The sequence below is a fragment of the Mesorhizobium sp. AA22 genome (genome assembly GCF_001672375.2).
Lineage (GTDB): Bacteria > Pseudomonadota > Alphaproteobacteria > Rhizobiales > Rhizobiaceae > Mesorhizobium > Mesorhizobium wenxiniae.
On record NZ_CP048406.1, the window covers coordinates 6282431 to 6513116 of the forward strand.

At 60.8% G+C, this 230686-nt stretch carries 186 protein-coding genes and 38 pseudogenes (2 of these 224 cut by a window edge); 110 read left to right on the forward strand and 114 right to left on the reverse strand.

Going from position 1 to position 230686, the window contains the following annotated elements:
- Positions 1-42: the start of a Wadjet anti-phage system protein JetA family protein gene (locus tag A9K68_RS29675; RefSeq protein WP_065010999.1), read on the reverse strand. It extends 1518 nt beyond the left edge of the window; only the first 42 of its 1560 coding nucleotides appear in the window; the start codon lies at positions 40-42; its stop codon lies beyond the left edge, outside the window.
- Between the two features lie 936 nt (positions 43-978).
- On the opposite strand from A9K68_RS29675, the gene aepX (A9K68_RS29680) reads away from it, so the two are divergent.
- Genes aepX (A9K68_RS29680) through A9K68_RS29695 form a run of 4 tightly spaced genes read left to right on the forward strand, consistent with a single transcriptional unit; the run spans position 979 to position 4512 of the window.
- The gene (gene aepX, locus A9K68_RS29680) at positions 979-1878 is read left to right on the forward strand and encodes a phosphoenolpyruvate mutase (RefSeq protein ID WP_245430190.1); all 900 of its coding nucleotides are present in this window, start codon (positions 979-981) and stop codon (positions 1876-1878) included.
- The gene (locus A9K68_RS29685; protein WP_065010998.1) at positions 1850-3076 is read left to right on the forward strand and encodes an aminotransferase class I/II-fold pyridoxal phosphate-dependent enzyme; all 1227 of its coding nucleotides are present in this window, start codon (positions 1850-1852) and stop codon (positions 3074-3076) included. Before aepX (A9K68_RS29680) ends, A9K68_RS29685 begins: the two co-directional genes overlap by 29 nt.
- Positions 3077-3079: 3 nt before the next feature.
- Positions 3080-3901 (forward strand): phosphocholine cytidylyltransferase family protein, encoded by an 822-nt coding sequence (locus A9K68_RS29690; RefSeq protein WP_082982649.1) that lies wholly within the window; start codon positions 3080-3082, stop codon positions 3899-3901.
- Positions 3898-4512, forward strand: a complete 615-nt coding sequence (locus tag A9K68_RS29695) for a CDP-alcohol phosphatidyltransferase family protein (RefSeq protein ID WP_065010982.1) — start codon at positions 3898-3900, stop codon at positions 4510-4512. Before A9K68_RS29690 ends, A9K68_RS29695 begins: the two co-directional genes overlap by 4 nt.
- 640 nt (positions 4513-5152) lie before the next feature.
- Here A9K68_RS29695 and A9K68_RS29700 read toward each other — a convergent pair.
- Positions 5153-6095, reverse strand: a pseudogene (locus tag A9K68_RS29700) (IS630 family transposase).
- Between the two features lie 92 nt (positions 6096-6187).
- Here A9K68_RS29700 and A9K68_RS29705 point away from each other — a divergent pair.
- On the forward strand, positions 6188-7288 hold the full coding sequence (locus tag A9K68_RS29705) for a histidinol-phosphate transaminase (RefSeq protein ID WP_082982782.1): 1101 nt from the start codon (positions 6188-6190) through the stop codon (positions 7286-7288).
- 251 nt (positions 7289-7539) lie between these two features.
- On the opposite strand, the gene A9K68_RS29710 is transcribed toward A9K68_RS29705, so the two are convergent.
- From A9K68_RS29710 to A9K68_RS29735, 6 genes are all read right to left on the reverse strand, one after another.
- Positions 7540-9012, reverse strand: coding sequence for an alkaline phosphatase family protein (locus A9K68_RS29710; protein ID WP_065012168.1), 1473 nt, complete (start codon positions 9010-9012; stop codon positions 7540-7542).
- Between the two features lie 493 nt (positions 9013-9505).
- Positions 9506-10366 carry an ABC transporter permease gene (locus A9K68_RS29715; RefSeq protein WP_065012176.1) on the reverse strand — a complete coding sequence of 287 codons (861 nt, stop codon included), beginning with the start codon at positions 10364-10366 and terminating at the stop codon, positions 9506-9508.
- Positions 10367-10378: 12 nt separating this feature from the next.
- Complete coding sequence (locus A9K68_RS29720) at positions 10379-11314, reverse strand: ABC transporter permease (RefSeq protein ID WP_065012169.1); 936 nt, start codon at positions 11312-11314, stop codon at positions 10379-10381.
- A complete protein-coding gene (locus tag A9K68_RS29725; protein ID WP_065012170.1) occupies positions 11314-12306 on the reverse strand; it encodes an ABC transporter ATP-binding protein in 993 nt (330 codons plus the stop codon). The genes A9K68_RS29720 and A9K68_RS29725 overlap by 1 nt, the downstream gene beginning before the upstream one ends.
- Entirely contained in the window at positions 12303-13352 is a 1050-nt protein-coding gene (locus A9K68_RS29730) for an ABC transporter ATP-binding protein (RefSeq protein ID WP_065012177.1), read from the reverse strand. Before A9K68_RS29730 ends, A9K68_RS29725 begins: the two co-directional genes overlap by 4 nt.
- Before the next feature lie 23 nt (positions 13353-13375).
- Positions 13376-14941 (reverse strand): ABC transporter substrate-binding protein, encoded by a 1566-nt coding sequence (locus tag A9K68_RS29735; RefSeq protein WP_065012171.1) that lies wholly within the window; start codon positions 14939-14941, stop codon positions 13376-13378.
- 210 nt (positions 14942-15151) lie between these two features.
- On the opposite strand from A9K68_RS29735, the gene A9K68_RS29740 reads away from it, so the two are divergent.
- The 3 genes from A9K68_RS29740 to A9K68_RS29750 all read left to right on the forward strand — a co-directional run bounded on the left by A9K68_RS29740 (position 15152) and on the right by A9K68_RS29750 (position 18278).
- On the forward strand, positions 15152-16066 hold the full coding sequence (locus A9K68_RS29740) for a LysR family transcriptional regulator (protein ID WP_065012172.1): 915 nt from the start codon (positions 15152-15154) through the stop codon (positions 16064-16066).
- A gap of 179 nt (positions 16067-16245) precedes the next feature.
- Positions 16246-17409, forward strand: coding sequence for a pyridoxal phosphate-dependent aminotransferase (locus tag A9K68_RS29745; RefSeq protein ID WP_065012173.1), 1164 nt, complete (start codon positions 16246-16248; stop codon positions 17407-17409).
- Positions 17406-18278, forward strand: coding sequence for a phosphonopyruvate hydrolase (locus A9K68_RS29750; protein WP_065012174.1), 873 nt, complete (start codon positions 17406-17408; stop codon positions 18276-18278). The genes A9K68_RS29745 and A9K68_RS29750 overlap by 4 nt, the downstream gene beginning before the upstream one ends.
- A gap of 686 nt (positions 18279-18964) precedes the next feature.
- On the opposite strand, the gene A9K68_RS29755 is transcribed toward A9K68_RS29750, so the two are convergent.
- The gene (locus A9K68_RS29755) at positions 18965-19993 is read right to left on the reverse strand and encodes an IS110 family transposase (protein WP_065007842.1); all 1029 of its coding nucleotides are present in this window, start codon (positions 19991-19993) and stop codon (positions 18965-18967) included.
- Positions 19994-20172: 179 nt separating this feature from the next.
- Positions 20173-20823: pseudogene (locus A9K68_RS29760) on the reverse strand (IS256 family transposase); the annotation flags it as partial.
- A 248-nt stretch (positions 20824-21071) separates the two neighbouring features.
- On the opposite strand from A9K68_RS29760, the pseudogene A9K68_RS32130 reads away from it, so the two are divergent.
- Positions 21072-21161 (forward strand): annotated as a pseudogene (locus A9K68_RS32130) (SOS response-associated peptidase); the annotation flags it as partial.
- Between the two features lie 420 nt (positions 21162-21581).
- Here the strand turns inward: A9K68_RS32130 and glmM are convergent.
- From glmM to A9K68_RS32565, 4 genes and pseudogenes are all read right to left on the reverse strand, one after another.
- Positions 21582-22934 carry a phosphoglucosamine mutase gene (gene glmM, locus A9K68_RS29770; protein ID WP_065007189.1) on the reverse strand — a complete coding sequence of 451 codons (1353 nt, stop codon included), beginning with the start codon at positions 22932-22934 and terminating at the stop codon, positions 21582-21584.
- A gap of 1339 nt (positions 22935-24273) precedes the next feature.
- Entirely contained in the window at positions 24274-26133 is a 1860-nt protein-coding gene (locus A9K68_RS29775; protein WP_095780342.1) for an ABC transporter ATP-binding protein, read from the reverse strand.
- Between the two features lie 898 nt (positions 26134-27031).
- Positions 27032-27142, reverse strand: a pseudogene (locus A9K68_RS29780) (phenazine biosynthesis protein PhzF); the annotation flags it as partial.
- A 143-nt stretch (positions 27143-27285) separates the two neighbouring features.
- Positions 27286-27480, reverse strand: coding sequence for a Tn3 family transposase (locus A9K68_RS32565; protein WP_141246626.1), 195 nt, complete (start codon positions 27478-27480; stop codon positions 27286-27288).
- Between the two features lie 1008 nt (positions 27481-28488).
- On the opposite strand from A9K68_RS32565, the pseudogene A9K68_RS29790 reads away from it, so the two are divergent.
- Positions 28489-29629 (forward strand): annotated as a pseudogene (locus A9K68_RS29790) (SbmA/BacA-like family transporter).
- A gap of 26 nt (positions 29630-29655) precedes the next feature.
- Here the strand turns inward: A9K68_RS29790 and A9K68_RS32140 are convergent.
- Positions 29656-30080: pseudogene (locus A9K68_RS32140) on the reverse strand (polysaccharide deacetylase); the annotation flags it as partial.
- A gap of 662 nt (positions 30081-30742) precedes the next feature.
- Between A9K68_RS32140 and A9K68_RS31490 the strand changes: the two are divergent.
- Positions 30743-30886 (forward strand): hypothetical protein, encoded by a 144-nt coding sequence (locus A9K68_RS31490; protein ID WP_176478097.1) that lies wholly within the window; start codon positions 30743-30745, stop codon positions 30884-30886.
- Between the two features lie 479 nt (positions 30887-31365).
- Here the strand turns inward: A9K68_RS31490 and A9K68_RS29800 are convergent, their stop codons facing one another.
- The gene (locus tag A9K68_RS29800; RefSeq protein WP_246811263.1) at positions 31366-32454 is read right to left on the reverse strand and encodes a LysR family transcriptional regulator; all 1089 of its coding nucleotides are present in this window, start codon (positions 32452-32454) and stop codon (positions 31366-31368) included.
- Between A9K68_RS29800 and A9K68_RS29805 the strand changes: the two genes are divergently transcribed.
- The 5 genes from A9K68_RS29805 (at position 32410) to A9K68_RS29820 (ending at position 36267) form a co-directional block, all read left to right on the forward strand.
- Positions 32410-33396: a nitronate monooxygenase gene (locus tag A9K68_RS29805; RefSeq protein WP_065011451.1), complete on the forward strand. Its 987-nt coding sequence runs from the start codon at positions 32410-32412 to the stop codon at positions 33394-33396. The genes A9K68_RS29800 and A9K68_RS29805 overlap by 45 nt on opposite strands.
- A 60-nt stretch (positions 33397-33456) precedes the next feature.
- Complete coding sequence (locus tag A9K68_RS29810; RefSeq protein ID WP_065011452.1) at positions 33457-34812, forward strand: MFS transporter; 1356 nt, start codon at positions 33457-33459, stop codon at positions 34810-34812.
- Between the two features lie 60 nt (positions 34813-34872).
- The gene (locus A9K68_RS32570) at positions 34873-35055 is read left to right on the forward strand and encodes a tautomerase family protein (RefSeq protein ID WP_348626642.1); all 183 of its coding nucleotides are present in this window, start codon (positions 34873-34875) and stop codon (positions 35053-35055) included.
- On the forward strand, positions 35045-35281 hold the full coding sequence (locus A9K68_RS32575) for a tautomerase family protein (protein WP_348626643.1): 237 nt from the start codon (positions 35045-35047) through the stop codon (positions 35279-35281). Before A9K68_RS32570 ends, A9K68_RS32575 begins: the two co-directional genes overlap by 11 nt.
- A gap of 89 nt (positions 35282-35370) precedes the next feature.
- Positions 35371-36267, forward strand: coding sequence for an alpha/beta fold hydrolase (locus A9K68_RS29820; protein WP_082982694.1), 897 nt, complete (start codon positions 35371-35373; stop codon positions 36265-36267).
- Between the two features lie 535 nt (positions 36268-36802).
- Here A9K68_RS29820 and A9K68_RS29825 read toward each other — a convergent pair.
- Entirely contained in the window at positions 36803-37021 is a 219-nt protein-coding gene (locus A9K68_RS29825) for a hypothetical protein (RefSeq protein ID WP_141246627.1), read from the reverse strand.
- Between A9K68_RS29825 and A9K68_RS29830 the strand changes: the two are divergent.
- The 3 genes and pseudogenes from A9K68_RS29830 (at position 37004) to A9K68_RS29845 (ending at position 39638) form a co-directional block, all read left to right on the forward strand.
- A pseudogene (locus A9K68_RS29830) lies at positions 37004-37690 on the forward strand (IS6 family transposase). The gene A9K68_RS29825 and the pseudogene A9K68_RS29830 sit on opposite strands and share 18 nt — an antisense overlap.
- A gap of 54 nt (positions 37691-37744) precedes the next feature.
- A complete protein-coding gene (locus tag A9K68_RS29840; protein ID WP_245430164.1) occupies positions 37745-38377 on the forward strand; it encodes an IS1595 family transposase in 633 nt (210 codons plus the stop codon).
- A gap of 448 nt (positions 38378-38825) precedes the next feature.
- Positions 38826-39638, forward strand: coding sequence for a TIM barrel protein (locus tag A9K68_RS29845; RefSeq protein WP_095780343.1), 813 nt, complete (start codon positions 38826-38828; stop codon positions 39636-39638).
- A 14-nt stretch (positions 39639-39652) separates the two neighbouring features.
- On the opposite strand, the pseudogene A9K68_RS32580 reads toward A9K68_RS29845, so the two are convergent.
- From A9K68_RS32580 to A9K68_RS29855, 4 genes and pseudogenes are all read right to left on the reverse strand, one after another.
- Positions 39653-39873, reverse strand: a pseudogene (locus tag A9K68_RS32580) (LysR family transcriptional regulator); the annotation flags it as partial.
- 473 nt (positions 39874-40346) lie between these two features.
- Entirely contained in the window at positions 40347-42488 is a 2142-nt protein-coding gene (locus tag A9K68_RS29850) for a S46 family peptidase (protein ID WP_246811264.1), read from the reverse strand.
- 815 nt (positions 42489-43303) lie between these two features.
- Positions 43304-43456 (reverse strand): annotated as a pseudogene (locus A9K68_RS32155) (dihydrodipicolinate synthase family protein); the annotation flags it as partial.
- Between the two features lie 3 nt (positions 43457-43459).
- Positions 43460-44260 carry a YggS family pyridoxal phosphate-dependent enzyme gene (locus tag A9K68_RS29855; protein WP_065008819.1) on the reverse strand — a complete coding sequence of 267 codons (801 nt, stop codon included), beginning with the start codon at positions 44258-44260 and terminating at the stop codon, positions 43460-43462.
- Between the two features lie 1228 nt (positions 44261-45488).
- On the opposite strand from A9K68_RS29855, the gene A9K68_RS29860 reads away from it, so the two are divergent.
- The 3 genes and pseudogenes from A9K68_RS29860 to A9K68_RS32160 all read left to right on the forward strand — a co-directional run.
- On the forward strand, positions 45489-45983 hold the full coding sequence (locus tag A9K68_RS29860) for a hypothetical protein (RefSeq protein WP_065008820.1): 495 nt from the start codon (positions 45489-45491) through the stop codon (positions 45981-45983).
- A complete protein-coding gene (locus A9K68_RS29865) occupies positions 45944-47506 on the forward strand; it encodes an LTA synthase family protein (RefSeq protein WP_065008821.1) in 1563 nt (520 codons plus the stop codon). Before A9K68_RS29860 ends, A9K68_RS29865 begins: the two co-directional genes overlap by 40 nt.
- Positions 47507-47762: 256 nt before the next feature.
- Positions 47763-47963, forward strand: a pseudogene (locus A9K68_RS32160) (EamA family transporter); the annotation flags it as partial.
- 22 nt (positions 47964-47985) lie between these two features.
- On the opposite strand, the gene A9K68_RS29875 reads toward A9K68_RS32160, so the two are convergent.
- Both A9K68_RS29875 and A9K68_RS29885 read right to left on the reverse strand, forming a co-directional pair.
- Positions 47986-48651 carry an isoprenylcysteine carboxylmethyltransferase family protein gene (locus A9K68_RS29875; protein WP_348626644.1) on the reverse strand — a complete coding sequence of 222 codons (666 nt, stop codon included), beginning with the start codon at positions 48649-48651 and terminating at the stop codon, positions 47986-47988.
- Positions 48652-50650: 1999 nt separating this feature from the next.
- Positions 50651-50875: a hypothetical protein gene (locus A9K68_RS29885; RefSeq protein WP_141246629.1), complete on the reverse strand. Its 225-nt coding sequence runs from the start codon at positions 50873-50875 to the stop codon at positions 50651-50653.
- 35 nt (positions 50876-50910) lie between these two features.
- On the opposite strand from A9K68_RS29885, the gene A9K68_RS29890 reads away from it, so the two are divergent.
- Positions 50911-51222: a hypothetical protein gene (locus A9K68_RS29890; protein ID WP_065008825.1), complete on the forward strand. Its 312-nt coding sequence runs from the start codon at positions 50911-50913 to the stop codon at positions 51220-51222.
- 747 nt (positions 51223-51969) lie between these two features.
- A complete protein-coding gene (locus tag A9K68_RS29895; RefSeq protein ID WP_065008892.1) occupies positions 51970-53028 on the forward strand; it encodes a class I SAM-dependent methyltransferase in 1059 nt (352 codons plus the stop codon).
- A 444-nt stretch (positions 53029-53472) separates the two neighbouring features.
- Here the strand turns inward: A9K68_RS29895 and A9K68_RS29900 are convergent, their stop codons facing one another.
- From A9K68_RS29900 to A9K68_RS29970, 16 genes and pseudogenes are all read right to left on the reverse strand, one after another.
- Positions 53473-54978 carry an FAD/NAD(P)-binding protein gene (locus A9K68_RS29900; RefSeq protein ID WP_065008827.1) on the reverse strand — a complete coding sequence of 502 codons (1506 nt, stop codon included), beginning with the start codon at positions 54976-54978 and terminating at the stop codon, positions 53473-53475.
- On the reverse strand, positions 54975-56150 hold the full coding sequence (gene ssuD / locus A9K68_RS29905; RefSeq protein WP_065008828.1) for an FMNH2-dependent alkanesulfonate monooxygenase: 1176 nt from the start codon (positions 56148-56150) through the stop codon (positions 54975-54977). The genes A9K68_RS29900 and ssuD overlap by 4 nt, the downstream gene beginning before the upstream one ends.
- Before the next feature lie 31 nt (positions 56151-56181).
- The gene (locus A9K68_RS29910) at positions 56182-57429 is read right to left on the reverse strand and encodes an SfnB family sulfur acquisition oxidoreductase (protein WP_065008829.1); all 1248 of its coding nucleotides are present in this window, start codon (positions 57427-57429) and stop codon (positions 56182-56184) included.
- Positions 57426-58217 (reverse strand): ABC transporter ATP-binding protein, encoded by a 792-nt coding sequence (locus A9K68_RS29915; RefSeq protein WP_065008830.1) that lies wholly within the window; start codon positions 58215-58217, stop codon positions 57426-57428. The genes A9K68_RS29910 and A9K68_RS29915 overlap by 4 nt, the downstream gene beginning before the upstream one ends.
- Positions 58218-58281: 64 nt before the next feature.
- Entirely contained in the window at positions 58282-59613 is a 1332-nt protein-coding gene (locus tag A9K68_RS29920; RefSeq protein WP_065008831.1) for an ABC transporter substrate-binding protein, read from the reverse strand.
- On the reverse strand, positions 59610-60704 hold the full coding sequence (locus tag A9K68_RS29925) for a branched-chain amino acid ABC transporter permease (RefSeq protein WP_065008832.1): 1095 nt from the start codon (positions 60702-60704) through the stop codon (positions 59610-59612). The genes A9K68_RS29920 and A9K68_RS29925 overlap by 4 nt, the downstream gene beginning before the upstream one ends.
- Positions 60705-60707: 3 nt before the next feature.
- Positions 60708-61604 carry a branched-chain amino acid ABC transporter permease gene (locus A9K68_RS29930; protein WP_065008833.1) on the reverse strand — a complete coding sequence of 299 codons (897 nt, stop codon included), beginning with the start codon at positions 61602-61604 and terminating at the stop codon, positions 60708-60710.
- The gene (locus A9K68_RS29935) at positions 61604-62506 is read right to left on the reverse strand and encodes an ABC transporter ATP-binding protein (protein WP_065008834.1); all 903 of its coding nucleotides are present in this window, start codon (positions 62504-62506) and stop codon (positions 61604-61606) included. Before A9K68_RS29935 ends, A9K68_RS29930 begins: the two co-directional genes overlap by 1 nt.
- A 54-nt stretch (positions 62507-62560) precedes the next feature.
- The gene (sfnG, locus tag A9K68_RS29940; RefSeq protein ID WP_065008835.1) at positions 62561-63661 is read right to left on the reverse strand and encodes a dimethylsulfone monooxygenase SfnG; all 1101 of its coding nucleotides are present in this window, start codon (positions 63659-63661) and stop codon (positions 62561-62563) included.
- A 24-nt stretch (positions 63662-63685) separates the two neighbouring features.
- The gene (gene msuE, locus A9K68_RS29945; protein ID WP_065008893.1) at positions 63686-64255 is read right to left on the reverse strand and encodes an FMN reductase; all 570 of its coding nucleotides are present in this window, start codon (positions 64253-64255) and stop codon (positions 63686-63688) included.
- 222 nt (positions 64256-64477) lie between these two features.
- The gene (locus A9K68_RS29950) at positions 64478-64828 is read right to left on the reverse strand and encodes a hypothetical protein (RefSeq protein ID WP_163602976.1); all 351 of its coding nucleotides are present in this window, start codon (positions 64826-64828) and stop codon (positions 64478-64480) included.
- A 2-nt stretch (positions 64829-64830) separates the two neighbouring features.
- A pseudogene (locus A9K68_RS29955) lies at positions 64831-65430 on the reverse strand (recombinase family protein); the annotation flags it as partial.
- Between the two features lie 100 nt (positions 65431-65530).
- A pseudogene (locus A9K68_RS29960) lies at positions 65531-67170 on the reverse strand (acetoacetate--CoA ligase); the annotation flags it as partial.
- A gap of 78 nt (positions 67171-67248) precedes the next feature.
- Positions 67249-67620 (reverse strand): annotated as a pseudogene (locus A9K68_RS32585) (hypothetical protein); the annotation flags it as partial.
- The gene (locus A9K68_RS29965) at positions 67562-69958 is read right to left on the reverse strand and encodes a transketolase (RefSeq protein WP_065008836.1); all 2397 of its coding nucleotides are present in this window, start codon (positions 69956-69958) and stop codon (positions 67562-67564) included. The gene A9K68_RS29965 and the pseudogene A9K68_RS32585, both read right to left, overlap by 59 nt.
- 53 nt (positions 69959-70011) lie before the next feature.
- Positions 70012-71031: a 1-aminocyclopropane-1-carboxylate deaminase gene (locus tag A9K68_RS29970; RefSeq protein WP_065008837.1), complete on the reverse strand. Its 1020-nt coding sequence runs from the start codon at positions 71029-71031 to the stop codon at positions 70012-70014.
- Positions 71032-71170: 139 nt separating this feature from the next.
- On the opposite strand from A9K68_RS29970, the gene A9K68_RS29975 reads away from it, so the two are divergent.
- Positions 71171-71647, forward strand: coding sequence for an Lrp/AsnC ligand binding domain-containing protein (locus A9K68_RS29975; protein WP_065008894.1), 477 nt, complete (start codon positions 71171-71173; stop codon positions 71645-71647).
- 27 nt (positions 71648-71674) lie between these two features.
- On the opposite strand, the gene A9K68_RS29980 is transcribed toward A9K68_RS29975, so the two are convergent.
- Positions 71675-72619 (reverse strand): alpha/beta hydrolase, encoded by a 945-nt coding sequence (locus A9K68_RS29980; RefSeq protein ID WP_082982425.1) that lies wholly within the window; start codon positions 72617-72619, stop codon positions 71675-71677.
- 709 nt (positions 72620-73328) lie between these two features.
- On the opposite strand from A9K68_RS29980, the pseudogene A9K68_RS32590 reads away from it, so the two are divergent.
- Positions 73329-73508: pseudogene (locus A9K68_RS32590) on the forward strand (acetyl-coenzyme A synthetase N-terminal domain-containing protein); the annotation flags it as partial.
- A 58-nt stretch (positions 73509-73566) separates the two neighbouring features.
- Here the strand turns inward: A9K68_RS32590 and A9K68_RS29990 are convergent.
- Complete coding sequence (locus A9K68_RS29990; protein WP_245430159.1) at positions 73567-74469, reverse strand: alpha/beta hydrolase; 903 nt, start codon at positions 74467-74469, stop codon at positions 73567-73569.
- Between the two features lie 1924 nt (positions 74470-76393).
- On the opposite strand from A9K68_RS29990, the gene A9K68_RS29995 reads away from it, so the two are divergent.
- From A9K68_RS29995 to A9K68_RS30005, 3 genes are all read left to right on the forward strand, one after another.
- Entirely contained in the window at positions 76394-77068 is a 675-nt protein-coding gene (locus tag A9K68_RS29995; protein WP_065008839.1) for a Crp/Fnr family transcriptional regulator, read from the forward strand.
- A 219-nt stretch (positions 77069-77287) separates the two neighbouring features.
- The gene (locus A9K68_RS30000) at positions 77288-77506 is read left to right on the forward strand and encodes a hypothetical protein (protein ID WP_065008840.1); all 219 of its coding nucleotides are present in this window, start codon (positions 77288-77290) and stop codon (positions 77504-77506) included.
- A complete protein-coding gene (locus A9K68_RS30005) occupies positions 77475-77714 on the forward strand; it encodes a hypothetical protein (RefSeq protein WP_141246631.1) in 240 nt (79 codons plus the stop codon). Before A9K68_RS30000 ends, A9K68_RS30005 begins: the two co-directional genes overlap by 32 nt.
- Before the next feature lie 77 nt (positions 77715-77791).
- On the opposite strand, the gene A9K68_RS30010 is transcribed toward A9K68_RS30005, so the two are convergent.
- The 3 genes and pseudogenes from A9K68_RS30010 to A9K68_RS30020 form a co-directional block, all read right to left on the reverse strand.
- Positions 77792-78076: a hypothetical protein gene (locus A9K68_RS30010; RefSeq protein WP_245430160.1), complete on the reverse strand. Its 285-nt coding sequence runs from the start codon at positions 78074-78076 to the stop codon at positions 77792-77794.
- Positions 78076-78858 carry a Crp/Fnr family transcriptional regulator gene (locus tag A9K68_RS30015; RefSeq protein ID WP_082982427.1) on the reverse strand — a complete coding sequence of 261 codons (783 nt, stop codon included), beginning with the start codon at positions 78856-78858 and terminating at the stop codon, positions 78076-78078. Before A9K68_RS30015 ends, A9K68_RS30010 begins: the two co-directional genes overlap by 1 nt.
- Positions 78859-78975: 117 nt before the next feature.
- Positions 78976-79457: pseudogene (locus A9K68_RS30020) on the reverse strand (DUF2243 domain-containing protein).
- 444 nt (positions 79458-79901) lie between these two features.
- Here A9K68_RS30020 and A9K68_RS30025 point away from each other — a divergent pair.
- From A9K68_RS30025 to A9K68_RS30045, 6 genes are all read left to right on the forward strand, one after another.
- Entirely contained in the window at positions 79902-80081 is a 180-nt protein-coding gene (locus A9K68_RS30025; RefSeq protein ID WP_029351022.1) for a DUF3606 domain-containing protein, read from the forward strand.
- Between the two features lie 371 nt (positions 80082-80452).
- Entirely contained in the window at positions 80453-80860 is a 408-nt protein-coding gene (locus A9K68_RS30030) for a response regulator (protein ID WP_082982428.1), read from the forward strand.
- A 79-nt stretch (positions 80861-80939) separates the two neighbouring features.
- On the forward strand, positions 80940-81116 hold the full coding sequence (locus A9K68_RS31495; protein ID WP_176478098.1) for a hypothetical protein: 177 nt from the start codon (positions 80940-80942) through the stop codon (positions 81114-81116).
- A 1106-nt stretch (positions 81117-82222) separates the two neighbouring features.
- Positions 82223-82648, forward strand: coding sequence for a DUF983 domain-containing protein (locus A9K68_RS30035; RefSeq protein ID WP_065008843.1), 426 nt, complete (start codon positions 82223-82225; stop codon positions 82646-82648).
- A gap of 465 nt (positions 82649-83113) precedes the next feature.
- Positions 83114-83605: an inorganic diphosphatase gene (locus A9K68_RS30040; protein WP_245430161.1), complete on the forward strand. Its 492-nt coding sequence runs from the start codon at positions 83114-83116 to the stop codon at positions 83603-83605.
- Positions 83606-84092: 487 nt separating this feature from the next.
- The gene (locus A9K68_RS30045) at positions 84093-84491 is read left to right on the forward strand and encodes a hypothetical protein (protein ID WP_065008845.1); all 399 of its coding nucleotides are present in this window, start codon (positions 84093-84095) and stop codon (positions 84489-84491) included.
- Between the two features lie 89 nt (positions 84492-84580).
- Here the strand turns inward: A9K68_RS30045 and A9K68_RS30050 are convergent, their stop codons facing one another.
- The 9 genes and pseudogenes from A9K68_RS30050 to A9K68_RS30085 all read right to left on the reverse strand — a co-directional run bounded on the left by A9K68_RS30050 (position 84581) and on the right by A9K68_RS30085 (position 92341).
- Entirely contained in the window at positions 84581-85090 is a 510-nt protein-coding gene (locus tag A9K68_RS30050) for a DUF892 family protein (protein WP_065008846.1), read from the reverse strand.
- Positions 85091-85273: 183 nt separating this feature from the next.
- Positions 85274-85861, reverse strand: a complete 588-nt coding sequence (locus tag A9K68_RS30055) for an ATP-dependent Clp protease proteolytic subunit (RefSeq protein ID WP_065008900.1) — start codon at positions 85859-85861, stop codon at positions 85274-85276.
- 80 nt (positions 85862-85941) lie between these two features.
- Positions 85942-86466, reverse strand: coding sequence for a ferritin-like domain-containing protein (locus A9K68_RS30060; protein WP_082982430.1), 525 nt, complete (start codon positions 86464-86466; stop codon positions 85942-85944).
- Between the two features lie 155 nt (positions 86467-86621).
- Positions 86622-87125, reverse strand: coding sequence for a hypothetical protein (locus A9K68_RS32170; protein WP_246811441.1), 504 nt, complete (start codon positions 87123-87125; stop codon positions 86622-86624).
- Positions 87126-87158: 33 nt separating this feature from the next.
- Positions 87159-87575, reverse strand: a pseudogene (locus A9K68_RS32175) (chemotaxis protein CheB); the annotation flags it as partial.
- Positions 87576-88171: 596 nt separating this feature from the next.
- Positions 88172-88939 (reverse strand): SDR family NAD(P)-dependent oxidoreductase, encoded by a 768-nt coding sequence (locus A9K68_RS30070; protein ID WP_082982431.1) that lies wholly within the window; start codon positions 88937-88939, stop codon positions 88172-88174.
- Between the two features lie 12 nt (positions 88940-88951).
- Entirely contained in the window at positions 88952-89461 is a 510-nt protein-coding gene (locus A9K68_RS30075) for a DUF2231 domain-containing protein (protein WP_065008851.1), read from the reverse strand.
- 1181 nt (positions 89462-90642) lie between these two features.
- Positions 90643-91155, reverse strand: coding sequence for a hypothetical protein (locus tag A9K68_RS30080; protein ID WP_348626645.1), 513 nt, complete (start codon positions 91153-91155; stop codon positions 90643-90645).
- Positions 91156-91165: 10 nt separating this feature from the next.
- Positions 91166-92341 (reverse strand): zinc-dependent alcohol dehydrogenase, encoded by a 1176-nt coding sequence (locus A9K68_RS30085; RefSeq protein WP_065008901.1) that lies wholly within the window; start codon positions 92339-92341, stop codon positions 91166-91168.
- 1235 nt (positions 92342-93576) lie between these two features.
- Between A9K68_RS30085 and A9K68_RS30090 the strand changes: the two genes are divergently transcribed.
- Positions 93577-96945, forward strand: coding sequence for a DEAD/DEAH box helicase (locus A9K68_RS30090; protein ID WP_245430162.1), 3369 nt, complete (start codon positions 93577-93579; stop codon positions 96943-96945).
- Positions 96946-97305: 360 nt separating this feature from the next.
- Here the strand turns inward: A9K68_RS30090 and A9K68_RS30095 are convergent, their stop codons facing one another.
- Positions 97306-97518, reverse strand: coding sequence for a DUF3606 domain-containing protein (locus A9K68_RS30095; RefSeq protein ID WP_065008854.1), 213 nt, complete (start codon positions 97516-97518; stop codon positions 97306-97308).
- Between the two features lie 337 nt (positions 97519-97855).
- Here A9K68_RS30095 and A9K68_RS30100 point away from each other — a divergent pair, with 337 nt between their 5' ends.
- Entirely contained in the window at positions 97856-98359 is a 504-nt protein-coding gene (locus A9K68_RS30100) for a DUF4142 domain-containing protein (RefSeq protein ID WP_095780348.1), read from the forward strand.
- 207 nt (positions 98360-98566) lie between these two features.
- Here the strand turns inward: A9K68_RS30100 and A9K68_RS30105 are convergent, their stop codons facing one another.
- The 3 genes and pseudogenes from A9K68_RS30105 to A9K68_RS30115 all read right to left on the reverse strand — a co-directional run.
- The gene (locus tag A9K68_RS30105; RefSeq protein ID WP_065008855.1) at positions 98567-99271 is read right to left on the reverse strand and encodes a zinc metalloprotease HtpX; all 705 of its coding nucleotides are present in this window, start codon (positions 99269-99271) and stop codon (positions 98567-98569) included.
- Between the two features lie 13 nt (positions 99272-99284).
- The gene (locus A9K68_RS30110) at positions 99285-99524 is read right to left on the reverse strand and encodes a hypothetical protein (protein ID WP_065008856.1); all 240 of its coding nucleotides are present in this window, start codon (positions 99522-99524) and stop codon (positions 99285-99287) included.
- A 768-nt stretch (positions 99525-100292) separates the two neighbouring features.
- A pseudogene (locus tag A9K68_RS30115) lies at positions 100293-100694 on the reverse strand (zincin-like metallopeptidase domain-containing protein); the annotation flags it as partial.
- A gap of 269 nt (positions 100695-100963) precedes the next feature.
- Here A9K68_RS30115 and A9K68_RS30120 point away from each other — a divergent pair.
- Both A9K68_RS30120 and A9K68_RS30125 read left to right on the forward strand, forming a co-directional pair.
- Positions 100964-101167: pseudogene (locus A9K68_RS30120) on the forward strand (HU family DNA-binding protein); the annotation flags it as partial.
- A 215-nt stretch (positions 101168-101382) separates the two neighbouring features.
- Positions 101383-101661, forward strand: coding sequence for a WGR domain-containing protein (locus tag A9K68_RS30125; RefSeq protein ID WP_065008858.1), 279 nt, complete (start codon positions 101383-101385; stop codon positions 101659-101661).
- Between the two features lie 14 nt (positions 101662-101675).
- Here the strand turns inward: A9K68_RS30125 and A9K68_RS30130 are convergent, their stop codons facing one another.
- The 4 genes from A9K68_RS30130 to A9K68_RS30145 all read right to left on the reverse strand — a co-directional run bounded on the left by A9K68_RS30130 (position 101676) and on the right by A9K68_RS30145 (position 104734).
- Entirely contained in the window at positions 101676-101945 is a 270-nt protein-coding gene (locus tag A9K68_RS30130) for a DUF4326 domain-containing protein (protein WP_065008859.1), read from the reverse strand.
- A 63-nt stretch (positions 101946-102008) separates the two neighbouring features.
- Positions 102009-102407: a single-stranded DNA-binding protein gene (locus tag A9K68_RS30135; RefSeq protein ID WP_065008860.1), complete on the reverse strand. Its 399-nt coding sequence runs from the start codon at positions 102405-102407 to the stop codon at positions 102009-102011.
- 929 nt (positions 102408-103336) lie between these two features.
- On the reverse strand, positions 103337-104269 hold the full coding sequence (locus A9K68_RS30140) for a zincin-like metallopeptidase domain-containing protein (RefSeq protein ID WP_065008861.1): 933 nt from the start codon (positions 104267-104269) through the stop codon (positions 103337-103339).
- A gap of 279 nt (positions 104270-104548) precedes the next feature.
- On the reverse strand, positions 104549-104734 hold the full coding sequence (locus A9K68_RS30145) for a hypothetical protein (RefSeq protein WP_065008862.1): 186 nt from the start codon (positions 104732-104734) through the stop codon (positions 104549-104551).
- 192 nt (positions 104735-104926) lie between these two features.
- Here A9K68_RS30145 and A9K68_RS30150 point away from each other — a divergent pair, with 192 nt between their 5' ends.
- From A9K68_RS30150 to A9K68_RS30160, 3 genes are all read left to right on the forward strand, one after another.
- On the forward strand, positions 104927-106084 hold the full coding sequence (locus A9K68_RS30150) for an IS110 family transposase (protein WP_065008863.1): 1158 nt from the start codon (positions 104927-104929) through the stop codon (positions 106082-106084).
- A 458-nt stretch (positions 106085-106542) separates the two neighbouring features.
- A complete protein-coding gene (locus A9K68_RS30155; protein ID WP_023801727.1) occupies positions 106543-106845 on the forward strand; it encodes a type II toxin-antitoxin system Phd/YefM family antitoxin in 303 nt (100 codons plus the stop codon).
- Positions 106842-107303, forward strand: coding sequence for a type II toxin-antitoxin system VapC family toxin (locus A9K68_RS30160; RefSeq protein ID WP_065008864.1), 462 nt, complete (start codon positions 106842-106844; stop codon positions 107301-107303). The genes A9K68_RS30155 and A9K68_RS30160 overlap by 4 nt, the downstream gene beginning before the upstream one ends.
- A 97-nt stretch (positions 107304-107400) precedes the next feature.
- Here A9K68_RS30160 and A9K68_RS30165 read toward each other — a convergent pair.
- The 10 genes and pseudogenes from A9K68_RS30165 to A9K68_RS30210 form a co-directional block, all read right to left on the reverse strand.
- Positions 107401-107988, reverse strand: a pseudogene (locus tag A9K68_RS30165) (hypothetical protein).
- A 456-nt stretch (positions 107989-108444) separates the two neighbouring features.
- Entirely contained in the window at positions 108445-108780 is a 336-nt protein-coding gene (locus A9K68_RS30170) for a hypothetical protein (protein ID WP_065008865.1), read from the reverse strand.
- Positions 108777-109667 (reverse strand): hypothetical protein, encoded by an 891-nt coding sequence (locus tag A9K68_RS30175; protein ID WP_065008866.1) that lies wholly within the window; start codon positions 109665-109667, stop codon positions 108777-108779. Before A9K68_RS30175 ends, A9K68_RS30170 begins: the two co-directional genes overlap by 4 nt.
- Positions 109664-110139 (reverse strand): annotated as a pseudogene (locus A9K68_RS32180) (hypothetical protein). The gene A9K68_RS30175 and the pseudogene A9K68_RS32180 overlap by 4 nt, the downstream one beginning before the upstream one ends.
- Before the next feature lie 85 nt (positions 110140-110224).
- On the reverse strand, positions 110225-111907 hold the full coding sequence (locus tag A9K68_RS30185) for a ParB N-terminal domain-containing protein (RefSeq protein WP_065008868.1): 1683 nt from the start codon (positions 111905-111907) through the stop codon (positions 110225-110227).
- 252 nt (positions 111908-112159) lie between these two features.
- Positions 112160-117262: pseudogene (locus A9K68_RS30190) on the reverse strand (DEAD/DEAH box helicase family protein).
- An 85-nt stretch (positions 117263-117347) separates the two neighbouring features.
- Complete coding sequence (locus A9K68_RS30195; protein WP_065008869.1) at positions 117348-117746, reverse strand: DUF3085 domain-containing protein; 399 nt, start codon at positions 117744-117746, stop codon at positions 117348-117350.
- A gap of 10 nt (positions 117747-117756) precedes the next feature.
- Positions 117757-118359, reverse strand: coding sequence for a DUF1419 domain-containing protein (locus A9K68_RS30200; RefSeq protein ID WP_065008870.1), 603 nt, complete (start codon positions 118357-118359; stop codon positions 117757-117759).
- 140 nt (positions 118360-118499) lie between these two features.
- Entirely contained in the window at positions 118500-119453 is a 954-nt protein-coding gene (locus A9K68_RS30205; RefSeq protein ID WP_065008903.1) for a DUF3991 and toprim domain-containing protein, read from the reverse strand.
- Positions 119454-119854: 401 nt separating this feature from the next.
- A pseudogene (locus A9K68_RS30210) lies at positions 119855-120365 on the reverse strand (SOS response-associated peptidase).
- 55 nt (positions 120366-120420) lie between these two features.
- Between A9K68_RS30210 and A9K68_RS30215 the strand changes: the two are divergent.
- Positions 120421-121011 carry an SOS response-associated peptidase gene (locus tag A9K68_RS30215; protein ID WP_065008871.1) on the forward strand — a complete coding sequence of 197 codons (591 nt, stop codon included), beginning with the start codon at positions 120421-120423 and terminating at the stop codon, positions 121009-121011.
- A gap of 28 nt (positions 121012-121039) precedes the next feature.
- On the opposite strand, the gene ligD is transcribed toward A9K68_RS30215, so the two are convergent.
- Positions 121040-122032, reverse strand: a complete 993-nt coding sequence (ligD, locus tag A9K68_RS30220) for a non-homologous end-joining DNA ligase (protein WP_065008872.1) — start codon at positions 122030-122032, stop codon at positions 121040-121042.
- A 126-nt stretch (positions 122033-122158) separates the two neighbouring features.
- Between ligD and A9K68_RS30225 the strand changes: the two are divergent.
- A pseudogene (locus A9K68_RS30225) lies at positions 122159-122675 on the forward strand (nucleotidyl transferase AbiEii/AbiGii toxin family protein); the annotation flags it as partial.
- Positions 122676-122719: 44 nt separating this feature from the next.
- Here A9K68_RS30225 and A9K68_RS30230 read toward each other — a convergent pair.
- Together A9K68_RS30230 and A9K68_RS30235 are read right to left on the reverse strand one after the other, a co-directional pair.
- A complete protein-coding gene (locus tag A9K68_RS30230; RefSeq protein ID WP_280952214.1) occupies positions 122720-123433 on the reverse strand; it encodes a trimeric intracellular cation channel family protein in 714 nt (237 codons plus the stop codon).
- Positions 123434-123575: 142 nt separating this feature from the next.
- Positions 123576-124109 (reverse strand): MucR family transcriptional regulator, encoded by a 534-nt coding sequence (locus A9K68_RS30235; RefSeq protein ID WP_065008873.1) that lies wholly within the window; start codon positions 124107-124109, stop codon positions 123576-123578.
- 315 nt (positions 124110-124424) lie between these two features.
- Here A9K68_RS30235 and A9K68_RS30240 point away from each other — a divergent pair.
- A pseudogene (locus A9K68_RS30240) lies at positions 124425-124601 on the forward strand (KTSC domain-containing protein); the annotation flags it as partial.
- A 444-nt stretch (positions 124602-125045) separates the two neighbouring features.
- On the opposite strand, the gene A9K68_RS30245 reads toward A9K68_RS30240, so the two are convergent.
- The 4 genes from A9K68_RS30245 to A9K68_RS32185 all read right to left on the reverse strand — a co-directional run bounded on the left by A9K68_RS30245 (position 125046) and on the right by A9K68_RS32185 (position 127336).
- A complete protein-coding gene (locus A9K68_RS30245; protein ID WP_095780346.1) occupies positions 125046-125483 on the reverse strand; it encodes a response regulator in 438 nt (145 codons plus the stop codon).
- A gap of 132 nt (positions 125484-125615) precedes the next feature.
- Positions 125616-126041 carry an ATP-dependent DNA ligase gene (locus A9K68_RS30250; RefSeq protein ID WP_141246633.1) on the reverse strand — a complete coding sequence of 142 codons (426 nt, stop codon included), beginning with the start codon at positions 126039-126041 and terminating at the stop codon, positions 125616-125618.
- A gap of 594 nt (positions 126042-126635) precedes the next feature.
- Positions 126636-126884, reverse strand: coding sequence for a hypothetical protein (locus A9K68_RS30255; RefSeq protein ID WP_348626646.1), 249 nt, complete (start codon positions 126882-126884; stop codon positions 126636-126638).
- 80 nt (positions 126885-126964) lie between these two features.
- Positions 126965-127336, reverse strand: a complete 372-nt coding sequence (locus A9K68_RS32185) for a KTSC domain-containing protein (RefSeq protein ID WP_245430163.1) — start codon at positions 127334-127336, stop codon at positions 126965-126967.
- Between the two features lie 157 nt (positions 127337-127493).
- Between A9K68_RS32185 and A9K68_RS30265 the strand changes: the two genes are divergently transcribed.
- The 11 genes from A9K68_RS30265 to A9K68_RS30315 all read left to right on the forward strand — a co-directional run bounded on the left by A9K68_RS30265 (position 127494) and on the right by A9K68_RS30315 (position 137314).
- Positions 127494-127682, forward strand: coding sequence for a hypothetical protein (locus tag A9K68_RS30265; protein ID WP_065008877.1), 189 nt, complete (start codon positions 127494-127496; stop codon positions 127680-127682).
- 127 nt (positions 127683-127809) lie between these two features.
- Positions 127810-128883, forward strand: a complete 1074-nt coding sequence (locus A9K68_RS30270; RefSeq protein WP_348626647.1) for a heme-binding protein — start codon at positions 127810-127812, stop codon at positions 128881-128883.
- A 52-nt stretch (positions 128884-128935) separates the two neighbouring features.
- Entirely contained in the window at positions 128936-130759 is a 1824-nt protein-coding gene (locus A9K68_RS30275; protein ID WP_065008879.1) for a methanol/ethanol family PQQ-dependent dehydrogenase, read from the forward strand.
- On the forward strand, positions 130740-131603 hold the full coding sequence (locus tag A9K68_RS30280) for a substrate-binding domain-containing protein (protein WP_082982437.1): 864 nt from the start codon (positions 130740-130742) through the stop codon (positions 131601-131603). The genes A9K68_RS30275 and A9K68_RS30280 overlap by 20 nt, the downstream gene beginning before the upstream one ends.
- Position 131604: 1 nt before the next feature.
- Positions 131605-132138 carry a c-type cytochrome gene (locus A9K68_RS30285; protein ID WP_065008880.1) on the forward strand — a complete coding sequence of 178 codons (534 nt, stop codon included), beginning with the start codon at positions 131605-131607 and terminating at the stop codon, positions 132136-132138.
- Positions 132139-132155: 17 nt separating this feature from the next.
- Positions 132156-133148 carry a cytochrome c oxidase subunit II gene (gene coxB, locus A9K68_RS30290; RefSeq protein ID WP_065008881.1) on the forward strand — a complete coding sequence of 331 codons (993 nt, stop codon included), beginning with the start codon at positions 132156-132158 and terminating at the stop codon, positions 133146-133148.
- A complete protein-coding gene (ctaD, locus tag A9K68_RS30295) occupies positions 133145-135103 on the forward strand; it encodes a cytochrome c oxidase subunit I (RefSeq protein ID WP_082982438.1) in 1959 nt (652 codons plus the stop codon). The genes coxB and ctaD overlap by 4 nt, the downstream gene beginning before the upstream one ends.
- Positions 135100-135705, forward strand: coding sequence for a cytochrome c oxidase subunit 3 (locus tag A9K68_RS30300; protein ID WP_065008882.1), 606 nt, complete (start codon positions 135100-135102; stop codon positions 135703-135705). The genes ctaD and A9K68_RS30300 overlap by 4 nt, the downstream gene beginning before the upstream one ends.
- 154 nt (positions 135706-135859) lie before the next feature.
- Positions 135860-136048: a hypothetical protein gene (locus tag A9K68_RS32190; protein ID WP_246811265.1), complete on the forward strand. Its 189-nt coding sequence runs from the start codon at positions 135860-135862 to the stop codon at positions 136046-136048.
- Positions 136045-136923: a cytochrome c oxidase assembly protein gene (locus A9K68_RS30310; RefSeq protein ID WP_065008884.1), complete on the forward strand. Its 879-nt coding sequence runs from the start codon at positions 136045-136047 to the stop codon at positions 136921-136923. Before A9K68_RS32190 ends, A9K68_RS30310 begins: the two co-directional genes overlap by 4 nt.
- Positions 136904-137314: a c-type cytochrome gene (locus A9K68_RS30315; protein WP_065008885.1), complete on the forward strand. Its 411-nt coding sequence runs from the start codon at positions 136904-136906 to the stop codon at positions 137312-137314. Before A9K68_RS30310 ends, A9K68_RS30315 begins: the two co-directional genes overlap by 20 nt.
- Positions 137315-137777: 463 nt before the next feature.
- On the opposite strand, the gene A9K68_RS30320 is transcribed toward A9K68_RS30315, so the two are convergent.
- The 3 genes from A9K68_RS30320 to A9K68_RS30330 all read right to left on the reverse strand — a co-directional run bounded on the left by A9K68_RS30320 (position 137778) and on the right by A9K68_RS30330 (position 138590).
- A complete protein-coding gene (locus A9K68_RS30320) occupies positions 137778-138023 on the reverse strand; it encodes a DUF982 domain-containing protein (RefSeq protein WP_065008886.1) in 246 nt (81 codons plus the stop codon).
- Between the two features lie 8 nt (positions 138024-138031).
- Positions 138032-138277 carry a DUF982 domain-containing protein gene (locus tag A9K68_RS30325; RefSeq protein WP_065008887.1) on the reverse strand — a complete coding sequence of 82 codons (246 nt, stop codon included), beginning with the start codon at positions 138275-138277 and terminating at the stop codon, positions 138032-138034.
- A gap of 103 nt (positions 138278-138380) precedes the next feature.
- Positions 138381-138590, reverse strand: coding sequence for a hypothetical protein (locus tag A9K68_RS30330; protein ID WP_082982439.1), 210 nt, complete (start codon positions 138588-138590; stop codon positions 138381-138383).
- Between the two features lie 522 nt (positions 138591-139112).
- Between A9K68_RS30330 and A9K68_RS30335 the strand changes: the two genes are divergently transcribed.
- From A9K68_RS30335 to A9K68_RS30345, 3 genes are all read left to right on the forward strand, one after another.
- Complete coding sequence (locus tag A9K68_RS30335; protein ID WP_065008888.1) at positions 139113-139298, forward strand: hypothetical protein; 186 nt, start codon at positions 139113-139115, stop codon at positions 139296-139298.
- Positions 139295-139522 (forward strand): hypothetical protein, encoded by a 228-nt coding sequence (locus tag A9K68_RS30340; RefSeq protein ID WP_065008889.1) that lies wholly within the window; start codon positions 139295-139297, stop codon positions 139520-139522. The genes A9K68_RS30335 and A9K68_RS30340 overlap by 4 nt, the downstream gene beginning before the upstream one ends.
- Before the next feature lie 117 nt (positions 139523-139639).
- Entirely contained in the window at positions 139640-140101 is a 462-nt protein-coding gene (locus A9K68_RS30345) for a hypothetical protein (protein ID WP_163603098.1), read from the forward strand.
- Positions 140102-140163: 62 nt separating this feature from the next.
- Here the strand turns inward: A9K68_RS30345 and A9K68_RS30350 are convergent.
- A pseudogene (locus A9K68_RS30350) lies at positions 140164-141777 on the reverse strand (ISL3 family transposase).
- A gap of 338 nt (positions 141778-142115) precedes the next feature.
- Complete coding sequence (locus A9K68_RS30355) at positions 142116-143144, reverse strand: IS110 family transposase (protein ID WP_065006357.1); 1029 nt, start codon at positions 143142-143144, stop codon at positions 142116-142118.
- Between the two features lie 99 nt (positions 143145-143243).
- Between A9K68_RS30355 and A9K68_RS32595 the strand changes: the two are divergent.
- The 7 genes and pseudogenes from A9K68_RS32595 to A9K68_RS30390 form a co-directional block, all read left to right on the forward strand.
- A pseudogene (locus A9K68_RS32595) lies at positions 143244-143731 on the forward strand (Tn3 family transposase); the annotation flags it as partial.
- A 431-nt stretch (positions 143732-144162) separates the two neighbouring features.
- Positions 144163-144540 (forward strand): hypothetical protein, encoded by a 378-nt coding sequence (locus tag A9K68_RS30365; RefSeq protein ID WP_141246656.1) that lies wholly within the window; start codon positions 144163-144165, stop codon positions 144538-144540.
- 41 nt (positions 144541-144581) lie between these two features.
- Positions 144582-146102, forward strand: coding sequence for a radical SAM family RiPP maturation amino acid epimerase (locus A9K68_RS30370; protein ID WP_141246655.1), 1521 nt, complete (start codon positions 144582-144584; stop codon positions 146100-146102).
- On the forward strand, positions 146099-146257 hold the full coding sequence (locus tag A9K68_RS30375; RefSeq protein WP_156768225.1) for a hypothetical protein: 159 nt from the start codon (positions 146099-146101) through the stop codon (positions 146255-146257). Before A9K68_RS30370 ends, A9K68_RS30375 begins: the two co-directional genes overlap by 4 nt.
- A 749-nt stretch (positions 146258-147006) precedes the next feature.
- Complete coding sequence (locus A9K68_RS30380) at positions 147007-148146, forward strand: nucleotide disphospho-sugar-binding domain-containing protein (RefSeq protein ID WP_245430212.1); 1140 nt, start codon at positions 147007-147009, stop codon at positions 148144-148146.
- A gap of 404 nt (positions 148147-148550) precedes the next feature.
- Positions 148551-149414 (forward strand): alpha/beta hydrolase, encoded by an 864-nt coding sequence (locus A9K68_RS30385; RefSeq protein ID WP_245430211.1) that lies wholly within the window; start codon positions 148551-148553, stop codon positions 149412-149414.
- A gap of 112 nt (positions 149415-149526) precedes the next feature.
- Positions 149527-150237 (forward strand): plasmid pRiA4b ORF-3 family protein, encoded by a 711-nt coding sequence (locus A9K68_RS30390; RefSeq protein ID WP_246811267.1) that lies wholly within the window; start codon positions 149527-149529, stop codon positions 150235-150237.
- On the opposite strand, the gene A9K68_RS30395 is transcribed toward A9K68_RS30390, so the two are convergent.
- A complete protein-coding gene (locus tag A9K68_RS30395) occupies positions 150218-150466 on the reverse strand; it encodes a tyrosine-type recombinase/integrase (protein ID WP_065008802.1) in 249 nt (82 codons plus the stop codon). The two genes, A9K68_RS30390 and A9K68_RS30395, sit on opposite strands and share 20 nt — an antisense overlap.
- 212 nt (positions 150467-150678) lie before the next feature.
- On the opposite strand from A9K68_RS30395, the gene A9K68_RS30400 reads away from it, so the two are divergent.
- On the forward strand, positions 150679-152079 hold the full coding sequence (locus A9K68_RS30400) for an ISKra4 family transposase (RefSeq protein ID WP_095780379.1): 1401 nt from the start codon (positions 150679-150681) through the stop codon (positions 152077-152079).
- A 96-nt stretch (positions 152080-152175) separates the two neighbouring features.
- On the opposite strand, the gene A9K68_RS31500 is transcribed toward A9K68_RS30400, so the two are convergent.
- Positions 152176-152313: a hypothetical protein gene (locus A9K68_RS31500; protein WP_203546873.1), complete on the reverse strand. Its 138-nt coding sequence runs from the start codon at positions 152311-152313 to the stop codon at positions 152176-152178.
- Positions 152314-153197: 884 nt separating this feature from the next.
- Here A9K68_RS31500 and aepX (A9K68_RS30410) point away from each other — a divergent pair.
- From aepX (A9K68_RS30410) to A9K68_RS30440, 7 genes are all read left to right on the forward strand, one after another.
- Positions 153198-154217: a phosphoenolpyruvate mutase gene (gene aepX / locus A9K68_RS30410; RefSeq protein WP_245430200.1), complete on the forward strand. Its 1020-nt coding sequence runs from the start codon at positions 153198-153200 to the stop codon at positions 154215-154217.
- 124 nt (positions 154218-154341) lie between these two features.
- Positions 154342-155529 carry an aminotransferase class I/II-fold pyridoxal phosphate-dependent enzyme gene (locus tag A9K68_RS30415; protein WP_065011708.1) on the forward strand — a complete coding sequence of 396 codons (1188 nt, stop codon included), beginning with the start codon at positions 154342-154344 and terminating at the stop codon, positions 155527-155529.
- 14 nt (positions 155530-155543) lie between these two features.
- The gene (locus tag A9K68_RS30420; protein WP_065011722.1) at positions 155544-156368 is read left to right on the forward strand and encodes a phosphocholine cytidylyltransferase family protein; all 825 of its coding nucleotides are present in this window, start codon (positions 155544-155546) and stop codon (positions 156366-156368) included.
- The gene (locus A9K68_RS30425; protein ID WP_065011709.1) at positions 156365-156973 is read left to right on the forward strand and encodes a CDP-alcohol phosphatidyltransferase family protein; all 609 of its coding nucleotides are present in this window, start codon (positions 156365-156367) and stop codon (positions 156971-156973) included. The genes A9K68_RS30420 and A9K68_RS30425 overlap by 4 nt, the downstream gene beginning before the upstream one ends.
- Positions 156973-158106 carry a PLP-dependent aminotransferase family protein gene (locus tag A9K68_RS30430; protein WP_023802961.1) on the forward strand — a complete coding sequence of 378 codons (1134 nt, stop codon included), beginning with the start codon at positions 156973-156975 and terminating at the stop codon, positions 158104-158106. Before A9K68_RS30425 ends, A9K68_RS30430 begins: the two co-directional genes overlap by 1 nt.
- Positions 158107-158173: 67 nt before the next feature.
- Positions 158174-158956, forward strand: a complete 783-nt coding sequence (locus A9K68_RS30435; protein ID WP_163603099.1) for a class I SAM-dependent methyltransferase — start codon at positions 158174-158176, stop codon at positions 158954-158956.
- Between the two features lie 131 nt (positions 158957-159087).
- A complete protein-coding gene (locus tag A9K68_RS30440; RefSeq protein WP_246811437.1) occupies positions 159088-159813 on the forward strand; it encodes a class I SAM-dependent methyltransferase in 726 nt (241 codons plus the stop codon).
- Here A9K68_RS30440 and A9K68_RS30445 read toward each other — a convergent pair.
- The 7 genes from A9K68_RS30445 to A9K68_RS30475 form a co-directional block, all read right to left on the reverse strand.
- A complete protein-coding gene (locus A9K68_RS30445; RefSeq protein WP_065011712.1) occupies positions 159793-160917 on the reverse strand; it encodes a hypothetical protein in 1125 nt (374 codons plus the stop codon). The genes A9K68_RS30440 and A9K68_RS30445 overlap by 21 nt on opposite strands.
- 108 nt (positions 160918-161025) lie before the next feature.
- Positions 161026-162276, reverse strand: coding sequence for an extracellular solute-binding protein (locus tag A9K68_RS30450; protein ID WP_082982724.1), 1251 nt, complete (start codon positions 162274-162276; stop codon positions 161026-161028).
- A gap of 107 nt (positions 162277-162383) precedes the next feature.
- On the reverse strand, positions 162384-163136 hold the full coding sequence (locus A9K68_RS30455) for an aldolase/citrate lyase family protein (protein ID WP_065011714.1): 753 nt from the start codon (positions 163134-163136) through the stop codon (positions 162384-162386).
- A 158-nt stretch (positions 163137-163294) separates the two neighbouring features.
- Complete coding sequence (locus A9K68_RS30460) at positions 163295-164131, reverse strand: carbohydrate ABC transporter permease (RefSeq protein WP_065011715.1); 837 nt, start codon at positions 164129-164131, stop codon at positions 163295-163297.
- A complete protein-coding gene (locus tag A9K68_RS30465) occupies positions 164128-165099 on the reverse strand; it encodes a sugar ABC transporter permease (protein ID WP_065011716.1) in 972 nt (323 codons plus the stop codon). Before A9K68_RS30465 ends, A9K68_RS30460 begins: the two co-directional genes overlap by 4 nt.
- A complete protein-coding gene (locus A9K68_RS30470; protein WP_065011717.1) occupies positions 165096-166271 on the reverse strand; it encodes an ABC transporter ATP-binding protein in 1176 nt (391 codons plus the stop codon). The genes A9K68_RS30465 and A9K68_RS30470 overlap by 4 nt, the downstream gene beginning before the upstream one ends.
- A complete protein-coding gene (locus A9K68_RS30475; protein WP_246811268.1) occupies positions 166271-167878 on the reverse strand; it encodes an alkaline phosphatase family protein in 1608 nt (535 codons plus the stop codon). Before A9K68_RS30475 ends, A9K68_RS30470 begins: the two co-directional genes overlap by 1 nt.
- Positions 167879-167917: 39 nt before the next feature.
- Between A9K68_RS30475 and A9K68_RS30480 the strand changes: the two genes are divergently transcribed.
- The 3 genes from A9K68_RS30480 to A9K68_RS30490 all read left to right on the forward strand — a co-directional run bounded on the left by A9K68_RS30480 (position 167918) and on the right by A9K68_RS30490 (position 171066).
- Complete coding sequence (locus A9K68_RS30480; protein ID WP_065011719.1) at positions 167918-168838, forward strand: LysR family transcriptional regulator; 921 nt, start codon at positions 167918-167920, stop codon at positions 168836-168838.
- A gap of 153 nt (positions 168839-168991) precedes the next feature.
- Positions 168992-170197 carry a pyridoxal phosphate-dependent aminotransferase gene (locus A9K68_RS30485; protein ID WP_065011720.1) on the forward strand — a complete coding sequence of 402 codons (1206 nt, stop codon included), beginning with the start codon at positions 168992-168994 and terminating at the stop codon, positions 170195-170197.
- Positions 170194-171066 carry a phosphonopyruvate hydrolase gene (locus A9K68_RS30490; RefSeq protein WP_065011721.1) on the forward strand — a complete coding sequence of 291 codons (873 nt, stop codon included), beginning with the start codon at positions 170194-170196 and terminating at the stop codon, positions 171064-171066. The genes A9K68_RS30485 and A9K68_RS30490 overlap by 4 nt, the downstream gene beginning before the upstream one ends.
- Before the next feature lie 313 nt (positions 171067-171379).
- On the opposite strand, the gene A9K68_RS30495 is transcribed toward A9K68_RS30490, so the two are convergent.
- Positions 171380-172780, reverse strand: a complete 1401-nt coding sequence (locus tag A9K68_RS30495) for an ISKra4 family transposase (RefSeq protein WP_095780379.1) — start codon at positions 172778-172780, stop codon at positions 171380-171382.
- 212 nt (positions 172781-172992) lie between these two features.
- Between A9K68_RS30495 and A9K68_RS30500 the strand changes: the two genes are divergently transcribed.
- A complete protein-coding gene (locus A9K68_RS30500; protein ID WP_065008802.1) occupies positions 172993-173241 on the forward strand; it encodes a tyrosine-type recombinase/integrase in 249 nt (82 codons plus the stop codon).
- Here A9K68_RS30500 and A9K68_RS32200 read toward each other — a convergent pair.
- Together A9K68_RS32200 and A9K68_RS32600 are read right to left on the reverse strand one after the other, a co-directional pair.
- On the reverse strand, positions 173222-173419 hold the full coding sequence (locus A9K68_RS32200) for a hypothetical protein (protein ID WP_246811269.1): 198 nt from the start codon (positions 173417-173419) through the stop codon (positions 173222-173224). The genes A9K68_RS30500 and A9K68_RS32200 overlap by 20 nt on opposite strands.
- A 115-nt stretch (positions 173420-173534) precedes the next feature.
- Positions 173535-173644, reverse strand: a pseudogene (locus A9K68_RS32600) (hypothetical protein); the annotation flags it as partial.
- A 47-nt stretch (positions 173645-173691) separates the two neighbouring features.
- On the opposite strand from A9K68_RS32600, the gene A9K68_RS30510 reads away from it, so the two are divergent.
- Positions 173692-175320: an ISL3 family transposase gene (locus A9K68_RS30510; RefSeq protein ID WP_245430195.1), complete on the forward strand. Its 1629-nt coding sequence runs from the start codon at positions 173692-173694 to the stop codon at positions 175318-175320.
- 86 nt (positions 175321-175406) lie between these two features.
- Here the strand turns inward: A9K68_RS30510 and A9K68_RS30515 are convergent, their stop codons facing one another.
- Complete coding sequence (locus A9K68_RS30515) at positions 175407-176111, reverse strand: nitroreductase (RefSeq protein WP_065007357.1); 705 nt, start codon at positions 176109-176111, stop codon at positions 175407-175409.
- Positions 176112-177223: 1112 nt separating this feature from the next.
- Here A9K68_RS30515 and A9K68_RS30520 point away from each other — a divergent pair.
- Positions 177224-177735, forward strand: a pseudogene (locus A9K68_RS30520) (transposase); the annotation flags it as partial.
- Between the two features lie 76 nt (positions 177736-177811).
- Here the strand turns inward: A9K68_RS30520 and A9K68_RS30525 are convergent.
- Together A9K68_RS30525 and A9K68_RS30530 are read right to left on the reverse strand one after the other, a co-directional pair.
- A pseudogene (locus A9K68_RS30525) lies at positions 177812-178237 on the reverse strand (DDE-type integrase/transposase/recombinase); the annotation flags it as partial.
- An 82-nt stretch (positions 178238-178319) separates the two neighbouring features.
- Positions 178320-179012: pseudogene (locus tag A9K68_RS30530) on the reverse strand (IS6 family transposase); the annotation flags it as partial.
- 40 nt (positions 179013-179052) lie between these two features.
- On the opposite strand from A9K68_RS30530, the gene A9K68_RS30535 reads away from it, so the two are divergent.
- Complete coding sequence (locus A9K68_RS30535) at positions 179053-179271, forward strand: endonuclease (RefSeq protein WP_065011813.1); 219 nt, start codon at positions 179053-179055, stop codon at positions 179269-179271.
- Between the two features lie 80 nt (positions 179272-179351).
- On the opposite strand, the pseudogene A9K68_RS32205 reads toward A9K68_RS30535, so the two are convergent.
- The 3 genes and pseudogenes from A9K68_RS32205 to A9K68_RS30550 all read right to left on the reverse strand — a co-directional run.
- A pseudogene (locus tag A9K68_RS32205) lies at positions 179352-179555 on the reverse strand (ABC transporter ATP-binding protein); the annotation flags it as partial.
- 153 nt (positions 179556-179708) lie between these two features.
- A complete protein-coding gene (locus tag A9K68_RS30545; protein WP_065011815.1) occupies positions 179709-180554 on the reverse strand; it encodes a DMT family transporter in 846 nt (281 codons plus the stop codon).
- Positions 180555-180864: 310 nt separating this feature from the next.
- Positions 180865-181619: pseudogene (locus A9K68_RS30550) on the reverse strand (methylase); the annotation flags it as partial.
- A gap of 129 nt (positions 181620-181748) precedes the next feature.
- Between A9K68_RS30550 and A9K68_RS30555 the strand changes: the two are divergent.
- The gene (locus A9K68_RS30555) at positions 181749-182375 is read left to right on the forward strand and encodes a DUF6088 family protein (protein WP_176478107.1); all 627 of its coding nucleotides are present in this window, start codon (positions 181749-181751) and stop codon (positions 182373-182375) included.
- A gap of 213 nt (positions 182376-182588) precedes the next feature.
- On the opposite strand, the gene A9K68_RS30560 is transcribed toward A9K68_RS30555, so the two are convergent.
- Complete coding sequence (locus A9K68_RS30560) at positions 182589-184046, reverse strand: ISKra4 family transposase (RefSeq protein WP_065011820.1); 1458 nt, start codon at positions 184044-184046, stop codon at positions 182589-182591.
- 423 nt (positions 184047-184469) lie between these two features.
- On the opposite strand from A9K68_RS30560, the pseudogene A9K68_RS32395 reads away from it, so the two are divergent.
- The 8 genes and pseudogenes from A9K68_RS32395 to A9K68_RS30595 all read left to right on the forward strand — a co-directional run bounded on the left by A9K68_RS32395 (position 184470) and on the right by A9K68_RS30595 (position 193797).
- Positions 184470-185171: pseudogene (locus A9K68_RS32395) on the forward strand (tyrosine-type recombinase/integrase).
- 45 nt (positions 185172-185216) lie between these two features.
- Positions 185217-185565 (forward strand): annotated as a pseudogene (locus A9K68_RS30570) (OB-fold nucleic acid binding domain-containing protein); the annotation flags it as partial.
- Positions 185566-185868: 303 nt separating this feature from the next.
- Entirely contained in the window at positions 185869-188883 is a 3015-nt protein-coding gene (locus A9K68_RS30575; RefSeq protein ID WP_082982734.1) for a trypsin-like peptidase domain-containing protein, read from the forward strand.
- Complete coding sequence (locus A9K68_RS30580) at positions 188880-189962, forward strand: zinc ribbon domain-containing protein (protein WP_065011822.1); 1083 nt, start codon at positions 188880-188882, stop codon at positions 189960-189962. Before A9K68_RS30575 ends, A9K68_RS30580 begins: the two co-directional genes overlap by 4 nt.
- 66 nt (positions 189963-190028) lie before the next feature.
- Positions 190029-190592, forward strand: a complete 564-nt coding sequence (locus A9K68_RS30585) for a hypothetical protein (RefSeq protein WP_065011823.1) — start codon at positions 190029-190031, stop codon at positions 190590-190592.
- Positions 190593-191333: 741 nt separating this feature from the next.
- Complete coding sequence (locus A9K68_RS30590; protein WP_065011824.1) at positions 191334-192107, forward strand: hypothetical protein; 774 nt, start codon at positions 191334-191336, stop codon at positions 192105-192107.
- Positions 192108-192188: 81 nt separating this feature from the next.
- Complete coding sequence (locus A9K68_RS32400; RefSeq protein ID WP_280952229.1) at positions 192189-192311, forward strand: hypothetical protein; 123 nt, start codon at positions 192189-192191, stop codon at positions 192309-192311.
- A gap of 26 nt (positions 192312-192337) precedes the next feature.
- Positions 192338-193797, forward strand: a pseudogene (locus A9K68_RS30595) (ISKra4 family transposase).
- A 57-nt stretch (positions 193798-193854) separates the two neighbouring features.
- Here A9K68_RS30595 and A9K68_RS30600 read toward each other — a convergent pair.
- Positions 193855-194563, reverse strand: a pseudogene (locus A9K68_RS30600) (DUF4158 domain-containing protein); the annotation flags it as partial.
- Between the two features lie 257 nt (positions 194564-194820).
- On the opposite strand from A9K68_RS30600, the gene A9K68_RS30605 reads away from it, so the two are divergent.
- The 3 genes from A9K68_RS30605 (at position 194821) to A9K68_RS30615 (ending at position 197360) form a co-directional block, all read left to right on the forward strand.
- Positions 194821-195915 (forward strand): IS1595 family transposase, encoded by a 1095-nt coding sequence (locus tag A9K68_RS30605; protein ID WP_095780369.1) that lies wholly within the window; start codon positions 194821-194823, stop codon positions 195913-195915.
- Positions 195916-195987: 72 nt separating this feature from the next.
- Positions 195988-196293: a hypothetical protein gene (locus tag A9K68_RS30610; protein WP_141246649.1), complete on the forward strand. Its 306-nt coding sequence runs from the start codon at positions 195988-195990 to the stop codon at positions 196291-196293.
- Between the two features lie 416 nt (positions 196294-196709).
- A complete protein-coding gene (locus tag A9K68_RS30615; protein WP_065009289.1) occupies positions 196710-197360 on the forward strand; it encodes a response regulator transcription factor in 651 nt (216 codons plus the stop codon).
- A gap of 409 nt (positions 197361-197769) precedes the next feature.
- Here A9K68_RS30615 and A9K68_RS30620 read toward each other — a convergent pair whose 3' ends face one another.
- On the reverse strand, positions 197770-198798 hold the full coding sequence (locus tag A9K68_RS30620; protein ID WP_065006357.1) for an IS110 family transposase: 1029 nt from the start codon (positions 198796-198798) through the stop codon (positions 197770-197772).
- Between the two features lie 224 nt (positions 198799-199022).
- Here A9K68_RS30620 and A9K68_RS30625 point away from each other — a divergent pair, with 224 nt between their 5' ends.
- From A9K68_RS30625 to A9K68_RS30650, 6 genes and pseudogenes are all read left to right on the forward strand, one after another.
- Positions 199023-200072, forward strand: coding sequence for a HAMP domain-containing sensor histidine kinase (locus A9K68_RS30625; protein WP_082982149.1), 1050 nt, complete (start codon positions 199023-199025; stop codon positions 200070-200072).
- A 1265-nt stretch (positions 200073-201337) separates the two neighbouring features.
- The gene (locus tag A9K68_RS30630) at positions 201338-202729 is read left to right on the forward strand and encodes a pitrilysin family protein (protein WP_065006362.1); all 1392 of its coding nucleotides are present in this window, start codon (positions 201338-201340) and stop codon (positions 202727-202729) included.
- A gap of 4 nt (positions 202730-202733) precedes the next feature.
- Positions 202734-204122, forward strand: a complete 1389-nt coding sequence (locus A9K68_RS30635) for a pitrilysin family protein (protein ID WP_065006359.1) — start codon at positions 202734-202736, stop codon at positions 204120-204122.
- Positions 204123-204296: 174 nt separating this feature from the next.
- Positions 204297-204733 (forward strand): annotated as a pseudogene (locus tag A9K68_RS30640) (DDE-type integrase/transposase/recombinase); the annotation flags it as partial.
- A 615-nt stretch (positions 204734-205348) separates the two neighbouring features.
- Entirely contained in the window at positions 205349-206635 is a 1287-nt protein-coding gene (locus tag A9K68_RS30645; protein ID WP_065006361.1) for a LysR substrate-binding domain-containing protein, read from the forward strand.
- Positions 206574-207284, forward strand: coding sequence for a plasmid pRiA4b ORF-3 family protein (locus tag A9K68_RS30650; protein ID WP_245430210.1), 711 nt, complete (start codon positions 206574-206576; stop codon positions 207282-207284). Before A9K68_RS30645 ends, A9K68_RS30650 begins: the two co-directional genes overlap by 62 nt.
- Here A9K68_RS30650 and A9K68_RS32405 read toward each other — a convergent pair.
- Positions 207265-207396, reverse strand: coding sequence for a hypothetical protein (locus tag A9K68_RS32405; RefSeq protein ID WP_280952233.1), 132 nt, complete (start codon positions 207394-207396; stop codon positions 207265-207267). The two genes, A9K68_RS30650 and A9K68_RS32405, sit on opposite strands and share 20 nt — an antisense overlap.
- A gap of 143 nt (positions 207397-207539) precedes the next feature.
- Here A9K68_RS32405 and A9K68_RS30655 point away from each other — a divergent pair, with 143 nt between their 5' ends.
- Positions 207540-208940 (forward strand): ISKra4 family transposase, encoded by a 1401-nt coding sequence (locus tag A9K68_RS30655; RefSeq protein ID WP_065007981.1) that lies wholly within the window; start codon positions 207540-207542, stop codon positions 208938-208940.
- A gap of 23 nt (positions 208941-208963) precedes the next feature.
- Here A9K68_RS30655 and A9K68_RS30660 read toward each other — a convergent pair.
- The 3 genes and pseudogenes from A9K68_RS30660 to A9K68_RS30670 all read right to left on the reverse strand — a co-directional run.
- A pseudogene (locus A9K68_RS30660) lies at positions 208964-209266 on the reverse strand (transposase); the annotation flags it as partial.
- A gap of 588 nt (positions 209267-209854) precedes the next feature.
- Positions 209855-212194, reverse strand: a complete 2340-nt coding sequence (locus A9K68_RS30665) for a S9 family peptidase (RefSeq protein ID WP_163603100.1) — start codon at positions 212192-212194, stop codon at positions 209855-209857.
- Positions 212195-212287: 93 nt separating this feature from the next.
- Positions 212288-212641, reverse strand: a complete 354-nt coding sequence (locus A9K68_RS30670) for a hypothetical protein (protein ID WP_065005808.1) — start codon at positions 212639-212641, stop codon at positions 212288-212290.
- A 72-nt stretch (positions 212642-212713) separates the two neighbouring features.
- Between A9K68_RS30670 and A9K68_RS30675 the strand changes: the two genes are divergently transcribed.
- Positions 212714-213424: a hypothetical protein gene (locus tag A9K68_RS30675; RefSeq protein WP_065005809.1), complete on the forward strand. Its 711-nt coding sequence runs from the start codon at positions 212714-212716 to the stop codon at positions 213422-213424.
- A 352-nt stretch (positions 213425-213776) separates the two neighbouring features.
- Here the strand turns inward: A9K68_RS30675 and A9K68_RS30680 are convergent, their stop codons facing one another.
- Both A9K68_RS30680 and A9K68_RS30685 read right to left on the reverse strand, forming a co-directional pair.
- Complete coding sequence (locus tag A9K68_RS30680) at positions 213777-214517, reverse strand: SMC-Scp complex subunit ScpB (RefSeq protein WP_065005810.1); 741 nt, start codon at positions 214515-214517, stop codon at positions 213777-213779.
- Between the two features lie 3 nt (positions 214518-214520).
- On the reverse strand, positions 214521-215465 hold the full coding sequence (locus tag A9K68_RS30685; RefSeq protein WP_246811270.1) for a DUF1403 family protein: 945 nt from the start codon (positions 215463-215465) through the stop codon (positions 214521-214523).
- Here A9K68_RS30685 and A9K68_RS30690 point away from each other — a divergent pair.
- From A9K68_RS30690 to A9K68_RS30710, 5 genes are all read left to right on the forward strand, one after another.
- The gene (locus A9K68_RS30690; RefSeq protein WP_163602977.1) at positions 215464-215622 is read left to right on the forward strand and encodes a hypothetical protein; all 159 of its coding nucleotides are present in this window, start codon (positions 215464-215466) and stop codon (positions 215620-215622) included. The genes A9K68_RS30685 and A9K68_RS30690 overlap by 2 nt on opposite strands.
- A gap of 143 nt (positions 215623-215765) precedes the next feature.
- Positions 215766-216785: a tyrosine-type recombinase/integrase gene (locus A9K68_RS30695; protein WP_245430187.1), complete on the forward strand. Its 1020-nt coding sequence runs from the start codon at positions 215766-215768 to the stop codon at positions 216783-216785.
- A 1645-nt stretch (positions 216786-218430) separates the two neighbouring features.
- Entirely contained in the window at positions 218431-218961 is a 531-nt protein-coding gene (locus A9K68_RS30700; RefSeq protein ID WP_166488082.1) for a class I SAM-dependent methyltransferase, read from the forward strand.
- A gap of 201 nt (positions 218962-219162) precedes the next feature.
- Positions 219163-219603 carry a hypothetical protein gene (locus A9K68_RS30705; protein ID WP_065005813.1) on the forward strand — a complete coding sequence of 147 codons (441 nt, stop codon included), beginning with the start codon at positions 219163-219165 and terminating at the stop codon, positions 219601-219603.
- 665 nt (positions 219604-220268) lie between these two features.
- Positions 220269-220613, forward strand: a complete 345-nt coding sequence (locus A9K68_RS30710; RefSeq protein ID WP_065005814.1) for a hypothetical protein — start codon at positions 220269-220271, stop codon at positions 220611-220613.
- A gap of 183 nt (positions 220614-220796) precedes the next feature.
- Here the strand turns inward: A9K68_RS30710 and ggt are convergent, their stop codons facing one another.
- From ggt to A9K68_RS30730, 4 genes are all read right to left on the reverse strand, one after another.
- The gene (ggt, locus tag A9K68_RS30715) at positions 220797-222536 is read right to left on the reverse strand and encodes a gamma-glutamyltransferase (protein ID WP_065005815.1); all 1740 of its coding nucleotides are present in this window, start codon (positions 222534-222536) and stop codon (positions 220797-220799) included.
- 87 nt (positions 222537-222623) lie between these two features.
- Positions 222624-222794, reverse strand: coding sequence for a hypothetical protein (locus A9K68_RS30720; protein WP_156768166.1), 171 nt, complete (start codon positions 222792-222794; stop codon positions 222624-222626).
- The gene (rhaI, locus tag A9K68_RS30725) at positions 222787-224076 is read right to left on the reverse strand and encodes an L-rhamnose catabolism isomerase (protein ID WP_065005816.1); all 1290 of its coding nucleotides are present in this window, start codon (positions 224074-224076) and stop codon (positions 222787-222789) included. Before rhaI ends, A9K68_RS30720 begins: the two co-directional genes overlap by 8 nt.
- A 13-nt stretch (positions 224077-224089) precedes the next feature.
- Positions 224090-226192, reverse strand: coding sequence for a bifunctional rhamnulose-1-phosphate aldolase/short-chain dehydrogenase (locus A9K68_RS30730; RefSeq protein ID WP_065005817.1), 2103 nt, complete (start codon positions 226190-226192; stop codon positions 224090-224092).
- A gap of 212 nt (positions 226193-226404) precedes the next feature.
- Between A9K68_RS30730 and A9K68_RS30735 the strand changes: the two genes are divergently transcribed.
- From A9K68_RS30735 to A9K68_RS30750, 4 genes are all read left to right on the forward strand, one after another.
- Positions 226405-227214 carry a DeoR/GlpR family DNA-binding transcription regulator gene (locus A9K68_RS30735; protein ID WP_065005818.1) on the forward strand — a complete coding sequence of 270 codons (810 nt, stop codon included), beginning with the start codon at positions 226405-226407 and terminating at the stop codon, positions 227212-227214.
- A gap of 45 nt (positions 227215-227259) precedes the next feature.
- Entirely contained in the window at positions 227260-228255 is a 996-nt protein-coding gene (gene rhaS, locus A9K68_RS30740) for a rhamnose ABC transporter substrate-binding protein (protein ID WP_065005819.1), read from the forward strand.
- 83 nt (positions 228256-228338) lie between these two features.
- The gene (locus A9K68_RS30745; RefSeq protein WP_065005820.1) at positions 228339-229880 is read left to right on the forward strand and encodes a sugar ABC transporter ATP-binding protein; all 1542 of its coding nucleotides are present in this window, start codon (positions 228339-228341) and stop codon (positions 229878-229880) included.
- Positions 229877-230686: the 5' portion of an ABC transporter permease gene (locus A9K68_RS30750; protein ID WP_065005821.1), read on the forward strand. The gene runs 168 nt beyond the window's last position; 810 of the gene's 978 nt are visible here — the first part of the coding sequence; its start codon is at positions 229877-229879; its stop codon lies beyond the right edge, outside the window. Before A9K68_RS30745 ends, A9K68_RS30750 begins: the two co-directional genes overlap by 4 nt.

Sequence of the window (230686 nt, forward strand, 5' to 3'; positions counted from 1 at the left end):
ACGCGATGCATCCGATACTGAAGATACTGCGGACTTTGCCAAGATTCCCACCCCTGACGAGGAAGTTGACGGGAGCCCGTCTGAAGGTCAAGTGCTTAAAGATGATGCCTGCCGGTAAGGCAGGGAAAATTAATCAACCGGCTTCGGGCAATGATGAACAAACGGTCGAATGCTGCGCAAAGCGGCCAGCCGTTCCCAGGACTCTTTTTTTGTCAGAGGCAGTCCTGGGCGGATGTTTCCCATCCGAGCAATCCCTCGCCTGCCCCTCGCTCCTGCATTGGTCACTTTCTGACCCAGACCCCCAAGATACACACGCGGGAGTGTCTACAACAACTCAATACCGAGAATTTGGAGCGATTGTGAATCGTTGTAGCCGTGTAAAAACTGCGCTAAAGGGTCAACGTTTTCAGTGTCATAGGCGCGAAACGACAGACGCTCCGTCATTCGCTCTGTCGGAAATGCGCGAGGTCGCCGAGATGCGCGCAGTTCCCGAAGTGCTGGCCCTTGGCCAAGCGGTGCCGCGCCGGACCCGGGCCCATTCTGGATGCCGCCGAGGAAACGATCCGACAGCGAGAAGGCAGGCATCCGGGCCTGGGAGCTGGGAAAAACAGTGGGCAACCGACACTACTGCCGGGTTTGTCGAGTGAGCGACACGAGTTGTTCGGCTTGGCTCCTGATCTCTCCATCATTCAAGTCATTGAATAGCATCGAGAACATTTTTTCTGAGGCTTTCCTGCTCAATTGGCACGACTTTTGAAGCTTCCTTCTAGAATGGCGGTAGGAGCTGCCGACCGATTTCACGTCATGGATAATATCCGATCGGTGGAACGACGGGAGGAAAGCAGCATGTCACATCTGCATCGGCTGCCTATACTATCGGAAAGCGGGCGTGACCTGCGGAACCCGGGCGGCAAAACAAGCGAAGGTGTATCTACGCTTCATGACCTCATTTGCACCGGTGACGGACCGTCATTCCTAATGGAAGCCCATGACGCGCTCTCCGCGGCGATCGCGCAGCGGTCCGGTTTCAAGGCGCTTTGGGCGTCCGGCCTCTCGATCTCCTCCAGCCTCGGCTACCGCGATGCGAACGAGGCTTCTTGGACCCAGGTGGTCGACGTCGTGGAACGGATGGCGGACGCAGCGGAAATTCCAATCCTTGTCGACGGAGATAGCGGATTCGGCAATTTCAACAATGCCCGTCTGGTCGCTCGCAAGCTGCGGCAGCACGGCGCGAGCGGCGTTTGCCTCGAAGACAAGGCGTTCCCGAAGATGAACTCCTTCGTCAGCGACCGTCATCCGCTGGCGGAGATCGGCGAGTTCTGCGGTCGCCTGAAGGCGGTCAAGGATCAGGTTCCGGATCCGGAGTTCGTTCTCGTCGCTCGAATCGAGGCGCTGATCGCCGGATACGGTCAGCAGGAGGCGCTTGCACGAGCGCACGCCTATGCGGACGCTGGCGCCGATGCGATCCTGGTTCACTCCTGCAAGTCCGATGCGGAGGAGATCTTCACCTTCACGCGAGCCTGGCAGAACCGACTGCCCGTCGTGATCGTACCGACAAAATACCACCGTACGCCCGTTGCTGATTATCGCGCGGCCGGTATTTCCACGGTCATCTGGGCCAACCACAACCTGCGCGCCGCGATTTCGGCGATGCGTCAGGTGTGCGACCGCATCATCCAGGAGGAGAGCATTGCCGGTGTCGAAGGTGAAGTCGCGACGCTCGACGAGCTGTTCGAACTGATGAACTACGGCGAGCTCTCAGCGGCAAAAGAGAAATACCTTCCGCGGGCAGTGGACGGCCAAGGACCGCAGCGAGAGGTTCCTTCGAAAAGGATGGATGGAGACGCGCATGTTGGCGCAACGGACAAACTTGTTTAAATCGTCCGGGACCGCGGCCGCCCGCGCCGCGGCGAAGGCTGCCGCCGATGCCGGGATGGAGATTGTTGATCTCACGGCCGGCGAGATCTGGAGCGATCTGGCACCGACGATCCGGGACGGAGCGATCGAGGCGATCCGACAAGGCCTGAACCGCTACACTGACACCATCGGCTCGATGGAGTTGCGCGAGGCGCTGGCACGGAAGGTATCGGTCGAGACGGGGCAGCTTTGGCGGGCCGACGAGCTCGCCGTGACCAACGGCGCCAAGCAGGCTCTTTTCAACGTGGCGATGACGCTGATCAATCCCGGCGACCAGGTCATCATTCCCGCGCCCTACTGGACAACATTCCCAGCGCAGATCCAGATCGCCGGCGGCACCCCAGTCCATATCGACACGCGAGGAAACGGCTACGTTCCACGGATCGACGACATCCAACGCGTCATCACGCCGCTGACCCGGGCCATCGTCGTCAACACGCCCGCCAACCCCAGCGGCGCCGTCTACGACGCGGAGACTCTTTCGGGCATCGCCCAGCTGGCGATGGATCGGGACCTCTGGATCATCTTCGATGAATGTTACGGCCCCTTCACCCATGATGGCCATCGGCATCATCCGGTTGTGTCACTGACCCCCGAGGTCCGGGCCCGGACGGTGATCGTCAATGCCTTCTCCAAAGGCCTGGCCCTCACCGGCTGGCGCGTTGGCTATCTCGCTGCGCCGAAAGAACTGATCTCGGCTGCCAAGGCGTTTCAGTCGCACACGACATCGAACCCGAATGTCGTTGCCCAGTATGCAGTGCTGCACCACCTCCGTGAGGGAGATGGCGCCTTTGAGGCCCGGCTCAAGTGTCGATTGACGGCGGCGCGGCAGGCTGGGCTTACTGCCCTCTCCGAGCTGCAGCGCGTGCCGATACCTGAAGCACAGGGCGGGTTCTATTTCTATCTCGATCTGTCCGGCCTGTTGCGGCCGACGCTCGCCAATGATGACGCCAGGACAGCCGACGACATCGTGGCCGCGCTGCTCGCCCAAGCCGGCGTGGCCGGCGTGTCAGGCACTGCCTTCGGCGATCCCATGGGGCTCAGGCTCTCCTATGGCGTTCCGCCGAAGCAACTCAAGGTGGGCCTCGAGCGTGTGGTCGGCGTCCTTAACGGCTGGAACCGAAAGAATCGTCGCAGCAAGCAAAATAGAAGGGCTTAACCCATGACTGCAATTGGTCCGAGAGAGGCGGTGATTCTTGCCGCCGGGTTTGGCTCGCGCCTGCGTCCGCTCACCGATCTGCGGCCGAAGCCGCTGGTCGAAGTCAACGGCACGCCGATCCTTCACAACGCCTTGCAGAACCTCGAGGCAGTCGGCGTAAGGGAGGTGACGATCGTTGTCGGCTATCGCAAAGACGCGATCCAATATTACTGCGGCCAACGCTTCGGTGGGCTCGATATCAATTATGTCGAGTCGACGGTCTTCGACCGCACGGGCAGCGCCTATTCACTCTGGCTGGCACGCGACGCGTTACTCTCGGGAGACTGCTATCTTCTTGAGGGCGACGTCTTCTTTGAGGAAGACGCGCTTCGGCGCTTGACGATAGATGACGCGGCGAATTCAGCCGCAGTAGCGCCTTTCCATCCGTCGATGGAGGGCTCTGCAGTAATTTTGTCCGAAGGCGGATTTATTTCCGAGTTTCGGCTTAAACAAACAGCTGCGGACCTGGTTTCCGGCGGCCCGGCTCTCTTCAAGACGGTGAATCTCATGCGCTTCTCCGACGCGACACTGCGCACGATAATCGTGCCTGCCCTTGATGATCTCATCGGTTCCGGTGCGATCAAGGCTTACATGGAGGAGTTTCTTGCTCATCTTATCGAAAGCCGCGGCCTCCTGCTTGCGGCTGCCCGCTGCGATGAGCTGCGATGGTACGAGATAGACAGCGAGGCCGATCTAAGGACTGCGGAGAACATATTCTCACCCTTATGCGGATCGCCTTCTCCGGCATCAAATCGCGTCGAGATAGGATCGGACGGCTTCCAATGATCATCTATCTTTCAGACCGCGCAAACCAGATCACGATGCTTGGCCTCCTGGCATCAGGAACCGCGCTCTATTTTGCGCAATCGGGCAAACCGGAGCTTGCAATCGCAGCAGCGCTCTGGGCGGTCTTAGCAGACCATTTCGACGGAGTGGTCGCGAAGCGAACGAAAAACCGGTCGGCAGAGACGGCCAGTATGGGTAAGAGTCTGGATGGATTTGCTGATCTCCTGTACGGCGCCGTCATTCCGGCTGCGGTACTCATGCAAATCGGAACAGGCGGTGTCTTACCGTTGGTAACGGGACTCGCTCTAATACTCGCTGGTGCTTTGCGATTAAGTTATTTCAGCAATTTCGGGATGTCCACAAAAGGGTATTTCACCGGCGTTCCGCTTTCCTACGATGTTCCGCTCATGGCAGTTCTTCTGCTTATCGCAGCGTGGATTCCTGTTCCACTGTGGAACAATGCTACATGCGGACTCTTCTTGTTGCTCGCGGTTCTGCACGTGCTGCCCATCGCCGTGCCAAGTATGAATCGCGCAATGTATGCAGTGGTCACCGTCTTCGCGGTCGTGGCGTCAATATTCCTAGCTTATCGCGGCTTTTCGGCGGGGTAGCCAGCCGAATCCAGTCCGTCTCTCATCTTCGAAAAGGAACCCGCAAATGAATGGTCCGATCAAATGGGCGATCGTGGCGCTGTCGCCGAACACCATGTTAACCGCTCTCTTTATGCAGCGGTAGCGCTCGATGCTCTCCTCCTTCATCCTGGCAAGACGACCGGGCGCATTAATTGCAGATGTCGGGGCGGAAACCGGCGAGCTCACCGGCATGTTGGCCTACGCAATCGAACCGAGCGAGGGAAAGTCGGATCGGCGACCCTTCGGACCGCCTGTCGAACGGTTCGAATGGACGGTCGGGTTCAGCGGAGGATCATGGCGATCTGGAACCTCAACGACCCCGATGACTTCTTGGTGAAAGAAATCGAAGCGGAGATTGAGGCGCGACCCGGGTCTTCAACGGGTTCAAAAAAAAGCATCTACAAATTGTTTGGCAGGCAGCCACCTACTCGGACATCTTGAGATCCTACCACAATGTCCCGAGCCAAATCGGCTCCGAATGCTGGGCGAGACCTTAAACCTGATTGCCAATCGCGTAACTGGGAAAACCGAGGGCATCACACTCATCACACTCTTGCATGGACGGTTCGGTCAATCTGACCGAACCAAAAGTGGATTGGGGGCCTAGAGCACGTCCGGTTTAATCCGGTTCATAGCCTGCGGCCTTGAAGTAGTTTTCGCATTCTGTTGGCGTAAAAAGGTCGACGAGCGCGCCGACGGTGTCCCATAGGGCTGCGATTGTTCGCTCGGCCCTCGCCCGCAGGAGCGCCTTGAGCTTTGCGAAGGCGTTTTCGATGGGGTTGAAGTCGGGGCTGTAGGGCGGGAGGAACATCAGCTTTGCACCGGCGGCTTCGATCGCCTCGCGCACGCCCCCGGACTTGTGCGCCGGCAAATTGTCCATGACGACGACGTCGCCTGGCGTCAGCGTTGGCGCCAGCACCTGCTCGACATAGGCGAGGAACACGACCCCGTTCATGGCGCCGTCGTAGACGAAGGGCGCGGTCATTCCGGTCAGCCTGAGCGCGCCGGTGAAGGTCGTGGTCTTCCAGTGACCGTGCGGCACGCCGGCCCGGCAGCGTTCGCCGCGCAGCGCTCTTCCGCGCAGGCGAGCCATCTTGGTCGACAGCCCGGTCTCATCGATGAAGACGAGCCTTGCCGGATCGAGGTCGAGCTGGCCGTCGAACCAGGCACGCCGGCGCTTCAGGATGTCGGGGCGATCTTGCTCCAGTGCGTGTGCGGACTTTTTTTGAACGTCCAGCCGTGCCCCCGCAGCCAGTCGCTCAACGTGCTGCGGCCGATGCGCATGGACCGCTCGGCCAAGAGCCGCTCCACCATCTCGTTCAGCGTGATGTCCTTGCGCTCCTCGATCATCCCGATGATGAAGTCGGCATGGGCGTCGAGACGCGAGCCGCGCCGTCGTCCCTGCGGTCGTGGTGTCGTCTCGCCCATCCGGGCTCTGCCGATCCAGCGGATCGCACTCGATATCCCGACACCGAACCGAGCCGCTGCTTGCGGGCCGATGCTCCTTCACCCGCAGCCTTCACGACACGTGACCGCAGATCCTCACCAAGTGCTCTCGCCATCGTCCACCTCCATAAAAGTGGACGTTGAATCAGCCAAACCGATTCGCGTCACATCACAATCGATTCATCGATCGCCGGACGTGCTCTAGATCATGCAACCTAAACCAATGCCTAGCGAGCCGCTCAGTCGTTCACTCGTTCACGATTTTCCCGGCGGATATTGGCGTTATGGTGTCACCGATCATGTTCTGCTGGTAAATCTATACTTTCCGCCCCATGGTTTCTATACCGCGCTTGGCGAGCGGCTTCCCGAGCTCATCAGTTGCTATCCGTCACCGCAGCCACATCTTGCTGAGCAGTTGGGCAGCTTGATTTCCCAAAATCCGCAGAACCTCGCTGTTGGCAATGGCGTTGCGGAACTGATTCATGCGAGCATCCAAGCGCTAAACTGGCGCTTAGCCGTTCCGACACCGTCCTTCAATCCATACGAGCAGGTAGTGTCGCCCAAACGACTGGCGCGGTTTCCTTTACCTGCTCCAGACTTCGAGCTCGATATCGAGAAGTTCGCTTGGCATGCGATAGCGCACAACGCCGACGCGGTGGTTGTCATTTCGCCCAACAATCCAACCTCTAGGGGAGTGCTACCGCAGGAGCTTCTCCATCTCACAAAAATACTTTTAGAAAGAAACATTCGACTAATCGTCGATGAATCGTTCGTCGAATTCACCTCAGAGGGTGCTTCCGGAAGTATCGATGGCAGAATACAAGAATATCCAAACCTAGTGATATTCAAAAGCCTCGGGAAGATATTCGGCGTTTGCGGGCTACGTCTCGGCTACATGCTCGCAAGCGATCACAAGCTGATATCGTCCGTGCGAAGAAATTTGCCGGCTTGGAATGTAAATACTTTAGGAGAGTTTTTCCTCCACGCTCTGCCGAGCTACCAGCGCGAAGCAGAGGAAAGCTGGACTCAGGTGCGCCGGGATCGCGATCAGCTCTATTCAGAACTCGCGAAGATCCCTGATATGCATGTACTTCGGCCCGATGCAAACTTCGTCTTCTGCCGCCTTCCAGATGATTGGCCAGATGGAGCCACGCTCGCGGAAAAGCTCCTTGCGCACCATAGAGTCCTGATTCGCCACAGTGGGGCTAAAACGCTCAGCAAGGGAGCTCGGTACTTGCGTATTGCTGCGCGGACATTCGACGAAAACAGACTTCTTGTAGAGCGCCTTCAGGAGGTCGCCGAAACATAGTGTCGGTACGAAACGGAGAAAGATGGCAAATCAACGGGACCAACGGTCGGGTTAGGCGGCCGTTACGCATTGCTCCAGCCGTTCCGGTGTTAGCGGAATGAACATTTGGGCCGCGATCGTCTTTGCGCCTATCCTGCCTGCGTCGGAATTAAATTATGCGGGCCGCAGGCCCCGCATATTTTCCCCCGGGGGACGCAGCTTTCATGGGCAATCCTGTCGGCGTAGCCGCTGCTCGAGTTTTTGATGCTCGCTCAGCCTTCCGCCGTGCCGCTTTCGATATGGATCGCCTCTCCAACGTGAATGCGCCGCAGAACCTGCCGGAAGCTGCCGAGCCTTGCTTCGAAGGCCTCGCTCCGAATGTCCGGGATCGCCTGCGATGCATGTCCAAAGACCTCATGCAGGACGCGGCCTGTAACCGTGTTCGGCACGGCGATCCCGAGAAGGTGCAGAAAGGTCGGAGCAAAATCGCAGATGCCGGAGGGGGCCTTGGAGACTGAACCTTGCGCGGGGAATGCCGAGCCAGCGACAATGCCGAGGGCAGCGAGTTCTTTCGGATGCAATCCGCCATGGACGCCAAGCCCCGTGCGGCGGTCATTGTCATAGGACGTCCCCCCGATGAGGCCAAATGAATCGACGCCATCATCTGCTCGGAAGGAAAAGGACACGTCTGGTGCACGAGGATGATCAGCAAAGACCAGACGACTGCCAAGGCTTCCGGGGGCGATGCCCTCAGTTTCATTCTTTGCGCGTGTGAATACCGGACCACACCACGGCTGGCTGGTAATCGTCGCCACCAGCCGGGCGATCTTCTGGTCACTTGGGTCGGCGAGATAGAGAGCTCCGACCTGCCCAGGCACGACAACGACATCGACATCCGGCGCGGGTGCCGTACCGGCACGAAAACCGGCTTCGCGCAGATTGTCAACCACCGAAACCCGCGTATGACCCGAGATGTGTCCGTGATCCGACATCGCGATAATCTGCACGCCTTTGGCGCGCTCTTCCGCCTCCCACCAGTCGAGCACACGTCCAAACTGGCGGTCGCAATGAGTGATGATGCCGCGCGTCGCCTCGGCGCCGGTGCCATGGAAATGCGAGGTGATGTCGGGCTCGCCATAGGAAAGGATCGTGACGTCCGGCCGGTATTTCGGCCAGACCACGTCGAGAAACGCTGAGGTTATCCAGTCCTGCCCGGCCGTGTTGGGCTCGACTTCTAGCGATGCCGGCTCCAGCGGGCCAATCCGACGTTGGGCCTCTGCTAGCACATCATCGGGAGTGCAGGCCTCCCGGAAATGGCCCGAGAGGCGAATGTGGCCGAAGTCCTCGGCTTTGTGATGGAAGAAGCGTGTCGTGCCGGGTGTATTCGTGGCCAACACGGCCATGCTGCGCCCGGCCCCAGCGAGGATTTCGCCAAGCGTGGGCACCGACATCAGTCCTCCACCGCTTTCGAGGTCGAGCTTGCGCAGGAGCACGGCATCTGACGTGTCGATATAGCGCGGCGGCGTAACGGATCGGTCGACATATCGGTTTCCCACCATGCCGTGTCGACCAGGAGTGGCGCCTGTCACGAGGCTCGGGAAGGCCGCACGGGTTTCGCTGGGATAGATCGTCCGATGCTTCGCCAGCGTGACACCCAGGTACTGCAAGCGGCAGAGGTTCGGCGTCAGATCTGGCAAGACGAGGTCGGGACGAAGGCCGTCAAAGCTGATGATGAGAAACCGCATGATATCTTAATTCTAGTTGCCCACATGGGTGAACGTGCAGTTCGTCAGTCGCGGATCGCCAGTTCACTTGACAACGTCCAACAAGCGTCCACGAGACCGCGGATGTATCAGGGCAACGCATGGAAAGGCCCGCCGGGGCGGAGACGTGCCAAAAACGGATTCGAAGGCGTTCCGCAGAGCGCCATAGATTGCTTGCTGATCCGCGCATGGCCGACCGACGACAGCCGTGCGCGCGCAATCGGCGCTGCCTGAACCTTGTCCGGTGCCGCAGATAATCGACTCCGGTTGGATCAGCATCATTCCGTCCAGCCCTGCCTTTTCAAGGACGGTTAAGTAGGCGGGAAAAAGCAATGAGATGTTCCTGTACGAGAGATGATTTACTGGCGACGCCTAGCTGCACCACTCGGTCCAACATGGCGGTATTGAAAACGTCAGACCATCGGCGCTCCGATTTGAAGGGGCTGAGGGCGGAACGCGTCAGGCTGCTTGAGCGTCAACGCGGGCCTTTATCCAACCGGTCGCGCAGCCAGTCGCCCAACAAGCTTATGGAGAGCGTCGTCGCGACGATCAGCACAGCAGGTGCAAACATGATCCAGGGCGCACGTGTCATATACTCTCGGCCATAGCCGAGCATGTTTCCGAGGCTCGTCATCGGGGGCTGAACGCCAAGGCCCAGAAAGGAAAGGCTGCTTTCCATGAGGATGATCTCCGGGAAGGTCAGCGTCATGGAAACAATGAGCGTCGACGAGATATTCGGTAGGATGTGCCGCAGATATACCTGCATTGGGCTCGCACCCAACTGACGAACAGCTCCGGCGTAGCCTTGCGCGCTGGCGGCGACCGCAAGCCCGCGTGCGATACGCGCGTAGCGTTCCCAGCCATAAAGTCCCATCAGTCCAATGAACAGCGGCAAAGCGTTTCCGAAAAACGCAAGCACCGACAGGGAAAGGATGAGGAAAGGCATGGCTGCCTGAAAGTCAGCGAGCATCAGGATGAACTGCTCGACGCGCCCACGAAAGTGGGCCGCAGCAAAGCCCATCGTGGTGCCAACGCACGCCGAAATCAGCGTTGCCCCAAGGGCGACCAGAATTGAGATACGAACAGATACGATCAGTCGCGATAGAATATCGCGTCCGAGTTCGTCTGTTCCAAGCACATGGTGCGGATGGTAGGGCGAGGCAAGCCGGTTAGGCAGATCAAGCGCGGTGTATTGGTACGGGGCGATTCCATCAGCAAGCAGCGCCATTATGACGATAAAAACGATCCAGAGCACGCTGGCGATGACGGAGAAAGGAATTCGGCGGTGTTTCGTGGTCTCTCGCGTGCCAGTCGCCGTTTCGGTTACTTTTCCCATCATGTTCATTGCTCAGCGCCCCCCGGTCGAGTTCGCGTTGGCCAGGCGCGGATCGAGGATGCCGTAGAGGAAGTCCACGATGAGGTTGGAGACCACCATTGTGGCGGCCACCAGCAGGAGAATACACTGCACAACCGCCAGATCGCGGGCTGTCACCGACACCACCAGCAGATTGCCGACACCCGGCCAGGAGAAGACGCTCTCGACCACAACCGAACCAGCGATCAGATTGCCGACCATGAAGCCGACAATGGTAACGGCAGGAATTGCGGCGTTCGGCAGGGCGTGACCACGCACAACTGCGGCCCATGGGATACCCTTGGCACTGGCAGTGCGAATGTACGGCTGCCCCAGTACCTCCAGCATTGCGCTTCGAATGAACCGTGCGAGCACGGCAGCGCCACCAACGCCGAGAGTGATGATCGGCAGGATTAGATGCTGCAGATCGCCCGTGCCGCCGGTCGGCAGCCACGCAAACCAGATTGCAAGGACTTGAACCAATACGAGACCGAGGACAAAGCTCGGCACCGTATATCCTGCGACCGCCGTGACCATGACGGCACGGTCAATGGCGCTGTCCCGATGCAAAGCGGCATAGAGACCGGCTGGAATACCGATGGCCAGTTTCATCAAAAGCGCAGGAAGGGTCAGCATAAGCGTTGCCGGGATACGTCCCAGAACAAGGTCAAGCGCAGGCCCGCCTCCACGCATCGACCGGCCGAGCTCGCCCTGAAAGATCGCTGCGAAGTAATGGAGATATTGCATCCAGAGTGGCAGATCCAGACCCCACTCCCGGCGAAAGGCGGCCATGGCCTCGGGCGAGGCGTCGTCCCCCATGATGCTGCGGGCCGGATCTCCCGAGAGCCTCAGGACGATGAAGGCGAACGTGACCACCAGCGCGATTGTCAGAACGGCACGCAAGACACGGATAGCAAAGTACCGAAACATCAGGTTCCAACCTTCTTGGTCGGCGGGTTGGTATGGACGGCATGACAAGCAACGGATCGTCCGTCCGGCAGAGTCGAGAATGTGGGGGAGACGCTCACGCACTGCGGCCGCGCGATGGAACAGCGAGGGTGAAACGCGCAGCCGGTCGGACGGGCTGCAGGGTTGGGTGGTTCGCCCTTGAGTATGATGCGCTCGCGCGTGCGCCGGCCTACAACAGGTACCGCTGAGACAAGCGCCTTGGTATAGGGGTGGGTGGGGCTCGAGAGCAAAAGATTTGTCTCGCCATATTCAACGATACGACCGAGATACATCACAGCCGTATGCTGACTGACTTGGCGAACCACTTTCAAATCATGACTGATGAAGAGGAGAGTAAGACGTAGGTCCTTTTGAAGGTCCATCAGTAGGTTGACGACCTGGGCCTGGATCGATACGTCGAGAGCCGAGACCGGCTCGTCGCAGACCAACAACGCCGGTTGCATGATCAGCGCCCGAGCAAGAACAGCACGCTGACGCTGCCCACCCGACAGTTGATAGGGCAGGCTCGAGGCATGACTCGCATTCAGGCCAACCGCATCGAGCATAGTCAGCGCTTCGTTGTTCCGCTTCGATGCAGCGCCGATGTCATGGATGTCCAGTGGCTCCCGGACCTGATCGAGGATCGACAGTCGGCGGTCCAGCGCGGCGAGTGGATCCTGATAGATCATTTGCATATGGGTGCGCATGCGGCGCCACGCTGGTGTATCGGCGGGCGGCAGTTCATTCCCTCGGAAGAGCACATATCCGCTGTTCGGCCGTTCAAGGCCGAGCGCGATTCGTCCTGTGGTTGATTTTCCCGATCCGGATTCGCCAACGAGAGCCAGCGTCTGCCCCTCTTTTAGAGACAGTGACACTTCTTCAACAGCGTGGACAGGCACCTTTGTTCCGAAGAGCCCCTGCCGCGTCGAATAGCTGCGCGAAATGCCGTGCAGGTCAAGAATGGTTGCAGTCATGCCAGCACGCTTGCCTTTAGTTTTAAGGGCTGTTGGGCCTCCGTGGCGGGCCCTGCTATGCAGGCGGAGAAGCGGCCGACTTCGGTTTGCTTGAGTGGCGGAATGGTCGCTTCACAAACCGGCATGCGTTGCGGACAGCGGGGCGCAAACGGGCACCCTGGAGGCATGTTTGCCTGCTCCGGCACCTGCCCCTCGATGGAAATGAGCCGTCGCAACGCGCCTCCGAAAGGCGGCAAGGCCGCAAGGAGTCCCTGCGTATAGGGATGCCGCGGACTAGCAAAGATCGAGTCTGACGGCGCTGTCTCGACGACGCGGCCGCCATACATCACTATGATGCGCTCGCAGGTTTCGGAAACGACGCCGAGATCGTGGCTGATGAGAACAAGAGCCATGCCCGTCTCGCGCCGAATGGTGGTCAAGAGGTCCAGTATCTGGGCTTGGATTGTCGCGTCGAGCGCGGTGGTCGGCTCGTCGGCAACCAGGACGTCCGGCTTTCCGGCGAGCGCCGTGGCGATCATGACCCGCTGGTTCTGACCGCCGGACAGTTCATGGGGAAAAGCGTCGAAGCGACGTCCCGCGTCCGGCAGGCCAACGAGCTCGAAAAGACGTTTTGTCTCGCCCCGGATGTTCGAGCCCGACACCCCCTGATGTCGCGCGAGAACTTCGCCAACCTGCCGACCAATTCGGATGACAGGATTGAGCGCGCTGGACGGGTCCTGGAAGATCATCGCCACGCGTCCGCCCCTGATCCGGTCGAGCCGCATCGCTGATGCGCCACGCAGTTCTTCCCCTTCCAGCCGAATGCTTCCCGACACGGTAGCCGTGCGAGGCAGCAACCCGAGCGCAGCAAGCCAGGTAACCGACTTGCCGCTACCTGACTCGCCTACAATACCGATTGACTCGCCCCGTGCGACCGTGAGATCGACTCCCCTAATTACCTGGACGCCGCTGAAGTCGACGGAGAGGCCTTCGATCGTGAGCAACGGTTGCGACGACGAAGCCGCCGGCAAAGCGGATGCTGGTGCAGTGCCGGCGAGATTTGCCATCGCCGTCCCTCCTCGCGTGGTCATCAGTTTTGCGTATAGGCGGCGTTGAACGGACCGAAGTTCAGGTCAAGTGTCTGCCCCGGGACCCAGGCGATATCCTTACGCTTGCCATAGAACTGACCGGAACCGTGGAGGATCACGCAAGGAGGATCTTCCCGGTCGACGATGTCGAGCATCCGGCGGATGATCGACCGGCGTGCCTGCGGATCGGCGGTTTCCTTCAGCTTTTCGCCAAGTCCGAAATATTCTTCGTTGCTCCAGATACCCTCTTTGACGTTCGCCCCAGATGGTCCGAAGACGCGCCAAGCGTGGCCGAGCGGGTCGGGGAAGGTGGCGGTGTTCGAACTCTCGTAGATCGCGTTGATCGGCTTGCTTTCGATCTGGGCGAAGTTCTCCATCATCTGAAGCTCGACATTGATGCCGACCGCTCGCCACATCTCGACCATTATCTGCGCGCCAGAGACCTGGTTGGGATAATAGTTGTTGAGCAATCGGTAGGTGATTGTTTCACCATTGTAGCCGCTCTCGCGTAGGAGTTGACGCGCCAAATCGGGGTCGTATGCGAGACCGGGGAAGTCCTCGATATACGCATCGCCGAAGCTGGGGAGTTGGTAGCCGTTGGGAATGAGTAGCATATCATGCCAGAGCGCCCGGACGATGGCCTCTCGGTCGATCGCGAGGCTGAGGGCGCGGCGCACGCCTTCCTTGCCGAGGATCGGACCGGTCGTATCGATATTCAGCGCCCGGATATTCTGAACGGGGCCGCCGGAAACTTCGAGCTCGGGGTGCTTCTCGATTTCCGAGAACATGTCGGGAGAGAGATCCGTGATTAAGTCCACTTCGCCAGCCATGAGCGCGTTCGCCCGTGAAGCCAGTTCCGGGATGATCCTGAAGTGAATCCCTTCTAAGGGCGGCAGCCCACCCCAGTAGGCATCGTGCGCGGCCAGAACGACTTCGACATCGAGAGATTGGCTGACGATCCGATACGGTCCTGTTCCGACCGGCGCAGCCGTCCAGGCATCCCAGGAACCTGCCGCTCCGAAAGCACGCTTGCTGACGATTTCCGAGCCCCACGAGGCCAGCCGTTTCTCGAGCAATGCATCATCGCCTTTGGCATGAACGATGACGGTGTGGCTGTCGACGATGTCGACCTTGTCGATGGTGTCCAGAGTCTCCATGGCAGTGACCTTTCCTGCCATGTCTGGGCCAAGCAGGTGCTCAGGACTCAAAGTGAAGGCGACATCCTCTGCGGTGAACTCACCGTCATCATGGAACTTCACACCCTTTCGCAGGAAAAGACGAACTGACTTGGCGTTCACACGTTCCCAACGCTCCGCAAGGGCCGGACGTAACCTCATAGCGGACGTATGATCGAAGGCGAACAGTGTGTCGAACATCTGCGGCGCTATGCGCCGTGTCGCGGTGTGAGCATACAAAACAGGCTCGACGGCGGGCGGGAAGCCGGACATGCCGATCCTAAGGGTGCGGCGAGCGGCGCCCTGGGCCTTCGCTGAAGGTACCCCGGTCATTCCCAGAAGACTGCTGGCCGCCCCGGCTACCAATAGATTACGTCGCGTTATCGAAAACATGTGCGTACTTGGCTCCTGTGTAGCTTCGCGAAGCAACGACATCGCTTCGGGCTGGGGGATTTCTTTTCTACGTCCATGAGCACTTCTCGGTGCCAGGCGAGAACAAGCGGGATTACTCACCTCATGTGCTACAACAGCATGACAATCATCGAATAATGCGATAACAAACCCGCGCTTTTGGATGAATTCAGGAGGCGGCTACAATCGGTCATGGCAGACGATAAAGATCTTTCGCTCAACGCTGTTCGGGCTTTCGTGCAGGTCGCACGCGACAAGACCGTCACCCGGGCCTCGAAGACGCTTGGCATCACCCAGAGCTCGGTGAGCCGCCACATCGCGGTGCTGGAGGAGTATTTCGGCGCCAAGCTGCTCGAACGGCGCGGGCGTCAAAGCCAGCTCACGGATTTCGGGCGGCTGTTCGCCGATGCCGTCGCCGAACCTCTCGAGACGATCCTCTTCACGGCAAGGCGGATGCGCCGCCGCGGTGACAGGAAGGATGCCAACCGGCTCGTCATCAGAACCTCGCTCTCGACCTTCGCCTATACGCTGCTCATTCCGAACTTGAGCGACTTCTCGAAGGAAATGGGCGGCGTCACGGTCGACGTCATCAGCACCCTGTCGGCCCCTGCCTCGGACGACAGTTTCGACGTGCTCCTGACCCGGGACCTGACAGTAAGCGAACCGGCGGATCGCTGGGATTTCTATGACGAGCACCTCGTCTGCGTCGGATCGCCAAACTGTGTCGCCGGCCGCGGGCTCGAAGCGCTGCGCACCACACCGGTGATTGCAGTCACCTCGCGGCCGGACATCCTACCGATCTGGCTTCGCGGCATGGACCTGAAGACGTCGGATATTCTTTCGGGGGCGCGCTACGACCACCACTATCTGGCCCTCCCGGCGGTAACGACCGGCCAGACCCTGCTGGTAACACCCTATATCATCGTAGCGGACCTGATCAGGCAGTGCCTTCTGGACGTGCTTCCCGGCTCGCGGGCACCGAGCGGCATGCAATATCGGGCCTATGCGGTCGATCGCAGCGGCAATCCGGATCTCGCCCGAGCCTTCTGCCGCTGGCTCACTAGGCTCTGCCGGACAAAGACCGAAGAGGAGAGCACCGGGAAATAAATGCTGGCCGCGATGATGCATCGCAGAACGCGATCCTTTTGGCCGCGTTTCGCGATGCCACAACTAGCGAGCTAAGGGCGCCCCATCTAGCTCTGGGCATAACTCCCTGCTTTGAGGAAAGTCCATTGCCCTTACTCGCCAAAAGACTGCAGACCGTCCGCCCATCCCAGACAAAGGCCATGACTGCCAAGGCGAGTGCCTTGCGCGAACAAGGTGTCGATATCGTCACGCTGAGCCAGGGCGAACCGGACTTCGACACGCCAGAGGCCGTCCAGCAAGCCGGCATTGCCGCCATTCGCAATGGCAAGACGCGATATACCCCGGTTGCCGGAGTCAAGCCTCTGCGCGAGGCGATCCGAGAGAAGCTCTTACGCGACAACGGGTCCGATTACGAGATCGATCAGATCACCGTCGGGTGTGGCGCCAAGCAGATCGTTTTCAACGGTCTCTTCGCCAGCCTCGACGCGGGGGATGAGGTCGTCATCCCCACACCCTGCTGGGTCTCCTATCCGGACATGGTGCTGCTTGCCGGCGGCAAACCGGTGCTCGTCCCCTGCCCTGAGGAGTCGGGTTTCAAGCTGAAGCCGGAGGATCTGGAGGCGACGGTCACGCCGCGCACCAAATGGTTGATGCTGAACTCGCCGAACAATCCGACCGGCGCGGTCTACTCCAGGGCCGATCTGGCCGCCCTGGCCGAGGTCTTACGCCGACACAGCCATGTCCACGTCCTTTCGGACGATATCTATGAAAAGCTCGTCTATGACGTGCCCTTCGTGACGATGGCCGAGGCCGCGCCGGACCTCATTGAAAGGGTGCTGACGGTCAACGGCGTATCGAAGTCCAGCGCCATGACCGGCTGGCGCCTTGGCTACGGGGCTGGTCCGAAAGACCTCATCAAGGCGATGAACATGATCGAGGGCCAGACCTCGTCGCATACAAGTTCCATCTCGCAATATGCCGCGATTGAGGCAATTGCCGGCAACCAGGATCACATCGCCGAGTTCGTGTCCGCCTTCCGAAAGCGTCGCGATCTCGTCCTCGAGCAGATCAATCTGGCCGAGGGCCTGAGCTGCCGCGTGCCCGACGGCGCCTTCTATGTTTTCGTCTCCTGCGCCGGCGTCATTGGCAAGGTGACCGCCACGGGCAAGGTGATCGAGAGCGACATGGACTTCGCCATGTATCTGCTGGGGCAGTTCGGTGTCGCCGTGGTGCCCGGCAGCGGCTTCATGGCCTCACCCTATATTCGCATTTCCTATGCCGCATCAGAGGACGAGTTGAAGCGCGCCTGCGGCCGCATTCTCGCCGCCTGCACCGCCCTGTCCACTAAGCGAGAAGACGTATGAGCAAAGCGAAGCAACTGCGTGACCGCATGGCCGAACGCGGCCTCGTCCGGATCATGGCCGCCCATAGCCCGCTTTCGGCCGTCCTGGCCGAGGAAGCCGGTTTCGACGGGATCTGGGCCTCAGGCTTCGAGCTCTCCGCCCTTTACGGTCTGCCGGACATGAGCCTCATCTCGATGACGCAGCACCTTGACATGCTGCGGGCGATCGCTGGCCGGTCGTCGCTGCCGATTGTCGCCGATATCGACACCGGCTACGGCAATGCGATCAATGTCATCCATGCAATCTCCGAATATGAACGCGCCGGCGCCTCGGCGGTTGTCATCGAGGACAAGACCTTCCCGAAGGTCACCAGCCTCGCCGCCGGCGGCCGCCAGCAACTACTTCGGGTCGAGGAGTTTCAGGGCAAGATCGAGGCGGCCATCAGCACCCGCACCGACCCTAACTTCCTCGTCATCGCCCGGACAGAAGCGCTGATCGCCGGTCTCGGCGAAGAGGAGGCCCTGAAGCGCGCAGCAGCCTATGAAGCGGCCGGCGCCGACATGATCCTCATCCACTCGAAACAGAAGGCGCCGGACGAAGTTGAAAGCTTCGTGCGTGCCTGGAGCGGCAAGGCGCCAATCGTGATCGTGCCGACGGCGTATCCGGAGATGAACGAGGAACGTATCAACGCGCTCGGCAGGATCGCGATCGTGATCTATGGCAACCACGCGATCCGCGCTTCGGTCACGGCGATGAAGGATGTTTTCGCGCGCATCCTCAAGGATCGCGGCATCCACAACGTCAACCGAGACATCGTTTCCGTCGAGGAGGTGTTCCGTTTGCAAAGGATGGATCAGGTCAAAGTCGACGAGGAGTGCTTTCTGGAGTAACGGCCGACCGAACATTGTATCTGACTTTGACCAGTGGATGAGCTATCGCGATGACGAAGCGAGAAATTTGCCGGCTGCCGGAAGTCGTCCAAGCCGACATTGGCGCGATGAGGCCGCACGGCTGATCGCTGTCGAGGTGGAACGCATCCGGCGAGGTGGGAACATGCCGATGACACGAGAGACATTGGATGTGGCGGAAAGGCTGGCTGGCCACGTACTTGTGGCAGTTTCGTCGCTTCCTTAGGAACACCAGTGCGCAGGCGCGTCGCTGCTTGGTCAAGATAGACGGTGTTCCAATGAACGATGGCGCTGACGACGGGATTAAGACCGGAAGCGCGGAATGCCTTGGCTCTAGAATGTCCCGTTGCACTTAGTCGGTGGATGCCGTTTCAACGAGTTGTGTGTGTCAAGTTCTTGTGTGGATGCCAGCCGTTTTGCAAGGAAGAACCTGAAGTATGGACATGTGATCGAGTGCGGTCATGTGTCAGGCCTTAATTTGCGGCCGTTCCATATGCCGCGGGCCGGTATGGTGATGCGCGGATCAGGTCCAAATCAGCAAAGCGAGCTTGCGTGGGCTCTCAACTTGACTCTGGTTTTCCTGACCCCGATCTGATCGATCATTTGCCCATGCAGTTCATGCCTTCCTCACATCCCCGACGTCCCGGTCTCAGGTGCGTTGTTGCAAATCACGCAAGCACCGTCGCCGGATCTCGGTAGTCCTCCTGTTTCGTCAGCATGGCCCAGATGCCACGCGCCATCTTGTTGGCCAGCGCGATTGCCACCAGCATGCGCGGTTTCTTCAACATCAAGCGGGCAAGCCAGGAACCGTCGGGTGCGCGCCTCCGAGATGCCCATCGAACCACGGCCATGGCGCCGATGATGAGCAACCGCCGAATATCGCGCTGGCCCATCTTCGATACCTTCCCTAGTCGTTGCTTGCCGCCGCTCGACTTCTGCCGAGGGACCAGCCCGAGCCAGGCGGCGAAATCGCGACCGCACTTAAAGGCTTCCATCGGTGGCGCAAAGGTTTCAATGGCAAGGGCAGCGATAGGGCCGACACCGGGCATGGTTTGCAAGCGCCGAGATGTTGCAGCTTGCTTGGACAGCGTGTCGATCGTCTTCTTCAATGCCGCGAGCCGGCTGCTCAACTGGTCGATCTGGTCAAGGAGAGCGCTGCAGATGTCACGGACTAGATCCGGCAGGTCTGCGCTCTCGTCCTCGACGATCTCTGCCAGACGTGGCAGGTGGCCGATGCCTTGCGGAGCAACATAACCGAACTCATAGAGGTGCGCGCGCAGCGCATTCACCAATTCGGTTCTCTGATTCACGAACTGCTCTCTGGTGCGAAACACGATGGCCCGGGACTGCTGCTCCTTGGTCTTCGGTTCGACAAAGCGCATTGTCGGTCGTTGCGCTGCTTCGACGATCGCCTCCGCATCTGCGACGTCGTTCTTCTGCCGCTTGACGAACGGTTTGACATAGGCCGGGGCAATCAGTCTTGGCTCATGGCCAAGCCGAGCCATCTGACGGGCCCAGTAGTGGGAGCTGCCGCACGCTTCCATCGCCACGACACATGCCGGTTGACTCGCCATGAACTTGCAAAACTGCAGGCGCGACAGCTTCTTGCGGAACACAACCGATCCATCAGCTGCCGCCCCGTGCAGCTGAAAGACGTTCTTTGCCAGATCGACCCCAATGATGGTAACCTTTTCCATGGATGCCTGCCTCTCCTTTGCGTGGCGCTAACACCACAAACTTGGCACATTGCGATGCCGTCGGAGAAGGCTGGCATCCACCCCATCAGCAAAAATGGCGTGGCATTTAGCGGTGACGTTGGCGTGTCCGCCGCGCAGCCCCCGTGTTTAGCGGAGCGGCGGACATGGCGGGCCGCGTCTCAGGCGGCCAGTGCCCTCAAGTTCTCCTTCTTGTGCTCGCGCAGATGATCCATGTTGAGGTAGCGGGTCGCCTCGAGCCAGTTCTCGTGGATCTCCACCGCCAATGCCCGAACCAGCCGCAGACAGCTCTGCGGGTTGGGGAAGATGCGGACGACCAGGGTGCGCCGCTTGATCTCCTGGTTTAGCCGCTCCAGCATGTTCGTCGACTTCATGTGCTTGTGATGCGGCAGCGGCAGCCGGTAGAAGCTCAGCGTCTCCTCGATGTTGTTCTCCACCCAATCCACCAGCTTCGGGTATTTGGCCTGCCATTTGGCGATCCACTGCGCCAGGTCGCGCTTGACCTCGGCTAGGTCGCGCCGGTCATAGAACCATCTGAGCTCCATCAGGCAGTCGTCGTCGACCTTGCGCGGCACATAGTCGAGCGCGTTTCTGAGGAAGTGCACGTAACAGCGCTGCCAGACTGCCTCGGGCAGGACTTCGCGGATCGCTGCCCTGAGCCCCGGATGGTCGTCGGAGACGACGAACTCGACGCCGGCGAGCCCGCGCTGCTTGAGCCCTGTCACGAATGCGCGCCAGCTCGAATGGCTTTCACGGTTGGCCAGCTCCACGCCCAGCACCTGGCGCCGGCCCTCCCAGTCGACGCCGATCGCCTCCGTCATCTCGGCTTCCAAAGCCTCCTGCACCACAGTCTGCAAACGCTGCGGAAGCCGTCCTCATCCGACAACAGCAACGCTTTCAGCTCGCCTCTGCTCAGTCTAACTTCTCGCTTGGTCATGGCACTCCCCTACTACGGGAATCGGTGATCGAACGTCACCAGCGTGCCATGGCCGCCCCTCGCCTCAGAGCAAGGGCTGTTCTCTCTCCAAAGCTTTTGCAGAACCTTAGGACACTATCCGCGTGGGCGGACTGGCTCGACCATTCGGTGTCGGCGAAGTCGCTGATCAAGGCCCTTCCCCCCGGCACACCGCAGGTAGAGCAAGTCGGGTGACTTGAAACGAACGGCGCCCGATGTCGATCAGGGATGGGGCGGGGAGCGCACCACCTGCCGGGCCGGCTTGTCCTGGCGCTCGCCTTAGTACGAGACCTGACGCAGGAGATTGTCTTCCGTCCAGGTGAGATAGGTGACCTCGACCACCACTTCAGGCCTGACCAATGCACGCGCGACAGCTCAAGCGGCGAGCCGAACCGGCTCTCGCGCGGCGGCGGAACGTCGAGGGGCATTCGAGCTGTCTGAAGTGGCGCAAGCCGGCGAGCCAATCGCTTGAGCTCTGCAACCGTGATGCCCGTGCCGGCGCGGCCCGCATACAACAGACGACCATCATCGGTGTAGTAGCCGAGAAGCAGGGAGCCGATATGCGGCCGGCTTCCAGTCGGATCGGTCACCATCGGCGCATCAATCGCCGCTCGTCTAGGCAGCGGTCTTGATCTCGGCCATGACGCCGACAATGTCGTTCACCACCGTCTCGACCAGCTTCTGGTCGTCGCCCTCGGCCATAACCCGAATCAGGGGCTCGGTGCCGGAAGGCCGGATCACGAGGCGGCCGGACTTGCCGAGCCGGTTGCGGGCATCCTCGATCGCGGCCTTGACGGGTGCCGTCTCCAGGGGCTCGCCGCTGGAAAAGCGCACATTCTTCAGGAGCTGCGGCACCGGCTCGAACTTTTTGCAGATCTCGCTGACCGGCTTGTTCTGGCGCTTGATGCAGGCCAGCACCTGCAGCGCCGAGACCAGCCCATCGCCGGTGGTGGAGAAATCAGACAGCACGATATGGCCGGACTGCTCGCCGCCGACATTCAGCCCATGCGCGCGCATGTGCTCGACCACGTAACGGTCGCCGACCTGGGTTCGGTGAAGTTGCAGGCCGGCTTCACCGAGGAAGCGTTCGAGGCCAAGATTGGACATGACGGTGGCGACGATGCCGCCGCCTGCCAGGCGGCCGCTCTGATGCCAGGATTCGGCGATCAGCGCCATGATCTGGTCGCCGTCGACGACAGCGCCGTTCTCGTCGACGATGACGACGCGGTCGGCGTCGCCATCGAGCGCTATGCCGATGTCGGCGCGCACTTCATGAACCTTCTTGGAGAGGCCCACCGGGTGCGTCGAACCGCATTCCTCGTTGATGTTGAAGCCGTTCGGCTCGTTGTTGATGGTGATGACCTCGGCGCCGAGTTCCCAAAGCGCTGCCGGCGCCACCTTGTAGGCGGCGCCGTTGGCGCAATCGACCACGATGCGCAGGCCCGCCAGCGACATGGACCGCGGCAGAGTGCGCTTGGCGAATTCGATATAGCGGTCGTGCACGCCGTCCACGCGTTTGGCGCGCCCGAGCCCATCCGCGTCGGCCAGCGAAATGTCGACATCCTGGTCGAGCAGCGCCTCGATGCGCATCTCGATCTCGTCCGACAGCTTGTAGCCGTCGGGGCCGAACAGCTTGATGCCGTTATCGTAATAGGGGTTGTGCGAGGCCGAGATCATCACGCCGATATCGGCGCGCAGCGACCGCGCCAGCATGGCGACCGCCGGCGTCGGAATCGGCCCCAGCAGGAACACATCCATGCCGGCGGCACAGAAGCCCGCGACCAGCGCGTTCTCGATCATATAGCCCGACAGCCGCGTATCCTTGCCGAGCACGACGCGATGGCGATGGTGGCCGCGCTGGAACGACAGGCCGGCAGCCATGCCGACCTTCATCGCAACCTCGGCGGTCATCGGAAATTTGTTGGCCCCTCCCCGGATCCCGTCCGTTCCGAAATATCGTCTCGTCATCTTACTCGACGTGCCCCTATATTATTCACCCAAGTGTCGCCTCGTGGACATTCCCACAGGCAACCAGTGTCCGAGTGACTGGCCGCTTGCCACTCCGCATCTCTTTGCAGGATACCATGATTGTCAGGACGAAAGGTGTCCTTAGCTCACAATCTGGGGTGAGGACAAGAGCTGTACAAAATCTTGCGCTAAGCCCGAACGGATCGTGAAACTCATGCGGCTCGCCGGGTTGGGGTCGGTAGCCTAAGGGTTCGAAAGCCTTCGGGCATCTGATGCTCGGTGTCCCAGGTGTAGATGCCTGTCAGGTTGATATGTTCCCAACTCAGCGGCGAGCTATGCTTCAACAGCGTATCTGGAATGTTTCGCCCTGGCCTGCCGGCCATCTCCCCCGCAAGGAGGGAGATTGGCAGCTTCGCCGCTGCGCCCATCTCTGCAACATTGATGATTGGCGAAAGTTTGTGATTTTCCGTTAAACGTCGGCGGCTCTCAGCGCCTGTACGCGGGGAGTTGTTTGTCGCGTCGACGATTCCTGGGCATTGGTGCAAAGACGTTGAACTCCGATGCGATGTCGAGGACGGCTTTGGTCATTGCCCTTTGTCTAGTGCGCACGGTGCTCGTTGCCCGTTCTACATGGGTAGCGGTGGGCTGCCTTGAGCTGGATCAGTTTTAGGGCGAACGGCCTGGTTGAATTCCGGCTCGCGACCCCGTTGCGGGGCCAATTGCAGTGGCGTTGGCAAACGAGCCACCCCCCGGCCCTGCCGGTCATGCGTTCGCTGACCCAATTCCCGAAGCTCGTCGAGCATGGCGACGTCGAGCCGGTTGGGGCAATCTGCCATGCGCCTGCGCCGTTGCGGACCAGAGGCCGCGATAGCACCGGCGCAATTAACCAGCGGTGTTGCGTCACCCAACTCTTGTACCACGCCTTGTGACCCGGTCCGGATTGCACCAGACGGAGTTTCCAATGCGTTTTTCGACTCGGCTCACCCCTCGTATCGTAAGCTTCTGTGTCCTTGCACGTTCGGGCACCGCCTCAGCAGCTCGCTTTGTGTCCCGCGTCCAATCGTCGACGACAGTGAGGATGTGGAAGGGTCGGAGACGAAGTCGAGCGATCACCACTGCTTAAGACTCGGCGGTACCAGCATCGGCACGGCCGCGGGCGGTCAGCTTCTCGCGATAGAACCGAAGAGCTCTTGTGGCAATCTCGTCGCCCATTCCCCCACATTTGCGACGGAGGCGGCGAATAGCCGAGATTTGTCTAACGCGAACATGCCCGCTCTCCACGACAACAGCCAAGCATTGCGAGCAGCGCGGAGCCGTGACGAACGACCTTCCAGTCGGCTTATCTCTCCTCGGAACTGTCGGCAATGTGGCCGCCGGTCTGCCGCCGCCACAGGCGGGCATACAGGCCGTCGCGTTTGAGTAGCTCCGAGGGGGAGCCCTCCTCAACGATGCGCCCTTTGTCCAGCACGACGATCCTGTCCATGCTGGCAATCGTCGACAGGCGGTGGGCAATGGCGATCACCGTCTTGCCCTCCATTATAAGCTCGAGTTTTTCTTGGACCGCCGCCTCGGCTTCACTGTCCAGGGCAGAAGTCGCCTCGTCTAGAAGGAGGATTGGCGCGTCCTTAAGCAGCACCCGAGCGATGGCGACCCGCTGACGCTGGCCGCCAGAAAGCTTCACCCCGCGGTCACCGACGAAAGCATCGTAGCCGGTGCGGTTTTCGCTGTCCTTGAGATCGGCCACGAAACCGTCCGCATCGGCCAGCATTGCGGCGCGTTCGACCTCCTCCGGCGAGGCATCCGGCCGGCCGTAACGGATATTGTCCCCGACAGAGCGATGGAGCAACGAGACATCCTGGGTCACGACCCCGATATTCTGACGCAGGCTTGCCTGCGTCACCGAACGGATATCCTGGCCGTCGACGAAGATTGCGCCATCGTTTACGTCAAAGAACCGCAGGAGCAGGCTGACAAGCGTTGACTTGCCGGACCCCGACATGCCGACGAGCCCGACCTTCTCGCCGGCGCGGACCCTGAGCGATAGATTCTCGATTACCCTTTTTCCTTGCCGGTATTCGAACCGGATATTCCTGAACTCGACCGTGCCGGCGATAACGGCCAGCGGCCTGGCTCCGGAGACATCGGTTACCGTTGAAGGCGTGGTGATGACCGGCATCGCGTCGCGTATCGTGCCCACAGCCTGGAATATCTGCTGTCCTAGCTGGAGAAAGGCCAGGGAGTTGGCGTTGAGCCGCTGAACGAGTGCGATTGAAGCAACAAATTGGCCGGTGGTGACAAAACCGGCCACGAGTCCCCAGAGCCCGACGGCGATGTTGGTCAGCGAAAGAAGGACGTTCAGCAGGACGACGCTGGTGTCGGTTGTTAAGTGGATGCGCCGTTCAAGCTGTTGCGTCTCGATGGCATCTCCCATGATGGTGCGCATTGCGTCCGCCTCGCTGCCTTCGGCCGCAAACAGCTTGACCACGTGGATGTTGCTGTAGAGGTCGGTCATGGCGCCGACGACGAGGCTGCGCGCGCGGGCAGAGTGGCGGGACCGCACGGCAAAATATGGCACTGCCACAACCGCGACTGCGACGTTCGCCACGATCCAAAAAAAGACCGGAAGCGCCAGCGGCCAGGACAGCGTGGCAAGCAGCGAAAGCGAACCGAGAAACTGCACGAGAAAATACGGTATGCTGGAAGACGCTACGACGATCTGCTGCTGCACAGCGGCGGCGAGTTGCGAAATGCGCGACGCCACCTGGCCGGCGAAGAGATCGTGGAAAAATGCAAGGTCCTGACGTTCGACCGCCTTGTAGCCATGCCATTGCATAGCCGCGGGCATGCACACGGACACTGCCTGGGAACCCAATGTCTTGGCGATGAACATCAGCAGCGGTTGCACGGGGAACATCAGCAGGCCGAGGAACGTGAGAATAGGCCAAGCTTCCTCAAGGAAAACCGCCGCACCGTTCGTGCTCACCCCGTCCACAATGATATACATGCCCCAGATCACCGCGAGGTTGATTCCCTCGACCGCCATCATGAAGACGGCGATGGCCGCCAAGGTGCCACGGAACATGCGTGCGAAATGCAGAATCAGCGCAAACGGACCTGTTGCCGGCAAAGGCGCGTAGGGGATATCCAGCGGGCGGACAAGCGTCTCAAAGGGACGATAGATGAAATGCAAAGGCGACATGGCGGGTCAAACCGGCTGATCAGAAGAATGGGTGCGGCGCATCGGAGGAGTGCGAGAGCGCTCGCCCCCTGAACTGCCAAGCGCACGTTCCTCGTCCACACACAATGCGTTCCTGGCGCGCTTCGAGCGGACCACGCAAGGCTGAGGGGCCACTTGAATGTACATGCGCGCTGTGGCCACGTTCGAGAGCTGCATAGGGTGGCCCTCGTAGTGCTGGTGGACGGCTTGGCTGAAGGAGGCGCGATCTACGAGGAGGCGCCGCGGCTGGCTATAGCGGTCCAGCTCCCCAGGTGTGGCTGGGTTCATCGTCCTGTTCTGGCCGTCTCATTGCGGGCATCGAGCACGCTCCTGGTTGATTTCTCGGTCCTCCACGACGCCCTGCCGACGTCTCACTTACGAGATCAACGCAATTTCCGTGCCGGATTCGCGCTCCGTTTCGTTCCACCGCTTGCTCGCCAGCCGGTGCCTAGCTGTAACGGCCAGCGGGTGGGGCTCCGACACTCTTGTTCAGTTTCGGACACAAAAAGGTCGCTATAGACATGCTCGGGAAGACCGGATGGAACCTCGAGCATGTAATCGTCGCACCCGAGCCGAATTTCATCCTCACCGGCTCCCGACCAGGGCGCTTGCTGAAAAGAAGCGCTTGCTGCCCAGCCATGAGTTCGCGGTAACCGCCGCAACCTTTTTCTGATATCGACCTGCGGGTTCACGGAAGAAGCCGATCCCGCGCGTCGCGCGATCGAGCGACTGCCGATCATCTGCGGGGAAGGACATTCCCTCACGACCTGATCTTTGAATCGGACATTTCGGTCGAACGAGTGCAGGAGCTACTTCATGACGGCGTTTAGAAGCCGGGGTCGCTAGACTGTCGCTGAAGATCGACCACGTTGCGAAAGAGCGGCAGTTTCGCCAGATCGAACTCGTCGAAGGTCGGGCCGTCGTGCTTGCTCACCGCGCAACGCACCGGTCCGATATTCTCCTCCAGCACGAAGGTGCCGGTCGCCTCGCCAGGGAGTTCAGCACCACTGCAGCGGAATTCCGGTTTATAAAACATTACCTTCACACTGATGCGATGGCAGTTAAAATGAAGAAATCCGAGCTACGCCATTATCGCAATAAACTGCCAAACCTGACTGAACGACTGCGTTCTCACTATAACTGCCAAGCGACACTTCGTGGATTTCGCGCCGGAAGGCTTCCGAGCCGAGATAGCGGTGAGAAAAATGGTCTTGATTGCCTGCCGAGTTGGGCCAGCGCCTTGTAGCTCTGGCGCTGCACGCTCGCCCGCGCAAAGCGGCGCAGGATCGATTCCGCATCGGCCGTGCGGTGCTGCAGGGCCGCCCGCATATTTGATCAACTCGTCATACTGCTGCTCAATGAGGTTCCAGTCGATCGCCCGTGTCAGGATTGGCAGAGGTTCGGGAGCTCGCGCGCCATTTCGGTGTCGGGCACCCCGCACTTCATCGGCAAGAGAACGGGCGACGGTTCCGGCCACGGTCGCCAACCATCTGGTGGCGCACCGCGACGGTCCGGCTCTTATGCCAGGGCGAACTGGGGAGCACATGCGCCCCTGCCATGACGCACGCATCCAGAAGGAAGAGGTGAGAGGTTACCCGAACGGATGTGATGAAGTGGGAGGCGCATCGCGTCCGACCATCCGTGGAATCGGCAGCCTTGATCAAGGTCTGCGACGTCTGACCAAGGCCATCCATGGCGGAGTGCTCTCGCTGAGGTTAAAGGCAGCCTCTTCGGCCTCGTACCGGGTCAGCCCGGTGAGCGGCCGACCGTATCTCTCGGCGGGAAGCCCTGTCAGGCTATCGATCACAGACCACAGCCCTGATTCCGACGGCAGAATCTTGTAGCGCCTCATCGAGCCCTCGCTTGCTAGAAGCACAGAGAACTCCCGCTTTACCGCAAAGTTCCGCAGTGCAGCATCAAAATGTTGCGACGCACTATGAGGGATGCAGTTCATATGACGGGCGGGGTCCTTTTGGCGCGTTGACCGGCTGCCGGGTGCTGGTCGCCGGCCCGGCCGGCTTGATAGGGCAGCTCTGGGGCGCCTTCGATGCGGTGGGCCTCGGCGACGACGGTTTTGGCGCGAACTTCGTCAACAACGCCGCCGCAAAGTCTGGCAGCGGTGAGCAGCTTCTACAGCGGTCCGTCTGCAGGTGCGAAGGGCGAGCATGTGGTGGTGATCACTGACGATTCTTTTGAGACTGCCTCCGACGCAGCGCGTAAGATCTCCGGCGAGGCCGTCGCGACATCATCGTCTACTACTGACACGACGATTTTAGCAAAATGGCGAAGCTGGCGTATGTCACCGCCCGCTGAACAGCAACGGCGAAGCTTTTTTTCATCTCGGCCGTCGCCTGGAGCCTTCTGCTCGTCCTCCTGTGGTTTTTCGGCGGCGAGCACCTTGGCACGATGCTCGGCATGCCGCCGGTCGACCCGCAGGCAGCACCAGTCATCAGCCCGATAAGATTCCTGACGCCGGCATTCCTCTGGTTTTACGGATATTTCTTCGCCGGTATGGGCGTATTCTACCTTTTCTGGGCGCTGTATTCCCCGCATCGCTGGCAAAACTGGTCGATCCTTGGCTCTGGTTTGATTATTTTCGTCACCAATTTCATCGTGCAGATCAGCGTGGCGCTCAATGACTGGCGCGGCATGTTTTACGATATGGTGCAGAAGGCGCTGACCACGCCGGGCTCCGTTTCCCCTGCCGAGCTTTACTACGGAGTATGGCAGTTTCTGTCCTTGGCCTTGGTCTATATGAGCATCGCCGTTCTGAACGTCTTTTTCGTCAGGCACTATGTGTTTCGCTGGCGCACCGCGATGAACGATTATTTTACCGCTTACTGGCCGAGGCTGCGCCATATCGAAGGGGCGTCGCAGCGCGTTCAGGACGACACGATGCGCTTCTCCGGCACAATGCAGGGGCTCGGCGTGAACTTCATCGACTCCATCATGACCCTGATTGCATTCCTGCCCTTGCTGGCCTCCCTTTCTCTCCATGTCTCAACGCTCCCAATCGTCGGAGCAATCCCTTATCCGCTGGTCATTGCGGCGATCGCCTGGTCGCTGTTTGGCACCGGCTTGTTGGCAGTCGTCGGCGTCAGGCTGCCCGGGTTGGAATTTCGCAATCAGCGGGTTGAAGCCGCGCTGCGCAAGGAACTTGTCCTCGGCGAGGACGATACGGCACGAGCGCAGCCACCAACTCTGGCCGAGCTTTTCAGAAATGTTCGCAAGAATACCTTAGCTCTTGGCATTAACATTTGGCGTTTTCCAGCAAATTGTCACCGCCTTTCCACAAGTCGCCACTTCGTTCCAATATCTCGTGAATTCCTGGCCGACCATCGTCGAGCTGATATCCATCTACAAGCGCCTGCGCGCCTTCGAGGCGACGCTTGAAGGGGCGCCGCTGCCGGAAATCGACCAGGACTATTTGGTGCGAGAGCGGGCCGGCTTGCGCCTTGAGGATCAGCCGGTAAGCTGAGCGTGGCGGGCGGCGAGCGCTTCGGCTCAGCCGCCCACCGACGCCTGCTTTTCCCCGGCGCGTTGGCGCGAAACATAGTCGCGATAGCTGATGCGGGCTTGGTGCAGACCTCGCCGGCGAAGCGCTCCAGCGCATGCCAGTAGGCGCCGTGATTCATCAGCGTGAAATGGAACCGAGTTCCAGCGGAATGCGTTTGCCCTGGTACTGCATATCGAAGGCGGTGCGGAAGGCGTCATAGGTCGGCGAATTCGTCCGCCTTGCCCGGCCGCCTGAAGCCGCCGGAATGCCTGATACAAAGATTTTAATCCATCGCGATCACCCGCTTTGTGTCGGGACCTTCCGGAATCTGCGGCAGCGAGAAGCGTGTGATGCCGTCGTGGGTCGGTGGGCGGGCAGGGCCGCGCGACACACCGCTCCCGTCGAACAGATAGCCCGCTGACAGCGGTTTCCATGTTCTTGAGGCGGCTCCGAACCGGCGGGACCGACGATGACATCGGCACCGTCGACATGATGCGGCAGACCGGCAAGTCCAAGAGCTGTATATGGCGTTGGCAGAGCGCTTCGCCGCCGAAGGCTTCAAGGGCTGTTGCACGACGCGGCCCTCGCGTATTGCGGCTCTCGCCAGAATTATGAAATACATTGCGGTACTATGCAATTTCAGTAACAAATAAAGTTAACATTCTTTTCACTTGAAATTTGGGGCTTGTTATTCAACATTAGGCGGTCGACCCGCGGCAGCCTGGCTGTGCCCTGCATGACGATGATTCGATCCGAAAGCAGGAAGGCTTCGTCGATGTCGTGACGAAGACGACCGTCGTTTTGAACTGCTCCCAAACCTCGAGCAGCAGTTCCTGCATCCTGAGCCGTGTAGCCGAACGGAGACAGTCGAGAATGCTGCCAACGGAATTGTGCGCGGGATCAAGGAGCCTGCGAGGGCTGGAGCGCGATCGGTGAGTGGAGGGGTATTCCTCTGAGCGTCTTCCTCCAGCATGTTGGCGCGGACATGACAGCCAAATATGTCGGCTTAAAATGCGGACCGCTATTATTCCAGTATCGTTATGTCGACAGCACTGCACCCGCACACCCATCCCGGCTCGATTTCGGGAAGGATTCTTGCCGCTCAAATATTGTTCACCGATGAAGGTTAGGGTGTCGATCAAGCTCGGCTTCAAGAACCCCAAGCATATCCTAGAGGTGTTCGTCGCCAATGATTATCCGGGCGGCTACTGGGAAGACCAGGCTCAACTGGTTCAGTGAGCTGTGAACAGCACCGCCGCCAGCCTTGGGTGCCCTAAACTTCCACGATCGACTGATAGGCTATTGACCCGCGGCGGGTGTACCCTCAGCGATCATGCGAAGATCGTGTGACTGTCCAAGTTTTCCCAATAAACAGGCATCCCACAGATGGGGCACTCGGCTGCTGCGGGTCACCGTCGACGACAGTCACACTTACTGAACTCGATTTGATTGTTAAACCTCGGTCTTAAGAGCAGCAGTGCTGACTCAAGCTTCTTAACCGATGTCGAAATGAGTTTGGCCGCGGGCATGGCACGCGCAAGCGGAGCACCCTGGCCAGCCCATTATGCTCCGAATCCGCGCTCATTTCTTGCTTTTGCAGCAGAATGCAGCGCCTTTCCAGCATCGTAGGCGATCTCTGGGCAAACGGACCCCTACGATCTGCCATCAAGATTCGCCGACGATTGGGCCTGACTGGCCCCTTTTTTGCTCCACCTTTCCTAAGCCCGCTGCAGTTGTCGGACCGGCTCTGGTCCTGCCGGCTGAGGCCGTGAATGCGCCTCAGACGCCACCGCCATGAAAGCCTGAAGTGCCGCGGAGAGATACTCGTCGCTCCGCGTCACAAAAACAGTCGGCGCCGACCGCAGATTGTCAGGTAGCGGGTGTATGATGACCTGTCCGTCGGCTGCCGCATCCTGAACGACCCCCCGAGGTAGCATGGCCATCCCTAACCCGGCGGCGACGCAGCCGATGATCCCGTCCATTGTTCCGAGTTCCATCCAGCGGACATGCGTTACCCCACACGCCGCCAGGAACATGTCCATGCGCCGGCGATAGGAACAGCCCGATCGAAAAGCGAGGACCTTCAGAGCCGGCGATGCGGCCAAGGCCTTCAGATCCGAAAGCTCGCGAAACCGCGGCGAGGAGATCACAACGAGCTCCTCTTCGACGATCGATAGGCTCTTCAGTTCGGGATGAGCGATGGGGCCGGAGACGAACGCGCCATCCAGTTTGCGTCCGACGACCTCGCTGACGAGCTGTTCCGTCGGGGCAGCCTCCACCAGTACGTCGACCTCTGGATATTCTGCAGCATAGCGGATCAGGATCGGTGGAAGGCGAAGCGCTGCAGTGGTCTCCATGGAGCCGATCCTGAGTAAACCGCACGGCGTACCGCGGTCTGTGACGACGCGCTTGGCTTCGTCCAGAAGCTCTCCGACGCGCTCGGCATAGGGAACGAGCTGAATGCCGGTGGCTGTCAGTGTAACCCCTCGCCTGGACCGATGAAAAAGCGGAGCACCGATTTCCTCCTCAAGCGATTTTATTCTCGCGGTGACGTTGGATTGCACCGTGTTGAGCACACCGGCAGCCCCTCCGATACTGTTTGCTCTCACCACCGCCTGGAAAAACCTGAGGTCGGCGCTGTTCATCGGCCATCTCCTTTTCAGATGAAAAACATCTGATCTAATCGTTTGTCTTAAGTCAAGTGTCGCAATAGCGTCAAAGAAAAATTTCCGGGAACATTCCTCAAACTGGGAGAAGTATTGATGACGATACGAACGCGTCTGACAGAATTTTTCGAAATCAAGCATCCCATCATCCTTGCCCCGATGACACCGGCCGCGGGTGGCGCGCTTGCGTCCGCCGTCGCCGACGCCGGCGGTCTGGGCCTGTTGGGTGGGGGATATGCTGATCGTCAATGGTACGAAACAGAGTCGTCGCTGATCACCAATGAACGCGTTGGCTGCGGGTTCATCGCCTGGGCAGTCGAAGCCGACCTTGATCTGTTTGACTGCGCACTTGCGGAGCGTCCGTCCGCGATGATGCTTTCGTTTTCGGATCCGGCGAAGCTCGCGGCACGGGTCAAGCAGGCGGGTGTTCCGCTGATTTGCATGATCCACACACTCGAACATGCCCGGCGCGCAATCGACGTTGGCGCCGACGTTCTTATTGTTCAGGGGACCGAGGCCGGCGGCCATGGCCTGGTCGCGCGGTCAACGATGCCCTTCGTTCCCGCAGTCGTGGATCTGGTGGCAAAGATTTCGCCTTCTGTCATTGTCGTGGCGGCAGGCGGCATTGCCGACGGTAGGGGCCTGGCCGCTTCGCTGATGCTCGGAGCAGACGGGGTCCTGATGGGAACCAGGTTCTGGGCTACGCGCGAGTCGCTCATCCATCCGGCAGCCAAGGACAAGGTAGTCGCTGCCTCTGGCGACGAGACAATCCGGACTTCCGTCTACGATATCGTCCGTCAGAAGGCCTGGCCCGCTGGCTATACCGGCCGACTGCTCAAAAACGGCTTCATCGACAAGTGGCACGGGCGGGAAGAAGAGCTGCGCACGCTGCATTCCGAAGAATTGTCGAAGGTCGAGGCGGCATGGGCTTCTGGCGACTATGACACGGCCAACGTGACTGTGGGTGAGGCGGTGGGCCTCATCAACGATCTGCCGTCGGCGAAGGACATCGTCCGCCGAACGGTGCGCGAGGCAAGCGAAAGACTTGGCGTCTACGCATTCGATCAGCGCATCGCGAACTGACTTACCACGGCCCTGAAGAGAGGGCCGACTACTTTCAAAAACATAAAGGGGAACTGCAGCATGCAACAGCTACAGGAAAGGGGCGACTCGGTCCGCAAACCAGGTATCTGGACCGTCGTCCTTGCATCAAGCGCCGGCACGGTCATCGAATGGTACGACTTCTATCTTTACGGAAGTCTGGCGATTTTCTTCTCAACGCTCTTCTACCCTGCCAATGAACCGACGGCAGCTGTTCTGATCAGCGTCGCAACCTTTGCCACAGGCTTCCTCGTGCGCCCATTGGGAGCCCTGCTGTTCGGCAGCATCGGCGACCGTGTCGGACGCAAGAGCACGTTCTTGATGACGCTCATTCTGATGGGCATTGCGACCGCGCTCGTCGGCGTCTTGCCAACCTTTGAGACCGCGGGATATTTCGCGCCGATCGCTCTTGTGGTCCTTCGGCTCATCCAGGGATTGGCGATCGGCGGCGAATACGGCGGCGCCGCCGTTTACGTTGCAGAACACGCACCGGCGAACCGGCGCGGGTTCTTCACGAGCTTTATCCAGACAACGGCAACCGTTGGCTTTTTTCTGGCGATTGTCGTCGTGCTTACGTGCCGGCTGTCGCTCGGCGAAGAACTCTTCAAGCAATGGGGTTGGAGAATTCCGTTCCTGCTATCATCGGTTTTGATCGTGCTGTCCCTTTATCTGCGCCTCAAGCTGAGCGAATCCCCGGTATTCGAGGAGCTTCGCAAAGGCGGGAAGACCGCAAAGAGCCCAATCCGCGAGAGTTTCGCCACCGGTCATGGCGTGCGTTATGCAGCCTTTGCACTGTTCGGGGCGACCGCCGGCCTGGGGTGCGTTTGGTATACAGGCCAGTTCTACGCACTGTATTTCTTGCAAAGCGTGCTGAAGCTTGACTTCCTGACAGCGAACATTTGCCTTGCTGCTGCTTTGGTGATCGGAACGCCCCTCATCGTTTTCTTCGGCGCCTTGTCCGACCGGATCGGCCGCCGCAAGTTGATTGTCACCGGTTTCATTCTGGCAGCCGCGTTTTATGTTCCAATCTATCAGGGCATCGCCGCCGCCGTCGCTGCCCAGAACTTCGTTTTGGTAACAGCGCTGATCGTCGCCCAACTCGTTTTCGTAGGATTGGTCTATGGCCCTATGGCAGCTTTCCTCGTCGAGCTCTTCCCGGCGAAATTGCGCTACACCTCGCTCTCGCTGCCCTATCACATCGGCACAGGCGTGTTTGGCGGCTTTGTTCCCCTCATTAACCTGTCGCTGGTTGCCTACACGGGCAACATCTATGCGGGCCTGGCCTATCCCATTGCGATCGCGATCATGAGCGCAGTCGTAAATGTTCTCTGGTTCCCCTGCGCGCTGGCTGGGGAACCCGAGGCTGCCCCAACCGGCCTACCAGCGAGGGCAATCTGAATATTCACCGGGACGCCGAGTGCGCGTCCCCGCCCTCTTTCCTATTTCCGAGCACGACCCATGCCGCTGATAAAAATTAACCTTCTGAAGGGCCGATCGCCTGGGGAGCAGGACAAGATCCTCGACTGCATCCATGAGGCGGTGGTCAGGGCTTTCCATGTACCGCCAGCCGATCGCTATCAGATCCTGATCGAATACGAGAGATCGCATGTGCGCGCGGAGGATACCGGTCTTGGTTTTTAGTGACAGGCTGATCATTATCGAGGTGATCTCGCGAGCGCGGTCAACTGACGACAAACAGGCCTTCTATCGTTTCGTTGCGGCAGGGCTTTTGGATGTGTGTGCGATCGACCCTGCAGATGTTGTGGTGAGTATCGTAGAAAATGGTGACGCGAATTGGTCCTTCGGCCTTGGTCGAGCTCAATTCATAACCGGCGAGCTTCGCGGAAATCAGGCATCGCGGCGGTGAAAGACGTCAATGTCTAATGCCAGTCCGATACGGCCGCGCCATCAGCTTTGACCGGCCGCGCAAATTCAAACAACAAGCAGAGAGCAGCTATGAAACAGCTACACCGAACCGTTGCAGCGTCACTGGGAATGCTGATGACAACTTTTTTAGTTTCGGCGCAAGCCCAGGAGGCCATCATCAAGTTCCAAGTCGAAGGCCAGACAATCGTAGGCACGATGGTCAGGCCGGATGATGTCGCGAATCCTCCCGTCATCCTGATGCTTCACGGTTTCACCGGCAGCCGCAACGAATGGAGTTCGGAGGCGGTGAAGGAAGGCCTGTTCGGGCGTGCCGCGCCGGTGCTCGCAAAGAATGGCATCGCTTCGCTTCGGATCGATTTTCGCGGCAGCGGCGCGAGTGACGGCAAGTTCGAAGACATGACCGTCGAAACCGAGATAACGGACACACAAGCAGCGCTCGACTTCCTATCGGCGCATGACAGCATCGACGGCAAACGTATTTCGTTGATGGGAATGAGCCTGGGCGGTGCGGTCACGACAGCAGTTGCCGGCCGGACGAAAACGCCTTTAAAGTCTGTCGTGCTCTGGAACCCCGGCATCAATCTTCCGGCAGCGTTCATCTCCATATTTGGCGAAAAGCAGATGGCGGAAGCTGTGACAGCGGGCGATAAAGTCTATCCGGCCAAGCGCGTCGGAGATGGGAAGGAAATTCCCTTGAAAGGCCGCTTCTTCGAGAGCCTCTACGCGGTGCAGCCTGCCGGCGAAATCTCGCGCTACAAGGGGCCGCTGTTCCTCGCGGTCGGCACGCGCGATAGCATCGTCTTTCCCCAACCCGTTCTCGCCAAGTCGTTGCTGGCTTATCACGACGGTCCGGAAGAACTGTGGGCTGAACCCATTGATCATGGTTTCGGCGTTGAACAGAGTGCCAAGACCGTGGACAAGCTGATCTTAGCGACGGTCGCCTTCCTAAAGTCCAACGGCGAATAGCCTGCGCGTCGAACGGCGCTCGCTTGGCCGCCAATGCCGCCGGAATTGGCGGCGTCTTAGCGAAAGCGGTAACGCTCGCCTGTCGGTTATCCTTCATGCAGGATGCTTGCCCGCGTGAACCTGCCCGGTTCCCGAGTACATCCGCCCCGTGACGACCGAAAGAAAAATTCGAGCTGATCGTAGGCCGCTCGCTGGCTGAAGACGGCGCGGCTATGATCGCGAGCTGCAACGGCGTACTCTCGACCCTCTCAAGAAGCAGGCGTCCAGACCCAATCAGGATATTACCTTTCGTACCGGCCAGTTGGGAAGAAGTCCGGTCGCACGCGGAAATGATCGCAGGCGAGCGAGCATGTCCTCGACTGGTTCCATATCCCCATGCGCAATGGAAGCCGCTTCCTTCCGCGGCTAACCCGATCCTGCCCCGCAACTGCGCGCAGGATTGCTGGCCGGCGTCGCCATCGTCGACCGCGCCGGGCCTGCGATGCTCGAGATGCTTCACGCCCGTACGAGGGGAGCATGAGGATTTGTGGGGCGGTCAAGCCGCGCGGACCATTTCGCCGTTCTCGTGATTGTCGTTCGCCATGCCGGGATACCATTGCCGGAAGGTCGACCGCAGGGAGCCATCGAGGGTCTGCGTGCGGGTTTTCAGCAGAAGATGTGCACCGAGGCTGTGTTGCAAAGTCTTCGGTAACCAGGCGCATGGCACGGCCTCTGGTAGTTTCGCCGGAGAGTTCAGATGTTCAAGGGCCGCCATTTCGACCAGTCCGTCATTCTGCTTTGCGTTCGCTGGTATCTGGCCTACGGCTTGAGCCTTCGCGATTTGAAGGAAATGATGGCCGAGCGCGGCATCAGTATCGATCATTCGACGATCCACCGCTGGGTCGTTCACTTCTCGCCCTTGCTGCTGAAACGCTTCAATCGGCGCAAGCGTGCCGTCGGCGGAAGGTGGCATATCGACGAAACCTGTATCAAGGTTCGCGGCCGCTGGATGTATCTCTATCGCGATCGACAGCGTCGGCGACACCGTCGAGTTCTGATTCAGCGAGCATCGTGATCTGCCGGCGGCCAAAGGCTTCCTGCGCAAGGTGTTGCAGCGTCACGGCCGCCCCGAGCGCATCGTCATCGACGGTAGCAGACGAATCGCGAGGCGATCCTTTCCTGTGACGCGGAAAGCCGACTGCGGGATCGGTCGCGGCGGCAGCTCAAGCCGATCCGCATCCGAAAGAGCCAGTACCTCGACAACCGCATCGAGCAGGATCACCGGCGCATCAAGTGTCGTGTGCGGCCTATCTCGGTTTCGAATCATTCGCAAGCGCTATCGCCACGCTGGGCGGGATCCACATGATGGAAAACGACAGGCGAGGTACGCCTTCAATCCAAATCCGCCATCGCCGAGCAATTCGAAATCATCGCCGCCGCGTGAGGCTGGGGTTTGGCTGGCGTGCTGGCCGATGCGACCAACCTCGGTCCGAAGCGAATGGCGAGCGCGTCCAAGGGCATCAGCGCGCACCAGATCGGCTGGATGCGCACCTTCCACGCGCGGTCCGAGACCTATCGCGCGGCGCAAGCATGTATCACCGATGCACACACCCGACATCCGCATTCTCGACTGTGGGGCAACGGAGCCGCGGTCGTGACCGGTCTCTCAGCGCGAGCAAGCGAACGCGTCATTGAAGCGCAGATCGAGTCGAGAGCTCATTTGATGAGCGACGAGTGGAAAGCATTCATGGCCATTGGTGAGAGCTTTGCCAAGCACGAGACCGTGAAGCGTTCCAGTGATGAGTATGTTCGCGATGCCGTCCACGTCAATTCGGTAGAGGGCTTCAACTCCCGCGTCCGCCGTACCATCGCCGGCGTCTTTCATCATATTAGCCCGCAGCATGCCGACCTGTATTTCCACGAGGTTGGCTTCCGATGGTCACAGCGCGTGGTGTCCGGGAGCGCCGTTCGGAAAACCCGGTATGGTCTAGAAGTCTTGAGGACCATCTGGTCGCGCGTGCCGCCGGCGCTGCAGCTACTGAGAGTTTTTCGCGTCGCCACGGGGCGTCAGATGCGCCGTAGCCTGGGTGGAGGAATCATCATCAAATCAACCGTAGCTGCCTTTGGTTGATAAATGCCTCGTACGATTTTGAGCAGTTCTTGTTCCGACCCCATCATGCGAAGATCGTGTGACTGTCCAAGTTTTGGCAAACGAGAGGCATCCCACAGATGGGGCACTCGGCTGCTGCGGGTCACCTTCGACGACAGTCACACTTACTGATCTCGATTTGATTGTTGAACCTCGGTCTTAACAGCAGCAGTGCTGACCTCAAGCTCCTTAACCGATGTCGAAATGAGTTTGGCCGCATGGCACGCGCAAGCGGAGCACCCTGGCCAGCCATTGTGCTTTAATCCGTGCTGTTTGCTCTCACAACCGCCTGGAAAAACCTGAGGTCGGCGCTGTTCATCAGCCATCTCCTTTTCAGATGAAAAACATCTGATCTAATCGTTTGCCTTAAGTCAAGTGTCGCAATAGCGTCAAAGAGAAATTTCCGGGAACATAGAAGGAAAGCCAAGCCATGCGCCAAGCAGCGCCCCGCTTTGCACTCGACCACATGGCGGCGCCCGGACTCGACGTCAGGGCACTTTTCGCTTTTGCCCGTGACCAGGGCCTGACCGATGTCCAGATCCGCAGCCAACAGCGCAGCAATGCTATTGCACGCGGCATGCCGGCGGCGGACGTCCGCTCTGCCGCCGCCGAAGCAGGCGTTGGGATTATTTCCATCAATGCCTTGCAGCGCTTCAATGAGTGGACACCCGCCCGCAAGACCGAAGCGAGCAAGCTCGCCGATTATGCGGCGGCCTGCGGAGCCAAGACGCTCATGCTAATGCCTGTCAACGACGGCTCCTGGCCCGCCAATGGCGAGCGCCGGGGCGATCTCCGCTTTGCCTTGAAGGCGCTCAAGCCGATCCTCCAGTCGCGCGGCCTGATCGGTCTCATCGAGCCGCTGGGCTTCCAGACCTGCTCGCTTCGATCGAAGAACGAAGCGGCTAAGGCCATTGCCGCCATTGATGGCCAGTCCGTCTTCCGCCTCGTGCACGACACGTTTCATCACACGCTCGCCGGGGAGACGTTCTTCTCCTGCGACCTGACCGGTCTCGTGCACATTTCAAGAGTGAACGATCCAATCCACTGGATCTACCCGGATCGCGTCCTATTCGGTTCCGACAATGGCAGCCAGATCCGGGCGCTGCTTGATGGCGGTTATGCGGGCCCCTTCTCATTCGCACCGTTTGTCGACGCAGCCCACCCGCTGGACGATCTCGCCGGCGCACTTGCCGCGAGCATCGATCTCGTCCGACAAGGGCTATTGACGCGAATGGCGGCGTGAGACGCGGGAGTAAATCAGGGGTGCCTGAGACGGCTTTTGGCGTCCCGCGGAGAAGTCATTCGAGACGCCTCCTGTAACAATATCTTTCGCATCCAGATGCTTGCCGCATCACTGTTGTGAAGGGCGATCTGTGCCTGAGACCATCCGCGGATCGTGCTAAAGGCCTGCACGATAACCTCAACACGTCTCTTGAGGCCATGCTCAAGAAAAACCGCTCCTCGATGGAGGGCTTCAGCTCGGACCCTGAGTAGTGCGATTAACGAACGTCACTTCGCTGGTCGAACGGGTGAACCGCTTCTATCGAGTCGTCGCCCGTGGCGCTTCCATTCCCTATGCTGCCTTCATTTCGCGGTCCTCGCCAAACTGTTCAGACAAATCAAGCCAGCTCTCCCGGGGACAGACGCCGGCAAGCTGTGCGTGGACTTAGCGAAACAGCCGTCCGCAATTTAGCCCTGTCCAGAGTTTGCGAAACACGCAAAAAAGATGAAAGTGCGAGGTTCAGGCGCATCGGTGCCGACTGCACAGAGTTACGTCATTTGAAGTTATGCCAAGGGGAAACGGTATTGGGCAACGGCTCAGGCGCTGGCGAACCTTTGAATGTTGCGCATGCATTGGAGCGCCGGCCGATTCGGGCACGATCAACGATCGCTGTGGCAAGCTCACGTCAATGTCCCCGAATTGCCTTTCCCTACCGCCAGACTACCCCGCTCAGGAGCGCGACGCCGGCAGCACTCCCATCTCCTTGAGCAACCGGCTAGCGCCGTCAATCTTGTCCATGGTCCAGAGCATGAAGCGACTGTCGACATGGATGCTGCGATTGCGGTCTGCGGCATATGCCCAATCGGAGATCACTCCATCAAGCGTGCCATCGAAGGCGAGGCCGACGAACTCGCCGCGTCCGTTCAGCGTGGCCGAGCCGCTATTGCCGTTGGTGATGTCGGCGGTGGACAGGAAGTCGACCGGTAACGTGCCCAGCGCCGGCGCGGCATAGGGGCCATAATCCTTGGCTCGGATCGCTGCGATAGCCGCATCTGGAGCGTCGAACTCACCCTTGCCCGTTTCTTTGGCCAGAAGTCCATCGGCCGTGGTAAAGGGCATCCATATCTGCCCGTCGCGTGTTCGCCCCGCCACCTTGCCCCAGGTGATGCGCAGCGAGCCATTCGCGTCGGGATACATCGGCCGGCCGATTGCCTGGCGGTAGGCACGCTGGCCGTGCATATAGATGGCGCGAGCCGCCTGGCTGCGTCCAGCGCGGTCCTTCGCAGCGTGCTTCGCAGCTATGTCGCCGGGATAGAGAGCGACCGCCAACTTGATGAAAGGGTCCTCCGACGCCTCGAAGGCAGCAGCGGGCTTGTCAAGCCAGCCGAGCCGCATTACCGTGTCTGCGAGTTTGGTGTCTGCATAAAGTCGGTCAAGGCCAATTTGGCCCAAAGTGCTTTCGAAAGCAGTATCGCGGTCCTTTGCATCCAGCCGGCGATATTCGTCGAGTGCGGCTTCGAAAAGCTTTCGATCGATGTCTGGCAAATAGCGGCGTTCGATCTGCGTCAGCTGATCCGAGATTTCTTTACGGTCACGATCCTGAAAGCCGCTTTCACGGTCTTCATCGGGCTTCTCGTGCTCCTTTGTCCAGCGATAGAGAGTGCGTGCCGATGACAGTAGTTGCGCGCGATTGAGCAACGCCTGGCGCAGCCTCGCCAGCGAAGCCCGGCTATTCTCGCCCACCATCGCGTCCAGTTCGCGGATTGCTGCGTCAAAGCGCGTGTGCCGCACGGGATACTCAGCGACCCAGGCGCGAAAAGCTTCCTCCTCGGTAGCCTTGCGCGCGTCGAGGCCGATCGCGTCGGCGCCGGCAAGATCGCCCGCCAGCTTCTTCTTGTAGTTTTCCACGCCCCGCAGGATGGAGGCGTAGCGGATCTGCGCTTCGCGATTGCCTTCCGTGGCTTGCTTGATCTGGGCCGCATAATCCGAGAGCAAACGCTGGGACAGTGGTTCGTAGTGCGCGAAGTTGAACCGGACTTCATCGGCGGTGAGGAACCGATTGGTTGCTCCGGGAAAGCCGGCGACCATCACGAAATCGCCTTCTTGCACGCCTTTAGAGGCGATGCGCAGCCAGTTCTTCGGCCGGTAGGGCACGTTGTCGCGCGCATAAGGCCGGGATGAACCATCAGGGGCGACATAGGCGCGATAAAAGCCAAAGTCGCCTGTGTGGCGCGGCCACATCCAATTGTCCGTTTCGCCGCCGAAGTTACCTATGCCGAGCCCGGGCGCATAGACGAGGCGCACGTCCTGAATTTCGAGCTTCTGCTGGAGATGGTAGGAGGCGCCGCCATAATAGGACCCTACGTCGCAGCGGCGATTGGGCTGTTCTTCACACGCGGCGATCAGCGCCTTGCGGTTCGCTTCGAGCCGCTCATAGCGGGCAAAGCCGTTCAGCTTGTCTGAGACGCCCTTGAGCATGTCAGCGGTCACATCCCGCATATCCTCGATCACATAGATGCGGCTGCCGGGCGCCGCAGGCAATTCTTCACCCAGGCTCTTCGCCAGAAACCCGTTGGTGAGATAGTTTTGGCTCTCCTTGCTGTTGTACTGGATGGATTCCAGCACGCAGTGATGGTTGGTGGCGACCAGCCCTTGCGGACTGACGAATGAGGCGGAGCATCCGCCCAGTGAAACGATCGCGTTAAGCGGGGCAGCGCCCAGACGGCTCAGCTGCGCGGGATCGATCTGGAGCCCATCCGCGCGCATGGCCGCGCCGACTTCCGCACTCTGGGCCGGCATCCAGATGCCTTCGTTCGCCGATGCAGCGGTGGCCGTCCAGAGCAAGGCGATGGCACTTACCCAAGCAACCATATCACATTCGCAGTTCATACTGGTGTCTCTCCCATTCTATCTACTGTCTCCGCCGACTGGATCCATGAGCTATCAGACTGGCCGGCGACCCCAGCGCCTGCGCGGCTGCCACTGGGGCTGAGGGGACGGTCAACGCAAACATCTGGATGACGCTCCCCTCACATCGTGTCGGTTGTGTGCAACGTTGCGGATCATCCGTTGCACTAATCGTGCCAAAGGAACAAAGCTTTCAACGACCTAAATGGTAAGCTGCCTTCCATGTCCGACCTCCGACATTTCGTCGTAGACCCGACACCCTCGTCCTCGCCAGCGACGAAGCCCGCTGCCGAACGGCCGTAGCCTGTCCATAATTGTGAGAGTGCGTTTCTTCACCTAGCCGTATACGCCGAAGACCATGCGGTATCCTGGGCATATCCTTGCTGGTGTTCGCCGATCGGGAAGTGGAGCGACCCATCTGCGAATATCTGAATTATTATCGCCGCTGGAGGCGCCGGGCGGTTCAGGAACTGCTCAGCTCCCGTTCCGCTGTGCCTCTGATGCGACTTTGGGCGAACAAACATCGAACAACGTCAGAACGACTTCGCTCACATGCTGGGATCCGCTATTCGTCATGGGCTCAGTTGCGCCAAGACCCTTCCGAGCCGAGAACCAAATGTGTCGCATTAGGGCCCGAAAGCTGCCTGTCGGCTCACGGGAACGAAGTAGTTTCTAGAAGCGCTTTCAAATTAGATCTAGGGAGCACCGATGCGAGCGCTAGCGCACGCCTTCACACCCTAGCTATATGTAGAGCTGTGCGCAGCGTCGTTCGTCGCGATCAGATACATATAAATGCCGGTGCCGCCGAGCCGGCCGACGGAATCGACCTCAGCCGCGATCAGCCGGCAGACCAGTTTCCGTAGCGCGTCAACGTCGACCCGGCCGGAACGATCGGCGGGGGTGATCGGAAAAGCAGACAGGCCGTTTGCGATAAATCATGGTTCAATTCCTCGGTCGGTGGGGGCGAAACCCGGCCAGTAGTGGCCGTCAGGCGTCGGCCGTTTGCCGAAGATGGCCTGACCGACGCGCACGACAGTGGCGCCTTCCTCGATGGCTTCCTCGAAGTCTCCGGTCATACCCATGGAGAGCCCGGTGAGCGCGGCGTTGTGCTTCACGGCTTTGTCCCGCAGCCGGCGCAGCAGAATGAAGCAAGGCCGCACCTTGGCCATGTCGGAGGAAAACAGCGCAAGTGTCATCAACCCGCATGGCCGGAGACGGGGAAGCTGATCGAGGGTCTCCACGAAGGGCAGCAGTGCGTTCGGATGGAGGCCGAACTTGCTGTCCTCGCCAGACGTGTTGACCTGCACATAGACGTCGAGGAAGCGATCTTCGCGCTCCAGCCTCGTGTTCAGAAGGTCGGCGAGCCGCAGGCTGTCGAGCGCATGAAACTCACGCGCGAAGCGGGTCAGATATTTGGCCTTGTTGGTCTGCAGATGTCCGACGATGCTCCAGTCGATGGCGAGATCGTGAAGCGCCTCGCGCTTTGTCATTGCCTCCTGAATCTTGTTCTCGCCGAAGGTGCTGATGCCGACGTCGAAGGCATATCGCAGGATATGGGCCGGCACCGTCTTGGTGATCGGCAGCAACCGCACGGAGGCACGGTCGCGCCCGGCCCGTGCGCAAGCAAGCGTGATGCGCTCTTCAACCGACGCCAGATTGGTGCGGAAGCTGGTAAGGGGATCAGGCCCGAAGCGTTCGACGTCCTCGGGCGAAAGCGGCGGATTGTTCGTGCCCATTGTGATCCTTCGCAGCGGTTTTCGTTACCATGGGAGACTTTTCCTTCGTCCGCACTCGTTTTGCGGGTAGCCTCGCATGTACCGTGCCAAAGCAGAAAGCATTTAGAAACGTGATTGGTCAGATTCTATTACGTTACGTACCCGACATTGTCGGCTATCGGACAAAGCCGAACGTGCCTAAATGGACCATGATGCAGCCGCGGGGGGGGTACTTCTTGGTACAGCGGTAAACCGGCACAGTAATAATCGTTATGGAGAAGAACGGAGAACTTAGATGCGTATCGGTAAACAGAAAGACCGCCATTTTGGTGGCAGAATTGGCAGTCTCGGATGCGTCTCCGCTGAGTGTTTGGCCGTCTTTGTGTATCTGTTCGGTTCCGTGCGGTTTCCCCCCGGCCACGCTCGCTGTAACCAACGTCCGAGCCTTCCGGGCAGGTCGGCGTACTCTTGGCGGCCCGGCTCTGCGGCGTTCGCTTCGTGGCATACCGGGCCAAGAGAAACCGGGCTTCGCCATGGCAGAGATCAGCTTCTTCATGGGCGGAACGCGGTACGGACCGCCGTGCCAGGATGGATTGGACGAAGCCGCGCACAACAGAACTTGGCACCCCCAAGAGGCATCCTGAGCATTGCGGTGCTCGGCAGAAGGTGACAGCGGCAAGCCCGCTTGCGGCGTAAAGCAGTTGTTTCATGTCAGATGATCCTCTCGATTGTTGCTGCTGGTCGCTCCCGACCGACAAATAGCTGGTCGATGAGTGAGGCGTTCGACACTCGAGCGCGTAGGTGACGGCAGCAACGAGCGTGAAGGCAGAGAACCAGAAGATCCCCAGGCGATAGAGCAGCGGTTTGTTGGGGATATTTCGGCAAAGAGGGGAAAGGCGAAGAGGCGACAAGAAAGCTGTCGAACGCCAGGTGACGTTGATCGTGATGCTGCTCGGGTGATGCTCGAGTGAGGCCCGGCAACATCAGGACGGTGCTCGGCGTTTCGTGCCCATCCACCTTCTCAGACAGGGGAGATTTGGATGCAGCGCCTTCAAAGTGGAGAACAAATCACCTTCGCCGCGAACCTTTCACATCGTCCCGCTACCACCACCGTCGATGAAGTTTCGGACTCGCGCGGGCCAAATCGGGGATCGGCATCGCAGCCATGCGATCGATCTCGTCCCGACGGTTGCCAAGGTTGAAAACAAGGCATAATTGCCCAGACATCCAGCTGCTTCGGAGGCTTGCTATGACTTTTGCTCAATCGGTCGGTGCGTTCTTTCGTAGGCTGAAGCCGTTCATCCTGCTTTTCCTGTTGACTCAGTTCCTCGTCAGGCTGGCGCTGTCGCTGGTTTCGGCCAAAGACCTGTCTTTACATCCGGCCGACTGGCTGGTTCCTTTCTTCACTGGCTTCTGGTTCGATATCGTCACGCTGCTTCCAATCCTCGTGGTCTTTCTCCTCTTCCCGCTGCTCCTGCCAGTTTCGTGGGCCGGAAAGCGGTTTGACCGCGCAGTTGGGCTCTCGGGCTTCGCAATCTTCCTGTTTATGATGGTCGTGCAGGGGGTCAGCGAGTATTTCTTCTGGGACGAATTCACGACGCGCTTCAATTTCATCGCGGTCGACTACCTCGTGTACACGCAGGAAGTGATCCAGAACATCATGGAGAGCTATCCGGTGGTGCCGCTGCTTGCCGGCATCGGCCTTTGGCGGTCGGCGGGGCCTATCTGCTCCGCCGCCAGGTGAAGGCAGGCTTCGCGCCGCATCCGCCGTTCATGAAGCGGCTGGCGGTCTTTGCGACGATAACGGGAATGGCCGCCGCCGGCGTGTTGGTGACGCCCGATTCGATCACACGGCCGATGCCGAGCGCGATCGCCCGCGAACTCGGGGGCAACGGACTCTACGGTTTGGTTAGCGCCCTCTTCTCGAATGAGATCGATTTCGCGAATTTCTATCGGACCATGCCCGAGAAACAGGCGGCCGAACGGACACGCGACCTTTTAGCGGAAGATCACGAGCCGTTCGAAAGCACCGATTTAAACGACATCACGCGTGACATTCGAGCCGAGGGGCCGATGCTGCGCAAGAACGTCATCTTGGTCGGCATGGAAAGCATGAGTGCGGAGTTCATGGGCACATTCGGTAATCCGAAAAGTCTGACACCGAACCTTGACCGGCTGGCGTCTGAAGGCCTGCTTTTCACGGAAATGCGGGCGACCGGCACACGCACCGTGCGCGGGCTTGAAGCGATCGCGCTCTCAGTCCCGCCGACCCCAGGGCAATCGATCCTGCGTCGCCCCGGCAACGACAATCTCTTCACCATTGGCTCGGTGTTCCAGGATTCGGGCTACGATACGCGCTTCCTCTATGGCGGCTACGGCTATTTCGACAACATGAACGCGTTCTTTTCCACTAACGGCTTCGGTATCGTCGACCGCGCTACGATGGCGGCAGGCGATGTGCATTTCGCCAATGCGTGGGGCGTTAGCGATGAGGATCTCTATGACGAGGTGATCCGCCAAGCCGACGCCTCGGCGAAAGCCGGCAAGAACTTCTTCAGCTTCGTCATGAACACGTCAAACCACCGGCCCTTTACCTATCCAGCTGGCGCCATAGACATCCCATCGCCGGGCGGGCGCGACGGGGCGGTCAAATATTCCGACTACGCGATCGGGGAACTGGTCAAGAAGGCATCGGCGAAACCGTGGTTCAGGGATACCGTTTTTGTCTTTGTCGCCGATCATACGGCGAGCGTCGCAGGCAAGGTCGAGATCGACATGAACAAATACCACATACCGTGCATCATCTGGTCGCAGGGCTTTGTCAAGCCCCGCCGGATCAACCGGCTGGCGAGCCAGGTGGATATTGCGCCGTCGCTGCTTGCCCTGCTGCAGGCTAGCTATCGCAGCCGCTTTTTCGGCGACGACCTGATCGAAGCGGACGAACCGGAGCGGCCGGTCTACATCTCCAACTACCAGAAGGTGGCCATGATCCTGCATGGCCGCACGACGATCCTTGAGCCCAAGAAGCAAATCGTCCAGATGAAGGGTGAGGAGGTGCAACCTGAAAGCGCCGTGGACCACAACGCGGTCGAAGATACCGTAGCCGTCTATCAATATGCCTCGCACTGGCGCGATATTTCACGCCGCATTCCAAGTATTCTTGACAACGGCACGCTGGCACTCGGCCGGTTCGGTGTGCATCGCCTGCCAAACCCGAAGCGACGCGCGCCTCCGTCCAGGACCACACCCACCATACCTGTGCGCTAACAAAGCCACCGTGCCACAACGTCTGCTCCGGTGATCACCCAGAGGTGTGAGGACCTTAACAATCCCTTGCAAGACCCTTCGTGGTGGCAACGGCAATGGCCGGAACGGGTCCAGCCTGTCGTGGAAATACGTTGATTTGATAACGTGATTCCCGATCAGCGAGGTGAGTCGGGCTAAAGCGGTTTGTCGAGGGCGAGGATCGCCGGCAAGCGGCACTGCTTCCCGAGTGCCTGGAGGATTACGTGACGCAGGACAATCCGGGGTGGCGACAGGTGCATCGTGGATCTGCTACTTTCGCGCGCTCCACTTTGGGAGGCGCAGCACGCGTTGCCCCTGTCGACAAACTGAGCCTCGTGCTGGTGGCGGTGTTCGGAGTGACATTCCTCAAGGAACATCGTCGTCGAACTGGGCAGGGGTTGCCTCGATCGCAACAGGCGCGGTTCTGGTACGCTACAAAGCTTATTGCTCCGTCTTTAGGATCAGAACAGCCAAAAAAAGGTGGGCAGGTAGCCAGCTACCTGGAGGTATTCGATGCCTTCGATGGCTGGAAAGATCGCCAGAAAATAGAGGGCATCGAAGAATGTGCTTCTTAATGCGTGTGTGGAGAACGTGTGCTGATGCTTGTCCTGATGCAGCCACGGCTTGGGCCAGAACCGCGGCGTCCTTGCCACATATGCTTCGAACTCCGGACCAAATTTGTCACGAAGAAACGTCTCTTCCTTTCGGGCAGTCATTCCGAAAACCGCATAGGTGCACCCCCCCAGAGCGGATGCAACGATGAGCGATCCGAAAATGAGGCCGATGCCGAATGCTCCGATCGTCGAAAACAGATATAGGGGATTGCGGGTGATCGAGTACGGCCCGCTGACTGCCAACTCGCTGTTCTTCCGCCCCCCGACATAGAGGATGCTCCACAACCTCCCGAATATGCAGACGAGGATCAGAACAAAACCGATCATCTCGACGACCTCGTGAAGGCTAGATGCTTCATCCCAACCGGGGCGAGAGAATAGCAGCGACCCAATCGCCGCTATGCTCAGGGCCTGGACGACCAAAAGTCTCTTCCGCTGATTAAATGGTTGCGGGGCAATGGAAGCGGACATCATGGTTCCTTCGACAAAGGCTTTTTCGGGGACTCGCGCCAAGCAGTCCTCTCCGCAGGTTTGAAGCTCTCAAAATCGCGTGCTGTATCGCGCGGGTTAGCGGTTACTAACCGTTCTGCAACATTGGTCAATGGCCCGTCTGGAAGGTCAAGGTGGTTACGGGGTTCCTCGGCCAGCGCTCCTCCAGTCGCGGGATGAACTTCCAGCTGCACGTGTCCGTTTGCTATCGCGATCCGTTGCTCAGCTTCCAAAGTCGTTTCTCTACCCCACGTAGGTTACCACCGAAGCTTGATCTGCTAAACCAATATGGTGTTACACTTGTAGTCTCGCAGAGGCTTCTTCCAGCTCTCTGGGTCACGTCGAGAGCCGTAACCGGATCAGATTTGGCGGAGGGGGTTTGCGGCGAGCGCGTTCGTGATTCACCATTTGCGGACGCCACCACCGACTAATCCGCTTGAAGGCCTGTCGCTTGCTCAGCTCCGCGGGCCGTTCGCTGCGCTGATCGGCTTAGTGCGCGGTCTTCAGGCCGAGTCGAGAGCCTTGAGATCGAGAACCAGGCGCTGCGCGCCGAGATCCAGACCCTCAAGGATCGCCCTCCGGACAAGCCGACCAAGCCGTCGGAATGGGCAACGCAGCCGGAGGGGAAGCGACGCCGTCGCGGCGCCAAGCGCGACGGCCGGTCGCGTGAGCCGCGAGGTGACGGTTGCGGAGAGCGCTCCTGCGGACTCACGCTTCAAGGGATACAAGACGATCCTTGTGCGCGATCTGGTTTTGTCGGCCGGGGTGATGCGCTATCGCTGGGAGTGCTGGGTGACACCGAGCGGCGAGAGGCTCGTCAGCGGCAGGTGACACTCGACAACGGCATCCTGTTCCCGCGACGACTGCGCAGGAACCGCAGCGAACGCATGTGGGCGCCGCCACAGCACGGCCGCATCCGAGTCCTGCATAACCGAGATATGCCGGCGCCTTCTTCTACGGTCGAACGCGTGGTCGTCCCCGGCCGGGCGGCGGCCTCTCGCAGATCAAGGTGAATAATATGGCCGAGTGGCGGATGCCGACCTGCATCCGGGTTATATCGACTGGGAGCGCTTCAAGGCCAACCCGGAGCGTGTCGCCACCAACGAACAAGCTTATGGAATGCAGCGCCGCGCCGGGACAGTCCGCGAAGGATCCGCCTGCTCCAGGGCAGAGTTCTCTGCAGCCTTTGCAGCGGGCAAACATGGGCGTCCATTACAACGGCCCTCCGCCGAGGCCCGTCGGCGAGTCGGAAGCCGAAAGAGTCGCGGCTCCCCTCACCCGTTCGGCCGTTCCGTCGTACCAGGCGAGCGTCTCGCAGCGCGAAAGCTGCTCAGGCGACCGTTCGCGATTTTGGCCGGATCGACGTCGTCCTGGGGCAGGAAGCAGGCGAATGACTGGCAAAAAGCGTCCGCCGCAGCCCGGCGTCGATCACTGGAACCTGGCGCCGGCGCGGCGGAACTGCAGGGCGGCGGCCATTCCGGAATAGCTGCCGCCTACATCGATGATGGAACCTACACCGCGCCCCCTCTGGCTCATCGGGTCATCGCCTCGCAGGTAATGATACGCTCGATCTAGATGCACTCGCGCGGCGGAAAAATCGCTTGTCATATGACCTCTCAGTTGCCGCCCGCGCTGGCCATCTACGAGGTGAGGGTCGCGCAATCGTCAATATCCAAAGGCGAATTTGATTTAAATCGTGGATGATCTGGGAGAAATCCGGACCCCGGCTTGTCTTATACGAGAGCCCCTTGCTGACGTCGCCGGCCGGGCTCGGTTGGCTCTGCAGTAGCGTTTCGTGGTGCGCCACCATGAAAGTTCGCACGTTTTCATGCGCGGTCGATCAGACACGGTTCACGAACAAAAGCCTGCGGACGGTGCAGATGGCGGTAAAAGCCTGGCGGCAGGTCGGCCCTGGCGACTGGACGACGCCGGCTCTTCCACCAGCCAAATCGTTTGGTAACATTCGTCGATGAGGCAATAGGGGTGCAGTTTCTCAATTCGCCCGACATCGGGAGCCCGCAAGTCAATCTGATTTCAGGATGGTCCGCATATTGAGGTAAGGCACAGGCGCCAGGTGCGCCACGCTCATCGACAATCGCGGCAGATGGTGTTCGAAATGTTCATGCCCTCCGGAAGGATGAGCTTGTCCCGTGCCGACGCCGGTCATACCGGCTATGGTTGGCGCAGCATCGCTAAATGGCTGACTCTTCGACACGCCACCCGACTGACGCAGGACGGCGTTGAACACGATGTCACCTTACATTTCGAGGCGTTTCTCAGCCAGTGCTGGAGCAGCTGTTCCACGGTATCAAACAGCGCGGCTACACGGGTAGTTTCTCGAATCTCGAGCGACTGCTCGCAAAGCTGGAGCCGCGTCGAAAGGTCAGGGACATCGGTCGCCCTCCGATCATACGCCACCAACCAGCCGGCGATGCTGTCCCGATACGGGCTCCGGCGACCGGCCATATTATCTCGCCGGTAGTCGCCGCTGCCCTGTTCATGAAGCCGCGAGGCATGCTGACGATCTCTTCCGAGCGCGCGGCAGTCGGTGAGGGACCGGCCTATCATGGCCGCATCACGAAGCAGGTCTCCTGAATCGAAGCCTCTATCCGATCGACGAACGCCTCAAGTTTCGCGGGCAAGCAAGGCCGGCCGGACCAGGTTGGTATCCTAATCATCGCAGAGCGTGTTTAGCTGGGGTCGCGCAGAAGGTGGATGGCGAGAGCGCGGTGAGGTGGACCGCGACGCTAAGCTAAAAACGTGTTGGACTAAGCGACGGGACGGCTCACTGGTATGGGCGCTCAACTTGATCTGGCGCCCTAAAGGGCAGGAAGGCCTCGCGGCCGGTTCGAGGCGCATCATATCCTCCTCCGAAGGAGCACGCGCAAGTATCGTCACAAGCCCCGAGCGCTTCGCGTTCGGCGGTGTCCAATTTCCGACAATGTCGGATACAAAGTCAGATCTACTGGATTGCGTTTAAATCGTTTCCTCGTTTGGCACAGTACATGCACGTCGTCCGCAAGCACGACCGACCGACAAGAAGACGCATGATCACCTCACCGAAACATATAGCCGCCGCGGAACAATCACTTCGCCGCGAACTTGCTTATCGCCCGTCACCACAACCGGAGCCATCGATGTCTGACGGGCTGCCCAGGATACCTGCTGCGATCTCGTTTGCCCTTCGACCGCTCCGGCTCCGCCCGTTACCGACGAGGAAAAGTGACGGATTTCCTGCTCGACGACGGCATGGAGGTGGTCGTCATCCGCGATCACCTGCGCCGATCGTTGCCCATATGGGGTGCAAGGTCGGCAACATCGCGCCCACAACGAGAGATTCCGATGCCTGAAGCGAGTCAGGAAAAGTTGGACGCCTTCTTGGGGAAATTGGTCGGCGATCTCGGCGCGATTGCTACGGGCGCGGGAGTCGTGCTGGGGGACAGGCTCGGCCTGTTCAAGGCATTGCGCGAAGGCGGCAAGATGACGGCCGCCGAACTTTCGGCACGGACCGGCACCCAGGAACGCCTTGTAAGGGAATGGCTTTCCGGGCAGGCAGCGGCGGGCTACGTCGACTACGATGAAGCCAACGACGAGTTCTATCTCAACGCCGAGCAGGAGTCGGTGTTCGCCGATGAAGATAGCTCGGCCTTCATGGCTGGCGCATTCGAGTTCCTGTCCGCGCTGTGGCTCGATGAAGAAAAGGTGAGGCAGGCATTTCAGTCCGGCAAGGGCGTTGCATGGCACGATCATAGCGCGTGTCTGTTTCGCGGTACGGAGCGGTTCTTCCGTCCAGGCTATAATGCCAACCTGATCGACTCCTGGCTGCCGGCGCTGGAGGGCGTAGTCGAGAAGCTCGAACGCGGCGCGGAGGTCGGGGATGTCGGATGCGGTCACGGCGCATCGACCGTGCTCATGGCGCGTGCTTTCCCCAATTCGCGCTTCGTCGGCTTCGATTATCACTCCGCTTCGATCAAGCGTGCCCGAAAGGCGGCCGAGGAAGCCGGCGTCGGCGCCAACACGCGCTTCGAGGTCGCGGCCGCCAAGACCTATCCCGGCACTTATGACCTCGTCGCTTTCTTTGATTGCCTTCACGACATGGGCGATCCAGAGGGCGCCGCCGCCCATGTCCGCGGGTCGCTCAAGCCGAATGGCACCTGGATGATCGTCGAGCCGTTGGCGCATGACCATCTAGCGGCGAACCTCAATTCCGTCGGACGCGTCTATTATGCCGCTTCCACATTCGTGTGCACGCCCGCTTCGCTGTCGCAGGAGGTCGGACTTGGGCTTGGCGCCCAGGCCGGCGAGGCGAGGTTGCGCAAGGTGGTGACCGCCGGCGGCTTCAAGCGATTCCGTCGCGCCGCGGAGACGCCGTTCAACATGGTGCTGGAGGCTCGCCCCTAGCGCGGCCGTCGCTAGAAATTGTAGCTCATCGTGAAGATCACCGCCAAAATCCGGACGCACGTGTATCGGCAAATTTTCAAGGCGTCTGGGTTTACGCAGAGCTCGCTGCCGAGCCGCCTTCTCTAAACCACTGACGTCGATGTCCGGCGGCAGATTCTTTCCCTTGCTGCGGTCACAAGGCGGGCGGCCTCGATGTAGGCGTCTTCCCGCCCAGTGCTTTCTCGACCCGCCGCGATGGGCTGATCGTCTCTGGTCGTCGTCATCATTGCGGTTGCCGCCAAGCAGGCGGCCGATACGAAGTCTGGGAAGGAGATCGGCACCTCGGAGGTCGAGCGGATCTGGACGGGAGTGTCAAACGGACCCGCCCCAGACCTCGCAACGTCAAGTCCTATCCGCGAGAAACCCAACAGCGCCATGAGCGCCACGCGACCAGTGGCCTATTTATCAACTCGAAAGCGCTTTCCATCTTCGCAATGCGTTCCGACACTGCCATCTGAACAGGCTCATCGTGTCTGCAGCTTCACGACGCCTTGCGAGGCAACGCAGTCTGTATCCTAGCCATTGGTGAATTTCATCGGCGATGCGCTCGGCGTGCGCGGTGACCTCGGGAATTCCCATCAATTCACCGACGCTGCCGCGCGCCAGAGGCCCGCTGACGAAAATGCTGTCGGACGGTCGGCCGGATGTCCCGACCGCACGGCCTTGGCTGTCGGTCGCCAAGCCAAGACCAATCGGGTCTAGCCGGACCAGTCCCATTCGCCCGAGAGCGGCTATTGCCGTGTTGGTCCGGAAAATATCGGCATGCGCCGGCCCGGTTGTGACGATCACTCTGTCGAACGTCTCGATCGTCTGGGTGTGTTGGCGTCTTGGCCGCAGCGTGACACCAACGCGCCCGTGGACCCGCTCGGCGCCAGTCATCGATGCAGCGCGATAGGCGAGCGTGCCTTCAGCAAGCCGGCGATCGAGCACGACTGCGACCTGCGGCGCTATGCGGAAGCGATGCACATCCCACAGCGCGCGCAAATGGCGCACGACGCGGCGTTGCTCAGCGAGCGGCAGGGCCTGCCAGATGATTTGCCCTTGTCGCCGGACTGCGTCGAGCACCGGGTGCCAGCCTTCGCCCTGCTGCGCGGCGGTTGCGATGGTCGACCTGATACGCCTGAGCAGCACGGTGGCGCTGCGTGAAGGCAGGCCGGTGAAGTCGCCGATCGGATCGGCATGCGTAGCCGCATGGCCTCGCGACCGATAGCCATGGCGCGAAAGTGCTGTGATGCGACCGCGATGGCCATTGCGGTCGAGCGTTGCGATGACATCCGCCGACGTTAGTCCAGTGCCGACGACAAGCACATGGTCGTAGCGTCCTATCGCTTCCAGCTTTTCGAGATCATAGGGATTGGCTACCAGCCCGGCTGCACCAGCTACGGACTGCAGGGGCAATGGCAAGGTCGGTGGCGGATGCGTCGTCGCAATCACCAGGGCGTCCGCTGCGAGCGTTCCTCCATCAGCGAGGATCAGGTGGTAGCCCTCGCCCCTGAGTTCGGCTGACGCGACCGCGGATCTGACATGGCGGATCGTTTTGCCGAATAGAAAGGGCTGAAGATGGGATTGCACGTAGCGCCCGAAAACGCGACGCTGCGGGTAGAGCGCTCCATTGGCGGCAATGGCCTCGGGGTCGTCCGCAGTGGCGCCAGTTTGCTCCAGCCAGTCGGCAAAGTGGCTGTCCTGGCCGGAGATCAGCGTCATCCTCGACGCCGGCACATTGATGCGGTGTGAAGGATCGGGCGTCGAATAGGCCAGACCATAGCCGAGCCCCTCGCGGGGCTCGACGACCACGATATCGGCAGCTCCGGCGGGCAGAAGCCGCGCAAGATGAAACGCAGTCGCCGCACCGGAAAAGCCGCCGCCGATGATGACTACGACGGGTCCCCTGCCCGATTCTCTGGCGCTCAAGATTGACTCGCTTGCAGTGCCGACGGTCGATGGTCGCCGGCCACCGTTTCGCCGAAGGGCCCCATGTTTACGGCCGTGGGGCGCGTCGAGATTTCATGATCGAGCGGCAACAGCGGCAGCACCAGTTCGCCAAAGCGATAGGCTTCCTCCAGATGCGGATAACCGGAGAGGATGAAGGTATCGATGCCGATACGCCGGTATTCGTCGATCCGTTCCGCCACCATGGCCGCATCGCCGACCACGGCGGTGCCGGCGCCGCCGCGAACCAGGCCGACGCCGGCCCACAGGTTCGGACTGATTTCGAGCTTGTCGCGACGGCCGCCATGCAGGCGACTCATTCGCGACTGGCCGACGGAATCCATGCGCGCGAAAACCTTCTGCGCCTCGGCTATGGTCTTGTCGTCCAGGCGGCTGATCAGCCGGTCGGCATCGGCCCAGGCCTCGTCATTGGTTTCGCGGACGATAACATGCAGTCGGATTCCAAAACTCACCGCTCGTCCCGCCTTCTCGGCAAGGCCGCGCACATGATCAACCTTGGCGGCGACGTCGGCCGGCGGTTCGCCCCAAGTCAAATATTTGTCGATCTGCTCGGCGGCGACCGCATTGGCCGCCTCTGATGAGCCGCCGAAATAGAGCGGCGGGTGTGGCGACTGAATAGGTGGAAACAGCAGGCGGCCGTCCTCGATGCGGAAATGCTTGCCTTCGAAAGCGACGGTTTCGCCGCGCAGCACGGCCTTGTAGATGTCGAGGAATTCCCGCGTCACCTCATAGCGCTCGTCATGGCTGAGGAAGATGCCGTCGCCCTTGTTCTCGACCGGGTCGCCGCCCGTGACAACATTGATCAGCAGGCGTCCGCCGGAAATGCGGTCGAGCGTCGAGGTCATGCGCGCGGCGAGCGTCGGCGATTGCAGGCCCGGCCTGACGGCGACAAGGAAGCGAAGCCGCTGGGTCAGCGGCGCCAGCGCCGAAGCCACGACCCAGCTGTCCTCGCAACTGCGTCCGGTCGGCAGCAGCGCGCCATAGTAACCGATCGCATCGGCCGCCTTGGCGACCTGGGTGAGGTAGGGCAAGTCGACCGCCCTGCCCCCCTCGGAGGTGCCGAGATAGCGGCTGTCGCCATGGGTCGGAAGAAACCACAGGACCTTGATCCTGTCGGGGGTGGCAGTGCTCATAAATGGTCCTCTGTGACTTGACGCGCCTCGCTCAGCTCCAGGCATGGAGCGGCGGATTGACATCGTTGAGGTAGTAGTTGCCGAGGATCGCGTATTTCCAGCGCACCGGATCGTGCAGCGTGTGGGTGCGGGCGTTGCGCCAATGCCGGTCGAGATTGTGCTCGGCCAGCGTCGAGCGCGTGCCGGCGAGCTCAAACAGCTTGTTGGTGGCATTGATGGCGATCTCGGTGGTGAGGATCTTGGATTCCGCCACAGCGATCTGCGCTTCAGCAACGGTCTTCTCGTTCGGGTCGGCGACGGCGCGATCGACGGCAAGCCCGGCCTTTTCCAGAACCGCCTCTGCCGCATTGGCGCGCAGACGAAGGTCGCCGATCGACTGGATCGTATAAGGATCCTGCCAGGCATGATCGACGCCGCTGTCGATCCAGGCGCGCGATTTGGTGCGCACGAAATCGACCGTCTCGTCGATCGCCGCCTTGGCGATGCCAAGATCGACCGCGGCCTGGACAATCTGGAAGATGGCTCCATCGGCCGTCGGTCGGTCGTAGCCCTTATAGCCGGGAACCAGATGCGTCTTCGGCACCTTCACATTGTCGAGCAGGACCGTGCCGGACAACGTCGTCTTCTGGCCGAAGCTCGACCAGTCGTCGATGACCGTCAGTCCGGGCGCGCCGCGATCGGCGATGGCATACCAGGCGCGGCCCTCGTCATCGAGCGCCACAATCGGGACCAGATGCGCGAGTAGCGCGCCGCTCGAATAGAATTTCTGGCCGTTGACGACGACATGGTCACCGGCGTCGACGAACTTGGTTTCGAAGTCGGCCGCCCGCTTGGAGCCGAATTCGGAGAACGCGTTGCCGAAGCGCGTGCCGGACAACACCTCGCCGAACAGCAGCTTCTTCTGCGCCTCGTCGGAGACGGTGCGGATGGCGGCAACAACGCCAAGATGGTTCTGCGGAATCTGGCCCAGCGACGGATCGGCCGCCGAGATGATGGTGATCACTTTCGACAGCGTCACATAGGAGAGCTCCGGCCCGCCATAGGCTTTCGGCACGTTGATCGACCACAGGCCGCTCTGCGAAAACGCATCGAGCTCTTCCGTCGGCCAGATGCGTTCACGGTCCCGCTTGGAGGCATCCTTGGCGAATTCGGCGGCCAGTTTTTCGGCGACAGCGATCGCCTCGGCGTCGGTCCTGATAACATGCGCTTTGGCTGACGGACGCTCGACCGGTGGCACGGCGCTGCGGATTTCGGACGGCTGCTTCGATTGGATGGTCATGCTGCGGTCTCCTTGGGGAAATGGTCGGATGGAAGCGGCGAGCCGCCGAGATAGTAGGTTTTGATGTCAGCGCGCTGGCGCAGGTCGGCAGCCGATCCTTCGAGGACGCTGACGCCGTTCTCGAGTACGGTGGCGCGGTCGGCGTATTTCAGCGCGACCGCCGAATTCTGTTCGGCAACCAGGATCGAAAGGCTTTCGTCGCGGTTTAGCCGTTTCAGGGCGTTGAAGATCTCGTCGACGATCAGCGGCGCGAGCCCCATCGACGGCTCGTCCAGAACAAAGAGTTTCGGCCGCGACATCAGACCGCGGCCGATTGCCGTCATCTGCTGCTCGCCCCCGGAAGTGAGGCCGGACCGGGTTCGCCGCTTCTCGGCGAGCTTTGGGAAAAGTGAATAGACACGATCGAGGTCGGCCTTGACGCCGGTGCGAGAGGACGAGCGTCCGAGCGCGCCGGTGAAGAGGTTCTCTTCGACCGTCAGCGAACGGAAGCAATGCCGGCCCTCGAGGACCTGAACGAGGCCGCTGCGGACGAGCTGCGAGGGGCTTGCTCTTGAAACATCCTCACCATCGAAGGTGATCCGACCGGCGGTAACAGCGCCGCGCTCGGCCGGGAGGAGATTGGATACGGCGCGCAGCAGGGTGCTCTTGCCGGCGCCATTGGAGCCGAGCAGCGCGACGATCTCGCCCCTCCCAACCGACAGGTCGACGCCGTGCAGGGCGGCAATGGAGCCGTTGTAGACAGCTTCCACGCTGCTGACTGACAGTATCGGATAGTGCGGGCTGGACATCGATGACTCCGCTGGGAAGCTGGATAGCGCGACTGGCCAGTTTGTCGGCCGCCCCATTGCAAACTCAGTTGCTGACCGCTGCGTCGGCGTCCTCGGCCGTGCGAATCTTGATGCCCTTCTCCTTGGCATAAGCCTCGGACGACTTCTCGATGATTGGGCGCAGCAGCTTCCAGTCGGGCGCGATCCAGTCGGACACGACGTTCCACTTCGTGCCGTCCCACTGCTGGAAGGTCACGTAGCCGTCACCCTCGTGATTGTCCCAGGAGACATTGATCGAGTGGAACAGATCCTCGGCGCCGAGCGCCTCGACGCGCGCCGGATCGAGCTTGAGATGCTCGAAGCCCCAGCGCACTTCGTCGCCGGTCAGTGTGCGGTTGCCGAACTTGGCCTGCGCGAGGCGGACCGCCTCGACATTAAGGATGCCATTGACGATGCCGAGATTGTGGTAGACCGAGCCGATGCGGCTCTTGTCCTCGAGATTGCCTTTGCCGTCGCCGTAGACCGTTTTCACGATCTCCTGGACCACCGGATACTGCTCGCCCGAGGCCTGGGTGGTGATGGCCGTATAGCCCTTGGCGGCATCGCCCGCGGGGATGACGTCCTCTTCGGAATTCGACCAGACATTGCCGACAATGTGATCGGCTGGGAACCCGGTCTTCTGCGCAGTCTTCAACGCTACGGGGTTCATCACGCCCCAGCCGCGCAGCACCACATAGTCGGGACGCTCGCGACGGATCGTCAGCCATTGTGCCTGCTGCTCGTTGCCCGGATGCGGAACCTCGATCTGCGACAGTTCGAAGCCGTATTTCTGCGCCAGCAGCTCGTAGATCGGGATCGTCTCCTTGCCGTAGGGCGAGCCGTGATAGAGCACCACGATCTTCTTGCCCTTGAGCTTGTCCAGACTGCCTTCCTTGGAAGCGATGTAGTTCACGATGCCGGAAGTCTCGCTGTAGGGATTGAGCAGCAGCGGGAAGACGTAAGGGAACACGCGCCCGTCCGTGGTGTCGGTGCGGCCGTGGTTGATGGTGATCAGCGGCACCTTGTCGTCAGTGATGCGGTCGATCATGGCGTAGGCGATGCCGACCGAAAGCGGGTTCCAGGCGGCGATACCCGGATTGCTCTTCAATCGTTCATAGACCTCGACGCCCTTCTCGACCTCATACTGGGTCTCGCCTTCGCTCCAGGTCAGCTTGACGCCGTTGACGCCACCGTCACGGATGTTGATCAGGTTGAGGTAGTCGATGAAGCCGCCGAAGAAGCCGGTGCCGCCGGCGGCATAGGGGCCGACGCGATAGCTCTGCAGGGGGAAATACTGTTCGTCGGCGTGGACAGCCGTCGCGCCGAGCACGAAGGCCGTGGCGATCGCCGCCTTCCGTAGGTGACTGAAGAAGGTCATGGGTTGCGTCTCCTGAGGTTGTGGTCCGTGAGGGGAGAATGTCGAGCGGCACTCCAGCTGGACCTTGAGCCGATCCGTCGTTTGAGGCGGTCCAGGAGGGCCGACAGGCCGTTCGGTTCCGCGATGAGGAAGATGATGATGAGGGCGCCGAGCACGATGCGCTGGCTCATGTCGAGCACGCCCGAATCGAACAGGCCGCCAAACGCGAAGGCGCCGATGCGGGACAGAACGAGCGGGAAGACGACGATGAAGGCCGCGCCCAGAAACGCGCCGCGCATCGAGGCCAGCCCGCCGATGATGATGATGAACAGGATCTGGAACGAGCGGTCGAGATTGAAGCCGGCCGGCTCGACGGTGCGCAGATAGGTGAAGGCCCACAGCACACCGGCGACACCGATGATGAAGGACGAGATGGCGAAGGCCAGCAGCTTGGTTCGCAGCACCGGCACGCCGATGACGCGCGCCCCGGTTTCGTTGTCGCGCACGGCAATAAAGTTGCGGCCGGTCGCGCTGTTGACGAGACGCCAGACGACGGCGGTCAGCACGATGACCGTAGTGACCGAAAGCAGGTAGCGGCCGGCGGCGCCGTCGAGCGGGAACCCAGCGACGATGAGATGCGGCGCCGAAATCACGCCCGATGGGTTATCGTTGGAGAACCAGCCGAACTTGGTCAGCGCCCATTGCACGAAGAATTGGGCGGCGAGCGTCGAGACGGCGAGATAGAAGCCGCGCAGCCGCAGGCTCGGCAGGCCGAACACGACCCCGATCCCGGCGGCCGAAATCCCGGCCAGGATCATGGTCGCTGGCAGCGGCAGTCCTTCGATCCGCAGGTTGAAATTGTAGGCGGCGAAAGCGCCGACCGCCATGAAGGCGGAAGAGCCGAGCGAAAGCTGGCCGCAGTAGCCGGTCAAAAGGTTGAGGCCGACCGCCGCCAGGCTGAGCGCCAGAAAAGGCAGCAGGATTGCCTCGACGAGATAGCTCGACGCATAGGCGGGGATCAGGCCGTAGGCGACGACGACCAGCACGGCCGGCAGAGCTAATCTCTGCCAGTCGATTGGAAGCCTTGCGGCTTCGAGCGCTTGCACGGCCATCGGTCAGACCCTTTCGACGGTTTTCTGGCCGAACAGGCCGGAGGGGCGCACCAGCAGGACCACCAGCGCCAGCGCATAGGCGAACCGGCCTTCGATGCCGCCGCCGACGAAGGCACCGAGATAGACCTCTGCGAGCTTTTCGCTGGCGCCGATGATGAGGCCGCCGACAATGGCGCCGAGAATGGAATCGAAGCCGCCAAGCACCAGCACCGGCAGCGCCTTCAAAACGATCAGCGACAGAGAGAACTGGACACCGAGACGAGCGCCCCACAGCAGCCCCGCGACCAGCGCCACGAACCCCGCGGCCGTCCACACCGTTCCCCATATCCGGGGCAGCCGCAGCCCGACCGCGAGCGCCGCAAACTGGTCGTCGGCGACGGCGCGAAACGCCAGCCCGATCCGGGTCCAATAGAAAAATGCGCTCAAGCCCGCCACCATCGCCGCGGCAATGCCCGCGGCGAGAACGTCAAACGACGAGATCAGGATGCCGCCGACCTCAAAGGGCGTGTCGTCTATGCCGAGATCGAGCCCGTGCACCTGCGTGCCCCACATCAGCTGAGCAGCGCCCTCAATGATGTAGGACAGCCCAAGCGTAGCCATGAACAGCGTCATCGGCGAGCGATTGACCAGCGGCCTGAGCACAGTCCGCTCGATGGTGAAGCCCAGCGCGACCATGACCGCGAAGGTGATGAGCAGCGAAAGCGCGAAGGGGATGCCGCGTTCGACGAGGCTGACAAAGGTGAGCGCTGCGAACAGCACCATCGACCCCTGCGCGAAGTTCAGCACGCCCGACGTCTTGTAGATCAGCACGAAACCGATGGCGACAAGCGAATACATGACGCCAGAGAGCAGGCCGCCGACCAGCACTTCGATGACGAAAAGGAAATCATGGTAGCTCATTAGATGTCCTCGCCATTCCCGCCCTCGGCGGTGCCGATATAGGCCCGGATCACTGCCGGATCGGCCCTGACCTCGGCTGGCGCCCCGTCTGCGATCTTGCGGCCGTAGTCGAGCACGGCGACCCGGTCGGAGAGCCCCATGACCACGCCGATATCGTGCTCGATCAGGATCGTGGTGACGCCGTGTCGGTCGCGCGCGGCGCGCACAAACCCGGCCATCTCGGCCTTCTCTGTCGCCGTCATGCCGGCCATCGGCTCGTCAAGCAGCAGGATCTTGGGCTCGGCGACCAGCGCTCGTGCCAGCTCGACCCGCTTCTGCAGGCCGTAGGGCAGCGTCGCGACGAGACGATCGGCAACGGCCTCAAGATGCAGGAACGCGATTGTCTGATCGACCTTTTCGGCGATTCCCGCATCTTCAAGCCGGGCGCGTGGCAGACCGGCAATATGCTCGACGAAGTTGGCGCGTCTGGTGTGGACGCGGCCCGAAGCGATGTTGTCGCGAACCGAAAGACCGGAAAACAGCGCCAGGTTCTGGAAGGTGCGGGCGACACCGAGGCGTGCCAGGCGGCTCGCCGGCACCCGGGAGATGGACTGGCCGTCAATCGCGATCGTGCCGTGGTCGGCGTGATAGAGGCCGCTGATGATGTTGATCAGCGACGACTTGCCGGCGCCGTTGGGGCCGATCATGGCACGGATCTCACCGCCTTTGACCTGGAGATCAATGTCGCTCAGCGCCTTGACGCCGCCAAAGGATATGCCGATCCCGCTCAGTGCGAGAACCGCATCCGGCCGTGACGAGAGGCATGCCGGACGCCTGTCGCCGACGGGGTTAGTCACCGCGAGGATGGCGGAAATTTCGGGCGCGCGCTCGTATGCGGCGGCTCCCAGCGAAGCACCAATCATGAAACGTCCCTGATTTGAAGGAGAGCTGGCAGCGGCCCAAGGGCCGCGCCTGACCTATTCCGCGGCGACAAGCTCCCTGTCGCGAGCCGCTTCCAGTTCGCGCACCAGCGGAATGACGCGCTTGCCGAAGAACTCGACCTCTTCCTGGAAATGCAGGAAGCCGAGCAGGATCAGGTCGGCGCCGGCGTCTTTGAGCTTGAGGATGCGTTCAGCGATCTGTTCCGGCGTGCCGATGAGATCGCTGCGGAAACCGTCATTGTATTGCACCAGATCCTCGAAGGAGGATTTCGCCCAATTGCCTTCGCCTTCCGGCGAGGCCTTGCCGGCATTCTTGACCTGATCGGCAAAACCCTGGACTGCCTCAGGATTGGCCTTGGCGATGATCTCGTCGAGCACTGCGCGCGCTCCCTGCTCGCTGTCTCGCGCGATGGCGAAGGCATTGACGCCGATCTTGACCTTGTGGCCATTTGCTTTCGCCTTGGCGCGGATGTCGTCGACCTGCTTCCGGATCTCCTCCGGCGTGTTGCCGTTGGTGAAATACCAGTCGGAGACCCGGGAAGCCATGTCGCGCGCGGCGCGCGACGAGCCGCCCTGGAATATCTCGGGTAAGGGCTCGATCGGCTTGGGCTTCATCGAATAGTTGGTGAAGCGGTAGAAATCCCCCTTCAGAGTGAAACTGTCCTCCGTCCAGATGCCACGCAGCGCTCGGATAAATTCTTCTGACCGGCGATAGCGCTCGTCATGGTCGAGCCAGAGTTCGCCAATCGCGGCGAACTCGCCACGGAACCAGCCGCTCACCACATTGACGGAGACGCGGCCATTGGTCAGGTGGTTGATGGTAGCGATCTGCTTGGCCGCCAGCGCAGGGTTCCACGGGCCGGGCAGGATCGCTGCGATGACCTTCAGCGTTGTGGTGGCGGCGAGCAAGGCGTGGCTGAACGACACCGATTCGTGCTGGTTGTCGGCCCCATAGCCGGCCGTGAAGCGGATCTGGCTCAGCGCGTAATCGAAGCCGTTGGCCTCGGCGATTTGGGCAAGCTTGCGGTTGTAATCGATATCCCAGCCTGTCCGCTGCTCGATATTGGAGATGACCAGTCCGCCGGAGACATTCGGCACCCAGTAGGCGAATTTGAGGCTGTCGGAATGCGAGGTCATGTCGTCGTTTCCCCTTTGATTGGCTCAGCCGACGCGCGTGGCGACGGCAGCGTCTGCATGACTGGAATTGAGCAAGGAAACCGCTTCAGTAGCGGCGCGTGAAATGCGCTCGGTGATCGCGGCGCCGACGATTTCGGCATGGATGAAATCGTCGGGCGCGCCGTAGACGCCGGTCGGGACGGTGACGGCACCGAAAAAGCCGAACAATGGCCGGAGCTGATGTTCGAGCACCAGGCCATGATATGGGCTGCCGCCGGTCGCCGCGAGAAGCACGGTCTTGCCGGTCAGCGCACGATAGTCGACGAGGTCGAACAGATGCTTTAGGGCGCCGGTGTAGGAAGCCCTATAAACAGGAGTGCCGACCACGAGCAAATCGGCCTTCTCGACGCGCTGGATGATCGCTTCGCCGGATGCGCCAAGTGCGCCGCGCGATAGCCCGGCGAATAGCGAGGGTGCTGCCTCCGTGATCTCGATCAGACCGGTGTCTGCAGGCACACGCAACGCGACCGCCTTGACCAGCGCATTCACCACCGCCGTAGTGCGGGAAGGCGTGCTTACGCCGCCCGATATTCCGAGAACCGATAATCGTGCCAAGTCATCAATCTCCCACACTTTGCTTGCGCGCTAGGCCAGCACCAAAATCAGGGCAAACGATATTCCATAAAATCTGTAGAGATAAGGTACTTTATTCTGATGTTTTCACGTCAGTGGGAAAAACGGCGCGTTAGCCGCATGGCAAAGGGGTTGACGGTTTAGGAGCGGGATGCGGCGCCAAACGCACGCCGGATCAGCGGCGGCGCGCTCGCAGTTGGAAATTTAGCCGAGAAGGGGAATCCGCGAAGCACAGCTCCAATCACCAAGCGGCGACAGCCTGGCCAGGGTATCCCCCCGCCTGTCGCTACGAAGCAGCTGTAGGAAACGTTGCTTCAAACGCAAGAACTCGCGGAACGCGATGATGTCCGTGGTCCTCGGCCTCTCGAAGGCCACAGTGATTTCTTCGTGGATGCGACCTGGCTGTGCCTGCATGACGATGATTCGATCCGAAAGCAGCAAGGCTTCGTCGATATCATGCGTAACGAAGACGATCGTCGTTCTGAACTGCTCCCAAACTTCGAGCAGCAGTTCCGGATCCTGGGGTCGTTTGCGGGAGGGCGAAACGACAAGCATAGATCCCTGACCCGCATGATCGTTTGCCTGCTAGTTTGGATTCCCTGGCAAAGGGCTGACACGCCTTTTCCGTTGGCAAGTCCGTCGAACACTGCGGCGCGTTGTTTTGCGTTGAGGCGGACGGGGCGGCCCGAGTGTTTTTTCTTCAGCCTTGGCGCGATCGAGGCCGGTCTGGGTGCGTTCGACGAGAAGATCCCGCTCGAACTGGGAGACAGCGTTGAGGACGTTCATCGTCATCTTACCGGCTGAGCTTGTCAGATCGACGCGGCCAAGTGCGAGGCAGAGAACCTTCACGCCCATCTCCTCGAGCTGAGCGACGGTGGTGCTGACTTCAATCGCGTTGCGACCGAGACGATCAAGCTTGGTGACGACCAGGACATCGCCATGCTCCAAACGATCAATCAGGCGGCGGAAGCCTGACCGCTGGGCAATGGCAGTGCTGCCGGAGATGGTTTCGGAGACGATGCGACGGGATTCGACATGGAAGCCCCGCCGACTGGATTTCCAAGATCTGGTTGTCAAACCGTCTGGCCGATGGTCGAGACGCGGGCATAGGCTTTGCAATCTGCAAAGTGAGATTGCTTCTGATAAGGAAACGGAATTCGTAGGCGGGCGCCACTCCGCTGCTACAACCCCGTCGTTACTTGCTTCGTGATGCCGAAATACATTCGAGTGGCCATGATGTTTGCGCCAGACCCCTTATTAATCACTGCAGAGTGCTTCCAGCCCGGAATAGAGCTCCAGCGCTTCCGGGTTGGCCAGCGCCTCCTTGGTCTTCACCGACCGGCCGTGGACGACTTCGCGCACGGCGAGCTCGACGATCTTGCCGGACTTGGTGCGCGGAATGTCGGCGACCTGGATCACTTTGGCCGGTACATGACGCGGTGACGCACCGATACGGATCTTGGTCTTGATCTTGTTTGCGAGATCGCCGTCGAGCGTCAGGCCCGGTTCCAAACGGACGAAGAGGATAACCCGGACGTCGTCGTCCCAGTCCTGGCCGATGCAGATGGCCTCGGCGACTTCATCGAGCTGTTCGACCTGGTTGTAGATCTCGGCGGTACCGATGCGCACGCCGCCGGGATTGAGGGTCGCATCCGAGCGGCCGTGGATGATCAAGCCGCCGTGTTCGGTCCATTGGGCGAAATCGCCCTGGCACCAGATATTGTCGAAGCGCTCGAAATAAGCCGCGGTATTTGGCGCCATCAGGGTCGTTCCAGAAACCCACTGGCATGGAGGGGAAGGCTTTGGTGCAGACCAGTTCGCCCTTCTCGCCACGGACCGGTTTGCTTCATCGTCCCAGATGTCGACTGCGAGGCCGAGGCCCGGCCCCTGGATCTCGCCCTTCCAGACCGGCTTGATCGGATTGCCGAGCACGAAGCAGGAGACGATGTCGGTGCCGCCGGAGATGGAGGCGAGCTGGACGTCCGGCTTGATGCCTTCATAGACGAATGAAAAACCTCCGGCGAAAGCGGCGAGCCAGTGGAGGTGATCAGGCGCAAGTCGGAGAGATCGTGTGTCTTGAGCGGCTCGATGCCGCCCTTGCGCACCGCATCGATATACTTGGCCGAGGTGCCGAAGATGGCGAAGCGTTCCTCGGCTGCATAGTCCCACAGGATATTGCCCGAGGGCGCGAAGGGCGAGCCGAGCGTGGCGCCGCTCGCCAGACCCGAGGCCAGCCAATTCCTCATCACCCAGCCGCAGGTCGTGAACTAGAAGAGGCGATCACCATCGCCGACGCCGGAATGGAAGCGGTGTTCCTTGAGGTGTTGCAGCAGCGTGCCGCCAGCAGAATGAACGATGCATTTCGGCACTCCGGTCGTGCCCGAGGAGAACAGGATATAAAGCGGGTGGGCGAATGGCAGCGGCTCGTATTCCACGGGCCTCGCGGTGAAGGGGACGGTCGCGGCATCCATCATGCGGCCATCGGCGAGCGATGCGGCCAGCGATTCGGCGTCGCCGGCGTAACCCACGACCATGACGGGGCAGCCGAGCTTGGGCGCGACGTTCCGGACCTTGTCGGAGACGTCCTGCAGCTTGCCGTTGTACCAGTAGGCATCGCAGGTGATGAATAGCCCCGGCTCGATCTGGCCGAAGCGGTCGAGCACGCCCTGCTCGCCGAAATCGGGCGAGCAGGACGACCAGATGGCACCAATCGAGGCGGCGGCCAGCATGCAGGCGATTGTCTCCGGCATGTTCGGCATCATGGCCGAGATACGGTCGCCCTTGCCTATGCCCATCGCGCGGAAGGTTTGCTGTAGCTTGGATATGGTGGAATGGAGCTGATCCCAGCTCCAGCGATAGCTCATCTTGTCCTCACCACCACGGAAGATCAGCGCGTCTTGGGGACCGTGCTTGATGAGCCGATGCGATGATTGCGCGACATTTGTGGAGGTCATTCGACGCACCACGGCCGGCTCGGTGGCGAACATGTTGGCGAGGCGGATTTCCTGATCACCGTTCAGATGGAGATCGGTTGCTTGCAATGAGGAGACCTCCGGCAAGCAATGTCGAAGCATCACGAGTGGTGGAACCGCGTGAAAGGCAGCGTGCCGGCCGATCCAGGACGACAGAAGCTCGTTGGCAACGGCCGGCAAACATACCGGCAATCGCTGTGGTTCCGCTTCTCGCATCACCGATCCTGCCTTATTATCTGGCTGGATACGCCGATGATGCTGGACAGCAGATAGCCCCGCACCGGCAGCTCTAGGCCGTTTTCGACATTGTAAAGTTTTATGGAAAAGACAGCACCAACGGATCAAATTTCGCTGGTCGCCCCTCAGTGAGTGCATTGACCGATGCGATGATCGCGTTGCGATCGATGCGAAAGTGGCTATAGAGGTCGCCGATCGTGCCTGTCTGGCCAAAATGCTCCACGCCATGTGGGATCGTCTTGCGGCCGACGACAGCGCCAAGCCATGACAGTGTCGCCGGGTGGCCGTCAATGACGGTGACGATTGCGCAATTGCCTGGGAGCGGGTCGAGCAGCGTCTCGATATGGCTCTTCGCATTGGCATTGCCGCGCGCCCGCTCGCGCTGCGCAGCGGTCCAGCCGGCGTTGAGCCGGTCAGCCGATGTCACCGCCAGCACCCCGATGTCGCGCCTCGTCTCGCCGATCATGCCGGCGGCGGCGATGGCCTCATCGGCAACCGCACCCTGGTAGGCGATGACGACTGAGCAGTTCGGCCCTGGCTTGCGCAGCCAGTAAGCGCCATCGACTGCACCCTGACGGAACGCATCGTCGACGCGTTTCACCGGCTGCTCCAACGGCTTGGTGGTCAGCCGCAGATAGACGGAGCCGCCGGTCTCGTCGCGCAACCAGGTGCGCTCATCGCGGTTGCCTTCACCGTCGCGCTGCAGATAGTCAAAGGCCCATTCCATGATGACGGCAAGCTCGTCGGCGAAGGCCGGCTCGAAGGCGGCAAGGCCGTCCTGGCTCATGCCGATAAGCGGCGTGCCGATGGATTGGTGCGCGCCGCCTTCTGGTGCCAGCGTCACGCCGGAAGGCGTCCCAACGATAATGAAACGCGCATCCTGGTAGCAGGCATAGTTGAGAGCATCTAGACCACGGCACACGAACGGGTCGTAAACCGTGCCGATGGGGATCAGTCGTTTGCCGAAGAGGGAATGGCTGAGGCCGGCGGCGCCGAGCAGCAGGAACAAGTTCATCTCGGCGATGCCGAGCTCGACATGCTGGCCCGTCGGCGTGAATTCCCATTTTGCGGTCGAAGGAATGCGATGCTCGATGAAGGCGTCGGCCATTGCTTGGCGTGCGAACAGCTTGCGCCGATTGACCCATGGCCCGAGGCTCGTCGTGCCGGTCACGTCTGGCGACGTCGTCATAATGCGTTCGGCCAGCACGCTCTTTCCCTTGGCGAGGTCGTCGAGGATCTTGCCAAAGGCGGTCTGAGTGGACACTTCGCGCGACGTGTCGACTTCGATCAACGGCACGTCGAGACGGGCGTCGTCATAGCGGCGGCGTCGTTTCGAGAAGAACGGAACGTCGGCCAGGAAGGATTTCAGCCCGGCGACATCCTTGACGCCGGCGAATGGCTCCCATTCCTGGCCCGGGGCGATGCCCATATGGGCTTGCCAGTCAGCGAACTGCTTGTTGTTCATTAGACCGCCGTGATTGTCCTTGTGACCGGCGATAGGCGTACCCCAGCCCTTGATGGTGTAGGCCAGGAAACAGGTCGGCCGGTCGTGGTCGATTGAGGCGAACACGTCGGCCATGCTCTCCACGCAGTTTCCGCCGAGGTTTTCCATCAGCGCGGCGAGTTCGGCGTCGCTGCGGTGATCGATGAGCGCCGACACGTCGCCCTGGTCGCCGAGGTCGTCCATTAGGCGCTTGCGCCAGATGGCGCCACCCATGAAGGTCAGCGCTGCGTATTCCTGGTTGGGACAGCGGTCGATCCAGTCGCGCAGTTTGTTTCCGCCCGGCTCATCGAACGCCGCGCTTTGCAAGGCACCGTATTTTACCCTCACGACATCCCAGCCGAAGGCGTCGAAAATCTTCTCGATGCGCTCGAACAGGCCTTCGCGCACAATGCCGTCGAGTGACTGGCGGTTATAGTCGATGATCCACCAGCAATTACGCAGGTCGTTCTTCCAGCCTTCCTGCAGCGTCTCGTAGATGTTGCCTTCGTCCAGTTCGGCATCGCCCATCAGCGAGACCATGCGGCCGAGCTTTAAGTCCGCGCCCCACTCTTTCGCCTTCACGAAGTCCTGCACGATGGAGGCCAGCGCCGTGATGCCGACCCCGAGCCCGACCGAGCCGGTGGAGAAATCGACATCGTCAATGTCCTTGGTCCGGCTCGGATAGCTCTGAACGCCGCCATAGCCGCGGAAGTTCTCCATCTTCTCCCGCGTCTGGTTGCCCATCAGATAGTGGATCGCATGGAAGATCGGCGATGCATGCGGCTTCACCGCGACGCGGTCATCAGGCTTGAGTGCTGAGAAGTAGAGCGCCGTCATGATCGACACCATCGAGGCCGAACTCGCCTGATGGCCGCCGATCTTGATGCCATCCACCTTGGGGCGGATATGATTGGCGTTGTGGATCATCCAATGCGACAGCCACAGAAGCCGCTGCTCGATGGTCTTGAGGTGCTGTCGCTGAGAAGATGTCATCTGTACTCCGATGCCAACTGCGATACCGGTATGGGCGATTCCCAGGGCGGGGGTCAGCCTTCCTTGTAATAATAGCTGTAACCGTTGATCGCCGGGGCGCCGCCGAGATGCGCGTAGAGCACCTTCGAGCCCTCCGGGAAGAAGCCCTTGCGGGTGAGATCGATCATGCCCTGCATCGATTTGCCCTCATAGACCGGGTCGGTGATCATCGCCTCGGTGCGCGCGGCAAGCCGGATCGCCTCGTTAGTCTCTTCGGACGGCACGCCATAGGTCGGATAGGCATAGTCGGGGTTGATGACGATCTCGTCTTCCCGGACCTTGCGGCCGAGACTGATCAGGTCAGCCGTTTTGTCGACGATCGAGCGAACCTGCGCGCGGGTCTGATCAAGCGTGCCCGACGCATCGATGCCGATGACGCGGTCGGCCCTGTCCTGCGCGGCGAAGCCGACAATCATGCCGCCCTGGGTCGAGCCGGTGACGACGCATACGACGATGTAGTCGAACTTGATGCCGAGTTCCTTTTCCTGCTCGGCCACTTCCTCGGCGAAACCGACATAGCCCAGCGCGCCGTATTTGTGCACAGAGGCGCCGGCCGGGATAGGATAGGGCTTGCCGCCGGCATCCTTCACCGACTGGATGGCGTCTTCCCAGCTCTTGCGGATGCCGATGTCAAAGCCGTCGTCGACGAGGCGGCTGTCAGCGCCCATCAGGCGGGTCATCAGAATGTTGCCGACGCGGTCGTAGACGGCGTCGTAGTGGGGCACCCACTTCTCCTGGATAACGACGCACTTCATGCCGATCTTCGCCGCGGTCGCGGCCACCATACGGGTATGATTCGACTGCACGCCGCCGATGGACACGAGTGTGTCGGCTCCCGATTCGATGGCATCCGGCACGATGTATTCCAGCTTGCGCAACTTGTTGCCGCCCATGGCGAGACCGGAGTTGCAGTCTTCGCGCTTGGCATATATCTCGACCTTGCCGCCCAGCGCCGCTGTCAAGCGTGGTAGATGCTCGATCGGCGTCGCGCCGAAAGTCAGAGGATAGCGATCGAATCTGTCGAGAAGGGACATCGGCTCGTCTCCGTGAATTTGTGAGCAAACTGTAGACATTTCTTCGCGGAAGGTGCTCTCGAAATTTGGCTTCTGTATTCCATATTTACCAGCGCTCTGATAGATTGTCCGAAAGTTCACCTTAGCGATGGGCCTGAAAGTGGAAGATTCTTTCTCAGGCGCTTTGGACCGTATCGACGTCAAAATCCTGCGCGCGCTGCACAATGATGGCCGTCTGACGAATGCTGAGCTCGCGACGCGCGTCAACGTCAGCGCGGCCACCTGCCACCGGCGCACGCAGCGACTTTTCGAAGACGGCTACATCACCGGTGTGCGCGCCGATATCGCGCCCGCGGCGGTCGGTCTCGGCGCTCTGGTCATGGTCGGCGTGGTGCTCGATCGCTCGACGCCGGAGAGTTTCGCCGCCTTCGAAGGCGCCGTGCTCGAGATGAAGGACGTACTGGACTGCAACCTCGTCGCTGGCGATTTTGACTACCTCCTGAAGATCAGAGTCCGCGACATGGCGGACTTCAACAAGCTGCACGGCCAGAAGCTGATCGCGCTGCCGGGCGTCCGGCAGACGCGCACCTTCTTCGTCATGAAGGAGGTCAAGGAGAACGCCCGCCTTTCGTTCTGACTTGACCAGGAGGTACGATGAGACCGATCAGGTCTTTTTCACAAACTTCGACAGGATTGCGTTGAATTTCTCGGGATACTCCCAGAACATCATGTGGCCGCCGAATGACTCGAACGTTGACTTCGGGCAGTTCGCGGCGATGAACGGCTTGGCGACCGCCGACCAGTGCTCAGCGGCGACATGCAGCGAGGGGATCTTGCTGTCCACCAGCTTGGCCTCGGCCAGGTAGTTGGCGAAGGACACATCGGCGATGAGGTTCGCCGCGATCAGAGCCGGCACTGCATTTGACTGCTCGAGCAGCCATGCCGTGACTTCCGGCGTGAGATCCTTCTGGATCATTACGTTGTCGGCATACCACACGATGACGTCACGCAATCCCTTCTGAGATTGAACGCCACCAAAGAAGCCAGCGAGATCCTTGAAGCCGCCTTCGATCCAGACGCCGGGTTCGGTCGTCGTGCCGACCGGCGGCATGTCGATGTTGACGAAGCCGGCGAGCTTGTCGGTGCCGTTGTTTCTCACATAGTGCCATGCAGCCAGCGCGCCGGCGGACCAGCCGACGAGGACGGGTTTCTCAACTTTCAACTGATCGAGCAGCGCAGCCAGATCCTGTGCGTGGGTCGCATAGTTGTTGCCTTGCAGCGTTACGGTCGAACGGCCGTGGCTGCGCGGGTCGAATGAGATCACCCGGTTGGTCGCGGCGAAATGTGCGAACTGATGCTCGAAGACCCTGGTGGTTAACGTCCAGCCCGGCACGAAGACGATCGCAGGGCCTTCGCCTGCCTCTTCGTAGTAGAGATCGACACCAGTTTCGACCGCCAGATATTTGCCAACCAGCTTGGGCGCAGCGGCTTTTTCTTGTGCGTTCGCAGCTATGCTGGCGGTCAGCACCGCGGCGGAGGCAGTTACTCCGGCCAGCATCGCCTCGCGTCGGGTCATTGCAGCTTTCTTCGAGGTTTCATCTTTGTCCATTTCATTTCTCCTTCGTCGACTGAGCCCGTCGATCTGACCACACGGACGTCTCTCCTGCCGCCGCGAAGGCGCAGGATGGCATGGATATTAACGAACAGCGGCTGAAATGTACTTTCATTGTTTACTGCTGGATATTATGAATTGAGCTAATAGAGCCGTAAGAATGTTCTGATCGCGCAGAAAACCAATAAAAATTGGAAGAATCATTCAGGAGTATGAGATTGTTCGCGGCGGGTTTTGAACTCGCCGAAGCGATGCGCGCCCCGATGGATGAGCAGGCTACTCGATCAGCATGAGGTCGATGAGAGCTGGCCCAGCTCAGTGCGGTGGTGTCCGGCCGCCTTCAGCACCCCCGTTCGCGCCGGGCGCCGCCTCGAGGTAGCCGACAAAGCGGATTATCGGCCGAAGGATTGCAAGGGAGATGGTCGCGCATCAGCTGTGGGAAGCGGCGAGCCGCGGGACGCGGGCGTTAATCTGTTCGGTTAAACGCCGAGAAGGCACCTAGTGGCACTAAGGCGAAATCTGGTGGTGTTGGGCGCCTGCGACGCATCGGCCTGTTATCTACACCGCGGCCGCATAACATTTGGTTCAAAGGAACTCGTCGATGATCGACTCACCCTTATTTCAGCCCAGCACAGACGAGATTCGCACGAGCGCAATCACGAGGTTTCGCGAATTCTGCACCTGTACCTACAAGGCTGATCTACCCGACCATGATGCGTTTCATCAATGGTCAATCGATGAACGCGGCACTTTCTGGTCTGCCGTCTGGGATTATTGCGGCGTGATTGGACAGCCCGGGCCACGCGATCTCATCAACGGCGATGTTATGCTCCACGCTCGCTTCTTCCCCGACGCCAGCCTGAACTTCGCCGAAAACCTCCTGCGCATCTTGCCGGCGTGGTCCGCGCGCGGGTGGCTGAAATGCGTGTCGGCGGTGAAGTAGATCATGCAGGGTCCCCGCCGCCCGCAGCGGCGACCTTGTCAATCATGGCGAGAATAGCTTGCGGTGCAGCGTGGTGGACCATGTGGCCGGCCTGCGGGATGATATCGGCAAAGGAACCGTGAATCTCGGCTTGCAGTCGAACAGCCTCGGCCTGGGCGTCGAACAGCCGGTCGCCAGCGCCGGCAACAATACCGGTGGGCAGCGACAGCTCATTATACCGGGCGGAGCGGCCGCCGGCCAGTGCTGCGACCAGCATCAATGCCGACTCCGCAGCGATCGAGCGCAGTTGCGAGGGCCGGCTGGCGACGTCCTTTGCCGATGAAGCATACTCTGCAGAGATTATGCCGGGGCGGAATATCTTGGCCATGGCCAGCGGCCAGGTAAGCCGCACAAGCAGCGGCAGCAAAGTGTGGCGGACAACACCACCGGCGACAGGCAAGGCCGGCAGCGCCGCCAGTGCGAGGCCCAGGCGCGGCGGTGGATGATAGTAGCCGGAAACAAGCACGATGCCGGCGACCGAGGCGGGACGAAGGCGCGCCAGCTGGATAGCCACCGACGCACCCCAGGAATGTCCTAGAACGAGATATCTTTCGATCCCAAGCTGTGCGACGGCGGCATGAATGAGATCGGCTTGCGCGGCCGCCGTCCACCATTTGCCTCGCGGCCGCGCGCTCCTGCCGAAGCCCGGCCGGTCAAAGGCGAGTACCCGGTATTTCCTAGCCGCCGCGTCGAAGATGCCGCTGGTCTTGAAATCCTCCGCCGACGAGCCGTTTCCGTGCAGCAGGATCAACGGCATCCCGCTGCCCTGCTCAAGGACGTGCAGGCGTACTCCTGCCGCCTCGACGAAGCGCCCCGACAGATGCGAGAAAAGCACGCGTTTGGCGCGCGCCGTTGTACAACGCAAGGCCAGCCAACCCGGCGCCAAGCAGCATGGCGGCTGCTGTTGCCTTATTAGTGCCGCGGACCACTAGCGGCCACCGCGCGCAATGTGAACAGACGTTACCACTCTCGACATGCCTTGCTGTTGCCGAACTGCCGCGCATGTCGGCGCGCCGCTTACCAAGTGCATCTTTGCTCTCCGATTGAATAGCTCCGATTTCTCGGCGGCAGCCTAACCCACCTGATCGTCAGTTGTTCCTCCTGAAGAGGTTCAGCTTGTTTTCCGCTCGTCTGAGCTTTCAAAGGGGAACTTTGAGTGGGACGCAGGTTAAGACGTTTGGCACCGAAAGGGATCCCAACCATGACCGCGCAGCATAGAAATCGGGTCGCACCATTGCCGATCCGAGCAGATGCAACGCACCCGTAGATAAGGCGAGGGACCTCCGGCCCTTGTTGAGCTAACGCACAAGAAGAGGATGCGAGATGGCAGGAAAAAATAGCGAGCAGTTTGTCGACGATCCCGTCTACGAGGCAAGCCTGGAGAGCGATCCGCCCGCCGCTTCGGATCGGTGCAGTCGATGTTCAGGAGTTGCTCAAAACGGATCGCGTCGCACGTGCAGTCTGGAACGAAGCCCTGGCGCAGGCTGCTTCGCATGCTGCGAGCGCAGAGTGCAACGATCTTGCGGCCGACATCCGTTCTATGCAGCGGGAAGAGCCTCGATAAGAGGCTACCAAATCGGATTTCCCGGATTGTCAGCCATGGTCACGGCGCTTGGTGCGGGCGCAGTTCCGGTGCGCCGGGAGCTCTCCCGGTTCAAAGGGCGCATCATCCGCTCCTCACTCTCACCCGAACAGGAAGCTCGGCTTCAGGAGGCGCTGTCAAGAGCGAGGGCCTCCGACAATGCGCCATCCGCCGGCTCAGCAAGTGCGGCCTAACCGCTCGCCAAAAGGCGCCTGTACCGACAGATCGGAGGCCAAACCAGCGGGAAAGAAGAGGCGTAACGGACAAAGAAAAACACGACAGACAGGAGCGCACCACGGATGCTGCACGGGCATTCACAGGTTGAGCGCGGCGCAAGAGATGCGAAGGCGACTCGGTTGCGAGAGCAACGACTTAAGGCTCAATCCGATCGTCCTGCTGCAATAGTGGCAAACCGAAGAGGCACCCGATCGGCAACAAAAAAGCCCGCCGCGGGAGGGGCCGCAGCGGGCCTTTGAGGAGCACCTTCGCGGCTATATCCTGGCGAGGGATTCGACCGCTACGGTTGTAATGCGCAATCCCTGTAACGGTTCCAATACTTTTGCGGACGCGGTGTGTGCCGGCCTCGCGAGTATTGTACGTTGCGATCCTAATTTTTCGCAAGTTTTTTGCCCTACTTCAGGAACACATGCTCGACACGAAAGTTCGGCACGTGCAGCTATTTTTCCCTCCCAATGAACGGCTGCAGATCGGCCCGATGCACCGATCGGCCCGCGTCCTCTCCCTCCAGGGGCGCGGGCTTTATTGCCCGCACGGAACACCAGGCGTGTGCGTTCGCCGGCATGAAGCGACTTCTCAGCGAGTGGCCGCTTTGGCAGACACAGGCCTTGGGCCGGGTTGGCGGGTTGTTCTGGTTTCCTACGCCATCGGCGTCGCACTGCTTGCCTGGACAGTTAAAGGTTCATCGTGCCGTTTCCCGGCAGCATGAGGCATCCACGTAAGCCATCGGTGTCGACCAGTCAGACAGCATCGACTCTCCGCGCCGATCGGCGTAGGTTTCTCTTATCGGCGATAGATTTCACGGGCATCGCTGGCTGTGAGCGAGCATCGTGCTTCCGCCCCAATTCGGGAGGGAGCTATGAGCAGCCCCAACACCTCAAAAATTGGCCTCGTCTTTTCAAAGGACCGCGCCCGCCCGCAGCCAACTCGCCGCCCAGAAACTGCATATAGAAATCATTTGCTGCGGCGCATGGCTCCGGCCGACCTGCGATTGCTGAGGCCTCACCTTCAAAGCAGCTTTCTGCCTCTGAGAACTCAGCTCGAAACCGCAAACGCCGCGATCGAGGCCGTCCACTTCTTTGAGGCTGGGATCGGCTCGGTGGTGGCGAAGCTTCGTTCGGTGATTGATGCCGAGGTTCGCCTCATCGGCTTCGAGGGCATGACCGGCTCGGCGCTGATCATGGGTAGCGATCGATCCCCGCACGACTGCTACATTCAGGTGGAGGCCGAGGTTCTCAGCATGGACGCCGAGCCATTCAATGAAGCGCTTTCCGACAGCCCGACGCTGCGGCTGTTTCTGCTGCGCTATGTGCATTACGCGCATATCCAGGCGAGCTACACCGCCCTGGTCAATGCGCGCTTGAAAATAGAAGAACGGCTGGCACGTTGGCTGGTCATGTGCGACGACCGCATAGAAGGCGACCGGCTGCCGGTTACCCATGAGTTCCTGTCAGTCATGTTGGGAGTACGACGGCCGGGCGTCACCGTGGCACTTCAGTTGCTGGAGGGCCGCGGCCTGATCAGGTCAAATCGTGGAGAGGTTATTGTCCGCGACCGAGATGGGCTCATCGCCTTGGCAGACGGCTCATATGGGCAGCCGGAGGCAGAGTATGCCCGCTTGATCGGTGATCCGGCATCCACATGATCTCAGGGCAACGGTCACGGCGGCCGTCTCCTGTATGCCGAGACATCGGAAGGTCGCACTTGGTTTCTAAGAGCCACGGCATTTGATAAAAACGTACAAACGTTCTTCATGACTCTCTGCGCCCATTGCCTTACCCTCTTCCGATCGGCGCTAATCACTCTCGGGTATCGCCCGCGGTGAGCGACTAACGCGATTCCGCCCCAATGAGAGGAAAGGCATATGGTCGGCCTTAAGTCTGCAAAGAGTGGCATTGCCTTTCCTAGTGACCTGACTTTGTTGAAGCAGGTCTTTGATCGTGTTTGCGTTGAGGAAGGTATTCCCGTCGGTAGCGAGCAGGCGGAGCGCCTGAGCGTTAGCGCAATGGAACTCTTCTCAGATGGCGAATTTGACGAGACGGCAGTTCTTTATGAACGCCTTCGACTCTATGCCCGATTGTAGCGCGGAAAGAGAAGCGTTGACCTCCCAACATCAGGAAGTCCTGACGAGCCTTGTCGCTCGGTATGAAATCCTCGTGTCGATCCAAGACAGGATCGTTGAGCACGACCGGCGGTTCGGCCTGGCTTCCGAAGTGGACGAAGGCCTTTTAGATCGGCTGTTCGTATCGCTCGGCAAAGCCCGCACCGCCTTGATCCGCGAGGTCGGCTAAAAGCCCGGTCCTCGTTCACTGCACAGCTACTAGCCGCTGGTGCTCCGGCTCCGCATTGTTCACCCGCGACGTCGAGGTTAATCTTTGTTGGATGTCGGCGAGACGGCATTTACCTCAAGCGGTTCGATCACCAGCGACAGGCTAAGCCTCAGAACCTTTCTGCCACTCTCGTCTCTGATATCCATGATGAGTTGCTGCCCATCGGGACCTTTCAGTTCGTCCTTTGCCAGCTCGGTCAATCCTTCGACGGCTGCATTGCGCGCTGCCTCAATCCCCTCGCATTCCAGACCCGTATTGTCTTCCACGAGATGCTGGCGATCGCCGCTATCAAAGAAATACCTTGGCATATTGGCTTCCGTCATTAGAATGCCACGTCCGGGTCCTTCTGGTGCAGGTAAATCGGATCAAAGTCCCCTGCCTGAACCAAACCCGGCCAATCGACGGCACGGAACTTTGTACCTGACATCGCGATCAGCCCGTCGCCTCGTAGCGCCTGAAGCGTGCGGTTCACGTGAACCACGGACAAACCCACCGCATCACCAAATGCTGCCTGGGTGATCGGCAGATCCGCGACGTGGTCCTCAATGCGTCCAGCAAACCTTAACCGCACAATGAGTTCGCATAACAGGTGGGCCATACGAGCGTAGGCGTCCCGTCTCCCGACGTTGGTGACCCACTCCCGGTAGATTGCAGCGTCAATCAGGGTCGATCGCCAGAACGCGGCTGCAACGCGCGGGCGCTGTTCGCAAATCGAGCGAAGAGCGCTGTGGCGGATTAACCCCAATCTGCCCGGCGACATGCTGGAGAAGCTGCAATCCATGACTGTGAGATGGATGCCGTGCAGATCCGGGAGATCGCCGGCGACAAAGAAGCTGGTGATCTGCCGCTTTCCCTCACCTGTGTGCTTGTATGAACATACTACGCCGTCCAAGACGACAAATGAGTTGGTTGGCCGATCGCCTTCTATGAGGATATCCCTGTTAGCCGGAACATCCTTCTCCTGAATCGTGAGGCCTCCTAAGGCTGCGGCGTCATCATCGCTGATCTCAGCGATGCCACGCAGCTTGCGGATGAGCACGTCCGAAGAGAAAGCTGGACACAAAGACTTGGTTACCTCCGTGAGTGTTACCGGCCGAACTTGCATTCGCCTCAGATGTTCCACGCTGCTGATGCGGATAAGAGGTGGACACGCCCGAGATGAAGCTGCGCATCTGGCATCTGCGCGGCGATCACGCTGAACTGGGCAGGCACCTCAACGCAACTAGCCTGGCGAGGCACGCCTGCCCTGCCTCCACAGCCTCCACCCGCCGACCAACATCAGCGCACCCCAAAGCAGGAAAACCAAATCCCAGTAGATCCATTGCTCCCGCGGGACGGTCTCGTTGACATGGTGGATGCCGAGGATCTGGTGATCCACCAGCCCTTCGACGAGGTTGAATAAGCCAAATCCGATAAGCACTGTGCCGACCAGCATCTTTCCCGACCACCAAAGGTGCGATTGATGCGCGGCGCGCCAGAGCAGGAGCAGCCCAAGCAAAAACGAACAGATAGGTGGCGGCGTGGAACAGGCCATCGAGGAGCGCTTTCGACGCTGTCGGCGGGATAGCCGGCGCTCGTTACCATGTGGTGCCACTGGAGCAGCTGGTGAAAGACGATGCCGTCGAAAAAGCCGCCCAAACCAAGGCCAAACAGAATGCCTGCAAGCGTGGGAAACCGGCGGGGCTTCGCATCTAGGCTTGGCACGAGTTATTTCCTCCTCGGGCGAACAAGCGCAATGCCGACGACCAACTTTCGTTGCCGCAGCCCAGCGGAATCACGTTCCGTTCAGGCTGGCTAATATAAGCCGATCGCCTAGAATCGAATAAGTGCGTAATCGCGCCAATGTCGCGTAGATAGCGCAAGCTTGAGGAGTTACCAGAACCCCTATTTCCGCTCGCCGAACTCTGCCCCGTTTCCAGGCGTCGTGCGACGATCGTCGGGTGGAGTCTGGATGACCTCCGCGTCTGTGCGGCCAAACTCCCGGCCGATCTGAAATGCCGCATACAGCGCGCCAAGACCGATTAAGAACCGAAGCATTTGGGATCTCATTCGGCGGTAAAACTACACGGCCGGCAGTTAGTTCCACAGGGGCGGAACCACAATGTTGAACATCCGTTGCACTGACCGTGGGTCAGGAGGACGCAACAGATGGCGGACAAGAGGACGAGCGACACGAGCCGAGTTAAGAAGGGTGCAGAACTCGAAGTTGAGCACCTGGCGGAGGTGACAGATGTGACGCCCAAACAGGCGCGGGCATTGCTTCGCAAGCACGGCGCAGACTGGCAACGGCTGAAGGACGAAGCTGAAGAGCTGAAGAAAGACGAATAGTCTTGGTTTCGATCTCCTGCCGGCGCGAGCGCCAGCTTTGCCGTGGAGGTGCGGGCGACCTGTGAAGGTGTACGCCTTTCGAGACCAGTCGTGACTCAAATAGGCCGGCCGGCACGCGTCATTGCGCGGGCGATCGCGAGCCGCGCCTCGACCTTATTGCCGGCGGCGCTCGGCCGCAGCGAGCGCTCCGTCCAGCATCCAGCATCCAGCATGCAGTCGGCGATCGCATGACAGCCTGGCTCCATGTCTCTTGTGCGCGCTGTGTTTTCGCTCGCTTTAACAAATGAGCATGCACTCTGATCCGGATAGGCTTATGAACTGATTGCCGTGGTGCCAGCGCACGTCGTGCTCCTGCCCAGCAGGAGGAGCACATGAGAAAGCCACTAGCACTGATTGTTGAGGACGAGCCGATGATCGTCGTTGAGATCGAGGCCTCCCTTAAACAGGCTGGTTTTGCGGTAGCCTCGGAGCCGAGTTGCGTTCGTGCAAGACAAATTTTGGCCCTGGTTGAGCCGGACGTCGTTATACTGGACGTGCTCTTGCAGGACGGCGTCAGCTCTTCGGTTGCTGAAGAACTCGTTGCCCGCAACATCCCCTTTGTGATTTATAGTGCCACGGACATCGAGGGCCGAGGTGAGGCCTTCAAGGCCGGAACTTTTGTCGAGAAACCTGCCGACGATTCCGTGCTCGTAGCTTTGGCGAGTTCGATGGCCAGGGCATCCGCGGCTGGCGAGCACGCTTCCATCTGGATAAAACCTAGGCAAGTCGGTACAGTGTGAGATCGCCAGCCACACACAATGGGCGCTGACGCTTGGGAGCGACCATCGGACTCCTGCCCCGAACGCAAGGCATTGTCTGATGGCAGAAGAAGCAGGGCGGGCCCGCCTGACAGACGACTATGTACGCTCACTTGCGCAGGAAACAGGTGCCACCGAGCAGCAAATACGCGGCATTGTATCGCTGATCGGACTTGATCGTGCCTCGATCCTGAGAGAAGCGCGTCTCTTGCGCCGTGATCTAGGGCCGAAGCTTTAAGGCTTTCCTGCAGACGGTCCGCGAGTCATCGACGGGCGTCAGCCTTCTCGGTTCAGGTTGCAACTTTAAAGGCAACATCGGCGTGAACTCTGGTGAGCATATCTACCGTGTACCAGGCCAAGAATATTACAATGAGACGCTGATTACCTCGAGCAAAAGGTGAACGGTGGTTTTGCAGCGAGGCCGGGGCGCGATCGGCCGCTGGCGGAAGGCGACGCGATGAAAACAAAGCTGACGAGCGCCGCCTTTGACAGACCCAATTAGCAGCTACCCGACAAGCCGTGCTACATGGGCGAAATTTACCCATTTAACGAGACCGAGCTAGCGCGGGTTCTGCGTGCCAGCCTTACGCATCATCGGGTGCGAATGGTCGTCTTGCGCGGTGAGATCGCCCAACTCCGAATGGAGATCAGAGACGCCACTGCCATCCGCGCTCATGTACGAGCTGCTACCGCTATGAGGGAATGACGCCAGAACCGCGATCCCATGTATTGCCGCCTATCGCAATCTCGTTGAGACCAAAAGCACCCAGATCGTGCTTGGCGCACTGCATCGGCGTCAGAGTTCATCGTTCGCATTTCAGCGGCCGAGCTCAGCGCGAAGTTCTCGCCTACCGCGCGCAGGACGCTTGGCTCCAGCTATTCGGCAGCGATCTGGAGAGTGTTTCAACATGGATCCTGCAGTGCTGTTGGTGGCCACTGTCTGCGTCCACTGAGGTGGGCGAACAGCTAGCGCTCGATTCCTGCAATTGATTGAATTTCCCGCCTATAGGAACGGAAGCTTGCCGCGCCAAAATGTTCGCACGTTCGACGCCTGCCATCGGTTATTACGCGCTGTTCGAACCCAGCGGCTGTTCATTTACGCGGGATTTCAAATTGGCCGTGAGTTCGGCCGCACCAGGCATCCAGATTCCACCCGACGATCTTCGCTGGACGCCTGGAACGGGACAGAGTTGGCGAGCGGAGCTAGGGGTTTTGCTAGATTCCTTAAGCTGCGCTATCTACGCGACATTGGCGCGAGCAAAACCAGTTACTCCTCGTCGCCGAAACCCCAACAAGGACGCAGCCTGCCTCGGAACCAATGCCGGGGCGATGTGGTTTTGCAGGATGCCTACCTACTACAATGAAACGACCAACCCCGTCCTAACCGGTATCAAGGGGCGTTGCCCACGCTGCCAACAGGGGCATCTGTTCAGCAGCTATCTCAAGCTGGCGCAGAATTGCGATGTATGCGGATTGGATTTCTCGTTCGCCGATCCGGCTGATGGCCCGGCCTTCTTTTCCATGTCGATTGTGGCATTCCCGGCGCTGGCTTTCGCGCTATGGTTTCAGCTCACGTATGAGCCATCCTACTGGATGCATGCGCTCACGACCTTACCCCTCACCGTTGGAGCGTGTGTTGCATTGCTAAGGCCGCTCAAAGGCTGGCTAGTTTGCTCGCAGTACTTCCACAAGGCTGAGGAAGGCTCCATCGACCGAGAATGGCATGCAGCCGAAGCTGAGCGCCATCGGCAGCAGCCGCCGAATACGTGAAGCTATGGGCCAAGGACGTATGTAGAGCTGCCGCACCTTTTCAGCCAGCCAATGCTCCCAACTACCTCGGTTCCCATTCGTCGCTGATTCCCAGCACGGAACCGTGTCGGATATAACCGTGCTCGCCGCGGAGGTGCTCGATATGCAGCTTCACCGCCTCTGGCCCACTGCTTCGCCGGCCGTTTCTTCAACTCTTTGGGCAGTGGACCGGCGTGTTCCTGAAGCCTTGCCGTCGATGATCGCATTCTCGACCTCAAGCTCTCTGGCGGCTTCGATGAGCCCAGTGTATTTGCGCGTCCAATCCGCACCGGTTTTCGTGAAGACGCGGATAGGCACGTTCGGAACAAATCCGCCATCCGCCGCTTAGAGAAGTCTAGGGCCATTGGGATGGACTGGCGAGGACCAAACGTGGCGAATTATCTGACACTGCCTACGACTACATCGAAGGGTCGGATCAGGGTAGTCGTGGAAACACCGCGTGGCACCGAAGCAAAGTTGACTTACAAACCCAAGAAGAAGCTTTTCGAATATACGCGGCCGCTTCCAGCAGGCCTAGCCTACCCCTACGACTGGGGCTTTCTGCCTTCTACGCTGGGCGACGATGGCGACGCCCTCGACGGTCTAGTCATCCATGAGGCAGCCAGCGCTCCCGGTGTTGTCATCAAGTGCGATCTGCTGGCGGCCCTTCGTGTCATGCAAACGGAGAACGGCGAGACCGTGAGAAACGATCGCTATGTATTTTGCCCGCACAAGCAAGATGCGCATAGCGAGTCTCTCCTTGGCGAGAATATTCCGGATCGTTTGCGACCCGAGATCGAGCAGTTTTTCCTGGCGTCGGTGTCCGGCACCGACAAGCAGATCGAATTCGAAGGGTGGCACGATTCCAGCCAAGCTCTCCGGAACATCCATCGGGCCATGAGAACTTTCGAGCGGAAACAGCGAGCCGCCGGTCTCTGAGCGCTCCCAAGCGGCGCAGGAAGCCGGCGCCTTCCGGCACCGCCGCGGATGATTGGAGAGCGCCACGTGCAGCGTGCCTAGTACCACCTCTTCACCTTCCAATCCCTCTTCGGTTGCGGTGCCGGTGCCCCAGCAAGAGCGGTTTCAATTCTCAGTCGTTGTTGCCGGAGCCGAGCCGTCTTTGCATTTCGTGCCGCGCGCTCGACCTCGATCAATTCCCGCGCAGCATCCGACGTGCGCTCCTTTCTGTCTTGTTTTTCTTTGTCGGTGAATGCTTGCCTTTTGCCGCATTGTTCTCCCCTATCCGACAGCACAGCGCTTGTTGCCGCACTGAAATTGTCGCCAAATCAGGTTCCAACAGCACAGCACAAAAATTGCCACATTCTTCGGCACGGCGGGCTGCATCGGCTCCCCAAAGCGCACGCCGCTCCTCTGGAACGCTTCGACCACTTTGCCCGTTGTTCAAGGCACCTGCAGGAGGCTGGGCATGAAAACACTCCCCCACCGATTATTGCTGCCGGCTGTGATTACATGGCTGCTCTTTACCGTTCAGACATTTGCTCAGACTGGGCAGCAAGACGATCTACCCGGGCAAGGCGCATCGCCGACGACGGAAGATTCTCAGGACCCGCAAGACGTCGGCGTTGACGTTTCGCTCGGTAGGCAAGAGGTGAAACAGAAAATCGCAGCCAAGCTCGGAATATCTGAGACTGAGGTGCCTCTGGCTGTGCATGTTCCCATCGAGATCGCTGAGCGGGTCTGCGAAAAAGAGGTGTTCGATGCGCGCTCGAACACGAACCGAAGCTGCACCGCGACCAAATACATCCCCGAGATTGCCGAGGCCGCGCGAAATCATCCACAGACCTCCGCGGTTCCGGAGCAATAGGCTCGTAGCAGGTAAAGGGCTCGCCATTCCCCCGCGTATGGGTCGCGACAGCTCGCCCTTAAGCGCAAATAGAGCGGCGCCTCTGCACGTCACCGTTTCGCGGTGTCAGAGTCCCGCTCGTCGCGTCTGAGAAACTCGCTGGTGACTGTGCCGAGTCTGTTTTCCAACCAGTCGGCCATCGCCTCTTCTTCGCGCAAATTTGCTTTGCACGCGCTTTGGGTCTCGAGGTCGCCGACCTCGTCGGCTGCGGCAATGAGCATCTTGTAGCTGGCGATTTCCATATGCTCGAACGTGTAGCTGGCTAGCGATCCTTTCATCACCTCGTCGCCTGCAAAAATGCCGCTGATGTTCTGTCCGAAGGCGATTATCTTACCGCCGGCATCCTTCAGCGTCGAAGATCCATCGCCAATCCGGTCGAGGCATTGTTCGAGACGTTTCGCCTGTTGCCTCGTTTCTTCGAGATGCGTGTTCATCCGGTCGCGAATCTCGGGATAGTTTTCCAGACGCTCGATTTGGCCGCTCAAAATGGTCTCGGCCTGTTCTTCCATGGCGTGAGCGTCGCGAAGCCACTGCACCAGACGTTCCTTGGGCTCTGTCATGTCGGTCTCCGTTGGGTCAGCATAGTTTTACTGCCATCGCAACGTCGCCACAGACCGTTGGTTCCGATCGCCCGCCAAGTGCAGTCGATACTCGTGGCTCGTGCTCTCTCCCAAGAAGCGCGGGCTTCGCATTGTCAATCCGATACTCCGGAATCGCCACGGATATCTCGCCTGAACACAATGCTACCGCAGCAGATCGGCGACTATCCCCAGCTCGAGGGCCTCTTCAGCGTGGATGTAGCAATTGGTTGTCGCACGGCGGTAGAGTTCGTCAACGCTAAGCGAACTGCCCTCAACGAGTTCCTTAAAACCCTCCATTTCCAGTCGCTCCGCTGTCTCAAGTAGCGCAAGCTGCTCGCGCACAATCTGAATGGAAGATTTCATCGGGCCATTCAGTTCGACACTCGTCTGCATACGGCGCTCATGCACCAGGAGAACCGCGTCCGTGGTGAGGAAGCGGAACGGCTTCGGGAAAGCCGCGAAGATAGTCACCCCCGCCGAATACACTTTCGTCTTGCCGACGCAGTATGCATTGCGGCCTGAATGCTGCCGAAACAGCCGAATTTCGAGGGCAATCCGCCGGGCCGCATCGGCATCCCCGCCGTTGGTGTTGAGCTCCATGATGAGGTCGCCGCCGCTCTGGCGTACGGCTTCCAGGCGACCAAGAAGAAAAACGACAGTGCTGTCGTCGATCAGACCGTTTACGGAGATATTAGGCTCGAACAGGAGTTGCCGCAGGCTTGGCGCCTGGCCCGCCGGCGCCGGCGACAAAGGCGCGCCACCGTCGTCCGGAGGCGCGTTCTCTCTATTGTTCATGACGTGCTCATTGATTCCGTCGAAGCGCCGATTACCTAGGCAGCTTCCTGCATCGCTCTCTCGTTGACGCTGGTCTCTCCAAGCTGCGTCAGCGCTTCGTCAGTCGCCTTTTCCTCTTCGAGCGTCTCCTCGAGCAGCGGCACGGCATCCTTTAGGCCGAGCAGTCCGGCCCAGGTAATCAAGGTGCCATAGCGGGCGATCTCATAGTGTTCGACCGCTTGCGCCGCCGCCACAAGCCCAGCGTCCAGAGCTGGAGCTTCCTTGAATTCCTCCAGTACCTCCTGTCCTTCCTCAATGATGCCGTCGATCGCGGGACATGTCTTTCCTTGTGCCCGTTTGCCGAAAATCTCGAAGACCTGCTGCAGCCGTTCGATCTGAGCCTCCGTCTCGTCGCGGTGCTTTTCGAATGCGGCGGTCAGTTGGTCAGATTCGGCACCCTTGGCCATCTTCTTCAGCGCAGCCAGGATTTTGCGCTCAGCGTAGTAGACGTCCTTCAGTCCGTCGTGAAAAAGATCTTCGAGGCCCTTGGCCTTGCTCTGCGATTCATTTTTCATAGCCATCGTCGTTCCGAATGTGAGAAACGCGTGTCTGGTGGCACGCGCAGCTTTAACCAAAGTGGCTGCTGTTTGTTCCTTTGGGCCGATCGGATCCACGGTCATCACATAGATCCGGTTCGGATCGATCCCGGTCTTCCGAAGCTGTCAGCGAGACCGGATCAGTTTTGCTTCGTCGTCGCCCCATTCTCTGCAACTATGCCACGCCTGCTTTCGAGAATTCGTTCGATCACTTCGGCGTCCGCCTCGCATTCTCTCGACCGTTCCTGCAGCTTTGCCGCCATGTCAACGCGGGCCGACTCGCTTTCCCGGTCGGCCATTCGCCGGGTGAATGCCGCCCGCTGCTGATGCGCGCGCAGCAAGCTACACAATATCTCGTCAGTCTCTGCCGACTGGGCCTCGAGCATCGCTTCCGACGTGAAGGCATGCCCAGTGTGGCATCGGTAGCGAAGCATGTCGCCGTCCTCGATCTCCCACAGAGGACCGTGGCATTCCGGACATACAAACAACGAAGGTTCGCCGAGACGATCTTCATTCGACATAGCAGAGTGCTCCTGAGCTGCGACCGCCGCCTCCAGCCGGACTCCCGGTGGAACAGGAAGCGTTTCGCCGGCGGGCTCGGAGGCCAACCGGGCCAACAGGTCGCCCATTCCGGCGATGGGCACGCAATGGTCGATTTCGACATGGCGCTGGGCGCTCCGAACTATGTCTGGTACGGCCACGTCTTGCGGGTCCTGGATCACTGTTACTCCGCCGACGGCCTTGATCGCCCGGAGACCCGAGGTGCCGTCGGACAGGCTGCCAGAGAGGAGGACGCCAATGACCCGAGCTCCATAGCTACACGCGGCCGATCGGAAGAGAGGATCGATCGCCGGCCGGGCGAGGTTCTCGCGAGGGCCGCGCCGGAGCAGCATGTGATCGTGGTGCAGCAGCAGATGGAAACCGGGTGAAGCCACATAGACGCGCCCCCGCTCGAACTGCTCCCCACTCTTCGCCTTGGTCGCCCTGAGAGGGCCAGCCCGATCAAGGATCTCCGGAAGATAGCTCGTCTTTATCGGGCAAGCCCAAAACGCGGCCCTGATCGTTCGAAGCTTGGCCCAACCTATGTCCAACATTGCTCATGCATTGCAACGAATCCGAGAGCGGCTGCGTTCCGTCGCGGCGTAAAGGAACAGGCCTTCAGTTTGGCACCGGAGACAAACGGAGCGTCTAAATGGCTCGATCGACACGAGGTTTTTGAAGACCATTTGAGGCTGCGTGTGATGGGTGACCTGGAGGAGGACCTTAGGCGCAACTATACCGCGAATTCTAATTTCGTCGGTCACGACACTATCCGCCTCTCAGCCAACGTCTTCATGAGCAGTTGCCTGAGGCTAAATTCGAATTCTTGGCAAAGCAGGTTCGGGGTCCCTACGCCATTCTGATCTGGTCCGCTATTCGCGCAGTTTCAACGCTACCGACGGTGCAGACAGCTTCGTCACCCGCAACAGCAAGATTGTGTTCCAATCCATTCACTACAGGTTGGAAGCGGTGGCTGGGCACGTGAATCAAAGGGCACGCGACGATCAAGGGGAGTGATGCCCAACAGCCTTCGTCCAGTACTGGCGCCAGCGGCCGGCAACTTCGTGAGGGGACACACTTGCCATCAAGTTGCCATCGTGCGGTTGTTCGGCGTCTTCCTGAAACTGGAGACGTGGCCCCACAACAGCGACTATCCATTCCACCAGTGATGGCGCAACCCGGCAGCCAAATTCCAACACGAATGCGAAGCCCCCAACCCTGATCTCGCGTCGAGGATGGCTCGCGGCGCCGACAATTGCAGAGGCGGCCCGCTCGGCGGAGTAAACAGGGACAATGGATCGCGCCTTGCGGCCGAACAGATTCGCCGCTTTCTGGTAGATAGGGGTGTCCATGGCTGCAGGAAGGATAGCACACACATGAATGTCTGGCGTGGTGCGCAACTCCTGCCGGATGGACGCTGCGAGCCCGCGTATGAAAAACTTGCTCGCGACATATACACTGACAAAAGGCTCTGGAGCGACACCGAGATTGAACTGACGTTGATCAGCACTCCACGGTCTCCTTGAGAGCGGAATTGCTTGAGGGCGACCTGAGATCCGTTGATGTAGCCAAACACATTCGTGTCGACCAGACGGTGGAACAGCGGAGGCGGAACTTCCTCAAAACGCCCGAAAATCAGCACTGCGGCGCAATTCACCCAGACGTCAATCCGGCCGAAATGCGATACCGCAAAACCACGGATTTCCTCGACCGCGCTGAAGTCTGCCACATCGGCGGGAAAGGTCAGTGCCTCACCGCCTGAGTCGACGCATTCCTTAGCGATGTTGTCGAGCGCGTCGTCGTTTCTAGAAACCAGTACCAGCCGCGCCCCTTGTCGCGAGAACCCAAGAGCAGCCGCTCTGCCGAGGCCGCTCGAAGCGCCGGTGACCACGACAACGCGTCCCCGCAGGTCGGCCATGCCAAGACCTCATCAAAATCGTCCCGCACGAGAACTGGTGCCCTCACCCTCCTCAGGATGCACTCCTACCCTGTACTCGTAGACGAGCGTTCCGCCCTTCCAGCCAGTGTAAACAAGAAGCAGGACAACAAGCGTAGACAGGGCCAATCCCCAAGGCAGAGTCGCCTCGACTGCGCCTGTACTGAGCCGCAAAACGAAATTAGCCAAGGCGAGTACCACTGCGATCACATTGCCTATCATGTGGTGCCACGCGGCGCCGAAAGAGCGTACGACTGCATTTCCAAGGAAATCGGCAAAGCCGGCCAGCGCAGCTGCGGCGCTCATAAGCAAGGCAAACCCGAGCAGCCAAAAAGAAGCCTCGGCCCAGAAAGCATTCCTGGTCGACCAAAACACCAGGTCTGAGAGGAACACCGACACAAGCAATGCGATCGGAAAAGGAATCAACATGGGGTGGATCGGATGACCGCCGATTTTCGCAGTGGTGGCGACGCCCAGCAGACGGTTGGCTCGATCGTGAGGCATGTCATAGAACGCTGAAAAGCCTGAATAAGTTCCAAAAACCCGAGCCGGTAATCACTGTCAAGCATCTCCACTCGCGGCGCCCAGTGACGGCTGGTGATGGGATTCCAAAATATTGTTGATAGCAGGGATCACACTATATGACGGCAGACAACAGGGCCTGAAGGCGAGGGATTGAGGCAGCGCGCAAGCGGCCATTTCGCTGCAAGCCGGCGAAATGTGCACCGCCCCGGTGTTCCGTGCAGAAAGAAAGCCCGCGCCCTTCGGGAAAAAAGGACGCGGGCCCATCGGGAGTCATCCATGTCGCAGCTGCACGAATCAAACTTTCAGCCCGCGCCGAAGTTCCACACGGAAACAAAAAAGGCCCGCTACGCCTTCAGCCGCGCCGCTCCAGCACGCCAAACAAAATAGGGGCCCGCACCCCGAGGGGATGGGAAGGACGTGGGCTGATCGGAAGGGGGGAGTCCGATCTTTCAGCCCTAGGGCAAGTGCTGCACGACCCGAACGCCTTTGGCTCGGCCAGGGTTCCGGAAGGAAGACAAACCGCCTGCTGACGAGCCACCGTCCTAACGGTCGTCTCGAAGCCCAACGAAGTTCTACTCGTCCGTCCTCCCGCCGTATAATTTGCAACAATCCGAGACGCGAGCACTTCAGGTCGTTTCTCAGATTGAGCCTCCGCGTCACCCCCAGCGGGCTTGGCGTGCCGTTCAGGAACAACAACGCCCAAGCCAAGTTTGGTGGTCCAGGAGGTTACGACAATGCGCATACTGAGAACATTGTTTGGATACTTGTGGCGCTCGAACAGCAAGTCGCCGCCCGAGCTTGCACCGCCTGTCGACGCGATCGTTCGGCTGCTGAAAGAAAAACAAAAACTCGCTACAAAGAAAGGACTTGGTCGACCAGATCAGAGTGCTAGCGGCTGACCGCGCTGCACGCGGGGTACGGCATCGCAGCTTGGGACGGATCGGTATCATGCCCGGCTAGTCCTGGGTCGCTGGCGCATGGACCACGGCGCTTCTTCACGCCCGACTGGAAGGCAGCCGAAGCCCCGGTTCGAAGCTTGGCTGTGCAGGAGCCGGAGCTTGCCATCGGGACTGTGCCCGGCGGCAGGCACGGGCATGCGGAAAGACCTTCTCCTGAGGTCAGCCACCGCTCAATTCTGGCTGGCAGGTGACGACATGTCTTTACGTTGCAAGGCCCCGCACAGCTTCAAGACCCCGCGGGAAGCCGCTGCGGTTACTAAAATCCCGGGCTTGCCGGCGGCCGCGAGCGTGCCGGGCGCTTACCTTTTGCGCGGTCAATAAATCGATGAGTGTCACGCCGGCAACGAGCACCAATGCAAGTCCGACGTTGCCACGTTTGGGATTGTCATGCCGGAACGCCCATAGGAGTGTTGCGATGTCAAGCCCATCACCGGCCACACGGCTCCAAAGTCCCGAGTGTTTGTCCACCGACAAGGACAGAATGCCGCTGCTGACTTCTCGCGCTCCGTAGGCACGGATCACGCCTCCCTTGCCAGGCAAGCCGAATGCGCGGGCGATGCGCTCGGAGGCTATGAGTTCGGCAATGCCAAGCGCAATGCTGAACCATCCGAGTTTGCGCGCTACCATATCGGAGGGCGCGAGCGCCTTCGGGCCAGATTTTACGACCCTTGGGTCGCTTGGCCATCTGCTGAGATTGCCGAATTTGCTAGGCATGCTCATGATCCTATGGTTTCAGTACGACTTTGACGCAACTGTCCTGCTTGTCGCGAAAGAGCTTGTACATCTCGGGTCCTTGTTCGAGCCCGGCAGTGTGGGTGATGACAAACGACGGGTCGATCTGACCTTCTTCGATGCGGCGCAGTAGATCGTCGGTCCAGCGGTTCACATGCGTCTGGCCCATCCTGAAGGTCAGGCCCTTGTTCATCGCTTGGCCCATCGGGATCTTGTCGACGAACCCGCTATACACGCCCGCGATTGAAATGACGCCGGCTGGCCTGCAGACATAGATCATTTCACGCAGCACATGGGGCCGATCGCTCTCCATCAGCATCATCTGCTTCGCGCGGTCATAAACGGTGTCCGGTTGACGGAAGGACACGTGACTTTCCATCCCGATGGCGTCGACGCATTTATCTGGCCCATTGCCGCCTGTAAGCTCGTTCAGCCTTTCGACAACGCTCTCCTCCAGGAAGTTGATGGTAATCGCGCCGCCCGCTCCGGCCATGGAAAGGCGTTCGGGCAGGCAATCTATACCCACGACCTGCTTGGCACCGAAAAGAATGGCGCTGCGAATTGCCATCTGCCCCACCGGGCCACAGCCCCAGATCGCGACGGTGTCGGAGGGCTCGATTTCGCACTGGACAGCAGCCTGCCAGCCAGTTGGCAATATGTCGCCAAGGAAGAGGACCTGCTCATCGGAGAGCCCGACCGGTACCTTGATGTGCGTTGCATCGGCAAATGGTACGCGAATATACTCAGCTTGTCCGCCCGGGTAACCGCCAGTCAGATGGGTATACCCAAACAGCCCAGCCGTCGTGGGACCGAACGCCTTGTCGGCAATGTTTTTGTTGCGGTTGGTACGTTCGCAGACCGAAAAGTTCTTGCGCTTGCACTGGTCACATTCCCCCCAAATGATGGTGAAGGGAACGACGATGCGGTCTCCCTTCCTAAGCGCGCCGTTTACCCCGGATCCAACTTCCACCACCTCACCCATCATTTCGTGGCCCATAATGTCGCCGGGCAGAATTGCCGGAATGAGGTTGTGATAGAGGTGCAGGTCCGAGCCGCAGATCGCGCAGCTCGTCACCTTGACAATGACGTCGCGCGGATCCTCGATTTCGGGATCGGTAACCTCGTCGCAACGTATGTCTTCTTTTCCATGCCAAACCAGCGCTCGCATGCTTAATCTCCCGTGGCCCCCGGTTCGCGGCGTCGTAGCAGCTTCCGCGGCGACCCTCATGTGGCAAAACGGGGTTGCGGAACCACTGCTTCTTGCACCCGAGAGCGAGCCCGGCCGCCTTCCTTCTGGCTGCGAATTAGCTTCGGGGTTCAACCCGCGAGGCAGCATCCATGTTCCCGCCTCCGTTAAAAAACTTAAGCCCGGCTTTTGAACGAGGGGTTGATGGCAGTGTGGGGCCGTCGAGAAGGCGGTGGCCGCCCTGCCGGACATCGTCAACAAGGTCAAGGAAGCATCCAACGTTCCCTGCTTCGCCGTGGCGGTGGTGCATGGCGGCAGATGATCATTGACCAAGGCTATGGCCTTCGCAGCAACCGGGATGACACCCTCTAAGGTCAGCAGCACCACCATCTTCCAGGTCTCCTCGGTGTCGAAGGCGATCTCGGCCACAGTGGCCGCCATCGCCATGACGAAGGACCACAGCTTCGGGCGACGCCACCATCGGCGAGCTCTTCGTTCCTCGCTCCGGCCTGCGTCCGGCGGCGGGCCGCGAGCTCGAGGATCTCGGTCCAGCGCAAGCAGATCATCGTCCCGCGGCTGATTGGTCGGCTCGTGCTGATCTGGGGCTTTCCGCTGTCGCTGTGGCTGCCGAGAGACGCAGGGTTCGAGCGATAGATGAAGCCCTGGGCAATTCCTTGGGGGTCTATGGCGGGCGAGGGTTTCCAAGCACGTCCGGATCGGCGCGAAGACTCGATGCGGATGCATATCGCCAATGGTAGCGCCAACCCGTTTGATTGCCGATTTTGTGCCGGGATGCTTGGAGTCTAGCACGCCAACGGTGCATGAGCTTTTGGACAGCAACCGTCGAATGACTGCTGAGCCTGAGAACTTGGGGTCCATCTGATAGCGAGTCATTTGGCCAAGTCTAGCAACGGGCAATTGGAATGCCGACCACAGATGCCTAAGCCGCTATCGACCAGCCGCTGCCGTTTCGTCCCAGAAAGAATCCACAAAGCCGTAGCCCCCCGGATTCGCGACTTGCTCAGGAAACCTCGCAATGCACGCATTGCTAGACAGTGCGGCACTCTATTCTCATGGCGCACGATCCGATCACACGCTGGGCAAGGCAACGGTTGCCGCTTTGCGACGTTGCTGAAAGCCGAGCGTCGGCAACTGTGCCGCCCAACGGAACACCGGGCGCGTCGCGGCCGTTTTGTCCCAGGATCGGAAGGTGAGACGTGGATAGAGTGACCTCCAATGCCGGAAAGGCTGAGCAGTGCGAACTTGCAACAGGAGGAGAAGCCGAACCGCCAGCTGCCGCGGTAGCTGCGGCATTGGTCAGCGCGTTGGAAACCACTCGAAATGGGGACATGCTCCATATCGCGAGTTCCGAACGCAGTGCCGCTGACATCACACAGGCATTGCGCCACTTCCTCCCAGCAGCTGACATCCTGTATTTGCCGCCGTGGGATTGCCTGCCATACGACAGGGTGTGGCCCACTCGCGCCACTATGGGACGGCGGGTCAGCGTTGTTCATGCTGTTGCGGCCGCTACGAAAAGACCCCGCATCACGGTTACTTCGGTCGAATCTGCCGTGCAGCGGGTACCGCCTCCCTCGGTAATCGGCCAGGGTTTCGCCACCCTGCAGATTGGGCAAAAGGTGGACCCGAGGGCACTTCGGGTATTGGCTGAGAGAACTGGCTATGTTGTCGACGATCGGGTCGATGAACCAGGCGAGATAGCCATCCGCGGCGATCTTATCGACGTTTTTCCTGCTGACCGTGATCGCCCTATTCGTGTTGTACTGGGTCCTGGCGGCACCATCTCCGAACTTAAGGCATACGACCAAATCACTCAACGAAGCGAGCGATCGCTGCACAGAGTCGTAGTTGGCCCGGCGTCTGAGCTTATGTTGGAATCCGGCAACGAGTTCGACCCTGCAGCGATGCGCACCATCCCGATGGAGGAACGCCTGGTCTCGCTCTACTCCGACTTGCCGGCGCTCTTCGATGTCGCATCAACAGCTAACATCTGCTTCCTGGATGGATTGGAAGAAATTTCGCTCGCTCGCGTCTTGGACCTCATAGAGGAGGCGTGGCGCGGCAGGCGGCAAGTTTCCACGGTGGCGCGGCCCGCGGCGAAACAATTTTATTTGTCGCGTGAGGAATGGGACGACTCGCTACGGGATCGCCAGTGCCTGCGTCTTAGGATCCCGGTTGGTGGAATTCCCAAATTCTTCCACCTGCCGCGAGCCGGGCACGAATTCGCCGAGTTCGCCCAGGCGCGCACAAGCTCGGGGTTTAGTGTGGTGGTCACGGGCGAAGCTTCGGAACTGCGCCGAGCAGAGCGGCTGCTCGACCGTAAGTTCGGTCGCAAGATGGACCCGGTCGCCGATTGGCCGCAAATCCTCTCTGTCGAAAGAGGCTCTCTTCTCAAGGCGGAATTCGATCTCACGGATGGCTTTGTCGACGGGCCATCCCGAATTGCAGTTGTTGCGGCAGCGGACATATTCGGCCCGTCATCGACTGCAAACGCGGACTCCGGCAACGGGATAGCCGAACCCGAACTGCGGCTCGGCGATCTGGTTGTCCATGAAGACCATGGCGTGGGCGTCCTTGCCGCGATCGAACAAATTGAAGTGGCTGGCCTGCAACAGGATGTTGTGAAGCTTGAATATCATGGTGGCGCTTCCTTGCTGGTTCCAGTGGAGGAGTTTGGCCGTATATGGCGCTATGGATCCGAGCCAGATGCGATAGCCTTGGACCGACTAGATGGTGAAGGCTGGAAGAAGCGGCGCCAGTCTGCAGTCCGCGAGATCGAGAAGGTCGCCAAGCGGCTGGTCGCCATTGCGAAGGCCAGGTCCAGCCAGTCCGCCGAATTGATCAAGCCGCCGCGTGCCGACCTTGCTCGCTTCGCGGCGCGATTCCCTTACCCCGCGACCCCCGACCAAGCCGCCGCAATCCGAGCCGTGATGGATGACCTGTCGTCGGGCAAAACGATGAACCGGCTGGTCTGCGGCGACGTCGGCTTTGGAAAGACGGAGGTGGCGCTTCGGGCGTGTGCCGCGGCCGCATTCTGCGGCAAGCAGGTTGCTATCGTTGCGCCCACCACGGTGCTCGCGCGTCAGCACTACGAGACGTTCTGCCGGCGTTTCGCAGGGTTCAACATCCAAGTTGCTCACCTTTCCAGGGTGGTCGGATCGACAGAGACAAGGAATGTGAAGGACGGCCTGAGAAGCGGTGACATTGCAGTCGTCGTCGGGACCCATGCTGTTGCGGCCAAAGGGGTGGCCTTTAGCGATCTCGGGCTGCTCGTAATCGACGAAGAGCATCGGTTCGGGGCCAAGCTGAAGCAATCACTGCGAGGGTTGGCGCCATGCCTCCACACTCTGACCATGAGCGCTACGCCGATACCCCGCACGCTTCAATTGGCGATGGCGGGCGTGCAGGAAGTCAGCGTCCTGAACACACCACCTGCCAAGCGGCGTCCGGTTCGCACCATCTTGGCTCCTTTCGATGCCGGTTCGGCCAAGGCTGCTCTATTGCGCGAATACCGCCGCGGAGGACAAAGCTTCTTTGTCGTACCACGCATAGATGACATCGAGACTGTCGTTGAACAACTGGGCAGGCTGGTTCCGCAGCTCTCGGTGAAAATCGCGCATGGCGAAATGAAAGGGCGTGAGCTGGACGAGATAGTTGTCCGGTTCGCCGCAGGCGAAGGCGACATTTTGTTGGCCACTGACATCATCGAAAGCGGACTTGATATACCGCGGGCCAACACCATTCTCGTTTGGCGGGCCGACCGTTTCGGACTTGCACAACTCCACCAGCTTCGGGGTCGAGTAGGCAGAGGAAGGGTTCAAGGCATTGCACTTCTCTTGACCGAGCCCGGCAAGGAATTGGCTGAAGCCACAAGGTCCCGACTTTCGGCTCTTGTAGCTCTTGACCGGCTTGGCTCTGGCCTGGCCATCAGCCAAAGGGACCTCGACCTACGCGGCGCCGGCGATCTTTTCGGCGAAGAACAGGCGGGCCACGTCAAGCTCATCGGCGTCGGGCTCTATCATAGACTGCTCGAGCGTGCCTCATCGGTTGCTCGAGGCGGGCCCGGCTCTGACATGCACCTTCCAGACATCAACTTGCAGGCCGGAGGGTCATTCCCAGAAAGCTATGTGCGGGAGCCAGCCATACGCCTCAGCCTGTATTCGCGGTTGTTCCGCATCAGCACGCATTTAGACGTCAACGCATTTGCCGACGAGGTGGAGGATCGCTTTGGAGCCATGCCGAGCGAAGCGGCCACGCTGCTGGAGGTTAGCCGACTGCGAATAGATGCAGCGAAGTTAGGCTTGAGCCAGGTCGACGTAGGACCCGAAGCGATTGCGATCACCTTTCGCACAAAGGTCTCCGCATCAGTCCGGCAGAACATTTTAAGGCTGGACGGGTTCGAATTTCGACGAGGCCGCTTGATCTGCAGGCCGTCAAACAAACCAGGCATCGCAAAACTCGAGGTTTTACGAAGCGTGATCGGTTCCATTCGCTCGGCACATTCGGCACGTGAGCTGAACGCGAGACCGATTACCGGTCAAAGCACAACCGGCAATGGCCCCTAGCGGTTCTCAAGCTCCCGGTCTGAGATTGAAGGCATCCGAAACGACCTGCCCCAGCGCTCTCAACGCGAGCCTGTCGATTCTTGCCGCAGCCTGTATGCTCGCACGTAGGTGCCGAATGGTGCCCACACAGGCTCGAATTTCCCCGTCGACTGTTTTCCCGGGGTAGGCATTCAGCGCAGCCTACCACACCAACATCAACCAGCGGCGCAGCAGGTCTAGATCAACGTCGGTGAGGTCAGGTCCCTTAGGGAGGCTGTGGTGAGTGACAATTTCCCCAGATGACCCAAGACCGTTTCGTACCCGCCTCCTTGCAGACGCCTTGTGCCACCCACAGCCACGTCAACCACGGTGATGTCTCTATCAGCCGGTCAGCGGACCTCCTTGCAGCACGGTTTTCAATTGCTTTGCAGCGGCTGTCAAAGCGTCTCGGTCATTCCCGGTGGCTTTTATTAGCTCGCGGACCTGCTCTGGCGTGATGCCGTTCTCGCGGGCGAAATGTTCCACCTCATAATCCTCGTCGACGGCTACGCGGTTACGGTCGCGGAAATCACGCTTGGTCTTGTCATCGGCCATTTCGTCCTCCTGCGGCTTCGATCAACGGCAACGCTGGCAAGTGACTTTCGTTGCGCCGGCGCGCCCGGGGAGGGCCGGTCATGACTACTTTGCCTCCTGGGGAAGGTTGTACGGCTGACGCCTATGGACATCTCCCAAGGGCGGATCGTGGCGGGCAGATGGGGAGCGACTGACAGCGCGTTGGTCTAGGAATGCCAGAAAGGCACCTGTTGACGACAGCGAGCATGCTGACCACGTTGTCACCGAGGGATGGCAAGAACGTCATCAGATTTCGCAGGAACAATCGTCAATCGAGCGGGTTGGAGGGTCCGTTGGCGAAAACATGAAGGAGGACGAGATGAACATCATGAGAACGGCCATTGCGGCCGCTGCGGTCGGACTGATGGGCTCGATCGCACTTGCTCAGACGGCAAAGATATCGCCGCAGGAGTTCGCGACGATGGCGGCCAGCTCCGATTTTTTGGAAATCCGTTCAAGCGAGCTGGCGATGCAAAAGTCGCAAACAGCCGCCATCCAGGAGTTCGCGCAGATGATGATCAACGATCATACGAAAGCGTCCAAGGACCTGATGGCTGCCGCGCAGAAAGACGGCGTCACCGTCCCGGCTGAAATGACAAAGAAGCACGCCAGCAAGGTCGAGGCACTAAAGACCGCTGACAACGAAGCTTTCGATGAAGCTTATGTTGACGCTCAGGTGGCTGCTCATCGGGAAGCGCTTGCGCTGATGAGCTCCTATGCCGAAAGCGGAGACGCCGCGGCGTTAAAGGCACACGCGCAAAAGACCGCTCCCATTGTCCAGAGGCATTTCGAGCACGCTCAGCAATTGGATAAGGCTAAGTGACACGGCCAAAGACGCGGCATGGGACTCTTCGGACCATGAAAAGGGATGTAGCGGGGTGGCCATGCTGGCCCCTCGCTGCTGGTGGTCCGGCATACAAACACGTCCGAGCCGAGCACCCGCCTAAGCGAAGTTCCACGCACGATCTGTCTTCTCTTCGCGATTCGATCTCTCTAGGCGTCGTTTAGCGGGAGCCAACGCTTTGCCCTCCTACACGAACGGGCGCATGAGATTCTGCCGCCAGGACCGATCGCCGCGTCCGGCGAGCGAGTCGAGATAGGCCGTCCGGTTCGCAAGCGGAAGATCACGCCGAACGGGCGAGACGAGTTCCGCCAGGCGCGCGATGCGCTCGCTTGTGCTCGGATGCGTCCGGACCCAGTGCAGCCACCGTGCCCCGCGCGAGTCGAAACGCTCCCAATCATCTCCCTGTATGGCTTCGATCCGTCGCAGAGCAAGGGCCAATGCCTGCGGATCGCCCGTGAGCTCCACGGCCCCTGCGTCGGCCAGGAACTCCCGCCGCCTTGAAAGCGAGAGCTGGAGAAGATCGCTGACAGTGGGCGAAAAGGTCAGGAGCAGAATGCCCAAGGGCGACAGAAACTCGCCCGTCGCCCAGAGCACCGGCAGCAGCGCGAAGAGCAGGAACAAGCCGACGCTCGACATCACCTGCGTCATGGCTCCAGCCGTCGCCGCGAGCCGCATGATGAAGATGTCGCCGTGGCGGATATGGGCGATCTCGTGCGCCAGAACAGCAGCGAGTTCCCGCGGCGGGAGCGTCTGGAGCAGACCGCTCGTGACGGCGATGGCGGGATCTTCCCGATCGCCAGCAGCCATGGCCTGCAGGACGGGCGAAGGCAGCAGGTGGAGAGTCGGCGCGCGAGGCAGGCCGGCGCGGCGCGCGAGCTCTGCGATCAACATGACGAGTTCAGGGTCACCTGTGCCGATCCAGGACGATGGCCCCATATGCCTGCCGGAACAGGGCGCCGCCGGAGGCGGAGCCGACCAGGAGGGTGATACCGGATAGGATGAGGCCGAAAACAATGCCGTCCGGCCCGCTGATCACGTACCCTGTCCATGCGGCGAGTGCCATAAGGCCGATGAGAATGATGACCGAATGAAGCCTGTTTAGCGCGCGCTGCTGCCTCAAGGCTTCGCTGTCGAGCAGGTACACTGTAGGACCGGGAGTTTGTTTTCGGCGCTGGCCCACTCTTCACCTATTTTGCTGCGATTTCACAGCGCTCGTTTTCAGATCGAGCTTTGGACACAGTATAAAGCTCGGCACACCATTGCCCCTCCGATCGGAATGCGGACGCCAACAGACCGACAGTAAGGCGAGTACCACCCGGCCCTGGTTAAGCTAACGCGCAAGGAAGAGGATGCGAGATGGCAGGCAAAGATTGCGAGCAGTTTATCGACGATTCCGTCTACGCGGCGAACGTGGAGTCACGCGCGGAAGCGCTCGCAGTTTCGGTGCCATCCGGGGCGGGATGCGGATCGTCGAAGTGCGGCTGCTTCTGAAAATACAAATTCGACATAGGAGGGCGGCCTAGGAGCCCCCTTTTCTGAATCACTCGGCTAGCGCCTTGATAATCGGCGTGGACCATAGGATCAGTATGAACGCGATACCCGACCAAAGCATCACAGTATCCCAGTTGCGATAATCCCGGCGCATCTCAGGCGTCCCTGACAATACATCTATTTGTTACAGAATCCCGCGCTCAAAGCCAGATCCTCCGAAGTGCACGAAGGAGGGCTGTATCTGTCCCGCCGTCTGTACCGCCGGGTGACGCGCCCAGCAAAAAAGTTGGTGAAAGCTGGATCGAATTCAAGAGTTTCTGTTGCCGAGCAGTAGAAAAACCGCCGTCCCCGTAGCCAGATAAGGCGCAATCACTTGCTGCCAAATCATGTTGCTCCTCCGAAGCCGCAGGCTCGCCCTCGTTTACTCCGCGACCTGTGTCGCCCTCCGCTGAAGCTCATGCAGGTAATTGAGCCGCCCGCTGGGCATGCGCTGCCGCGGCGAAGATGAAGCGCTTCTCGTTGCTGAGAATTTCGAGCCAGTTCGCAAGATAGCTTGCGTGGTCGTGCCTAGGCTCGAGCTCCGGAACGATGCCGAGGAAGCAACCGCCCAGATCGGCCAACGAGTTCTTCGTGGGCCCTGAAGGAGGGATCCTTATGATAATGGGAGAGGTTGCGATCAAGCCGTTTCTCTGAGCCGACCCAGTGGGTCAGTTCGTGCCCTAAAGTCGCACAATAGCTCGGCTCGTCCCGGAAGCTCGAACGGAGGCATTTGCACAAAAACCAGAGGCGGAATGAAATAGGCCTTTTCGCCGCCATGCCGGACGTGCACGGCGGCCCGTCAGCCGGGGCGATGAGGGTCTCCGGCACCCGGAAGGGCCGGAACGACAGTGGAGGACAGCAAAGCCGTTGCGGGCGGCCCCGGACCCGGCAGGAGCGTCGTCCGGTTTTCGCGCTTTACGCGTCGTTCGCGATAGTTCGCCAACCCCAGGAGATCAGCGCAGGGCTGGCGACCTTGGAGATTTCGGAAGCTTCTGGTGTGCATCCGCCTCTTGTCAGTGCATGGAAGATCCTGGAATTGGTATCCGCGGCTACAAGGCAATCGTGGAAAGCGTGTTTAAGGAGATCTCGGACGCCGCCCGATCGGGGGCGGAACCAGGATACCGGGCTTCGGCAAGGTTAACGTAGCCGTCGCGTGAGGGGCGCAACCCGTCGACCGGCGCCACGATCAAAATCGCCGCCTCGAGAAAGCTCACCTTCGCGCCGGCGAAGGCGGTGAAGGATTCGTTGAACGGCTGACCGCCCTGGCGGCTCGTTCCGGTGGGCCGAGATCGTCGAGAAACTAAAGGCTGCGGTTCGCGAACTGCATCGTTTGGTAGGAAGCCGATCTTGTCAACCTCGGCGCCTCGGGGCGTGTGCCGGTCCAACGACCCATCACGAGAATGAATCGACCCGGGTCCACCGAGTCAAAGCTGTCATTGGACGGCGGACTCCGTCTGCGCGATCCTGTTGGCATGGTTGCGCAACGCTATCGCCTCTATATCGAACGCATGGACGCGAGTCGGAACATGGCCCGGTTCTATGCGCTGTCGATCGAAGGGACGTTGTTCGGGCAGACCTGCCTCGTGCGCCGATGGGGTCGGATCGGAACGACCGGTCGCATGGTCCAGCACTCCTTCGATGACGAGGGCGAGGCAGTGGGCCTTTTCCTGGAACTGTTGTGCGCCAAGCGGCGCCGCGGCTATCGACCAAAGTTTGGCGCTCGGCATGCAGAAACGGCCCCGTCGGCGTGACGGGACCGAAGAGGTCAGGCCTGGTTCGCGAGCTCTATCAGCACGTCGCCGTGGCACCCCTGCGGCGCGCACCAGCAGACCAGATCGCGGCCGCGGAGTTCGTCGATCGCGTCGAGCAACTCGGGTTGCGACGCGAGCCACGCGCGATATTTCTCGATGACCTCCTCGCGTGAACCATCGCGGCCAATGACGAAGGGATTTCCCCATTTGCTCGGCCGCCCGATATAGACGCGCCCGGGAGCAGGCGCTTTCCCGACGATGCGGGCATTGAGAACTTTGCACATCCTCGGTGCTCCTTTCTGCATGAGGGATGCCCCGCCTCGCGGGCGGGGCCATCACATCCGGGTTCAGAACGGGATGTCGTCCGTGCCCTCGGTCTGGTTGCCGGCGCCGTCGCGCTTGGGCCAGGCGAGGAAGTCGATGGCGTCGGCGATGATCTCGGAGCTGAAGCGCTCGATGTCGTCGTTGTCCGTCCACCTTGTGTAGTGGATGCGCCCGCGCACCGCGACCTTCATGCCCTTGATGCAGTGCTTCTGCACCGTCTCTCCGAGGCCGTTGAAGCACTTGATGCGGTGCCATTCGGTGTCCTGCTCGGCGTAGCCGTTTTCGCCCTTGACCACCTTGCCGTCGGCCCGCTTCGGGCGGGAGGTCGCCAGCCGGAAGTCGGTGATCTTGGTGCCGCCGCGGGTGTTCACCATTTCGGGGTCGTTGCCGATGTTGCCGGCGAGAAAAACGATGTTGGTCATTTCCTGTCTCCATCTTGCTCGTCCGGGGGACCGTCCCTCCGAACGAGACCCGGCCAAGGACAGCGGGAGACGCCTGCAACCGGAGCGGAACGCGACGGCTCGCCCCCAAGGCAAGGAGTGGTGCGGGCAGGCGCGAAGCGCCAACTCGGTCCGCCGCCGCGCGGGGTTGCTTGCGGAAACCGAATGGACTTAGGGGCTCATTTCGTTCCGGAGGGATTGTTCACCGGCAGCTCAGATGGGCGGGATTTGGCACAGCCGTTTCCACTGCCGGCATTCGCGCCGTTCCGGGGAATCCTGACCCGCGAGACGCGGCCGATCGCTGAAACCCGGTGACCCCTGCCCCCCGGCGGGCTGACATCAAGATGAGGCCTTGGGTGCCGGCGCCGCCGAGCAGCGTCACATGCTCCGCGACATTGGGCTCGGCAACGTCCCTGCGAGGGGATGTGGCCCTGCCTTCGTGGGCTGATGAGTGCACCGTGCGCGAAGTCACGGACATCATGGCGGTGGACGGCGCCGAGGTCGGAACTGGCCACCAGCCCGATCGCACGACGCCGCCGTCGCTCGCTGGCCTCGTCGCGCCAGCCCCAGACCACCTTACGGCGACCTTTCCTGCCTGGTCGCGGATCGATGCCGCTGCGATGTGGCGGGCTGCACCCAGCCGTCGAAGCGATAGAGGATAGAGGTTGCCGGAATGGATCGCAGCATCCTGATAGCTGACCGTCCAGACGAAACCGCATTCGTGGCAGAGCGCCGGGACGAGAAGGCGCGCCACATGCGCACATTACGCGGCACAGATCGGGCCGGGCTGCGCATAGTCGCGACAGCTCGATGGCTTCGTGGCGGCTGCACGCCCGCTCCGAGCGAGAGGGTGCGCAGGCGGATCGGGGAAGGTGCGTCACCTTCCCCGCCGATGATGGATGCGTGGAGCATCAGGCGGCCTCGCGTTCTTCCGAGGCCGCCGGCTGAAGGCCGTGCAGGAAGGCGACGGCGCGCTGAGCGTGAGCAGCGGCCGAGAAGATCGCCCGCTTGTCGTCGGCGAGCACCTTCAACCAGGAATCGAGATAGCTCGCATGATCCGGACGCGGCTCGAGCTCCGGCACGATACCGAGATCGGCGCAGAGGAAGCAGCTCCCGAGCTCGGCGATCAGTTCTTCGCGTGCCCGCTCGCTGCGATCCTTGGCGTAGCGGCTGAGGTCGCGGTTCACCCGATGCGGCGCCGAAGTCCAATGCGTGGCTTCATGACTTAGGGTCGCCACATATGCCGCGGCGTCGCGGAACGTCTGGAAGGGCGGCATTTGGATGTGGTCGGTTGCCGGCGAGAAGTAGGCGCGATCGCCGCCATGCCGGATCATCGCGCCGGTATTGGCGAAGAAGCGATCGGCATGTTCGATGCGCACAATCGGATCGCGAACAGGTTCCGCCTTGTGCCCGCAATAATGGTCGGGCAGACCGTCGATCTGCGCGACGTTGAAGACCGAGTAAGCTTTGAGGAACGGGATCTCCCGATCGAATTCCTCACCAGCGGAATCCGTTTCGGTCTTGGTGAAGCGGCTGGCGAAAACGACCATCGAGCCGGTCTCGCCCTTGCGGACGGCGCCGCCAAGCTCGAGCGCCTGCTTGAATGTCATCCACATCGGGCTGACAAAGTCGCGCGCGATGGCCTCGGACCACAGAAGCAGCACGTTCATGCCGCTGTAGGGCAGACCGTTATGCCGTAACGGCCGTGTAACGCGGCCGATGGCATTGGCAGAATGCCATGGCTGCATCCAGGGCCGGACACCCGTCGCGAGCTCCGCGACGATGCGGTCGGTGATCCGCGCGTAGATGTCGATGCGCGGTCCTTTTCCTTCTTTTCTGCTCATTTTATGAACCTCCGGTTCTGGAGGCCGCGCCGATCGCGGCCCCGTCACGGGGTCCGCCGCGGCGGAGCAGGAAGGCTGGCTGCGCACCCGACCGGGGTCCCCGTCGTGCCTGCACGATGGGGTGGTCATGGGCCGCAGCGGGAGCGGAGGACGGCAACGCCGTTGCGCCGACCGCCTGGCTCCGCCAGGACCACGGGCAGGACGGGGCGGCGAGCGGGCGCCAGAAAGGAAAAAGACGGCGCGGGGGGCGCCGCCTGAGGGCAGTCGGGAGAAGGTCGGTTAGTGAACCGACCGGCCGCCGCTATAGGGATCGTACTCGAAGAGGATCTCGACGTCGGCGTCGTCGAGCTCGTCGGCCGGCAGGACGCCGAATTCGTCGTCGACCTGGAAGAGAACCACGGGGGCCATGAGGGTGCGGGCGAGGTGCCAGGCGGCTTTCTTGGCGAGGGTGAGATCGTGGGACATCTGAGGGCTCCATCTTGGGAAGCGGGCCAATTCCCGCTCGATGGCTCCGTCAGTGTGCGGCGGCGGGCGCGATCACCGCGAAGGCGTGAGCCGAGCGGCCGCAGCTTGCTAGATCCCATGGGTGGAGGACGGCCAGCGGTTCTGCAAAATGAGGTTGCTGGACAATCAACGTACCTTGGAGGCGACCGCGCTATGAACGCAACTGTGAATCCTGCGCCCATCCAGACCGATCTAGGCGCCATCTTCGTTTCGCTCGAACTCAGCCGCTCCACGTGGTTGGTGACCTCGTTGTCACCGGCAAGCGGAGAGAAGATGTCAAAGTTTTCGGTCATTGCCGGTGATGCTGCGGATCTCCTCTCACGGATGTCAGTCCTTCGGGATAGGGCCTTGCACAGAACAGGGCGTGCTTACCCGATCATCACAATCCAGGAGGCCGGTCTGGATGGCTTCTGGCTCCATCGTTTGCTGACGAGAGAAGGGATTGAAAGCAATGTCGTAGATCCAGCGTCAATCACAGTATCCCGCCGGCGGCGGCAGGCTAAGACTGATCGACTTGACGGCGAGACGCTCCTGCGAGCTTTGATGGCACACAAGCGAGGTGAGCCGCGCGTTTGCGCAATGGTGCACGTCCCATCACCCGAGGAAGAGGATCAGCGGCGAGTTTCCCGCGAGCGCAAGACACTGACCGGTGAGCGCGTTACACACGTAAATCGGATCAAGGGACTGCTGTATTCACAGGGAATATCGGGCTACGAGCCGCTGCATAGAGACCGCCGCAAGCGCCTCGACGAGTTGAAGACTGGAGACGGGCGCGACATACCTGTCCACCTGAAAAGACAGGTCAGCCGAGAGCTGGATCGCCTGGAGCTGCTGCTCGAACAGATCAAATCTGTAGAAGCCGAACGCAATGCGCTCCTTGGGTCTCAGGTCAAGAAAGCCAACCAGCCTCAGGTCGAAATGCTCCTGGGCATCAAGGGAATTGGCGCTGAGGTCGCAACGATTTTGTGGACGGAGGCACTATATCGCCATTTCGATAATCGCCGCCAGATAGCCTCCTACGCGGGTCTTGCCCCTACGCCGTGGCAAAGCGGTTCAATCGATCGAGAAGAAGGCGTGTCGAAGGCCGGCAATCCCCGACTCCGGGTCACGCTTGTTCAGACGGCTTGGCTCTGGTTGAGGCATCAGCCGAATTCCGCGCTCTCCAAGTGGTTTCGCGAGCGTACGCAAGCCAATCATGGTCGTCGGAAGAAATCGACGATCGTGGCGCTGGCGCGAAAATTGCTCGTGGCACTTTGGAAGTACGTGACATCAGGTGTGCTGATGGAAGGCGTCATCACAAACAAAGTCTAAGTTCTCAATCCTTCTCGAAATCTACCGGGACCTGATCAGTTCCGGCAGATCCAGGTCGACGAACCGGGGGTCCGCATGGCTAACCGCCGTTTTGCTAGAATGGTCTCGCCGTCCTGAGCCTGGCCGCCGTATGCGGGATATTGGTGCAGCCGAATTTTAACGGCGACCGGATGTGAGGTTGATAGGCTCAGCTGTGAGCCGTGTCATGGAATTGGCTCAGACCTGGATTCTGAAATTCTCCGGAGGTTAGCATGCAGCCTTGACAACAAACGTCCCATGTGAGCGGACCCCCTGCGGGTTGATCGTGGAAGATCCGCCGCCGCACCAGGAAAGCCATCACGAGAGAGCGGGATTGGAGCGCTGGCGCAGGGGCCTGATGCCACGGTGTCTTGTCGCCAATGCTGGCGTCATCGCCGGGCGAGTGCTATATGTCTGACTAGCTGACTAGGTGTGAGACGATGGGCAAGCAGACACAAGTGACGAAGAAGGCGCGGACGGCAACCCGTCCGGCGACAGGACGGTGGAAGCTCGAGGACGCGAAGGCGCGATTCAGCGAGGTGGTGCGCCATGCCCGCGAAGAGGGGCCGCAGCGTGTGAGCGTTCGCGGCCATGACGCAGTCGTGGTGATGAGCGTCGAGGAGTTCGATCGTCTCGTGCCGGAGAAACCCCGTCTGCCCTTTTTGCAGTTCATGGAGAGCCTGCATCTCGACGGCCTCAACCTCGAACGCGAGATGGATCGCGGCCGGGACGTGGAACTGTGAGGGGATGGCTGCTCGACACCAATGTCGTGGCCGCTCTGATCAATCCGCAGGGTGCGCCGTCGGTGAAGCGTTGGGTCGAGGGGCAGGACGAGACGAGTTTCCATATCAGTGTGCTGACGCTGGCCGAATACGACAAGGGCATTCACAACCTGCCCGACGATCATCCGGATCGACCGCGCTACATGGCGGCGCGCGATGCGCTGGCGGAGCGGTTCGGTCATCGCGTGCTGTCGCTTGAGGACGAGGTCGTGCGGCGCTGGGGCCGGATTTCCGGGGCAGGCAAGCGCGCAAGTGGCCATGCGCCGCCGGTGATCGACACGCTGCTCGCGTCGACGGCGATCGAGCACGATCTCTATCTGGTGACGCGGAACGTCAAGGACACCAGGCCGTCAGGTGCGGTCGTGTTCGATCCATGGAATGACGATGTCGAGAAGTTTCCATTGAGCCCGCGCAGTTGACAGGCGAAATAGCGGCATAATGGAGGCCGGCCCCGGTAGGGCCCCGAATCGCTGAGGTAAAGACAGGCGGGGCCGGAACCCCGCCGCAGTCAGCGGCTCATCGGAGCGCCGCCATCTGGAGTTCTGCCGCCTTGCGATCGACGCTTTGCCCGGGGTTCTCCACCGGCCGTTCGAAGGGCTTCCAGACCTCGCCGACGACCTGTTCATAGGCATTGACCGCGCCCTCCGCGGCCATACGCAGCGCGTGGGCCTGGAGCGCCATGTCGGCGGCGAACTCCCGCTTGCGCTGGGCGGCGCTGTCGAAGCCGACCGGGCCACCGACATCCTCGTCGCGATCATCGCAGGCGGCCTTGGCCGTCGCATCGCGGCCTCGGTCACGGAGCGGCTGTAGAATTGGCCGGCGCCATGAGCGGAGCCGACATACGCTCCGACGATGCGCTGCAGGTGTATCTGCATGGCGCGTTCGCCAAGTCCCTCGTCGAGCGCTGCGGCCGTGTCGACGATGAGCTTCTCGTGCAGTTCGCGGATGCCGTCGCTGTCGAGGGCCGGCAGGCCGAAGCTCCTCGGAGATGAGGGAGCACTGTGCGGCATCGGGGCAGGCGAGCCGGACCATCTGGATTGTGGTGCCCTTGCGGAGCGGGACGACGCGGGCGCTGGAGCGGAAACTTGCGGCTTTCTTGGTCATGGCATTTTCCCTCTTCGGTTCCCGAAGCTTGGACCGGCCCCCATGCCGGCCCTCCCTCGGGCGCGGACCGACAGAACCGGCGGTATGACGGGCGCTTCAGGGTCCGGGCGGACCGGGGCGAGCATGGAAGGTTTGCGGCCGAGCAGGGCGCCCTTCCGCCCTCGCGCAGGACGCGGGCCTGCCATTGTCGAGACCGGTTCGATCCGGCCGCCCCGCGGCGCGGAACGCGGCCTTGAAGCGAACGGCCGCCGGTTCAGGACCGCCTAAAGCCCGAGGGAGGACCGGCACGGGACCTCGATTTCGACATGGGAACCGAAGGACAGGCGGTCATGACCATCTGCCAATCGCTGGTGTCGATCCTGCCGTATCGCTGCCTCGACCACAATCACCACGATGGTCGCTCGTAGTGCGTGCAGCATGCGGCACCGCCCACCTGTCGCTTGGACAGCGGCGTCGCTAGACCTGCTCGCTCATGTCAGCGGCTTCGCCCTGCCGGTCGAGGAATCTGGCGATCGACTGCTCCTGCCGTGCGAGCTTGCGCGACAATGCGTCGATCTCCGGCTTGCTCTCTGCGGTCAGGGCTGCGAGCTGGGATCGATAGCGCTCGAGGAACGCGCCGGGATCGGGTGCCTTGCCGCGTCGATAGTGCGTCCGCCGTGGGAGCAGGCCGGGGATCAGCGCGGTCATCCGGCGCGTGATCTGCCGGTCCACCATGTCCAGCTGGCGCTGTGTTTGCCGGCGCGCCTCCTCCATCCGGGAGAGCTGACGGCGCAGCTCGGGCGCGAGAGTCATGGCGACCCCCTCCCCCGCCAGCCAATAAAGCTCGACGGACCGGCATAGACGGCATGACGGGCAGGGTCGATGACGAAGCCGAACCGGCCGATGTCGTATTCGTCGGCAGGGACGAGGAAGCGACGTTCCTCGGTGCCGGGGCCGCGTTTGCCACCGGGCGTGGCGACGCAGTCGACGAACCCTTTCTGCTGGTCCGACGTGATCGCTGAAACGACGATCCAATCGGCGGCATGTTCCAGCTCGAAGGCACGTTGGTCCTTCGTGCGGGACTCGCCCGCGGCAAGGGCGGTGCCGAAGATCGCTTCCCACACGTCCGGCCAGGAGTCCTTGATGGTCCGCTCGGCGCAGCGGCGCTCGAAGGCGGTGAACAGATGCGGAAAGGAGATGGCGACGATCGCCCAGCATTCGTCCTCTTCGTACCAGCCGTCACTGGCGCGGAGCAGAGGTTGGACTTCTCGGTTTGGATCCGGGGAGACATGGAAACCGCCGTGACCGGCAGCCGAATAGAAGGTCACACCGTCCGCGTAGATGGTTGCTCGCTGTGACGGTCCCCATGGAGTATGCGCCGGGGACCGGTCCTCGCGCTGGTCGAGCGACAGCTTCTCGCGCTGATGTTGGGCCTGTTCCAGCACCTTCGCCCGGAAGGATGGCTCGTCGGCAATCTCGCCGGAATGGCCGTAGAAGTCCAACCGGATCCATTCCGACATGGGCCGGCGAATCCGCCAACCGCTAGCGAGATAGTGCCGGCCGTCGCGAGCGGGAACCATCGCGAAAGCATGCTCTCCGACCAGAGCGACGAGCATGCGGTCGGCGCTGCGCCCGAAAAAGGCCCCGGACGAATGCGGGGCCTCGATCGAAGGGGGTGCGGTTTCGAGGATCCGGGTCATGCCGCGGTCCCCCCGTCGACGACATCGGCCGCCGCCTCGTCGGCCGTGACATCCTCGAGCACGGCTTTGGGATAGCCGTGCTGCGACAGCCAATGTTGGGCGGCGGCGCGATGGGAGCGAGTTGGACCAGCTCGGCATGGTCACCAGCACGGTCGAACACGCGCACGGAGCCAACCGGAGGGCGCTCGACGATGGTGAAGCGCAGGCTGGAGCCACGCGAGAAGGTCCGGTGGACGCGGATGGCGATGACGCCGCCGGCGCCGAAATCGGCCTCGTGCAGAGTGAAGCTTCCGCTGGAGCCAAGCGTGCCGGCGTCGCCACCATCCTGTTTGCGGATGAGCCGTCCCTGGCTGTTGCTGTTCTTCCAGGCGGCGAGCTTTTTGGCATGCCGTTCCGGCGGCCGCGGCGTGCCGTCGGACCAGGCGACCATGGCGCCGGTCGGCGCGGATTCTAATATCGTATGCGCGGACATGATGTCCTCCATAGGTGGGCTGGAAACGAAACCGCCGCCGGGCGAACCCGGCGGCGGCGTAGTGATTGAAAGAAGAAGCGGGGCGCTACTCAGCGGCTTCCCGATAGCCCTCCTCGATCTCGTGGTCCTCGGGCGCCTGGTCCTCGCCGCCGACGCCCCCGGCGTCAGGCACATCATCCTCCTCAACCTCCGTGACGGCGCTCTTAGCGAGCCATTCGGCAAGGCTGATCGCATCGGGGGCAAACAGCGCCGCCGGGTGAACGAAATGGCCCTCCTTGAAGTGCTCGACGAGCGCGGCGCGCGTGTCCTTCACGCGGGCGCGCGGCAGTACCGGCGTATCGTTGCACGAGCCTTCGAGCGCCGGACGCGACAGGCAGGAGAGGAAGTCCTCCGTGCCCATATTGGCGAGGAAGCCGTCCGCGCCGATCGTGCCGCCGGCGACGATTGCGACGATGCCGGACTTGCTGATGCCTTCGCGGCATGAGAGCACGTCGATCAGGACGCCGCGCGCCGCGATGCGCAGCGTGTCGGTGTCGAAGGCGAACTTGCCCTCGGCATCGAACAGCGCAGCCGCGTGCCGGCCGAATCGCCCGCCGAAGCGGAAATCGCCGCCGGCCCCGGAATCGACCCGGACGTTTTGCCCCGCGAAGGCAAGGACGAGCAGCGCGAGCAGGGTGTCATCCTCGATCGGCGCCCGCGACAGCGCCTCATGCAACGCATCGGTGCGCAGGTCACCAATCATCTCGATACCCTTGCGGGTAACGTCGGGGCGCGGTTTGGAGACGACGATCGTGTCGTTGGCAGCATCGCCCGCTTCCGAACCCCTGGCCTTCTTCTTGGCCTCGGGCATGCGGAGGTGGACCGTCTTCACCTTGCCCTCGCGGTCAAGGTACATCGTAGTGTGGTCCGACTTCTTGGGCGTGCCATAGACGCGCTCGGCCTTGGGCGGCAGCTTGACCTCGCCGTAGTTACTGACCTCGGCGAGGACGCCCTTTTTCGGAAGGTTCTGCGTCATCCACTCCTGTTGGGCGCCGAGGAAAGCGTCGACGTCCATGGTGTAGCGGGTGTCCTGGTCAGCCGGGGCGAACAGGTCCTCGACCCAGGCGATACCGTAAGCCTGAGCGAGGTCGTCGCCGAAGCTGGCATCGCGCGCATACATGCGGGTCTTGGCGAGAGCGTTGGCGACACTCGACCACGAGACCTGCGGGTCGCCTTTGGACGGCTTGTTGGCCTTCCAGACCTCCTTCTGATCCTCGAGCGAGGCGGCCGCGATCGTGCGGAGCTGCCGCTCGTCGGGCATGTCGCCTTTGGCCATGTGATCCAGCATCGCCGGCAGCACATTGGCGAGCAGGCGCAGCTTCTTGATCTGGCGCACCGACTGGGCGAGCGCGATGCCGATCGCCTCCTCGGTCCACCCGAGCGCCACGAGACGTTCGATAGCGCGCCATTGGTCGACGGGATTGAGTTGCTCGTGCGCGATCGTCGTAACGAGCGAGCGCATGGCGCCGCCATCCTCTGCCCGAGGCACGACCAGAACGGCGATCTCCTCGAGGCCGGCGGCGATCGCCTGCTTCACGCGACGGTGGCCCTCGTCGATGACGAAGCCGTTGCCGCCATCGGATTCGGCAGCGACGACAGGCGGCTGCACGATGCCGACAGCCTTGATCGTCGCCAGCAGCAGGGCATCGGCCTGCGGGCTGGACTTGGAGCGGCGCGCCTTGTCGGGATTGTCCTTCAGCGAGCGCGGATCGACAAACTTCAGTTCCATGGGAATGCTCCTTGGAGGTTGTGGACGCGGCCCATCGCCGGTCCTGTCTCGTCTTCTTTCCGAAGACATCCCCCGGCCCGCGGAGCGGGCGGGCCGGTGCAATTGCGCCCGAGCATTCCTGCCCGGCTGGCCAAGCGGGGCTTCTTCAGCCCTGCGCGGGACGACGGGCCGGAATCGCGACTGGGGCGATTGAGCGCCAGCGTCGGCGGACCACCCGATCTGCGAGCAGTCCTCTCTTTCTTCCTGGTCCTTTCAGGCCGCCCTTGCCTCTTCCGGCCTCACCCCGTCGATATCCTGTGCCAGCGACGTTTCGATTTCGGCCAGCTGCCGGCGCTTGGCCGCGAGTTCATCCGAGAAGGCAAAGGCTCCGCCCTCGCGGGAGCGATAGGCGGCAAGCCGACGCTCAGCCTCCGCAAGCCGATGACGGGTGCGCTCCTGTTCTTCATCCAGGTTGGACAGAACGTGTTCGAGCTTCGCGATTGCGCCCAATGGCGTCGTGGTGACGGGCAGTTCGATTTCCGTCTCGGCTCCCGTGCGCACCAGCATGGTGGCATAGCGATAGCCGTCCTTGCCGAAGCGCTGGCCCGAATATGCGAGCTCGAATCCGCCGACTGAGGCGATGACGGTCTCGTCTTCGTGCTGAAGCTGCACGAGGGTCAGAATCTCCTTCATCAGAGCCCGTCCGGCGAGCTTGCGCTCATTGACATCTCTTCGCCGACGCGCATGCGGAAGGCCTCGCCCGTGGTGGGAACGAGGCGCGCGAGGTCCTGGCCGATCTCGCCGATCCGGCGCGTCGCATATTCGATATCCCGCTCGGCATCGCGGATCTGCCGGCGGATGGCGAACTGGTCGTCCTGATGTGCGGACCGTAGCCGCTCGAGCCGCGCGATGTCGGCTTCAAGACCCGCCTTTTGCATCAGCCGCGGATCGCCCGAAGCAATAGCCTTGGCCATGGCGAACTGGTTGGCCTGGCCTTCGCCGAGGTCCTCGAGCCGGCGAACCGACGTGTCGCCCGACAACGCGGCCGCGATGAACCGGGCCTTGCGCTCATTGTTCTGCCACATCTGCGCATCCATCGAACCCTCGGTGGCGTAGGCGAAGATGTCGATGACGTCGTGCTGGTTGCCCTGGCGAAGGATGCGACCCTCGCGCTGCTCGATCTGCGAGGGCAACCAAGGCACGTCGAGATGGTGCAGCGCCTTGAGGCGGAGCTGTGCATTGACGCCGGTGCCCATGGTGTCGGAAGAGCCAATGAGGAAGCGCACCTTGCCCGCACGGACGTCGCCGAACAGCCGCTGCTTGGCCTCGGACTTCTTGAAATCCTGCATGAAGGCGATTTCGGACGCCGGGACGCCCCTGCGCACCAGCTCGTCGCGGATCCAGCGATAGGCCGAGAAGCCGCGGGTCTTCTCGACGCTGATCGTGCCGAGATCGGAAAAGATCATCTGCGCAGCGCCCGGCAGCTCGAACGGCTTGCCGTCGGGGCGGACATAGTCGTTGCCGGCGGTTTCCTGCCAGATGCGGAAGGCATTGGAAACAAGGTCGTTGAGCTTGTTGTCCGCCTCATTGTCATTGTCGGCATCGACCAGGCGCAGGTCGATCGCCGCGTGGCGGCCATCTGTGATGACCGACATCAGAATATCGTCGCCCGGCTCGGGCGGCCCTTCGCGTTGTTCGATGGCCTTGATCCGGGCATCGAGCAGGACCTGATAGCGCTTGAAGGCGGCTGACGGCTTCGAGGTCCTGATCTGCCGTGTACCGGTCGAGAGCGCCGGCACCTTCACGTATTCGCGCAAGTCCTCGGGCATCACTACATCCGCGAAGGAGCGGAACATGGCGATGAGCTCGGGGACGTTGACGAAGGTGGCGAAGCGCGTCACCGGCTTGTACTTGCCGTTGGGCTGCAGTTCGAGCTCGGTGGTGACGTCGCCGAAGGTCGAGGCCCAGGCATCGAACTCGTGCAGCCCACGCTCCAGCAGCGCCGCGTAGCCGAGATAGCGCTGCACCGAGAACATCTCGCCCAGGGTGTTGGTGATCGGCGTGCCGGAGGCGAGCACGAGCGCTCGGCCGGGATTCTTCGTCTCGACGAAGCGGGACTTCACATAGAGGTCCCAGGCGCGTTGCGAGCCGTTCGGGTCGATGCCCTTCAATGTCGACATATTGGTTGCGAAGCTGAGCTTGCGGAACTCCTGCGCCTCGTCGACGATGATCTGGTCGATGCCGATCTCGGAGATCGTCAGCAGGTCATCCTTGCGGGTGGCCAGCGACTCCAGGCGCTCCTTGAGGCCCTCCTTCAACCGCTCGAGCCGCTTGCGCGAGACGCGATCGCCGCTCTCGACCTTGGTCAGCAGCGTCTCGTAGAGCTCGAGCTCGTCGTGGATCATCTGCTGCTCGAAGGCGGAGGGCACGCTGATGAAGCGGAAGGCGGAATGGGTGATGATGATTGCGTCCCATGTCGCGGTTGCCGCGCGCGACAGGAAGCGATGCCGCTTTTCCTTGATGAAATTTGTCTCGTCGGCGACGAGAATACGAGCGGTCGGATAGAGCGCCAGGAATTCTCGCGCGGCCTGCGCCAGGCAATGCCCGGGCACGACGAGCATGGCTTTGGCGATGAGACCGAGCCGACGTTGTTCCATGATGGCGGCGGCCATGGTCATGGTCTTGCCGGCGCCCACGGCATGGGCGAGGTAGGTCGCGCCGGCCGCGACGATGCGCCAGATGCCGCGTTTCTGGTGCCGATAAAGAGAAAAGGCGCCCGAGGCGCCCGGAAGGTTGAGATGGTCCCCGTTGAAATGCCGGGGCGCGATGTTGTTGAACCTGTCATTGTAGACCCGCGCCAGCCGGTCGGTCCTGTCGGGGTCGGACCAGATCCAGGTCTGGAATGCCGCTTTGATCTTGGTGAGCTTCTCCTTCGCGGCCTCGGTCTCGACGACATTGAGCACGCGCTTCTCGGCCTGGCCGTCCCTGATAATGTCGAAGATCTGCGGAACCCGGCTGTTCAGCGCATCGGCGACGAGTTCGCCGGCATGCCGGCGTTCAGTGCCCCATTCCGAGGTGCCGGTCGCCATGTAGCAAAGTTGTCGTGCCTCGACCGTCCATGAGGCGAGCTCGGGCATGTGGTGGATCCTGATCTCGGCGCCCATCGTCTCCTTGACGAAGGCCACGACATCGGCAGCCGAAATCCAGGGTGCGCCGAGACGCGCGGTGATATCGGACGGGCCGAGATCGGCCGGCTGGACCTCGACCAGGGCGCGGACATTGCGCTCGAAGACAGGATCGAGACCGGCAGCCGCTTCGGCCGACTTGAGCTTGTCGCGGACCTGGCCAGAAAGATAGGCATCGGCGGTCTGCCAGGAGCCGGACTCCGGGTCGCGATAGATGGCGTCGCCCAGTTCGGCGATGACAGCATCGGCGTCCGCATGCAGTATCTCGGCGATGAGATCAAACATCGACATGGCCGCGCTCGTTGAGAACGACGGCCAGGGCATCGGCGGCCGAGGTGATGATGGGCGCCGAGGGCGGTGCGATTACTCGTTCGGTGAAGATCGGACCGGGCCGGGCCGTGTCGGTCTCGAGGTCGTAGTCCTCGATCGAGGCGACCAGCCAGCAATCGGGATCGTCGAGAAACGGTTGCAGGTTCGCACGGCGATGCGTCTCGCGCACCTCACCGGTCTCGGGATCCTCGCTGGTGGAGACGACCGTGGTGTTGATCGGCCCGAAGGCGCGCACGAAGTTCGACCAGGCGATGCGCAGCTTGATCTGCGCCGGCTTCCAGGGTCGGTCGAGCTCCTGGGCCTTGAGAACTTCGCGCACCGCATCGCGGATCGGGATCAGCTTGCGGATAATGCGCGCATGCTTGTCGGGCACGCCGTCGGCGCTGCGCCCCTTGCGCAGGGGAAGAGTCACCGGACCCCCGTCGACCATCTGCATCAGCGCCGTATTCGACGCGATGAAGTAGCCGCCCTCACGGATCGCGGGAGCGTTGGGAAGCGACTCCCCTGCCCCGTCGATGTCGTCGCCGTCGCGGTCGATTGCCTCGGGCTCGCCGTCATAGATGGCTTCCGGGAGACGGGAGATCGCCGCAGGGAGCCCCTCCGCGAGATCGACGCCCGGATGCGGCAGGCAGGTGTAGGCCTCGCCGAAAGGACCCGACGTGACGGCATGCGCGCCGAGCACAAAATCGGGATGCCCGGCGAACCAGCGGTTCACGCGGATCGCAATCTCATCGCTATCCGCAGGGCGGACCTCGTCGGTGTCGAGCCAGGTAACGTCGCCCTCGGCCTCTCCCGGCTTGCGCTTCCGGAAGAACAGGATGTCGACCACCACATCGGTGCCGGCATCGGCCTGGAAGCTGCCCCGGGGCAAGCGGATTGCGGCGACGAGATCGGCGGACTTCGCGATATGCTCGCGAGCCGAACAATCCGCCTTGTCCATCGTGCCCGCGCTCGTCACGAAGACCGCGAGGCCACCCGGCTTCAGAAGGTCGATCGAACGGGCGATGAAATAGTCATGCAAGCGCAGTCCCATCGACCGATAGGCGCGGTCCGAGCGGACAGTGCGATCCGAAAACGGCGGATTGCCGATGGCGAGGTCGAAACTGGCCGTCAGATCGGCGCGCGCGAAGTCGGCGTTGACGATACGTGCCCGTGCCTTCAACAGGCGAGCGATGCGGGCGGTCACCGGATCGATCTCGACGCCGGTGACATGCACCTGGTCGCGCAGTTCCGCCGGCAACAAGGCGGGGAACAGGCCAGTGCCGATGCCGGGTTCGAGCACCCTGCCGCCGCGCCAGCCGAGCCGCTGCAGGCCGGACCACATCGACCGGACGATGAACTCCGGCGTGAAATGGGCATACTGCGTGCAGCGCGCCAGCGAGGCATAGTCCTGACGCGACACCGCGTCCTCGAGCTCGGCGCCGATCTCGTCCCAGCCGTCCCGGAAAGCGGTTTCGCCCGGACGCCGGAACACGGCATTGGCGAGGTCCGAGGCTCCGAAGCCGGTGAAGCGAATGAGCCGGGTCTGTTCCTCGGGCGTTGCCGGCCGGTCCTCGGCCTCGATTTCCGCGGCGAGCCGAATGGCGGCGAGATTGTCGCGGGCGCGCTGCTTCCAGCCCTTTGCCAGGCCGCGATCGCTTTCGAGAAAGAAGCTCTGGCCGCGAGCCGTGGCTGTATTGACGCGCCCGTGTCCGGCGGGCTGCATGAGGGGCTTGGCGTGAGCAGCCGGGGCTGGAGGCCGTTCGTCCACAGGAACCCCGGCTTCGAAATCGCTGCCGAAGGCGGTGACGCCGAGACCGGTGCCGGACGAAAGCGCGGTATTGCCGAAGAGGTCGATGGTGAAGGGATCGTCATTGGACATTGGAAAGTCTCCATACGTGAAGGCGTGCACGAACCGCCGGCCGAACAGGTCCGGCCGGGCGATCGGCGTCGCGGGTTTGAAAAAGTCAGCGGGTGATCAGCGAGAGCGCGATTTCGGTCTCGGTGAGCTGCACATTGAGGTGGGTGGCCCGCATGCTGCGGTTGAAGGGCGGGATCAACCGCTCGGCCTCGATGAACTCGATACCGTCATCGGCGCCGAAATGGCGGCGCTTATAGTCCCACCAGTCGCCGTCGCCCTTGGGATGGCACTGCTCGGCATAGACGACGAGGGCGCGCGATCCTTCCGCCAGTTTGCCGTTGGACATGATGTAGACGCCGTCGTCGCCGACCAGCCAGAGGCCGGGCTTCTCGCCCTCGCCGGGGCGGGTGCCGTAGTAGGGATTGCGAAAGCCGCCATTGGCGGCAGCATCGGCAATGCCGCGATCGACGACCTTGCGGACGGCAAGAATCGGAAATGTGAACATCGCTCACACCTCACGCCGCTACGCGAATGGGGAGGTGCCGCAAATGCACCGGCAGCTTGGCCGCGATCTCTTCCTCGGTGAGATCGTCGAGCAGCTTGAGCTCGGTCCGCCCCAGGCCATAGACGAGGATGGTCCGTTTGCCGCGATGCCGGGCTAAGAACCGGTCCCCGGCATAGCCACGATATTCGTCGTGCGTGGCGCTCCAGACATGCTCCAGGCGTTCGTCATGCGTCATGGCCTTCACCGGCCAGGACTCGCGCTCGACGATGGCGTCGCGCATCTCGACCGGGGAACGCGGCTGCGCCAGGTCGCAATAGGCGTGGAAGTGGCGGGTCTTGCCGTCGATGCGCAGCGTGTAGAAGACACTGGTGACGCTGTCGGTGAGGAACTCGCGCATGGCGAACATTTCCCCGCGCATCCAGAGCGGCGGCAGGATGTCGAGCATGTAGTCGTGCCCGGCGCGCGCGATCTCGAACCACTCTCCGGCGAACAGGGCGCTGTCGTCGTTCTGCCAACGATCGGGCCGCTGGGCATGGCGGTTGAACAGACGGAACATCTGCCGGCGGTCGGCGACACCGAAGTAGATCTTGCGGATGGAGGATTGGAGGGTCATGGGGAGGCTCCTGGCCACTTGCGGGCCGGAGCGCGGTTCATCCCTCGCGGATCACCATCATCTTCAGCCCTTCCGGACCCCTCCCCCGCGGCCGCCTCTCCGCCCGGGCGGGTCAAGGGCCGGCGCAGCCGGGCGGAGCTTCACCCTTGACGCGCCCGGCGGGCATGCGGCAGTCGGCCTCCTTCCTCCATTCCTCTTGCTTCCGCCCTCACTTTCAGATCGGCGTTCCAGTCAGCCGCCACGGGGCGCAGCCGCTCGGCGCCGCATCCGACCTCCTCAGCAAGGGCGAGAAGCCTGCCGGCATAGATGTCGCCCTGCTTGTTGTTGTCAGTGGCCGCGACGAGCTGGGTTTCGGGTCTGATGGCGAGGGCGCGGATCGCCGCGTCGGTCGCCGGCGACCAGCCGCCACCGGTGCTGGCATAAAGCGTGTCTGGTCTGCTTGCCTCGATCGCAGCAAGGCTCATGGCGTCGATGGCGGCTTCGGTCACGCAGACGCGGCCGGCTTCTGCCGGACCGAGCCGGAACAGCACCTTGCTGCCGCCCGTCGCAAAGCCGCGCCATTCCGGGCCGCGTTCCTCCCAACCGGTGACGATGCCGGCCGCATCGGTATGTGCCGCCCACATGCTGCCATGCGGGCCTTCGCGCAGGTCGTTCCGAGTGATCGCGGTGCGGATCACCGGTTCAGGAATATGCCGATCGTCGCGCAGGTAGCGCCAGGTCGCCGATCCGCGCCATGGCTTGCGACGGGCTCGCCAGCGTTCGGGAATGGAAAGATCCGGCTCGCGTTCCCGGGGCTGCCGCGTCCAAGCTGGCTCCGAGGCCACGAAGCCGACCAGGGATGCGACCTGAACGAATGCTTCCGGGAAATCGCAACCGTCCAGATGCTGGACCAGCGAATAGACATCGCCCTTGGCGTCCGAAAGCGGATCGAACCAGCCCTTGCCGTCATGGATGACGATGATGATTGCGTCCCCGCGGCGATGTTTCATCGCCCTGCGCGTGCTCTCCTTGAGATCGAGCGCAAACCCGCAATGCTCCAGTACGGCGCCGCAGGGCACTTTTTCTTTCAGCTCTTCCAGTTCTGCTTTTTCCATATTCGCCTGCACGTCCCCTGACGCGCTCCTTCCTATCCGATTCCCGCCCCAAGCTTATGGGGCATGAAACCGGATGCCGCGAAGAGCAAGGCGGGCAAGGGCGCGGCCGGCAACCCGGCGATAGTGCCGGGTTTCCGGAACTGCAGGCCGCGGCGCAGCTTCCCTTGCCGGCCGCAGCGCGCAAGCGGCAACACCACCTGCCATCAGGTACCGCCGCGCTCTTCCTCCGCCCGTCTGTGTTCGACCCATCGCCGGATCGCGGTAAACATGCACCCCGTCCTCTTCGCACGACAGCCCCAGTGCGCGTCAGGGATGGCTGCCCGAACGGGTGAAGACCCCTTTGGGGCTTCAGCTCCGCCAACAGCCCGGCCCGCAGGGCGACGCCAATCACGAAGTTCGGGTTAAAATGCGAGCGCCGCCTGTGCAGATGCTTTGCGCGGCTGCGAAACCACGAACGTGCCGGCAGGCAACGGCCGAAGCAGCTCTTCTTCCAAGCAGGTCCGGTCGAGCCAAGCCATTCGCTGATCGCGCCGCAGCACCGCCATCTGCCGGTCGTGGAAGGGCGCCACGTCGTCGTTCGCCTCGATCGTCAGGATGGCATAAGCCTCAGGCCAGTCCCGTGTCGCCGGGCGCCAGACTCCAGCGAAATAGAACCAGTCACCGTCGGCGAGCGAGAAGCTATAGGCCTTGCCCCTACTCCGGTGCCGGAACTCGGATGCCGGAACGAGGCAACGGTGACTGGGAAACGTCCTGCCCTCAGCGCGCACGACGGTGAAGGGCCTGCCTCCAACTTCGCTGGGCTGAAGGCCCCAAGGCAACTCTGCCATCTCAACATCGCCGCCGTCGCTCCGTATGATGACGCGACGTTCGTCGAGCAATTGCGTCGGAATCGAAAACCTTCGCGCTCATAATCGCGAGAACATTACAAGAACACGATCGCGGTGCAATGCGCTGGAACGGAGGACTGATGTGCAATGACTATCGATTGACGGTGGATGTCGCTTCGATCGTGGAGGACTTCGCCGACCTGAAGATCAAGATTCGCTTCGGAGAAGGTGCGCCGAACCTCCAGGCGCGCGAGGACATCAAGATCACGGACGTGGCGCCGATCATCAGGACTATTGAGGGCGTCCGGGGCGAAGGCGATATGATGCAACGTCGCTGGAGCTGGCCCGGACCGAACAAGCGGCCGGTCTATAATTTCCGTTCAGAGGGCCGGGAGTTCTCGTCAAACCGGTGCCTCATCGTGGCGGACGGCTTCTACGAGTTCACCGATCCGATAGACCCCCAGAAGAAGCGAAAGGACAAGTGGCTCTTCACAAAGAAGGACGAGCCGATCTTCTGCATTGCTGGAATCTGGCGTGACACGCCGGAGGTCGGCGAAGCCTTCACCATGCTGACGATGGAGCCTGGGCCCGATATCGCGCCCTATCATGACAGGCAGATTGTTATCCTCGATCGCAGCGTGTGGACGGACTGGCTTGACCCTACGGTGTCGGCGAAGTCGCTGATCAAGACCCTTCCACCCGGCACACTGCAGGTAGAGCAAGTCGGGTGACTTGAAGCGAAACGGCGCCCGATGTCGATCAGGGATAGGGCGGGGAGCGCACCACCTGCCGGGCTGGCTTGTCCTGACGCTCGCCTTGGTACGAGACCTGGCGCAGGAGATTGTCTTCCGTCCAGGTGAGATAGGTGACCTCGACCACCACTTCAGGCCTGACCCAATGCACGCGCGACAGCTCAAGCGGCGAGCCGAACCGGCTCTCGCGCGGCGGCGGAACGTCGAGGGGCATTCGAGCTGTCTGAAGTGGCCCAAGCCGGCGAGCCAATCGCTTGAGCTCTGCAACCGCGATGCCCGTGCCGGCGCGGCCCGCGTACAGCAGACGACCATCATCGGTGTAGTAGCCGAGAAGCAGCGAGCCGATATGCGGGCGGCTTCCAGTCGGATCGGTCCAGCCGACGACGATGAATTCCTCTCTGTTGAGACACTTTGACTTGACCCATAGGCCGCGATTGCCCGATGCGTAGGCGCTGTCGATCCGCTTTGAGATAGCGCCCTCGAGTGCAAGCCGGCAGGCGTGCTTGCGGAACGCAGGCCCGTCGCCGATCACGTGATCGCTGAAGCGCAGGCCGGGCATGTCGGTCGAAAACAGGCCTTCCAGTCGCGCCTTGCGGTCGATGAGCGGTAGCTTCGCAATGCTTTCTCCGTTCAGGAACAGAAGATCGAAAGCAAAGAAGGCAAGATCGCCCGTGCGGCCCTCGTCCATAGCGGCCTGCAGGCGGCTGAAGGAGGTGACCCCGTCTGCCCGAACGGCGCACAGCTCCCCGTCGACATATGCGTCTTTCACCGAGAGCGCGCGGAGGGCCGCTATCGTCGCTTGATAGCGATGCGACCAATCGAGGCCGGTGCGGGTGAGCAAGCGGATGTCGCCGCCGTCGATCCGCGCGTGCATGCGGTATCCGTCGTACTTGATTTCGTGAAGCCAATCGGGGCCGTTGGGCGCTTCGTCGACCAGGCGCGTCAGCTGAGGCTCGATCCATTTCGGCGGATGCGTTCTATTCGGCTTTGCCGGATTCACCGTCTTCCACGCCAATTCAGATGAAGCGTCGTCATGCGGGCCAGACTACCACATGATGACGGTATGCAGGAGTTCCTCCGCGAAATCCTGAGGGCGGACCCGCGCGAGGCGAAGCCATGAATCCCGATGCTCAGATCATCGCGGCATTCCCCACGTGACCGGCTCGACCTGTTCCTCGCCACGGCCAATCGGATCGGAGTTCCGGTGGGCAATGTCGAAAGGATTTTTGGGTCTGCTGGCCCTCAATTCGCTCTACCACGACCGGCCTGCGGGCGAGCCACGGCTGCTTTAGGGCGGCACGTCGCTGTCAAAAGGCTATGGCCTCATCCAGCGTTTTTCCGAGGACATCGACGTTGCCGTGGTCCGCGACGATCTCGACGAGGCTGCCTCCGTCGAAGAGCTTGAGGGACTGTCGAACAAGAAGCGCCGCGCCAAGCTCGACACTATCCGGGACGCCTGCCGTGCGTATATCACAGGCCCGCTGCGAGACTTCCTCACCGCCCAACGTGCCGACATTACGAACGGCACCGGACGGGTGGAGCTCGACGAAGCCGATGCCGATGATCAGACCCTGCTGCTCTGGTACCCCGAGGTCGAGCCGCGTGATGGCGCTTATGTGCGACCGGCCATACGCCTCGAGTCCCTGTTGGCATAGCGCCCGGGGCGGACTGGCAGGGCTCGGGAACGTTATGCACTTCGATCCAGGCGGTCGATCTCATCGGGCGTTCGCCCCCGCCGCTCGCGATAGCGTGGCAGCGACCATCCCTTATGCAACGCCATGCCGCGCACGAGCAGCCCGGCAATGAGACCTGCCCCGAGCACGACCTCGCGACTTAATCCGATATTCGTGAGCACAACAAAGACGATCGCCCCAGCAAGGGCTGCCGTGACATAGACTTCACGGGAAAGCACTATTGGACTTTCATTGCCCAGCACGTCACGAATGATTCCGCCGAAGGTGGCCGTGACCACTCCCATAGCCACCGCCACCACCGCCCTGAGCCTGCAAGCAAAGCGCGCTCCGCACCCGTGACAGCGAAGAGTGCCAAACCGAGGGTCATCGAGCCACAGGAGCAAGCGGTAGCGACTCTGCGGGATGTGAGCGGTGAAAAACACTGCGCATGATACGATGACGCATGCGAGAAGAACGGCAGGCTCCCGCACCCAGAAAACGGGGCTCAAGCCCAGAAGAAGGTCGCGCAGCGTGCCACCGCCGATGCCCGTCACCGTGCCGAGCAGGACGAAGCCGACTACGTTCATTTGCTTGCGCGAGGCGACCAGCGCGCCCGAAATCGCAAAAACGATCAAGCCTAGCCAGTCGAGCAGTGCGGCGGCCTGTCGAAGGGCATAGGAATCTTCCGCTTGGGTTTGGCGACCGCAGCGCGTCCTTCGCTGCTGCATACGCTCGACTACGCGTCAATACAGAACCAATGCTCACTGTGCGGAGAAAGTCTAGCGAAGAGGATGGAATAAAAAGCGTAGCGGGCCGCTTCCCTCCACTAAGTCTATTGTTCAGGTTCGTCACCGCTATCAGGTTCAGCCGCTACGCTTTGGCGGGTGCCTTGCGCGCCTTCTTCATCGGCGACTTGATTGCTGCTGGGCTTGTTGCTGTTGCCGCCGTCGGAGCAGCCCGTTTTGGTTTTGCTGCCGGTGCGGGTGTAGGCACCGCGGCCTTGCGCCCGAGTCCAATTGATTTCGCCATAGCAGAGCGGGTGGCCGCGTAGCTCGGCGCCACCATTGGATAGTCGGCCGGTAGATTCCACTTTTGCCGGTATTCATCAGGGCTCAGATTGTAGTGAACTCCGATATGGCGCTTCAGGGATTTGAACTTTTTTCCGTCTTCCAGGCAGATGATGTAATCCGCTGTGACCGACTTCCCGATCGAGACTGCCGGTTGCTGTTTGACCACAGGTTCCGTTGCCGGCGTGCCGATCCCGTGCAGAGCGGCATGGGTATCGCCGATTAGCTTCGGCAACTCGGCGACCGGCAGTGGATTGTTCGACACATAGGCGGCAACAATGTCGGCGGCAATCGACACGATATCCGTTTGGCCATCGCGTTCGGGAGAATTGGTCATAGAATATTCCTTTGTCTTATCGGACTCACTAACTTATCGGATTCACCAAAGAAGTGTGATTTACCCGCTCCGGCAGGCAAATAATCCGTTTCCTTTTAACAATCCACATCCCTCGTCAATATTATAAGGATGAGCGGTGTTTAACCCTGCCACCAAGTCTGGTCGCGGTCGCTCCACGGCGGATGCGACAGCCGCGCGGGCGGTCCGCACGGTGAGTCCCATAAGATAGCCCTATCTAAGAACGCGACGGCATCTCCGATCGTTGACGGATTTTAATCGAGCGACCCGTCATGCCAACACCTCGATCCGGAGCGCAAAGTCCTTTCGGGGTGGTTCGTGGCCAGCGGCAAACGCTACGAATTTGAGGAGGACGTGCCGCCGGAGACCTTCGCCGCATTCAAAGCCGCCTTTGCCAAGGGCCGCTATTTTAACGAGCACATCCGTAATCACTTCCGATACCGTCTGGTTTCGACCGGCAACGATCCGGGATGACGGCAAGCTTCGACGGCAGGAAGTCGTTCCAACTGAGTTGGGTAGACGTGCGCCGCGGGTGCGTAGCGTTTCTGCGCACCGGGCACACCGCCCGCCTAGCCCTCGTGCCCTGTGTGTATCTTGTGGTGCTCTAGGTGCGTGATGATCGCCGCAGCGAAGCCTTAAAGCTTCGGGCCTCGGCCACGACTCAAGAGACGCGCTTCTCTCAGAATCGATGCCCGATCGACGCCGATAAGTGATACAATATCGCGTATCTCCTGCTCAGTGGCACCGGACTCCCGTGCGAGAGCGCTTACATGTTCGTTCGTCAGGCTGGTCCGCCTTGGTTCGTTTGCCATCACACAAATGCCTCGCGTTTGGGGCAGGAGTGCGATGGTCGCTCCCAAGCGTCAGCGCCCGAAATGCGTGGCCGACGATCTCACATCCTATGCGCTGGCGCAGATTTTAGCCAGCCGCTCTTCCAAATAGATCGAGTCCCTCATGAGCGAACCAAGAGGACAACGGGCACCAAGGGATCAGAGTGCGCGGTGCGCGGTGCGCGGCCAGCGAACTCGCCAAAGCTGCCAGCACACATTCGTCCGCAGGTTTCTCGACAAAGGTACCGGCCTTGAACGCCTCACCTCGGCCCTCGATGTCCGTGGCACTGTAAATTACAAAGGGGATATTGCGGGCCACGAGTTCTTCAGCAACCGAAGAGCTAACGCAGTCCCGCAAGAGCACGTCCAGGATAACGACGTCCGGCTGGACAAGGGCCAAAATTTGTCTTGCACGAACGCAACTTGGCTCTGAGGCCACCGCAAAGCCAGCCGCTTTTAGCGACGACTCGATGCTCATGACGATTATCGGCTCGTCCTCAAAAATGAGCGCCAGAGGCTTTCTCATGTCCTCACCCTCCTTTGGATGGGTAGGAGCACGATGTGCGCTGAATCCGACAACGGCGCCCAAGATAATTATAAGCCTTGTCAGGATGAAAATCCAACAATTTCAACGGCCCGCGCTCTGAGCAGTGCTGACCTACTCCTCGTCACTGAAACCCAGCAACGACGCATGACGTATTTTGCTGTGGTCGCCGCGAAGATGCTTGATGCGCAGCTTTACGCCAGGCCCGACCCATTGCGGCGCCGGGCGCTTCTTCATGGCCTCGGGCGGCGGCCCAGCGTGTTCCTGGACCCGCTTCCACAGCCGCTCCTTCATGTCGCGGCCCAGGCTGATGAACGCCGAACCGACATACTTCCCCGTGCCGGGTTCCGCTAAAAGCGCGAATGCCGCCTTGCCCGGCTCCCGCTCGACGCCGAGCAGTTCGAACTCGTCGACGGTCCAGCTCTTGGTCTTCAGCCAGTTCGTTGTCAGGCCGCTGCGATATTTGCTGTCGTCGCGCTTACTAGAGTAAACAGAACGTGATTCCGCGCGAGAGACGTTCCACGACCAGCGCAAAGCCAAATGGATGAAACCCGCGCCCTACGGAGGGGAAGGACGCGGGCTGATCGGGAGGGGACACCGATCTCGCAGCATTGGCTCACAGGAGAAGATGCTGCAGGAGTCGAACGCCTTCCCTGAGCTGGGTGTTCCATACGAAAGTCAAAAAAGCCCGCCGCACCTTTCGGCACAGCGGGCTTCAGTAGTTCACCAGGCACGAGGGGTGGGCGGGGGGCTTGTGCCCGGATCGGAGGAACCTACGCTCGCCAGCTGCGTCGCGTCTACCAACCGCCGGTTGGCACCTTTAGGCACGGTTGGCGAGTGTACGGTGGCGCTTTGCCCTTAAGAAGCGTAGGGTTTCCCGGTCGCCCATACCTTCCGGCAATTGAGCGCTTGAGAGCGAGCAACGTGCTTTCGCCTAATCAGGGAGAAGTACGATGCAGCAGCTATATTCCAACCTCGTCACTCACTACGAGAACGCGGTGTCTTGTCAAGACAGGGTCATAGAGCATGAGCGTCGGTGCGGACATGTCCTTTCGGAAAGCGAAGCCCTGCTAGAGAAGAATTTGGCCGAAGCCCGCCGCGCCCTCGATCGTGTGACTCACAGTCATCACTAGTTCACCGGCCAAGCGGTAGTTTGGAAGCCGAAAGAAGTTCCTCCTCGTCCCTCACACCGGCCATGTAATTGGCAATAATTCGGGACGCGAGCGATTCGCGCTGTTGTTCCGATTGGCCGTCAATCTTCAAACGATTGAACACGCGGCCAAGTAGCGCCAACTCTGTCGGGTTGAAGACACCCGCATCCTCGGCTGTTCCACAAATCGGCATGACAAACCCCCTTCGCCCAGAGATTTTGTTCTGCAGCATTATCATACACCAAAAAATCGCACCCCGTTGCAGAATCGCATCTCCGTAGGACTTCGACAGGTTCAGGCCATTGAAGCTCGTTATTGAGTGCCAACCAGACGGTACCGGAATTGATTGCGGATGTGGTCGTTGAAGAAGCGGCCCTTGGCGAAGGCGGCTCGGAACTGCGCAAAGGTCTCCGGCGGCACATCCTCAAACTGGTAGCGTTTACCGCTGGCCACGAACCACACCGAGAGGGTTTTGCGTTCCGGATCGTATTCCGTTCTGCGTATCGAGGTGGACGGCATGACGTTCACACCTTCGTTCGGCGCGCGAAGCGCAGCACCGGCCGGCGCCCGCGCCCATCGGGAGGAATAAGGGCGCGGGCTGATCGGAGGTGCAATCCGATCTGCAGCATGTCTGCACACGAGATGCTGCAGGAGCCAAACTGGCTCACCCAGCCGGTGTTCCATACGGAACAAAATTTCCTGAATCGTGCCCGCGCCACCGCCTGATCCGACCCAAAACCCGCAACCGCAACAGCAAACGAAGCTCGTCGACGTCCTCGGTGAGGGAAAGGCGCGTGCGCCCGCCCTACGATGACCTCACCAATTTCTGGAGCACCTGCCCATGATCTCCTACGACCGTGTCCGTTTCACCATGAAGGACTCTGATTGCAACCGCGCCGCCACGTCGCGAGCAGCGCAGAAGGCTTTCGGCATGACGTTCAGCCAGGCCTATGAGGCACTCCGTGTCGGAAAGACCATCATCTGCCGCCCCTCACAATTCGCCCGGTTCCTGATCTACCGCGCGGACTAAGCCAGCACTCGGTTCCGACAGTTCGACGCCGAACTCATCCCTGCCGCCCGCCACGACCTGATCATCGACGTCAGCGAGGCCGCATGACGATCGATTTGTCGGGTCCAAGCGTTTGCAAGTTCAGCCGATGCTGATCGTGATCTTGATTACCAGTTCTTCAATGATGCCGACCTCAACCAGTGCATCGCCTAATAGGCTGGCTTGCGCGAGAGCTTTTGCCCAGGGCGGCGGTGAGGAAGCTGACCTCGCTTTTCTTCCGCAGATGCGAATCTGGACTCGAACCGAGAGCGGCGCAGAACCGTTCAGTTCGAACGCAAGTGCGCTGCTTTCCGAGCCAAACCAATCTTGCATCTTATTTCATGACGCTGGGCACTTTTGCGGCTCTCATGCGTTAGGGAGTTCAATAAACGCGGCGCGGGCGATGGATCGTCATTGGACTGCCTCAGTAGCATTGGGTCTGTTTCTGCTAACGATCGGCTACGTCGAGCAAAAAGCCTGGGCGCAGGCGCCGTGCCCTGCTGACCATGGCAGACTGCTCAGCGCCCTCAAGGCGAGCGTTAAGGCGAGTGGCGGCCCTGGCAATGGCGGCTTCGACACCCATGAGTGGGCGGCGGTCGTGGCTCGCGACGGAGCAGTCTGCGCCGTCGCCTACAGCGGTCCCACGGCCGACGCGCAATGGCCCGGCAGCCGTCTGGTCGCAGCCGAAAAGGCCAGTACGGCCAACGGGCTCAGCCTTGCCCACATGGCCCTTTCGACCGCTAACCTCTATGCGGCGGTCCAGCCCGGCGGACCCCTGTTCGGCCTGCAAGCCACCAACCCTGTCAACCAGGCGGCCGCTTATACCGGAAATCCTGCGGCATTTGGAAGTTCCAGCGACCCGCTGACGGGAAAGCTCGTCGGGGGCATAGTCGCATTTGGCGGCGGTTTGGCACTTTACGATGAAAAAGGGATCATCGGGGGGCTTGGTGTAAGCGGCGATTCCTCCTGTGCCGATCACAATGTCGCATGGCGCACGCGTGCTGCGCTTGGATTGGACAATGTGCCGGCCGGCGTCAATCCAAATCGCAAAGACGCCATCGTCTATGATCTTGACCCTGGCGGGAAGAGCGCTTCCGGCTGGGGCCATCCATTGTGTGCGGGAAGCGAGGCGGACATAGCAGCGGAGCTCGGCGCCGGGGTCGGCGGCTCGATGCACGAATGAGACAGGAGGTGGCGGTGAAGGTTGGGGCGCCTGCCAGAGGGGATACAAGGCAATGGCCACGATAGACGGTCGCACCAAAATGAGGGTGATCGGCTGGACCTTGCTGGCGGGCTTGGCGACAGTGGCCGGAGCGGTCGCCCAGCCGGCGGAGCCTGCCATAAAGCCGCCTGCTGCAGCGGCTCCACCCGACGACGGCCAGTGGACGATGCCGGCGAAGAACTATGCCTCGACCCGCTACAGCGAACTCGCTGAAATCACCGAGGACAATGTCAAGACCCTGCAGGTAGCCTTCACCTTCTCGACCGGCGTGAACAAGGGCCAGGAGGCTGCGCCGCTGGTTGTCGGCGACACGATGTATATCGTGACGCCTTTTCCCAATATCCTCTACGCGCTTGATCTTACCAAACCCGGCGCACCGATGAAGTGGAAGTTCGAGCCGAATCCCGAGCCTGCTGCGCAGGGTGTTGCCTGCTGCGATGTGGTCAACCGGGGTGCGGCTTTCTCCAATGGGCGTCTCTACTTCAACACGCTCGACGGACATACGATCGCGGTCGACGCGACGACCGGCAAACCGGTCTGGAACACCCATATCGGCAACATCAACATCGGCGAGACCATCACCATGGCGCCGCTGGTGGTAAAGGGCATGGTTCTGGTGGGCAATTCCGGCGGCGAAATGGGCGTGCGCGGCTGGATCAAGGCGCTTGACGCCGGCGACGGGCATGTCATCTGGACGGCCTACAGCACCGGCCCGGATGCCGAGGTGCTGATCGGCCCGGACTTCAAGCCACATTACAACATGGACAAGGGCAAGGATCTCGGCGTCACATCGTGGCCGCCGGACGCCTGGAAAATCGGCGGCGGCAATGTGTGGGGCTGGATTTCTTATGACCCCGACCTGGACCTGATCTTTCACGGTACCGGTAATCCCGGTCCCTGGAATCCCGACCTGCGACCCGGCGACAACAAGTGGACGTCCGGCATCTTCGCCCGCGATCCCGACACCGGCACTGCCAAATGGTTCTATCAGTGGACCCCGCACGATTTGCACGATTACGACGGCATCAACGAGCAGGTGTTGCTGGATATGACCTGGCAGGGCAAGCCCCGCAAGGTGCTCGTCCGGCCGGAACGCAACGGCTATGTCTACTTGCTGGATCGCATGACTGGCGAGGTCTTGTCCGCTGTACCATTCGGCCCAGTCAATTCCAGCAAGGGAGTCGACCTCAAGACAGGCCGGCTGATAGTAAACCCGGAGAAAGAAACCGGCACCGGCAAGGTCGTACGCAACATCTGCCCGACCGCGTCCGGCCTGAAGGATTGGCAGCCCTCGGCATTCTCGCCCAAGACCGGATTGCTATACATCCCGCACAACAATCTGTGCATGGACGAAGAAGGCGTCGAGGTGAATTACATCGCCGGCACGCCCTATGTCGGCATGAATGTCCGCATGATACCCGGGCCGGGCGGACATCGCGGCGCTTTCACCGCCTGGGATGTCGCTGCCGCCAAGCCGGCGTGGATCCTGAAGGAGAATTTCCCGGTGTGGAGCGGTGCCGTCGTTACCGCCGGCAACGTCGTATTCTACGGAACCATGGAAGGCTGGTTCAAGGCGGTGAGTGCCACGACCGGGAAACTGCTTTGGCAGTTTAAGACCTCTTCCGGCATCATCGGCCAGCCGATCACCTATCGCGGTCCCGACGGGCGCCAATATGTTGCGATCCTGTCGGGTGTCGGTGGCTGGGCAGGTGCCATCGTGTCGGGGGATCTCGACCCGCGCGACGCCACCGCTGCGCTCGGCTTCGCCAACGTCATGAAGGATCTGAAGGACGTAACCACGCCGGGAGGTACGCTGTATGTATTCCGGCTGCCTTGAAGCGATCGGCGGGCCTGCGCGACAGGGGAGAATGCGTTCCCGGCATTTTGTCGTGACGATCTGCGTATTGGCCTTGTCCCTTGTTGCCGCCCTGGCGAACGCCCGCGAGCTGCGGGTGTGCGCCGATCCCAACAACATGCCCTTCTCCAACGCTCGCGGTGAAGGCTTTGAAAACAGGATCGCAGGGATTGTCGCCAGGGAACTTGGCGCAACTCTTTCCTATACCTGGTGGGCGCAGCGCCGCGGCTTTATCCGCAACACGTTGAAAGCCGGTCTGTGTGATCTCGTACCCGGCATGCCCACTAATCTCGAAATGCTGCGCACCACCGCGCCTTATTACCGCTCGTCCTACGTTTTCGTGACGCGCAAGGAGGCACAGCAAGTCAGGTCCTTCAACGATCCTCGCTTGCGTAATCTGCGCATCGGTGTCCAGCTGATCGGCGATGATGGCGCCAACTCCCCACCCGTCCAGGCGCTCGGACGCCGCGGGATCGTCGGCCATCTCATCGGCTTCCCGGTCTACGGCGACTATTCTGCGCCGAACCCTCCGGCCCGCATCATCGAAGCGGTCGCGAGCGGCGAGATCGATATGGCCGTCGTTTGGGGCCCGCTGGCCGGCTACTTTGCCGACAGACAGCAGGTGGCGCTGCGAATTACGCCGGTTGAACCTCGGATAGACGGTCCGCAATTGCCGATGATCTACGACATCTCAATGGGCGTGCGCCACGAGGATAATGTGCTGCGCAGCGAAGTGGACGCTGCCCTTGCAAAGCACCGCGGCGAGATCAACGCGATTCTGGCAGAGTACGGCATGCCCCGGCTCAATACTGCTGGAGCGCCGTGAAATGAACCGCGGCCTTCTCTTGCTGTTGTGCGCAATGCTCGCCATTGCCGGATGCCAGCGCTCGGAACGCGACACCCGCCCCCAGTCGGCGCTCGGCTCGGGCGAGCAAGCGACGCCGGTCACTGTCCTTGCGCCAGGTGGCGAGCGGCCGTCCCCGTCCGACAACAAGGCAGCGGCGTTCGAGGCAAACGCGTTCCATCTTAGCCAGGGCAAACGTCTGTTCAACTGGTTCAACTGTTCCGGATGCCATGCCAATGGCGGTGGCGGCATGGGACCAGCGCTCATGGACGAAAAGTGGATTTACGGCAGTTCGATCGAAAGCATCCACGCCACGATCAGAGACGGGCGCCCGAACGGGATGCCGAGCTTCCGTGACAGGGTCCCCGACGATCAGATCTGGGAGCTTGCCGCCTTTGTCCGCTCGCTGAGCGGCAACGTACCCTCCTCCGCCGCGCCTGGGCGCGACGACGACATGATGGTGCACCCATCCGAAAATCGCCTGCGAAATGCCGCGACACTGGGGAAGTCGCCGTGAGACGCCTTGTTTGGGTGATGTGCGGCGCAGCCTCCATTCTGCTCCTCGCAGGATGCAGTGGCGGGCAATCCGCCCTTGATCCAAAGGGCCCGGCAGCGGGCGAGCTCGCGTGGCTGATCTGGTTCTTCACCGCGCTCTGCGCCGTGGTCTGGCTGCTGGTGATGACCGTGCTGCTCATGACCCTGATCCGGCGCGCACGACCGATCGGCGATCCGCTTGTCCTCGATACCGCTTCCGAGCGCCACAAGACGCGAATTGTGTTTGCGGCGCTCGGGGCCACCGCAGTGATCCTGATCGGGCTAACGCTGTTGAGCTTCTTCGCCAACAGGACGCTCGCTGCCATCGGCTCGGATGCCGCGCTGACAATCCGCGTGACCGGGCATCAGTGGTGGTGGGAGGTGCGCTATGAAGACAGCCAGCCGAACCGCATCCTGACGACCGCGAACGAGATCCACATCCCGGCAGGCGAGCCGGTGCGGTTCATTCTCACCTCGACCGACGTCATCCATTCCTTCTGGGTGCCGAATCTGGCCGGCAAACTGGACCTCGTTCCGGGCCACGAGAACGTTCTTGATCTTAAGGCGGACAAGCCGGGCGTCTATCGGGGCCAATGTGCCGAGTTCTGCGGTGCTCAGCACGCCAATATGAGCACCCTCGTCATCGCCGAGCCTCGGCCCGTCTTCGACGCCTGGCTGAACGACCAGTTGAGGCCGGCCGCCCCGCCCGCCTCGCCCGAGGCGAAAGCCGGCCATGACCTGTTCCTCAAGCGGCCCTGCGTGATGTGCCACAAGATCGGCGGCACCATCGCCGGCGGCACGGTCGCCCCCGATCTGACCCATGTCGCCAGCAGGCAAACGCTGGCAGCCGGAACGCTGACGATGAGCCGCGGCAACCTTGCAGCATGGATAGCCGATCCGCAGGGGATCAAGCCGGGCGCCCATATGCCGGTGGTGGATCTGAACGGCGACGAGTTGAATGCGATCGTCGCTTATCTTGAGGCCTTGAGATGAGCAGCGCCGACCTCGCTCGCGAACGCGGCTTGGCCTCAGAAGGCAATTTGGCCCCTGAGCGCGACGGCCCGCGCGACACTGGCCTCGACGATGGCAGCCTTGACCGCTGGCTTGCGCGAACGTGGCAGACTGCACCTGGCATCATCGGCGCGCTTTCAACCGTGGATCACAAAATCGTCGCGCGGCATTACCTGATCACCGCTTTCGTGTTCCTATGCCTCGGTGGGCTGAACGCGGTCGCCATGCGGGTCCAACTCTCGGGCCCCGAGCGCGGGCTGATCGGGCCGGACCTCTACAATCAGTTGTTCACGATGCATGGCGTGACGATGATGTTCCTGTTTGCCGTGCCGATCGTGCAGGCGAGCGGCATCTACCTTGTTCCGCTGATGGTTGGCACCCGCAATATCGCGTTTCCGCGCCTAGTCGCCTTCAGCTTCTGGATCTTTCTGTCGGGAGGCATGTTCGCCTGGGTGTCATTCGCGCTCAACATGGCGCCTGATGTCGGATGGTTCGCCTATGTGCCGCTGTCCGGTCCCGAATTCGGACCAGGCAAGCGCGCCGACGTCTGGGCGCAGATGATCACCTATACCGAGGTCTCTGCACTAGCGGTCGCGGTCGCAACCATCGTGACGATTCTGAAGCAGCGCGCCCCTGGGATGTCGCTTGACAAGATCCCGCTCTACGTCTGGGCGATGCTGGTCACCTCCTTTGTGGTCGTGTTCGCGATGCCGGCGGTTATGATCGCCTCGACGTTCCTGATCCTGGACCGGCTGGTCGGCACCCACATCTTCAACCCCGCCGAAGGCGGCGACGCATTGCTCTTCCAGCATCTTTTCTGGTTCTTCGGCCATCCCGAGGTGTACATCATTTTCCTGCCGGCAACCGGGATGGTCTCCTCGATCATCGCCGCCTTCGCACGGCGCCCGGTGTTCGGGTATCTGGGGCTGGTGCTTTCGCTGATCGCCATTGGGTTCTTGTCATTCGGCCTTTGGGTCCACCACATGTTCACCACCGGTCTGCCCAAGCTCGGCGCGAGCTTCTTCACCGCATCGAGCATGTTGATCGCCATTCCGAACGGTCTGCAGATATTCTGCTGGCTGGCGACGCTCTGGGATGGTCGGCCGATCATCAGGACGCCGCTATTGTTCGTGTTCGGCTTCTTCTTCATTTTCGTCGCCGGTGGTCTGACCGGTGTCATGCTGGCGTCGGTGCCGTTGGACCTGCAAGTTCACGACACCTATTTCGTGGTCGCGCATTTCCATTACGTGCTCATCGGCGGGTCGGTATTTCCCTTGCTGGGCGCCGCCTATTTCTGGTTTCCCAAGATCACCGGCCGGATGATGAACGAGCGCCTCGGGCGCTGGCATTTCTGGCTCGCCTTCATCGGCTTCAATGCGGCGTTCTTCCCGATGCACATTGTCGGCATCTGGGGCATGCCACGACGGGTATACACCTATCCGGCGGAGCTCGGCTGGGGTGACATCAATCTGTTCATCACCGCTGGCGCGGTTGTCCTGTTCGTGAGCTTCGCGCTTTTCACTGTAAATGTGGTGCACGGCGCCCTGAGGGGCGCCCCGGCCGGCGACAACCCCTGGAATGCAGGCACGTTGGAATGGGCGACGTCATCGCCGCCAGCGAGTTACAATTTCGCCCGCATGCCGGTCGTGACGCACGTCGAGCCGCTATGGGCGGAACGCGGAACGCTTCCGGTAGCGACGGGGCTTCGGGTTGATGCACGCGAACTGGTCATCTCGACAGTGGCGGAGGCGCATCCCGACTTACGCGAAAAGTCGCCAACGTCGTCGATCTGGCCGCTATTGGCCGCCCTCGCGGTCGGGGGTACCTTTCTCTACTCCATCTTCAGCCCATGGGCAGTGGTTTGGGGAGCGGGACCGATCGCCATCACTTTGATTGGCTGGTTCTGGCCGAGAGGCGGTCCGGAGGACGAGGAATGAAACCGCGTCCTGCCGTCGATCTTTCCGAGCTCCCGACCTTCGGGCACGGACCGCGTACCCCGACCTGGTGGGGCACTCTCGCCTTCATGGCACTCGAGGGCATGGGATTCGCTCTTGCCGCGGGGAGTTATCTTTACCTCGCCTACCTGTCACCGCAATGGCCGTTGAGCGCGCCCACACCGAACCACTGGCCGGGCACGATCGTGACGCTTTTGCTGCTCGCCAGCGCAGTCCCTAACCACATATTGAAGCGCTATGCTGAGGCCTGCGCGATGGTGCCAGTGCGCATTGGCCTCGTGGTGATGTCGCTACTCGGGATCGCGCCGCTTGTCGTGCGCTGGTTCGAGTTTCCAGCCCTCAACATCTATTGGGACACCAATGCCTACGGCTCTATGCTCTGGGTCTTGCTCGGCCTCCACACCGCGCACCTGATCACCGATGTCGGCGACACGCTGGTTTTGACCGCTTTGATGTTCACGCGCCACGCCAACAGTGGCCGACGCTTCGCTGACGTGGGTGACAACGTCTTCTACTGGGACTTCGTGGTCCTGACCTGGATTCCGATCTATCTCCTAATCTATTGGATGCCGAGGCTTGGTTGAGATGCGCGCGCTTCGGTCAGGCACCTCATGGGGCGGGCTCTTGTCGGGGCCTTTAGCCTGGGCCGTGTCGACGCAACTGAATTACGCCGTTGTGGAATGGCAGTGCGCCCGCCGGATTCCTGTCATACCCTTCATCGCATTGGTGCTAGCGATAATGTCTCTGGTTGGCGGGGCGCTATCCTGGCGGGCGCGGCAACAGGGCGGCGCCTCGTTCAAACCGGAGCGCACGCGCGGCACTGAAGCTTTTGTTGCCAATCTGAGCATTCTGACCGCAGTGCTGTTTGCGCTGGTCATCATCATGCAGGGCGCCGCCTCGCTCATTCTCGACGAGTGTGTCCGATGAGCTTCGATGCGCTCTTCTCGACCTCGATCTGCTATGGCGGCGGCGCCCCAGGGTGGACGCTGGCGCTGCCGATCACGCTGCCGTTGGCGACGATCGCCTTGCTTTATGCGACGGGCGCCATTCGACTATGGCGTAGGAGCGGTCGCGGCCGCCCGTTGCGATCGCGACAGGCCCTGCTGTTCGCTGCCGGCTGGGCCGTATTGGCGTCTGCGCTCGTCAGCCCGCTTCATGCACTGGGTGAGCGCGTGTTCACCGCACATATGATCGAGCACGAATTGCTCATGGCGGTCGCAGCGCCTCTTCTGGTTGCCTCCCGTCCCGTGGCTGCAATGATGTGGGCACTGCCGATCTCGTTACGGCAAACACTTGGCGCAGCCGGGCACGCGAAAATGCTTCAAGCCGTCTGGGCCGCGACCAGCCGTCCCCCCGCGGCCACCATCCTGCATGCTGTCGCGATATGGGCGTGGCACGTGCCGGCGCTGTTCGAGGCTGCGCTCGAACGCGGTTTCCTGCACTATGCCCAGCATGCCACCTTCTTCGGAACCGGCGTCTTGTTCTGGTGGGCGCTGCTGCCGCGTCCCGGCCGTGAACAAACCTATGGCAGCGCAGTCATGCATCTCTTCTTCACCTCGCTGCACACCGGACTGCTTGGGGTGCTGCTTGTGGTCTCGCCGAGACTTTGGTACCCCGACAATGCCGCCGGCGCGCAATTGTGGCAACTCAGTCCGCTCGAGGACCAGCAACTCGCCGGCCTAGTCATGTGGGTTCCGGCCGGCCTGATCTACGGCGGAGCTGCCTTGTTGCTGGCAGGCTTGTGGATCCGCTCGAGCGGACAGGGAAGCCGGGAGGCGCCGCTTGCGTTCCGACCTGTCTAGGCTGATTTTCGGGACGAGCGCCATTGTCGTACTGGCAATTTTAGCGGCGCTGACATGGTGGTCGGAACGCACCGATCGGATCGAACGGGAAGCAAATAATGCAACCGGTGGCATTGGTACCCGTGCCATACCGATCATGATGGCCAACGGTTGCGCCGGTTGCCATACAATCACCGGCGTCCCCGGCGCGCATGGACTGGTCGGCCCGCGCCTGGACGCCACCCTGGCCACCAGGGTCTATGTCGGCGGGGTGTTATCCAATAATCCAGAGAACCTGATCCGCTGGATTCGCGCCGCCAGGGAAATCAATCCGCATACGGCAATGCCTTCGGCCGGCATTTCCGAGCAGGAGGCTCGCGACGTCGCGGCCTATTTGTATGCGCTCAGATGAAGCTTAAAGCTTGTCATCCCGACCAGCGTCCTGAACAGGAAATCGACCTCGCGCGGATTTTCTCTGCATAGCAGATTGGATCCCAGCCCGTCCGGCACTAGCCCGGCGAGCAACCGCAGCAGAGACTATTTGAAGTCGCGCCATGACCTTCTATCAGGCGAGCAAAGCGGGTAGACGGCACTAAATGGTTTCTGCCGAGCCCACGCCGTGAGCAACCGCTACCACCAAGCATACTGTGCACTCTTGCAAAAGTCGAAACTGACCTTGAGCGACTTAGTCGGCGGCGAGGGCACTGAGCTGGGTGTTCCATACGAAAATCAAAAAAAAGCCCGCCGCACCTTCGGCACGGCGGGCGATCTTCACCAGGCACAGGGTGCGGGGGGCGGGGTGTGCCTGGATCGTAGTAATCCTACGCGCGCCGGCTTTATCGCGTCTACCAACCGGCGGTTGGAAGGTTCGGGCGCTAGTTAGAGGAGCGCGGCAACCCCTCCTCTTCGGCAGCAGCCTCGAAGGCCTTCCTTACGTCGTCGGGCGTGCGTTTGCCTTCAATCAGAGCCATGCAGACCGCGACCGCCTCCTTCCACTTGGGTCCTCGCTTGGTCCACTTCATGAGCTCCGCAGCGGCACCCTCGACATTGGTGCAGACGTAGGTGAGCCCAGGTTTGTCAGTTTCGATATGGACCGGAGGGTGAAACCAATGGATAGCCATAATACCCCCTACTCAGGCGAGAGATACACGCTCGCCTCTTTGGCCGCCGCCTCAAAGGCTGCACGGACATTTTGGGGGGACACTCTGCCCTCGAACGCGTCAACGCATGATTGGACCGCTTTCGTCCACTTCGGCCCCTTTGTGTCCCACGCCATGAGTTGCTCGGCGGCTCCCTCGACATGGCTGACCCCATGGCGAATGCCCGGACGGTTCGCTTTCACGTAGACAGGGGGAGAGAACCAAAGAAGACCCATGAGAGCTAAATTAGGGTATGCTCACATCTTTGGTAGATGAGGGATCACAGCGGAGGCTCGGTCGATTTCTCTGACAGGTCTCATTTCCGTTCATGCAAGTCGCTTACCGCCCCAGCGCTTGTTTCGACGCCGATAGAAGTTCTTCCTCGTCCACGACTCCGGCCATGTAATTGGCAATAATTCGGGATGCGAGCGCTTCGAGTTGTTGTTCTGATTTTCCATCAACCTTCAAGCGATCGAACACGCGGCCAAGTAGAGCCAGCTCGGAAGGATTGAATACAGCAGCAGCTTCGGCTTTTCGACGGATCGGCAATAAACAAGCCTCCTTATAGCAAGTTTCTTTGATCAGATTTGTGCAACACAATCATAAAAACTCCTCGGTGCCAACACGGAGGGACTGGACGTCCGAAGAGCCTGATCGTCATCGGTTCCATGGAAGCCCGCGCCCCACGGAGGGAGGGAAGACGCGAAGGGCGCGGGCTGATCGGAGGTGCAATCCGATCTCGCAGCATGTCTGCACAGGAGATGCTGCAGGAGCCAAACTGGCTCGCCAAGCCGGTGTTCCATAAAAAACGCCCGCGCCACCGCCCGATCCGACCCAAAACCCGCAACTGCAACCGCAACAGCAACAGCAACAGCAACAGCAACAGCAACAGCAAACGAGCTCGTCGACATCCTCGGTGAGGGAAAGGCGCGTGCGCCCGCCCTACGACGACCTCACCAATTTTGGAGCACCTGCCCATGATCACCTACGACCGTGTCCGTTTCACCATGAAGGACTCTGATTGATTGCAACCGCGCCGCCACCTCGCGAGCAGCGCAGAGGGCATTCGGCATGACTTTTAGCCAGGCCTATGATGCACTGCGTGTCGGCAAGACCATCATCTGCCGCCCCTCACAATTCGCTCGGTTCCTGATCTACCGCGCGGACGAAGCCAGCACTCGGTTCCGTCAGTTCGACGCCGAGCTCATCCCGGCCGCCCGCCACGACCTGATCATCGACGTCAGCGAGGCCGCATGAAGATCGATTTCCCCACCCTAAAGGAGCCGATCTATGCCCATGGCAGGAACGGCTACTTCTCGGCGACCGCGATCAACGTCTTGGCCTTGCCCGACGACATCAGGCTGGAGAACTGGACCAGCAAGGACGCGATCGGCATCGGCCGTGTCGTCCTGCCGGCCGACCGCAACGTCGTCCGAGATCTCGCGAACCACCTCAACAGAATAGCTGACAAGCTGCCCTGACCAGGTGCCTGTTGCTCTCCTCCTGCGATCCCCAACCATCCACTTAACGGCAACGCGTGTTGGCTCGAAGTCGCACCTGCATCGGGCGTGGATGGTTGGGGTTGTCGCGTAACGCCATTGCTTTTCGAATCGAAATATTTCAACCTCACTTTGCAGGAACGGGCGATGCTTGGGTCGAGATCGCCAAATATAGAGGGGCAACTTTTGAACCGGATTTTGATTATCCTCGGCGCCGCCGTCTGCGTCATATCTTCGGCTGCTTCAGCCGGACAGGGAGTGCCCCAAAACATTACTTTCCTGGCTCGGATGCCCGACGCCAAGTTGAATTTGGCCGCTACGATGGCAGGTAACGTCAACGGCGTTGCGCAGAGATGCCGGGCGCTGAAGCTCAACGAAAATGGAAAAGCCATTATAGCTGTCCCAGTCCTTTTGTACGACGGTCTGGATAAACACCTGACACCCAATCCACCTAAGTTCAAGAGGGCCATCCGCGCCTATGAAGCCGCTTACAACAAAGCGGTGCGGCGCAGGGATGATTGCCAGACTGAGAAGGCTAAGTACCCGAGACTCTACTGGTAGACAGCTGTCGGCATCATTGATGACCGCTCCTTCTGTCACTTGGCACTTAATTAGGTTCTTCCTCACTTTGTGTGGAGCGGTGGCAGCATTCGCGCTCTCAGCAGTTCAGGGCCTGCCCTACCGTACATTGCGCGCTTGAGGGTCTTGAGGCGATTGATCTGGCCTTCGGCCTGCCCGTTGCTCCAGGGCAGCTCGATGGCGTTGTTGACGGCATCGCTGCGCAGGACGCGGGCGAACCGCATGATCGGAATGAGTTCGGAGTCGATCGCATCGTCGATCCACGCATCCAGCGGCGCCGATCTCTTGCTGCGAAGGATGCCGTTGAAGCGCATCGCCAGATACCGCATCTCGGCGAAAGCGTCAGATTCCTGCTTCAGGGCATCGACCTTCCTTGCTGCTGGTCCGTTAGCAGGCCTCGCGGCTTGATGCACAGCGCTGCGGCAACCACTGGCGAGATTGCATTTCCGGTGTCCGGATCTCGAACCGGCTCCGACTTCAACGTGGCGGGCGGCACATCAACAACAGCCTGCTCTCTTTCGGCCCGCCGCCAAGCCCCGAGAAGCCGCTCCAGATTGGCGAAACTGCCGGTGTAGCCGCGCTGCTTGACGGTGCCGTCCGCAGCGGTTCCCGTCCTTCCAGCGTTGGGCGAGGAAGGTTTCGAAACACCATGGTGATGTGGGCTTCAATGCTGCTCGCCGCCTGTCTGGGAGAGCCTTGAACTTGAGCCAATTCGCTACGCTGCGACGTTCATAGCCGGTCCGACGGGCGATCTCGCTGTAGGACAGACCCTCGTCGCGCAAGGCATGGAGCTTCTGGAATATCTCCTGACGAGATTGCCTATGCGCGAGGCGGGCGCGCCGGCGATGTGTCGCAGCGTCGACGATTGCGTCCTCCGACAAGATGGCCCTGCCGGTGGCACGGCCGGAAAGGCTCATCTGTTCTTCGATTGCCGTACGAAGATTCTGGACCAGATGAAACCGATCGGCGACCTGCTGGGCCTGAGGTGCGCCTTCACGGACGGCTTGCGCATACAGGCCGCAGCGGTCCCGGCTGACGACCTCGACGGAAGGATGGTCACGCAGCCACTTGGCCGCACTCTCGACGCTCCGATCGTCCAGAATGTCGACAACCGAGCGGCGCTTGAGATCGACCATGATGGTCCCATAGCTTGTCGCCCGCCGCCAACTCCAGTCATCGATACCAACCACCCGAATCTCGGAGTTGTTGCGGCGAGCCACTGCGGCATCCCGCTTCAGTTGCCGCAGGATGGTGTCGTCGCTGACCCGCATGCCCAGCCGTTGCATCAAGCGCTCGCCAGGACGGCCCCCCGTACCATGGCCGAGCAGGCCGATAATCTCTGCAACCCTTGTCGTCCGGCGCGCATAAGGGGAAGCAATCGTCGGCAAACGGTCGGTGAATGTTTGTCGCTCACATTGCTGATGTGCACATCGCCAGCGGCTCAGCAAGAGCCTCACCGTCACGGGTTTGCCTTGGACCGGCAGATCCTGAAGACTGCGATTGGACCGGCCATGCCGACTTCGGCTTCGCCGGCCACAATCGGGGCAGATGCCGATCGCGGATCCGGCGGCGGAAACAACCCAACTGCCATCATCAGTGAGCGCGACACCCAGAACTTTGACCCCTGGGCCGGGCGACCATTTCGATTTCGTTCGCATGCCCGCTCATAGCGACAGCGCCACTAACAGCGAATGAACCACACAAAGTGAGGAAGAACCCAATTAACTTCTGTGGTTGCCGTCCGTTGCGCAAGTAGTGTCTGACCCTTTTTGACGTGTGATCGAGTGCGGTCTTCTGTCAGGCCTTATTTGCGGCACTTTCAGAAGCCGCTGGCCGGTATGGTGATCTGCGGATCGGGTCCAAATCTGCCAAACGAGCTCTATGCCCTCAGTTAACTTCTGGTTTTCCCGGTCCAGATCTGTTCGATCATGCGCCCATTCAGGTCATCGACTTCTCACACCTGCTTGCCAGTCCTGGTTATCCGCGTGGTTTCTTGTCACGCCGCCACAGCCAGAGCCGGGTCTCGATAATCTTCCTGCTTCGTCAGCATGGCCCATATTTTCCGAGCCATCTTGTTCGCCAGTGCGATCGCCACCAGCATGCGCGGCTTCTTCGCGAGCATCCGCGAAAGCCACGATCCTTGCGCTGGCGGTTTGCGACCCGCCCAACTCACGCGGGCCATTGCCCCGAGAATCAGGAGCCTGCGGATGTCGGCCTGACCAGCCTTCGACACCCGGCCGAGCCTTTCTTTCCCGCCAGAAGAGAACTGTCGTGGAACGAGGCCGAGCCAAGCGGCAAAGTCCCGACCGCATCGGAAGCTCTGCATCGCTGGCGCGAAAGCTTCGACGGCCAGTGCGATCAGCGGCCCCACACCTGGCATGGTCTGAAGCCGGCGCGCGGTTTCACTCTGCCGGGACAGTTCCGCGAGCTTCTTGGCCTTTTCTTCGATCCGGGCCGTCTTCTCGCCGATCTGAGCCAGAAGGTCGCGGCATTCCTCCTGCACAAGCTCGGGCAGGCCGATCTCAGCATTCTCGACAATCGCCTCAATGCGCTTGATGTGACCAATCCCCTGCGGAATGACCTGCCCATATTCGTAGAGAACGGCGCGCAGAGCGTTCACCAATTCCGTTCGCTGATGAACAATACGCTCGCGCGCCCGAAACAGAACCGCCCGCGCTTGCTGATCAGCGGTCTTAGGCTCGACAAAGCGCATTTCAGGCTGACGGGCCGCAATGACGATTGCCTCGGCATCGGTCGCGTCGTTCTTCTGCCGCTTCACGAACGGGCGCACATATTGCGGCGCGATCAGCTTGACTGCATGGCCCAGCTTCACCAACTCGCGCGCCCAGTAATGGGCGCTGCCGCAGGCTTCCATAACAACAAGTGCCGATGGCTGCTCTGACATGAACCTGAAGAACTGCCCGCGAGACAGTTTCTTGCGATACTTCACATCGCCTGTCATCGACGCCCCGTGTAGCTGGAAAACATTCTTTGCCAGATCCACTCCGATCAACATATCCTTCATCCGCCGTCCTCTCTGTTCTGTGGCTTACGCCACATCATTTTGGCACATTGCGATGCCGTTAGGGGAGGACGGCAACCACCCCATCTGCCAAGCGACACGCGCTCGATGGTGTATCTGGATACGAAGAGCGCAACGGGTGAGGACCGTCAAGCGGCGCAACTTGCTCGATTCAAGCGGCAACAATATCCGACGATAGCGTCGAATTGCGAAAGCCATCGCGGCGTCTTTTCGGGAACGCAGGTTCCCTGCTTCCGGTGACCGAGACGGTCGAGCGAATAGGGCTCGCGGGCCGCTCGATTGCTCGTCGGCGGGCAGAGAGAGCGCTGATCGAAGAAATTTCGGTCGATACGCTTCAATCATTGGATAAGCTCTTGGAGGCTGACCCGGCCATCGGGCAGACGCGCTTTCATTGGCTGCGATCGACGCCGGAAGCGCCGGGTGCATCCAATCTGGTCGGACTGACCGAACGGATTGCATTCCTGCGGACGCTTGAGATCGATCCGAAATTGCAGGCGCATATATCATCCGGACGGTGGGACCAGATGATCCGTGAGGGGAACGCCATGCCGGCCTGGCTTGCCAATGACTGACGGGAAGCCGGACCTTGTCCCGCTCGATCTGGGCCCGCCCGGCATATGAGCGGGCACGATCTGCTGCGCAAATGACGGGCCGATGGGCTGGAGAGGGCTCGCTACGTCGCCCACCGGGTCACCGGCGGCGGCCGCCCCCGGCACTGATAGAATGTGGCGTGCGGCTTTCCCGCACCAAATATAGCTGGCCACAATGGTGTGGGAAATCCACCCGCCCGGATCTTTTAAGGCGAAGCCGAATGGCTGAGCTACTCGGCCACGATCCAAAAAATCCAAAAAAAAGGTCGGTAAGTTGACAAGGTGCGGTCAGATAGCGCGCAAAATCAGAGATTTGAGATTGGTATGAAGCTTGCTGGTACATCAGCCGATCGCTTGTGAGAGCGAGATGGCTGGATAGCTCGGACACTTAGCAGAGGCGGGAATTAGCTATGGCGCGAACTGACGTAGAGCGATTCATCAACGAGTTGGGAAAAAAAGGCAGTCCGCTTGAAAACCTCAAACGGCGTGCTGGAGGGCTTGCGTCGATTGTGGAATTTGCAAAGGACCTCGACTACAACATCACACTCGACCAGGTTAAACGTTTTATCCGATCGAACAGCCGAGAAAAACCAAATAGCAAGAAGCTTCGCGCGACTGCGGGTCGCAAGGATGGTTCGAGTGTTTCGACCTTGACCAGCCTTGTACACACCAATGCGTTGGCTAATTGCGCTCCTTGTACATCCATGAGCCCTGTTAAAGTCGGTGGAAAAACTGCAGCCGTCGCGGTCGTTATCGTCGTTGTGATAGTTGTAGCGGTCGCGAGCTAGCTCTGATCGCATTCGCTCGAAGGAGCCGGTCTGAAGAGAACATGATCGCAAAGCTTGTCAGCGAGAAGATAATGCCATCAGTCGGACAAGGGGCCGCTGCAACGGCTCATCTCTACCCTCGGAGCGAACGCTGGCGGCAGATTTTTGATCGGCGCACGCCAAAGGAACGGCGCAGTTTGTCACATATCAAGCGCTTCATGGAGCGGCTGGCCGGTGACGGGAATTTCCGTACGGCGCTTTCCGAGAACCTCGACAACCCTCGGATAGTGACCGCGTGCTACGGCATCGAAGTTGACCCAATGGAGATCCTGCCGCTCTGGTGCGGTGACTACCTGAAGTATCGCTTCAAGCCGGAGTCTGCCCCGTGGCCGCTGGCTATGATGTGGGATGAGTATACGCGGGAGATGTTGCGCCATCGCGACCTCATGCGCGGCCAAGGCGAAATGTCGACTATCAATCCTCGCTTTCATGCCTGGCGCGAGCGCCAAATCCGGCGTTGTAACGACGAAATGGGCCATTTGGCGCCCTCGATCGCGCACTCCGTCATCGCTTTCGAGCTGAGCGAAGGCTGCACCGTCGGTTGCTGGTTCTGTGGCCTCTCGGCGGGTACCTTCAAAGGTTACTATGAATACACTGAGGAGCATGCAGAGGTTTGGCGCGGCGTGCTCCGTGTGGCGAGCGAAATGTTTGGTTCGGCAGTCCGCACTGGCTTCTGTTACTGGGCCACAGACCCGATCGACAACCCGGAGTACGACCGTTTTCTGTTCGACTACCATCAAATCACGGGCGAATTGCCACAAACGACGACGGCGGCCCCGCTCAAGGATCGGGCACTCACCAACCGCGTGCTCGAACTGTTCGAACGCTACGGTCGCGTGACCAATCGTTTCTCCGTGCTAAGCACGGACCATCTTAATCAGATACACGCGGCGTTTTCGCCCGAGGACCTGATGGGGGTCGAACTCATCCTGCAGGGCAAGGACGGGCCGACCGCAAAGGCTTTCACCGGGCGCGCACGAGCGCGGAAGGAGAAACTCAGGGCAGCCGGCAAAGCTGCCGCAATCGCCGTGCCGGAGGGCTGTCCCACGACAATCGCCTGTGTTTCTGGCTTTCTCGTGAACATGCGGCAGGGACGTTTACAACTGGTGACGCCGGTACCGGGTAGCGAACGCTGGCCTCTCGGGTACCGAATCGTGGCTCAACGTTTCTTCAGCACGCCCGACGAGTTCCGGGAGGGTCTCGATAGCATCATCGACGAGAATATGCTCGAAAGCCCGCCGCCCAACCGGCCAATTCGCTTCCGCGGAGACCTGCAATACGAGGCAGGGGACCACTGCTTCCATCTCCGCTCACGCAACATTGAGCATCGAGTGCTCGACGGGGTGGTTCCGCTTCCCATTGGCCATCTAATCGCGAGCGGGAACTGTACAGCCTCGGAGCTGATTATGGGGGTCACGGACGGAGCGAGCGTCCTTGCAGTCGCCGACCTGCTCGATCAGCTATACGCGGCTGGGGTGATCGAAGAGGACCTCGACGACATTTCGCTTGGCAGAACGGGATGACGGGCGCGGGCCGCGGGCTTTTTTGTCCGCAACGCCACTGCCCTGCGTCCCACTCGGGTGAAGCGGGCTATCGCGGCCGGCTCGGCGGCGGCTGGGATGCGAGCGCCTCCTCACCCAAGGACCTGCGGCAAAAATCGAAAGAAAACCTGCTCTGATGCGATCTTCACTCTTCTCGCCGCTATCCGCTCGCCGAGGCCGCCGGCGTTCTGATCGGACCATCCGCTGTCGCTGAGGCTCTCGCCGGTTCACCGCAATTGTCTCAAAATGGCGGACCCGCGACACGCTGTGGGGTTTGTCAGGTCCGCGACACAGGCTTCGTGGGCCGATCTGTTGTTTGCGGCAGGCCAAAAGAGCTGAACAGCAAGCATTAACTTTGTCGCCGGCTCGATCCGTCAGATTGGAACGAGATTTGCACCCTTTGAGGGTGAGACGACGGCAGCAGCCGACCGGCTCTCCTGTCGCAGGCCCCGCGACTGACACAACCAAGGAAGGAGCCCAGCATCCGCCGGGTGGTGGTCGGACGGCGGCGACCTCCCCCTGTTCGCCATGGATAGCCGCACCTCATAGACGTTCTCGATCGTAAGCAGCACCGGTTGCCAATGAGCATGTTGGCGGCTTGCTGGCTCCCTATGGATGCGCTCCCGCAGCTGCAAAAGCTGGTCTGGGGGGCGAGAGCTACGCTTTGAAAACCGGAGTCGACCCGTCCTCGTCATGAGGTCACCGTCGTCGGTGAAGGTTTCGTTGGTGGTCGCCTGATTTCGAACGAATTCGGTTCCATTCACAATTAAGGTGAGGTGTTGTTGTGTATAGCTTCCTGCTTGCGTCCTGGGGGACGTCGGGTAATCTGAGTCCGTTGCTGACTGCGGCCCGAAGACTGCAACGGCGCGGCCATAGCGTCCGCGTCATGGCTGATCCAGTGATGCAGAGTGAAGTGGCTTCGGCGGACTGCGAATGCGTGTTCTGGCGGCGTGCCCCGATAGGCATCGACGCGGACCCGACTAACTTTTCGGACATCCGTGACTGGTTTCAAAAGGCGGTGTTCGGCCCCGCGCCAGCCTATGCGGCCGATATCCGGGATGAGATCGGCCGCATCCCGACGGATGCTGTCATTGCCATCGATCTATTGTTCGGTGCCGTATTGGGCGCCGAAGCTGCGGGCGTGCCTATCGCAATGTTGGCACCCCATGTTAGCCTTCGCCCTCTCCCAGGGACTCCGCCGGTCACCAGCGGGTTCGTGAAGCCGCAAACGCCAAAAGAGCGGATCGAGGCCGCTGCGGCGAGCGAAGGCTGGGCGTGCTTTTTGAACCAGTTCCTTCCACTTTTAAACGAGGCGCGCGCCGGCCTCGGCCTCTGCGGCTTAGACAAGACGGTGGATTTGTTCCAGTGTGCTGATCGGTACTTGCTCGCGATCAGCCAGACCTTCGACTTTTCAGCCGACTCTCTGCCCGATAACGTTCGTTATGTCGGGCCGCTGCTCGATCAACCGAATTGGTCGAAGGGCTGGGCGGCTCCCTGGCCTATGGACTCCGGTCGACCTCGTGTGCTTGTCGCCTGCAGCACCGGGGCTCAGGGTCAAGACCAATTGGTTCAGCGGATCATCAGCGCACTGGGTACTCTGGACGTGGACGCAGTAGCGACCATCGGCCCCCATCTTGACTCGAGAAAACTGGAGGCCCCCAGGAACGTGCATCTGCTGCACGGTGCACCGCATGACCTAGTGATGAAGGAAGTCTGCCTCGTCGTGACGCAGGGCGGCCACGGCACCGTCAGCCGCGCGTTGATAAACGGTCTGCCGCAATTGGTGCTCCCGAACGGGCGCGACCAAGGGGATAATGCCGCACGAGTTGTGTCGAAGGGAGCTGGTCTACGCCTACCGTCGAGTGCTCCTGAGGCCGAGATCGCCGACGCCGTCAGTCGGCTAGTTCAGGAACCGTGTTACCGGGATGCGGCCCGACGCTTGGGCGATGCCATGAAACATGAAATCGCGGCCTCCGCTCTCGTTGACGAATTGGAGGCTATGGTGGCAAATAGGCGCGTTGTCTGATCGCCGCTTTGACACTGGCGGTCCGATCCTGCTCAGACATTTAGATCCTTCAAGTTCACCTTCGGCCGCGTCGGCATCTTACCGCTGGCTTTACGCATCCACGTCATTCCGCCGATGCTTCTGCACCGGGCCAAGTCGACATTCCCCGGCTTGGTGCCTCTTACAGACCATCGTGTTTCAGCATCAGTCGGTTCCTATTTTGCCGAGGATCAGGACCGATTGATAGCGGCCTTCCGCTTTCGATCGGGCCGTCTGCTTTCAGGAATTGTCAATCCGGCTGCGCCGGCCGGGAAAGGATCGGCGAACGCATCGCTTCCGCGATCTGACTGCGTTCGGGTCCATTCTCCGCTCTGGGCACAATCATCTACCCTTTAGAAGGCCAACACAGAGAAAAGGAGCCGCACTTGAAGAACGCAGCCCGATCGGGTCCCATTCTGATGAAACGCGCCGGGGTATGCCTCGCACACTTCGAAGCAAGACCGGCTTCACCCCTGAGTCCACCGCTGATCTTAATTCACGGTTGGACAGGCGATCACAGGATATTCACGCCGCAGATCGAATATTTTGCTCACAGTCGGCACGTTGTAGCGGTCAACCTTCGCGGTCACGGGGAGAGCGACGGACCGAAGCAGGAGTACACGATCGAGGGTTTTGCCGATGACGTAGCATGGCAATGCGCCGAGCTGAAGCTGGAGAAACCGCTGATCATCGGCCACAGCATGGGTGGATCGGTCGCACTTGATCTGTGCGGGCGCCATCCGGACCAGGTCTCAGGTCTGGTGATGATCGATTCCATTGTCACGCCAGGATCGGCGTTGCGCGAAAGCGCCGACGTCGGTCGTTTACTGGATGAAATTTCCGGTCCAAACTATCGGGCCGTTTTGCGGAAAAATGCGTTGTCCATGGCCGTCGACTACGACGATATTGCCAGGCGCGAGAGCATCCACAACATCTACATCCAGCCCTCGTGCGAGAAGACACCGCAGCATGTGGCCTATTCGGCAATGCGTAACTACATTCTCTACTATGACGCGTCTCCCGCCGCATCGCGTTGCAAAGTCCCTATGGCTTACATATCGGCGGATGTGCCGTTAGTGAACGCTACCCGGGATCTCGACTGGCTAAAGGCTCGTTGTTCGCAGCTCATCCTGGCCAAGACGCTGTTAGCTGGCCATTTCAACACCATCGAAGTGGCTGACCAGGTGAATGCAATGCTCGACCGCTTCCTAGCAGTCGGCCTCCGACGCCGCGCCACTACGCGTATGTAATACATGTGCTCAGGGCGCTGCATACACGTCAGTGGGGAGCATGAGGATTTGTGGGGCGGGTTGGAACGAAGTATGTCGTCACCGTTGAATTATTTCGACGGGGCCGGCGGATGTGAAGAGGGCAAAACGGGCAGCGACGAAAACTGCCGGAGAGGCGGCAGCCTCGGAGGATGAGATTTCCATCCTGCAATTCCGCATCTGGCTGAAGGATGTGAACCCGATGATGTGGCGTAGGGTTCAGGTTCTCTCGACGATGACGCTACGCGAGTTTCATGGCGTCCTTCAGGTCGCGATGGGATGGGAAGGCATACACCTTTACCAGTTCGTCATTCACACGGTGCGGTACGGCTCGTGGGAGGCGGGTGCCCGCTCTCCGGCTATCCCACTTGGCAATTTGCAACTGCGTAAGGGCAGCCGGTTCCTGTACGAGTACGACCTCAACATCCCTTGGGAGCACGAGGTCCGGCTAGAGGAGCGCCGGCCTGTCAAACCCGGCGCTCACTATCCGGCGTGTACGGGCGGTGACGGCAACTGCCCGCCCGAGGATTGTGGGGGACCGGAAGCCTGGATGTGGCAGAGGGACCAAGCGCTCGGGCCTGACCTCGATGAGGATCTCGCCACAGCATTGGAATTCATCACGGAAATCGGCGACACCCGGTCCCTTGCGGTCCTTGATGATCCGGACCGCGCCGGGGAATTGCAGGAATTGCTTTTTCGGATCAGAGGCCGAGCTACCCTGCTAGGCCAGTCGTTCGAGCGGCGGAGAGTGAATGATCGCCTGCGGCAGAGCGAACATCTGATCCTCATGCACCAGCAGATGTGACGGGCCAGAGGGCGGCATCACCACCGGCGAGTGTGCCGGCACCCCACTCACGGCTCTGAAAGAGCGGGCCCGCGCGGCGGGTGCCGATATGAAGCCTGAGCATCTGCGCCAGTTCCCGACGGATCGGAATTTCCGGGCGTTTCGATCCCTTGCCGCGCACGGCGATGACGACGCGCTCGGCAAGGCTGACATTCTCGACGCGCAGGCGCGTGAACTCGGAGTCCCGCAACCCGGTTCGAGCAGCGTCTGGAGCACAGCCCGGTCGTTCCGCCGGCGTTTGCTGCCCGCTTTGTCGAGGTCATGTCGGTTTGCCGGACGATTTTCGGATTGCTAACTGATGGTCTCTATCAGCGTTTCCGGCAGGCCGCAGAGGAAAAACGGGCGTCACGGGCCCAATCTCCACTCCGGTCATTCTGGAAAACTCCGATGCGGGAAGACGACATGCGGGCGCGGCTGATATTGCAGATGATAGACGACGATGGCGAAACCATCGCGACCGAGACGGTCGCCGATCTGGTGAAGGTGACGAAAGGGGCCGAGGATCTCGGTCTGTCGTTGTCGGAGGCGAAAAGCCTTCTTGCGAAATTACAGCAGGCGATGGTGGAGACGCAGGTGGAACTTTGGCTGAGCGAAAACCGCGAGCTGGATGGGCGTCGCCTGCGCAGCAAGGGAAGCTATCCCGTCACCTTCCATACCCTGTTCGGCGACGTGCGCCTGAAAAGCCCGCGCTATTTCCTGCCACGGACGGACGGCACGAACAGCCCTACAACTGTCTCCCCGTTGCGGACATTGATCCCAGACCACATCGCGCCCGAACGCCTCTATCTGGAAACCCGGTGGGCCTCACTCGTGCCCTATGCGGCCGCGGCCGAGTTGCTGGCCGACGTGCTGCCGATCGATTGCGGCGCCAACGCCACAACGGTCCGGCAGCATGCGCTGCGCACCGCTCGCCGCATGGAGCGGGAGTTGACGGAAGAGCGGGTATCCTTCATGCAGGATGCCTGCCCGCGCGACTGGATGAACCTGCCTATCCCCGATGGCCGCATCGTCATCGGCCTGGATGGCGGCTACATCCGCGACCGCAACGACCGGAAGAAGAATTTCGAGCTGATCGTAGGCCGCTCGCTGCCTGAAGACGGCGCTCCGCGCTACATCGGTTTCGTCCATGGCTATGATCGCAAGCCGCAACGGCGCATTCTCGACCATCTTAAGAAGCAGGGCGTCCAGGCCAATCAGGATATCACCTTCATCACCGACGGTGGGGAAGAAGTCCGCTCGCTCGCCGAAATGATCGCACCGGCAAGCGAGCATGTTCTCGACTGGTTCCATATCACCATGCGCATCACGGTCCTTCGCCAGTTCGCGCAAGGGCTCGAAAACCACGACGAGCAGGCCGGACAGGACCTGCTTGAAACCCTGCGCAGGATCAAATGGCATCTCTGGCATGGTAACGTCTATCGTGCCCGTGACGAGATCGCCGGGCTGCAATTCGACGCGGAAGGTCTCGAAACAGGCTATCCGAACATGCGCAAGCTCCTGACCGCCATCGGCGAGTTCCAGGCCTACATCGCCTCCAACAGTGCCAGCCTGATCAATTATGGCGAGCGCTACCGGTCCGGAGAACGCATCTCCTCGGCCTTCGTCGAGGCCACCGTCAACGCCGTCATCTCCAAGCGGTTCGCCAAGAAACAGCAGATGCAGTGGAGCAGGATCGGCGCACATCTTCTGCTGCAAACCCGCACGCAGACCCTCGATGGCTCTCTGCGCTCGACCTTCCGGCAATGGTATCCCGGCATGGCGAACGACAATCACGAGAACGGCGAAATGGTCCGCGCCGCTTGACTGCCCCACAAATCCTCATGCTCCCCTTGTTGCTGGTGGTCTTGGCCATTTCAAAGGTCGACTCAAAAGCCTTTTGAGTCGTTTCGGCGCCCGAACTCAATTTGGAAATGCCTCCTTCGACCGCTCAAGGCCCTGCTCGGCGACAGCGCGGACTTGCTCGACAGGCTTGGACGGGTCGAAGGCAGGGGAGCCGGCGTTTTCGATCGTTTCGGTATTTCCGGTGATCTTGGACATTTTTTCGATCCTTTTCCACGGGCGACAGCTAAACAAAGCCGCTATCCTCTATGTACGGACTAGTCGCAACGGATTTATGAAGCTGACATGAATTTACGTGACCAGACTTTGCCTGGTGCTGCGCGAAATTGGATCAGCAATAGCATGACCAAAGAGCCGGGGGACTCCTTGACGCCACGCGGCTCCGGATGTCCGCAATGCATGCAGCCACGGTCTGCTTCGAGTCCTGGGGGTGAATTCGACCGAGGACGAGCGAAGATATCGATCGTCCAATTGGGGAAATTTATCAGCCCGTGAAGCGCTGGTCCGACCTGAAACCGGGCGACGTCGTCGTGACAACCTGCCGGCGCATAACGTGGCGGGCGTGCACGAGGAGGTCGGACAGGCTAGGGGCCTCTCGACTTTTCCAAGATCAAGGCACTCCTGTGCGCCAAGGCCGAGCGAACCACCAAGGCGCGGCTCGGTCCTCGACCATTCACTCCTGTCGAGTGCGCAAAACTACCTCAAGGCTGCAAGATATGAACCGGATTGGACACGACGCGCCCTGGCATGGCCAAAGACATCACGAATAGGGGGCGACCTGCCAATCTCGCACCGCGAAAAAGCTTGTCCACTGTCGCGATCCCGACGGAATTGTATCGTGGCTAACAAACGGAAACAGCCGGGCAAAGCCAACCCATTGCAATAACGCCGGCTTTTTAGCTGGCATGGCCCTTGCTGCTTGAGCTGTAACGTGCGCTCCGGCACAGAGCCGCTTCCAGCGGATCTCACGACCATTGCGCATATGTAGGCCAAAGGACTTTTCGATAGCGAGGTCAGGTGACGATGAGTAATCGTCCCGTTCACCGAGTTCATTGGACCTGAGTTATGGAGGAGGTCATACAATGAGCAAGGCGATTTCGTTCGGGGCGGAAGTCTTGCCGGTGACGGCGTCATCGACGACCCTTCGCGAGCTCGTTTTTTCCAACGACCTCACATTTTTAATGGAAGCGCATGATGGGCTTTCGGCAGCGATTGCCGAGCGTGTCGGCTTTCGCGGGCTATGGGCCTCTGGTCTTTCCATCGCCTCGGCGCTCGGCTATCGCGACGCCAACGAAGCGAGTTGGACCCAAGTCGTCGACGTCGTCGAGCGCATAGTCGATGCGACGGACATCCCTGTTCTTGTCGATGGTGACAGCGGCTTCGGAAATTTCAACAATGCTCGCTTGGTCGCGCGGAAGCTTGAGCAACGCGGGGCCAGCGGCATGTGCCTTGAAGACAAGGGCTTTCCGAAGTTGAACTCCTTTGTCGGGGATCGGCATCCGCTTGCTGACATCGACGAATTCTGCGGCCGGCTCAAAGCAGTGAAAGACACGACGGGACCGGATTTCGTCGTCGTCGCGCGGATCGAGGCGCTGATCGCGGGTCACGGTCTCGATGAGGCGCTGGTTCGGGCCGAGGCTTATGCAGGAGCCGGCCCCGACGCAATCCTCATACACTCCGGCAAGGCCGTCGCAGACGAGATCCTGACCTTCGCCAAGGAATGGAACAACAAGCTGCCGATCATCATCGTCCCCACCAAATACTACAAAACGCCGGCTTGGGTTTTTCGTGATGCCGGCATTTCGACCGTCATCTGGGCTAACCATTCGATGCGGGCGGCGATCGCTGGCATGCGCGATATCTGCGGCCGCATCTGGTCGGAAGAAAGCATCGCCGGGATAGAAGACCAGGTTGCCGGCCTCGATGAGCTGTTCAGCCTGATCGGCTACGACGAACTGGCTCAGGCGGAACAACAGTATCTGCCGAAGCGGACAGCGGAGCGACGTCCGAGCGACTCGGACCAATTAAGCAATCGACAATTAGCTCAGGAGGACGTCACGTGTGCGACCGCATCATTCAGGAAGAGAGCATTGCCGTATTGAAGGTGAAGTCGCGACGCTCGACGAGCTGTTCGAACTGATGAACTACGGCTAGCTCTCGGCGGCAGAAGAGAAATGGCCAGGGACAGCCGCGGTAAGCGGTTTTGCCTAAAAGCTGGAGACGCGCATGTTAGCGTCACGGACAAACTTGTTCAAATCGTCGGGCACAGCAGCCGTCCGCGCCGCGGCGAAGGCTGCCGCCGATGCCGGGATGGAGATTGTGGATCTCACGGCCGGCGAAATCTGGAGCGATCTGGCACCAACGATCCGGGACGGAGCGATCGAGGCCATTCAACAAGGTCTGAACCGCTACACCGACACGATCGGCTTGATGGAGTTGCGCGAGGCGCTGGCACGGAAGATCTCTCTCGAAACCAGCCAGGTCTGGCAGGCCGACGAGATCGCGGTGACGACCGGCGCCAAGCAGGCGCTGTTCAACACGGCCATGGTACTGGTCAACCCAGGCGACGAAGTCATCGTCCCGGTCCCCTACTGGACCACCTTCCCAGCCCAGCTGCTGATCGCCGGCGGCATACCCGTCTTTGTCGACACCCGCGATAGCGCCTATGTGCCGCGGCCCAGCGACATCGAGCGCGTGATCACGCCGCGGACGCGCGCGATCGTCGTGAACACGCCGAACAATCCCACCGGATCCGTCTATGACCGTGAGACACTCCAGGCTCTCGCGGAGCTGGCCATCGCGAAGGATCTGTGGCTGATCTTCGATGAGTGCTATGGCGCATTCGCGCATGATCCACACATCCATCATCCGATCGTCTCGCTGGTGCCGGAGGTGAGGCCGCGCACTATCATCATCAACGCCTTCTCGAAGACTCTTGCCCTGACGGGATGGCGGATCGGCTATCTGGCGGCGCCCAAGGAACTGGTCAGTGCGGTGAAGGCGCTGCAGTCGCACACGACGTCGAATCCCAACGTCATCGCGCAGCACGCGGTGCTGAGCCACCTCGAGCGCAATGACGGAACATACGAAGCGCAGCTGCGGTCCCAACTGACCGCGGCGCGGCGACGCGGCCTCGACATCCTGTCGAGCCTGGCGTCGGTGCCGGCCCCGGCGGCGCAGGGCGGGTTCTACTTCTACCTCGATCTCTCCAATCAGGTCGCGGGCGACAATCCCGTCCACAATGCCATGATCGCCGATCGCTTCGCCCACCGGCTTCTCGCCGAGCATGGCGTCGCCGCGGTCTCCGGCAGCGCCTTTGGCGACCCCTTCGGCGTCCGCCTCTCCTACGGCGTGCCGCCCGACCAGCTCGCGATCGGCCTGGACCGCCTCGTCCAGATGCTGGTGATCGCATGATGCCGGAGACCGTGATGCCAAAGCCCAACATTCCGCAGCAGGCCGTCATCCTCGCCGCCGGCTATGGATCGCGACTCCGGCCCTTTACTGACTACCGGCCCAAGCCGCTGGTCGAGGTGAACGGCGTCGCGATCCTGCACAACGCGCTCGCCCATCTCGATGCGCTCGGCGTCCGCGAGGTGACGATCGTGGTCGGCTATCGCAAGGACGCGATCGAATATGCCTGTGGCAGCCAGTTCGGCGGGCTGCAAATCCGCTATGTCGAGTCGACCGTCTTCGCGACGACCGGGAGCGCTTGGTCGCTCTGGCTGGCGCGCGAGGCCTTGCTCGCGGGCGACCTCTTCCTTTTGGAGGGCGACGTCTTTTTCGAGCGTGCCGCGCTCGAACGGCTCGCGTGGCATCCAGCACCGGACGTCGCCGCGGTCGCGCCCTTCACCGAATTGATGGCGGGGTCCGCTGTGGTGATCGACGAGGGCGGCGCGATCCACGAGGTGCGGATGAAGCAGACCGCTGCCGATCTGCGCCGGCCCGGCCCGCCCTTGTTCAAGACCATGAACCTTTTGCGGTTCTCAGCTCAAACGCTGCGAGACAAGATCGTCCCCGCTCTCGATGCCTATGCCGACGCCGGGCACGCCAACGTCTATACCGAGCAGATGCTCGCGCAGCTGATCGCCGACGCCGGCCTCGCCTTGGCCGCCGCGCGCTGCGACGATCTGCGCTGGTACGAGATCGATACCGCCGACGACCTTCGCATCGCGGAGGGTATGTTCTCCAAGCCGGCACTGCGGTCTGCGTCGGCCGGACACATTGAGGTTCATCAGGTGAAGGCTTTCCTATGATCCGGCACCTTCTCGATCCGGCTAATGCCATAACAGCGGGCGGCATCGTGCTCTCGATGATCGCGATCGGGCAAAACATCCTCGGCGTGCCTGAACTCGGTGCCGCCATCGCGCTCTGGGCGCTGCTGGCCGACCATTTGGATGGCATCGTCGCGAAGCGAACGAAAGGACGGCAGGCAGAAACGGCCGAGATCGGAAAAAATCTCGACTCGCTGGCGGACCTTGTCAGCGCGGGCATCTTTCCAGCGATCACTATCCTCGGCATCGCCCAAGCGACCCCGACTACCATCGCCACCGCGTCGCTCCTCGTACTCTCCAGCGCCCTACGGCTGGCTTATTTCAATGTGAACGGGTCGCCCGGCGGCAGGTCGACGGGCTTGCCCACCACCTATGCCGTGCCGGTGACGGCAATTGTCCTCCTGTGCCGGCCATTCATCCCGGACACCTATTTCTCGACCGTGCTCGCCGCGTCGCTGCTGGCGGTCGCATGTCTGCAGGTCGCGCCGCTTCAAGTACCGAAGACGGCGGGGATAGGATATCTCCTCGTATCGCTCTTCTGCCTAGCTACTTCCCTGGCGCTGCTGGCTCGGGTGGGTATGGCGTGATGGCCAACGCGCGCTCCTCTGCGAGTGTCATCGACTTGACGACTGCGCTACCGGCAAACGCCTCGGCGCTTGACGACGCCTTGGCGGATGCGCTCCGCAGACTTGCGGCGACCGATGGGTGCGGCGAACTCATTCGCCGGAATCGCATTCGCGGCTTCGATCGGGACGCGCAGCTTGGCGCGAGATGGCTCTCGACCCGGCTCGGACGCGACCTTGATCCGGCCCAGATCGTCCTAACGAATGGCACGCAGAGCGCGCTCAGCCTACTCTTCTCAGCCCTTGTGCCGAGCGGCGCCGCGCTCGTCACCGAATCGCTAACCTATGCCGTGCTGCGCCAAATCGGCAACCGAGCAGGGCTCAGGTTACGGGGCGTGGCCCTGGATGAAGAGGGGATGATTCCTGAAGCGTTGGAAGAAGCCTTCGCGGATTTACCCGGCCCGCGGATCCTGTTCTGCAATCCCACCGTCCACAATCCGACCACGGCCGTCATGGGCATCGGCCGGCGGCAATCCATCGTGGACGTCTGCCGCAGACATGGCGTGGCGATCATCGAAGACGATGTCCTTGGATTTCTCCACCGCGATGCGCCGCCGCCGATCGCAGCGATCGCACCCGACATCACCTGGTACTGCATGAGCGTGTCCAAATGCCTCGCGATGGGGTTGCGAATGGCCTATCTCGTGGCACCTTCGGCGCTAAGCGCCGCCCGCGTGACGGAACCGGTCCGAAGACTATCCTCCTGGTTCCCCAACTCGCTGTCGGCGCTCATCGTCGCGCAGTGGATCGAGAGCGAAGCCGCAACCGGAATTGCCATGGCGATGGCAGCAGAGATCGCGAAGCGACATCAACTCGCGGCCGAGGTGCTCGCGGACATAGCTTATGTCACCAAAGACGGCGCCCTCCACATCTGGATGCCATTGCCTGCGGAGCTGCCGAGGCAAGCGTTTGCCACGGCGCTTGAACAGCGCGCAGTCCTCATCCGGCCGGCCGACCTGTTCTCGGTTGACGATGCCGATATCCCGAATGCCGTCCGCATTTCCCTGACAGGACCCGACACGGGTGCCGAGCTGAAGACAGGCTTGTCGATCGTTTCCAAGACCTTCCTTGGCTGGTCACGAGGATCGGCGCGATGAAGCCGACGATCATGCGCTTTCGCGCTTGCGCCAAGCAAAGACCGCTGGACTTCGAGGAGGAGACGCCGTGACAGCGACCGCCGTTGATTGGGGCAACTTCAGCGCCACGCCCCAGGACTATGCGCAACGCCCCGCGCATGCACCAACGTTGCTCCACACGCTTAAGCTGGAGATTGCCGACAAAGGATTCGCCGATTTCGTCGTCGACCTATGCGCCGGAACCGGCAATCTGACCGCGACCCTCGCTTCGCTTGGTCTTGGCGGCTACGCGATCGAGCCGGAGGCCGAGATGCGGCGGGAAGCGCGTCGCCTGAACCGCGATGGCGCATTTCAATGGCGCGACGGATATGCCGAGGCCACGGGCTTGCCGGACAACACCGCAAGCTGGATCCTGATCGGCAACGCTCTCCAGTTCGTCGATGCAATAAAAGCGCTCGGGGAATGCAGTCGGATTCTCAAGCCGGGCGGGTTTCTCACCGTCCTCTGGAATCCTCGCGACATCCGGTCGGATGCCTTTCAGCGCGAGATAGACCAGTTGATACGAGAAGCATGCCCAGCGGTCCGCCATACCTTCACCGACACCGAAGCGGCGATCCGGCCCGTCGAGCAGTCCGGGCACTTTCGGCCCTATCTCTACTGTGAACGGACGGATTGGCACGAGATGTCCGTCGAAACCTTTATGGCGACATGGCGAGGCGCACATTACGTGCCCAGCCAGATCGGGCCGCAGGCATGGCGCGATCTTCTTCAGACCATCGCCGCGCGCGCTTCGACACGAGACGTCCTGCGGACAGGCTGGCGGACCCGGGCCTGGACGTTCCGCGCGACCCCGCCGGACGATGGAAATTGAATTCGCTCCCCGGCTGTTGACAAGGAGACCCCTCGATGACGCAGCATCAGTCAGTGGCACCCGCACCCGACGACCTGTTCGAAGGCGCAGCCTATTATTTTGCCCGATATCAGGCCGATTATCCGGCGACGATGTTCGAATTCCTGGCCGGCAATTATCTTGTCGACCCGTCCGCCGACGACCTGTTGGACCTCGGATGCGGGACCGGCCAGTTCGCTGTCCCGCTCTCGAAATTCGCACGACACGTCGTCGCGGTGGATCCAGACAGCGGCATGATCGCGGAAGCCCGCCGGCTCGCGGAGGCAAACGACGCCGCCAACAACATATCATTTCTGTCGGGTCGTTCCGAGGAGCTTCTGCCCGAGCTCGGTAGCTTTTCGTTAGTTACCATCGCCGGGGCGTTCCATTGGATGGATCGGGAAACGGTGCTCGCGAAGCTGAGCGCGAAAGTCTCCGACCAAGGCGCTATCGCGATCATCTCGCGCGTCCGGACGAATTGCGAGCCGCGTGACTGGTTCTCGGAGCAGCTCCGCTACATCGAAGATTTCTGGGGCGGCCATTTCCCCGCAGGCAAGGACGGCATCAGGCCGACATTGGCGGAGTCGAACGAATCTATTCTTCGGCGCTCCGCTTTCCGCAATGTCGAGCGGCAGAATTTCAGCTACGAGCATCGCTGGGATATCGACTCGCTCATGGGATATATCCTTTCCACGTCCAAAGCTTGCCCGGGCGTTCTCGGCGATCGACGCAGCGAATTCGAATTGGGAATGCGTTCGCATTTGCTCGCGATGTCGCCGGCGGGCAGCTTCATCGAGCGCGGAAATGCGGAGGTGCTGTTAGCACGGCGGCGGGGATGAGGATGCTCCGCCCAAGGCTTGGAGACGCGATCGAATTGCGTCCAATGCCGCCGAGAGGCGGGATATATGGGCAGCGGTTTGCATGGCGCCTTCGCGACCTATGAAGAAGAAATGGCCGCCTTCGACCGAACAGGACAGCGTGGTCTCCATCGCGAACTTCACATCCAGGATGCTGTTCCATACGTTGTCGCTGCCGATGCTGGCACCGGCTCGCGCCAGAGCTTCGTAAACGGAATAGAGCTTCTGGCTGTTCAAGAAGGCCCAAGTCGCCTGATCGGTCACCGCGTGCCGCGCGTCCAAGGGAGACGTCGGTATGATGGCCCCGGTGATCGGATAGCCCGAGAAATCGAACGACCCCAGATCAGTGATGGTTTCCACGAGACTATTTCCGGAAAGACCACTGCCCTGCTCCGGTTCGCCCCGCAGCAGGATCGGCGTGTTTGTCGTGTAGGCCCCAAAATAGTCCGCCGCGGCAATGAGGTCATATTCCCTGCCGCCGTTCCTCCAATGAATGTCGTTCAGGTATAGTTCGTGCTGCGGCTGCGCGTCGCCGAGCCGCCCGTCGGTCTTCCAGAGGCCGTCCTCGGTGAAAGGCTGGCCCTGAGGCGGCGTGTCCGCGAACCGCGGCAGCGGCGGGGTCGCGGCCAGCGAGATGAAACCCCTGACAGCAAGACCATGGCTTTCAGCGGCGTGCGTGAACGCGCGGCTCGCGCGACCCGCCATGCTCCAGCCCATGAGAAGTACGTCGGGCGGCAGGCTGCGCTTGGCGATTATATCGGCAGTGATGGTCGCGGCGGCCGCAGCCCACATCGTCGTCGTCAGCGCCACGTCGGGCCGCGGGAAGACAGGGTGGTCCGATGGATAGGAGAGCGCGAGCAAGCCGAACCCGCGTTCCTCAAGCCAATGATCGAGAAAGTCCGTCGAGCGGGCGCCATCATGGCCGTAATAGACCCGCGCGAGATGGCCCCCGCCAGGCAGGCCGACAATTAGCGGCAACGACGCCGCGCCCTCGCGAAAATAGGCGAGCGCGGAAACACCTTCGCCCTCGACAATGAATTCAGACGCTCGCAGGCCGGACTTCGCGGCCGCCGATATCGAAGGCATCGGACATAAAATCTCCAGTGGGACGCCCATTGCTGGGATGGGTCGAGCCGGCGCGATCTCCCACGCCGGCTCGACCAGATGCTGCGCTAGTTCGGCGCACGAGCAGGGTTACTCGCCCACCATGCCCGGGATCTTGTTCTGCAGATCGGCGACCGCATCGGCCGGCGACTGACGAAGCGTCACCACTTGGCGTGCCGAGTCCAGGAACAACTGGTCGATACGCGCCGCACCCGTGCCGTTGAATGCGTACCAGGGGGCAGCATAGGCGATCGAGTCAAGCGCCGCCGACATGGCCGGGCGGTCCTTATAATATTGGCCGAGCAGGTCGGCCGTTTCCACCGCCACATTGTTCGCCGGCACATAGCCCGTGCTCTTGCCGACAATGACTTGCGCCTTCGGGCTCGAGACAAAGCGCATGAAGCGCCACGCGGCCTTCGCGCGATCGTCATCGCGGGCGTGGAGAAGGACTGCGATGCCCGCCGTCGGAATCTTGCCGCTGTCGTTCGCGAACGGGAAGCGGATCGTCCCGATCTCGAAATGCCCCTGCGCCGCGCGCTGGAAGCTCTCCAGGCTGCTGCTGGAGTCGACGAGGATCGCGATCTTTCCGCCGGAGAATGCCTGACGCGCCTGCTCGTCCGTCATGTCGACCTTTGCTTGACCGGCTTCGCCAAACTGGCGGAACAGATCAAAGGCGTGGCGACCGGCGTCGTTGGCGAACGCGACCTCCGTCCCGGCGGCATTGCCGACTTCCGCGCCCTGGCTCAGGATAAAGCCCTGCCCGACGAACGAATTGTAGCGCGTGTAAGCACCGAGCACGTCCGGATGCTGTTGCTGGATCGACTTGGCGACGCCCAAGATGCCATCCCAGGTGCCGGGAAGCGTGCCGTCGCCGTTCTGCGCCTCGGCAACCAGCTCCTTGTTGTAGAAGACGACCGGGAAGGAAAAGGCGACGCTCAGGCCCAGGACCTTGCCGTTGATCGTGGTTGCCTGAGTGACGGACGGCGAGAAATCGGTGCTCCAGCTCGTATCGCTTTTGATGAAGTCGCCGACCGGCGCGACATAGCCCTGATCGTCAAGCAGCTTCAGATAGTTGAAGCTCTGAAACGAGATATCGGGAAGCTGGCCGACAAGCCCCTTCCGAAGCACGCTTTGGATCGCGTCGGTCTGATCGCGCTGCGTGAGATCGAGATTGATCTTCACATCCGGGTTCTCGACTTCGAAAGCCTTGACCAGGTTCTGGAACATCTCGGCGAAGATGGACGGGGTCGCGTCCACCTGGAGCGTGATAGGCGCGGCTGAAGCAGCGCCGGACATAAGGGCAAAGCCCAATATTGCTGTGGTTGCGAGGCGAGAAAACATCGCTCTACCTTTCGAGAGGCTTGGAGTTGATCTGATATCGACTGGGTGGGCCAGCTATCAGCCGGATCTAGCGACGGCCCCGGTCGCGTCGATCCGGCCGAACCGCGTCATTTGCTCGCGCGCCGAGCGCTCTCGATGCGACGATGGAAGTCGCTGGCGCCATGGGCGAGCATATGATTTGCATGATCGTAGAACAGGCGAACGCCCTTGCCCATGAACTCGGCCACGTCGTCATGGTTGACCAAGGTCCCGCACGCCCGACGGCTGCCTACGATGGTGTTGATCGCGCCATTTACGGCGTCGGCGACGGCCTTCGGCTTATCACCCTTTTGCCAGCGGTAGGTGATGGGGGTTTCGCCGATTGTCAGCGCCAGATCGCCGGGCGCGACGAGATAGGCGTCGACACCATCGACTGCCATGATCTCTTCCAGATTCCGCACGGCTTCGATCGTTTCGATCATCAGGATCAGCACGCGGTCCTGATGATCGAACGGGGCGGAGAAACGGAACCGATCGACAATGGCTTTCGCAACGGTCGCGTCGGACACAAGTGGGATCATCAGACCATCAACGCCGCATTCCAGATATTTGGTCACCATCCACGGTGACGGGTCTTCCGGGCGCAGGATCGAAACGATGCCGGACAGGTTGGCGGCACGCGCCATTTCCTCAGCCCGCTCCGGGCCGATCGCGCCATGTTCGCAGTCGATCAGCACAGCATCGAAGCCGCATTCGGCCAGCTTCTCGACCAGGCCGGGCGACGAATGGCTAGAATGGACCATCGTCGCTACGTCGCCGGTCCGCAGTTTGTCCTTAAGGGCACGGGAATAGGAGAGATTTCGCTTGAAGAATGATGCCATGATTGAACTCCTTATGGTTTTTGAACATCGGCAGGCATGAAGGATCGAGCGGACCCCGAGGACGGACGCCCGATAAGAAACGGATGGTGCTGCTGGTGGCGTTATCGCCCGCTAATGATGCGAGTTCTTCGCCCGGTCACTGTCGGCAAGACGGCCCTTTATTTGATGGCACCTCTTGTAATGCTTTCGATGAACAGGCGCTGCGAGGATAGAAACGCGACGATCAGCGGCAGGATGACGATGGTTGCAGCAGCCATCAGCGGTCCATAGTCGACCCCCACGTCCTGATTCTTGAAAGCGATGATCCCGACAGGCGGTGGCAGCAGGCTGTCGTCATTCACTGCGATGAGCGGCCAGAAGAGACTGTTCCAATGTCCGACCACCGAGAAGATGCTGAACGCAACGACCGCCGGCATCGTCATCGGCACCATGATCTTCCAGATGATCGCGAACTCCGACAGGCCGTCCAATCGCGCGGCGTGGACGACGTCGTCCGGGATCGCTCTGAAGAACTGGCGGAACAGGAAGATGCCGAACGGCGAGACGATATAGGGAAGAACGAGGGCGGCGTAGCTGTTCAGGATGCCCACCTTCGATGCGAAGATGAAAAGCGGCAGCGCCAGCACCTCATGGGGCAGGAGGAGCGCAATCAGCACGAGGGCAAAGATCAGCTCGCGGCCGGGGAAGCGCATCTTCGCGAGGACGTAGGCCATCGGCGTGCACACCAGGATCTGAAGGGTCAGGATTGCTGTGCAGACGATGACGCCGTTCAACATGTAACGCAGCAGTGGCACGCGGGTCAGCGCCTGCGTATAGTTTTTGACCCCATAGAATTGGGTTGGCAGGAACGAGAAATGGTCCCCGAACATCTCGCCGGGCGGCTTGATCGACAGGCTGACCATCCAGATAAACGGCAAGAGAATGATCGCGCTAGTCATCAACAAGACGGCATGGCGCAGGAAAAGGGCTGGGCGCATCGGCACGTGAATGCTCATTGGTAATGAACCCTCTTGTCCATGACGCGCGCCTGGAGCAGCGTCAGCGCAACGACGATGATGAGGAACACGACCGCGACGGAAGCCCCATAGCCCGTCCGTAAATAGACAAAGCTCTCGCGATAGAGGGTGAACAGCAGCATCTCCGAGGCGTGGCCGGGACCGCCCTGGGTGAGGACCTCGACCGTGTCGAACGTCTCGAACGCCCGCAGCGCCACCACGATGAAGATGAACATCGAGACAGGGCCAAGCATCGGCAGCGTCACCGTCCGCAGGCGATCGAGCCAGAGATCAGCGCCGTCGATGTCGGCCGCGTCGTAGAGGTCCTGAGGGATCGCTTTCAGCCCCGCGAGAAATAGCACCATCGCGAAACCAAGGTTTTGCCAAATGCCAATGACAGCCAGCACCGGCAGGACAGTGTTCTCGTCGCGCAGCCAGTTCGACGTCGGCAGCCCGAGCGACGCGAGCGACTGATTGACGAGGCCGATCGTCGGATGAAGCAGCGCCTCCCACGCAATCGCCATTGCCGCAAGCGTCGCCATATAAGGCACGAAGTGGATCGCCCGATAGAATGCGCGGAGACTCTTTCCGCTCTCGATAAGCAGCGCGATCCCCAGACCGAACATGATCGTCCCGGGCACCACGGTCGCCACATAAACGAGCGTGTTGATCAGGGATGCTCGAAAGCCGTCATCGGCGAAGACCTGCTCGAAATTGTCGACTCCGACAAAGGATAAGGTCCGCGCGCCAAAATGCCAGTTGGTGAGTGCGACCGCGAAAACCGCAAGCACCGGCAAGAAGAACAACGCGACCAGCAGGACCAGTGCGGGCGCGGCCAGCATATAGGACGTGAACGTCTCCGATAGCGCGCGCCGACGCAGCGCCCGAGCATTGTGCTCTGACGGGGCGCGGGTCGATATCAGCAGGTGCTGACTCCACGTGCTGGTGAAACTTGCGCTGCTGCTCATGAAACAATCTCGCGGACCGCTCCGGCCGAGACCGAGCTGTTCGAACACTGGCGAAGGCGCTTACCATCCGCCGCGAAGAGCAGTGCCCGCTTTGGATCGAAGCGGACGGACAATGAGTGCGCGCCGGCAATGGCTGGCGCTCGGCTCGCATCGAGACGCGCTACAAGCGGTTCTCGCTGCCCGCCAATATCCAGATGGACGAACAGGTCCGAGCCCATATGCTCGACGAGGCGCACCGTTCCCGAGAGTGAAAAGCTATCACCCGGCGTTGCCAGATCGAACATTTCCGGCCGGATGCCTATCGTGACGACCGCGCCGACGGGGAGTCCTTCGCCGATTGGCACGGCGATCGTCGCCACCGCGACCCTGCCGTCCTCGCGCACCACGCCTTCCAGCATGTTGATCTTGGGCAGCCCGATGAACTCCGCGACACGGCGATCGTCAGGATCGGCATAGATGTCATGCGGCGGCGCGACCTGCAGCAGTTCACCGTCTAACATCACCGCGACACGGTCTGAAAGCGTCATCGCTTCCGCTTGGTCATGGGTCACATAGACGAAGGTCGTGCCCAGCCGGTTATGCAGTTCCTTGATCTCGGCGCGCATCTGGACGCGCAGCTTGGCGTCGAGATTAGAGAGCGGTTCATCCATCAGGAAGACCGCCGGATCGCGGACCATCGCGCGGCCGACCGCGACACGCTGGCGCTGGCCACCCGAAAGCTGGCCGGGCTTCCTCGCAAGCAGATGACCGATACCGAGCGCCTTGGCGGTGCGGGTGACGTCCCGCTCGATCTCCGCGACCCTCGCGGTCGTTCTCGGCATGAATCGACCCAGCAGCGGCAACCGCTGCCAAGCGGATAGCCGCCGCATGCGCAAGGGCAATGCCATGTTCTGCGCGACTGTCATGTGCGGGTAGAGGGCATAGGATTGGAACACCATCGCCACGTCACGCCGCTTCGGGCGCACCCCGTCGACCACGCGATCACCGATCGAAACCGACCCACCCGTCTGCACCTCGAGCCCGGCCAGGATCCGCAAAAGCGTCGACTTTCCGCAGCCCGATGGACCGAGCAGCGTCAGGAACTCGCCATCCGCGATCTCAAGCGAAATGTTGCTTAAGACGGATGTCGGCCCGAAGGTTTTTTTGATTGCGTTGATGGATATTCCGCTCATCACTCAGCAGCCTCCGCAATGTCGCTGGAGGCAGCCGAGCCGCCTTCCAGGTAAGTTGTCTGTTCCACACAAATGCGCCGGAGGATCTGCCGGTAACCATTGAGACCAGTTTCGAAGACCTCCGGCTCCAATCTGATGGCAGGCAGGTCAGCAGCGTTTTGCAGTACTTCCCTCAGCACCCTTCCCGTCATCGACACAGGTATCGGGACTCCCAGGAGATGAAGAACGGTGGGCGCGAAGTCGCAGATGCCCGATGGAATGTCTGAATTCTGTCCCCGATCCCGGAATGCCGCACCTGCCACAATGCCTACCGCGGCAAGCTCTTTCGGATGCAGTCCGCCATGCACGCCAAGGCCCGGACGCCGCGCATTATCGTACCAGGTTCTCCCCACCAGCCCGAACTCGTCGACGATGTCGTCGGCCCGGAACGAGAAATAGACGTCAGGCGCGCGCTCATGGTCGGCAAAGATCAGACTGCTGGCGAAACTGCCTGGGGCTATGCCCTCGACAGCGTTTCGAGGGGCGGTGAAGATCGGCCCGCACCAGGGCCGTTCGGTCAGGGCCTCAACGACACGACCTAGATTGTTTTCAGAGCGATCGGTCAGGTAAAGCGCGCCGACCTGCCCGGGAACGACCACCAGGTCCACGTCAGTATCTGGCGCCGGGCCTGGGTTGAAGCCATCAGCCTTTAGTTCTTCGATGACCGAGACGCGGCTATGTGCGGTGATATGGCCATGATCGGACGCGATGATGATCTGAACGCCTGCGGCCCTCCCCTCCGCTTCCCACCAGTCGAGCACGCGACCGAACTGTGCGTCGTAAAAGGAGATGATGTCGCGGGTGGCGGCTGCCGCGGTTCCATGGAAATGCGAAGTCGTGTCGGGCTCGCCATAGGAAATTATCGTTACATCCGGCTCCAGCTTCGGCCAGACGAAATCGAGAAAAGCGGACGTGATCCAGACTTGCCCATCGGTATCCGCCTCGCCTTGCGGCGGAGCGGGCGGCAGCGGACCGAGATGGGCCTCTGCCCGGTCAAGCAGGTCATTCGGTGAACAGGCTTCACGGAAATGTCCGGAAAACCGGAGATGACCGAAAGCTTCTGCCTGGTGGTTGAATAGCCGGGTCGTCCCAGGGGTATTGGTAGCAAGGACCGCCAGGCTCTTTCCGGCTTTGTGAAGGATCTCACCCAGTGTCGGCGCAGTCATCAGGCCGCCATTGCTTTCGCGGTTCAATCGCTCGATGAGGCGCGCATCGGCAGTGTCAACATAGAGCTGCGGTACAGCTTTTCGATCGATATACTTGTTGCCCACCATTCCGTGCTTGCCGGATGTCGCCCCTGTGACCAGGCTCGGAAATGCAACCCGCGTCTCGCTAGGATAGACCGTTCGACGGCGGGACAACGTCGTACCGCTTCTTCGTACCCGCTCTACGTTGGGGGTGAGTTCGGGACTGATCAGATCGGGGCGTAGCCCGTCAAAGCTTACAATAAGAATTTTCACGGGGATCGACCCTGCAGACACAACTTCATCGTTCGTTGCAGCGCGGCGTATCGGTCTGACGTAACAAATCTGTGACATATATTTAATAATACGATTCAGTACCGCCACTATTCGATGGATGGGCTTTACAACATGGAGTGACTAAAAATGGGATCGGAGGTCGGCGATGTGCCACTGAACGCAATCAGGGCGTTCGCCATGATCGCGCGAGAAAGGAGCGTGACCAAGGCAGCCGAGGCGCTCGGCACCACACAGAGTTCGGTCAGCAGGTATCTCGCGGTCCTGGAAGATTATCTCGGCGCCGGGCTGATCAAACGACAGGGCAGATACACCGAGCTGACCGATTTCGGACGGCTCTTCGCCAATTCCGTAGCCGAACCTCTCGACCATATCTCATTCACGGCGCGAAGAATGCGCCGACGAGAGCGGCGCCAGATCAATCGGATCGTCGTCAATTCGTCCCTGCCAACTTTCGCCTATACGTTCCTGATCCCGAATCTCCAGGAATTCTCCACCGAGATGGGTGGTGCTGTCATCGACGTGATGAGTTCCCTGTCGCTGCCATCTTCGACAGATGGTTTTGATGTTCTGATTACGCGTGACCTCGCTCTCGTCGAACCATCGGACCACTGGGAAGTTTATCGTGAACATCTTGTCTGCGTCGGCGCTCCCAGTCACATAGCTGGAAAAGGCATGGCAATCGCCAGGTCCTTGCCGATCCTCACGATTACCTCTCGCCCCGACATCCTGCCTGCCTGGCTGAAGGCCCATGATTTGACTTCTGACGACATCAAGCCGGGGGCGCGATACGATCACCACTATATGGCGCTGCCCGCCGTCATCACTGGCAAGTGCCTGCTTGTCGCGCCTGAGATCGTGGTAGGCGACCTAGTGCGTAACGGTTTGCTCAAGGTCGTTCCAAATTCGCGCACACCAAGTGGAATGCAGTATCGAGCATATGCTGTGGACCGGAGCAATAACCCGGAACTTGCGCGTGCTTTCTGTCGTTGGCTGGTGCGCCTTTGCCGCAAGGAGCCTTTGATCGCGGAATCCAGCCGGATCGAATAATGCGACTGTTGCATCGATAGATTCGATACATGGATTTGCCCAATCCGCATTTTCGCAGGCCACATGGACATATTGCCCATGTGTCGTGCCATGGCCCTGTGGCGCCGGTCAGGATCACGTCCGCCATGTAGGCCCCCACTTCTGGAGTTGTCCATGTCACTCGTTTCAAGCCGCCTCAAATCCATTCGTCCATCCGAAACGAAGGCGATGACGGCTCAAGCGGCCGCGCTCAAGGCGCAAGGCCATCAGGTCATTACCCTCAGTCAGGGCGAGCCCGACTTCGACACGCCCCTCAATATCGTTGAAGCCGGTATCCAGGCAATCCGTGATGGTCGAACCCGATACACGGCGGTGGCCGGAGTGGCACCGCTAAGAGAAGCAATTCGAGACAAACTGGCGCGGGAAAATGGCCTCAACTATTCGATCGACCAGATCACGGTCGGCTGCGGGGCCAAACAGGTCGTCTTCAACGCGCTCTTTGCCAGTCTGGAGCCGGGCGAGGAGGTCATCATCCCCGCTCCCTGCTGGGTCTCTTACCCCGATATGGTGCGCCTCGCCGGTGGCGACCCCATGATCGTCAACTGCCCGGAAGCACACGGCTTCAAGCTGACGCCGGAGGGGCTTGAGAAGGCGATCACCTCCCGCACCAAATGGCTGATGCTGAATTCGCCCAGCAATCCCACGGGCGCCGTCTACAGCGAAACCGAGCTTGCCGCACTGGCCGACGTTCTGAGGCGGCATCCGCACGTCTACATCCTGTCAGACGATATCTACGAGAAATTAGTCTACGGAGCAGCGCGGTTCGCGACAATGGCGAGCGCTGCCCCCGATCTTTTCAACCGCACCGTCACGATCAATGGTGTATCGAAAACCAATGCGATGACGGGTTGGCGCGTCGGCTATGGCGCCGGGCCCATCGAGCTTATCAAGGCCATCAATGTCATTCAGGGGCAAACCACGTCGCACACCAGCTCGATCTCCCAATATGCGGCTATCGAAGCGATTGCCGGTGACCAAGGGTACGTTCCTGAGTTCGAGAAGCGCCGCAACCTGGTCGTTGAAAGGCTCAATGCCGCGCCGGGATTGAGCTGGACCGTCCCTGACGGAGCCTTCTACCTATTCGCCAACTGCGCCGGTGTCCTCGGCCAGAAGACGGAAGCGGGCAGAGTGATTGCGACCGATACCGACTTCGCCATGTATCTGCTCGAAGAAGCGGGTGTCGCGGTCGTTCCGGGCTCAGGCTTCCTAGCCTCCCCGTACATCCGCATTTCCTACTCCTCCTCGATCAGCGAGCTTACCACAGCGTGCGACCGCATCACCGCGGCTTGCACCAAACTTTCTCAGGACAAAGCAGCATGAGCCAGGGCACGCTTCTCAAGAACACCATTTCGAAGAACGGCCTCGCTCATGTGATGGCCGCACATAGTCCGTTGTCGGCCCGTCTTGTCGAGGAAGCCGGGTTCGACGGCATTTGGGCGTCCGGCTTTGAGCTGTCGGCTTTGTATGGCCTCCCCGATGTCAGCCTCGTCTCGATGAGAGAGCACCTCGAGATGGTGCGCGCAATGGCGGAGCAGTCGTCGCTGCCGATCATCGCCGATATCGATACAGGGTTCGGAAATGCGATCAACGTGATTCATGCGGTGAAGCAATACGAACATGCAGGCGCAGCAGCAGTTGTTATCGAGGACAAGACCTTTCCCAAAATGACGAGCCTGTTGGCTGATGGCCGGCAGGAACTGCTTCGGGTCGAGGAATTCCAGGGCAAGATCCGCGCAGCGATCGCGACACGCTCCGATCCGAACTTCCTGATCATTGCGCGAACAGAGGCTTTGATCGCCGGTCTCGGCGAGAACGAGGCCCTCGATCGAGCCGCCGCGTATGAAGCTGCTGGCGCCGACCTCATCGTCGTCCACTCCAAGCAGAAGACGCCGGATGAGGTGGAGAGCTTTGTCCGAGCCTGGAATGGCAAAGGCGGCATCGTAGTCATTCCGACCGCCTATCCCCAAATGAACGAGGCCCGGATCAAGGATTTGGGAAAAATCTCGGTCGTCATCTATGGCAACCATGCGGTCCGCGCTTCGGTGACGGCCATGAAGGATGTATTCGCGCGGATCCTTAAGGATCGCGGCATTCACAACGTCGACAAGGACATCATTTCAGTCGAGGAAATTTTCCGTCTCCAGAAGATGGACCAGGTGAAGGCCAATGAAAAGGAGTTCCTTGCGTGAAGGAAGCCTGCTGGTCCGCTCATGATGCGGTCGATTTCATGCCACCGCCCAGGCATCCGCTGACCCTCGCAGGGAATCGTCGGTTGAGGCGAGGCGTCTCTCACCTGCGCTTGCCTGTATGTGGTGCCTGGTCCCTTCGTGTCGGCGATGGGGTCTCGTCATTGCAACTCAGCGAATTCAACGGTGGAGGGGTCTCGGTGACGCTTCGATCAGCATTCACATTGAATGGTGGTGAAGCAGCGCTAGGAGCCCGTCCAGTTAGCTGCGGCGTCGTGCTGTATCATGAAGGGGAGCATGAGGATTTGTGGGGCAGTCAAGCGGCGCGGACCATTTCGCCGTTCTCGTGATTGTCGTTCGCCATGCCGGGATACCATTGCCGGAAGGTCGAGCGCAGAGAGCCATCGAGGGTCTGCGTGCGGGTTTGCAGCAGAAGATGTGCGCCGATCCTGCTCCACTGCATCTGCTGTTTCTTGGCGAACCGCTTGGAGATGACGGCGTTGACGGTGGCCTCGACGAAGGCCGAGGAGATGCGTTCTCCGGACCGGTAGCGCTCGCCATAATTGATCAGGCTGGCACTGTTGGAGGCGATGTAGGCCTGGAACTCGCCGATGGCGGTCAGGAGCTTGCGCATGTTCGGATAGCCTGTTTCGAGACCTTCCGCGTCGAATTGCAGCCCGGCGATCTCGTCACGGGCACGATAGACGTTACCATGCCAGAGATGCCATTTGATCCTGCGCAGGGTTTCAAGCAGGTCCTGTCCGGCCTGCTCGTCGTGGTTTTCGAGCCCTTGCGCGAACTGGCGAAGGACCGTGATGCGCATGGTGATATGGAACCAGTCGAGAACATGCTCGCTTGCCGGTGCGATCATTTCGGCGAGCGAGCGGACTTCTTCCCCACCGTCGGTGATGAAGGTGATATCCTGATTGGCCTGGACGCCCTGCTTCTTAAGATGGTCGAGAATGCGCCGTTGCGGCTTGCGATCATAGCCATGGACGAAACCGATGTAGCGCGGAGCGCCGTCTTCAGGCAGCGAGCGGCCTACGATCAGCTCGAAATTCTTCTTCCGGTCGTTGCGGTCGCGGATGTAGCCGCCATCCAGGCCGATGACGATGCGGCCATCGGGGATAGGCAGGTTCATCCAGTCGCGCGGGCAGGCATCCTGCATGAAGGATACCCGCTCTTCCGTCAACTCCCGCTCCATGCGGCGAGCGGTGCGCAGCGCATGCTGCCGGACCGTTGTGGCGTTGGCGCCGCAATCGATCGGCAGCACGTCGGCCAGCAACTCGGCCGCGGCCGCATAGGGCACGAGTGAGGCCCACCGGGTTTCCAGATAGAGGCGTTCGGGCGCGATGTGGTCTGGGATCAATGTCCGCAACGGGGAGACAGTTGTAGGGCTGTTCGTGCCGTCCGTCCGTGGCAGGAAATAGCGCGGGCTTTTCAGGCGCACGTCGCCGAACAGGGTATGGAAGGTGACGGGATAGCTTCCCTTGCTGCGCAGGCGACGCCCATCCAGCTCGCGGTTTTCGCTCAGCCAAAGTTCCACCTGCGTCTCCACCATCGCCTGCTGTAATTTCGCAAGAAGGCTTTTCGCCTCCGACAACGACAGACCGAGATCCTCGGCCCCTTTCGTCACCTTCACCAGATCGGCGACCGTCTCGGTCGCGATGGTTTCGCCATCGTCGTCTATCATCTGCAATATCAGCCGCGCCCGCATGTCGTCTTCCCGCATCGGAGTTTTCCAGAATGACCGGAGTGGAGATTGGGCCCGTGACGCCCGTTTTTCCTCTGCGGCCTGCCGGAAACGCTGATAGAGACCATCAGTTAGCAATCCGAAAATCGTCCGGCAAACCGACATGACCTCGACAAAGCGGGCAGCAAACGCCGGCGGAACGACCGGGCTGTGCTCCAGACGCTGCTCGAACCGGGTTGCGGGACTCCGAGTTCACGCGCCTGCGCGTCGAGAATGTCAGCCTTGCCGAGCGCGTCGTCATCGCCGTGCGCGGCAAGGGATCGAAACGCCCGGAAATTCCGATCCGTCGGGAACTGGCGCAGATGCTCAGGCTTCATATCGGCACCCGCCGCGCGGGCCCGCTCTTTCAGAGCCGTGAGTGGGGTGCCGGCACACTCGCCGGTGGTGATGCCGCCCTCTGGCCCGTCACATCTGCTGGTGCATGAGGATCAGATGTTCGCTCTGCCGCAGGCGATCATTCACTCTCCGCCGCTCGAACGACTGGCCTAGCAGGGTAGCTCGGCCTCTGATCCGAAAAAGCAATTCCTGCAATTCCCCGGCGCGGTCCGGATCATCAAGGACCGCAAGGGACCGGGTGTCGCCGATTTCCGTGATGAATTCCAATGCTGTGGCGAGATCCTCATCGAGGTCAGGCCCGAGCGCTTGGTCCCTCTGCCACATCCAGGCTTCCGGTCCCCCACAATCCTCGGGCGGGCAGTTGCCGTCACCGCCCGTACACGCCGGATAGTGAGCGCCGGGTTTGACAGGCCGGCGCTCCTCTAGCCGGACCTCGTGCTCCCAAGGGATGTTGAGGTCTGTCGCATTGCAGTTAATTAGGTTCTTCCTCACTTTGTGTGGTTCACCCGTCGTTAGCGAGGTTGTCGCTATGGGCGGACATGCGAACGAAATCGAAATGGTCGCCCGGCCCAGGGGTCAAGATACTGGGTATCGCGCTCGCCGGTGATGACGGTTGGGTTGTTTCCGCTGCTGGATCCGCGGTCGGCATCTGCCCCGATTGTGGACGGCGAAGCCGAAGTAGGCATGGCTGGTCACGCCGCAGCCTCCAGGATCTGCCGGTCCAGGGGCAGTCGGTGACAGTGAAACTCCTGCTGAGCCGCTGGCGATGTGCACATGGGGAATGCGCACGACGAACGTTCACCGATCGACTGCCGACGGTAGCTGATCCATACGCGCGTCGGACGAGAAGGGTCGTTGAGATTGTCGGCCTGCTTGGCCACAGCGCTGGCGGTCGTCCTGGCGAGCGCTTGATGCAACGGCTCGGCATGCCGGTCAGCGACGACACTATCCTGCGGCAGTTGAAGCGGGATGCCGCGAGTGCTCAACGCAATTCCGACATACGAGTGGTCGGTATCGATGACTGGAGTTGGCGGCGGGCGACGAGCTACGGAACCATCATGGTCGACCTCGAACGCCGCTCGGTCGTCGACATACTGGACGACCGCAGCGTCGAGAGTGCCGCCAAGTGGCTTCGGAGTCATCCTTCGATCGAGATCGTCAGCCGGGACCGCTGTGGCCTGTATGCGCAGGCCACCCGTGAAGGCGCACCGAAGGCCCGGCAGATCGCCGATCGGTTTCACCTGGTCCAGAACCTTCGCTCGGCCATCGAAGAACAGATGAGCCTTTCCGGGCGCGCCACCAGCAGAGCCATTCTTTCGGAGGATGCAATTGTTGACGCCGCGACACATCGCCGGCGCGCCCGTCTCGCACATAGGCAATCTCGCCAGGAGATATTCGACATGCTCCATGCCTTGCGCCAGGAAGGACTGTCCTACAGCGAGATCGCCCGACGGACCGGCTATGAGCGTCGCAGCGTAACGAAGTGGCTCAAGCTCGAGGCTCCGCCAGACAGGCGACGAGCGGCACTGAACTCCACATCGCCTTGGTATTTCGAAGCCTTCCTCACCCAATGCTGGAAGGATGGGAACCGCTGCGGCCGACACCTGTTTCATGACGTCAAGCAGCGCGGCTACACCGGCAGTTTCACCAATCTGGAGCGGCTTCTCGGTGCCTGGCGGCGGGCCGAAAGAGAGCAGGCTGTTGTTGATGTGCCGCCCGCCACGTTGAAGTCGGAGCCGGTTCGAGATCCGGACACCGGAAATGCAATCTCGCCAGTGGTTGCCGCAGCGCTGTGCATCAAGCCGCGAGGCCTGCTAACGGACCAGCAGGCAAGGAAGGTCGATGCCCTGAAGCAGGAATCTGACGCTTTCGCCGAGATGCGGTATCTGGCGATGCGCTTCAACGGCATCCTTCGCAGCAAGAGATCGGCACCACTGGATGCATGGATCGACGATGCGCTCGACTCCGAACTCATTCCGATCATGCGGTTCGCCCGTGTCTTGCGCAGAGACATCGATGCCGTGAACAACGCCATCGAGCTGCCTTGGAGCAACGGACAGGCCGAAGGCCAGATCAATCGCCTCAAGACCCTCAAACGTGCAATGTACGGTCGGGCAGGTCCGGAATTGCTGAAGGCACGAATGCTGCCACGGCTTCACACAAAGTGAGGAAGAACCCAATTAAGTGCCAAGCGACATCGGCTACGAAGTGCAGTAGACCGAGACGGCGCGTCGCCGCCTCAACTGGCGTCACCTTACCTGGCGAACGTCACCCACTCTTCCAGCGGCGCGCGGTCGGTGCGGAACGCGTTTTCGGGCTTGGATGTGTCCTCACGGCCAAGCGCCATGCCACAGACGACGATCTCCGCGTCGGGAATGTTGAGCACCGGCCTGATCTGCTTGTGATAGGGTGCAAAGGCCGCCTGCGGGCAGGTGTGCAGACCCCTGCCCCGCGCCGCCACCATGATGTTCTGCAGGAACATGCCGTAATCGATCCACGAGCCCTTGTTGAGCCGCCGGTCAACGGTGAAGATCATGCCGACCGGTGCGTCGAAGAAGACGAAGTTGCGGTCGTGCTGCGCGCGCATCCTGTCGACCTCACGCCGGCCGATGCCGAGCACGCTGTAGAGGGCGAAGCCGTTGGCTCGCCGCCGGGTCAGATAGGGCTCGAAGAACTGGTCGGGATAGTAGCGATACTCGTCCCACTCGGCCTTTTCGGCGCGGACGCCGGAGTTGAGGATGGCGTCGGTGATCCGCTGCTTGACCTCGCCCTTGGTGACGTAGACTCGCCAGGGCTGCATGTTGGTGCCCGAAGGTGCACGCGCGGCAACAGAGAGAATGGCGCGGATCGTCTCGTCATCGACCATGTCGGGCAGGAAGGCCCGCACCGAACGGCGCGACGTGATCGCCTCGTCGACGATCGCCGCATCATCTGTAACTGTAGTCCTGTTTTCCAGCATGGGCCGTCCTTAGCGCATGACCCCGGAAACCGGAAATCGGTTTCCGGAAAGCATCATGCGCAGTCTAGAAATGCTAGAGCGTCCTTTGCGCGTCCAATTGGACGCGCGGCGCTCTAGCGTGGGTCTCAACCGGACGCCCCTCAACTCGCCGTTCGTAGCCACGGCCGCGCATAGCGCAGAAATCCCCGAGAATGGTCCAGTCAGGTTCAGGCGCCACCGTGTTCATGCGGACGCCCCGCCGCATGTATAGGTCGAAGCTCGCACTCGCCGACCAAACAATCAGCGCCTGGAAATACTGGTAGCAGGTTTCCTGTGGCACTGGATGGGCGGCGAGCCAAGTGAGTCCATCCGCAAAGCTCTGAGTGTCGGCGAGCTCCTTATGCAGATCAACGCGCTTGGGCCATTCGGTGTCCGAGAGGGAGGCGAAATTCACGATCGAAGCGCCCTTGGGCATACGGCAAAGAAGTTCATATGAGAGATGGCGTGTCCCGAGATAATTCACGCGTGCAACAATATCGCGGTCCAGTATGCGGGGGACGCCGGCGGCATTCACAAGACCGTCGATGCGTTCCGGGAATTTGGTAAGCGCTGGGCGCACTCTGGTCGATCTGAATGAAGCCGTCCAGCGTGACAGCGGGATCACCTCGAGCGAGCCGATGACGCGCGCGCCTTCGCACCGGGCAAGACGGGCGACTTCGCTGCCGACTCCGGAGAGACACCGGTTATGACGATGATTTTACCTGTAAGTTTCAACGGCTTCTCCAATTTAATGGCTGAGGGACGGCACTCTCGTGCAGACGACCTTCCAAACGAGTTGGCCTGATGAGGCGCGCGGCGTCCTTGACCGGAGCCGCCGCCGCTCAATTGAACTTCTCAATGACCGCCAGAGACCGCGCCCGCGCGTGCCGTTGCCCGACTTAAGCGTTGGTCCCACCTCGCGATCGAAAGATCGATGCGCCGTTAGGCGCTGTCCTTATGCAGCATCGGGCAAGATTGATAAAATCGATTGTTTGTATGAATCTTATCGGCGCTGTGGATACAGGACGCCGCTCTGATTTGGTCTTTTGAGGCTGCCGCTGAGCCCTTCGGCGCCGTTGCCGACGTACGGATTTGCCCGCATCGGCTTCTTCAAGCCGGCGCATGTGAAGTGACTTCTGGCGTTTGCCGTTCGCGCGCTGATCATCGCCCGCAAGAAGCTGGTCGGGCAAGGCGTCATGCAAACCAGATCCGCGGTGTTGTCGTGGGTGTTTCAGTCCCGCTTAATCAAACAGGAGCTGCAGGCCGGCGAGGGAATAGCCGGGCTATCCGCCGCCGTGCAGAGCCTCATTGCAGCGCGTGCCGCGATGCACTCGGCCGTCGGCAATCGATGGCAACATCAAGAACGTCGCGAAACGTTCCACGGCATGCCGCCGGCTAATGATAGTCCCAGGCGTCGACAACCTGACCGCGCTCGCGTTCTCCGCGGTGGTGGACGCTTTAGGCGCTCCCGCGATCTGGGCGCCTATCTTGGCCTGGTGCCACGCCGCTTCCAGTCGGGCGAGGTCGACTACATGACAGAATGTCGAAATGCAGCGCCGGCGGGTGCGTAACCCTGCTCTATGCGGCGGGCGATGTCATGCTGACATGCTTATCGAGACGCATTGAAGCGGTGATGTCACGTTGTCTGCATATAAACGCGTTGAGACCTGCGGCCGCTGATGTCAGCTGACCACGGTCACGGCTTTCCATTCCGCCATGGCCTGCAGCCGGTCAACATGTGTGGCGAGAGCGGAGCGTTTTGAGTAGGGCGGGACGAAGAGATTGCGCAGAGCCGAGAAGATCGAAACGAAGCGTTGCAGTGCTCCTGGTGATCGGAAGCCTTGCGTGGTCCGCTCCCGTTTTCGCAGCGGCACATGTGCATTCTCCGCCCGGTTATTCAATCCCTTGTGCGACCGGTGCTCGACGTGCGGCATCACCTGTCGCCTGGCTGCTCCATAGGAGCGCAGCTTATCGGTGATCATGCGCTTCGGCGCGATGCCTTGCTTCTTCAACAGCCGTGTCAGCAAGCGCTTGGCCGCCTTGGTATTGCGGCGGTTCTGGACGATCTCGTCGAGCACATAGCCGTCCTGGTCGATGGCCTGCCACAACCTGTTCATGCCATCGGGTCTATGCGGTTCTGTCGCAAATCGTGCTTTTGGTCACAACGGGACGCTTTCGCGCCGATGATCATGCTGCAAGGATTTCGAACCGCTCGGCGATCGAGGGACGTGGATTATGGCGAACCTCGCCTGCCGTTACGCATCATGTGAACCATCTCGATGCCGGAAAGGACGGCATCGGCACTCGCCATCGACTTGAAGCCGAGCATCGACCGAGTGCGGCGCTTGGTGCGCCGATGGTCCTGCTCGATCCGATTGTTGAGGTACTTGCTCTTGCGGATGCGGATCGGCTTCAGCGCTGGTCGCGATCGATTCCGCAGACGGTGTTCGGCGTCGCAGGAAATGATCGCCTCATGATTGGTCGGGCTGCCGTCGATGACGATGCGATCCGGTCTGCCGTGGCGCTCCAGGGCCTTCCGGAAGAAGCGCTTGGCTGCCGGCAGGTCGCGGTGTTCGCTGAAGAAGAACTCGACCGTGTCGCCGACGCCGTCGACGGCACGATAGAGATACATCCGTTGGCCGCGTATCTTGATGTATGTCTCGTCCATGTGCCACTTGCCGGTGACGGCGCGCTTGCGCCCGTTGAAGCGCTCCAGAAGCTGGGGCGAGAAGTGGACGACCCAGCGGTGCACAATCGAATGGTCGACGTTCAGGCCGCGTTCGGCCATCATCTCCTCCGGACGCGCAGGCTGAGATTGTAGGCCAGATACCAGCGCACGCACAGCAAGATCACTGATCGGTCAAAATGACGGCCTTTGAACATAGCAAGCGAGCTCCCCGAAAAAGAGAGGCCTTCGTGCCAGATGTGGGTTGCCATTCCGTTTGCGACAGAACCATATGCCGGCTATGTCGGCAGGCGCTATGCCGGACAGCGGCTGAAAACGCTTTTGGCCTGGCATGAACAATATGCCCCTGACGAGTGGGAAAAACATCGCAATGCGGCGATCTACGTCCTTCAAGGTAATCGCAATCCCCTGATCGATTTCCCCCAATGGGCCCCGCGCCTGCAGCTTGAAGGCTGACGAGATCGGTCGTGTCGGGAGGCACGCGCCTGGGCAGTGGCTGGGACAAGGCGCCAGGCTGGAACCGCCATAACCGCAATGGCGATGTTCGCCGCGATCCACACAAGGACAGGAAGCGCAAGCGGCCAGGAAAGCGTGGCATGCAGGACGAGCGAACCTATAAACTGCAACAGGAAATATGGTACGCTGTGAAAGGCGACGACGATCTGCTGCTGCACGGCGGAGGCGACTTGCGAAATGCGCGACGCCACCTGGCCGGCGAAGAGATCGTGGAAGACGGCTACCGCATAGCCCTCTGATTCTCTCTAGGTATACTCTCGGCGATATCCGCGGGGGGTGACGGAGAGCGGACATGCCGCTCCTGCTGACCAACGCAGCAAGGCGTCAAGAGCGAGCTTCCGTCCCTCATGCCGACTCGATCGAACTCGGAACAGCGATCACTTGGATATCTTAAGCATCGCGGTCCCGATCAACGTAATGCCGATGGAGGCCAACCGCGCCAGGTCGAGGCGCTCCTTAAGGAAGAAGACACCAAACAGCACAGCGAACACCATGCTTGATTCCCGGACTGCGGATACCAAAGCCAAAGGCGCTTGTGTCATTGCCCAAGTGACAATCCAATATGCCAACAGAGAAATCATGCCCCCGAGCACTCCGACCTTCCAGCATTTCTGCAGCGAGACCCGAACCTGCCCCCTTCGCAGATACAACGCCACCAAGGTTATCGGAATACCGTTGAAGAGGTGAGACCAGAAAGTGTAGCTTTCTGCGCTTTCGGCAACACGGGCGCCTAAACCATCTACGATCGTATATCCGGCGATAAATACGCCCGTGCCCACCGCATACAGCATTGCTTTTGGTTCCCGGAAGCCTCCCGCGCCACGCGTCAGGGTTAGGCTCATGATACCCAGAGCGATAACAACAACCGAAAAGCCAGCCTGCATGGTCAGTGTTTCACCCACGATCGCGACGGAGATGAACGCTACGACCAGCGGTGAGCAACCCCGAGAAATGGGGTAAACGTGGCTCAGATCTCCATAACGATATGCATTGATCAGAAACACGCAGTAGGCAGTATTAAGCACACATGAAGCCCAAATATATGGCCAGCTTTCTGGCGTCGGGAACGCCACAAATGGGACAACCACCATACCGACGGCAACCTGGCTCATCATCATGACTGCTATCATGACGAGCCTGTCGGCATTCACCTTGACCAAGGCGTTCCATGCCGCATGCAAAACAGCCGCGCCAAACACCATCGCAAACACTCCCGTCGTCATATCAAACTCCGTGTTTGGTAGTGTCCACCCTGGTGTCCATCTCGGCTCGTCTCGGTTTTAGCAACTAACTCCTGCGACGTAGCGGGTTGTAGGAGGTTTGCGACAAAGCCTTATTCGACCTGGATTGCCGGCCATGACGACGCGGATCGCCACCGCAAGGTCGGCGATCAGGGCGGCAACGCCGGCGGTCTCCGTTTTGGTTGGCCATCGAGCATGGACGACAAGTCCGCCGCCGACGCCAAAGGCAGAGGCTTTCGAGCAGATTTCTCGACATGCTGCAAGGACGGCAATGGTCGAACGTTGCCGTTTAAGCCGAGAGTCGGTCGCGCATCGTGTCGATGAAGCCGGACAATTCGTTGCGGTTGACGCCCATTACGCGGACGCGACGAAGCTGAAGATCCTCGGAGAGATCGAGAACCGTCCTGCCTTCCATCAAAGCGGCGAAGGCATCGCCCGGCGCGAGTGTTGACGATCCGGCCGCCGTTGCACCGGCGACTCAGGCTGGCGAGACACGGCGGCCGATGATGCGCTCGCCTTCATCGGTCTGAAGACGATAGACCCGTGTCGATTCGTTCGGCAGCCGCTTCCAGATCGGGAGCAACAGGCCGGCGACGACATGGATGGTGCTGTCGACGAACTCCGGCACTTCAGCCACCTCAGCTTCCCAGGCACGGGCGAAAATGTCCGGATCGGCCTTCACCCAATGGATTTCGTCCGTCATCTTCACGGGGATGTTGTGGTTCTCCATCGGTCGGATCAAGCGGACACGCCGTTCGACCTCACCATCGTCGAGAATGGCTCGTGGTCGGAACCTGCACAGCGGCGCCGCCGGACCGCTCGTTGATCAACAGGATGGCGCGGCGATCGGAAAGGTAATCAAGAGCAGCGTCGAGCGTGACCGGCCGGTTGCGTTCGCGCTGCGTGATCGTCAACACCCTAGTCTCGGCGCCGATGCCGGGATGGACATGAATGGTGCGCCGGTCGGCGACGACAAAACTCTCGGCTGTGAGGGTTTCGAGCCCCCATGTCGTACGTTCCGGATGCGATCGCGCCCTCGATCGATGCTCCGGATAGTCCAGAGCGGGAGCTGTCCGAAAATTGTAGCGTATTTCGGACTCATCCGTTGCATTTGTCCGAATTTGTAGCATATTTCGGACATGCCTAGTTGAGCCCGATACCGATCTTCGCTCGCGCCTGCTGGCCCGCATCGAGTCCAAACCCGACGAGGTCTGGACCCCCGGCGACTTCGCCGATCTCGGCGCGCGCGCCGCCGTGGACAAAACCCTGCAGCGCCTGGCAGCCGCGGGGGAGCTGCGCCGGATCGACCGAGGCCTCTATGACCGGCCGCGCACGAACAACCTGACTGGCCGCGCCACCGTGCCGGACTATCGCGCTGTGATCCGCGCTGTCACGCGCCGCGATCGGGCGCGCGCCGTCATTGATGGCATGACGGCCGCCAACGACCTCGGCCTGACGACCGCCGTCCCCGCCCGAATAGAAGTGCTGGTCGATGCGCGGTTGAAGCCAATCAAGCTCGGCACGCAGGAAATCCACTTCAAATACGCTGCCCCTAGCCGCCTCTATTGGGCGGATCGGCCGGGGATGCGGGTCGTCCAGGCCTTGCACTGGATGCAGGACATGCTGACCCAGAAGGGCGAACGGAAGCGTATCCAGGCGACGTTGCGCCGCCTGCTTGCCGACCCCAAGCACGGCGAGGCCATTCGCGAGGATCTGCGCGCCGGTCTCTCCGCTGTGCCGATCTGGATGCAGGAGTTCCTCCGCGAAATCCTGAGGGCGGACCCGCACGAGGCGAAGCCATGAGTACCGATGCTTACCGCCAGGTCATCGCGGCATCCCCACGTGACCGGCTCGCCTGTTCCTCGCCACGGCCAATCGGATCGGAGCTCCGGTGGGCAATGTCGAAAAGGATTTCTGGGTCTGCTGGACCCTCAATTCGCTCTTCCACGAACGGCCTGCGGGGGAGCCACGGCTGCTTTTCAAGGGCGGGACGTGAGACCGGTAATTTCTCTGGGGTCAGGCAGCATGCAAAAGAGGCGGTTTCGGCTTGAATCTTGGAGGCACGTTCGGTTCAGGTTGTCGGACCGGTGACCGCAGCTGGTTGCGAAGTTCGCCATTGATCTCCGCCGTGCGGACCTGCATGAGCATGTGAGCGCCATGAAGGGACCACCGCATTTGCTGCTTCTTGACCATCCGCTTGCCGACCAGTGAATTCACCGCCGACTCGGCGAGAGTGGTGGCGACGCGAAGCCCGGCCCGGTAGCGCTTTCCATAATTGACCATCGCGCCGCGGTTCGAACGGACATAGGTCAAGAGCTGCGCTCCGAGGCTGCGAAGCCGCGCGATCGAGAACTCTCCGTCCGCCTGCGGCTGCTTCAGTCTGGCGAGAAGCTTCTCCAGATCGCGGATCGCGCGATCGACCCGCCCATGCCACAGACGCCATTTCACCGCCCTGATGTCCCTGTCGATGGTTGGAAGCGCTTCAAAGGGGCCGGACTGGGATCGCACGATGTGATCGGCGATCTGCTGCATGGGCTGGATCTTCATGGCGAGGTGGAACCAGTCGATGATGTGGGCTGTCGGCTTAGGCATGGCGCGGGGCAGACGCTTCAGAATTTCGGCCCCGTCCGAGATCACGGTGACGTCGCCGAAGCCACAATACCCTTCTTGCTGAAGCGCGTGGAGCGCTCGATCCCGGATTGCGGTCTGATCGGTGCTGCCGGAGACGAAATAGCGGCCACCGGGTTCGCCCCGTCCCCCGCGACCGCATCTGGCCACGACGAGCTCGAAATTTCGCGCTGAATCGGGATCGGCGCTTCGAACATGAGCCGTATCGATGCTGATGACGAACTCTTTGCGTCGGTCGCCTGGAAGCTGCATCTCGAACTGGCGTCGTTCGTCCATTTGAGATCTTGCGTGCCGCGTTTCCTGCGCGATCTGCTCGTCGAGCCGCTCGCCGATCCTGATTGTGCGCTTGCGTACGGTCGCATGTGTCTCCGTCGGTTCGATGGGCAGGAAATCGGCCAGCACCTTTGCCGGCTGTCGATACGGCATCATGCTCCCCAACCGCGCCGTCAGTTCCATCAGCTCGGGTGTCGCTCGATCGGGACAGATTTCCTTCAGCGGCGCGAGGGCTCCGACCATGCCCGGGTAGCACTCCCGGCACAGCATCCAGCGCGGATTGCGGACCTCAACGGTGCCAAAGACGGTTCGGATCCGGCGCGTCGTATAGTCCTTGACCGGCCGGAACGTGTGGCAGTCGGGGCAGACCCGGCGAAACAGGGAATAGGTCTCCGCCTCATGGTTCACGACCGCACTCTGTAGCGCCGCCATGATCTTCTTTCCCGCGTCGATCGACAGGCCAATGTCGCCGTCGAACAGCCGCTCCCAACTCTTGTCGATGCGGACCTCCTTCCGGCAGATGTCGCCAAATTCGTTCCTGCCCTCGATCGTGATCGTCCATTCCACCGCCATCGCTTGTCTCCGAACAAAACGATGTTGATGGGCTGCTCGGGCCTAACAACCCGTATTCGACACCCAGAGAAATTACCGGTCTCCGGGACGTGGCTGAGATCATTCCGCGAAGCGGGAAGCAACTGCTTCGTTAAGCACATTGCGCAACGAACATAGGAAGATCTCACCTGCGAAACTCATCCTGCGGCGATCTTTGCATCGACTGCGTAGACGACCCTGTACCCGGCATACGAACGAACGAGCATGGACAGAAAGGACGACTGCCTTGCACTCACCCCCTTGACGGCCGAGCGATTAGACGACCCGCTGCGCGGGATGGGCGCGCGCGGTGAGGTAGAGGTCACGATCCAGTTGCCGCGCCCGAATTGAGCGTCGTTAGGCGGGGGCAGAGCATCACAGGCTTCTTCAACAAGGAGCCTGACCATGCCCCATCCTGTTCTCGATCCACCGATCAGTCCGCTGCGCCAACGGTTGATTGACGACATGACCATGCGCCGGTTCAGCCAGGAGACGCAGCGCAATTACGTCCGCGATGTCGGGCGGTTCGCAAGCTTCCTTGGCCGATCGCCGGACACGGCGACAGCGGATGACTTGCGCCGGTTGCAGGTCGGGCAGCAGGATGGCGGCGTTCCCGTGCCGACCATGAACAGCATCGTGTCGGCCCCGCGCTTCTTCTTCACCCACACGCTCGACCGCCCGGACCTGACGCGCAAGAGCGTGGCAAGGGCGAGCGGTATCGCAATGCCATGCTGTCGGTGGATCTACTCACTCTTCTGCCCCAGTGGTGGATTGTCGGGCGGCAGCAGGGCGTGATGCACCGCGATGGTTGGCTGTTCCCGGGACAGCACCCGATGAAGCCGATCAGCACGCGGCAGCTCCATCGCATTGTCGTCGAGGCGGCGCAGGCCGCGGACATCGCCAAGCGTGTTGGGCCGCACACGCTGCGTCACAGCTTCGCCACCCACCTTCTGGAAGACGGCACCGAAATCCGGGGCATCCAGGTCCTACTTGGGCACGCCAAGCTCGACAACACCGCCTTCTACACCAAGGTCGCGACCCGCACGGTGCGCACCGTCACGAGCCCGCGGGCTGTTCAAGGAGGCAGAGATCTCGCCCGACGGCTGAGCAGTGCGCGCCTCGATCGAGGTCGCCGACATCTTCCGCGCCGATCAGCGGTCGGGAAGCGCCACGGGTGTGATGTTCATCACGCTCGAGGACGAGACCGGGATTGCCAATCTCGTCATCTGGCCAAAGGTGTTCGAAGCCAATTGCCGAACCATTCTTCGGCCAGCATGATCGCGGTGCGCGGGCGCATCCAGTGCGAGGGCGACGTCGATCATCTCGTCGCGCGGCACCTGAAGGACCTCTCGGCCGAGCTGGCGAGCGTCGTACAACGCGACACGCCATTCCGCTGTCGCATGGCCGCGGCGACGAATTCCACCCCGGTTCGCCGACGCCCGACCCGCGCGGCATGCCGCCGAACTGTTTCGCGGCCGCAACATCAGCGAAATCAAGGTGAAGCCGCGGGTTTTCCACTGACGAACCGCTCGGGTTGTATAGGTTCGCCAACCATCACGGATGCCCTACCGACGCTGGAAGCGAAGCCCTATGTGTTGATCGTGATATACTGTTGCTCGGCAGACAGTTGGTTAGCGTTTATACGGATGATGCGGGTGTACGTCACGTTTCGACAAGAATCCGCTTTACCCGCATAATATTTCTGACAGTATGCTAGCAATCACCGAGCGCAGCGTCCGTCATTCAGGAACGGTGCGCGATTTCGTCATGTGAACGTGGTTTTTCCAAAGCGGAAGGGGGCGCTATGGTTGACTCGGTTCTTGGGCGTGCTCCGCGAGACATTCCCTTCGCATCCACTGCCAAGCCGCAAGAATCGTTTGCCGATATCCGGGCGAATCTGCCCGTCACCAATCCGGACAGCATGCAACTCGGATGGAAGGTTGTCCGTGAGGCCGGGGTCAGTTTCGAGCGAGCCATCGGCCGCTACATCACGATATCCGCGACGCTCCTGAAGGTGCTGGCCGATCGAAGGCGGGCGATCGCTCGAATCCAGACAGATGGCACCGACTTTCGCGGCGATCAGGGAGCATGGGGCGGAACAGGCTTCCTCGTGGCTCCGAACCTCTTCCTCACCAACAACCATGTTCTCAACAGCGATGCGGTGGCGGGCAAGGCTACTGTGGAATTCGACTACGAGATCGGCGAGGAGGCGCTTCTTGGCGGCAGGAGCGCGATAGCTCCATCGAAAAAGGTCTTCAAGTTGGATCCGCGGCGGCTCTTCATCACGAGCCCCGCAAAGGACGGGCTCGATTACACGTTCGTCTGGATCGACCCCTCCGCCGCAGACGAATTCGGAACCATCGTCCTGGAACGTTCCTCATTCACGATGATGGAAGGTGAGCAGGCTTTCGTCATCCATCACCCGGACGGCCGTCTGAAGGAAGCTTCAGTCGATGACACGGATATCGTGAAGGTCGATAGCCGTGTGATCCACTATTCATCGGACACGGACTACGGCTCATCCGGCGCTCCCGTGTTCAATAGACAGGGCAACCTGATCGCGCTCCATCACGCTACGAGGCAGCAGGACGTGACGCTGCAGGACGGACACAAGTCGAACTACGTCAACGAGGGCATCAAGATCGCGGCCATCGCCCTCGATCTCGAGACCAAGGCCCAGTCCGGTGGAGCCGATGCCGCAGCCGCCCGCGAAGTACTCTCTGCCATCCGCGGATCCGACACGCTCACGGGCTTCTTTGGTGCACTTGGTCGCCGGCCAGAGGGTGCGAATGACCTCGAGCGCGTCGTCAATGCCTACACCGGTGATGATGCCGACATCGACATTGGGTTCTGGAACATCGAGCATCTTGCATCCCGTTACGACGAAGGGACCAAGCTCGAGGCTGCAGCCGCGGTGTTGGCGGACATGAAGCTCGACATCTGGGGCCTGTCCGAGGTCTCTCCCAATGCCGTCAAAGCACTGGTGAAGGAAATCAAGGAGCGCTTCGGCGAAGACTACGGATGTGCCTTCTCGGAACCTGATGCCGGAGACGGCAAGCAGTCGACAGCGGTGATCTGGCGGACTGCCGTCCTGGACGGCGCGTCGGTAGAATGGCCCGAGGAGGTTCAGCCGCTCTTCGAGCTGCGGAGCGACGATCCCGCCGCTTCGGAGTTCGAGGCCGTTCACGGGAAGATCTTCGATCGGTATCCTGGCCTTTTCCGCTTCGTGACCCACAAGCACTACGGCGCCGGTCCCGTGACGCTCCACGTGGTTCCGCTGCACCTCAAGGCCATGTCAGAGGGGAGCCTGCGTCGACGCATGGCTTCCGGAATCCTCCGACGTGCCGTCGAAGCCCTCAAACAGCATGGGATCGAGGACATTGTCCTCGGTGGTGATATGAACGCGACTCTCGCCAGCGGGGATCTCAACCATCTGAAGGATGCAGGATTCCGGGCGATGGGAGCCGACGACGAGCAGGAAGGTGCCTTCACATACCTGAAGAGCCCCTATAAATCCTTCATCGACAACATCTTCCTGTCGCCGAATCTGAAGCACACCTTCGGCGACGACGAGTTCCTGGTCGTCGCGCGCGATCGCGAAATCGGCAACTTCGTGACGACGGTTTCCGATCACCGGCCCATCATGATCCGCCTCGCCTTGCATGACAGGCCAGGCGCTGAGGAAGCTGCGGATACTGCGCTGGGGGCACTTGACGTTGACGGGCTGCTCGACAGGATTCAACTGGATGCCGGCTCTGCCCGCAGGCCTGCCGGCCCGCCGACCGTATTCAGCAAGATAACCTTCGAAGAGCTTAAGCGGATGCTCAGCGATCCGTCGGCACCGGACTCAAAGATAAGGCCATACCTTCGGGTATCGCCACGCAACCATGCTCCCTTCTCGCCGATCGTCGAGCCCGACCCGAACAAGGTGATAATGAACCAGATCGACCGGGTCGAGGTGGAAAGCGCCATGAACTGGGGCAACCGCTTCAGCCGCTGGCGGCGGGAGCAGCGATTCGAGCACAGGCTGAAGATCAACGATCCGAAGCCCATCCTCCTGGTCGAAGGCGATTCCTGGTTCCAGTTTCCGCTGCTCATCGACGAGGTCGTGGATCATCTGGACAGCGAGTTCGTCATCCGTTGCCTGGGGGCGGCGGGCGACACAGCAGACAACATGATCCACCGCGACCCTGAATATGCGCGCGAGCTCGCGGCGCTGGAGGAGAGACTCGCTAAGAAGAAGCGCAAGGTCGCCGCCTTCCTCCTGTCGGCGGCGGGGAACGACGTCATCGGCGCCGATGTCGACGGCAACTCCGTCCTGCTCAAGCTGCTCAAGAATTATCAACCCGGAAAGGGTGCTGGCGCGCACATCGACATCAAATCCTCCAAAGCGGTTTTCTCGTTCCTTGAGCAGGCCTACCGACAGGTGATTGCAACGGTCCACGCGATGCCAACATATAAGGACCTTCCGATCCTGATCCACGGTTACGACCACGCGATCCCGGGCGGCTTCGCGGAAGATCCTCGCAACCCTGTCTGGGCGGCGCAGGACAAGTGGCTTGGCGCTCCCATGAGGGCAAAGGGCATCGTCGATCCAACCCTGCAGCGCGAGATCGTCAAACTGCTGATCGACCGTCTCTACGATATTTTCGATAGGATCGCCGGCAATAACCGCTTGACGAAAGTCTATGTGGTGGATGCGCGGGGTGCCCTCGGCCCGGTCGACAGCTGGGCGGACGAAATCCACGGGACATCGGACGGATTCGGCAACGTCGCCAGCCGCTTCAAGGCAGTGCTGAAGCGAGTCATCAAGCCATGACGCCCGATGTCAAGGACCAACCCTCATTGAAACCATGCCCGGTCTGCGGCCGGAGCATCCCGACGCAGGCGAAGCGATGCCCGGAATGCCATAGCGACATAGAGCCCCAATCGGCCAGCGATCGTCGCCGGAAATCGATCGTCCGGGTTGCCGAAGCGGTTCGCGACTGGATCGGATTCCCGGCAGCGGTCATCTCCGCCATTCTCGCGTTCTACACTCCGGCGGAGACAACAATCCGTCGCTGGCTTCGACAGGATGTAGCCCAACTGTCCGCGACTTTGTTCAACACCGATGTCATCAACGTCGGGCACGATGACATGCCCGCGCAAGATCGCGTCGACAAGATCACGGAGTACGAGAGCATTCTGAGAGGATCGTTGAACAACGCCGGCTTTTCGACCGCATCCTTGCTGTCGAATTTCCTCTGCACCGGATCAGTCAACGAGGACAAGACCCGCACGATCTACACATTCGATTTCTTCGACCCTCAGTCGCAAACCAAGCAATTCCCCTCCGTTGACGCGAAGGGTTCAATGCAATTCTTCGGACGCCTCGATCACGCGATGCCTTACAGCGATGAGCAATTCGCGACGGCGCGGCCGAAAAGCTGCCAGTTTGGATACTACGACAAGTACGGGATTCGCCCATTGCTCGTGATCGACATCGACGACGATCAGCTTAGAGAGATTGCTGGTCTGGTGCACGAGGTCAAGACCGCGGAGCAGAGGGACCGACTCTGTGCGGATTCGATCCGCGGATTTGCACTTGGCGGAGGTCTCGTGGCCGACTGTCTGAATGGAACGCATGTTTCGATGATCGAGCCGTCCTACCTTTGGCAGCGCGGTGTGAAGCGCGCCCTGACATCGGCGGCCGCGTATAATCGCCAGATACATTCCACGTCGCCGCCTCGACCCGGCATTATCCTCACCTGTGACCCTCAGGCGTCTGATTGCGATGCAGACGCAGTTGCATTCCGCGCGACGGCAGGCTCTCTGGGGTCCTCTCTCACTGCGTGGTTTTGTCCGCCGGACGCTGAAAGTCTCGCCCAGTGCACGAAAGAGGATTTTCCCGCTCACTGACGTCCGATTAGCGTAATCCCGGATTCCCGGCGAAGAGGTTGCGGCCCAAGGCTACAAGGCAACGGCATGAATGGCGCCAAGTCAGAGATGATTTCGGAATTCGGTGTACGGCAGTGGCTGGCCCTCGGAGTTGCCATTGTGATTGCGCTTGGCGGTGTGTATTGGTCACTGCTTGGCGGGGCTGTTTTGTTCGGCCTTCAGGATTGGCTGGTAGGCGCGGGTCCGCCCGGGACGAACACAAATACCGGTTTCCAGGCCCGATATGACGTCCTTGTATTCTATTATCGATATTTCTTTTTCCCTGGCCTCGGTCTCGCCGTTGCACTGCTTCTCTGGAAACCGGGCTACAGCACCTGGAAAGAGAACGTGGTCGCTTTGGCCCTGCTTGCTCTGGCGCTGCCGGCGTTCTCAATCAACATCCTCATGCACGACCAGCTGATAAGGCTCTGGGTCCAGGGCCTTCTTGATGTCGTTGTTGCTATTTGTGCAATGTACTTCGTTATTGTGCTTGTAAGGCAGCGGTTCAAGAGCCTGCTCACGACAATTGCAAAATACGTCCTCGTTGGCATCCTGTTCTCATTCTTTGTGCTTGTTCCGATATTCTACGCAGTGTATGGGGCGCAGCCATGACTGGTCTACCCCCTGCCATCGTGCATGGTAGTGCGAAGGACATCATTGAGACGATTCTTGCCATAGGCGGATTTGCCATCAGCATCTTTGGGCTGGTGCGCGAGCTCCGGAAGGAGCGCAAGGAAGGCGCTTTTCTTGGCTAAGCCCGACCGTTGCTGAACGCGCCTGTAAAGAGGCCTGACAGAGAAGCGCACATCATCCGATCTGTTCTACGCGCAGGAACCCTTCGGGGTGGCCTGATTGCGCGGGCACGGTTCCCTACTGGGCGGCTACTATCTTTATTATCCGAGCCGACGCCAATCCTCTCCCGCTTTCACCACCTTCGTGGAGGCGATGCGGCATCGCCGCCAAGGCCGCGGCCCCGAGGGAACCGCAATAACGCGTTTCGGGCGCTAAACTGCAACGAGAAGCCATACCTCAAATGCGCATTCAAATATTACTTGTCACGTGGGGCGTCCATCGACAGGCGTCTCCGTGCGAACCGGTTTCACGGCATGAAGCTGGGAACATTTTGAGGGCTTTGAGCAAACAGTCTGGTCTATGTCGCGGTGTAGGCGCTACCGTTGTCGGATAGGCGGGCGCCAACCGAGCCACGGGCTTGCTCTTGAACGACTCGAACCGCTGTGAACACGATCTGAGAATAGTTAGTTGAAAACCATGGCAGTTTCGATTTGAAGACTCCGCGTTCACTCATTTATCACTTAAGACAACCACAAGATGAGATATTAGTGGAACAGAAAAATGGACGAACTTAGCACCCCGCCATCCCTTCGCACGTTAGAGCTACTTATCACAATCGTAGAAAAACTGGTTGCGGAAAAAGGTGACCTGACCCGGACTTGGTTAAAACGTTATGTCTGCTCGAACGACGACGGGACAACCGACGCAACGCTGAAACACGGCATCGCCAAGAAGTTACTGGTCGCCAAGCGGCAAGGATACATCGGATTGGCTAAAGGTGTGGGTGTAGTTGACGCTGTTATCGGCGAGGAAAGCTACTACCCGGAGATAGAAAGCCAACTCAAGACGCTGTGGCTTGCCAACAATTATAGCGCCTCTGAATATATTATCGAGAATACCGCGCGCCGAAACGCGAAGATTGTGGGGCCGTGGACCCGCCCAGATTTCACTTTAGTTTCTCATAAAAAATTCCCTTTTACGATCGGTCACGAGTTCGACGTCGTAACCTTTGAAGTGAAACGCCCGGATGCCTCGAACGTGCTCGCTGTCTTTGAAGCACTGTCCCATACCAGCGCCGCGACGAAGGCGTACGTTGTGTTTCCGATCAACCCCAAGGAATGGTCGCAGACCGCACCTGAGCAGGAAGCGCGAGTGCGGGACGAATGCGCGAAACATGGCGTCGGCCTGATACTGATCGAGGATATCAGCAGCGAGGCCAAGCCTCACCATCTTATTAAAGCGCGCCGAAGGGAGATCGACCACGAGCGATCAAGCGCCTTCTTAAGTGCTGTCCTCACTCCGCAAGGCAAAGAGCAGATAGCCAAATGGAAATAGGAGAGCAATGCCCTGCAAACCGGCCCCGATCTGAGCTACAGCCCCTCGACAATTCACTTCACATGGGGCGGATGTGACGAGATGGACAAAGTCACAGGAGATGGCCATGCCGAATTGCTCGACGACGGCTCGATCGAGATCACGTTCGAGACCGGTAATTTCTCTGGGGTCGAATACAGGTTGTTAGGCCCGCGTAGTCCATGAGCGCCGCTTTGTTCGGAGGGAAAGCGATGGCGGTGGAATGGACGATCACGATCGAGGGCAGGAACGAGTTCGGTGACGTTTGCCGGAAGGCGGTTCGCATCGACAAGAGCTGGGAACGTCTGTTTGACGGCGACCTCGGCCTGTCGATCGAGGACAGCAAGACCATCATGGCGGCGCTGCAGCGCGCGGTCGTGAACCATGAGGCGGAGACGTATTCCCTCTTTCGTCGGGTCTGCCCGGATTGCCACAGGTTTCGGCCGGTCAAGGACTACACGACGCGACGGATCCGGACTGTCTTTGGCATCGTGGAGGTGCGCAATCCTCGTTGGATGCTGTGTCGGGATTGTTACCCAGGCATGGTCGATGCCTTTGCGCCGCTGCGGGAGATCTGCCTGGATCGAGCGACATCCGAGCTGATGGAACTGACGGCGCGGCTGGGGAGCATGATGCCGTACCGGCAGGCTGCGAGAGTGCTTGCCGAATTCCTGCCCGTTGAGCCGACCGAGACGCATGCCACCGTGCGCAAGCGAACCATCAGGATTGGCGAACGGCTCGACGATCAGGTTGCTGAGGAAGAATTGCACGCAAGGGCGCAAACGAACGAACGACGCCAGCTTGAAATGCAGCTTCCCGGCAATCGACGCAAAGAGTTCGTCATCAGCATCGATACTGCGCATGTTCGCAGCGCCGATTCCAATTCCGCGCGCAACTTCGAGCTCGTTGTAGCCCGATGCGGCCGCGGCGGGCGGGGCGAAGGCGGCGGTCGCTATTTCGTGACCGGCAGCACCGACCAACGGGCAATCCGGGATCGCGCCCCTTCATGCCCTTCGGGAAGTAGGCTACCGCGGCTTTGGCGATGTGACGGTGATTTCGGACGGCGCCGAAATCCTGAAGCGGCTACCCCGCGCAATGCCGAAGCCGACGGCCCACATCATCGACTGGTTCCACATCGCCATGAAGGTCCAGCCGATTGCAGCAGATCGCCGATCATATGGCTCGATCCCGATCGGGTCTCTCTGAAGCGCTTCCCGCAATCGACCGTGACATCAGAGCGGTGAAGTGGCGCCTGTGGCATGGGCGGGTCGATCGCGCGATCACCGATCTGGAGCAACTCTTGGAGAGGGTGAAGGCTTCGCAAGGAGACAGCGAGTTCTCCATCGCCCGACTTCAAAGCCTCGGCTTGCAGCCCCTGACCTATATCCGTTCGAACCGCGGCGCGATCGTCAACTATGGCAAGCGCTACCAAGCCGGCCTTCGCGTCGCAACGACTCTGGCTGAATCGGCGGTGAATTCACTTGTCGGCAAGCGGATGGTCAAGAAACAGCAGATGCGGTGGTCGCTCCACGGTGCTCACATGCTCATGCAGGTCAGGACGGCAGATCTCAACGGCGAGCTTCGCAATCGATTGCGGGCACCGTTCCGACAGCCAGAGCCGAACGTGCCACCACTATTCAAGCCCAAACCGCCTCTCCTGCGCGCCGCCTAACCCCAGAGAAGTTACCGGTCTCTAGACGAAACTGCCGCATTCTTACAATTAAGTGCCAAGCGTGCGCAGGAATGCAATCCGCTCGGTCAGTCCTATCAGATTTGAAGCCGCGGGCGCTTCCGGCGCCGACCGCAACCAATGGAAGCGGGTCTGAGTGATCGCCGCGTCAACCTCGAGCAGCTTGTCGAGCGCCTGCAGCTTCTCAGGGGCCAGACCTTCGATAAGCGCTTCCTCCGCGCGGCGGCGAGCTATGGCACGAGCCGCAAGACCCATTCGCTCGATGATCTCTGCCGCGGGCAACAGTGCTCCGCGTTCTCGCAGCGTGGCAACGATGGCATTCACAATCGAAGCGCCGCTGTCGGACATCGCGGCCGCCTCCACTGCCGTCAACAGCGCGGCGCGACGATCCTGAGCTGTCGCGCTTCTGACGCCGAGGCAGATCATCAGGCGCGCAATGTGATCGCGACGCGTTTCTTCCCGGCGGGCATAGGTTGTGAACACAGTGGGATCGGCGCCGATCTGGTCGGCGACATATTTCAGCATCGCGCGGGGCGGAATTTCGTCTGCCGCCAACACCCCGACCTGGATGTCGCATCACGCAAAGCTGAACAGCGAAGCCGAGCTTATTGTGCTCGCGCCTGCGCAGGTCGATCTGGAGGCGATCAGCCGCGGACAATGAATAGTGTCGGATCAGGCTGTCCTCATCAGCCGGAATATCGAAAAGCTCCCGTCGATCCGGAGCTTTGAGAATCTTGCGCCTGGCCACTGCTCAAACTCCGCACACAACACCAACTGCCGCTGAATGTTGCCGAGCAGACTGGATGTGGAAATAGCAGCTATCCTGCTTCCACGGTTTTCCACTGGGATCAGACGGCGCGCCCCGGAAATCGCGAGACATAAGCAAACCAGGTTCACGCTTCGTTCGTTCTTAGCGTACGAGGCCTTTATCAACCAGAGACAGCAATCCCCTTGCAGTACGCGGTGTTTCATGGGATTCTTTGACCTGATCCGAAGGAGATGAGAATGCCTGAATCGATGCTTGCCCTTTCCAGTATCCGGACCGTTGAAGAGATGATCGTGGCCTTCGGGGATGAGCAGCATTGCCGTCGGTTGCTGGAAAGCATGGTGTGGCCGGATGGTCGGATTTGCCCGGCCTGTGGTTACAAGCGTTCGATCGCGCTTGCTGGTCGCGATACCGGCAAGCGGCGTGCGCGACCGGGTCTCTATCAATGCTCCAGCGGCGATTGCCGGTTCCAGTTCACCGTGACGACCCATACCCCGCTGCATTCGACCAAGCTGCCCTTGCGTGTCTGGTTGAAGGCCATGTGGCTGCTGCTGCAATCGGATAAGGGCTTGTCCTCGGTACGGCTCGCCGAGATCCTTGGAGTGAGCCAGCCGACGGCCTGGCGGATGGGTCACGCACTTCGGCTGATGGTGGCGCGGGAAAACATGCTCGACGGCACGGTTGAGATCGATCATTTCCATCTCGGGGGAAGTCCCCGAAAGCGGCCGGATGACCCACCTTCGGGACGGGGCCGGAAAGGTCAGGCGAATACGGAGAAGGCGCCGGTTATGGCGATGGTGCAGCGGCCGACCGACGTCACGCCCGGCGCTCCGGCCGGTGACGCGCGTGCCGCGGTCGTGACCGGTCTCTCAGCGCGAGCAAGCGAACGCGTCATTGAAGCGCAGATCGAATCGAGAGCTCATTTGATGAGCGACGAGTGGAAAGCATTCATGGCCATTGGTGAGAGCTTTGCCAAGCACGAGACCGTGAAGCATTCCAGTGGTGAGTATGTTCGCGACGCCGTCCACGTCAATTCGGTAGAGGGCTTCAACTCCCGCGTCCGCCGTACCATCGCCGGCGTCTTTCATCATATCAGCCCGCAGCATGCCGACCTGTATTTCCACGAGGTTGGCTTCCGATGGTCACAGCGCGTGGTGTCCGGGAGCGCCGTTCGGAAAACCCGGCATGGTCGAGAAGTCTTGAGGACCATCTGGTCGCGCGTGCCGCCGGCGCTGCAGCTACTGAGCGTCTTTCGCGCCGCCACGGGGCGTCAGATGCGCCGAAGCCTGGGTGGAGGAATCATCATCAAATCAACCGTAGCTGCCTTTGGTTGATAAAGGCTGCGTACGATTCTGCACAGCTCTTGTTCTAACCCCTATATGCATACCGGAAATATGGAATTCGCGATGGCAGGCCTAGCCTTGGAAGCATTCATCGACGAGACGGTCCGGCTGTCTGGGCAGAACGGATATCACCCAACCACGTTTATCGGGATGCGCCAGCGACACGGAACGGTCAAAGCGATTTCGCGCCTTGTTGAAAACGGAGATGTTCAAAGCGGGTTCAAGCGGCTCCAGGAACTTGGCCTACTGGACTGGACGATTGAAGCCGCCGTCATCAAATTCCCGGCCGAATTCTCTCCTGCCACGCGCGAGTGCGCTGAGTTCCGTCTCCGGCTTGCCAAGATCTATGCCAATGCCCACCGGACCTAAGGTCCAGAAGCGCCCCAACCGGGTGGTTTGGCAACGTCCGCAGGCAGCATTAACACACGTTCCGTAGGAAACCGGTCGAACCCCGCTACACGACCAAGACACCCTAAATTTGCGAGGGGATCTGCATTCGGCTTTGAGCTTGTCTGCAGCGCTTCGCGGTTGCCGGCGATCGCCACGTCGGATATCCCGCCGGCCAGTGCAAGCGACGACGTGGTCCCATCGAGAAAAAGCGCCGAAATCAGGACGGCGTTCATAACTGGCCTCTAATCGGTTGTTCCAACAACGGCCCTTCTGGCACCTGCAACTGACAGCAACCTGAAATCCTCCGGTTATTTGCGCCACGGCGGTTCAGCGTAGCGTCAGGTTCTGTCAGTAAGGTTGGAATCTTGCCCTCGAACTGGAGCTCGGCACACCGGATGCGAATACTGCTCATCGAAGACGACAAGGCCATTGGCGGTGCTGTTCGCGAACATGTGGCGGCTGGTGGCCACGCGGTCGACTGGGCCGAGACCCTGTCCACAGCGCGGGATTGCGCAGCTGGGGTGCCCTACGGGCTTATCCTGCTCGACATTCGCTTGCCAGACGGCAACGGTATCGACTACCTGCGGGAGATGCGCAAACGGCTGGATTCGACACCGGTCATCATCCTGACAGCTCACGATCTGATGATCGAGGGGCTCAACGCAGGAGCCGACGACTATCTCGTCAAGCCCTTCGATCTCGGCGAACTCTCCGCGCGCATTCATGCCGTGGCGCGTCGCTATAGGCTTTTCCCGGAGTCTATATTTTCTGTCGGGGACCTATCCATACAATCGGCCGAGCGACGCCTTTACCGCGACGGGCAGCTCGTCCCCTTGACTCCACGCGAATGGGCGGTGCTCGACTGCCTGCTGAGTCGGCCTGGAGCAATCGCGACGAAGGCGCAGATCGAGAATGCGCTCTATTCTTTCGGTTCGGAGATCGCGAGCAACGCGGTGGAGGTTTATGTCAGCCGGCTCCGCAAGAGCATCGGCGCGGAGCATATCGCGACCGAGCGTGGCTTCGGGTACAGGGTCGTGCTCCCATGAAGTCGCGCAGCATGACGCGCAGGCTGACACTGTGGCTGTGCGGCGCAACACTCCTAGTCTGGATTTCCGTCGCCGCCATTGCTGTGCTCATGCTGCACAAAGCTGTCAACGAGCTGTACGATCGCCTGCTGGAGCTAACTTCTGTGGTTGCCGTCCGTTGCGCAAGTAGTGTCTGACCCTTTTTGACGTGTGATCGAGTGCGGTCTTCTGTCAGGCCTTATTTGCGGCACTTTCAGAAGCCGCTGGCCGGTATGGTGATCTGCGGATCGGGTCCAAATCTGCCAAACGAGCTCTATGCCCTCAGTTAACTTCTGGTTTTCCCGGTCCAGATCTGTTCGATCATGCGCCCATTCAGGTCATCGACTTCTCACACCTGCTTGCCAGTCCTGGTTATCCGCGTGGTTTCTTGTCACGCCGCCACAGCCAGAGCCGGGTCTCGATAATCTTCCTGCTTCGTCAGCATGGCCCATATTTTCCGAGCCATCTTGTTCGCCAGTGCGATCGCCACCAGCATGCGCGGCTTCTTCGCGAGCATCCGCGAAAGCCACGATCCTTGCGCTGGCGGTTTGCGACCCGCCCAACTCACGCGGGCCATTGCCCCGAGAATCAGGAGCCTGCGGATGTCGGCCTGACCAGCCTTCGACACCCGGCCGAGCCTTTCTTTCCCGCCAGAAGAGAACTGTCGTGGAACGAGGCCGAGCCAAGCGGCAAAGTCCCGACCGCATCGGAAGCTCTGCATCGCTGGCGCGAAAGCTTCGACGGCCAGTGCGATCAGCGGCCCCACACCTGGCATGGTCTGAAGCCGGCGCGCGGTTTCACTCTGCCGGGACAGTTCCGCGAGCTTCTTGGCCTTTTCTTCGATCCGGGCCGTCTTCTCGCCGATCTGAGCCAGAAGGTCGCGGCATTCCTCCTGCACAAGCTCGGGCAGGCCGATCTCAGCATTCTCGACAATCGCCTCAATGCGCTTGATGTGACCAATCCCCTGCGGAATGACCTGCCCATATTCGTAGAGAACGGCGCGCAGAGCGTTCACCAATTCCGTTCGCTGATGAACAATACGCTCGCGCGCCCGAAACAGAACCGCCCGCGCTTGCTGATCAGCGGTCTTAGGCTCGACAAAGCGCATTTCAGGCTGACGGGCCGCAATGACGATTGCCTCGGCATCGGTCGCGTCGTTCTTCTGCCGCTTCACGAACGGGCGCACATATTGCGGCGCGATCAGCTTGACTGCATGGCCCAGCTTCACCAACTCGCGCGCCCAGTAATGGGCGCTGCCGCAGGCTTCCATAACAACAAGTGCCGATGGCTGCTCTGACATGAACCTGAAGAACTGCCCGCGAGACAGTTTCTTGCGATACTTCACATCGCCTGTCATCGACGCCCCGTGTAGCTGGAAAACATTCTTTGCCAGATCCACTCCGATCAACATATCCTTCATCCGCCGTCCTCTCTGTTCTGTGGCTTACGCCACATCATTTTGGCACATTGCGATGCCGTTAGGGGAGGACGGCAACCACCCCATCTGCCAAGTCTCTTGCGCCGGGGTGGAATGATGCTCTGAAAAGGAAGTGGGAGTCGGAATACGCTGACATTCCTGGCCCTGGGGCCAGTTTCGAACGACACTGGACCGCCCGGGTTGTCAATCGTGACGGGGAGCCGCTCATGGAAATTGTGGAAAAGCTGCCGAAGCCGTTCCCTGATGCTCCACTGAGTACAGGCCCTTGGAAAAACGCTACTTACAGCGTCTATACACTGGAGTTGTCAAGCCGCGGCAATTTTCTTCAGCTGGCCGAACCAGTCGAAGTCCGACGTCGGGCAATCGCGCAAGGCGCAGCTTACGTCTTCGTTCCGATACTCGTGCTCCTGCCTTTTAGTATTGCCGTCTGCTTAATGGTGATGCGGCGGTCGCTGGCGCCCATCGAAGTACTGCGACAGGAGATCGGATGGCGCGACGGCGGCAATCTCTCGCCCATGGGCTTGAGCGATCTCCCGGCAGAATTTGCCCCCATCGCGGCCACCGTCGACCGGCTTCTCGAACGTCTGCGGAGGGCCCTCGATGCCGAGCGCGAGTTTGCCGCAAACAGTGCACATGAACTGCGCACACCGATCGCAGGCGCGCTCGGTCAGACGCAGAGGTTGGTGGCGGAACTTTCCGAAGGGCCGGCGAAAGGGCGCGCGCGCGGCATCCAAAGATCGCTGTCGCACCTTGGCCACCTTGTCGACAAACTGCTTCAACTCGCGCGTGCCGAATCGGCGATCGGCATCACAGACGACGCGATCGATCTTAACCCAATGGTCCGGCTCGTTATTGAAGACTTTGCGCAAAAGCCGAAATATGCCGGACGGCTAATCCTTGACGCGGGCGGCTGCGTCACCTTGATGCGCAAGGTAGACGTCGATGCGTTTGCTATCCTCCTTCGTAACCTAATCGAGAATGCGCTCGTACATGGACTGGCCGATACTCCGATAACAGTCTCCGTCCGATTTGATGGAACCATCGCCATTGCAAACGCGGGACCGGTCGTGCCCCTCCCCGATCTTGGAGAGGTAACGAAGCGATTTAGGCGTGGTGCGACGCTAGCGGCGGGCTCAGGCCTTGGTCTACACATCGTTAACATGATTATCCAGCGTATCGGTGCCAGTCTTGAACTTGCATCGCCTGCCCGTGGTCGCGAGGATGGTTTTGAAGCGATTATTCGCTTCCCTCGATGACATTTTTGTTGCACCAGCCAGTTGGGTGTAGGGAGGATTGTGCGCTGCTGGTCAGGCAACGGGAATGATGCTCGGCCAAGGACGGATTCGGATTGAAGGCTTACCACGCCTGTCTCCTACGCATCATGTGGACAATTTCGATGCCGGGACAGCGGCGGCCATTGCCGCGATCATCGTCCGGCCAGTTCGAGGGAGCGACACGGATCCTTACCGGGAAAACATCGATCTCACCGCCAAGCTCGCTCGCCCAGCGCTTCAGAGGGCTCACCCGCGGGCGGCTTCGTCACCGCGGCCTTGCACGGCTCAGCGAGGCCTGACCGCGCTCGGCGCAGACCGCATGAAATCGCCGGGCTCCCTCAAGTCCTTCGCGCGCCTCCGTCGATCATAACGCCGATAGAATTTACGGACAGACGCTCCTGGCGGTAGGCTGTTGTGCGTTCGACCTGAGTGGATCGAAAGGCTCGAATCTGAACGTAGTTTCTGAGCAGCGCACTGCAGCTGGAGGCGCGTCTGATGACTCCGTGCTCCGGTACGGGCGGTGCCAGCAAGGATCGCCTCAGCGGCAGTCACATCGTAATGACGCGCCGGTCTGCCACCAATATCTTATTGTTAGATCTGCTTTGATGCCGTTGACGCTCACCTCGCCTGAGAGCTGGCCGTGAGGAGAGGCCGGCCTGCGAGCTGGTACTGATGCCGACGTCGAAGCCTGCATCGACGACAAGTGCGCCAGAGGAGGTCAGCTGTCGCGGCGGCTCACCATACGATCCACTGGCGCCGACCAGCATGCCGCGGCCTCGTCGAAGCCTCAGGCGCTTACGGCTGCACTCATTCTGTCGGGCTTCGACTATGTCGGACATGAGAGCCAGTGCTATAGCTATCGATTGTTCTGACGGACGTTTCTCATCAACATGGAGCACGTGGATCCGTCCTCTCCCGTCCGACGCTCTTCGCCAGCTCAACAAAGCTTGGCCTCGTCCTCTTCGTGAGCAGCATTCGTATGGAGTATGCCGAGCTCGCAGGTTCGCGGCAAAATTCTTCCGTTATCGACAGAAACTGGCGCCACGCTGAACCGCCGCGGCGCAAAGGCCGGGAGCTTTCAGGCTGCTGTCAGGTAGGGCTGCGAGAAGGTTTGTCATTGGAACAGCCAGTCACGATACCTCATGAAACTGGGAGACGTTTTAATACCGCCCGATGTGCCCGATCGCCGAATGGCAAACCACGCCGGATCATCCGCAAACACCGACGAACGGAAAGGAAAACCTACGATGATCACCTCACCAAAAGACATTTCGAAGCCCTCGACGAAACTTCGGTCGGACTGGCTGCGCAGGATACTTGCGGCGATCGCGCTGGCCCTGGTGACGACCGCTCCGGCTCCGGCCGCCGCCGACGACGGCAAGGTAACGAATTTCCTGCTCGACAGCGGCATGGAGGTGGTCGTCATCCCCGATCACCGCGCGCCGATCGTCACCCATATGGTGTGGTACAAGGTCGGCAGCGCCGACGAGCCGCCGGGCAAGTCCGGCATTGCCCATTTCTTCGAGCATCTGATGTTCAAGGCGACGACCAACCACGCCGCCGGCGAGCTCAGCCGCGCCGTCTCCGCCATCGGCGGATCCAACAATGCCTACACCTTCTATGACTATACCGCCTATGTCGAGACGGTGCCGCCTTCGGCATTGGAGCAGATGATGAGCTTCGAGGCCGATCGCATGCTCAATCTCAGTCTCACCGAGGACGATATCAAGACCGAGCGCGACGTAGTCCTGGAGGAGCGCCGCTCGAGCACGGACAACGAACCGCAGGCGGTGCTGCAAGAAGAGATTGACGCCACGTTGTGGCAGAACCATCCCTACCGCGTGCCGGTGATCGGCTGGATGCAAGAGCTGGAGCAGCTGAACCGGACCGATGCCGTCAACTTCTATGGTTTATATAGGCCCAACAACGCCGTGCTGGTGGTGGCCGGCGATGTCGAACCGGAAACGGTCAAGGCGCTGGCCGAAAAGACCTATGGCAAGATCGCGCGTGGCCCGGATCTGCCGCCGCGCATCCGCCCCGTCGAGCCCGAGCAGAACACCAGGCGTACGGTGACGCTGACCGACGGGCGCGTCAGCGTGCCGAGCTTCACCACGCAATGGGTGGTTCCGTCCTATCACACGGCAAAGCCCGGCGAAGCCGAAGCGCTCGACGTGCTGTCCGAAATCCTCGGCGGCGGCAACCGCAGCCGGCTTTACCAGGAGCTTGTCGTCAGGCAAGGCATTGCCGCGGCGGCCGGCGCCTTCTTCCAGGGCACCATGCTCGACGACACCAATTTCACCGTCTATGGCGCGCCGCGCGGCGACGCCAAGTTTGCCGACGTCCAGGCAGCGGTCGACGCCGAGATCGCTCGCATCGCAAAAGAGGGCGTTACCAGCGACGAGCTGGAAAAAGCCAAGGACCGTTTCGTCCGCTCGATGATCTTTGCCCGCGACGAGCAGGAGGACATGGCCAGCATCTACGGCTCGACGCTCGCCACCGGCGGCAACGTCCAGGACCTTCAGCAATGGCCGGACCGCATCCGCAAGGTCACCGCCGACCAGGTCAAGGCGGTCGCTGCTCGCTATCTCAATCTCGACCATTCGACCACCGGCTATCTCTTGCCCAAGACGGAGAATTGATGTGATGACGAACCAACATCGCGGCGTCGTTGCACGCGCCCTATCCTCTCTCTTTGAAAAAGGGAGGGTCTCGCGCCTCGCTACTCTGCTTGCCATGCTTCCCCTTGCCATTTTCTTCCTCCTGCAGCCGCCCATCGCCCGTGCGGCGATGACGATCCAGGAGGTGACGTCTGAAAAGGGCATCAACGCCTGGCTGGTGGAGGACCATACAGTGCCGATCATTTCCATCCGCTTCGTCTTCGATGGCGGCGCGACGCAGGATCCGCCCGGCAAGGAAGGGCTTGCCAATCTGATGAGCGGCCTGTTCGACGAAGGCGCCGGCGACCTCGACAGCGAGGCCTTCCAGATCAAGCTTGACGATGTCGGCGCCGAGATGAGCTTCGAGGCGCAGCGCGACGGCACCTATGGCTCGATGCGCATGCTGGCCGAGCAGCGCGACGGCGCCTTCGACCTGCTTCGCGTGGCGGTCAACCAGCCGCGCTTCGACCAGGCGCCGATCGACCGCATCCGCGCTCAGATCCTGTCCGGCATCATCGCCAACGAGCGCGATCCCGATACGCTCGCCCAACGCAAATGGCTGGAAGCGATCTATGGCTCGCATCCCTATTCGAGGCCGGGCGAAGGTACCAAAGAGAGCCTCGCTGGCATCACACCGGCCGATCTCAGCGCCTTCCACAAGGCGACTTTTGCCCGCGACGGCCTGTATGTGGCGGTGGTCGGCGACATCGATGCGAAGACGCTGAATAGAAGGCTCGACCAGCTGTTCGGCGATTTGCCTGAGAAGCAGACCCTCGCCCCAGTCGCCGATGTTAATCCCAAGCTCGGCCAGCAGGTAGAGGTGAACTATGACCTGCCTCAGACGTCGCTGCAGCTGGCCTGGCCTGGCGTCAAGCGCAGCGCGCCGGACTTCTACGCCGCGGTCTTGATGAACCAAATTCTCGGCGGCTCGCCCTTCACGTCGCGTCTGTGGGAGGAGGTGCGCGAAAAGCGCGGCCTCACCTACGGTGTCGACTCCGCTCTGGTCGACCACCAGCATTCCAACGCGCTCGTCGTCACTACGGCAACGCGCGCCGACAGGGCGGCCGAGACGCTCAGCCTGATGCGCAAGGTGGTGAAGCAATTGGCGGACGAGGGGCCGACGGAGGCCGAGCTCGAGGCGACCAAGAGAAATCTGATCGGCGGCTATGCCATCGACAATCTGGGTTCCTCCAGCTCGATCGCAGCCACGCTCGTCGAATTGCAGCTCGACAAGCTCGGCATCGACTACATCCAGCGCCACGCCGCCCTCATCGATCAGGTGACGCTCGACCAGGTCAAGGCAGCGGCGAGGAAGCTGCTTTCGGCCGAGCCCGCCATTATGAGCGTTGGCCCGCGGCTGGGAGGCAAAGGATGAGCTCCGGACCCAATTGCTTTGCTTCTCCCTTGGTGACGCCTTTTTCAGGTTCTGTCGCAAACGGAATAACAATCCATATCTGGCACGAAGGCCTCTCGTTCGGGGAGCGCTCTTGCTATGTTCAAAGGCCGTCATTTCGATCGATCAGTGATCTTGCTGTGCGTACGCTAGTATCTGGCCTACAATCCCAGCCTGCGCGATCTGGAAGAGATGATGGCCGAACGCTGTCTGAACGTCGACCATTCGACTGTGCACCGCTGGATCGTTCACTCCTCGCCCCAGCTTCTGGAGCGCTTCACCGGGCGCAAGCGCGCCGTCACCCGCAAGTGGCACATGGACGAGTATCTCTATCGTGCCGTAGACGGCGTCGGCGACACGGTCGAGTTCTTCTTCAGCGAACACGCGACCTGCCGGCAGCCAAGCGCCTCTTCCGGAAGGCCCTGGAGCACCACGGCAGACCGGATCGCATCGTCATCGACGGCAGCCCGACCAATCATGAGGCGATCATTTCCTGCGACGCCGAACACCGTCTGCGGAATCGATCGCGACGAGCGCTGAAGCCGAGCCGCATCCGCAAGAGCAAGTACCTCAACAATCGGGTCGAGCAGGACCCATTTCCGCTCGATGCGGCACGCGCTGCAAGCCTGCGACAAGACCAAATAGAACCCTTTGATCGCCGCTTAGGCCGTTCCATCGCAGCGGTCATCGGTCTGCGGAACGTCGCGACGAAAAAGCGTCAGAGCCTCTTTCGCGCGAGGGAAAGGTTCTGCTCGTGGCAATACCGCGCGATCTTGGCCATTTCGCCTTACCGACGGGTACGGCGCCAAAGTCCCAGCCGAAGGGCCGAGTCGTGGTGTGCTCACTGGAACCGATCTGAAGGCAACCAACGCTCGCCAAAAACGAGCACCTATTTTCGGCTGCGCAACTTGGCCCGGATCTTGCGGCGCGCTTATCGCCGCACGAAAAGGTTGGTTGCAGGTGTCCCAATTCATAATGTGGCATCGTGATGCCCAAAATGCTTTCGATGGCGCAGCGATAGTCATGCCAGACAAATTAGGCTCGTTCACAGCCTTGGGCCGCCGGAGTTCGAACCGTCTGCTCGTGACCGCACGCGCTCTGCCGGGGTATTGGCGCAAGTCGAGAAAGTACGAGTACGGTGTCCTCAAGAAAGGCGAAGAGCGCCGGTCGCTCGTTGTCGCTGCGGGATTGAATGCCAAGCATTTCCTTTGAGCAGTTGTAGGACCCGGCAGCAAGACGAGTCGGGCAGGAAGGCGCATTTAACGAGAATTTCACTCTTTATTCGCGCGCCTGGAGCGCGCCGATCAAATCTGCTCGCGAAGTACGTTGCCGCGGATCGCAAAGCAGCAGCTCGCTCGCTGGCGATCGGAACCCATCAAAATGGCGTCCCTTTCGGGCTCTTTGAAAATACAGATGATGCCGCCACTGCCACAAGCGGCATCGGGCGCAATCTACGTCTCTTCAAACTTGGCAAGGGTCTCCCATTGCAACTACGCCACCTCCGCTATTTCGTGAGCATCGTCGATGCTGGGAGCTTCTGCCGGGCAGCGGCCACCATCCATGTGGCCCAGCCAGCCCTCAGCCAACAGATCGCTGGCCTTGAAGCCAAGCTCGGCGCTACCCTGTTGCACCGCAGCGCACGCGGCGTTTGCCCCACTGAAGTGGGAAAGGCCTTCTATCGGGAGGCCGTCTTCATCTTGCAGCGGGTAGAGCGACTGCCCGGCATGGTTCGCTCCACGGAGGGAGAGCCAGAAGGTCCGGTTAGGCTCGGCATGTCTTCGACGCTCGCCGTCTCGCTCGCCGGCCCCTTGGTGGGCGCCTGCAGGACGGCAATCCCCAAAGTGACCTTGAGCTTAGTTACCGGTGACTTTCTCCGCATCAGGCCGCTCATGGAATCGCACGCGCTCGACGTTTGCATGGTCTTCGAGGACACTCCCACCCTTGGTATTTCCCGCAAACCGCTGTTCCGCCAGCGCCTCTATCTGATCCGGCCTGCCAGCGCAGAAAATGCCGCAACATCCGTGTCCCTCGAGACGCTGGCGGCAATTCCCCTTGTGCTGCCAGCGCAGCCGCATACGATCCGCGACGCGCTGGACCGGGCGTTTGGAGCGGCCGGAGTGATACCGAACTGCGTGGCAGAGGTCGACGCATTCTGGAGCGTGCTCTCCTTGGTCAAAGCCGGGGTAGCAAGTGGGATCGTTCCCAAGGGGGATTTCACGGACATTCCAGGCTACGAAGGTCTGAGGCCCGTCGTCATCGATCCGCCGATTCATCTGACGGCATGCCTCATTTCATCCGCCCACATGCCGCTCACGTCCGCCGCCGAGGCGGCAAGTGCCCTGCTCGCCGCGCAGGTAGGGGAGCATGAGGATTTGTGGGGCGGGCTGGAACGAAGTATGTCGTCACCGTTGAATTTTGACGGGGCCGGCGGATGTGAAAAGGGCAAAACGGGCAGCGACGAAAACTGCCGGAGAGGCGGCAGCCTCGGAGGATGAGATTTCCATCCTGCAATTCCGCATCTGGCTGAAGGACGTGAGCCCCATGGTGTGGCGTAGGGTTCAGGTTCCCTCGACGATGACGTTACGCGAGTTTCATGGCGTCCTTCAGGTCGCGATGGGATGGGAAGGCATACACCTTTACCAGTTCGTCATTCACACGGTGCGGTACGGCTCGTGGGAGGCGGGTGCCCGCTTTCCGGCTATCCCACTTGGCAATTTGCAACTGCGTAACGGCAGCCGGTTCCTGTACGAGTACGACCTCAACTTCCCTTGGGAGCACGAGGTCCGGCTAGAGCAGCGCCGGCCTGTCAAACCCGGAGCTCACTATCCGGCGTGTACGGGCGGCGACGGCAACTGTCCGCCTGAGGATTGTGGTGGACCGGAAGCCTGGATGTGGCAGAGGGACGAGGCGCTCGGGCCTGACCTCCATGAGGATCTCGCCACAGCATTGGAATTCATCACGGAAATCGGCGACACCCGGTCCCTTGCGGTCCTCGATGATCCGGACCGCGCTTGGGAATTACAGGAATTGCGGTTTCGGATCAAAGGCGGAGCTACACTGCTGGGCCAGTCGTTCGAGCGGCGGAAAGTGAATGATCGCCTGCGGCAGAGCGAACATCTGATCCTCATGCACCAGCAGATGTGACCTGATCTTTCGAAAGAAGATTGGCCCCCAGAAGGGCGGCATCATCACCGCGAGTGTTGATGCCCGAAAGCAAGGCTGGGATGGCGTTTGCGGCCTGCTTGATCGAGATCATGTCGGTTTACCGGACGATTTTCGGATTGCTAACTGATGGTCTTTATCAGCGTTTCCGGCAGGCCGCAGAGGAGAAACGGGCGTCATGGGCGCAATCAGTTTTCCACTCCGGTCATTCTGGAAAACTCATTGCGAGGACATGAGATGCGGGCGCGGCTGGTTCTGGAGATTATGGGTGACGATGGTGAGATGATTGCAATGGAAACCGTCGCCGATCTGGTGAAGGTGACGAAGGGCGCCGAGGATCTCGGTCTGTCGTTGTCGGAGGCGAAAGGCCTTCTTACGAAATTACAGCAGGCGATGGTGGAGACGCAGGTGGAACTTTGGCTGAGCGAAAACCGCGAGCTGGATGGGCGTCGCCTGCGCAGCAAGGGCAGTTACCCAATAACCTTCCATACGCTCTTTGGGGACGTCCGCCTGAAAAGCCCCCGATACTACCTGCCGCACTCGGTCGGCGGAAACGATCCAGCAACGATCTCTCCACTCCGGAAACTGATCCCCGACCACATTGCGCCCGAGCGCCTCTATCTGGAAACGCGGTGGGCATCGCTCGTACCCTATGCCGCCGCGGCCGAGCTGCTGGCCGATGTGCTGCCGGTCGAGAGCGGCGCCAACGCCACGACGGTTCGGCAGCACGCCTTGCAGGCCGCCAGGCGCATCGAGCGGGAACTGACCGAAGAGCGGGTTTCCTTCATGCAGGATGCCTGTCCGCGCGACTGGATGAACCTGCCCGTTCCCGATGGCCGCATCGTCATCGGTCTGGATGGCGGGTATATCCGTGACCGCAACGATCGAAAGAAGAACTTCGAACTGATCGTCGGCCGCTCCTTACCCGAGGACGGAGATGCCCGTTACATCGGTTTTGTCCATGGCTACGATCGCAAGCCGCAGCGGCGTATCCTTGACCATCTTAAAAAGCAGGGTGTTCAGGCCAATCAGGACATCACCTTCATCACCGACGGAGGAGAAGAAGTCCGCTCGCTTGCCGAGATGATCGCGCCGGCAAGCGAACATGTCCTCGACTGGTTCCACATCACCATGCGCATCACGGTCCTGCGCCAATTCGCCCAGGGTCTCGAAAACCATAATGAGCAGGCCGGACAGGATCTGCTTGAAACCCTGCGCAGGATCAAATGGCACCTCTGGCATGGCAATGCGTACCGTGCCAGTGAGGAAATCGGCGACCTGCAATTCGATGCGGAAGCGCTCGAAACGGACTACCCGATCATGCGCAAATTCCTCACGGCCATTGGCGAGTTCCGATCCTACATCGCTTCCAACAGTGCCAGCCTGATCAACTACGGCGAACGCTACCGGTCCGGTGAGCGGATATCCTCGGCCTTCGTCGAGGCAACCGTCAATGCCGTCATCAGCAAGCGGTTCGCGAAAAAGCAGCAGATGCAGTGGAGCAGGATCGGCGCGCATCTTCTGCTGCAAACCCGAACGCAGACCCTCGACGGCTCCATACGCTCGACCTTCCAGCAATGGTATCCCGGTATGGCGAACGACAATCACGAACCAGACGAAACAGCTCTCGCCGCATAACTGCCCCACACTTCCTCATGCTCCCCTTTCAGCCAAACGCGCAAGGGCAGCTTGGTCGAGTGCAGCGGGGTATGGGTGGTCACCGTGAACTGGAACCGGCAATCGCCATTGGAACATTGATAAAGACCCGGTCGCGCACGCCGCTTGCCTGTATCGCGGTCAGCAAGCGCGATCGAGCGTTTGTAACCACAGGCGGGGCAGATCCTGCCGTCCGGCCACATCATGCCTTCCAGGAGCCGCCGGCAATGCTCTTCATCCCGGAAAGCCACGATCATTTCTTCAACGGTCCGAATGTTGGAAAGCGCTGCGAGCATCGTTTCAGGCATTTTCATCTCCGCCAGGTCACGCTCCAAGAATCGCACGGGAAGGCCTTGATCACAAGACTCTTGCTGTCTTTGGTTGATAAAGGCCGCGTACAATTTCGCACTGATCTTGTTCTGACCCCGTGGAGGAAGCCTCGGGTCATATCCCGGTCGTCGCGGGTACGCTTCTGTGTTGCATGCTTCGTTTTGTCTCCGCTCGCCGACTCGCGGCTTTCCGGGAAGCGGGAGGGAAGCGGGGTAGGCGGCGAGTTGGGACGGAAGGGCCGCCGTCCAGGCGCACCGCATCCGAAGGACCGGAACGAAGAGAAGGACCCGAAGCGACAGCGAAAGGTTGCGGGATGCCGCGGCGGGCTTGGAAGGGAGTGCCGCCTACCGTCATCGAAGAGGCAGGCAGAGGCGGGGCGCCATGTCCTTAATTCCCGCTTTGCGGCCGTCGAGCGTCGGAATCGTTCCTGTTTCCGTCTTGCGAAGGCCCGTGGCGCAGGAATCGGCGCAGGCCCTCGTGGGAGCGGTTCTCCGCTCGCTCGCCGCCTCGATCACAGCCAACAAAACGGGCGCGAGGATTGCCACAGGCAGAAGCAGCCGAAGCCATCATCGTGACGATTTGCTCTTTTGCAGCTCGGTTCGTTCAGCGTTCCAGTCGGGTGGGGTCTGATCGAGAATGTTGCGAACGAAGAAGTCCAGGAGTTTGCGCTCAGTGTAGATGCCTGGCGCGTTGTGATCGGCACCAGGCACATAGACCATGTCGAAATCTTTTCCCGCCTTGATGAGTCGGTCGGCAAGCTGCAGCGAGGAGGACGGGTCGACATTGCGGTCCATTTCGCCCACGACGATCATCAGCTTGCCCCGCAGCCTGTAAGCATTGTCGATGGCGGAGGATTGGGAATATTCAATGCCGACTGGCCACCCCATCCACTGTTCGTTCCACCAGATCTTGTCTATCCGGTTGTCGTAGCAGCCGCTGTTGGCGACCGCGACCTTATAGAATTCGGGATGGAAGAGCAGCGCGCCCACCGCGTTCTGGCCGCCTGCGGACCAGCCGAAAATGCCGACATTGGAGATATCGTACCACGGATACCTCGCGGCGGCCGCCTTGTGCCATAGAATGCGATCGGGAAAGCCTGCGTCCTTCAGATTTTTCCAGGCAACGTCATGAAAGGCGCGCGAGCGCTTGTTGGTACCCATGCCATCGATCTGCACAACGACGAAGCCCAGCTGCGTGAGCGGCTCTGTCCGCCCTGAGAAGGATTTTGGGACGAACGAGCCCTGGGGCCCGGCATAGATATTCTCCACCACCGGGTACTTCTTCTTCGGATCGAAATTGGCGGGCAGGTGGATCACGCCCCAGATATCAGTCTTGCCGTCGCGCCCCTTGGCGTGGAAACTGAGTGGCGGCTGCCAGCCTGCGGCGACGAGCTCGGATATGTCGGCGGTCTCCACCTGCATGAGTTTGATATCGTCGCTGGCGCGGTAGAGCATCATGCGGGGCGGCAGATCGATGCGTGACCAGAGATCGACATAGTAGCGGCCGTCGGGAGAGAACTCGACATGGTGGTTGGCCGGCTCGGGCGTGAGCTCAGTCAGCCCCTCACCGTCGAAGCCGATGCGGTACGCATGGACGAAATAAGGGTCTTCCCCCGGGTGCATCCCGCTCGCCTCGAACCAGATCTGGCGCTTGACCGGATCGACATGGTTGACCCCCCGCACGACCCACTCACCGCTGGTAATCTGGTTCTTGAGCGCGCCGGTCCGGCCGTCGAACAGATACAGGTGCTCGTGCCCATCGCGCTCGGACGCCCAGATGATCTCCTTCCCGTCGTCGACATCGTAACGAAAGATTTTGCCGGTACGGCGCTGGTTCATCACCAGCGGCCGGTAATCAACGAAGGTCGTGCTGGTCTCATCGATCAGCGAGCGTGCGCGGCCCGTGGCGGCGTTTACCTCGACCAGCCGATAGAGCTGATGCCCGCGCTGGTTATATTCGAAAGTGAAGCCGCGACCGTCCGCCCACCATTGGAGAGGGGAAAGTTCGAAGGGGTTCGAGAACAGGGCGTCGTCGATCACGATCTGGCGGCGGCCGGCAATGTCGAACAGGACCGGCTGGGGCAGCGGAAGGACATCGCCCGGCTTGGGATAGACCCTTGTCGAATATTCGCGCTGCAACCGGTCCGTCGACGAATTGAGGTACGGGACCTCCCGCTTGTAGCCGGGGCGAACGCGGTAGGCCGCGAGATGGCGCGAGTCCGGCGACCAACTCAGTGTCGAAAAGACGTAGCCATTGTTTTCGGATCCATCCCGGCTCAGCGCAACATTCTGCAATCCGTCCTTGCTGCGCAGCAAAACATTGTGGTTCCTTATAGAGACGATCCATTTGCCGTCGGGCGAGACGCTCCTCTGGTCGGGGTTATTCTTAGCCGGGGGGGTGTAGTCGTGGCTGAGCTGAAAGGCCGGCGCGTCCACATCCAAGTTTGTGCTGGTGCAAACATAGCTTGCAACGTCGCAGCTCCACCGGACCTGCTTAATCAGGAAGTCGAGCCTGCAACCATCCTCGGTCAGTTCGAAACGCTCGAAGGGAAGATCGCCGGCCTGATAGCTCTTATGGCTCGCTTCATTTAGCGCCGCCGCCAGACGGGCCTGGTCGAAGGCGGCCCGTTTCAAACCCGTGGCAGCATCGACCCGCATGAACTGGCGCTCGCCGTGGCTAGTCCGGCGGTAGACGAAGGCTTCACCCCCAGTCAGCCAAAAAGGCATTTCGGGGACATTGGCACTGAGTCCGCTATAGCGATCGTTGATCGTCAGTGCCCGCTCGAAATCCGCCAGCGCCAGCGGTGGATGTGCACCATTCGAATCGTTGGCCAGCACCCGAGCGGTTGCCGATCCCGATGCCTCTTGAATTAATGACGCGAGCGCCGAAGCGCCGATCTTGACCATATCTGTTCACCTCTTCGGTTTTCGGGAGACGCATTGTTGGATCTGGCTTTTCATCGCCGGTGTGCAGCAGCCGTTAAGCGTTGCTCGAAGGCGTCAGCACGCGGGTGCGGCCGAGACGGCAGTCACCATGACCCGTGCGCCTACGCGGATATCCAGGAACTGGCCGGGTGAACCAGACTGAAGAGTTGGCATCCGAGCCAGCAGGGTATTTTCCATGTCACAAATATTCAAAGCCCGATGGCGCCTTGCAATCACACTTCCTTGCTGTTCCTGCACCGGAAACGGCCGGAACGGGGCCCGGCACGAAGCGTTGGCGATCGGCATTCTCTGCATGGCTGGCGTCAGTCCGTTGATCCGTATCCGGATGAACGATGCAATATGCGCGCCAAAGGAAAATCCCTTTAGATCAAGGCGATCGATCGGACCGGCTGTGTCGATGACCGACATTGACGTCGCATATCCGACAGCTCGGACAACCCCAAGTCACATTGACCTTGGGTGTATCTCGGGTTGACAAGAGTGACCCTTGAAACGGAAGCGGCAGAACTCAAAGGCCGCTTCGAGGATCAGGATCAACGGAGCCGGGAACTGTTCACCGAACACAGCAAGGCGGCAGACGCGGTCAATGCGATAGGAGATGACGATGCCGCTGCTCGGATCGAAGAGCGTCGCCGGACCGCGTCGCTCCAGATCGACGAGAAGGCTCTCCGCTATCTCAAGCTGCGGATTGGTGTCGTGGCGGCCGAACAGGCACTTCGCCTCTACCGGGACCGCCACCGGAGTTCCATGATGGCTCAAGCGTCTGAGGCGTTTCATACGATCAGCAGGGGCAACTACCGGGGGCTCGTGACCCAGCCTGACAAGGACACCGAGATGCTCGTCGCCGTAAGCGCGGACGGCGGATCAAAGATGGCGGCCGCGCTGTCGAAGGGAACGCGGTTCCAGCTTTATCTGGCCCTTCGCGTCGCCGGATATCATGAGTTCGCTTCTTCGCATCGGCCGGTGCCATTCCTGGCCGAGGACATCATGGAGACCTTTGACGATTTCCGCGCAGAGGAAGCCTTCCGGCTCTTCGCGGGAATGGCGAAGGTGGGACAGGTGGTGTACTTCACCCACCATCAGCACCGCTGCGACCTCGCGCGGAAGGTGTGTCCGAGCGTGACGATCCACGAACTGCCGCAGGCTCCGGCGTCACTGCACCTGGTGAAGATCAGCCGACAGGTCGCCTAGTGTCGTAGCGGAAATGCGGTACCCCAAGAGCGTACCATCCTGTTCTCGCGCCAAGGGCGACATTGATTGGCTCGACCCCAACACTCTTCTTTGTTGCCCGGCGGCGTCGGCTCGTCCTGGCTGCAGGCGGCCATGACCGGTTGATTGCGCACTTCTCGGATTTCATGGACACGCATCAAGGATCGCCGAGGTCTGTGCGGTCACCCTCGACCGGCGCCGACCTTGCTGCTCTGCTCGCGGCCTGTTCGCGCGCCACTCACGATGCGATCAAAACGAAGCGTCACCGTGTTCTTGCGGTCCCACGCGGCTAGGATTGCTGCCCGCGAACCACCCATCCCTGGTGAGCAGCATGCTATTCATCACCGGCAACGCCCGCATCTTCTTCCCAGTCACTGGAAAACCCCGGCGTGATGTCGCCCGCCAGCAGCTTCTCCTTCGACAGCAGGCCTGCATCCTCAAGCGCTTCGATGTCGGGGAGATCGCGCAGAGTGTCGAACCCGAACTGCAGCAGGAATTCTTTTGTCGTCACGTAGGTGTAGGGCGCGCCCGGCGTCGGGCTACGCGGGCCGGAAGCGATCAGACCGGCACCGCGCAGATGACCAATAAAATCGCGGCTGATCTCCTTGCCGAAAAACGACGACAGTTCTCCGCGCGTGATCGGCTGGAAGTAGGCGATGCACATAAGAACCAGCACGTCCGACTGCGTCAGGTCTACGGCACGCCTGTTGTCGCCGCCGGCGGTGCCAAATGCACTGCGGATGGCATCGGCATAGGCCGGCCGGGTCAGGTGCCGAAAACCGCCGGCGACGGCGACCAGGTCATAGGGCCGGCCGCGTAGCTCCTCTCGAATATCGTCGATCAGAAGGTCGATGCTGCAGCTCTTGCCGACGATGCGCGTCAGCGTCTCGCGGCCGACCGGTTCACTAGCGGCAAAAATCGTGGCCTCGACGCGGTTCATCCACTCCCGCCAGCGAACCTCCGCCGGCAGGTGGTCGAGATCGCGATCGAACAAATGGTCATATGAACGACGGTCGCCTGATCGATGGTCATCTGACCGGCCCTGCCCTCGCCTCTTGCGCGCCGCTTCAGCCATTTCCTAAAGCCCGTAGATGCGGAACGTGGTGCGGCCGGACAGCTCGCGCACGGCGCCGAGATCGACCAGTCGGTCGAACAGGCGGCGCAGGCCGCGATCGCTCATCCCGGTCTTTTTGTCCCCGCGCGACGCCACGAGCGTGTCGTCGGACAGCAGCTTTTCGACGACGAGATCCGCACCCTTCGCCCGCAGTTTCGGCGCGACGGCGAGCAGCCGCTCGGCGCGGCGGCCGAGCTCGGTCGAGAGGTCGATCGCCCGCAGCGCTGCGCGCGCCTGGGCCACGAGCAGGCCCTGCACCCTCTCCCCGCCTGGCGCCCGATCCCTCTCCGTCAGACTGGTTGTTCTCACCCGCACGCCACGCGTGCTTCCGCCCGATCCCGGCTGCGCTCCCAGAAGCGGCACCGCATGCGGCCATCCCAGTCTTTGCGCGAGCAGGGCGTCGGCGAGCCAAGAACCCAAATTGCGTCCGAAGCCATCGCGTTCCGCACTCGCAAATGCGCCGGTCAGCATCTCGACAACGCCGGCTGCCGTAGACAGCTGGCGGAGATCCTCGAGGAGATCGCCGCCCGCCGCGCCGTTGCGGGCGAAAAAACCGAATTCTTCCAAGACCACGGTGAGGTTTTTCTCCGTCAGAAGATCCTCTGCGGGCCGGGCTGCCAGCCGGCGCCAGGCGAGGAGCAAAAGACCGCCCGGCCCACAATCGTCGCCGGGGCGGGTAAGGAGAAAAGAATCGCGCAGCGCGGCCTCGTCCTCGGTGCGCCCCGCCTGCCGCGCCGTTGTCGCGGCCGCGCCGAGTGCCAGACGTTGCCGCCAGGCGCCCGCCCATTTTTCGTCCCGGCGCACGACAGCATCGAGCGCGGTCAGCGCCGCGCCGGCGGCAAGCGCAGCATCCTCAAGGGTTTGCGCCGTCTCGACTGCCCTGCGCAGCCAGGATGGCACAGCCGTCATGGGCGCGATCGGCGCGGCGCCGAGCGGCTGGACTGCGTGTCGCGAAGGCGGTTTGGCGTGGAGAATCATCCTCGACAGCATGAATCATCGCGGCGCTTTTAACAACGACAATACGAACAAACCGCCGCGCCTGTCGTGGCCAGATTATGTCCGGTAAGCTTCCTTACCGGACATATTTTGATAGCCTCGCAAATCATGGAAAAGCCCCCGCAAAAACCCGCCAAAAACGATGGCCCGGCCGAGGATCCGCTCGCCGGCGACCCTCTCGAGGGAGAGTTGCCCGACATCGTCGATGTCGTCATGGAGATGGGGCGGCCGGAGGTCCGCGTCCCGGCGCATGTCGAGGATCTCGTCGAGACCGCCCGGGAATATGCGGACAACGCCAGTTCGGAAAACACCCGCGACGCCTACGCCAAGGATTGGAAGCATTTTACATCCTGGTGCCGACGCAACGGCTTCAATCCCCTGCCCCCGGATTCGAAGGTGATCGGGCTCTATATCAGCGCCTGCGCCGCCGGCGGCGCGAAGCTCGGCGTCCCGGCCTTGTCCGTTTCGACCATCGAGCGCCGTCTTTCTGGCCTTTCCTGGAATTTTACCCAGCGCGGCCTCTCCATGGACCGGGCCGACCGCCACATTCGCACCGTGCTCGCGGGCATCCGCCGCAAGCACACAAAACCGCCGCGCGTGAAGGAAGCCGTCCTCGGCGACGACCTCGTCGCGATGCTCGCCACGCTCGGTCACGATCTGAGGGGCCTGCGCGACCGCGCCATCCTGCTCCTCGGCTTCGCCGGCGGCCTGCGCCGGTCCGAGATCGTCGGCCTCGACGTCATGCGTGACGATGACAGCGACGGCGCCGGCTGGATGGAGATCCTTCCGGGAAAGGGCGTGCTGGTGACGCTGCGCGGCAAGGGCGATCGCTGGCGCGAGGTCGAGGTCGGTCGCGGCTCTAGCGACCACACCTGCCCCGTGGTCGCGCTGGAGACCTGGATCAAGTTCGGCCGCATCGCCCGCGGTCCCCTGTTCCGGCGCATTTTCAAGGACAACAAGACAGTCGACGTCGAGCGCCTTTCCGACAAGCATGTCGCCCGTCTCGTCAAGCAGACGGCACTGGCTGCAGGCGTCCGCTCCGATCTCCCGGAAGGCGAACGCGAACTGCTGTTCGCCGGCCATTCTTTGCGCGCAGGGCTCGCCTCTTCGGCCGAGATCGAGGAGCGTCACGTCCAGAAGCAGCTCGGCCATGCCTCGGCCGAGATGACCCGCAAGTACCAGCGCCGGCGCGATCGATTCCGGACCAACCTCACCAAGGCGTCCGGGCTCTGAAAGCCCCCTCCCCTCCCCCAGAGGGGCCGCCTCATGGTGCTCCAGAGGAGCAGAATTTTCACCTTAGCGCTTCAATTGAAATCGGGAAGTAAAACCGACAGTCGTCGGCGCGGGCGAGCGGCCTCAGCAGGGTGTTCAGGGGCAGATCGCCGAATTTGTAAACCGTTGATTTGTTTATAGCCGATGCGCGTAACGGAAGCTATACTGCCGTTTGCTTCGCTCACAGGTGACTCTTCCGGCGATGAAGCTGACTATCGATAATGACCTCTTATCGATAGCGATTGATCTCGCCGCGCAAATCAGCCAGAAATCGCCCTGCAGAGCCCGCTGGCGACGACAATCGGGACGGGGAAAATTCGCCGAATGGCGCGGCGCCTTCGCCTTTGCGCCGACCGGGCCGGGCGTCGCCGACTTCGTACAAATCTCGCTCGGCTGGCCGGCCCCGTAGTTGATCTCGACTACCGCCCCAACGGCGTCGAGCATCTCTTCCAGCCGACCTGGGTTCTCGCGATTCCGCTGCCGAGGCGCAGCAGCTCGCAGGACCAGTCTGGCTGCGCGGACGCGCCGGTGGTGGCATCGTTCACATGAGGAGCCGGCGAGAATCCCTGCGCGCCTTGGCCTCAGTTCTCGGTTACCTCGAAGCATGGTCTCTGGCTGCGGCGGGCTCATCCCTGGCGGCCGACGCCGGAGGTACTTGCTGATAGAATTCATCGCCCACCCGTGGGATCGCAAAGCGTGAAACCGACGTCTCGCACGGTCGGAAGACGTGACCGCGGCGTTTCGGCCAACCTGTTTCCTGTCGATGGACCGCACGCGCCGAACACCGTAGGCCGGCGTCTGTCCAGCTGATCGACGCTGACCAAATGGCGCAGCTCTTAGGCGAAAATCCAACGCGCCGGGACTGCAGAGCGCGATCAAGTTGGCGGTGCGCGCCAGCGCCCGCCCCGCGGCCGCAAGAGCAGAAAGGTGGTGACCGCCGATAATTTGACCAGCCTCCTCACACCTGCGCGGGCGACCGTCTCGTCGACGTGCCCGATCGCGCCCTTCTCATCACCGCCTTTTGGCTCCGGCGGCCGCCGCCGCAGCGAAATTGCTTCGCTCCGGTTCGAGCAGGTTGTCGAAGGAGAGCCGGTACCCACCGATCCCAAGGCTCCCGACGGCGAAAAACTCCCGAGCTTGTCGATCCGTCTCGGCCGGACCAAGACGACACAAGCGGACAGCGACGCCTTCGTGCTGCTCCTGGGCCGGCCGGTTACAGTGCTACAATCGGAGGCAGCGGACCTGCGATTAGCTCCCGCACCAGCAATGCGATCGAGAGGATCTATCTGGACCAAACTCGAGTAGCGACAGCATGGGCTTTTGAGATAAGGTTGGGACGCGATGGCATTGAGCGAATAGAGCGATAACCGGGAACCGAACCAATCCACAGAAATATTTTGTTGGTATTTTTGTTGGCTAGTCCTGCTATAGCGGAACCCTAACCATTTGGAAACAGAGCGAGTTTTCCATCGCTTGGATTCCGCCTCTGGCACCATTTTCCATGGAAATTGCTTAACGGTCCGACAGACGTGTCGTTGGACTTTGCCGGAAAATGCACGAGGGCGCATATAAAATTCGACTTGGTCCAGGACACGGAAGGATAGTCGTGCCTTTTTGGAAATCGCACAAGAAATATAGCGCAGGAACGTGGGACGATCGGCTCGATGGATTATTTTCATGCGGGGTAAACTACTCCGGTAAGACGATCCTTGATGTTGGCTGCAATATGGGCATCGTCGCTTATGAAATCGCCAAACGCAGACCGGCCTACATCCACGGCATTGACGTTCTGAAGCCACACACCCGCGTGGCGCGTTCTATCTTTCTAGGATCGAACGTAGAAAGTCGATTTGACACCATGAGTCTTGGGAGTCGAAAGCTTCAATCTGTTCTAAATGACCGTTACGATATCGTTCTTCTTCTCGCTGTGTACCAGCATGTCCGCAGGGGGTTGGGTCAGGAGGAGGCCGATCGCATCTTCATCGACATCATTAACCGCACTCAGACGATTGTGGCGCGAGTTCCCGACGAAGACGACATCCGTCTTCAGTCTCTAATTGAGGGTGCCGGGTTCACCTTATCTGATCGCCACAAGTCGCCACGCGGCAGTACAGTTCTGGCTTATCATCGCCACTAGACCGGGCGGACGGCGATTACCTGCGCGACTCACGCACCAGACGCATTTCCCGCGCCTATCGGCAAAATCACGTGACCTAAGCACATCACGGCGGCTTCGCCCGCGAAACGTCTTTGCTCGCGTTGGGCGGATGACGGATTTGATTTGCTTGGTGATCCTCTATCCTTAGGGCAAACTGCCTCTGGGGCTCTAGGAGGCGAAATGAGAGCACGCGCAGCAACGGTTGGAGATCTGGAAGCTCTTTTCCGTGATCTGTCCAAGCGGATATCGGACGAATACGCCGCGGCCGGCAAGGACAGCAAGATCGCCTACGACAATCTGATGATGAACTTGAAAGAAGGCCGTGCTCACGCGCTTGTCCAGGGCGAAAAGACCGTGGCGATCATCGCGTGGCACGAGCATAGCGACGCTGCTGATACGCTGTTCGCCGCGCAGGAGGATTTCTTCAGTGCCGCGACCGTTCGCTTCTGCAAGCGGCACATCCGCCATATCCAGGCGCTCGCCGGCAACCTCCCGATTCATTCGCGCAGCTGGCTCCAGAGACCGGACGTCGCAAGATGGTTTCGGATAATCGGCTATGTCGAGCGAGGCCAGGAGAATGGCGCCAACCTGTTCGAACTGCCGCCGGCTCCGGCCGCATAAGAAATCCAGCGTGAAAACGCTGCCTTTGAGTTCCGGCGGTGCCGCGCTCACGACGGTGTGCCAAAAAGGCCCGCCGCTCCATTTGCGAAGCGGCGAGGCCCCATATTTGGGGACAACTTCCGGGCTGTTGCCCAGCATTGCCTACCGTGCAATTCAGGTGCCAGACGACTGATCCATAATGGGTCACCGCACCGGGAAGCGCGAACCATCCTTCCGCGATCACACCACTGCCAATACCGCGCAATCCCTGTTATATTTCCTTGCAGCGGACCTGATTTCCGCCTGGCCGGCGCCCATCAGGCAACCTACCCCAACGCCCCCCCAAAGTGGCGCCGGCCAACTTCGCCGCTGACCAATCTTCGCCACCGACAACGTCGAGCACGCCGTTGCGAGGGCGAGGCCTGCGCGCGATCGTCAGGCCCGATAGTCAGGGGCAGCGGTTCGAAGCCGCCTCCAGAGCGGCGGACTTTCAAGTCGGAACGCCCGGCTGCGATTCCAATCCGACAGATCGCCTGGAATGACAGGACGATCCGACATAAATCCAAAAAACCGGTAGCAAGCTGCGGCCAGAAAGTGTTGAAGACGGTGCCGATCGCATTGAACGCGGCGCGATCCAGTTGCGCTCGGCAAGGCTTGATGATTTGTTGCCGCTTCAAGGAGAATGAATGATGCGCGAGCCTGTCGGTCAAGACGAATATGGGTCGGCCAACCCCTTCGACCCGGACGACCTGACGACGTTGAACGTGATGGGTCCGGGTGTGGCCAGCAACGATTTCGAGAAATACGCGGTCGCCGTGATCATCGTGTTCGGCGCCCTCGTCATTGGCGGCTTGATGGCCGCAACCCTGGCCTTGGGCCATCGCAACGGCTTCCTGTACGCGCTTGGCGGCGCCACTGCGGCGTGGATATCCGGAAATGCGCTTCTGCTCGATCGGCCGCGTATCTATGCCTTGTTCGTCGGCATCGCGGCGGTGATGCTGATTGCGTCCACCATAACGCTGGTCATCTGATGGTCTGCCGATATTTAGATGATGCCGGCCTGCGAATGGCGGTCTCCTGCGCTTCCGGTACTCGCGTACCGAAAGTACGCTCCGTTCCGGTTCTCGGAAACCACGCAGTCTGGTCGCTTCGCGCCCGTCTTCGACTCCGGCTCGGCCTGACCTGAATCTCAACAGACCCGGGGCGCACGAAACTTAATATCCGATCGCCTCGCCGGATGCGGCGCGGCTGTCGATAGCGCCGTTGTAGCGGGCGCCGCCGCCCTTCTCGATCTCGGCCAGGCTCTTGCCGCCGACCAGGATGCCGGCCGCCTGGCCCCAGGTCGCCTCGGTGACATCGAGGTGGTAGCCCATGCCGGCAAGCAGCTTTTCGGTATCGGGCGACAGGCCGAACGGTTCGATATAGACCGTGTCTGGCAGCCACTGGTGGTGGATGCGCGGCGCGTCGATCGCCTCCTGGATGTTCATGCCATGATCGACAACGTTGACGATCGCTTCCAGCGTGATGGTGATGATGCGCGAGCCGCCGGGGCTGCCGATGACCATGAACGGCTTGCCGCCTTTGGCCACGATGGTCGGGCTCATCGACGACAGCGGCGTCTTCCTCGGCTCGATCGCATTCGCCTCGCCCTGTACGAGGCCGTAGAGATTGGGCACGCCCGGTTTCTGGGTGAAATCGTCCATCTCGTTGTTGAGCAGGATGCCGGTGCCGTCGGCGACGACGCCGGCGCCGAACGAACCGTTCAGCGTATAGGTTACCGCGACGGCGTTGCCGTCATTGTCGACGATCGAATAATGCGTCGTCTCCTGGCTCTCGCCAAAACCCTTCGGCATCAATTCCTGCGACACGCCGGCCCGGAACGGATCGATCTTTTCACGGATTTCTTTTGCATAGGCCTTGTCCAGCAGCTTTTCGACCGGATTGTCGACGAAGTCGGGATCGCCGAGCGCCGAATTGCGGTCGACATAGGCATGGCGCATTGCCTCGACCATGATTTTGACGGTTTCGGCGGAACCCGCGCCAAGATAGGACAGCGGATAGAATTCCAGTACGTTGAGGATCTCGCAGATGATGGCGCCGCCCGAGCTCGGTGGCGGCGAGGAGGTGATCTCATAGCCGCGGTAATTGCAGGTCACCGGCTCGAGCTCGCGGACCGCGTAGTTCTCGAAATCCGCCTTGGCCAGAATGCCGCCCTTCTCCGCGCTGGCCCTAACGATGCCGTCGGCGATCGGTCCTTTGTAGAAGGCATCTCGACCTTGCTCCGAAATCGCTGAGAGCGAGGCGGCGAGATCAGCCTGAACAAGGCGCTCGCCGATGGCATAAGGCTTGCCGTCCGGCTTCAGGAAGATGGCAGCCGCGGCCGGGTTCTTGGCCAGCCGTTCGGCGCCGCGTTCGAGCGAGGCGACATCGCCCTGCTCCAGCACGAAGCCATCCTTGGCATAGCGGATGGCCGGCGCCATCAAGTCCTGCCGCGTCAGCGTGCCGTATTTTTCCCGTGCCGTTTCAAAACCGGCCACCGAGCCCGGCACGCCGACCGCGAGATAGCCGTCCAGGCTGGCGCCCTTCACCGGCTCGCCGTCCTTGCCGAGATACATGGTCTTCGTCGAGGCGAGCGGCGCCCGCTCGCGGAAATCGAGGACGGTCGAGCGGCCGTCCTTGAAGCGGATGGTCATGAAGCCGCCACCGCCGATATTGCCGGCGTTCGGATAGACCACAGCCAGCGCATAGCCGACGGCAACCGCCGCATCGACGGCATTGCCGCCTTTCTTCAGCACCTCTACGCCGACTCGCGATGCCAGATGCTGGGCGGTCACCACCATGCCGTGCTCGCCCTTCGCCGGCTGCGGCGAGGCGGCGAAGATGGCCGTCAGCGGCACGAAGGCGAAAGTGAGGGAAAGACCGACGGCGATTAGGGTGCGGCGGGTGGGGTGCATGGCCGTTCTCCGAGGCGTTGGATGCGCCTAGAAGACCTTGGCGGAGCGGACGAGTCCATGGCTGTGAGTGAAAATTCGGGAATGCTGTCATTCGCCGTCGGCGAAGCTGCCGATCTTCCCCATTTCGGGGAGGATCGGATGTCGCTTCGGCTTTCGACAACCCAAGGCTGAAGGCAAACAAGCTTGTTCTTGCATGGTGCTGATTTGCGCCGCGACCCGCCGTTGGCGGGTTTTTCGTTTCAGGCCGACATCAAACAATCCCGCCGCCGCCACTCGCAACCGCCGGCCGTTCCGCCGCGACCTTCGCCCGATAGCCGGCCGCCCGGTAGGCGGCGACCGGATCGATGGCGCCGCCCGTGTTCAGCCGCGCCATGGCGAGGATCGGCTCGACATCGGTGCGATAGGCGGCTTTCAGCGTTTGCGTCGCCATTAGCGCGTCATTGGCGTCCTGATAGGCTTCCAGTGCCTTGCGATCGACCAGCAGCGCCTGCACATAGGCGCGCTGCACCTCGACCGCGGACAGCATCAGGCTTTCGATCGGATCGGTGACGTTGTGGCTCTGGTCGAGCATGTGAGCCGGATCAAAGCCTTCGGCACCGGAAAGCTCGGCATCGACCAGCTCGTTGAAGACGAGGAACAGCCGGTAAGGATCGATCGAGCCGGCGTCGAGATCGTCGTCGCCATATTTCGAATCGTTGAAATGGAAGCCGCCGAGTTTCTTGAACTGGATCAGCCGCGAGACGATCATCTCGATGTTGACGTTGGGCGCGTGGTGGCCGAGGTCGACGAGGCAGAACGCCTTGTCGCCGAGTTCGGTGGCGATGATGTAGTTGGTGCCCCAATCCTGCACGACCGTCGAATAGAAGGCCGGCTCGTACATCTTGTGCTCGGTGAACAGCTTCCAGTCGTCCGGCAGTCCGGCGTAGATCTCCTTCATCGCGTCGAGATAGCGTTCGAACGCCTTGGCGAAATTGACCTGGCCGGGAAAGTTCGAGCCGTCGCCGATCCATACGGTCAGTGCCTTCGATCCCAGCGTCTTGCCGATCTCGATGCATTCGAGATTGTGCTCGACCGCCTGCCGGCGCGTTGCGGCATCGGCATGCGACAGCGAGCCGAACTTGTAGGAAAGCGCCTGGCCCTGAGCGTCAGAGAACGTGTTCGAATTCATGGCGTCGAAGCCGAGGCCGAAGCGGGAGGCGGCCTGCTTCAGCCGGTTCGGGTCGGCCTTGTCCCATGGAATGTGCAGCGAGACGGTCGGCGTCGCCTGCGTCAACTGCCGGATGACGGCGCAGTCCTCGATCTTGTCGAAAATGTCGCGCGGCTCGCCGGCGCTGGGAAAGCGGGCAAAGCGGGTGCCGCCGGTGCCGACGCCCCAGGACGGGATCGCCACGGCGAATTTTTCGACCTTGTCGCTGATAGCGTCGATGGCGATGCCGCGACGGTCAAGACGCTCACCGAGCGAGTCGTAATCGCGCTTGAGGTCGGCCTCGCGCGCGGCGTTGTCTTTTTCGACGATGTCGGCGGAGATGATTTGTTCCATCGTCCGTCTCCGCTCAGCGCGTGAACGACTGGGCGTTGCCCGCGTCGACATTGACGATATTGCCGGTCGACTTGGCCGACATGGCGGACGCGAAGAAATAGATCGCCTCGGCGATGTCTTCGGGGAACACCGAACGCTTCAGCATCGAGCGCGAGCGGTAGTGCTCCTCGAGGTCGTCGGTCGACATCTTGTAGGCGGCGGCGCGCTGTTCCTTCCACTCGCCGGTCCAGATCTTGGAGCCGCGCAGCACGGCGTCGGGATTAACGACATTGACCCTGATCTGCGCTTCCGCACCCTCCAGCGCCAGGCAGCGCGCCAGATGGATCTCGGCGGCCTTGGCCGTGCAATAGGCGGCGGCGTTGGGCGATGCTGCTAGCCCGTTCTTGGAGGCGACGAAGACGACGTTGCCGCCGATCTTTTGCGCGCGGAAAAGACGGAATGCTTCCCGCGAAACCAGGAAATAGCCTGTCGACAAGATGTCCATGTTCTTGTTCCACAGCGCCAGCGTCGTCTCCTCGATCGGCGCCGAGGTTGCCAGGCCGGCATTCGACACCAGTATATCGATGCCGCCGAACTCGACCGCGGTCTCGGCGAAGCCGGAGATCACCTGGTCCTCTGACGTGACATTGATGACCAGCGGCCGCACGAAATCTTTGCCATAGGCTTTCGCCAGCTCGTCATTGGCGCTGGCAAGGGCGGTCTCGTCGATGTCGGCCAGCACGACGCAGGCGCCTTCGCGCAGCAGCCGGTTGGCCGTCGCCCGGCCGATGCCGCCGGCGCCGCCGGTGACCAGCGCGATCTGGCCGGCTAGAGCCTTCGGCTTCGGCAGGCGCTGCAGCTTTGCCTCTTCGAGCAGCCAGTACTCGATGTCGAAGGCTTCCTGCTCGGGCAGCCCGACATAGGTCGACACCGTCGAGGCGCCGCGCATGACATTGATGGCGTTGACGTAGAATTCGCCCGATATGCGCGCCGTCGCCTTGTCGCCGGCGAAGGTGAACATGCCGATGCCGGGCATCAGATAGACCACGGCGTTCGGATCACGCACCGGTGGCGAATCCACGTGCTTGCAGCGGTCGTAATAAGCCTGATAGCCAACACGATACTCCGCCACATCGTCGGCGAGACGGGCGAGGACGGCATCGACGTCGGGATTCCCGGGATCGAATTCGATGACCAGCGGCCGGATCTTGGTGCGCAGGAAATGGTCCGGGCAGGATGTGCCGAGCGCTGCCAGTGGGCGCAAATCCTTCGAATTGACGAATTCGAGCACGGCTGGCGAATCGTCGAAATGGCCAAGCTTGTGGCTTTTCTCCGAAATCAGGCCGCGGATCCTCGGCATCAGCTTTGCCGCCGCGGCGCGACGCGCTGGCGCGTCGAGCGATTTGACGACTTCGCCACCGAAGATGGGCTTGCCTTCAGACTTGCGCTCGAACCAGTCGATCGCATGGTTGATCACCGAGATCGTCGTCTCGTAGCATTCCTTTGCAGTGTCGCCCCAGGTGAACAGGCCATGGCTTGCCAGGACGACGCCCTTGGCCTCAGGGTTTTCGAGGCAGAATTTTTCCAGCCACAGGCCGAGTTCGAAGCCCGGACGTTTCCACGGCAGCCAGCCGATCGCGTCGCCGAAGATCTCCTTGGTCAGCGCCTTCGAATCCTTGGCGGCGGCAATGGCGATAATGGCGTCGGGATGCATGTGGTCGACATGGGGCTTCGGCACGAATGCGTGCAGCGGCGTATCGATCGAGGCCGCGCGCGGATTGAGGTTGAAGGTGCAGTGGGGCAGATATCCGACCATTTCGTCTTCATGCTCGAGGCCGCGATAAAGACCCCTCAACGCCCTGAGCTTGTCCATATAGAGCGTGGCGAAGCCGTCGAGCTTGATCGAGGCGCTGTCGCCGCCCGAACCCTTGACCCACAGCACTTCCATGCTCTCACCGGTGAGCGGATCCTTTTGCCAGATCTTGGAAGAGGTGTTGCCGCCGCCATAGTTGGTGACGCGCTTGTCGGAGCCAAGAACATTCGAGCGATAGACGAGACGTTCCGGCTCGCTCATTGCCTGGGCTTTCGCGTCATTCCAAAGATTGGCGAGGCGCGTGCCGGAGCGCTTGTCGAGCATAGGTAATCCTCCCGTGACGTGAGACGCGCAAACGATGCGGTCAATTGCCACCGCATTGCGGGTCAGCTTTGCTCGAATGTCCACGCAAGCGGCGGCGTTGTCAATCACAAACGATCAAGATTGATCATACTGCACTGCACAATGAAATTATTTGATCGGAAATGATTGACACTGCGCGTTTTGGGTGCCTAGATGCTCGGCAGGGAGGAACCATGCACGAGAAAGAGCGACACAGGATCATTTTGTCCGCCGTCCAGGAAAAGCCTGTGGTGACGGTGCAGGAGATGGTCGACCTGACGGACTCGTCGGAGGCGACGATCCGGCGCGACATCGCCGCATTGCATGTGCAAAAGCGCCTGCGCCGCGTGCGCGGCGGCGCCGAGGCGATCACGCCACCGCAGTTCATCGGCCTTGCCGGCCGGCCTTTTTCCGTCAACGAGACGATCAACGCTTCGCAGAAGCGGGCGATCGCGCGGGACGCCGTGGAACTCTGCAAGGACGGCGAGCCGATCATCATCAATGGCGGCACCACCACCTTCCAGATGGTGCATTTCCTGACCGGCCGCCGGATGCCGATCTTCACCAATTCCTTTCCGATCGCCGAGCACCTGCTCAAGCACTCCAAGAACACGGTGATGCTGTCGGGCGGCACCATCTACCGCGAGCAGAGCATCATCCTGTCGCCCTTCGAGAATGATGTGACGCGCAATTTCTATGCGCGCCGCATGTTCATGGGCGCGCAAGGGCTCGGGCCACTCGGCTTGATGGAAGGCGATCCGCTGCTGATCCAGGCCGAGCAGAAACTGATCGATCAGGCCGACGAACTGGTGGTGCTGGTCGACTCGTCGAAGTTCCGAAAACGCTCGAGCCTGATCCTGTGCGGCCTGTCGCGCATCGCGACCGTCATTACCGACGACGGCATCGAGGACCGCGAGGCCAAGATGTTGGAGGCCGCCGGTGTGACGCTGGTCGTCGCCCGCACAACGCTGGGCAATAAGGAAGAATCTTCGCTGCAGGCCTGAGGCCCGCAGCGGCGATGGAATGCAACACTCAAGGGAGGATATTCGATGAGCTTTCTGAAGAAACTGATGGTTACGGCGGCGTTCTCCGCCGCCATGTTCGTGAATGCCGCCTATGCCGAGAACGTCAAGATCGCACTGGTGGTGAAGTCGCTCGGCAATGGCTTCTTCGATGCCGCCAACAGGGGCGCCGAAGAGGCGGCCAAGGAACTCGGCGACGTCGATATCATCTACACCGGCCCCACCAAGGCTACCGCCGAAGCGCAGATCGAGGTGATCAATTCGCTGATCGCCCAGAAGGTCAACGCCATCGCCATTTCGGCCAATGACGCCGACGCGCTGGTGCCGGCGCTGAAGAAGGCGATGGATCGCGGCATCACCGTCATCTCGTGGGATTCAGGCGTCGCTCCGGAAGGTCGCCAACTCCACCTCAACCCCTCGGACACCAACCTGATCGGCGAGACCATCATCAAGCTTGCCGCCGACTTCCTGCCGGAAGGCGGCGACGTCGCCATCCTGTCGGCTTCGTCCACCGCGACCAACCAGAACGCCTGGATCGACGCGGCCAAGAAGGTGCTGCCGGAGAAATTTCCCAAGATCAACCTCGTCGCCACCGTTTACGGCGACGACGACTCGGCCAAGAGCACGGACGAAGCCAAGGGCCTTTTGAAGTCCTATCCGAACCTCAAAGCGATCATCGCACCGACCACGGTCGGCGTCGTTGCCGCCGCTCAGGTGGTGACCGACCAAGGCCTGATCGGCAAGGTCAACGTCACCGGCCTGGCGCTGCCGTCGGAGTTCAAGAAGTTCATCGACAACGGTGCCAGCCAAGCGGTCGCGCTGTGGAACCCGATCGACCTCGGCTACTCGGCCGTCTACCTCGCCCATGATTTGGCGGTGAAGAAGGAAGAAGCCAAGCCGGGTGCGACGCTGTCGATCGGCCGCGTCGGCAAGGTCACGCTCGACGACACCAATTCGGCTGCGATGGCTCCGCCCTTCAAGTTCGACAAGTCGAACATCGAAGAATTCTCCAAGATCTATTGATCCTGGAGCCCTTCAAGCCGGCGCGGCGGGGCAGAGGTTCCGCCGCGTCCTCAAACGGACCTGCTGCAGGGCTTGATACGACTATGGACACGACAGCCCAACTCAACCCGACGACCGAGCAGCCTTTGGCTCCGGCTCCGCGCCTGACCCTGTCCGGCATCTCGAAGAGTTTTCCCGGCGTGCGCGCGCTGCATGATGTCAGCCTGTCGCTCTATCCCGGCCAGGTGACCGCTCTGATCGGCGAGAACGGCGCCGGCAAGTCGACGCTGGTCAAAATCATGACCGGCATCTACCAGCCCGATGCGGGCACCATCAGCATCGATGGCCAGGCCGTCACCTTGCCCAGCGCTCATGCCGCCTTCGGGCACGGCATCACCGCCATCCACCAGGAAACCGTGCTGTTCGACGACCTGACGGTGGCCGAGAATATCTTTCTCGGCCATGCGCCGCGGTCGCGCTTCGGCACCATCGACTGGCGCACCATGCGCAAGAATGCCCGTGAAGTATTGAACACCATGGGTGCCGGCCACATTGACGCCGACGCGCGGCTGAAGGACCTCGGTATCGCCAACAAGCACCTCGTGGCAGTCGCCCGCGCCATGTCGATCGATGCCCAGATCGTCATCATGGACGAGCCGACCGCAGCGCTGTCGCTGAAGGAGATCGAGGAGCTCTTTTTGCTCATCGAATTCCTGAAGAGCGAAGGCAAGGCGATCCTGTTCATCAGCCACAAGTTCGACGAGATCTACCGCATTGCCGACCGCTATACGGTGTTCCGCGACGGCGAAATGGTCGGCGAAGGCCTGATCAGGGATGCCGGCCAGAGCCAGATCGTGCGCATGATGGTCGGCCGCGCCGTCGACCACATTTTTCCGCAGCGCAAGGCCGAGATCAGCGCGCCGGTGCTCACTGTCTCGGGCCTGTCGCACCCGACCGAGTTCGACGACATCGGCTTCGAGCTGCACAGAGGCGAAATCCTCGGCTTCTACGGCCTCGTCGGCGCCGGCCGCAGCGAGGTCATGCAGGCGATATCAGGCATCACCCGCACCAGCAGCGGCACGATCACGCTGGAAGGCAAGACAATCGTGCCGAAATCGGCAGCGGATTCGATCGACGCCGGCATCGTCTATGTGCCGGAAGAGCGCGGCAAGCAAGGCGTGGTGATCGGCCTGCCGATCTTCCAGAATATCTCGCTCCCCTCACTCAAGCGCACGTCCAAATCAGGCGTGTTGCGGCTGGCCGAGGAGTTCGCACTGGCCCGTTCCTACACCGAGCGGCTCGATTTGCGCGCCTCGTCGCTCAGCCAGGATGTCGGCACGCTGTCGGGCGGCAACCAGCAGAAGATCGTCATCGCCAAATGGCTGGCTACCGCGCCCAAAGTGATCATCCTCGATGAGCCGACCAAAGGCATCGACATCGGCTCGAAAGCCGCCGTGCACGGCTTCATGGCCGAGCTCGTCGCGCAGGGCCTGTCGGTGATCATGGTGTCGTCCGAACTGCCCGAGATCCTCGGCATGTCCGACCGGGTGATCGTCATGCGCGAGGGCCGCATCGCCTCAGTCTATGACAACAAGGGGCTCGACGCCGAAACGCTGGTCAGAACGGCAGCGGGGATCGCAGCATGAAGGCTCTTCTCAAAAATCGCGAAGTCTGGCTTCTCGCCGCCATCGTCGTGCTGATCGGGCTGATCTCAATGCGCTTTCCGGGCTTTGCCAATCCTGCCAATCTACGCCAGGTGTTCAACGACACCTCGATCCTGATGATCCTGGCGCTGGGTCAGATGGTTGTCATTCTGACCCGCTCGATCGACCTGTCGATGGCGTCCAATCTCTGCTTCACCGGCATGGTAGTGGCGATGCTGAACGCCGCGCATCCGGCAATCCCGATCCCGCTGCTGATCGTCATCGCACTGCTAGTCGGACTGGTGCTCGGCGTGATCAACGGCCTGCTGGTATGGCGGCTGAACATCCCGTCAATCGTGGTGACGCTCGGCACGCTGACTATCTACCGCGGCGCCACCTTCGTCATCTCCGGAGGCGCCTGGGTCAATGCCGACCAGATGAGCCCTGAGTTCATCGGCCTGCAGCGCGCGGCCTTTCTCGGCATCCCGGTCCTGTCGTGGATCGCCATATTGGTCATCGCCTTGTTCTTCCTCGTGATGACGCGCACCGCGCTCGGCCGCTCGATCTACGCCATCGGCGTCAATCCGACGGCGTCGGTCTATGCCGGCATCGATGTCGGCCGCACCAAGTTCATCGTCTTCTGCATCTCGGGGATGGCCGCCGGTCTCTGCGGTTATCTCTGGATTTCGCGCTACGTCATCGCCTCGGTCGAGGTCGCCAATGGCTACGAGCTCAACATCATCGCCGCCTGCGTCATCGGCGGCATCTCGATCGCCGGCGGCATCGGCTCGGTCGGCGGCGCAGTGCTC

What these genes read in the sequence shown, in the direction of transcription:
- aepX (WP_245430190.1), top strand. Translation starts at nt 979, where the DNA reads ATGGAAGCCCATGACGCGCTCTCCGCGGCGATCGCGCAGCGGTCCGGT.
- A9K68_RS29685 (WP_065010998.1), top strand. Translation starts at nt 1,850, where the DNA reads ATGTTGGCGCAACGGACAAACTTGTTTAAATCGTCCGGGACCGCGGCC.
- A9K68_RS29690 (WP_082982649.1), top strand. Translation starts at nt 3,080, where the DNA reads ATGACTGCAATTGGTCCGAGAGAGGCGGTGATTCTTGCCGCCGGGTTT.
- A9K68_RS29695 (WP_065010982.1), top strand. Translation starts at nt 3,898, where the DNA reads ATGATCATCTATCTTTCAGACCGCGCAAACCAGATCACGATGCTTGGC.
- A9K68_RS29705 (WP_082982782.1), top strand. Translation starts at nt 6,188, where the DNA reads ATGCAACCTAAACCAATGCCTAGCGAGCCGCTCAGTCGTTCACTCGTT.
- A9K68_RS29710 (WP_065012168.1), bottom strand. Translation starts at nt 9,012, where the DNA reads ATGCGGTTTCTCATCATCAGCTTTGACGGCCTTCGTCCCGACCTCGTC.
- A9K68_RS29715 (WP_065012176.1), bottom strand. Translation starts at nt 10,366, where the DNA reads ATGGGAAAAGTAACCGAAACGGCGACTGGCACGCGAGAGACCACGAAA.
- A9K68_RS29720 (WP_065012169.1), bottom strand. Translation starts at nt 11,314, where the DNA reads ATGTTTCGGTACTTTGCTATCCGTGTCTTGCGTGCCGTTCTGACAATC.
- A9K68_RS29725 (WP_065012170.1), bottom strand. Translation starts at nt 12,306, where the DNA reads ATGACTGCAACCATTCTTGACCTGCACGGCATTTCGCGCAGCTATTCG.
- A9K68_RS29730 (WP_065012177.1), bottom strand. Translation starts at nt 13,352, where the DNA reads ATGGCAAATCTCGCCGGCACTGCACCAGCATCCGCTTTGCCGGCGGCT.
- A9K68_RS29735 (WP_065012171.1), bottom strand. Translation starts at nt 14,941, where the DNA reads ATGTTTTCGATAACGCGACGTAATCTATTGGTAGCCGGGGCGGCCAGC.
- A9K68_RS29740 (WP_065012172.1), top strand. Translation starts at nt 15,152, where the DNA reads ATGGCAGACGATAAAGATCTTTCGCTCAACGCTGTTCGGGCTTTCGTG.
- A9K68_RS29745 (WP_065012173.1), top strand. Translation starts at nt 16,246, where the DNA reads ATGACTGCCAAGGCGAGTGCCTTGCGCGAACAAGGTGTCGATATCGTC.
- A9K68_RS29750 (WP_065012174.1), top strand. Translation starts at nt 17,406, where the DNA reads ATGAGCAAAGCGAAGCAACTGCGTGACCGCATGGCCGAACGCGGCCTC.
- A9K68_RS29755 (WP_065007842.1), bottom strand. Translation starts at nt 19,993, where the DNA reads ATGGAAAAGGTTACCATCATTGGGGTCGATCTGGCAAAGAACGTCTTT.
- glmM (WP_065007189.1), bottom strand. Translation starts at nt 22,934, where the DNA reads ATGACGAGACGATATTTCGGAACGGACGGGATCCGGGGAGGGGCCAAC.
- A9K68_RS29775 (WP_095780342.1), bottom strand. Translation starts at nt 26,133, where the DNA reads ATGTCGCCTTTGCATTTCATCTATCGTCCCTTTGAGACGCTTGTCCGC.
- A9K68_RS32565 (WP_141246626.1), bottom strand. Translation starts at nt 27,480, where the DNA reads ATGCGGGCGGCCCTGCAGCACCGCACGGCCGATGCGGAATCGATCCTG.
- A9K68_RS29805 (WP_065011451.1), top strand. Translation starts at nt 32,410, where the DNA reads ATGACGATACGAACGCGTCTGACAGAATTTTTCGAAATCAAGCATCCC.
- A9K68_RS29800 (WP_246811263.1), bottom strand. Translation starts at nt 32,454, where the DNA reads ATGCTTGATTTCGAAAAATTCTGTCAGACGCGTTCGTATCGTCATCAA.
- A9K68_RS29810 (WP_065011452.1), top strand. Translation starts at nt 33,457, where the DNA reads ATGCAACAGCTACAGGAAAGGGGCGACTCGGTCCGCAAACCAGGTATC.
- A9K68_RS32570 (WP_348626642.1), top strand. Translation starts at nt 34,873, where the DNA reads ATGCCGCTGATAAAAATTAACCTTCTGAAGGGCCGATCGCCTGGGGAG.
- A9K68_RS29820 (WP_082982694.1), top strand. Translation starts at nt 35,371, where the DNA reads ATGAAACAGCTACACCGAACCGTTGCAGCGTCACTGGGAATGCTGATG.
- A9K68_RS29825 (WP_141246627.1), bottom strand. Translation starts at nt 37,021, where the DNA reads ATGGCGGCCCTTGAACATCTGAACTCTCCGGCGAAACTACCAGAGGCC.
- A9K68_RS29840 (WP_245430164.1), top strand. Translation starts at nt 37,745, where the DNA reads ATGGCGAGCGCGTCCAAGGGCATCAGCGCGCACCAGATCGGCTGGATG.
- A9K68_RS29845 (WP_095780343.1), top strand. Translation starts at nt 38,826, where the DNA reads ATGCGCCAAGCAGCGCCCCGCTTTGCACTCGACCACATGGCGGCGCCC.
- A9K68_RS29850 (WP_246811264.1), bottom strand. Translation starts at nt 42,488, where the DNA reads ATGGTTGCTTGGGTAAGTGCCATCGCCTTGCTCTGGACGGCCACCGCT.
- A9K68_RS29855 (WP_065008819.1), bottom strand. Translation starts at nt 44,260, where the DNA reads ATGGGCACGAACAATCCGCCGCTTTCGCCCGAGGACGTCGAACGCTTC.
- A9K68_RS29860 (WP_065008820.1), top strand. Translation starts at nt 45,489, where the DNA reads ATGACTTTTGCTCAATCGGTCGGTGCGTTCTTTCGTAGGCTGAAGCCG.
- A9K68_RS29895 (WP_065008892.1), top strand. Translation starts at nt 51,970, where the DNA reads ATGCCTGAAGCGAGTCAGGAAAAGTTGGACGCCTTCTTGGGGAAATTG.
- ssuD (WP_065008828.1), bottom strand. Translation starts at nt 56,150, where the DNA reads ATGAGCACTGCCACCCCCGACAGGATCAAGGTCCTGTGGTTTCTTCCG.
- A9K68_RS29910 (WP_065008829.1), bottom strand. Translation starts at nt 57,429, where the DNA reads ATGACCATCCAATCGAAGCAGCCGTCCGAAATCCGCAGCGCCGTGCCA.
- A9K68_RS29915 (WP_065008830.1), bottom strand. Translation starts at nt 58,217, where the DNA reads ATGTCCAGCCCGCACTATCCGATACTGTCAGTCAGCAGCGTGGAAGCT.
- A9K68_RS29920 (WP_065008831.1), bottom strand. Translation starts at nt 59,613, where the DNA reads ATGACCTTCTTCAGTCACCTACGGAAGGCGGCGATCGCCACGGCCTTC.
- A9K68_RS29925 (WP_065008832.1), bottom strand. Translation starts at nt 60,704, where the DNA reads ATGGCCGTGCAAGCGCTCGAAGCCGCAAGGCTTCCAATCGACTGGCAG.
- A9K68_RS29930 (WP_065008833.1), bottom strand. Translation starts at nt 61,604, where the DNA reads ATGAGCTACCATGATTTCCTTTTCGTCATCGAAGTGCTGGTCGGCGGC.
- A9K68_RS29935 (WP_065008834.1), bottom strand. Translation starts at nt 62,506, where the DNA reads ATGATTGGTGCTTCGCTGGGAGCCGCCGCATACGAGCGCGCGCCCGAA.
- sfnG (WP_065008835.1), bottom strand. Translation starts at nt 63,661, where the DNA reads ATGACCTCGCATTCCGACAGCCTCAAATTCGCCTACTGGGTGCCGAAT.
- A9K68_RS29950 (WP_163602976.1), bottom strand. Translation starts at nt 64,828, where the DNA reads ATGCTTGTCGTTTCGCCCTCCCGCAAACGACCCCAGGATCCGGAACTG.
- A9K68_RS29965 (WP_065008836.1), bottom strand. Translation starts at nt 69,958, where the DNA reads ATGACATCTTCTCAGCGACAGCACCTCAAGACCATCGAGCAGCGGCTT.
- A9K68_RS29970 (WP_065008837.1), bottom strand. Translation starts at nt 71,031, where the DNA reads ATGTCCCTTCTCGACAGATTCGATCGCTATCCTCTGACTTTCGGCGCG.
- A9K68_RS29980 (WP_082982425.1), bottom strand. Translation starts at nt 72,619, where the DNA reads ATGGACAAAGATGAAACCTCGAAGAAAGCTGCAATGACCCGACGCGAG.
- A9K68_RS29995 (WP_065008839.1), top strand. Translation starts at nt 76,394, where the DNA reads ATGGCTCCGGCCGACCTGCGATTGCTGAGGCCTCACCTTCAAAGCAGC.
- A9K68_RS30000 (WP_065008840.1), top strand. Translation starts at nt 77,288, where the DNA reads ATGGTCGGCCTTAAGTCTGCAAAGAGTGGCATTGCCTTTCCTAGTGAC.
- A9K68_RS30005 (WP_141246631.1), top strand. Translation starts at nt 77,475, where the DNA reads ATGAACGCCTTCGACTCTATGCCCGATTGTAGCGCGGAAAGAGAAGCG.
- A9K68_RS30010 (WP_245430160.1), bottom strand. Translation starts at nt 78,076, where the DNA reads ATGACGGAAGCCAATATGCCAAGGTATTTCTTTGATAGCGGCGATCGC.
- A9K68_RS30015 (WP_082982427.1), bottom strand. Translation starts at nt 78,858, where the DNA reads ATGCAAGTTCGGCCGGTAACACTCACGGAGGTAACCAAGTCTTTGTGT.
- A9K68_RS30025 (WP_029351022.1), top strand. Translation starts at nt 79,902, where the DNA reads ATGGCGGACAAGAGGACGAGCGACACGAGCCGAGTTAAGAAGGGTGCA.
- A9K68_RS30030 (WP_082982428.1), top strand. Translation starts at nt 80,453, where the DNA reads ATGAGAAAGCCACTAGCACTGATTGTTGAGGACGAGCCGATGATCGTC.
- A9K68_RS31495 (WP_176478098.1), top strand. Translation starts at nt 80,940, where the DNA reads ATGGCAGAAGAAGCAGGGCGGGCCCGCCTGACAGACGACTATGTACGC.
- A9K68_RS30035 (WP_065008843.1), top strand. Translation starts at nt 82,223, where the DNA reads ATGCCTACCTACTACAATGAAACGACCAACCCCGTCCTAACCGGTATC.
- A9K68_RS30045 (WP_065008845.1), top strand. Translation starts at nt 84,093, where the DNA reads ATGAAAACACTCCCCCACCGATTATTGCTGCCGGCTGTGATTACATGG.
- A9K68_RS30050 (WP_065008846.1), bottom strand. Translation starts at nt 85,090, where the DNA reads ATGACAGAGCCCAAGGAACGTCTGGTGCAGTGGCTTCGCGACGCTCAC.
- A9K68_RS30060 (WP_082982430.1), bottom strand. Translation starts at nt 86,466, where the DNA reads ATGGCTATGAAAAATGAATCGCAGAGCAAGGCCAAGGGCCTCGAAGAT.
- A9K68_RS30070 (WP_082982431.1), bottom strand. Translation starts at nt 88,939, where the DNA reads ATGGCCGACCTGCGGGGACGCGTTGTCGTGGTCACCGGCGCTTCGAGC.
- A9K68_RS30075 (WP_065008851.1), bottom strand. Translation starts at nt 89,461, where the DNA reads ATGCCTCACGATCGAGCCAACCGTCTGCTGGGCGTCGCCACCACTGCG.
- A9K68_RS30080 (WP_348626645.1), bottom strand. Translation starts at nt 91,155, where the DNA reads ATGCCTAGCAAATTCGGCAATCTCAGCAGATGGCCAAGCGACCCAAGG.
- A9K68_RS30085 (WP_065008901.1), bottom strand. Translation starts at nt 92,341, where the DNA reads ATGCGAGCGCTGGTTTGGCATGGAAAAGAAGACATACGTTGCGACGAG.
- A9K68_RS30095 (WP_065008854.1), bottom strand. Translation starts at nt 97,518, where the DNA reads ATGGCCGATGACAAGACCAAGCGTGATTTCCGCGACCGTAACCGCGTA.
- A9K68_RS30100 (WP_095780348.1), top strand. Translation starts at nt 97,856, where the DNA reads ATGAACATCATGAGAACGGCCATTGCGGCCGCTGCGGTCGGACTGATG.
- A9K68_RS30105 (WP_065008855.1), bottom strand. Translation starts at nt 99,271, where the DNA reads ATGTTGATCGCAGAGCTCGCGCGCCGCGCCGGCCTGCCTCGCGCGCCG.
- A9K68_RS30125 (WP_065008858.1), top strand. Translation starts at nt 101,383, where the DNA reads ATGGTTGCGCAACGCTATCGCCTCTATATCGAACGCATGGACGCGAGT.
- A9K68_RS30130 (WP_065008859.1), bottom strand. Translation starts at nt 101,945, where the DNA reads ATGTGCAAAGTTCTCAATGCCCGCATCGTCGGGAAAGCGCCTGCTCCC.
- A9K68_RS30135 (WP_065008860.1), bottom strand. Translation starts at nt 102,407, where the DNA reads ATGACCAACATCGTTTTTCTCGCCGGCAACATCGGCAACGACCCCGAA.
- A9K68_RS30140 (WP_065008861.1), bottom strand. Translation starts at nt 104,269, where the DNA reads ATGAGCAGAAAAGAAGGAAAAGGACCGCGCATCGACATCTACGCGCGG.
- A9K68_RS30145 (WP_065008862.1), bottom strand. Translation starts at nt 104,734, where the DNA reads ATGTCCCACGATCTCACCCTCGCCAAGAAAGCCGCCTGGCACCTCGCC.
- A9K68_RS30150 (WP_065008863.1), top strand. Translation starts at nt 104,927, where the DNA reads ATGAACGCAACTGTGAATCCTGCGCCCATCCAGACCGATCTAGGCGCC.
- A9K68_RS30155 (WP_023801727.1), top strand. Translation starts at nt 106,543, where the DNA reads ATGGGCAAGCAGACACAAGTGACGAAGAAGGCGCGGACGGCAACCCGT.
- A9K68_RS30170 (WP_065008865.1), bottom strand. Translation starts at nt 108,780, where the DNA reads ATGACTCTCGCGCCCGAGCTGCGCCGTCAGCTCTCCCGGATGGAGGAG.
- A9K68_RS30175 (WP_065008866.1), bottom strand. Translation starts at nt 109,667, where the DNA reads ATGACCCGGATCCTCGAAACCGCACCCCCTTCGATCGAGGCCCCGCAT.
- A9K68_RS30185 (WP_065008868.1), bottom strand. Translation starts at nt 111,907, where the DNA reads ATGGAACTGAAGTTTGTCGATCCGCGCTCGCTGAAGGACAATCCCGAC.
- A9K68_RS30195 (WP_065008869.1), bottom strand. Translation starts at nt 117,746, where the DNA reads ATGTTCACATTTCCGATTCTTGCCGTCCGCAAGGTCGTCGATCGCGGC.
- A9K68_RS30200 (WP_065008870.1), bottom strand. Translation starts at nt 118,359, where the DNA reads ATGACCCTCCAATCCTCCATCCGCAAGATCTACTTCGGTGTCGCCGAC.
- A9K68_RS30205 (WP_065008903.1), bottom strand. Translation starts at nt 119,453, where the DNA reads ATGGAAAAAGCAGAACTGGAAGAGCTGAAAGAAAAAGTGCCCTGCGGC.
- A9K68_RS30215 (WP_065008871.1), top strand. Translation starts at nt 120,421, where the DNA reads ATGTGCAATGACTATCGATTGACGGTGGATGTCGCTTCGATCGTGGAG.
- A9K68_RS30230 (WP_280952214.1), bottom strand. Translation starts at nt 123,433, where the DNA reads ATGCAGCAGCGAAGGACGCGCTGCGGTCGCCAAACCCAAGCGGAAGAT.
- A9K68_RS30235 (WP_065008873.1), bottom strand. Translation starts at nt 124,109, where the DNA reads ATGACCAATTCTCCCGAACGCGATGGCCAAACGGATATCGTGTCGATT.
- A9K68_RS30245 (WP_095780346.1), bottom strand. Translation starts at nt 125,483, where the DNA reads ATGAGAAAGCCTCTGGCGCTCATTTTTGAGGACGAGCCGATAATCGTC.
- A9K68_RS30255 (WP_348626646.1), bottom strand. Translation starts at nt 126,884, where the DNA reads ATGCTGCAGAACAAAATCTCTGGGCGAAGGGGGTTTGTCATGCCGATT.
- A9K68_RS32185 (WP_245430163.1), bottom strand. Translation starts at nt 127,336, where the DNA reads ATGGAACACCGGCTGGGTGAGCCAGTTTGGCTCCTGCAGCATCTCGTG.
- A9K68_RS30265 (WP_065008877.1), top strand. Translation starts at nt 127,494, where the DNA reads ATGATCTCCTACGACCGTGTCCGTTTCACCATGAAGGACTCTGATTGC.
- A9K68_RS30270 (WP_348626647.1), top strand. Translation starts at nt 127,810, where the DNA reads ATGCTGATCGTGATCTTGATTACCAGTTCTTCAATGATGCCGACCTCA.
- A9K68_RS30275 (WP_065008879.1), top strand. Translation starts at nt 128,936, where the DNA reads ATGGCCACGATAGACGGTCGCACCAAAATGAGGGTGATCGGCTGGACC.
- A9K68_RS30280 (WP_082982437.1), top strand. Translation starts at nt 130,740, where the DNA reads ATGTATTCCGGCTGCCTTGAAGCGATCGGCGGGCCTGCGCGACAGGGG.
- A9K68_RS30285 (WP_065008880.1), top strand. Translation starts at nt 131,605, where the DNA reads ATGAACCGCGGCCTTCTCTTGCTGTTGTGCGCAATGCTCGCCATTGCC.
- coxB (WP_065008881.1), top strand. Translation starts at nt 132,156, where the DNA reads ATGTGCGGCGCAGCCTCCATTCTGCTCCTCGCAGGATGCAGTGGCGGG.
- ctaD (WP_082982438.1), top strand. Translation starts at nt 133,145, where the DNA reads ATGAGCAGCGCCGACCTCGCTCGCGAACGCGGCTTGGCCTCAGAAGGC.
- A9K68_RS30300 (WP_065008882.1), top strand. Translation starts at nt 135,100, where the DNA reads ATGAAACCGCGTCCTGCCGTCGATCTTTCCGAGCTCCCGACCTTCGGG.
- A9K68_RS32190 (WP_246811265.1), top strand. Translation starts at nt 135,860, where the DNA reads ATGTCTCTGGTTGGCGGGGCGCTATCCTGGCGGGCGCGGCAACAGGGC.
- A9K68_RS30310 (WP_065008884.1), top strand. Translation starts at nt 136,045, where the DNA reads ATGAGCTTCGATGCGCTCTTCTCGACCTCGATCTGCTATGGCGGCGGC.
- A9K68_RS30320 (WP_065008886.1), bottom strand. Translation starts at nt 138,023, where the DNA reads ATGGCTATCCATTGGTTTCACCCTCCGGTCCATATCGAAACTGACAAA.
- A9K68_RS30325 (WP_065008887.1), bottom strand. Translation starts at nt 138,277, where the DNA reads ATGGGTCTTCTTTGGTTCTCTCCCCCTGTCTACGTGAAAGCGAACCGT.
- A9K68_RS30335 (WP_065008888.1), top strand. Translation starts at nt 139,113, where the DNA reads ATGACTTTTAGCCAGGCCTATGATGCACTGCGTGTCGGCAAGACCATC.
- A9K68_RS30340 (WP_065008889.1), top strand. Translation starts at nt 139,295, where the DNA reads ATGAAGATCGATTTCCCCACCCTAAAGGAGCCGATCTATGCCCATGGC.
- A9K68_RS30355 (WP_065006357.1), bottom strand. Translation starts at nt 143,144, where the DNA reads ATGAAGGATATGTTGATCGGAGTGGATCTGGCAAAGAATGTTTTCCAG.
- A9K68_RS30365 (WP_141246656.1), top strand. Translation starts at nt 144,163, where the DNA reads ATGGCGCGAACTGACGTAGAGCGATTCATCAACGAGTTGGGAAAAAAA.
- A9K68_RS30370 (WP_141246655.1), top strand. Translation starts at nt 144,582, where the DNA reads ATGATCGCAAAGCTTGTCAGCGAGAAGATAATGCCATCAGTCGGACAA.
- A9K68_RS30375 (WP_156768225.1), top strand. Translation starts at nt 146,099, where the DNA reads ATGACGGGCGCGGGCCGCGGGCTTTTTTGTCCGCAACGCCACTGCCCT.
- A9K68_RS30380 (WP_245430212.1), top strand. Translation starts at nt 147,007, where the DNA reads ATGGCTGATCCAGTGATGCAGAGTGAAGTGGCTTCGGCGGACTGCGAA.
- A9K68_RS30400 (WP_095780379.1), top strand. Translation starts at nt 150,679, where the DNA reads ATGCGGGCGCGGCTGATATTGCAGATGATAGACGACGATGGCGAAACC.
- A9K68_RS31500 (WP_203546873.1), bottom strand. Translation starts at nt 152,313, where the DNA reads ATGTCCAAGATCACCGGAAATACCGAAACGATCGAAAACGCCGGCTCC.
- aepX (WP_245430200.1), top strand. Translation starts at nt 153,198, where the DNA reads ATGAGCAAGGCGATTTCGTTCGGGGCGGAAGTCTTGCCGGTGACGGCG.
- A9K68_RS30415 (WP_065011708.1), top strand. Translation starts at nt 154,342, where the DNA reads ATGTTAGCGTCACGGACAAACTTGTTCAAATCGTCGGGCACAGCAGCC.
- A9K68_RS30420 (WP_065011722.1), top strand. Translation starts at nt 155,544, where the DNA reads ATGCCAAAGCCCAACATTCCGCAGCAGGCCGTCATCCTCGCCGCCGGC.
- A9K68_RS30425 (WP_065011709.1), top strand. Translation starts at nt 156,365, where the DNA reads ATGATCCGGCACCTTCTCGATCCGGCTAATGCCATAACAGCGGGCGGC.
- A9K68_RS30430 (WP_023802961.1), top strand. Translation starts at nt 156,973, where the DNA reads ATGGCCAACGCGCGCTCCTCTGCGAGTGTCATCGACTTGACGACTGCG.
- A9K68_RS30440 (WP_246811437.1), top strand. Translation starts at nt 159,088, where the DNA reads ATGTTCGAATTCCTGGCCGGCAATTATCTTGTCGACCCGTCCGCCGAC.
- A9K68_RS30445 (WP_065011712.1), bottom strand. Translation starts at nt 160,917, where the DNA reads ATGCCTTCGATATCGGCGGCCGCGAAGTCCGGCCTGCGAGCGTCTGAA.
- A9K68_RS30450 (WP_082982724.1), bottom strand. Translation starts at nt 162,276, where the DNA reads ATGTTTTCTCGCCTCGCAACCACAGCAATATTGGGCTTTGCCCTTATG.
- A9K68_RS30455 (WP_065011714.1), bottom strand. Translation starts at nt 163,136, where the DNA reads ATGGCATCATTCTTCAAGCGAAATCTCTCCTATTCCCGTGCCCTTAAG.
- A9K68_RS30460 (WP_065011715.1), bottom strand. Translation starts at nt 164,131, where the DNA reads ATGAGCATTCACGTGCCGATGCGCCCAGCCCTTTTCCTGCGCCATGCC.
- A9K68_RS30465 (WP_065011716.1), bottom strand. Translation starts at nt 165,099, where the DNA reads ATGAGCAGCAGCGCAAGTTTCACCAGCACGTGGAGTCAGCACCTGCTG.
- A9K68_RS30470 (WP_065011717.1), bottom strand. Translation starts at nt 166,271, where the DNA reads ATGAGCGGAATATCCATCAACGCAATCAAAAAAACCTTCGGGCCGACA.
- A9K68_RS30480 (WP_065011719.1), top strand. Translation starts at nt 167,918, where the DNA reads ATGGGATCGGAGGTCGGCGATGTGCCACTGAACGCAATCAGGGCGTTC.
- A9K68_RS30485 (WP_065011720.1), top strand. Translation starts at nt 168,992, where the DNA reads ATGTCACTCGTTTCAAGCCGCCTCAAATCCATTCGTCCATCCGAAACG.
- A9K68_RS30490 (WP_065011721.1), top strand. Translation starts at nt 170,194, where the DNA reads ATGAGCCAGGGCACGCTTCTCAAGAACACCATTTCGAAGAACGGCCTC.
- A9K68_RS30495 (WP_095780379.1), bottom strand. Translation starts at nt 172,780, where the DNA reads ATGCGGGCGCGGCTGATATTGCAGATGATAGACGACGATGGCGAAACC.
- A9K68_RS30510 (WP_245430195.1), top strand. Translation starts at nt 173,692, where the DNA reads ATGCGAACGAAATCGAAATGGTCGCCCGGCCCAGGGGTCAAGATACTG.
- A9K68_RS30515 (WP_065007357.1), bottom strand. Translation starts at nt 176,111, where the DNA reads ATGCTGGAAAACAGGACTACAGTTACAGATGATGCGGCGATCGTCGAC.
- A9K68_RS30535 (WP_065011813.1), top strand. Translation starts at nt 179,053, where the DNA reads ATGTGGGTTGCCATTCCGTTTGCGACAGAACCATATGCCGGCTATGTC.
- A9K68_RS30545 (WP_065011815.1), bottom strand. Translation starts at nt 180,554, where the DNA reads ATGACGACGGGAGTGTTTGCGATGGTGTTTGGCGCGGCTGTTTTGCAT.
- A9K68_RS30560 (WP_065011820.1), bottom strand. Translation starts at nt 184,046, where the DNA reads ATGGCGGTGGAATGGACGATCACGATCGAGGGCAGGAACGAATTTGGC.
- A9K68_RS30575 (WP_082982734.1), top strand. Translation starts at nt 185,869, where the DNA reads ATGGTTGACTCGGTTCTTGGGCGTGCTCCGCGAGACATTCCCTTCGCA.
- A9K68_RS30580 (WP_065011822.1), top strand. Translation starts at nt 188,880, where the DNA reads ATGACGCCCGATGTCAAGGACCAACCCTCATTGAAACCATGCCCGGTC.
- A9K68_RS30585 (WP_065011823.1), top strand. Translation starts at nt 190,029, where the DNA reads ATGAATGGCGCCAAGTCAGAGATGATTTCGGAATTCGGTGTACGGCAG.
- A9K68_RS30590 (WP_065011824.1), top strand. Translation starts at nt 191,334, where the DNA reads ATGGACGAACTTAGCACCCCGCCATCCCTTCGCACGTTAGAGCTACTT.
- A9K68_RS32400 (WP_280952229.1), top strand. Translation starts at nt 192,189, where the DNA reads ATGGACAAAGTCACAGGAGATGGCCATGCCGAATTGCTCGACGACGGC.
- A9K68_RS30605 (WP_095780369.1), top strand. Translation starts at nt 194,821, where the DNA reads ATGCCTGAATCGATGCTTGCCCTTTCCAGTATCCGGACCGTTGAAGAG.
- A9K68_RS30610 (WP_141246649.1), top strand. Translation starts at nt 195,988, where the DNA reads ATGGCAGGCCTAGCCTTGGAAGCATTCATCGACGAGACGGTCCGGCTG.
- A9K68_RS30615 (WP_065009289.1), top strand. Translation starts at nt 196,710, where the DNA reads ATGCGAATACTGCTCATCGAAGACGACAAGGCCATTGGCGGTGCTGTT.
- A9K68_RS30620 (WP_065006357.1), bottom strand. Translation starts at nt 198,798, where the DNA reads ATGAAGGATATGTTGATCGGAGTGGATCTGGCAAAGAATGTTTTCCAG.
- A9K68_RS30625 (WP_082982149.1), top strand. Translation starts at nt 199,023, where the DNA reads ATGGAAATTGTGGAAAAGCTGCCGAAGCCGTTCCCTGATGCTCCACTG.
- A9K68_RS30630 (WP_065006362.1), top strand. Translation starts at nt 201,338, where the DNA reads ATGATCACCTCACCAAAAGACATTTCGAAGCCCTCGACGAAACTTCGG.
- A9K68_RS30635 (WP_065006359.1), top strand. Translation starts at nt 202,734, where the DNA reads ATGACGAACCAACATCGCGGCGTCGTTGCACGCGCCCTATCCTCTCTC.
- A9K68_RS32405 (WP_280952233.1), bottom strand. Translation starts at nt 207,396, where the DNA reads ATGATCTCGATCAAGCAGGCCGCAAACGCCATCCCAGCCTTGCTTTCG.
- A9K68_RS30655 (WP_065007981.1), top strand. Translation starts at nt 207,540, where the DNA reads ATGCGGGCGCGGCTGGTTCTGGAGATTATGGGTGACGATGGTGAGATG.
- A9K68_RS30665 (WP_163603100.1), bottom strand. Translation starts at nt 212,194, where the DNA reads ATGGTCAAGATCGGCGCTTCGGCGCTCGCGTCATTAATTCAAGAGGCA.
- A9K68_RS30670 (WP_065005808.1), bottom strand. Translation starts at nt 212,641, where the DNA reads ATGTCGGTCATCGACACAGCCGGTCCGATCGATCGCCTTGATCTAAAG.
- A9K68_RS30680 (WP_065005810.1), bottom strand. Translation starts at nt 214,517, where the DNA reads ATGGCTGAAGCGGCGCGCAAGAGGCGAGGGCAGGGCCGGTCAGATGAC.
- A9K68_RS30690 (WP_163602977.1), top strand. Translation starts at nt 215,464, where the DNA reads ATGGGCGCGATCGGCGCGGCGCCGAGCGGCTGGACTGCGTGTCGCGAA.
- A9K68_RS30685 (WP_246811270.1), bottom strand. Translation starts at nt 215,465, where the DNA reads ATGACGGCTGTGCCATCCTGGCTGCGCAGGGCAGTCGAGACGGCGCAA.
- A9K68_RS30695 (WP_245430187.1), top strand. Translation starts at nt 215,766, where the DNA reads ATGGAGATGGGGCGGCCGGAGGTCCGCGTCCCGGCGCATGTCGAGGAT.
- A9K68_RS30705 (WP_065005813.1), top strand. Translation starts at nt 219,163, where the DNA reads ATGAGAGCACGCGCAGCAACGGTTGGAGATCTGGAAGCTCTTTTCCGT.
- A9K68_RS30710 (WP_065005814.1), top strand. Translation starts at nt 220,269, where the DNA reads ATGATGCGCGAGCCTGTCGGTCAAGACGAATATGGGTCGGCCAACCCC.
- ggt (WP_065005815.1), bottom strand. Translation starts at nt 222,536, where the DNA reads ATGCACCCCACCCGCCGCACCCTAATCGCCGTCGGTCTTTCCCTCACT.
- rhaI (WP_065005816.1), bottom strand. Translation starts at nt 224,076, where the DNA reads ATGGAACAAATCATCTCCGCCGACATCGTCGAAAAAGACAACGCCGCG.
- A9K68_RS30730 (WP_065005817.1), bottom strand. Translation starts at nt 226,192, where the DNA reads ATGCTCGACAAGCGCTCCGGCACGCGCCTCGCCAATCTTTGGAATGAC.
- A9K68_RS30735 (WP_065005818.1), top strand. Translation starts at nt 226,405, where the DNA reads ATGCACGAGAAAGAGCGACACAGGATCATTTTGTCCGCCGTCCAGGAA.
- rhaS (WP_065005819.1), top strand. Translation starts at nt 227,260, where the DNA reads ATGAGCTTTCTGAAGAAACTGATGGTTACGGCGGCGTTCTCCGCCGCC.
- A9K68_RS30745 (WP_065005820.1), top strand. Translation starts at nt 228,339, where the DNA reads ATGGACACGACAGCCCAACTCAACCCGACGACCGAGCAGCCTTTGGCT.